Origin of the sequence: Streptacidiphilus sp. EB129, from assembly GCF_041262645.1 — a bacterium.
In the GTDB taxonomy this organism is placed as follows: domain Bacteria; phylum Actinomycetota; class Actinomycetes; order Streptomycetales; family Streptomycetaceae; genus Streptacidiphilus.
The window spans coordinates 1-208,879 of record NZ_JBGCCS010000010.1 but is presented as its reverse complement, the minus strand read 5'-3'; the positions used below and the strand labels follow the sequence as shown (position 1 = coordinate 208,879).

At 70.3% G+C, this 208,879-nt stretch carries 209 protein-coding genes, 17 pseudogenes and 2 riboswitches; of the genes and pseudogenes, 133 read left to right on the top strand and 93 right to left on the bottom strand.

Annotation, left to right across the window (positions count from 1 at the left end; genetic code table 11):
- Window positions 1-147, bottom strand: a riboswitch (M-box (ykoK) riboswitch). This riboswitch is flagged as partial in the annotation.
- 109 nt (window positions 148-256) lie between these two features.
- Entirely contained in the window at window positions 257-640 is a 384-nt protein-coding gene (locus tag ABH925_RS15695) for a hypothetical protein (RefSeq protein WP_370148304.1), read from the bottom strand.
- 132 nt (window positions 641-772) lie between these two features.
- Window positions 773-1,072: a hypothetical protein gene (locus ABH925_RS15690; protein ID WP_370148302.1), complete on the bottom strand. Its 300-nt coding sequence runs from the start codon at window positions 1,070-1,072 to the stop codon at window positions 773-775.
- 440 nt (window positions 1,073-1,512) lie between these two features.
- Window positions 1,513-1,691: riboswitch (M-box (ykoK) riboswitch) on the top strand.
- 393 nt (window positions 1,692-2,084) lie between these two features.
- On the opposite strand from ABH925_RS15690, the gene ABH925_RS15685 reads away from it, so the two are divergent.
- The 6 genes from ABH925_RS15685 to ABH925_RS15660 all read left to right on the top strand — a co-directional run bounded on the left by ABH925_RS15685 (window position 2,085) and on the right by ABH925_RS15660 (window position 8,090).
- Window positions 2,085-2,588, top strand: coding sequence for a hypothetical protein (locus ABH925_RS15685; protein ID WP_370148301.1), 504 nt, complete (start codon window positions 2,085-2,087; stop codon window positions 2,586-2,588).
- A gap of 156 nt (window positions 2,589-2,744) precedes the next feature.
- On the top strand, window positions 2,745-3,065 hold the full coding sequence (locus ABH925_RS15680; RefSeq protein ID WP_370148299.1) for a hypothetical protein: 321 nt from the start codon (window positions 2,745-2,747) through the stop codon (window positions 3,063-3,065).
- A gap of 187 nt (window positions 3,066-3,252) precedes the next feature.
- A complete protein-coding gene (locus ABH925_RS15675) occupies window positions 3,253-4,752 on the top strand; it encodes a Y4yA family PLP-dependent enzyme (RefSeq protein ID WP_370148298.1) in 1,500 nt (499 codons plus the stop codon).
- Window positions 4,749-6,068: a pyridoxal-phosphate dependent enzyme gene (locus tag ABH925_RS15670; protein ID WP_370148297.1), complete on the top strand. Its 1,320-nt coding sequence runs from the start codon at window positions 4,749-4,751 to the stop codon at window positions 6,066-6,068. The genes ABH925_RS15675 and ABH925_RS15670 overlap by 4 nt, the downstream gene beginning before the upstream one ends.
- 21 nt (window positions 6,069-6,089) lie before the next feature.
- Entirely contained in the window at window positions 6,090-7,280 is a 1,191-nt protein-coding gene (locus tag ABH925_RS15665; RefSeq protein ID WP_370148296.1) for an aminotransferase class V-fold PLP-dependent enzyme, read from the top strand.
- A gap of 42 nt (window positions 7,281-7,322) precedes the next feature.
- On the top strand, window positions 7,323-8,090 hold the full coding sequence (locus ABH925_RS15660; protein ID WP_370148295.1) for a trans-aconitate 2-methyltransferase: 768 nt from the start codon (window positions 7,323-7,325) through the stop codon (window positions 8,088-8,090).
- A 135-nt stretch (window positions 8,091-8,225) separates the two neighbouring features.
- On the opposite strand, the gene ABH925_RS15655 is transcribed toward ABH925_RS15660, so the two are convergent.
- Window positions 8,226-8,861 carry a GNAT family N-acetyltransferase gene (locus ABH925_RS15655; protein WP_370148294.1) on the bottom strand — a complete coding sequence of 212 codons (636 nt, stop codon included), beginning with the start codon at window positions 8,859-8,861 and terminating at the stop codon, window positions 8,226-8,228.
- 542 nt (window positions 8,862-9,403) lie between these two features.
- Here ABH925_RS15655 and ABH925_RS15650 point away from each other — a divergent pair.
- From ABH925_RS15650 to ABH925_RS15640, 3 genes are all read left to right on the top strand, one after another.
- Window positions 9,404-9,529, top strand: coding sequence for a hypothetical protein (locus ABH925_RS15650; protein ID WP_370148293.1), 126 nt, complete (start codon window positions 9,404-9,406; stop codon window positions 9,527-9,529).
- 65 nt (window positions 9,530-9,594) lie between these two features.
- On the top strand, window positions 9,595-9,918 hold the full coding sequence (locus tag ABH925_RS15645) for a YciI family protein (protein WP_370148291.1): 324 nt from the start codon (window positions 9,595-9,597) through the stop codon (window positions 9,916-9,918).
- A complete protein-coding gene (locus tag ABH925_RS15640; RefSeq protein ID WP_370148289.1) occupies window positions 9,915-11,159 on the top strand; it encodes an RNA polymerase sigma factor in 1,245 nt (414 codons plus the stop codon). The genes ABH925_RS15645 and ABH925_RS15640 overlap by 4 nt, the downstream gene beginning before the upstream one ends.
- 137 nt (window positions 11,160-11,296) lie before the next feature.
- On the opposite strand, the gene ABH925_RS15635 is transcribed toward ABH925_RS15640, so the two are convergent.
- A complete protein-coding gene (locus tag ABH925_RS15635) occupies window positions 11,297-11,950 on the bottom strand; it encodes a GNAT family N-acetyltransferase (protein ID WP_370148317.1) in 654 nt (217 codons plus the stop codon).
- Between the two features lie 368 nt (window positions 11,951-12,318).
- Between ABH925_RS15635 and ABH925_RS15630 the strand changes: the two genes are divergently transcribed.
- The 7 genes from ABH925_RS15630 to ABH925_RS15600 all read left to right on the top strand — a co-directional run bounded on the left by ABH925_RS15630 (window position 12,319) and on the right by ABH925_RS15600 (window position 17,077).
- Window positions 12,319-13,170 (top strand): AraC family transcriptional regulator, encoded by an 852-nt coding sequence (locus tag ABH925_RS15630; protein ID WP_370148288.1) that lies wholly within the window; start codon window positions 12,319-12,321, stop codon window positions 13,168-13,170.
- Window positions 13,171-13,174: 4 nt separating this feature from the next.
- The gene (locus tag ABH925_RS15625; protein ID WP_370148286.1) at window positions 13,175-13,960 is read left to right on the top strand and encodes an AzlC family ABC transporter permease; all 786 of its coding nucleotides are present in this window, start codon (window positions 13,175-13,177) and stop codon (window positions 13,958-13,960) included.
- On the top strand, window positions 13,957-14,268 hold the full coding sequence (locus ABH925_RS15620) for an AzlD domain-containing protein (protein WP_370148283.1): 312 nt from the start codon (window positions 13,957-13,959) through the stop codon (window positions 14,266-14,268). Before ABH925_RS15625 ends, ABH925_RS15620 begins: the two co-directional genes overlap by 4 nt.
- 383 nt (window positions 14,269-14,651) lie before the next feature.
- Entirely contained in the window at window positions 14,652-15,212 is a 561-nt protein-coding gene (locus ABH925_RS15615; protein WP_370148281.1) for an RNA polymerase sigma factor, read from the top strand.
- The gene (locus ABH925_RS15610; RefSeq protein ID WP_370148279.1) at window positions 15,190-15,798 is read left to right on the top strand and encodes a hypothetical protein; all 609 of its coding nucleotides are present in this window, start codon (window positions 15,190-15,192) and stop codon (window positions 15,796-15,798) included. The genes ABH925_RS15615 and ABH925_RS15610 overlap by 23 nt, the downstream gene beginning before the upstream one ends.
- A 151-nt stretch (window positions 15,799-15,949) precedes the next feature.
- Entirely contained in the window at window positions 15,950-16,405 is a 456-nt protein-coding gene (locus ABH925_RS15605) for a hypothetical protein (protein WP_370148278.1), read from the top strand.
- Window positions 16,406-16,729: 324 nt separating this feature from the next.
- Window positions 16,730-17,077: a hypothetical protein gene (locus tag ABH925_RS15600; protein WP_370148276.1), complete on the top strand. Its 348-nt coding sequence runs from the start codon at window positions 16,730-16,732 to the stop codon at window positions 17,075-17,077.
- Between the two features lie 343 nt (window positions 17,078-17,420).
- On the opposite strand, the gene ABH925_RS15595 is transcribed toward ABH925_RS15600, so the two are convergent.
- The 3 genes from ABH925_RS15595 to ABH925_RS15585 all read right to left on the bottom strand — a co-directional run bounded on the left by ABH925_RS15595 (window position 17,421) and on the right by ABH925_RS15585 (window position 19,788).
- Window positions 17,421-17,792, bottom strand: a complete 372-nt coding sequence (locus ABH925_RS15595) for a PPOX class F420-dependent oxidoreductase (protein WP_370148274.1) — start codon at window positions 17,790-17,792, stop codon at window positions 17,421-17,423.
- A 110-nt stretch (window positions 17,793-17,902) separates the two neighbouring features.
- Window positions 17,903-18,826: an LLM class F420-dependent oxidoreductase gene (locus ABH925_RS15590; protein ID WP_370148272.1), complete on the bottom strand. Its 924-nt coding sequence runs from the start codon at window positions 18,824-18,826 to the stop codon at window positions 17,903-17,905.
- Between the two features lie 137 nt (window positions 18,827-18,963).
- Window positions 18,964-19,788, bottom strand: a complete 825-nt coding sequence (locus tag ABH925_RS15585; protein WP_370148271.1) for a helix-turn-helix domain-containing protein — start codon at window positions 19,786-19,788, stop codon at window positions 18,964-18,966.
- Between the two features lie 124 nt (window positions 19,789-19,912).
- On the opposite strand from ABH925_RS15585, the pseudogene ABH925_RS15580 reads away from it, so the two are divergent.
- The 3 genes and pseudogenes from ABH925_RS15580 to ABH925_RS15570 all read left to right on the top strand — a co-directional run.
- Window positions 19,913-20,191: pseudogene (locus tag ABH925_RS15580) on the top strand (SDR family oxidoreductase); the annotation flags it as partial.
- Between the two features lie 12 nt (window positions 20,192-20,203).
- The gene (locus ABH925_RS15575) at window positions 20,204-20,560 is read left to right on the top strand and encodes a nuclear transport factor 2 family protein (RefSeq protein ID WP_370148269.1); all 357 of its coding nucleotides are present in this window, start codon (window positions 20,204-20,206) and stop codon (window positions 20,558-20,560) included.
- A 259-nt stretch (window positions 20,561-20,819) separates the two neighbouring features.
- On the top strand, window positions 20,820-21,020 hold the full coding sequence (locus ABH925_RS15570; RefSeq protein WP_370148267.1) for a hypothetical protein: 201 nt from the start codon (window positions 20,820-20,822) through the stop codon (window positions 21,018-21,020).
- On the opposite strand, the gene ABH925_RS15565 is transcribed toward ABH925_RS15570, so the two are convergent.
- Entirely contained in the window at window positions 21,010-22,914 is a 1,905-nt protein-coding gene (locus tag ABH925_RS15565) for a protein kinase (RefSeq protein WP_370148265.1), read from the bottom strand. The two genes, ABH925_RS15570 and ABH925_RS15565, sit on opposite strands and share 11 nt — an antisense overlap.
- Window positions 22,915-23,281: 367 nt before the next feature.
- Here ABH925_RS15565 and pip point away from each other — a divergent pair, with 367 nt between their 5' ends.
- Window positions 23,282-24,238 (top strand): prolyl aminopeptidase, encoded by a 957-nt coding sequence (pip, locus tag ABH925_RS15560; protein WP_370148263.1) that lies wholly within the window; start codon window positions 23,282-23,284, stop codon window positions 24,236-24,238.
- A 162-nt stretch (window positions 24,239-24,400) separates the two neighbouring features.
- On the opposite strand, the gene ABH925_RS15555 is transcribed toward pip, so the two are convergent.
- Window positions 24,401-24,778, bottom strand: coding sequence for an SDR family oxidoreductase (locus ABH925_RS15555; RefSeq protein ID WP_370148262.1), 378 nt, complete (start codon window positions 24,776-24,778; stop codon window positions 24,401-24,403).
- Window positions 24,779-24,984: 206 nt separating this feature from the next.
- Between ABH925_RS15555 and ABH925_RS15550 the strand changes: the two genes are divergently transcribed.
- From ABH925_RS15550 to ABH925_RS15530, 5 genes and pseudogenes are all read left to right on the top strand, one after another.
- Window positions 24,985-25,614, top strand: coding sequence for a DUF3887 domain-containing protein (locus tag ABH925_RS15550; protein ID WP_370148260.1), 630 nt, complete (start codon window positions 24,985-24,987; stop codon window positions 25,612-25,614).
- 28 nt (window positions 25,615-25,642) lie between these two features.
- Window positions 25,643-26,017, top strand: a complete 375-nt coding sequence (locus ABH925_RS15545) for a hypothetical protein (protein ID WP_370148258.1) — start codon at window positions 25,643-25,645, stop codon at window positions 26,015-26,017.
- Window positions 26,018-26,079: 62 nt separating this feature from the next.
- Window positions 26,080-26,286: pseudogene (locus tag ABH925_RS15540) on the top strand (metal ABC transporter permease); the annotation flags it as partial.
- Window positions 26,287-26,426: 140 nt separating this feature from the next.
- Window positions 26,427-26,552, top strand: a pseudogene (locus ABH925_RS15535) (metal ABC transporter permease); the annotation flags it as partial.
- A 65-nt stretch (window positions 26,553-26,617) separates the two neighbouring features.
- Window positions 26,618-26,734, top strand: a pseudogene (locus tag ABH925_RS15530) (metal ABC transporter permease); the annotation flags it as partial.
- A 96-nt stretch (window positions 26,735-26,830) separates the two neighbouring features.
- On the opposite strand, the gene ABH925_RS15525 reads toward ABH925_RS15530, so the two are convergent.
- On the bottom strand, window positions 26,831-27,415 hold the full coding sequence (locus tag ABH925_RS15525) for a dihydrofolate reductase family protein (RefSeq protein WP_370148255.1): 585 nt from the start codon (window positions 27,413-27,415) through the stop codon (window positions 26,831-26,833).
- A 177-nt stretch (window positions 27,416-27,592) separates the two neighbouring features.
- On the opposite strand from ABH925_RS15525, the gene ABH925_RS15520 reads away from it, so the two are divergent.
- The 6 genes from ABH925_RS15520 (at window position 27,593) to ABH925_RS15495 (ending at window position 35,318) form a co-directional block, all read left to right on the top strand.
- Window positions 27,593-28,894, top strand: a complete 1,302-nt coding sequence (locus tag ABH925_RS15520) for a magnesium transporter MgtE N-terminal domain-containing protein (RefSeq protein ID WP_370148254.1) — start codon at window positions 27,593-27,595, stop codon at window positions 28,892-28,894.
- A 227-nt stretch (window positions 28,895-29,121) separates the two neighbouring features.
- The gene (locus tag ABH925_RS15515) at window positions 29,122-30,738 is read left to right on the top strand and encodes an Nramp family divalent metal transporter (protein WP_370148252.1); all 1,617 of its coding nucleotides are present in this window, start codon (window positions 29,122-29,124) and stop codon (window positions 30,736-30,738) included.
- 249 nt (window positions 30,739-30,987) lie between these two features.
- Window positions 30,988-31,404: a DUF3224 domain-containing protein gene (locus tag ABH925_RS15510; protein ID WP_370148251.1), complete on the top strand. Its 417-nt coding sequence runs from the start codon at window positions 30,988-30,990 to the stop codon at window positions 31,402-31,404.
- Window positions 31,405-32,158: 754 nt separating this feature from the next.
- The gene (locus ABH925_RS15505) at window positions 32,159-32,734 is read left to right on the top strand and encodes a TetR/AcrR family transcriptional regulator (protein WP_370148250.1); all 576 of its coding nucleotides are present in this window, start codon (window positions 32,159-32,161) and stop codon (window positions 32,732-32,734) included.
- A 453-nt stretch (window positions 32,735-33,187) separates the two neighbouring features.
- Window positions 33,188-34,558, top strand: coding sequence for a carotenoid oxygenase family protein (locus tag ABH925_RS15500; protein WP_370148247.1), 1,371 nt, complete (start codon window positions 33,188-33,190; stop codon window positions 34,556-34,558).
- Window positions 34,559-34,721: 163 nt separating this feature from the next.
- Complete coding sequence (locus ABH925_RS15495) at window positions 34,722-35,318, top strand: hypothetical protein (protein WP_370148246.1); 597 nt, start codon at window positions 34,722-34,724, stop codon at window positions 35,316-35,318.
- A gap of 151 nt (window positions 35,319-35,469) precedes the next feature.
- On the opposite strand, the gene ABH925_RS15490 is transcribed toward ABH925_RS15495, so the two are convergent.
- Window positions 35,470-36,207: a response regulator transcription factor gene (locus ABH925_RS15490; RefSeq protein ID WP_370148243.1), complete on the bottom strand. Its 738-nt coding sequence runs from the start codon at window positions 36,205-36,207 to the stop codon at window positions 35,470-35,472.
- A 91-nt stretch (window positions 36,208-36,298) separates the two neighbouring features.
- Between ABH925_RS15490 and ABH925_RS15485 the strand changes: the two genes are divergently transcribed.
- The 8 genes from ABH925_RS15485 (at window position 36,299) to ABH925_RS15450 (ending at window position 42,943) form a co-directional block, all read left to right on the top strand.
- Window positions 36,299-37,606, top strand: coding sequence for a hypothetical protein (locus ABH925_RS15485; RefSeq protein ID WP_370148241.1), 1,308 nt, complete (start codon window positions 36,299-36,301; stop codon window positions 37,604-37,606).
- Window positions 37,607-37,695: 89 nt separating this feature from the next.
- Window positions 37,696-38,349 (top strand): ABC transporter ATP-binding protein, encoded by a 654-nt coding sequence (locus tag ABH925_RS15480; RefSeq protein ID WP_370148315.1) that lies wholly within the window; start codon window positions 37,696-37,698, stop codon window positions 38,347-38,349.
- Window positions 38,346-39,584, top strand: coding sequence for an ABC transporter permease (locus tag ABH925_RS15475; protein WP_370148240.1), 1,239 nt, complete (start codon window positions 38,346-38,348; stop codon window positions 39,582-39,584). Before ABH925_RS15480 ends, ABH925_RS15475 begins: the two co-directional genes overlap by 4 nt.
- A gap of 191 nt (window positions 39,585-39,775) precedes the next feature.
- Window positions 39,776-39,976 (top strand): hypothetical protein, encoded by a 201-nt coding sequence (locus ABH925_RS15470; protein WP_370148238.1) that lies wholly within the window; start codon window positions 39,776-39,778, stop codon window positions 39,974-39,976.
- Complete coding sequence (locus ABH925_RS15465; RefSeq protein ID WP_370148236.1) at window positions 39,948-40,274, top strand: hypothetical protein; 327 nt, start codon at window positions 39,948-39,950, stop codon at window positions 40,272-40,274. Before ABH925_RS15470 ends, ABH925_RS15465 begins: the two co-directional genes overlap by 29 nt.
- A 126-nt stretch (window positions 40,275-40,400) precedes the next feature.
- Window positions 40,401-42,032: an MFS transporter gene (locus tag ABH925_RS15460; protein WP_370148234.1), complete on the top strand. Its 1,632-nt coding sequence runs from the start codon at window positions 40,401-40,403 to the stop codon at window positions 42,030-42,032.
- A 76-nt stretch (window positions 42,033-42,108) separates the two neighbouring features.
- Window positions 42,109-42,609: a nuclear transport factor 2 family protein gene (locus ABH925_RS15455; RefSeq protein WP_370148233.1), complete on the top strand. Its 501-nt coding sequence runs from the start codon at window positions 42,109-42,111 to the stop codon at window positions 42,607-42,609.
- 67 nt (window positions 42,610-42,676) lie between these two features.
- Window positions 42,677-42,943, top strand: coding sequence for a hypothetical protein (locus tag ABH925_RS15450; protein ID WP_370148232.1), 267 nt, complete (start codon window positions 42,677-42,679; stop codon window positions 42,941-42,943).
- A 189-nt stretch (window positions 42,944-43,132) separates the two neighbouring features.
- On the opposite strand, the gene ABH925_RS15445 is transcribed toward ABH925_RS15450, so the two are convergent.
- Entirely contained in the window at window positions 43,133-43,792 is a 660-nt protein-coding gene (locus tag ABH925_RS15445; protein ID WP_370148230.1) for a DUF4360 domain-containing protein, read from the bottom strand.
- A gap of 226 nt (window positions 43,793-44,018) precedes the next feature.
- Window positions 44,019-44,477 carry a MarR family winged helix-turn-helix transcriptional regulator gene (locus ABH925_RS15440; RefSeq protein ID WP_370148229.1) on the bottom strand — a complete coding sequence of 153 codons (459 nt, stop codon included), beginning with the start codon at window positions 44,475-44,477 and terminating at the stop codon, window positions 44,019-44,021.
- 126 nt (window positions 44,478-44,603) lie between these two features.
- On the opposite strand from ABH925_RS15440, the gene ABH925_RS15435 reads away from it, so the two are divergent.
- The 5 genes and pseudogenes from ABH925_RS15435 (at window position 44,604) to ABH925_RS15415 (ending at window position 52,710) form a co-directional block, all read left to right on the top strand.
- Window positions 44,604-45,860, top strand: a complete 1,257-nt coding sequence (locus ABH925_RS15435) for an alpha/beta hydrolase (protein WP_370148227.1) — start codon at window positions 44,604-44,606, stop codon at window positions 45,858-45,860.
- 376 nt (window positions 45,861-46,236) lie between these two features.
- Complete coding sequence (locus tag ABH925_RS15430) at window positions 46,237-49,548, top strand: lectin (protein WP_370148225.1); 3,312 nt, start codon at window positions 46,237-46,239, stop codon at window positions 49,546-49,548.
- A 246-nt stretch (window positions 49,549-49,794) separates the two neighbouring features.
- Window positions 49,795-50,157 (top strand): annotated as a pseudogene (locus ABH925_RS15425) (substrate-binding domain-containing protein); the annotation flags it as partial.
- A 35-nt stretch (window positions 50,158-50,192) separates the two neighbouring features.
- A complete protein-coding gene (locus ABH925_RS15420) occupies window positions 50,193-50,906 on the top strand; it encodes a response regulator transcription factor (protein WP_370148223.1) in 714 nt (237 codons plus the stop codon).
- Window positions 50,907-50,940: 34 nt separating this feature from the next.
- Window positions 50,941-52,710 carry an ATP-binding protein gene (locus tag ABH925_RS15415; RefSeq protein WP_370148221.1) on the top strand — a complete coding sequence of 590 codons (1,770 nt, stop codon included), beginning with the start codon at window positions 50,941-50,943 and terminating at the stop codon, window positions 52,708-52,710.
- A gap of 404 nt (window positions 52,711-53,114) precedes the next feature.
- Here the strand turns inward: ABH925_RS15415 and ABH925_RS15410 are convergent, their stop codons facing one another.
- The 6 genes and pseudogenes from ABH925_RS15410 to ABH925_RS15385 form a co-directional block, all read right to left on the bottom strand.
- Window positions 53,115-53,297 carry a hypothetical protein gene (locus tag ABH925_RS15410; protein WP_370148219.1) on the bottom strand — a complete coding sequence of 61 codons (183 nt, stop codon included), beginning with the start codon at window positions 53,295-53,297 and terminating at the stop codon, window positions 53,115-53,117.
- A gap of 13 nt (window positions 53,298-53,310) precedes the next feature.
- Window positions 53,311-53,856, bottom strand: a complete 546-nt coding sequence (locus tag ABH925_RS15405) for a hypothetical protein (RefSeq protein WP_370148217.1) — start codon at window positions 53,854-53,856, stop codon at window positions 53,311-53,313.
- Window positions 53,857-54,309: 453 nt separating this feature from the next.
- Window positions 54,310-55,380, bottom strand: coding sequence for a lytic transglycosylase domain-containing protein (locus ABH925_RS15400; protein WP_370148215.1), 1,071 nt, complete (start codon window positions 55,378-55,380; stop codon window positions 54,310-54,312).
- A 403-nt stretch (window positions 55,381-55,783) separates the two neighbouring features.
- Window positions 55,784-56,794, bottom strand: a complete 1,011-nt coding sequence (locus ABH925_RS15395; protein ID WP_370148213.1) for a hypothetical protein — start codon at window positions 56,792-56,794, stop codon at window positions 55,784-55,786.
- 243 nt (window positions 56,795-57,037) lie between these two features.
- Window positions 57,038-58,453: a hypothetical protein gene (locus ABH925_RS15390; RefSeq protein WP_370148211.1), complete on the bottom strand. Its 1,416-nt coding sequence runs from the start codon at window positions 58,451-58,453 to the stop codon at window positions 57,038-57,040.
- A gap of 505 nt (window positions 58,454-58,958) precedes the next feature.
- Window positions 58,959-59,081 (bottom strand): annotated as a pseudogene (locus ABH925_RS15385) (GNAT family N-acetyltransferase); the annotation flags it as partial.
- 179 nt (window positions 59,082-59,260) lie between these two features.
- On the opposite strand from ABH925_RS15385, the gene ABH925_RS15380 reads away from it, so the two are divergent.
- Entirely contained in the window at window positions 59,261-59,869 is a 609-nt protein-coding gene (locus ABH925_RS15380) for a maleylpyruvate isomerase N-terminal domain-containing protein (RefSeq protein WP_370148209.1), read from the top strand.
- Window positions 59,870-60,040: 171 nt separating this feature from the next.
- On the opposite strand, the gene ABH925_RS15375 is transcribed toward ABH925_RS15380, so the two are convergent.
- Entirely contained in the window at window positions 60,041-60,349 is a 309-nt protein-coding gene (locus ABH925_RS15375; protein ID WP_370148208.1) for an aldo/keto reductase, read from the bottom strand.
- A 428-nt stretch (window positions 60,350-60,777) separates the two neighbouring features.
- Here ABH925_RS15375 and ABH925_RS15370 point away from each other — a divergent pair, with 428 nt between their 5' ends.
- From ABH925_RS15370 to ABH925_RS15355, 4 genes are all read left to right on the top strand, one after another.
- Window positions 60,778-61,716 (top strand): ATP-binding cassette domain-containing protein, encoded by a 939-nt coding sequence (locus tag ABH925_RS15370; protein WP_370148207.1) that lies wholly within the window; start codon window positions 60,778-60,780, stop codon window positions 61,714-61,716.
- Entirely contained in the window at window positions 61,713-62,531 is an 819-nt protein-coding gene (locus tag ABH925_RS15365) for an ABC transporter permease (protein ID WP_370148205.1), read from the top strand. Before ABH925_RS15370 ends, ABH925_RS15365 begins: the two co-directional genes overlap by 4 nt.
- Before the next feature lie 82 nt (window positions 62,532-62,613).
- Complete coding sequence (locus ABH925_RS15360) at window positions 62,614-63,780, top strand: sensor histidine kinase (RefSeq protein WP_370148203.1); 1,167 nt, start codon at window positions 62,614-62,616, stop codon at window positions 63,778-63,780.
- A 4-nt stretch (window positions 63,781-63,784) separates the two neighbouring features.
- Complete coding sequence (locus ABH925_RS15355; RefSeq protein WP_370148202.1) at window positions 63,785-64,531, top strand: response regulator; 747 nt, start codon at window positions 63,785-63,787, stop codon at window positions 64,529-64,531.
- A 104-nt stretch (window positions 64,532-64,635) separates the two neighbouring features.
- On the opposite strand, the gene ABH925_RS15350 is transcribed toward ABH925_RS15355, so the two are convergent.
- The 3 genes and pseudogenes from ABH925_RS15350 to ABH925_RS15340 form a co-directional block, all read right to left on the bottom strand.
- The gene (locus ABH925_RS15350; protein WP_370148200.1) at window positions 64,636-65,064 is read right to left on the bottom strand and encodes a nuclear transport factor 2 family protein; all 429 of its coding nucleotides are present in this window, start codon (window positions 65,062-65,064) and stop codon (window positions 64,636-64,638) included.
- Between the two features lie 238 nt (window positions 65,065-65,302).
- Window positions 65,303-66,364, bottom strand: coding sequence for an RICIN domain-containing protein (locus ABH925_RS15345; protein WP_370148199.1), 1,062 nt, complete (start codon window positions 66,362-66,364; stop codon window positions 65,303-65,305).
- Window positions 66,365-66,671: 307 nt separating this feature from the next.
- Window positions 66,672-67,499: pseudogene (locus tag ABH925_RS15340) on the bottom strand (alpha/beta hydrolase); the annotation flags it as partial.
- A 238-nt stretch (window positions 67,500-67,737) separates the two neighbouring features.
- On the opposite strand from ABH925_RS15340, the gene ABH925_RS15335 reads away from it, so the two are divergent.
- Complete coding sequence (locus ABH925_RS15335) at window positions 67,738-68,721, top strand: LuxR C-terminal-related transcriptional regulator (protein WP_370148197.1); 984 nt, start codon at window positions 67,738-67,740, stop codon at window positions 68,719-68,721.
- A gap of 286 nt (window positions 68,722-69,007) precedes the next feature.
- Here ABH925_RS15335 and ABH925_RS15330 read toward each other — a convergent pair whose 3' ends face one another.
- Window positions 69,008-69,910 (bottom strand): LysR substrate-binding domain-containing protein, encoded by a 903-nt coding sequence (locus tag ABH925_RS15330; RefSeq protein WP_370148195.1) that lies wholly within the window; start codon window positions 69,908-69,910, stop codon window positions 69,008-69,010.
- 187 nt (window positions 69,911-70,097) lie between these two features.
- Between ABH925_RS15330 and ABH925_RS15325 the strand changes: the two genes are divergently transcribed.
- Window positions 70,098-70,391: a DUF1330 domain-containing protein gene (locus ABH925_RS15325; protein ID WP_370148312.1), complete on the top strand. Its 294-nt coding sequence runs from the start codon at window positions 70,098-70,100 to the stop codon at window positions 70,389-70,391.
- A 29-nt stretch (window positions 70,392-70,420) separates the two neighbouring features.
- Here ABH925_RS15325 and ABH925_RS15320 read toward each other — a convergent pair.
- Window positions 70,421-70,627, bottom strand: a pseudogene (locus ABH925_RS15320) (hypothetical protein); the annotation flags it as partial.
- A 13-nt stretch (window positions 70,628-70,640) separates the two neighbouring features.
- A complete protein-coding gene (locus ABH925_RS15315; RefSeq protein WP_370148193.1) occupies window positions 70,641-70,817 on the bottom strand; it encodes a hypothetical protein in 177 nt (58 codons plus the stop codon).
- Window positions 70,818-71,003: 186 nt separating this feature from the next.
- Here ABH925_RS15315 and ABH925_RS15310 point away from each other — a divergent pair, with 186 nt between their 5' ends.
- Complete coding sequence (locus ABH925_RS15310; protein WP_370148191.1) at window positions 71,004-71,936, top strand: bestrophin family protein; 933 nt, start codon at window positions 71,004-71,006, stop codon at window positions 71,934-71,936.
- Window positions 71,937-72,147: 211 nt separating this feature from the next.
- Here the strand turns inward: ABH925_RS15310 and ABH925_RS15305 are convergent, their stop codons facing one another.
- Window positions 72,148-72,930 carry an alpha/beta fold hydrolase gene (locus tag ABH925_RS15305; RefSeq protein WP_370148189.1) on the bottom strand — a complete coding sequence of 261 codons (783 nt, stop codon included), beginning with the start codon at window positions 72,928-72,930 and terminating at the stop codon, window positions 72,148-72,150.
- A 135-nt stretch (window positions 72,931-73,065) separates the two neighbouring features.
- Between ABH925_RS15305 and ABH925_RS15300 the strand changes: the two genes are divergently transcribed.
- A complete protein-coding gene (locus ABH925_RS15300) occupies window positions 73,066-73,830 on the top strand; it encodes a YqjF family protein (RefSeq protein WP_370148187.1) in 765 nt (254 codons plus the stop codon).
- 49 nt (window positions 73,831-73,879) lie between these two features.
- Here ABH925_RS15300 and ABH925_RS15295 read toward each other — a convergent pair whose 3' ends face one another.
- The gene (locus ABH925_RS15295) at window positions 73,880-74,236 is read right to left on the bottom strand and encodes a hypothetical protein (protein WP_370148186.1); all 357 of its coding nucleotides are present in this window, start codon (window positions 74,234-74,236) and stop codon (window positions 73,880-73,882) included.
- A 634-nt stretch (window positions 74,237-74,870) separates the two neighbouring features.
- Between ABH925_RS15295 and ABH925_RS15290 the strand changes: the two genes are divergently transcribed.
- Entirely contained in the window at window positions 74,871-75,395 is a 525-nt protein-coding gene (locus ABH925_RS15290; RefSeq protein ID WP_370148184.1) for a hypothetical protein, read from the top strand.
- A gap of 125 nt (window positions 75,396-75,520) precedes the next feature.
- Here the strand turns inward: ABH925_RS15290 and ABH925_RS15285 are convergent, their stop codons facing one another.
- Entirely contained in the window at window positions 75,521-76,513 is a 993-nt protein-coding gene (locus ABH925_RS15285) for a GlxA family transcriptional regulator (RefSeq protein WP_370148182.1), read from the bottom strand.
- 52 nt (window positions 76,514-76,565) lie between these two features.
- On the opposite strand from ABH925_RS15285, the gene ABH925_RS15280 reads away from it, so the two are divergent.
- The 7 genes from ABH925_RS15280 (at window position 76,566) to ABH925_RS15250 (ending at window position 82,155) form a co-directional block, all read left to right on the top strand.
- On the top strand, window positions 76,566-76,961 hold the full coding sequence (locus ABH925_RS15280; protein WP_370148180.1) for a cupin domain-containing protein: 396 nt from the start codon (window positions 76,566-76,568) through the stop codon (window positions 76,959-76,961).
- A gap of 188 nt (window positions 76,962-77,149) precedes the next feature.
- The gene (locus ABH925_RS15275; protein ID WP_370148310.1) at window positions 77,150-78,178 is read left to right on the top strand and encodes an ABC transporter ATP-binding protein; all 1,029 of its coding nucleotides are present in this window, start codon (window positions 77,150-77,152) and stop codon (window positions 78,176-78,178) included.
- A complete protein-coding gene (locus tag ABH925_RS15270) occupies window positions 78,081-78,545 on the top strand; it encodes a LuxR C-terminal-related transcriptional regulator (RefSeq protein ID WP_370148179.1) in 465 nt (154 codons plus the stop codon). The genes ABH925_RS15275 and ABH925_RS15270 overlap by 98 nt, the downstream gene beginning before the upstream one ends.
- Before the next feature lie 260 nt (window positions 78,546-78,805).
- Window positions 78,806-79,264: a MarR family winged helix-turn-helix transcriptional regulator gene (locus ABH925_RS15265; protein ID WP_370148178.1), complete on the top strand. Its 459-nt coding sequence runs from the start codon at window positions 78,806-78,808 to the stop codon at window positions 79,262-79,264.
- Window positions 79,261-79,680, top strand: a complete 420-nt coding sequence (locus ABH925_RS15260; RefSeq protein ID WP_370148176.1) for an SRPBCC family protein — start codon at window positions 79,261-79,263, stop codon at window positions 79,678-79,680. Before ABH925_RS15265 ends, ABH925_RS15260 begins: the two co-directional genes overlap by 4 nt.
- A gap of 223 nt (window positions 79,681-79,903) precedes the next feature.
- Entirely contained in the window at window positions 79,904-81,130 is a 1,227-nt protein-coding gene (locus ABH925_RS15255) for a PP2C family protein-serine/threonine phosphatase (protein WP_370148175.1), read from the top strand.
- 893 nt (window positions 81,131-82,023) lie between these two features.
- Window positions 82,024-82,155, top strand: coding sequence for a hypothetical protein (locus ABH925_RS15250; RefSeq protein ID WP_370148173.1), 132 nt, complete (start codon window positions 82,024-82,026; stop codon window positions 82,153-82,155).
- A gap of 227 nt (window positions 82,156-82,382) precedes the next feature.
- Here the strand turns inward: ABH925_RS15250 and ABH925_RS15245 are convergent, their stop codons facing one another.
- Window positions 82,383-83,357, bottom strand: coding sequence for a winged helix-turn-helix domain-containing protein (locus ABH925_RS15245; RefSeq protein WP_370148171.1), 975 nt, complete (start codon window positions 83,355-83,357; stop codon window positions 82,383-82,385).
- A 1,210-nt stretch (window positions 83,358-84,567) separates the two neighbouring features.
- Between ABH925_RS15245 and ABH925_RS15240 the strand changes: the two genes are divergently transcribed.
- The 4 genes from ABH925_RS15240 (at window position 84,568) to ABH925_RS15225 (ending at window position 88,364) form a co-directional block, all read left to right on the top strand.
- A complete protein-coding gene (locus ABH925_RS15240) occupies window positions 84,568-85,422 on the top strand; it encodes a RimK family alpha-L-glutamate ligase (RefSeq protein ID WP_370148170.1) in 855 nt (284 codons plus the stop codon).
- Between the two features lie 63 nt (window positions 85,423-85,485).
- The gene (locus ABH925_RS15235) at window positions 85,486-86,193 is read left to right on the top strand and encodes an HAD-IA family hydrolase (RefSeq protein WP_370148168.1); all 708 of its coding nucleotides are present in this window, start codon (window positions 85,486-85,488) and stop codon (window positions 86,191-86,193) included.
- Between the two features lie 280 nt (window positions 86,194-86,473).
- Window positions 86,474-86,875 carry a ribonuclease domain-containing protein gene (locus ABH925_RS15230; protein WP_370148167.1) on the top strand — a complete coding sequence of 134 codons (402 nt, stop codon included), beginning with the start codon at window positions 86,474-86,476 and terminating at the stop codon, window positions 86,873-86,875.
- 277 nt (window positions 86,876-87,152) lie between these two features.
- Entirely contained in the window at window positions 87,153-88,364 is a 1,212-nt protein-coding gene (locus ABH925_RS15225; protein WP_370148166.1) for an aromatic acid exporter family protein, read from the top strand.
- A gap of 3 nt (window positions 88,365-88,367) precedes the next feature.
- Here ABH925_RS15225 and ABH925_RS15220 read toward each other — a convergent pair whose 3' ends face one another.
- Window positions 88,368-89,225, bottom strand: a complete 858-nt coding sequence (locus ABH925_RS15220) for a LysR family transcriptional regulator (RefSeq protein WP_370148165.1) — start codon at window positions 89,223-89,225, stop codon at window positions 88,368-88,370.
- Between the two features lie 96 nt (window positions 89,226-89,321).
- Here ABH925_RS15220 and ABH925_RS15215 point away from each other — a divergent pair.
- Window positions 89,322-90,176, top strand: a pseudogene (locus ABH925_RS15215) (DMT family transporter); the annotation flags it as partial.
- A gap of 213 nt (window positions 90,177-90,389) precedes the next feature.
- Here ABH925_RS15215 and ABH925_RS15210 read toward each other — a convergent pair.
- Window positions 90,390-92,501: a SpoIIE family protein phosphatase gene (locus ABH925_RS15210; protein ID WP_370148164.1), complete on the bottom strand. Its 2,112-nt coding sequence runs from the start codon at window positions 92,499-92,501 to the stop codon at window positions 90,390-90,392.
- Between the two features lie 240 nt (window positions 92,502-92,741).
- Between ABH925_RS15210 and ABH925_RS15205 the strand changes: the two genes are divergently transcribed.
- Window positions 92,742-93,542 (top strand): PspA/IM30 family protein, encoded by an 801-nt coding sequence (locus tag ABH925_RS15205; protein WP_370148162.1) that lies wholly within the window; start codon window positions 92,742-92,744, stop codon window positions 93,540-93,542.
- On the opposite strand, the gene ABH925_RS15200 is transcribed toward ABH925_RS15205, so the two are convergent.
- Window positions 93,539-93,943, bottom strand: a complete 405-nt coding sequence (locus ABH925_RS15200) for a nuclear transport factor 2 family protein (protein ID WP_370148161.1) — start codon at window positions 93,941-93,943, stop codon at window positions 93,539-93,541. The genes ABH925_RS15205 and ABH925_RS15200 overlap by 4 nt on opposite strands.
- A 151-nt stretch (window positions 93,944-94,094) precedes the next feature.
- Between ABH925_RS15200 and ABH925_RS15195 the strand changes: the two genes are divergently transcribed.
- On the top strand, window positions 94,095-94,646 hold the full coding sequence (locus ABH925_RS15195; RefSeq protein WP_370148159.1) for a TetR/AcrR family transcriptional regulator: 552 nt from the start codon (window positions 94,095-94,097) through the stop codon (window positions 94,644-94,646).
- Window positions 94,647-94,842: 196 nt separating this feature from the next.
- A complete protein-coding gene (locus ABH925_RS15190; protein WP_370148158.1) occupies window positions 94,843-95,733 on the top strand; it encodes a TIGR03621 family F420-dependent LLM class oxidoreductase in 891 nt (296 codons plus the stop codon).
- Window positions 95,734-95,814: 81 nt separating this feature from the next.
- On the opposite strand, the gene ABH925_RS15185 is transcribed toward ABH925_RS15190, so the two are convergent.
- Window positions 95,815-96,375, bottom strand: a complete 561-nt coding sequence (locus ABH925_RS15185) for a MarR family winged helix-turn-helix transcriptional regulator (protein WP_370148156.1) — start codon at window positions 96,373-96,375, stop codon at window positions 95,815-95,817.
- Between the two features lie 112 nt (window positions 96,376-96,487).
- On the opposite strand from ABH925_RS15185, the gene ABH925_RS15180 reads away from it, so the two are divergent.
- On the top strand, window positions 96,488-97,450 hold the full coding sequence (locus ABH925_RS15180) for an EamA family transporter (protein ID WP_370148155.1): 963 nt from the start codon (window positions 96,488-96,490) through the stop codon (window positions 97,448-97,450).
- On the opposite strand, the pseudogene ABH925_RS15175 reads toward ABH925_RS15180, so the two are convergent.
- The 3 genes and pseudogenes from ABH925_RS15175 to ABH925_RS15165 form a co-directional block, all read right to left on the bottom strand.
- Window positions 97,426-97,554 (bottom strand): annotated as a pseudogene (locus tag ABH925_RS15175) (peptidase M20); the annotation flags it as partial. The gene ABH925_RS15180 and the pseudogene ABH925_RS15175 overlap by 25 nt on opposite strands.
- Window positions 97,555-97,571: 17 nt before the next feature.
- The gene (locus ABH925_RS15170) at window positions 97,572-98,354 is read right to left on the bottom strand and encodes an isocitrate lyase/phosphoenolpyruvate mutase family protein (protein WP_370148154.1); all 783 of its coding nucleotides are present in this window, start codon (window positions 98,352-98,354) and stop codon (window positions 97,572-97,574) included.
- Window positions 98,351-99,622, bottom strand: a complete 1,272-nt coding sequence (locus ABH925_RS15165; protein WP_370148152.1) for a hypothetical protein — start codon at window positions 99,620-99,622, stop codon at window positions 98,351-98,353. Before ABH925_RS15165 ends, ABH925_RS15170 begins: the two co-directional genes overlap by 4 nt.
- A 64-nt stretch (window positions 99,623-99,686) precedes the next feature.
- Here ABH925_RS15165 and ABH925_RS15160 point away from each other — a divergent pair, with 64 nt between their 5' ends.
- Window positions 99,687-100,385, top strand: coding sequence for an ArsR/SmtB family transcription factor (locus ABH925_RS15160; protein ID WP_370148150.1), 699 nt, complete (start codon window positions 99,687-99,689; stop codon window positions 100,383-100,385).
- 112 nt (window positions 100,386-100,497) lie between these two features.
- Here the strand turns inward: ABH925_RS15160 and ABH925_RS15155 are convergent, their stop codons facing one another.
- Window positions 100,498-101,325 carry a MerR family transcriptional regulator gene (locus tag ABH925_RS15155; RefSeq protein WP_370148149.1) on the bottom strand — a complete coding sequence of 276 codons (828 nt, stop codon included), beginning with the start codon at window positions 101,323-101,325 and terminating at the stop codon, window positions 100,498-100,500.
- Between the two features lie 117 nt (window positions 101,326-101,442).
- Between ABH925_RS15155 and ABH925_RS15150 the strand changes: the two genes are divergently transcribed.
- The gene (locus ABH925_RS15150; RefSeq protein ID WP_370148147.1) at window positions 101,443-101,862 is read left to right on the top strand and encodes an SDR family NAD(P)-dependent oxidoreductase; all 420 of its coding nucleotides are present in this window, start codon (window positions 101,443-101,445) and stop codon (window positions 101,860-101,862) included.
- Entirely contained in the window at window positions 101,780-102,190 is a 411-nt protein-coding gene (locus ABH925_RS15145; RefSeq protein ID WP_370148145.1) for a VOC family protein, read from the top strand. The genes ABH925_RS15150 and ABH925_RS15145 overlap by 83 nt, the downstream gene beginning before the upstream one ends.
- A 178-nt stretch (window positions 102,191-102,368) precedes the next feature.
- Here the strand turns inward: ABH925_RS15145 and ABH925_RS15140 are convergent, their stop codons facing one another.
- Together ABH925_RS15140 and ABH925_RS15135 are read right to left on the bottom strand one after the other, a co-directional pair.
- A complete protein-coding gene (locus ABH925_RS15140) occupies window positions 102,369-103,088 on the bottom strand; it encodes a Rieske (2Fe-2S) protein (protein WP_370148143.1) in 720 nt (239 codons plus the stop codon).
- Complete coding sequence (locus ABH925_RS15135) at window positions 103,085-103,723, bottom strand: RNA polymerase sigma factor (protein WP_370148141.1); 639 nt, start codon at window positions 103,721-103,723, stop codon at window positions 103,085-103,087. Before ABH925_RS15135 ends, ABH925_RS15140 begins: the two co-directional genes overlap by 4 nt.
- 271 nt (window positions 103,724-103,994) lie before the next feature.
- On the opposite strand from ABH925_RS15135, the gene ABH925_RS15130 reads away from it, so the two are divergent.
- From ABH925_RS15130 to ABH925_RS15120, 3 genes are read left to right on the top strand one after another with little or no spacing between them, the layout of a single operon-like run.
- Complete coding sequence (locus ABH925_RS15130; protein ID WP_370148140.1) at window positions 103,995-104,531, top strand: cupredoxin family copper-binding protein; 537 nt, start codon at window positions 103,995-103,997, stop codon at window positions 104,529-104,531.
- Window positions 104,528-105,517, top strand: coding sequence for a metallophosphoesterase (locus ABH925_RS15125; RefSeq protein ID WP_370148138.1), 990 nt, complete (start codon window positions 104,528-104,530; stop codon window positions 105,515-105,517). The genes ABH925_RS15130 and ABH925_RS15125 overlap by 4 nt, the downstream gene beginning before the upstream one ends.
- Entirely contained in the window at window positions 105,514-105,969 is a 456-nt protein-coding gene (locus tag ABH925_RS15120; protein WP_370148136.1) for a hypothetical protein, read from the top strand. The genes ABH925_RS15125 and ABH925_RS15120 overlap by 4 nt, the downstream gene beginning before the upstream one ends.
- Here ABH925_RS15120 and ABH925_RS15115 read toward each other — a convergent pair.
- Window positions 105,929-106,747: a MerR family transcriptional regulator gene (locus ABH925_RS15115; RefSeq protein WP_370148134.1), complete on the bottom strand. Its 819-nt coding sequence runs from the start codon at window positions 106,745-106,747 to the stop codon at window positions 105,929-105,931. The two genes, ABH925_RS15120 and ABH925_RS15115, sit on opposite strands and share 41 nt — an antisense overlap.
- Before the next feature lie 130 nt (window positions 106,748-106,877).
- On the opposite strand from ABH925_RS15115, the gene ABH925_RS15110 reads away from it, so the two are divergent.
- Both ABH925_RS15110 and ABH925_RS15105 read left to right on the top strand, forming a co-directional pair.
- Window positions 106,878-107,252 (top strand): nuclear transport factor 2 family protein, encoded by a 375-nt coding sequence (locus tag ABH925_RS15110; protein WP_370148132.1) that lies wholly within the window; start codon window positions 106,878-106,880, stop codon window positions 107,250-107,252.
- A 41-nt stretch (window positions 107,253-107,293) separates the two neighbouring features.
- Complete coding sequence (locus ABH925_RS15105) at window positions 107,294-107,614, top strand: putative quinol monooxygenase (protein ID WP_370148131.1); 321 nt, start codon at window positions 107,294-107,296, stop codon at window positions 107,612-107,614.
- On the opposite strand, the gene ABH925_RS15100 is transcribed toward ABH925_RS15105, so the two are convergent.
- The 3 genes from ABH925_RS15100 to ABH925_RS15090 form a co-directional block, all read right to left on the bottom strand.
- On the bottom strand, window positions 107,578-108,315 hold the full coding sequence (locus ABH925_RS15100) for a class I SAM-dependent methyltransferase (RefSeq protein WP_370148129.1): 738 nt from the start codon (window positions 108,313-108,315) through the stop codon (window positions 107,578-107,580). The two genes, ABH925_RS15105 and ABH925_RS15100, sit on opposite strands and share 37 nt — an antisense overlap.
- 269 nt (window positions 108,316-108,584) lie before the next feature.
- Window positions 108,585-109,214, bottom strand: coding sequence for a phosphotransferase family protein (locus tag ABH925_RS15095; protein ID WP_370148127.1), 630 nt, complete (start codon window positions 109,212-109,214; stop codon window positions 108,585-108,587).
- A gap of 167 nt (window positions 109,215-109,381) precedes the next feature.
- The gene (locus tag ABH925_RS15090) at window positions 109,382-109,960 is read right to left on the bottom strand and encodes a TetR/AcrR family transcriptional regulator (RefSeq protein ID WP_370148125.1); all 579 of its coding nucleotides are present in this window, start codon (window positions 109,958-109,960) and stop codon (window positions 109,382-109,384) included.
- Window positions 109,961-110,051: 91 nt separating this feature from the next.
- On the opposite strand from ABH925_RS15090, the gene ABH925_RS15085 reads away from it, so the two are divergent.
- From ABH925_RS15085 to ABH925_RS15070, 4 genes and pseudogenes are all read left to right on the top strand, one after another.
- A complete protein-coding gene (locus tag ABH925_RS15085) occupies window positions 110,052-110,498 on the top strand; it encodes an anthrone oxygenase family protein (RefSeq protein WP_370148123.1) in 447 nt (148 codons plus the stop codon).
- A gap of 179 nt (window positions 110,499-110,677) precedes the next feature.
- Window positions 110,678-111,031: an antibiotic biosynthesis monooxygenase gene (locus ABH925_RS15080; RefSeq protein ID WP_370148121.1), complete on the top strand. Its 354-nt coding sequence runs from the start codon at window positions 110,678-110,680 to the stop codon at window positions 111,029-111,031.
- Between the two features lie 27 nt (window positions 111,032-111,058).
- A pseudogene (locus ABH925_RS15075) lies at window positions 111,059-111,258 on the top strand (aminopeptidase P family protein); the annotation flags it as partial.
- 96 nt (window positions 111,259-111,354) lie between these two features.
- On the top strand, window positions 111,355-111,756 hold the full coding sequence (locus ABH925_RS15070; RefSeq protein WP_370148118.1) for a hypothetical protein: 402 nt from the start codon (window positions 111,355-111,357) through the stop codon (window positions 111,754-111,756).
- Window positions 111,757-111,846: 90 nt separating this feature from the next.
- Here the strand turns inward: ABH925_RS15070 and ABH925_RS15065 are convergent, their stop codons facing one another.
- A complete protein-coding gene (locus tag ABH925_RS15065) occupies window positions 111,847-112,692 on the bottom strand; it encodes an SAM-dependent methyltransferase (protein ID WP_370148116.1) in 846 nt (281 codons plus the stop codon).
- A gap of 735 nt (window positions 112,693-113,427) precedes the next feature.
- Here ABH925_RS15065 and ABH925_RS15060 point away from each other — a divergent pair.
- Window positions 113,428-113,676 carry an SCO4226 family nickel-binding protein gene (locus ABH925_RS15060; protein WP_370148113.1) on the top strand — a complete coding sequence of 83 codons (249 nt, stop codon included), beginning with the start codon at window positions 113,428-113,430 and terminating at the stop codon, window positions 113,674-113,676.
- 329 nt (window positions 113,677-114,005) lie between these two features.
- On the opposite strand, the gene ABH925_RS15055 is transcribed toward ABH925_RS15060, so the two are convergent.
- Window positions 114,006-115,034 carry an RNA polymerase subunit sigma-70 gene (locus ABH925_RS15055; RefSeq protein ID WP_370148111.1) on the bottom strand — a complete coding sequence of 343 codons (1,029 nt, stop codon included), beginning with the start codon at window positions 115,032-115,034 and terminating at the stop codon, window positions 114,006-114,008.
- 186 nt (window positions 115,035-115,220) lie between these two features.
- Here ABH925_RS15055 and ABH925_RS15050 point away from each other — a divergent pair, with 186 nt between their 5' ends.
- The 3 genes from ABH925_RS15050 to ABH925_RS15040 all read left to right on the top strand — a co-directional run bounded on the left by ABH925_RS15050 (window position 115,221) and on the right by ABH925_RS15040 (window position 118,638).
- The gene (locus ABH925_RS15050) at window positions 115,221-115,520 is read left to right on the top strand and encodes a hypothetical protein (RefSeq protein WP_370148109.1); all 300 of its coding nucleotides are present in this window, start codon (window positions 115,221-115,223) and stop codon (window positions 115,518-115,520) included.
- Complete coding sequence (locus ABH925_RS15045) at window positions 115,517-117,001, top strand: MFS transporter (protein WP_370148107.1); 1,485 nt, start codon at window positions 115,517-115,519, stop codon at window positions 116,999-117,001. The genes ABH925_RS15050 and ABH925_RS15045 overlap by 4 nt, the downstream gene beginning before the upstream one ends.
- Before the next feature lie 506 nt (window positions 117,002-117,507).
- Window positions 117,508-118,638: a hypothetical protein gene (locus ABH925_RS15040; RefSeq protein ID WP_370148105.1), complete on the top strand. Its 1,131-nt coding sequence runs from the start codon at window positions 117,508-117,510 to the stop codon at window positions 118,636-118,638.
- Window positions 118,639-119,022: 384 nt separating this feature from the next.
- Here the strand turns inward: ABH925_RS15040 and ABH925_RS15035 are convergent, their stop codons facing one another.
- A complete protein-coding gene (locus tag ABH925_RS15035; RefSeq protein WP_370148103.1) occupies window positions 119,023-119,463 on the bottom strand; it encodes a hypothetical protein in 441 nt (146 codons plus the stop codon).
- 470 nt (window positions 119,464-119,933) lie between these two features.
- The gene (locus ABH925_RS15030; protein ID WP_370148101.1) at window positions 119,934-120,464 is read right to left on the bottom strand and encodes an RICIN domain-containing protein; all 531 of its coding nucleotides are present in this window, start codon (window positions 120,462-120,464) and stop codon (window positions 119,934-119,936) included.
- A gap of 359 nt (window positions 120,465-120,823) precedes the next feature.
- Between ABH925_RS15030 and ABH925_RS15025 the strand changes: the two genes are divergently transcribed.
- Both ABH925_RS15025 and ABH925_RS15020 read left to right on the top strand, forming a co-directional pair.
- Entirely contained in the window at window positions 120,824-121,522 is a 699-nt protein-coding gene (locus tag ABH925_RS15025) for an aspartate/glutamate racemase family protein (RefSeq protein WP_370148100.1), read from the top strand.
- Window positions 121,523-121,671: 149 nt separating this feature from the next.
- Window positions 121,672-122,955: a phenylacetate--CoA ligase family protein gene (locus ABH925_RS15020; RefSeq protein WP_370148098.1), complete on the top strand. Its 1,284-nt coding sequence runs from the start codon at window positions 121,672-121,674 to the stop codon at window positions 122,953-122,955.
- A 70-nt stretch (window positions 122,956-123,025) separates the two neighbouring features.
- On the opposite strand, the gene ABH925_RS15015 is transcribed toward ABH925_RS15020, so the two are convergent.
- Genes ABH925_RS15015 through ABH925_RS15005 form a run of 3 tightly spaced genes read right to left on the bottom strand, consistent with a single transcriptional unit; the run spans window position 123,026 to window position 127,904 of the window.
- Complete coding sequence (locus tag ABH925_RS15015; RefSeq protein ID WP_370148096.1) at window positions 123,026-125,545, bottom strand: acyl-CoA reductase; 2,520 nt, start codon at window positions 125,543-125,545, stop codon at window positions 123,026-123,028.
- Complete coding sequence (locus ABH925_RS15010) at window positions 125,542-126,753, bottom strand: acyl-protein synthase (protein ID WP_370148094.1); 1,212 nt, start codon at window positions 126,751-126,753, stop codon at window positions 125,542-125,544. Before ABH925_RS15010 ends, ABH925_RS15015 begins: the two co-directional genes overlap by 4 nt.
- The gene (locus tag ABH925_RS15005; protein ID WP_370148092.1) at window positions 126,750-127,904 is read right to left on the bottom strand and encodes a GNAT family N-acetyltransferase; all 1,155 of its coding nucleotides are present in this window, start codon (window positions 127,902-127,904) and stop codon (window positions 126,750-126,752) included. Before ABH925_RS15005 ends, ABH925_RS15010 begins: the two co-directional genes overlap by 4 nt.
- A gap of 430 nt (window positions 127,905-128,334) precedes the next feature.
- On the opposite strand from ABH925_RS15005, the gene ABH925_RS15000 reads away from it, so the two are divergent.
- Window positions 128,335-129,291: an NAD-dependent epimerase/dehydratase family protein gene (locus tag ABH925_RS15000; protein WP_370148090.1), complete on the top strand. Its 957-nt coding sequence runs from the start codon at window positions 128,335-128,337 to the stop codon at window positions 129,289-129,291.
- 333 nt (window positions 129,292-129,624) lie between these two features.
- On the opposite strand, the gene ABH925_RS14995 is transcribed toward ABH925_RS15000, so the two are convergent.
- Window positions 129,625-130,362 carry a TetR/AcrR family transcriptional regulator C-terminal domain-containing protein gene (locus ABH925_RS14995; protein ID WP_370148089.1) on the bottom strand — a complete coding sequence of 246 codons (738 nt, stop codon included), beginning with the start codon at window positions 130,360-130,362 and terminating at the stop codon, window positions 129,625-129,627.
- Window positions 130,363-130,504: 142 nt separating this feature from the next.
- Between ABH925_RS14995 and ABH925_RS14990 the strand changes: the two genes are divergently transcribed.
- Window positions 130,505-131,578, top strand: coding sequence for an alpha/beta fold hydrolase (locus ABH925_RS14990; RefSeq protein ID WP_370148087.1), 1,074 nt, complete (start codon window positions 130,505-130,507; stop codon window positions 131,576-131,578).
- A gap of 246 nt (window positions 131,579-131,824) precedes the next feature.
- On the opposite strand, the gene ABH925_RS14985 is transcribed toward ABH925_RS14990, so the two are convergent.
- Complete coding sequence (locus tag ABH925_RS14985) at window positions 131,825-132,433, bottom strand: putative immunity protein (RefSeq protein ID WP_370148084.1); 609 nt, start codon at window positions 132,431-132,433, stop codon at window positions 131,825-131,827.
- A gap of 146 nt (window positions 132,434-132,579) precedes the next feature.
- Between ABH925_RS14985 and ABH925_RS14980 the strand changes: the two genes are divergently transcribed.
- Both ABH925_RS14980 and ABH925_RS14975 read left to right on the top strand, forming a co-directional pair.
- Window positions 132,580-132,957 carry a hypothetical protein gene (locus ABH925_RS14980; RefSeq protein WP_370148083.1) on the top strand — a complete coding sequence of 126 codons (378 nt, stop codon included), beginning with the start codon at window positions 132,580-132,582 and terminating at the stop codon, window positions 132,955-132,957.
- Between the two features lie 322 nt (window positions 132,958-133,279).
- Window positions 133,280-133,615, top strand: a complete 336-nt coding sequence (locus ABH925_RS14975) for a hypothetical protein (RefSeq protein ID WP_370148081.1) — start codon at window positions 133,280-133,282, stop codon at window positions 133,613-133,615.
- A gap of 284 nt (window positions 133,616-133,899) precedes the next feature.
- Here ABH925_RS14975 and ABH925_RS14970 read toward each other — a convergent pair whose 3' ends face one another.
- The 3 genes from ABH925_RS14970 to ABH925_RS14960 all read right to left on the bottom strand — a co-directional run bounded on the left by ABH925_RS14970 (window position 133,900) and on the right by ABH925_RS14960 (window position 135,345).
- Window positions 133,900-134,145, bottom strand: a complete 246-nt coding sequence (locus ABH925_RS14970; protein ID WP_370148079.1) for a hypothetical protein — start codon at window positions 134,143-134,145, stop codon at window positions 133,900-133,902.
- A 140-nt stretch (window positions 134,146-134,285) separates the two neighbouring features.
- Complete coding sequence (locus ABH925_RS14965; protein ID WP_370148077.1) at window positions 134,286-135,008, bottom strand: cation transporter; 723 nt, start codon at window positions 135,006-135,008, stop codon at window positions 134,286-134,288.
- Window position 135,009: 1 nt separating this feature from the next.
- A complete protein-coding gene (locus tag ABH925_RS14960; RefSeq protein WP_370148074.1) occupies window positions 135,010-135,345 on the bottom strand; it encodes an ArsR/SmtB family transcription factor in 336 nt (111 codons plus the stop codon).
- A gap of 109 nt (window positions 135,346-135,454) precedes the next feature.
- Between ABH925_RS14960 and ABH925_RS14955 the strand changes: the two are divergent.
- Window positions 135,455-135,610, top strand: a pseudogene (locus ABH925_RS14955) (TetR family transcriptional regulator); the annotation flags it as partial.
- Window positions 135,611-135,701: 91 nt separating this feature from the next.
- Window positions 135,702-136,346: a dihydrofolate reductase family protein gene (locus ABH925_RS14950; protein ID WP_370148072.1), complete on the top strand. Its 645-nt coding sequence runs from the start codon at window positions 135,702-135,704 to the stop codon at window positions 136,344-136,346.
- 170 nt (window positions 136,347-136,516) lie between these two features.
- On the opposite strand, the gene ABH925_RS14945 is transcribed toward ABH925_RS14950, so the two are convergent.
- Together ABH925_RS14945 and ABH925_RS14940 are read right to left on the bottom strand one after the other, a co-directional pair.
- Entirely contained in the window at window positions 136,517-139,264 is a 2,748-nt protein-coding gene (locus tag ABH925_RS14945; RefSeq protein WP_370148070.1) for an AAA family ATPase, read from the bottom strand.
- 71 nt (window positions 139,265-139,335) lie between these two features.
- On the bottom strand, window positions 139,336-139,887 hold the full coding sequence (locus ABH925_RS14940) for a TetR/AcrR family transcriptional regulator (protein WP_370148069.1): 552 nt from the start codon (window positions 139,885-139,887) through the stop codon (window positions 139,336-139,338).
- A 113-nt stretch (window positions 139,888-140,000) separates the two neighbouring features.
- On the opposite strand from ABH925_RS14940, the gene ABH925_RS14935 reads away from it, so the two are divergent.
- On the top strand, window positions 140,001-141,251 hold the full coding sequence (locus tag ABH925_RS14935; protein ID WP_370148068.1) for an MFS transporter: 1,251 nt from the start codon (window positions 140,001-140,003) through the stop codon (window positions 141,249-141,251).
- Window positions 141,252-141,344: 93 nt separating this feature from the next.
- Here the strand turns inward: ABH925_RS14935 and ABH925_RS14930 are convergent, their stop codons facing one another.
- A complete protein-coding gene (locus ABH925_RS14930) occupies window positions 141,345-141,782 on the bottom strand; it encodes an ester cyclase (protein WP_370148067.1) in 438 nt (145 codons plus the stop codon).
- A 220-nt stretch (window positions 141,783-142,002) separates the two neighbouring features.
- On the opposite strand from ABH925_RS14930, the gene ABH925_RS14925 reads away from it, so the two are divergent.
- Together ABH925_RS14925 and ABH925_RS14920 are read left to right on the top strand one after the other, a co-directional pair.
- Window positions 142,003-142,983, top strand: a complete 981-nt coding sequence (locus tag ABH925_RS14925) for an SMP-30/gluconolactonase/LRE family protein (protein ID WP_370148066.1) — start codon at window positions 142,003-142,005, stop codon at window positions 142,981-142,983.
- Window positions 142,980-143,735: a hypothetical protein gene (locus ABH925_RS14920; RefSeq protein WP_370148064.1), complete on the top strand. Its 756-nt coding sequence runs from the start codon at window positions 142,980-142,982 to the stop codon at window positions 143,733-143,735. The genes ABH925_RS14925 and ABH925_RS14920 overlap by 4 nt, the downstream gene beginning before the upstream one ends.
- Window positions 143,736-144,025: 290 nt before the next feature.
- On the opposite strand, the gene ABH925_RS14915 is transcribed toward ABH925_RS14920, so the two are convergent.
- The gene (locus ABH925_RS14915; RefSeq protein ID WP_370148063.1) at window positions 144,026-144,916 is read right to left on the bottom strand and encodes an MBL fold metallo-hydrolase; all 891 of its coding nucleotides are present in this window, start codon (window positions 144,914-144,916) and stop codon (window positions 144,026-144,028) included.
- 180 nt (window positions 144,917-145,096) lie between these two features.
- Here ABH925_RS14915 and ABH925_RS14910 point away from each other — a divergent pair, with 180 nt between their 5' ends.
- Entirely contained in the window at window positions 145,097-145,783 is a 687-nt protein-coding gene (locus ABH925_RS14910) for an alpha/beta hydrolase (protein WP_370148061.1), read from the top strand.
- 88 nt (window positions 145,784-145,871) lie between these two features.
- Window positions 145,872-146,723: an alpha/beta fold hydrolase gene (locus ABH925_RS14905; protein WP_370148059.1), complete on the top strand. Its 852-nt coding sequence runs from the start codon at window positions 145,872-145,874 to the stop codon at window positions 146,721-146,723.
- Between the two features lie 21 nt (window positions 146,724-146,744).
- Here the strand turns inward: ABH925_RS14905 and ABH925_RS14900 are convergent, their stop codons facing one another.
- Window positions 146,745-147,044, bottom strand: a complete 300-nt coding sequence (locus tag ABH925_RS14900) for an aldo/keto reductase (RefSeq protein WP_370148057.1) — start codon at window positions 147,042-147,044, stop codon at window positions 146,745-146,747.
- A 132-nt stretch (window positions 147,045-147,176) separates the two neighbouring features.
- On the opposite strand from ABH925_RS14900, the gene ABH925_RS14895 reads away from it, so the two are divergent.
- A complete protein-coding gene (locus tag ABH925_RS14895) occupies window positions 147,177-147,479 on the top strand; it encodes a hypothetical protein (protein ID WP_370148055.1) in 303 nt (100 codons plus the stop codon).
- Between the two features lie 318 nt (window positions 147,480-147,797).
- Here ABH925_RS14895 and ABH925_RS14890 read toward each other — a convergent pair whose 3' ends face one another.
- From ABH925_RS14890 to ABH925_RS14875, 4 genes are read right to left on the bottom strand one after another with little or no spacing between them, the layout of a single operon-like run.
- Window positions 147,798-148,676: an amidohydrolase family protein gene (locus ABH925_RS14890; protein ID WP_370148053.1), complete on the bottom strand. Its 879-nt coding sequence runs from the start codon at window positions 148,674-148,676 to the stop codon at window positions 147,798-147,800.
- 14 nt (window positions 148,677-148,690) lie between these two features.
- The gene (locus ABH925_RS14885; RefSeq protein ID WP_370148051.1) at window positions 148,691-149,452 is read right to left on the bottom strand and encodes an SDR family NAD(P)-dependent oxidoreductase; all 762 of its coding nucleotides are present in this window, start codon (window positions 149,450-149,452) and stop codon (window positions 148,691-148,693) included.
- On the bottom strand, window positions 149,449-149,781 hold the full coding sequence (locus ABH925_RS14880) for a putative quinol monooxygenase (RefSeq protein ID WP_370148049.1): 333 nt from the start codon (window positions 149,779-149,781) through the stop codon (window positions 149,449-149,451). Before ABH925_RS14880 ends, ABH925_RS14885 begins: the two co-directional genes overlap by 4 nt.
- 2 nt (window positions 149,782-149,783) lie before the next feature.
- Window positions 149,784-150,626: an SDR family oxidoreductase gene (locus tag ABH925_RS14875; protein WP_370148048.1), complete on the bottom strand. Its 843-nt coding sequence runs from the start codon at window positions 150,624-150,626 to the stop codon at window positions 149,784-149,786.
- A 98-nt stretch (window positions 150,627-150,724) separates the two neighbouring features.
- Here ABH925_RS14875 and ABH925_RS14870 point away from each other — a divergent pair, with 98 nt between their 5' ends.
- From ABH925_RS14870 to ABH925_RS14855, 4 genes are all read left to right on the top strand, one after another.
- A complete protein-coding gene (locus ABH925_RS14870) occupies window positions 150,725-151,366 on the top strand; it encodes a TetR/AcrR family transcriptional regulator (protein WP_370148046.1) in 642 nt (213 codons plus the stop codon).
- A 394-nt stretch (window positions 151,367-151,760) separates the two neighbouring features.
- On the top strand, window positions 151,761-152,261 hold the full coding sequence (locus ABH925_RS14865; protein WP_370148044.1) for a GNAT family N-acetyltransferase: 501 nt from the start codon (window positions 151,761-151,763) through the stop codon (window positions 152,259-152,261).
- 591 nt (window positions 152,262-152,852) lie between these two features.
- Window positions 152,853-153,209, top strand: coding sequence for a PadR family transcriptional regulator (locus ABH925_RS14860; protein ID WP_370148042.1), 357 nt, complete (start codon window positions 152,853-152,855; stop codon window positions 153,207-153,209).
- A gap of 1 nt (window position 153,210) precedes the next feature.
- Entirely contained in the window at window positions 153,211-153,774 is a 564-nt protein-coding gene (locus ABH925_RS14855) for a hypothetical protein (RefSeq protein ID WP_370148039.1), read from the top strand.
- Between the two features lie 201 nt (window positions 153,775-153,975).
- Here ABH925_RS14855 and ABH925_RS14850 read toward each other — a convergent pair whose 3' ends face one another.
- Window positions 153,976-154,431, bottom strand: a complete 456-nt coding sequence (locus ABH925_RS14850; protein ID WP_370148037.1) for a hypothetical protein — start codon at window positions 154,429-154,431, stop codon at window positions 153,976-153,978.
- 246 nt (window positions 154,432-154,677) lie between these two features.
- Window positions 154,678-156,144, bottom strand: coding sequence for a cutinase family protein (locus tag ABH925_RS14845; RefSeq protein WP_370148036.1), 1,467 nt, complete (start codon window positions 156,142-156,144; stop codon window positions 154,678-154,680).
- Window positions 156,145-157,046: 902 nt separating this feature from the next.
- On the opposite strand from ABH925_RS14845, the gene ABH925_RS14840 reads away from it, so the two are divergent.
- The 10 genes and pseudogenes from ABH925_RS14840 (at window position 157,047) to ABH925_RS14795 (ending at window position 167,836) form a co-directional block, all read left to right on the top strand.
- Complete coding sequence (locus tag ABH925_RS14840) at window positions 157,047-158,003, top strand: hypothetical protein (protein ID WP_370148034.1); 957 nt, start codon at window positions 157,047-157,049, stop codon at window positions 158,001-158,003.
- Window positions 158,004-158,092: 89 nt separating this feature from the next.
- Window positions 158,093-158,617 (top strand): hypothetical protein, encoded by a 525-nt coding sequence (locus ABH925_RS14835; protein WP_370148032.1) that lies wholly within the window; start codon window positions 158,093-158,095, stop codon window positions 158,615-158,617.
- A gap of 420 nt (window positions 158,618-159,037) precedes the next feature.
- Complete coding sequence (locus ABH925_RS14830) at window positions 159,038-159,526, top strand: hypothetical protein (RefSeq protein WP_370148031.1); 489 nt, start codon at window positions 159,038-159,040, stop codon at window positions 159,524-159,526.
- 945 nt (window positions 159,527-160,471) lie between these two features.
- On the top strand, window positions 160,472-160,600 hold the full coding sequence (locus ABH925_RS14825; RefSeq protein ID WP_370148029.1) for a hypothetical protein: 129 nt from the start codon (window positions 160,472-160,474) through the stop codon (window positions 160,598-160,600).
- Between the two features lie 76 nt (window positions 160,601-160,676).
- A complete protein-coding gene (locus ABH925_RS14820) occupies window positions 160,677-161,717 on the top strand; it encodes a hypothetical protein (RefSeq protein WP_370148027.1) in 1,041 nt (346 codons plus the stop codon).
- The gene (locus tag ABH925_RS14815) at window positions 161,714-163,414 is read left to right on the top strand and encodes a PEP/pyruvate-binding domain-containing protein (RefSeq protein WP_370148025.1); all 1,701 of its coding nucleotides are present in this window, start codon (window positions 161,714-161,716) and stop codon (window positions 163,412-163,414) included. The genes ABH925_RS14820 and ABH925_RS14815 overlap by 4 nt, the downstream gene beginning before the upstream one ends.
- A gap of 2 nt (window positions 163,415-163,416) precedes the next feature.
- A complete protein-coding gene (locus ABH925_RS14810; RefSeq protein WP_370148024.1) occupies window positions 163,417-164,823 on the top strand; it encodes an RtcB family protein in 1,407 nt (468 codons plus the stop codon).
- Window positions 164,823-165,638, top strand: a complete 816-nt coding sequence (locus ABH925_RS14805) for a glycosyltransferase (RefSeq protein WP_370148022.1) — start codon at window positions 164,823-164,825, stop codon at window positions 165,636-165,638. Before ABH925_RS14810 ends, ABH925_RS14805 begins: the two co-directional genes overlap by 1 nt.
- A 70-nt stretch (window positions 165,639-165,708) precedes the next feature.
- Window positions 165,709-165,822: pseudogene (locus ABH925_RS14800) on the top strand (aldehyde dehydrogenase family protein); the annotation flags it as partial.
- Window positions 165,823-166,540: 718 nt separating this feature from the next.
- Window positions 166,541-167,836 carry a hypothetical protein gene (locus tag ABH925_RS14795; RefSeq protein WP_370148020.1) on the top strand — a complete coding sequence of 432 codons (1,296 nt, stop codon included), beginning with the start codon at window positions 166,541-166,543 and terminating at the stop codon, window positions 167,834-167,836.
- A 95-nt stretch (window positions 167,837-167,931) separates the two neighbouring features.
- Here the strand turns inward: ABH925_RS14795 and ABH925_RS14790 are convergent, their stop codons facing one another.
- The 4 genes from ABH925_RS14790 to ABH925_RS14775 form a co-directional block, all read right to left on the bottom strand.
- Window positions 167,932-168,150 carry a DUF2252 family protein gene (locus tag ABH925_RS14790; protein WP_370148018.1) on the bottom strand — a complete coding sequence of 73 codons (219 nt, stop codon included), beginning with the start codon at window positions 168,148-168,150 and terminating at the stop codon, window positions 167,932-167,934.
- Window positions 168,151-168,837: 687 nt separating this feature from the next.
- Window positions 168,838-169,686 carry a YhjD/YihY/BrkB family envelope integrity protein gene (locus ABH925_RS14785; RefSeq protein WP_370148016.1) on the bottom strand — a complete coding sequence of 283 codons (849 nt, stop codon included), beginning with the start codon at window positions 169,684-169,686 and terminating at the stop codon, window positions 168,838-168,840.
- Window positions 169,687-171,538: 1,852 nt separating this feature from the next.
- On the bottom strand, window positions 171,539-171,850 hold the full coding sequence (locus tag ABH925_RS14780; RefSeq protein WP_370148014.1) for a transcriptional regulator: 312 nt from the start codon (window positions 171,848-171,850) through the stop codon (window positions 171,539-171,541).
- Entirely contained in the window at window positions 171,847-172,284 is a 438-nt protein-coding gene (locus tag ABH925_RS14775) for a hypothetical protein (RefSeq protein WP_370148013.1), read from the bottom strand. The genes ABH925_RS14780 and ABH925_RS14775 overlap by 4 nt, the downstream gene beginning before the upstream one ends.
- Window positions 172,285-172,737: 453 nt before the next feature.
- Here ABH925_RS14775 and ABH925_RS14770 point away from each other — a divergent pair, with 453 nt between their 5' ends.
- The 5 genes from ABH925_RS14770 (at window position 172,738) to ABH925_RS14750 (ending at window position 175,560) form a co-directional block, all read left to right on the top strand.
- On the top strand, window positions 172,738-173,094 hold the full coding sequence (locus ABH925_RS14770) for a PRC-barrel domain-containing protein (RefSeq protein ID WP_370148011.1): 357 nt from the start codon (window positions 172,738-172,740) through the stop codon (window positions 173,092-173,094).
- A gap of 23 nt (window positions 173,095-173,117) precedes the next feature.
- Entirely contained in the window at window positions 173,118-173,285 is a 168-nt protein-coding gene (locus tag ABH925_RS14765; protein WP_370148009.1) for a hypothetical protein, read from the top strand.
- A gap of 559 nt (window positions 173,286-173,844) precedes the next feature.
- On the top strand, window positions 173,845-174,201 hold the full coding sequence (locus ABH925_RS14760; protein WP_370148007.1) for a hypothetical protein: 357 nt from the start codon (window positions 173,845-173,847) through the stop codon (window positions 174,199-174,201).
- Window positions 174,202-174,287: 86 nt separating this feature from the next.
- Window positions 174,288-174,584 (top strand): tail fiber domain-containing protein, encoded by a 297-nt coding sequence (locus ABH925_RS14755; protein WP_370148005.1) that lies wholly within the window; start codon window positions 174,288-174,290, stop codon window positions 174,582-174,584.
- Window positions 174,585-174,906: 322 nt separating this feature from the next.
- Entirely contained in the window at window positions 174,907-175,560 is a 654-nt protein-coding gene (locus tag ABH925_RS14750) for a 2OG-Fe(II) oxygenase (RefSeq protein ID WP_370148003.1), read from the top strand.
- 444 nt (window positions 175,561-176,004) lie between these two features.
- Here ABH925_RS14750 and ABH925_RS14745 read toward each other — a convergent pair whose 3' ends face one another.
- Together ABH925_RS14745 and ABH925_RS14740 are read right to left on the bottom strand one after the other, a co-directional pair.
- The gene (locus tag ABH925_RS14745) at window positions 176,005-176,415 is read right to left on the bottom strand and encodes an STAS domain-containing protein (protein ID WP_370148001.1); all 411 of its coding nucleotides are present in this window, start codon (window positions 176,413-176,415) and stop codon (window positions 176,005-176,007) included.
- A 761-nt stretch (window positions 176,416-177,176) separates the two neighbouring features.
- Window positions 177,177-177,617 (bottom strand): DUF4232 domain-containing protein, encoded by a 441-nt coding sequence (locus ABH925_RS14740; RefSeq protein ID WP_370147999.1) that lies wholly within the window; start codon window positions 177,615-177,617, stop codon window positions 177,177-177,179.
- On the opposite strand from ABH925_RS14740, the gene ABH925_RS14735 reads away from it, so the two are divergent.
- Window positions 177,604-177,846 (top strand): hypothetical protein, encoded by a 243-nt coding sequence (locus tag ABH925_RS14735; RefSeq protein WP_370147997.1) that lies wholly within the window; start codon window positions 177,604-177,606, stop codon window positions 177,844-177,846. The two genes, ABH925_RS14740 and ABH925_RS14735, sit on opposite strands and share 14 nt — an antisense overlap.
- A 443-nt stretch (window positions 177,847-178,289) precedes the next feature.
- Window positions 178,290-178,442, top strand: a pseudogene (locus ABH925_RS14730) (dehydrogenase); the annotation flags it as partial.
- Window positions 178,443-178,541: 99 nt separating this feature from the next.
- Here the strand turns inward: ABH925_RS14730 and ABH925_RS14725 are convergent.
- Window positions 178,542-178,940: a VOC family protein gene (locus tag ABH925_RS14725; RefSeq protein WP_370147995.1), complete on the bottom strand. Its 399-nt coding sequence runs from the start codon at window positions 178,938-178,940 to the stop codon at window positions 178,542-178,544.
- 93 nt (window positions 178,941-179,033) lie between these two features.
- Between ABH925_RS14725 and ABH925_RS14720 the strand changes: the two genes are divergently transcribed.
- The gene (locus tag ABH925_RS14720) at window positions 179,034-180,044 is read left to right on the top strand and encodes a helix-turn-helix transcriptional regulator (protein WP_370147993.1); all 1,011 of its coding nucleotides are present in this window, start codon (window positions 179,034-179,036) and stop codon (window positions 180,042-180,044) included.
- Between the two features lie 231 nt (window positions 180,045-180,275).
- Here the strand turns inward: ABH925_RS14720 and ABH925_RS14715 are convergent, their stop codons facing one another.
- The 4 genes from ABH925_RS14715 to ABH925_RS14700 form a co-directional block, all read right to left on the bottom strand.
- Complete coding sequence (locus tag ABH925_RS14715) at window positions 180,276-181,043, bottom strand: hypothetical protein (RefSeq protein WP_370147992.1); 768 nt, start codon at window positions 181,041-181,043, stop codon at window positions 180,276-180,278.
- A complete protein-coding gene (locus ABH925_RS14710; RefSeq protein WP_370147990.1) occupies window positions 181,040-181,570 on the bottom strand; it encodes a SigE family RNA polymerase sigma factor in 531 nt (176 codons plus the stop codon). Before ABH925_RS14710 ends, ABH925_RS14715 begins: the two co-directional genes overlap by 4 nt.
- A gap of 94 nt (window positions 181,571-181,664) precedes the next feature.
- On the bottom strand, window positions 181,665-182,561 hold the full coding sequence (locus ABH925_RS14705; RefSeq protein ID WP_370147987.1) for an expansin EXLX1 family cellulose-binding protein: 897 nt from the start codon (window positions 182,559-182,561) through the stop codon (window positions 181,665-181,667).
- 200 nt (window positions 182,562-182,761) lie between these two features.
- Complete coding sequence (locus ABH925_RS14700; RefSeq protein ID WP_370147985.1) at window positions 182,762-182,908, bottom strand: Beta-galactosidase C-terminal domain; 147 nt, start codon at window positions 182,906-182,908, stop codon at window positions 182,762-182,764.
- Between ABH925_RS14700 and ABH925_RS14695 the strand changes: the two genes are divergently transcribed.
- The gene (locus tag ABH925_RS14695) at window positions 182,903-183,784 is read left to right on the top strand and encodes a beta-galactosidase small subunit (protein WP_370147983.1); all 882 of its coding nucleotides are present in this window, start codon (window positions 182,903-182,905) and stop codon (window positions 183,782-183,784) included. The two genes, ABH925_RS14700 and ABH925_RS14695, sit on opposite strands and share 6 nt — an antisense overlap.
- Window positions 183,778-186,204, top strand: coding sequence for a glycoside hydrolase N-terminal domain-containing protein (locus ABH925_RS14690; protein WP_370147981.1), 2,427 nt, complete (start codon window positions 183,778-183,780; stop codon window positions 186,202-186,204). Before ABH925_RS14695 ends, ABH925_RS14690 begins: the two co-directional genes overlap by 7 nt.
- Window positions 186,205-186,258: 54 nt before the next feature.
- Here ABH925_RS14690 and ABH925_RS14685 read toward each other — a convergent pair whose 3' ends face one another.
- The 6 genes and pseudogenes from ABH925_RS14685 to ABH925_RS14660 all read right to left on the bottom strand — a co-directional run bounded on the left by ABH925_RS14685 (window position 186,259) and on the right by ABH925_RS14660 (window position 190,744).
- Window positions 186,259-186,717 carry a hypothetical protein gene (locus ABH925_RS14685; protein ID WP_370148309.1) on the bottom strand — a complete coding sequence of 153 codons (459 nt, stop codon included), beginning with the start codon at window positions 186,715-186,717 and terminating at the stop codon, window positions 186,259-186,261.
- Window positions 186,718-186,997: 280 nt separating this feature from the next.
- Window positions 186,998-187,825, bottom strand: a pseudogene (locus ABH925_RS14680) (glycoside hydrolase family 5 protein); the annotation flags it as partial.
- A 301-nt stretch (window positions 187,826-188,126) separates the two neighbouring features.
- Window positions 188,127-188,327, bottom strand: a pseudogene (locus ABH925_RS14675) (ATP-binding protein); the annotation flags it as partial.
- The gene (locus ABH925_RS14670) at window positions 188,324-188,458 is read right to left on the bottom strand and encodes a hypothetical protein (RefSeq protein ID WP_370147979.1); all 135 of its coding nucleotides are present in this window, start codon (window positions 188,456-188,458) and stop codon (window positions 188,324-188,326) included. The pseudogene ABH925_RS14675 and the gene ABH925_RS14670, both read right to left, overlap by 4 nt.
- Before the next feature lie 73 nt (window positions 188,459-188,531).
- On the bottom strand, window positions 188,532-189,749 hold the full coding sequence (locus ABH925_RS14665; RefSeq protein ID WP_370147977.1) for an MFS transporter: 1,218 nt from the start codon (window positions 189,747-189,749) through the stop codon (window positions 188,532-188,534).
- 383 nt (window positions 189,750-190,132) lie between these two features.
- A complete protein-coding gene (locus ABH925_RS14660) occupies window positions 190,133-190,744 on the bottom strand; it encodes a DUF4158 domain-containing protein (protein ID WP_370147975.1) in 612 nt (203 codons plus the stop codon).
- A 144-nt stretch (window positions 190,745-190,888) separates the two neighbouring features.
- Here ABH925_RS14660 and ABH925_RS14655 point away from each other — a divergent pair, with 144 nt between their 5' ends.
- The 5 genes and pseudogenes from ABH925_RS14655 (at window position 190,889) to ABH925_RS14635 (ending at window position 194,382) form a co-directional block, all read left to right on the top strand.
- Window positions 190,889-191,275 (top strand): Tn3 family transposase, encoded by a 387-nt coding sequence (locus ABH925_RS14655; RefSeq protein WP_370147973.1) that lies wholly within the window; start codon window positions 190,889-190,891, stop codon window positions 191,273-191,275.
- A gap of 184 nt (window positions 191,276-191,459) precedes the next feature.
- Window positions 191,460-193,088 (top strand): annotated as a pseudogene (locus tag ABH925_RS14650) (M3 family metallopeptidase); the annotation flags it as partial.
- Window positions 193,089-193,123: 35 nt separating this feature from the next.
- A complete protein-coding gene (locus ABH925_RS14645) occupies window positions 193,124-193,465 on the top strand; it encodes a M3 family metallopeptidase (RefSeq protein WP_370148307.1) in 342 nt (113 codons plus the stop codon).
- A gap of 298 nt (window positions 193,466-193,763) precedes the next feature.
- Complete coding sequence (locus ABH925_RS14640; RefSeq protein WP_370147972.1) at window positions 193,764-193,994, top strand: hypothetical protein; 231 nt, start codon at window positions 193,764-193,766, stop codon at window positions 193,992-193,994.
- Between the two features lie 85 nt (window positions 193,995-194,079).
- Complete coding sequence (locus ABH925_RS14635; protein ID WP_370147970.1) at window positions 194,080-194,382, top strand: hypothetical protein; 303 nt, start codon at window positions 194,080-194,082, stop codon at window positions 194,380-194,382.
- Here ABH925_RS14635 and ABH925_RS14630 read toward each other — a convergent pair.
- Together ABH925_RS14630 and ABH925_RS14625 are read right to left on the bottom strand one after the other, a co-directional pair.
- Window positions 194,348-195,132 (bottom strand): IS5 family transposase gene (locus ABH925_RS14630; protein ID WP_370148306.1). Its coding sequence is split into 2 segments (ribosomal slippage): window positions 194,348-194,838 and window positions 194,838-195,132, totalling 786 coding nucleotides; the frame shifts between segments, so codons are not numbered across the junction. The two genes, ABH925_RS14635 and ABH925_RS14630, sit on opposite strands and share 35 nt — an antisense overlap.
- A gap of 73 nt (window positions 195,133-195,205) precedes the next feature.
- Window positions 195,206-195,514, bottom strand: coding sequence for a helicase associated domain-containing protein (locus ABH925_RS14625; RefSeq protein WP_370147968.1), 309 nt, complete (start codon window positions 195,512-195,514; stop codon window positions 195,206-195,208).
- A 643-nt stretch (window positions 195,515-196,157) separates the two neighbouring features.
- On the opposite strand from ABH925_RS14625, the gene ABH925_RS14620 reads away from it, so the two are divergent.
- Entirely contained in the window at window positions 196,158-196,361 is a 204-nt protein-coding gene (locus ABH925_RS14620; protein ID WP_370147966.1) for a hypothetical protein, read from the top strand.
- A gap of 85 nt (window positions 196,362-196,446) precedes the next feature.
- Here ABH925_RS14620 and ABH925_RS14615 read toward each other — a convergent pair whose 3' ends face one another.
- The 5 genes from ABH925_RS14615 to ABH925_RS14595 form a co-directional block, all read right to left on the bottom strand.
- Window positions 196,447-197,691, bottom strand: coding sequence for an EamA family transporter (locus ABH925_RS14615; protein ID WP_370147965.1), 1,245 nt, complete (start codon window positions 197,689-197,691; stop codon window positions 196,447-196,449).
- 637 nt (window positions 197,692-198,328) lie between these two features.
- Complete coding sequence (locus tag ABH925_RS14610; RefSeq protein ID WP_370147963.1) at window positions 198,329-198,772, bottom strand: hypothetical protein; 444 nt, start codon at window positions 198,770-198,772, stop codon at window positions 198,329-198,331.
- Between the two features lie 208 nt (window positions 198,773-198,980).
- Window positions 198,981-199,373, bottom strand: coding sequence for a peptidoglycan-binding protein (locus ABH925_RS14605; protein WP_370147962.1), 393 nt, complete (start codon window positions 199,371-199,373; stop codon window positions 198,981-198,983).
- 265 nt (window positions 199,374-199,638) lie between these two features.
- Entirely contained in the window at window positions 199,639-200,718 is a 1,080-nt protein-coding gene (locus tag ABH925_RS14600; RefSeq protein ID WP_370147960.1) for a peptidoglycan-binding protein, read from the bottom strand.
- A gap of 449 nt (window positions 200,719-201,167) precedes the next feature.
- Window positions 201,168-201,614: a hypothetical protein gene (locus ABH925_RS14595; RefSeq protein WP_370147959.1), complete on the bottom strand. Its 447-nt coding sequence runs from the start codon at window positions 201,612-201,614 to the stop codon at window positions 201,168-201,170.
- 849 nt (window positions 201,615-202,463) lie between these two features.
- Here ABH925_RS14595 and ABH925_RS14590 point away from each other — a divergent pair.
- Together ABH925_RS14590 and ABH925_RS14585 are read left to right on the top strand one after the other, a co-directional pair.
- Window positions 202,464-205,610, top strand: a complete 3,147-nt coding sequence (locus tag ABH925_RS14590) for a BTAD domain-containing putative transcriptional regulator (protein ID WP_370147958.1) — start codon at window positions 202,464-202,466, stop codon at window positions 205,608-205,610.
- Between the two features lie 33 nt (window positions 205,611-205,643).
- Window positions 205,644-205,781, top strand: a complete 138-nt coding sequence (locus ABH925_RS14585) for a hypothetical protein (RefSeq protein WP_370147957.1) — start codon at window positions 205,644-205,646, stop codon at window positions 205,779-205,781.
- Between the two features lie 1,569 nt (window positions 205,782-207,350).
- Here the strand turns inward: ABH925_RS14585 and ABH925_RS14580 are convergent.
- Window positions 207,351-207,701, bottom strand: a complete 351-nt coding sequence (locus tag ABH925_RS14580) for a hypothetical protein (RefSeq protein ID WP_370147956.1) — start codon at window positions 207,699-207,701, stop codon at window positions 207,351-207,353.
- A gap of 177 nt (window positions 207,702-207,878) precedes the next feature.
- Window positions 207,879-208,214: an SDR family oxidoreductase gene (locus ABH925_RS14575; protein ID WP_370147954.1), complete on the bottom strand. Its 336-nt coding sequence runs from the start codon at window positions 208,212-208,214 to the stop codon at window positions 207,879-207,881.
- Between the two features lie 115 nt (window positions 208,215-208,329).
- On the opposite strand from ABH925_RS14575, the gene ABH925_RS14570 reads away from it, so the two are divergent.
- On the top strand, window positions 208,330-208,785 hold the full coding sequence (locus ABH925_RS14570) for a MarR family winged helix-turn-helix transcriptional regulator (RefSeq protein WP_370147952.1): 456 nt from the start codon (window positions 208,330-208,332) through the stop codon (window positions 208,783-208,785).
- Window positions 208,786-208,879: the final 94 nt, after the last annotated feature.

The following is a 208,879-nucleotide window of genomic DNA, read 5'->3' as shown; positions in this document are numbered from 1 at the left end:
AGGCCCGGCTTCATCGCCTGGCCCGCCTGCGCAGCCACTTGGCCTCAACCCTTAGGTCGGGAAGAGGTGTCCTGATCCGGAGCGTCTCTCGACGGGTGGGATCAGTGGCCTGTGTCCGTGAAGACGCCTCACCGAACGAGGTGTCTGTTCAACTTTCAGAATTCTAGCGCCTCTGGCGCTCGACACTTGCCACATTTACAGAGTCTTGACGTTTGCCGGTGGCCTGCGGGCTGGCGTCTGCCCGGACCGAGTTCACTCAGCGGGCCCGCGTGCGTGACTGATTCCGGTGATGCGGCTGGGTGTTGTACTCCAGGTGCCAGTGCAGGTCGCGGACCGCGGGGTCGAGCCAGACCTGGGTGAGCAGGCGGTTCACCGGCTCGGCAGCCAACCCGCGGATGTCCAGGACCGCTTCCAGGGTCGCGGATCCTGTGTGCTCCGGCGCCGGTCGACTGTGCAGGCTGAGCAGCGCCGTGTCGGGGTGGTCGGCGACCCGGGACAGCAGGTCCCGGACGTGGGTCGTGTGCTGTGGGTCGCAGACCGCGCGGACCGTGGCGCGCACGATGACGTCGCAGGCCGTGGGCGTGGATCGGTTGGTCGGCTGCTTGGTGGGGCGCTGCCGCAGATGGGCGAGAAAGGTCACGATGAGTCTCCTCTCGGCGTCGAAAGACGCCGGCTGGCTTGTGCTTGTGCAGATCCTGGCGTGACGGATCGTCATCAGCGCTCCCTTGCAGATCGGTTGTCGTCGGCCCGGGGCTGGTCGACGGCCGTGTGCTCAGGTGCCGACGGTCCACCCACGCGGGCCGGGTATCTCGACGGATGCCGCACGCGGGGTCTGGGGTGCGACGTGGTCGCCGATCTCCCGGGCGGCGCTCTCGGGCAGGTTGAGGTGCCGTGCCAGCCAGGTCGGCCGGTGGCCCTGTCGGGCCAGGACGTAGGCGGCCTGGACCCGGGTATCGCAGCGCAGCTCGGGCCGGGCCGGGTCGGCTTCGACCGCTGGGTCCAGCAGGTACTGGCGACGGACGCCGTCCTGCAGGGTGAGCCACAGCGTTGATGTGGGGAGGGGGTGAGTCACGGTATGTCTCCGATCCCGGACCAGGAGCCGGGCTGTGCGACGACCGCCTCACGGGAATCCCGAGCAGCGCACAGCGCGGTACGACCGCGCAGGGGGAGGGGATTCGTGGAGGCCGGTGGGCGTCGAGATCGATGGGGAAGTCTGCTGTCGCTGCCGTCCATCGCGCTCACTCGCGGGCGGAACCGGCTCCGGCTCCGGCGAAGTGTCAACCGGTCCTGCTGGTGTCTGCCACACCCCAGGACCTTGGCCACCATAGCCCACGCTCCGGAGCGCTCGGTGATCCGTTGACGAATTCCTGATCTGCCCGGCGCAGTCTCCCATCCTGCCTGATCAGTGCAGATCAACCAGGTCATCACCTGCGCCGATGTCGCAGTTGTGGCCCCTGGGTACCGCTCTGTTCGGGCTTGACTTCTCGTCAGGTGCACCGCTTCACTGTCGATGCGACACCTCGTTCGGTGAGGCGTCTGCACGGATACAGGCCACTGACCCGACGACGTCGAGAGACGTCCAGGTTCAGGACAGGTCTCCTCGGATTAAGGGGTGACCCCAAGTGGCTTCCCGCCCCCAGTGGGTGGGGATACGCCGTGCAGTGCCGAAGCTCTTACGTGGGGGGTGTTGTCCAGAACGCTCCAGGCAGGCGCCTGCGTTCTGGGCGGGCGGCGCGGCGTCGCCCGTACTGGGGAGTTCGCACGGGAGTGCGCAGATCGCGGGGAGGTGGGCGGGATGAAACCTGGCCATAGTCGGTATCCCGGCACTCGGATCCGCACCATCGTGTGCGCCCTTCGGTTCTCCTGATTCATCGTCAGTAGATCTGCCGCATAACCCTGTTCGCCCGGTCGCTCGGGCGGTTCATGCTGTCCGCGCCACGGGTGCGCTCCCTCATGGCTCGGCACTCCGGCAGAACCGGCGTGCCGAGGTCCTGCTCCGTGCTGCCCGTCCACCACTGGGGTCACCCACGGCCCCGCGACACGCTCACCTTCTGCCGGATCCACTGGTCGAGCGCGTCTTCCGCATGCCCGTATGCCCGTTCAGGGAGGAATCACCATGGCTTCTCACACCACAAGCCCGCCCAGCATTCATCGTCTGGACCCTGGTCCTGCTCTCGCTGGCCCTGACCGCCACCACCTTCATCCCCAGCTTGACCACCAACCAGCTCATCGAGGGCTTGGCCGTCGGTGCTGGGATCGGCCTGCTCGGCGGCGGCTTCGTCGCCCTGCGCTCCCGTAACACCGCCAAGGCCGCCGCAGTCCAGGCCGCTGAGGCCGCCTTCGCGGGACTCGCCCCGGACCAGGTCCAGGAACTGGAAGCCGCCCAGCTCAGCAGTGCCGACCGCAAGGCACTGCTGGAGGCCGACCGCATGGCCTGGCGCACCCCGGCACTGAACACCCTGTCCCGGCCGCCGTTCTCCTCACTGCGCAAGGCCGGGCTGCTCACCCTGCGCGGCTACCTGCTCATCGCCGTGATCCTGGTGATCCTGGTGATCGTCAAGGTCGTCCAGATGGCCACCGGCCACTGACCCCAATCATCCTGACGCAGTCTCACCACGGGCCGGTGGCAACGCCGAACCGCCGCGCCACCGGCCCGTCCACCACCCCTCACCTCCGTATCCCCGGCCCGTATGCCACAAGGACCGCCCCGGTCGCATCCCAACTCGGAAAGCGAGGCCACCGCCATGGCCCTGATCACCTTCCCCACCACCACCCGCCGCAGCTCGGCGACCCGCAGCCTCAGGCTCCGCCCCCTCACCCTGACGGGGGTCACCGCCTTCCTCACCCACCTCGGCCGACGCCTCGCCGACGCGCCCTTGGACAGCCTCGTCCTGCTCACCCGCCCGGTGGCCGGCACCCAGGCCCGTACCTTCGCGCGTGCCCAGGCCCGAGCCGACGCACGCTGGGGAACGGGCGCCTCCCACGCCATGGAGCAGCACTGGACGCCGGTCGCCGGACCCGATGGCGAGGTCCGCCTCGTCGCCAGCTGGCAACCACGCCACTGACAGTCGGGAACAACTGTCCCTCGGCATGCCCGTGCCCGTTCGATGACCTGCTGGGGGGGCAGTTGTGGCCGGGGCCGTCGGCTCGGCCCGGATGGAGGCCCGGGTGTAGACGGGCCGTGGATGGATAGGCTCATAGGATCAGCGCGGGCAATGGTCCGTATTCCTCACAGGGGGAGGAACGCCTGGGATGGAGCGCGCCCCGTTATACCTGGAACCCCGACTGGAGCCGCCGCTGGCGTCCTTGCTGGAGTCGGCCGAGTTCCTGCACATGCTGGTGGACGCGCTGGGATCACCGCTCAACATCGTGTTGCCCGACCGGATCGCAGCCAACGTCGAGAGCTTCCGCGCCGTCCGCCGCCGGCACAACCTCAGCGGTCAGGTGTTCTTCGCGCACAAGGCGAACCGCTCCAGTGCCCTGGTGCGCCGGCTCGCCGCGACGGACGCCGCCATCGACGTGGCGTCGTTGGGTGAACTCCAGCACGCCCTGGGCGCCGGGTTCGGACCGGACCGGATCGTGGCCACCGGGCCCAAGGACCGGGAATTCCTGTGGCTCGCCGCACTCTGCGGGGTCACCGTCGGCGTCGACGGGCCCGGGGAGTTGGAGGAGCTGGCCGCACTCGTGCACCTGCACGACCTGCCCCGGGTCCGGGTGCTGCTGCGGTTGTCGCAGTTCGAGGCCCCGGGAGCCCGAATGCTGTCCCGGCAGAGCCGCTTCGGCTCCCCGGCAAGCTCGTTGGACCGGCTGCTGAGCCTCCTGGAACGGCACCGGGACACCCTGCAGCCGATCGGGGTCGCCTATCACCTGGACACCACCAGCCTCGACGAGAAGGCGACGGCTCTCGACGGCTGCCTCCGCGCCATGGACGAGCTGCAGCGCCGGGGATTCACGGCGCGTGCCGTCGACATCGGCGGCGGGTTCGGTGTCAACTACCTGGCCGACGGCGCCCAGTGGGATCGCTACACCACCGAACTCGGCAACGCGGTCCTGGGCAGACGCCCACCGCTCACCTGGGGCGGGCACGGATACGGCCTCCGTACCGAAGGCGGCACCCTGCGGGGCGCTCTGGGCCTGTACCCCGGCCATCGCCCGGTCGCGGGGGCCGACTATCTCGACGCGCTGCTGTCACGGCCTGCCCCGACCCTGGGTCGCCCGCTGGGGACCCTGCTGCTGGAGCACCTGTACGACCTCTACCTGGAACCCGGCCGAGCGCTCCTGGACCAGTGCGGGCTCTCCCTGGCGAGGGTGCTGGAGGTCCGTCCCACGGACAGTGGCGTGTCCCTGGTGCGCCTCGCGATGAGGGCGAGCGACGTCAGCTTGGAGGAGCACGGCGTCCTGATGGATCCGGTGCTCGTTCCCCGGGACGGCGCACCAGCCGCCGCTGAGGCAGTCGGCGGTCCCGTCGGTGTCCACCTCATGGGCAGCCTGTGCCTGGAGGCTGACCTGATCACCCGGAGAACGGTCTTCCTGCCGCGTCTGCCGCGGCAGGGCGACCTCCTCGGCTTCGCCAACACAGCCGGGTACTGCATGGACTTCAGTGCCACCCACGCGCAGCGGCAGCCTGTCGCGCGCAAGGCCGCCGTCCACCGGGAGGCCGGCTCCTGGCGCTGGTGCCTCGACGAGCAGTACTGGCCCGTCACCGGGTCTGTCACATGTCCTGTCACATCTGCTGGGGGGCAAGAGACGTGAGATACGACAGCATCACCCAGGCAATCGGCGACACCCCGCTGGTGCGCATCGACCCTGCCGTGCACGGTCTGCGCAGCATCGACCTCTACGCGAAGCTGGAGATGCTCAACCCCTTCGGCTCGGTCAAGGACCGGGCCGCCTGGAACATGGTGCGGCAGGGATTGGCCGGAGCCGTCGAGCGCGGCGAGACGATCGTTGAGCTGTCCAGCGGGAACACCGCCAAGGCGCTGGCCGTCATCGCGAGCATGCACGGGCTGGCCTTCAAGAGCGTCACCAACCGGATGCGGGTTCCGGAGATCAAGGACCTGCTCCTGCTGCTGGGTGCCGAGATCGAGGAACTCCCGGGGCAGAGCGAATGCCTCGACCCGACCGCCACCGACGACCCGCTGACCCTCTTCCACCAGGAACTGTCCAAGCCCGGCACACCCACCCTCCATACCGACCAGTACTTCAACCTGCTCAACACCGAGGCGCACGCGGCGGGCACCGGCCCGGAGATCGTGGCCGACCTCGACGGCCGGGCCCCGGACTGGTTCATCGCCTGTGTCGGCACCGCCGGTTCGTCCACCGGAGTGGCCAGGGTGCTGCGCGAGCACGACCCGCGCGTGCGGGTCGTCGGACTGGTCGCCCAGAAGTCCGACTTCATCCCGGGCATCCGCACCATCGACGAGGTGCAGGAGGTCGGCCTCTTCGACCCGGCCACCTACGACACGATCGACGCGGTCAGCGCCGACGAGGCGATCGACGGGATGCTGACCCTGGTGCGCCGATGCGGCATCCTGGCCGGGCCCACCGGCGGAGCGGCGTATTTCGGGGCCCTTCGCCATCTGCGCACCGTCGACGCGGAGTTGACGGACCGCAGAACGGCCGTCTTCATCGTCTGCGACCGGGTCGAGAGCTACCTCGGCTACATCCAGCAGCGCCGCCCGGAGCTGCTGGGGCGTCCACCGGTGAGGAACTCCCTGGCCACGCTCACCGACGCCGAGGTGCGGGCGGCCACGGCCGTCGACATCGCCGACGCGCAGAAGTGGATCGCCGCGGAACGGCCGCTGGTGGTCGACCTGCGCGGTCCCTTCGCCTACGCCGCCCTTCATATCGAGGGATCGATCAACATCGTCGACGAGCTGTTCGACGAACTGGTACGCGGTGGCCTGCCCTTCAGTACGCGGCAGCCCGTGCTGCTGGCCTGTCCGGTCGGCGAGAAGTCCGCCCGGTACGCCGCCCTGCTGACCCGCATGGGCCATCCCGACGTGCGCAGCCTGGCCGGGGGCGTCATCGCGTGGCGCGACGCCGGCGGACCGCTGGTGCGTGACTGACCATGACTGATCGTGACTGACATGGGCGACCCCCTGGACGACCTGCGATCCTGGCAGCGCCCGCTGCGCGCGCAGTTCCCCATCATCGTGGACCACCCCGAACTGGCCTACCTGGACAGCGCGGCCACCGCGCAGAAGCCCCAGGCCGTCCTGGACGCCGTACAGAGCTACCTGACCACCGGCAACGCCAACGCGGGGCGCGGCACCTACCCCTGGGCGAACGCCACCACGGCGATGGTCGAGCGCACCCGCGAGCGGGTCAAGGAGTTCCTGGACGACCCCACCCCGGAGCGCTCGACCGTCCACTTCACCAGTGGCACCACCGAAGGGCTGCGCACGGTGGCCCGCGACTGGCTGCCCACCCTGCTCACCGACGGGGACGAGATCGTCGTCCCCTTCGCCGACCACCGGGCGAACCTGTCGCCGTGGCTGGAGGCACAGTGCCTGCTGGCCCGTCAGGGGGTCCGGATCACCGTTCGCGAGCTGCCCTACCAGCAGAGTTCCGGCGACTACGACTCGGTGGCGCTGGCGGAACTGGTCGGCCCGCGCACCCGCTTCGTCGCGGCCACCCATGTGCACCATGTCTACGGGGGCGACATGAACGTGCACCGGATCCGCCAGGTAATCGGCCCCCGGGTGCCGATCTGCCTGGACGCCGCCCAGAGCATCGGCCACCTGCCGGTTTCCGTGGCCGATCTCGACGTGGACTTCGTGGTCTTCTCCGGGCACAAGGCCCTGGCCCTGCCGGGCTCCGGCGCGATCTGGGCCCGGCAGACGCGCGGGCCGGGGTTCCGGCCCGGCGGGTGGCGCGGTACCCCGAACACGGTCGGCGTCGCCGCCCTGGCGGCGGCCCTGGACTGGCTGGACGCGGCAGGCCTGGACCGGATCGAACAGTGGACCCTCGCCCTGGCGGCCCGGCTGACCGACGGGCTGAGCCGCCTGGACGCCTACCAGGTCCTGGGCTGCCGGCAGAGCCTGACCGCCGGTTCCACAGTGCAGCAGCGCCGCAGTATCACCACCTTCCGGCACCGCGGGATCAGCTCCAACGACCTGGGGTTCATCCTCTTCAGCCACGGGCTCATGGTGCGCTCCGACAGCCACTGCCAGGCCGGTACGGACGAGAAGGACAGCTCCATCCGAGTGAGCCTGCACGTCCACAACACGCCCGAGGAAGTCGACAGGTTGCTCACCACGCTCGCCAATCTGCAATGATTTTCAATAACATTGGTGGCAGGGCGGAGAGGCGGCACAGAGGTGCGCGGAGCTACGAGCCTCAGCACGGCGACGGCCGAGCACTGGGTGAAGCGCTGGGAAGGCCAGCAGCAACGCTACGCGGTCGACCGCGAGGAGCGATTCACCGTGATCGCCGACGTGGTGGACCATGTGACGGCCGGTCACACCACACCCCTGATTCTCGACCTGGGCTGCGGCCCAGGAGCACTGGCGGCCCGGCTGGCCGACCGGCTGCCGCACGCCGACGTGCTGGGCGTCGACGCCGACCCGCTGCTGCTCGAACTGGCACGTGCCCACTACGGTTCCACCGCCCGGTACGTCGAAGCCGTGATCGGGACGCCCGGCTGGGTCGACGCCCTCACGCTGGGCCGCCCCCTGGACGCAGTCGTCTCGACGACCGCCCTGCACTACCTTGACCAGCACACCCTTCGCCGGGTCTACCGGCAACTCGCCGAGCTGTTGCGCCCCGGCGGGGTCCTGGTCAACGGCGACCACTTCCGCCACGACGCCGCGAAGATGTTCGAGATCACCACCGCCGTCGGACGCCGCCGGGCCGAGCGGCAGGCCGCGTTCGACCACGAGGACTGGCATTCCTGGTGGGGGGCACTGGAGGCCGACCCGGAACTGGCCGACCTCCTCGCCGAACGCCGCAGCCGTCCGCTCCCCAGCAGCGAGGGCGAAGACCTCACCCTCTCCAGCCACGTCAGGCTCCTGCGTGAGGCCGGCTTCGAACACGTGGGTTCCGTCTGGCAGTTCGGCAACAGCCACGTCCTGGCCGCCGTGCGCTGACCCTCTCAACGCGCCCGTCAACTGCGTGCTGGTGCCGGCGCAGCACGGGGTGCGAGGTCGCGCCGGTGCTGGGCTCGGCCACTTCGTCGCGCGGCGGGATCGCCGGGGGCTGGCCGGTGCTCTGCGCCTGCCCGGTCAGTTGTGTGCCGGGCGCCACATGGTGGTCACCACGTGGCCGGAGGTCAGGGTGATCGTGTCGCGGGCTGCGAAGCCGACGTCGGCATACCGCTTGTTGTTCGCCGGGTTGCACGACTCCAGGTAGGCGGGCGCGCCGAGGGCGTCGATGCGTGCCAGGTTCTCTGTCAGCAGGCCCATCCCCAGGCCGTGGCCGCGGTGGTCGCTGTGCGTGGCGAGCAGGCTCAGGTAGAAGTGCGGCTCGCTCGGATGTGCCTCCTCCAGCTTGCCGAGGATCCCCAGAATGCCGTCGGCGACCGATCGGTCGGTGATGTGGACCAGGAACTCCTCGAAACTGCGTTCTTCCTCGGACGTCAACTCGCTTCCGCCCGGCGGGATCCACAGGGCTGCGGACTCGACGTTCTCGGTCACCAGCATCCAGGGATAGCGCAGCGACGACGTGACGAGCAGCCGCCACAACGCCGATGCCTGCTCCGCGCGACGGTCGAGGTTCGGGAACGCGGGCCCCCACATCGGGTCGTCGAAGAACGCGGTGGTCATGGCGGCGACGATCGCGTCGAGGTCCGTGGGCGTCGCCTCCCGCGCGGGCACAGGAGTGGGACGGTCGTGAGCGATCGTGGAATGGTCCGTGTGCATCGGTACCCCAGGTCTGGTTCCGTCGTGAACGCCTCGGTTCAGCGAAGCTCTCCGCGCCCGGATACGTCAAGGTTCTGGGCGTGCTGCCCGGCGCTCGGCGTGGAAGCGGATTCGAGGCGCTCCGGTCGCGGTTCGCGATGTCGCAACTGTGCCCGAGCGTTCCTGCACCGTCAAGCGATTCGGTTGCGACATCGCTGTACTGCTGCTGATTTCGTCGTGAATGACTCGATGGGGTGCCGATTCCGCTGGCGATGGAGATGGGCCCGGGCTTCGCCGTGCCGGGCGTCCCGGAAAGCTCTTCAAAGAAATCCGGGAGCGGTGTCGGATCGGGGCGGTGGTGTTCGTAGCAGGGGTGAGGCCGTCCACAAGGGGTGGCGCCAGGGCAGGGGAGCCGCGATCATGAAGCTGACGACCATGACTCAGGTCACCATCGACGGACGAGACCAGGACGTTCATCACGCAGACCTACCAGCGCGCGAGGCGTTCCTGATCGGCCGGCGCACCTACAGTTGTTCGCCGGCTCCTGGGGATCCATCGACCAGATGCGTGCACATCCCCTCGGCGCGGCCTTGAACGAGGCCCCCAGGTATCTCGACCTGGTCGAGTCGCGGGTCGACTCGAACGGCGTGTCGATCCAGGTCTACCGGCCGGCCGGGCGCCCGCGGTAGGCAACGGCCTGAAGTCCCTGACCACCGAACCACGCTGTCGTGAAACCACGGGAGATGATCTTCAGATGCAGTACCTGGTTTCCGTGATCGATGACAAGAGCAATCCCGGCAGCACGGACAGGCGTCCTGCCATCAGCGCGTTCAACGAACGGCTGATCGCCGAGGGCTACTGGGTCTTCGCGGGCGGACTCGCGGACACCGACGCGGCCACGGTCGTCGACAACCGGGGCGAGCAGGCGGTGTTCAGCGACGGGCCGTTCGTGGAGTCGAAGGAGTATCTCGCCGGCGTCTGGGTGTGGGAGGCCCCCGATCTGGATGTCGCACTCAAGCTCGCCGCCGAGGCGTCGAAGGTCTGCGATCGGAAGATCGAGGTGCGGCCGTTCCAGTGAGCGACGTCGAGGAGGCGATCACCCGGGCCCACCACGAGGAGTGGGCGCGGGTGGTCGCGTCCCTGACCAGGCGTTTCGGTGACCTCGACATCGCCGAGGAGGCGGCGGCCGAGGCGTTCGCGGCCGCCGTCCAGCGGTGGCCGGCCGACGGTGTACCCCCCAACCCCGGCGCCTGGCTGACCACCACCGCCAACCGCAAGGCCATCGACCGGCTCCGCCGCGAGAACAAGCGCGACGACAAGCACAGGCAGGCTTGGATGGTGTACGACGACGGCCCACCCGAGCCTGTCGGCGCCATCGACGACGACCGGCTGCGGCTGATCTTCACCTGCTGTCACCCGGCGCTGGCGATGCAGACCCGCCTGGCGCTGACGCTGCGCCTGGTCGGCGGTCTGACCGTGCCCGAGATCGCCCGCGCCTACCTGGTGGCCGAGACCGCCGTGGAGCGGCGGATCACCCGCGCGAAGGCCAAGATCAAGGCGGCCCGCATCCCCTATCGGGTGCCGTCCGTGGAGGATCTCCCGGCACGCGTGTCCGGCGTACTCGCCGTCCTGTTCCTGGTGTTCAACGAGGGCTACCTGGCGACCGGCCCCGACACCGATCCCGTACGTCACGACCTGACGGCCGAGGCGATCCGGCTCACCCGCCTGATCCGTGTCCTGCTGCCGGAGGACGGTGAGGTGGCCGGGCTGCTGGCGCTGATGCTGCTCACCGAGGCCCGCCGCACCGCCCGGGTCTCGGCCGGCGGCGAACTGGTCGCCCTCGACGAGCAGGACCGTGGGGCCTGGGACGCGGCGCTGATCGCCGAGGGGCACCGGCTGGTGCGCGAGCGCCTCGCCGCTGCCGCCGCCGGCGAGGCTCCGGGCCGCTACCAGATCCTCGCCGCGATCAACGCGGTGCACACCTCCGCCCGCGACATCCGCGACACCGACTGGTCGCAGGTCCTCGCCCTCTACGACCAGCTCGTCCGCCTCGACCCCTCCCCGATCATCGCCCTCAACCGGGCCATCGCGGTCGCCGAACTCGACGGCCCGCAGGTGGCACTGGCGGCCGTCGACCGTCTTGGGGACAGGCTGGCCGGCTACCACGCCTACCACGCCTACCACGCCACCCGCGCCGACCTGCTGCGCCGGCTGGGCCACAGTCAGCAGTCACGCGCGGCCTACGACCAAGCCATCGCACTGGCGGGCAACACCGCCGAGACCGCCTACCTGACCCGCCGCCGCGACCAACTGCGATAGCGCCCACCGATCCCGACCAAAACCCGCGCGCAGCGGATCCGTCCACCTCGGCCGGCCCCATGGCTGTCGGTGGGGGTCCGTGAAGGCCGGTGCTGTCGGATCGCGGTGCCCGGGCGGTTCGGTGAATCAGGCCCGGTTCACTGTGCGGTAGGCGACGGCTCGTACCACAGGCTTGCCATCGGGGAGCGCGTGGTCCAGCCCAGCGAGGTGTAGAGGGCTTGTCCTTCGCGTGAGCCGACCAGGACGCCCGTCGTCGCGCCGGCCTGGTACGCGGTGTTCTGCAAGGTGCGCAGTACCAGGGCGCCGAGGCCCTTGCGCCGGTGCTCGGCGGCGGTCTCGACCTGGTCGACCACGGCATGGGCGCCGGTGTGGGCGATCTGCCCGCGGGCACAGAAGTGGCCGTCGAGTGTGCGGACCAGCGCCCGGGTGACGCCGCCCCGGCTCCAGCTGGTGAGCGTGTAGCCGGCCGGTACCTCGGGGCGGCCCGGCGAAAGGTGGCAGGTCATCAGGAATGCGGGCGCGTCGAGCCGCCAGCCCGGCCCGACCCAGGGCAGGACCGCCTCGTCCTCGACGAACAGCTTCAGCCACGTCCCGGGCGCGCTGGTCGCAGCGGCGATCTTGCGCACGTCGGACTCGACGGGCCGGGGCAGCACGTGCCGCGCGACATGCTGTGCCTGCCCGACGACGATCGTCCACCCCCACGGCTCCTCGATCGGGTCCGAGCCGCCACGGGAGACGACCCAGCCGTCGATCCAGTTCCGCACAAGTTCGCTGATCCCGGTATCCGGCATCGCCACCCCCGAATGGTAATAGGTGATATTGCTAAGAGAATATTACTAGGTGGGAGTGGAGCTTGACCACAGCCGGCGGTGAGGTCGGGGGCGGGCCCACTGACGCGGCGGGATCCGCCACGGCGGCTCGTACCTTCCGTGCCCGAGAACAGTAATGACGCCCCGTGACCTGGCACGACGCGCTGGCCGCGCCGCCGAACGCACCGTGACCGCCCGGGCCTCGCAGGCCGCACCACGTCTTCGTCGACCAGGCATCACGGTCGTCGGCGCCCTTCAGCCGCCGCGACAGATCAGGCCGACCACATCCCGGACGACACCTCGCCAACGGCCCCACCCGTGTGAAACTTGCAGGTAGGGATGGTGATGCCATGAGCGAAGAGAGCGCACACTACTGGCAGCATCCCGCGCTGCCGGGCGTCGATCTGCTGCGCGCTCACTACGTGCGGCACAGCTTCGGCAAGCACACCCACGACGGCTACGTCCTCGCCTCCATCACCGCCGGCGTCGAGGCCTTTCAGTACCGGGGCGGACTGGAGGTCGCGCCCGCAGGCAGCGTGGCGTTGGTGGAGCCGGGCCGTGTGCACACCGGCCACGCCGGTGTCCCCGACGGTTGGAGCTACCAGGTCCTCTATCCGAACGCGGCGCAGCTGGAGGCCGTCGCGGCCGAGCTGGGCGCGAGCCCGGGCGCACCGGGTTTCGCGACGGCCGTCGTCCACGATGACGAGCTGACCAGGCTGGTGCAGCAGACCCATCGGGCTGCCGAGCAGAACCAGGCGCTGGCGGCGAGCACCTTCCTCCGGCTCGCGCTGGTGCGGGCCGTGCGCCGGCACTCCTCCCAGCCACTGGTTCGGGAGATCCCTGCTGACGGCCTGGGCGCGGCGACGGCGGCGCGCGATCTGCTGGTGTCGAGGCTGGACGCGCCGCCCACGCTGGAGCAACTGGCCGAGGCCGTCGGGGCCCGGCCGTTCCCGCTGCTGCGGGCCTTTCGCACGACGTACGGGCTGCCCCCGCACGCCTGGCTCACCCAGGAGCGCGTGCGCACCGCGCGCGGCCTGCTCGACGCGGGTGGCGCGCCCGCGGACGTGGCGCTGGCCGTGGGCTTCGTCGACCAGGCCCATCTGACCAGGCATTTCCGGCGCATCCTGGGTGTTCCGCCCGGGGCGTACCGGCGGGCGCGCAAGAACGTACAAGAAACGGCCGGTCGATCACCCGCAGCATGAGCGTATGACCGCTCTGCAGCACGACAGGCCCGATGGTGAGACCGCGGCTCCCCCCTCTCCGGAGCCGCCGGCCCGGCCCGGCGGCCGCCCCGACCGGGCCGTGATCCGGGACTCGCTCGGCGTCGGGCTCACGGTCGGTGTGTCCGGTGTCGCGTTCGGAATCGCCGGCACGGCGGCGCACCTCACGGTGTGGCAGACCTGCGCGCTGAGCCTGTTCGTCTTCACCGGCGCCTCGCAGTTCGCGCTCATCGGCTCCCTGGCGGCGGGTGCGGCGCCCCTCGCCGCGATCGTGGGCGCGCTCTTCCTCGGCGTGCGCAACAGCTTCTACGGGCTGCGACTCGGCGAGCGACTGCAACTTCCCCGCTGGACACGACCGTTCGCCGCACAGGTGGTGATCGACGAGACCGCCGCCGTGGCGCTGGTCCAGCCGGACCGGCGCTCGGCGCGGCTGGGATTCACGGTGACCGGCGTGACCCTCTACCTGGTCTGGAACGCGACGACGCTGGCGGGCGCGGTAGGCGCCGGCGCGCTGGGCGATCCCTCCCGCTATGGGCTGGACGTCGCGGGACCGGCGGTCTTCCTGGCCCTGCTCGCGCCGCGACTGCGCGAGGGCGGTGAGGAGCGCGCTGTCGGCCTGCTCGGCGCGGTACTGGCGCTGGCGGCGGTGCCGCTGCTGCCGACCGGCGTGCCGGTGCTGGTCGCGCTTGCGGCGGTGCCCGCGGTGGCCCTGCTGCGCCCGGCGCGGCGGCGTGGCCGGAGCGAGGAGACGACGGAGGAGAGCGGCCGATGAGCACGGTAGGGATGGCGGTTCTCGGTACGGCCGCGGGCTGCTACGCCCTGAAGCTGCTCGGCCTGTCGGTGCCGGCGGGGCTCCTGGACCGCCCGCTGATACGGCGCTTCGCCGCGCTGGCGCCCATCGCGCTCCTGGCCGCGCTGACCGCCCTGCAGACCTTCGGGCACGGCGCCCACGGCCTCACCGTCGACGCCCGGGCGGCGGGCCTGGCCGCGGCAGGACTCGGGGCGTGGCGGCGCGCTCCGTTCCTGGTCGTAGTACTCCTCGCGGTCCTGGTGACCGCCGGCGTCCGAGCGCTGAGCTGACCCCACAGGCCGAACGGCCGCCCGCGGGGACGGCCCCTGCCGGTCCGTACCGCGGCACTGTGACGTGGATGGTGCAACCCGCTACTGGCACGGTGAACATCACGGCCTCCAAGGGGGTTTGGCGCCGCGCCGGTCCGGGACGGGAGCCGGATGGGCAGGCGGTTCGGTCATGCCCGGCGTCGTCCTGCGTAGGCCCGCCGGTCCCGAACCCCGGCGCGCAGCCGGAACAGCACGCGGGGTGAGCACTCCCAGCCGCCCCCAGCAGTAGCTCCCGGCCCGGGCGATGATGCAGGGGCGCACGGAGGCGCGGCGTCACTCCGGGCTGCCGCCGGACGATGCTTGACCTTGCGACCGAGGGTGCACGGAAGTGGAGAAGTCGGTACATGGTGCGGTGCGACGGCGACGAGCTTCGTTCCTCCTTCGACGACGCGTTCTGCGCACTGCTCTCCCGCCTGTATCGTCGGGCGGCCATGCTGGCCGGGGCGCACGCCGCCGAGGACGCGGTCCACGAGGTCTACCTGAAGCTCGCCGCCGCGCCGCAGCGGCTGTTGACGCACCCGCAGCCCTACGCCTATGCGTTCTCCGCACTGGTGAGCGTGGTGCGCGACGAGTACCGCCGCGGCGGCAGGCGGGCGCTCACGGCCGAGTTGGCCCAGACGTCCGCCGCACTCGCCGACTGGGACGGCGGGGTCGAGGAACGCACCGCCGAGCTTGAGGCGGTACGTCTGCTCGGCAGGTTGACCGTGCGTCAAGCCGCCACCGTGATCCTGGTGGACCTGGACGGCTACACCATCGACCAGGCCGCCGAGATACTGGGACTGCACCGCGGCACGGTCTCCCGCTCCCGCGCCCGGGCGCTGGACAAGCTGCGGAAGTGCGTCGGTGATCGCCGGTCGTGGACTACGGAAGGGCAGGGCGACTATGCGCCGCACGGCCGGGCGTGACGAAACGGCTTCCGTGCTGCGGGAGCGGCTGCGCGCCGCGGATGAGCAGATCGCGCTTCCGCCCGGGCTGTGGGAGCGCATCCAGACATCGTCGGCCCAGGACGCGCGTCCCGCGCGGGTCCGGGAGCCGCTGCCGCGCCGCAGGCCGTTCGGCGGCGCCGTCGGCGCGGCGGCCCTGGTGTTCACGGTCTGTGCGATCGCCGCCGGGGGGTGGTGGCTGGAGCGCCCGGCGAGCAGGCCCGACATGGCCGCCGGCGGCCCGCCCGTCCCCACGCTCACGGTCTACAACGCTCAGGCCCCCTGCCGGCCGCTGCGCACGATGGAGTGCGCACTCGGGTTGGCGCTGGACCCCTACGCCCCGTACTCGGGAGCCAACGCGGCCGGCAAGGTCTGGCACGGCGACCTGGTCCAGGCGCAGTGCGTCGTCACGGACGGCACGCTGGTGGAGGACGAGAGCGGTATCACCTCCACCCGCTGGTACCTGGTCTCCACCTCCGGCGGTACCCGCGGCTGGCTGCCGGGCGTGCGAACCCGCAACACGATCGACATCCGCACCTGCACACCGGCCGAGGCAAGCGTCCGCTGATGCGCTCCCGGCGTCCGCGGATCGCCGCTCGGAAAAAACCCCACGAAAAACTCCACACAGACGTCATACAGGAAGTCCACAGCATTCGTGTAGAGAGCAGATGGACGCGGGCGTGGCCCGGGTCCCAGCGCATCGAATGAGTGGAGGACACATGAGGATGCGTCAGAAGTTCGTCGGGGCAGCCGCCGCGCTGCTGCTCTCGCTCGGCAGCGCCGCCTTCGGAATGGTCGCGGCCCCGGCGGCGCACGCCGCCGCCTCGGACTGCGAGAACGGCGCCAACGGGTTCGTCGACATCTCCGACAACGCCAGCGGCACGGTGGAGCGCTCGGTGACCCATGACGCGGACACCATCTCGCTGCAGTCGGCGGGCGGGCGCGGCTTCGCCAAGATCGAGGGCAACACCATCAACAACGTCGAATCGGTGTGGATGGACTGGACCCAGAACGGTGGTTCCACCTGGCTCCAGTGCGGTCCCTTCGTGGTGAACCACGGCAACGGCACCTCGAAGACCAGTGCCGCGCAGCTGGAGAGCAGCAGCAGCCAGTGGCAGTTCCGCGCCTGCGGCTACACCGCGGACGCCGTGATCACCTGCACCGCCTGGTGGTGATCTGAGCAGGCGATGCGGGCACGGCCGCCCCCGTGGGGGCAGTGCGGGCGGCCGTGCCTGCTTCGTCCCTGTCGTGGTCGCGGAGAGAGAGGGCAGACGCACTCACTGGCGCTGCCGGCGCTCTCCACAGGAACGGGGCCGTGCTGCCGGCCGCGGATGTGGCCCTGGGACGTGTCGGCGCGCGAATCCCACCGAGCGGGGAGATGACAGCGTCGGCCGAGCCGTGCAGACTGGGTGCCCGCCCAGCTCGGAACTGTGCATGTCAGTGCTGTGCTCGGTGGGTACAGTGGTCTGAGCCGTGGTCCGTCGCAGGGGGAGCCCCGTATGTCCCGCACTATCTCCGCCCTGGTCGGTGAGCCGGTGTCGCAGCTGAACGCGGAGGTCACCAGCGCCGGTGCCGGTCTCGCACCGACCGGTGATCCGGGAGCGGTCCGCGTCGCGACGGACCGCGCGGTGGGCGCGGCCGCTGCCGTGGCGGTCCTGGACGACGCCGACCTGCTCTGTGAGCCGGCTCACGACCGGCGGGCACTGTCGCGGGCCGGGGAGGCGCTTCGCTCGGCCCGGAGTGCCGCCCTCGCCCTGGCCGCCCCGGGTGGGAATGTCGAGGGCATCGATGCGGTCATTCGCGTGGTCGCCGCAGCGTTGGACGCCGGGCGCGCGCCGTCGAGCTGAGCCCTTGCGGACGCGGAGTGGGGCGTCGACCGGGCTGCCCTGGAAATCGCTGCTCCGACCGGCATGATCTCTGCCGAAGGGGTCCGCCCCCACTCACTGGTACGGCCGGCCGGTCACGCCCCGCTCGGTCTCACGCGGTACCCCTGTCAGCGCCTCGCTACCCTCAAGCGCCTCGGCTTCCGCCGCCGGACTGCGGATCTCGCGAGCGGCATCGAGCGCCTGTCGATAGGTGGCCAAAGCCCTGGCCGGGTCCTGCAGGTCGACCAGTACGCGGGCCGTGCTGTTGAGGATGGTGTTCCTCCTGTGTTGTCGACAACGGTGGTGAGACTCTCCGGGCCGAGGGCTATTCGATGCCGAAGCTGTTCACCCTGTCCGGGTGGATGCGGATGAATGCATCGCCGAATCCCGGTCCGAAGTGCGCGCCTCCGGTCGGGATCGCCTCGGCGCGGCCGCGGATCTCCAGCATGCGCGGGGTCCATGGATCGGTCGACACGAGGTCGTCGACCACGATCGCCGCCCAGCCGTTGGCCTGTACGTCCCGGTACTTCTTGGTGGTCGCCACATGGTGACCACCGGTATCGATCGTGCCGAGTTCCGCGTTGTAGCGGAACGAGGTCGGCGCGACGTGCGGCTTGTGGTCGGCGCCGGCGGTGGCCAGCCGGCCCAGCATCTGGCTTCCGAGGTACGCGATCTGTGCGGCAGTCAGTTCGGTCATGCCCCCAGTAGACAGCGGAGCCCCGGTACCGGTCACGCGACACGGCCGGACCTTCCGGCAGGCCGTGCGCGTCGCACCCGCCGCACGCGGCCCGACCGGCGTGGATCGCGTCAGGTCAGCCGGGGCATGACCTGGTCGGCGATGAGCTCCAGGTGGTCCAGGTCGTCGAGGTCCAGGATCTGCAGGTAGATCCTGGAACTGCCGGTCTCGGCGTACCGGCCGATCTTCTCGACGACCTCGGCGGGCGTTCCGGCCAGGCCGTTCTCCTTGAGCTCCGCGACCTCACGGCCGATCGCCGAGGCCCGGCGCGCGACCTCGGCGTCGTCGCGGCCCACGCAGGCGACCAGGGCGTTGCTGTACCTGAGGGAGTCCGCCGCGCGGCCGCGGGCCTCGGCGGCCGCGCGGACCCGCGTGATCTGGGCCGCAGTGTCGGCGACGGAGACGAAAGGGAGGTTGAACTCGTCGGCGAAGCGCGCCGCCAGTTCAGGCGTCCGCTTCGCGCCCATGCCGCCCACCAGTACCGGGATCCGCTGCTGCGCGGGCTTGGGCAGGGCGGGGGAGTCCTCGATCTGGTAGTAGCGGCCCTTGAAGTCGAAGGTCTCGCCGAGGCGGGTCTGCCACAGCCCGGTGACGATGGCCAGTTGCTCCTCCAGCCTGCCGAACCTGGCGGCCGGGAAGGGGATGCCGTAGGCCGTGTGTTCCGCCCCGTACCAGCCCGTGCCGAGACCCAGCTCGACCCGGCCACCGCTCATCTGGTCGACCTGTGCGACCTGGATGGCGAGCAAGCCGGGGAGCCGGAAGGTCGCGGCGGTCATCAGGGTGCCCAGGCGGATGGTGGAGGTCTCCCTGGCCAGTCCCGCCAGGGTGATCCAGGCGTCGGTGGGGCCCGGTATGCCGTCCACGTCGCCCATCTTCAGGTAGTGGTCCGAGCGGAAGAAGGCGTCGTAGCCCAGTTCCTCGGTGGCCTTGGCCACCCGGAGCAGCGTGTCGTAGCTCGCGCCCTGCTGGGGCTCGGTGAAGATGCGGAGATCCATGCGGGCCACGGTACGTCAGCCCGGGACCGGCCCGGAGGCGGACGCGCGGTCGGTTACGGCGAGCCGGATCGAGACTCCCGCCGATGGCGGCCGGTCGAGAAAAGGCCGTCGCAGGGCCGTGGGGCCCGCCGTCACGATCACCCGGCTGGTTGCCCGTTGCCGACCCACGCTCCCAGGGTGGCGGCGTCGGGGCTTGCGGGCTCGGCGGTGCCGACGAGGAGGTACTGGCCGGGGGCGTCCTGTACCTCGAAGGTCTGGTAGGTGAGGGTCAGCCGTCCCGCCTGCGGATGGTTGAAGGTCTTGGTCCTGCTGCCCAGGCGGGCGACGTCCTGAAGTCGCCACAGTTCCGCGAACTCCTCGCTCTCGGCGAGCAGGTCGTCGACCAGGGCGGTGGTTCGGGGGTCGTCCGGCTGGTGGCCGTGGGCCAGCCGCAGTGCGGCGACGGTGTCGCGGGCCACGGAGTGCCAGTCGGCGAAAAGATGCCGGGCCGCCGGGTCGCAGAACAGTGAACGGGCCATGCCGCGCCGGTCCGCCAGCGGGGAGAGCAGGGCGTCGGCGAGGGCGTTCGAGGCGAGGACGTCCAGGCGCCGGTTGATCACATAGGCCACCGCTGTGGGGAAGGAGTCCACCAGCCGCAGCAGTTCCGGTGCGACGCGCTCCTCGTCCGCGGAGGGTGCTTCGGGCCTCGGTACGAGTCCGGCCAGGCGGTAGGCGTGCCAGCAGGCGTCGGCATCCAGGTGCAGGGCCCGGGCGAGGGCGTCGACCACCTGGCCGGAGGGATGCCGTTCGCGGCCCTGCTCCAGACGGGCGTAGTAGTCGGCGCTCACTCCGGCCAGGACGGCGACCTCCTCGCGCCGCAGCCCGCTGACCCGCCGGCCCTGCGAGCGGGGAAAGCCCGCGTCGGCGGGGCTGAGGCGGGAACGGCGCGCCAGTAGGAATTGCCCCAGTTCGTTACCGCTCATGGTGGGCTCGTACGCCGCGGGTTCCTGGGAGCGGGGCACCCAGGAAGACCCGTCCTGCCGCCTGCGAACGATCGGACACATGCTGGAAGGGCCGGCCGGTGCACCACGCGGCCGTCGACATGGCGCAACCACATACAGCGCCACCAAGCACGCGGTGCGGGCCCTGTCCGAGGGCCTGCGCCAGGAGAGCCGGGAGCTGCGGGTCACCGTGATCAGTCCGGGGCTGACCCGGAGCGAGCTGACCTGGGGCATCGCCGACCACGGTGTCAGGGACGCGGTGGAGGGGCAGATGGGCATCGCGATCCCCGCCGCCGCGATCGGCGAGGCCGTCCACTACGTCATCAGCCAGCCCGCCGAGGCGGACGTCAACGAGCTGGTCGTCCGACCCACGGCCCAGGGATGAAAGGCAGTACCGATGGTGACCGAACAGCAGGTACGTGCCTGGGTGGAGGGCTATGTGCGGGCCTGGACCAGCAACAGCAGGAAGGACATCACCGCGCTGTTCACCCCGCAGGCCGAGTACCACGAGCGCCCCTACGAGACCGACTGGGTGGGCCGTGAGGCGATCGTCGAGGGCTGGATCGGCCGCGCGGCCTGGCAGGAGGGCGGCTGGCACTTCGACTGGTCCATCCTGGCCGTCAACGGGGACACCGCAGCGATCGAGGGCACCGGCCGCTACAAGGAACTGGGTACTTTCGCCAACCTCTGGACGGTGACCTTCGACAAGAACGGCAGGTGCACCGTCTTCCGCATGTGGAACAACCAGGTCTGATCCCGGATCACTGGACCGGGCCACCCATGTCGTTGCCCGATCTGCTCGTTGGGCTAAGGATGACTCCTAACAGAATGCGCGCCCACATAGGCTCTTGGTCGTGTGACAAGGCATCTGGCGTGGCCTTCCACGGGTCACGGTGTCGGTGTCCTGAGCTCCACGGATGCCGTGGTGAACCGCCGCCAGACAGGTGCCACGAAGAGGTCGGGGGTGGCGTTGCCATCGGGTTCGACACCCAGGAAGCGCCAGAAGTCGAAGATTGCTCCGGCATCCAGACGCGCCCACCGGCGCGGTGAACTACTACTTCTACAAGTGGCGCGACGACGGCACCGACCAGACCATCCACGACCTGCTGCGCTATCAGGTCCGGGAGAAGAGAGGCCCGCCCACTCGGCCTTCTGGATATCAACTGACCAGCACAGGACTTTTCGAGAGCCCTGGGTTCGGCATCACCACCTGAACTTCTGTGTGGGATCGGTGCCGTTACAGGCCCGCAACGACAGTCCCTTGGCAGAGGACAGGCATAGCCTCGTCGCTGTGTTCTCGATCGTGCCGTCGGCGTTGAAGATCCATTGTTGGGACGGGACGGTCGGCCCGCTGTTGCCGTTCGGGTCCGGGCCGAGGCACTTTTCCACGACGATCCCGTTCGGGTCAGGTTGGTCGTATTTGACGGCTTCTACACTGGCGGTTTCCAGGCACAGCCCGATGGATTCGAGCGAGCCGTCGTCGTTGCGTGTCCACCACTCGCTGTCGTCGTACGGCTGCATGTGACTGTCGAACCGGCACGTCGCCATGGTGGCGGCGGCGAGGCTGTTGAGGCACCGGCCGCCGCTGCCGATCATCTGCCCGTGGTCTTGGGTGTTGTTCGGGTTGATGCCGGATGTCCGCGTCGGCGTCGGGCTGTGGGTCGTCCTCGGCAGGTCCAGGCCGGCGCTGGTTGGCGAGGTCGGCGCCCAATCCACCAGCGCCAGTGCCAGAACCACGACCGGCACCAGAACCGCGACGGTGACGGCAGCAACGACTTTCCACCGGTCTTGCGGTCCGATCCCATCCGGCCGCCACCACGGCGCCGCGTTCTGCCCGATCCAGGCTGCGATCGTCAGCAAAGACACGGCGATGAAGATCACGAGGCCGGGTCCGAGCCGCACGGGGCTCACCATCAACATGATGGTGCCGACAACCGCGATGGCTGCTTCGACGGTCGTCAGAACATGGGCGATGACGCGCAGACGGCGACTGCGCTGGGTCTTGAGCATGATGACAGACAGCGGGACCAGCGCCGCCAAGCCGACCAGCATCGCCAGCGGCCCGCCACCTACTCTTCCGGGGCCATCGCGCATCACGCGACCCAGCTCGGACCAGGCCGTGTAGTTCGGTTCGTCCGGCTGGTACACCTCCGGCAGGAACATGCACAGAACGGTCAGCGGCAGCCCTGTCATGGGAACGGCCCGTATCGAAGACCACCACGGCCGGATCGTTGTCGTCTTGACGGGATGGCCCGGGTTCGCGCTGGATGCCTCCAGGATGTCGCCGATCCCGGCCGGTATCTCAGCAGTTTGTGTCGTTGCCGCCGGGTCTCCCGCCAGCATTCTGAGAGCTCTCGCGGCGTCCGGCCGCGCCTGCGGGTCCCGGTCCAGCAGCGCCGCCAGAAGTGCTGTCAGCCTCCCGGCCCGCGCCGGGACCGGCAGCGGCTTGAAGGCGACGTTGCTCATCGTGGCCGTCGGCGTCTCCCCCCGGAAGGCCGAGATTCCCTCCACCGCTTCGAACAGCGTCGCCCCCAGCGACCACATGTCCACGGCCGGGGCGTCAGGCTTGCCGTCGAAGCGCTCGGGCGCCAGATAATCCAAGGTGCCGATGAACGATCCGGTGGCGGTGAGTTTGGTGTCGGCGTGGTTCTTGGCGATGCCGAAGTCGGCAAGCAGAACGCCGCCGCCGCGGTCGATCATGATGTTGGCGGGCTTGATGTCGCGGTGGATGATCCCGGCCGCATGGGCCGCCGCCAGCGCCGACAGGACACCGGCAGCGATCCCGACCACGTCCTCGACGGGCAGTGCGCCACGGGTCTGAAGTTCTTCGGCCAGGGACCGGCCGTCGACCAGCCGCATCACCATCCACGGCCGGCCGCCGTCTTCGACGACGTCGTGGACGGCGACGATGTTGGGGTGCTCCCGCAGCGCGGCGGCGTTGCGGGCTTCTGCCAGGGCTCTGAGCCCGGCCCCGTCGTTGTCGGCGTGGATCGCCTTCACCGCGACGTCGATGTTCAGGGTCTCGTCATGGGCTTTCCAGACCTGCCCCTGGCCTCCGCCGCCGAGGTGTTCGAGCAGCCGGTATCTGCCCGCGATCAGTCCGTCCACACGCCAGCCCCGCCCCCAAGTTGGATCGACTGTCGAAGAGTAGCGAAGGAAACGGAGATGGTGGTACGTGAGGTAGTAAACCAATTCAGCTTTTCGGTTGGTGTGAGCAGGCCGGTTGGGGATCTGGAGGGACTACGGCTGTGGCAGCACGCGCCAGCTGTCGAGTCGCCGACGTCCGATGGCGCAAGGTGTGCTCGACCACAGGCAATAGCGGATCGAGCCGCTGCCAGTTCCGCCCTCGGCCTCTCATCGCCAGCATGTGCTCTTCGGCGTGGGCGACTCGCCCTCCTCTGCCGGCAACGACCGTGGGGACATGCCATCGTCCCGAAGCAGGGAACCTTCATTCTGTCCGTAAGGAGCCGACGCGATGGCCCATCCCTACGAAGTCAACGATCCGTACGAGACCGGGTACCTCGACACCGGTGACGGCAATCAGATCTACTACGAGGTCTACGGAAACCCCGACGGCAAGCCCGCCGTGATCGTCCACGGCGGGCCGGGATCAGGGATGCCCAGAGGGTCGAAGCGCCAGTTCGACCCGGACGTGTGGCGCATCATCCAGTACGACCAGCGGAACTGCGGGAAGAGCACGCCGCACGCGAGCGACCCGGCCGCGGACATGGGCGTCAACACCACGGAACATTTGCTGGCGGACATGGAGCGACTGCGGCTCCACCTCGGTGTCGAGCGCTGGATGATGTTTGGCGGATCGTGGGGCTCGACGCTGGTCCTCGCCTATGCCGAGCGTCATCCCGAGCGTGTCTCGGAGATCCTGATGCCCAGCGCCATGCTGGCGGATCGGGAAGCGGTCGATTGGCTGTACCGAGGTGTCGGACGCATCTTTCCCGAGGCCTGGGACAGGTTCCGGGAAGGCGTTCCAGCTGACGAACGCGACGGGGATCTCGTCCTCGCCTACTCGCGGCTGATGGAGAATCCTGACTTCGAGGTCCGCGCCAAGGCCGCAGTCGACTGGCTGACGTGGGAGGACACGGTCATCTCCCTGGAGGCCAACGGCTCTCCGTTCATCAACCGTGCCGACGACGCCCAGATCGCCTTCGTCAGGCTGTGCGCCCATATCTTCGGCCACCACGCGTGGTTGGAGGAAGGTGCCCTGATCCGCGACGCGGGACGGCTGGCGGGCATCCCCGGCGTTGTCATTCAGGGCCGTCAGGATCTGAGTTGCCCGGTCCGTCCGGTCTGGGATCTCGTGCAGAACTGGCCGGACGCGCGACTTGTCGTCGTCGAGGACGCCGGACACACAGGCAGCCTGACGTTCCGTGACGAGCTAAGCAAAGCGATCAAGGAGTTTGCCGGTCGGCCCTAGGCTCTCGACAACCGACGTGCCGGCAGGCTTGCGCGGTGCCCCGATCTGGGTGGTCTGTGCTGAAGAGGGATCACTTACCCGGAGCGGGAACGCCCCCAGGGCCTGGCCGTCCAGTGCCCGCGATCGGCCCCGGTGGCGGGCAGGCTCGCGGGCACAGGGGACTCAGTGGTCCGGGAGCGTGTACGCGGCGCGGATGCCGCCGTAGACGGGGAGTTCGGAGGCGGTCAGGTAACCCGGGTCCGGGCCGGCGAGGTAGGTGGCCGCGGCCGCGATCTCGTCGAGGGTGGCGAATTGGCCCATCGGGATGTGGGCGAAGCGCCGTCGAGTCTCCTCTTCCCCCATCCGATCGAACATGGCACGGGTCTCCGGGGCTTCGACCGGGCCCAGAGCCAGGGTGTTCACGCGGATGCCACGCCGTGCCAGCTGCGTGCCCAGGTCGCGCCCGAGCTGGGTCACCGCGGCCTTGAGATCCGCCCGCTCAGCCGCCCCCGGTCCTTGCTGCTCCGGCCCACGGCCGCCCCTCTCGTCGTTCCCGCTCATTGCCGCCAGTGTCCGTCCCCCCCCGACAGTCCCTGCCCGCGATGGGCTCGGCGGACCCGCGACCTGATCGCCAGCGTGTCGGAAGACGGGGGCGCGACGCTCCGGAGGAGTGAGATCGCGGGGTGACCGGTGGAACGCGCGCGGGCCGAGCGGGGCGACGTAAAGGCTTCCTTGACGAGAGGAGGGCGTAAAGGCATCCTTGACACGTGACCGATTCGCCGATGCCTCTCGCGGGCCTGGCCGCCCGACTCACCGAACAGGCCTCCGCCCTGGCCGGCTCCCTTGGCAGCCCGGTGGCTCAACCGGCCTATCTCGACCTCGTCCGACTCGCCCAGGACGTCGACGTCCTGGCCGAGCAGGTGCTGAAGCTGTGCGTGCAGCAGTGCCGCGATGCCGGGCATACCTGGCAGCAGATCGGAGACCTGCTCGGAGTCACCCGCCAGGCCGCGTTCCAGCGGTTCGGCAAGCCCATCGACCCGAGAACGGGAGAACCCATGGACAAGACCGTGCGCATGGCGGACGCCGCCGCCCGTGCCGCCGAGATCGCGGCCGCCGTCCTCGACGGCCGCATGGACGAAGCCCGCCAGTCGTTCAACGGCGAGGTGCTGGCGGCGTTCACCGACGAGGTCCGCCTCAACGGCCTGGCCACGGTCGCCGGTCTGGTCGGCGCGTTCGAGGGTTTCGGCGAGGGCGAGCCGTTCGTCCGCCGTATCGGCGACCACACGGTCGTCGACATCCCGCTGCGCTACGAGGCCGGCGACATGAAGGCCCGCGTCGCATTCGACACGGACGAGAAGGTCGCCGGCATCTTCATCCTCGCTCCCGAGACCCCGTGAACCGCCGCACCGCTCTCCAGGACAACTGGTGGAACGTCAGGAAGGGCAGTTGAGCATGGCCATGGTCACTTACGACGACGGCAGGATCCTCTGCGACGACCAGGGGATCACCATCCGCCGCTACTACCCATGGGGGTCCAAAAGGATCCGCCATGCCTCGATCAGGGGCGTTGAGACGCTTCCCCTGACCGGCGTGAACAGGGTGCGCAGGTGGCGCATCTGGGGCTCGGGGGACCTCGTCCACTGGTGGAACTTCGATCCCAGCCGGCCGAAGAAGGGCATGGCACTCGTGCTCGACGTCGGCCACTGGATTCGCCCCAGCATCACACCGGATGACGCGGACGCCGTCGCCCGCATCATCACCGAGGGGCAGGAGCGATGGGGTGGTACGTCACCACGCTGATTCCTGTGGCGCTCCTCCGGGACGGGCGGGTCAAGGTTTGGTAATGGTTTTCATCTGGCGTGATGTCTGTCCGCAGACCTGTCCTGCCCAAGGAGATTCGCGCCATGAACGCCATACCGTCGTCCCGTATCGCCGGGCACAGAGTCCTTCGGTTCGCCGGTGCCGTGGGCTGGTTCATGGTGCTGCGCCGGCAGACCTTCGCCGCACACACCCTGTCCATGGTGGCCTTCCCCGGCGCGGCCTTCGCCACCCTCGCCGGGTTCAGCCTCAGCCTCGGCTACTTCGGCTTCTGCGTCGCCGCGGCCCTGGCCATCGCCGCGCTCCAGCGCGGCGGGCAGGGCGGCGGTGCGGGGAGTCCGCCGCAACCGGGGTGGTGCAGGCGTTCCTGCTCGCCTGAGGCTATCTCTTCATGGCCCTCTACAAGGGCCTGCTGGAGGGCCCGCAGGCGCTGCTGTTCGGCAGCTTCCTCGGGATCACCACAGGCCAGGTGGCGGTCCTGGCCGTCGCCGCCGGGGTCGTGCTGGCGGTCCTGGGCGTGATCGGGCGTCCGCTGCTGTTCGCCGCGGTCGACCCGCAGGTCGCCGCCGGACGCGGGGGCCGGTGCGGCTGCTGTCGACGGTGTTCCTGGTCCTGCTGGGAGCGGCGACCGCCGAGGCCGCCCAGATCACCGGGGCGCTGCTGGTGTTCGCGCTGATGGTGCTGCCCGCCGCCACCGCCCAGGTGCTCACCGCCCGCCCCGGGCTCAGCCTGGCGCTGACGGTGCTGATCGGCTTCGCCGTCGCCTGGCTGCTGCTGCGGCACCCACGGCACCCTTCACCGGCGGGTGTAGTGGGCGATGATCACGCCCTTGGTGGTGGTGACGCTGCCGGTGAGCTCGAATTCGGTCAGCGGGGCGGGGCCCTCGAACAGGCGCGTGCCGGTGCCCAGGGTGAGCGGGTGGATCAGCAGCGTGTAGTTGTCGACCAGGCCGGCCGAGTGCAGGTCGCGGACCAGCGCCACGCTGCCGATGATCGTCAGATCGTTGCCCGGCTCGGCCTTGAGCGAGGCCACCGTTTCGCTGGCCTCGCCGGGCAGCAGGATCGAGTTCTGCCAGGCATCGGCGTTCTCCAGTGTCCTGGACACGACGTACTTCGTGGCCGCGTTCATGTGCGTGGTGAACGGGTTCCCGTCGGTGGCGTTGCCCCAGGCGGTGATGAAGTCCGTCCAGGTCCGGTGTCCGAACAGCATGTCCGTGGGCTTGGCCATGCCCTTGCCCATCTCACGGCCCATCACCTCGTCGTTGTACCCTCCGCCCCAGCCCCCGTGGGTGAAGCCACCGCGGGTGTCCTCGTCCGCACGGCCCAGGCCCTGGACGACCCCGTCGAGGGTGATGGACAACGTGGCGTTGATCGAGCGCATGACGTGCTCCCATGCTTCTGCGGACCGCTCGTCCGCGGCCCGGTCACCTCCTATACGAACGGCCACCGGCCAGATCGACACCTGCACCAAACTGTGCTGGTCTCCGCGGGTGGCTTTCCGGGCCTCGCTGTGGTGCGTCCCGTCGACCGCGGGCACCTGGCGGGCTAGCGTCTGGGCGTGGACCGTGTCGTGTCGTTGTCCCAGCTCCTTCGCCGCTCGCTGGTCGGGCGCGGTGGACAGGCGGTGGGCCGCCTGTCCGATGTGATCGTCCGTCTGCGCGGGCGCGACTACCCGGTCGTCACCGGGCTGGTCGCCCGCGTCGGCCGGCGTGAGGTCTTCCTGCCGGTCGAGCAGGTCGCCGGCTTCGAGGGCGAGCAGATCAAGCTGACCAGCGAGGTCGTGGACCTGCGCCCGTTCGAGCGGCGCGAGGGCGAGGTGCTGCTGCGCGCGGACGTGCTCGGCCACCGGGTCGTCGATGTCGCGGACGTCGAGCTGGTCCGCGCGCACGACCTCCAACTGCGCCAGCACTCCGACGGGTGGACCGTGGACGCGCTGGACACCCAACCGCACCGCCCCGCCCTGCTCGGGCTGCTCGGCCCTCGTCCTGAGCCGCAGTGGCGGGACTGGAAGTCGTTCGAACCCCTCATCGGCCACGCCCACTCGGCCCGGGTGCGCGGGCCGTTCGGGCGGCTGGGCCGGCTCAAGCCGGCCGACCTGGCCGATCTGCTGGAGGACGCCAACCGCACCGAGTCGCACGAGATCCTGGCGACCGTGCATGCCGACCCGGAGCTGGAGGCGGACGTCTTCGAGGAGCTGGAGCCCGACTCGCAGACCCGTCTGCTGCGGGAGAAAAGCGATCAGCAGATCGCCGCGGTCCTGGCCCGTATGCACGCGGACGACGCCGCCGACGCGATCAACGACCTGCCCCAAGACCGCCGGCAACCCGTGCTGGACGCACTGCCGGCCGGCCAGCGCGCCAAGGTGCTCACCCTGATGGGCTTCAACCCCTCCAGCGCCGGCGGGCTGATGGCCCTGGACATCCTCACCGCACCCCCGGACTCCACCCCCGCACAGGTCCTGAACCAGGTCCGCGAGGCCCGCACCCTGCAACCCGAGGCGCTGACCAGCGTCCACGTCGTCGGCGACGGAAACCGGCTCATCGGAACCGTGACGCTCGTGTCCCTGCTGCAGGCCGATCCCGGCGCACGGCTGGACCAGCTGATGGTCAGCGGTCCGGTCCGCGTCGGCCCGGACACCGACATCGAGGACGTCGCCCTGCTCATGACCGACTACAACCTGCTGACCGTGCCCGTGGTCGACGACCAGGACCGCGTTCTGGGCGTCATCACGGTCGACGACATCCTGGAGACCGTCATCCCCGAGGACTGGCGCCGCCGTGAACCGGCACCGCACCCCGCCTACCGCCTGGACGAGCCCACCCCGGGCACACCTGCGCGCGACACGGACAGCGGCACGTGAGCACCCCCGACCAGCCGTCCGACCAGCCGCAGCGTCCCGGCCGCTCCCCTGAACCCTCGCCGGGGCCCGAGCCGCCCCGGCAGCCCAGCCCTCCCGCCGCAGCGCCCGCGCCTCCCGCAGCGCCCGCGCCTCCCGCCGCGCCTCCCGCGCCTCCCGCGCCTCCCGCCGCAGCGCCCGCGCCGACTGCCGCGCAGCCCGCCCCACCGGCCAGGTCCGCGGGCCCACCGGTGCCCCGGCCCAGCGCGGTCCTGGACGAAGCCCATCTCGGCGACATCGAGGGCGCGTTCGGCCGCATCCCCCGCGACCACCTAGAGGAACGCCCCGGCATCAAGACCCGGCTGCTGACACTGCTGGCGATCGTCGGACCGGGCATCATCGTCATGGTCGGCGACAACGACGCCGGCGGCGTGGCCACCTACGCCCAGGCCGGCCAGAACTACGGCTACTCCCTGCTGTGGGTACTCCTGCTCCTGATCCCGGTCCTGATCGTCAACCAGGAGATGGTGGTCCGCCTCGGCGCGGTCACCGGCGTCGGTCACGCCCGGCTCATCAACGAACGCTTCGGCCGCTTCTGGGGCTGGTTCAGCGTCGGCGACCTGTTCGTCCTCAACTTCCTCACCATCGTCACCGAGTTCATCGGAATCTCGCTGGCCTGCGAGTACCTCGGCGCCTCCAAGTACTGGGTGGTCCCGCTGGCCGCGCTCCTGCTGATCGCGGTCACCGCCAGCGGCTCGTTCCGGCGCTGGGAACGCGCCATGTTCGCCCTGATCGCCGTCAGCCTGCTCCTCATCCCGCTCACCCTGCTGTCCCAGCCGCGATGGGGCCAGGCCGCCCACGCCTTCGTCGTCCCCGGCATCCAGGGCGGCATCACCAGCGACGCCGTACTGCTGATCATCGCGATCGTCGGCACCACCGTCGCCCCCTGGCAGCTGTTCTTCCAGCAGTCCAACGTCATCGACAAACGGATCACCCCGCGCTTCATCGGCTACGAACGCGCCGACACCGTCATCGGCTCCGTGGTCGTCGTCATCGGCGCAGCAGCCCTGGTGATGATCGCCGACTTCGCCGCCCGCGGCACCGCGTTGGCCGGCCACTTCACCGACGCCGCAGGCGTCGCCGACGCCCTGGCGCAGCACAGCCACACCCTCGCCGTGATGTTCGCGATCGTCCTGATGGACGCCAGCATCATCGGCGCCGCCGCCGTCACCCTGGCCACCAGCTACGCCTTCGGCGACGTGTTCAACCTGCGCCACTCCCTGCACCGCGGCTTCGGCGAGGCCAAGAAGTTCTACGCCTCCTACAGCCTCATGGTCGTCATCGCCGCCGGCATCGTGCTGATCCCCGGCGCGCCCCTGGGCGTCATCACCGAAGCCGTCCAGGCCCTGGCCGGACTGCTGCTGCCCTCCGCCAGCGTCTTCCTGCTCCTGCTGTGCAACGACCCCGAGGTACTGGGCCCGTGGGTGAACCCGCGCTGGCTCAACCTGCTCGCCGCACTCATCATCGCCGTCCTGCTGCTGCTCTCCGGCACCCTGATGACCGCCACCCTGTTCCCCGGCGTCGACGTCAAATCCCTGACCATCTGGCTCGCCGTCGCCCTGGTCGCGGCCCTGGCAGCGGCGGCGGTCGGACTGCGGCTCGCCCAGCGGCGCTCCGGACACCGCCGGTCCGCGGCACCGGCGGTGTCGCCGGCCGAGAAGCTGGCCTGGCGCATGCCGCCGCTCGCCCTGCTCAAACCCGTCCAGTGGTCACCCGGACTGCGCCTTGGCATGCTCGCCCTGCGCGGCTACCTCGTCCTGAGCGCCGTCCTCCTCCTGGTCAAAGCCGTCCGCCTCGGCGGCGGCTGACCGGCCGGATGCCGGGCCGGTGCCGTGGTACGTCGGCCGGTGGGCGGACGGGTGGCTGTTCCCCAAGTGGCGGTGGGGGCGTGAGACGAGGTTGGGACGCCGGGGTGGCCGAATCCGCTGGAACACCGGGCCGCGCGCGGGGTGCTCGGGTAGGGTCGGCGATGTGGATCAAAGGTGGTCAACTCCTGTTATCACCAAGACCGTTGGTGACTTCAAACTCGGTGCCCCTGAGACGATTGGCAGGACAGCATGAGCGATTCCGGCGATGGAACTGTGCGCGCGAACGCGGTCATCTCCGTGAACAAGTACGAGCCCGTGGCCTATGACGAGCCGGCCGAAGGGCCGACCCTGACCAGGATCCACGTGGAGGAGAGTTTCAGCGGCGATATCGAGGGCGAGGGGGTGGTCGAGTTCCTGCAGGCCTCCCGCGCCGACGGGTCGGCCGGGTTCGTCGGCATCGAGCGGGTCAGCGGCACGCTCGGCGGCCGGAAGGGAACGTTCCTGCTGCAGGACGCCGGCACCTTGGAGGGCAGTGTCGTCACCGGTGACTGGTTCGTGGTGCCCGGATCGGGCACCGGCCAACTGGCCGGGCTGCGCGGTACCGGCGGCTTCCGCGCCAACCTGGGCGAGGGCGCCCAGGTCCACCTCGACTACTGGTTCGAATGAGCCGCCCCGCATCAGGGTCTGCCTCCCCACGGACCCGGCGCGCGTGCCAGCGTCCCCGCACCGCGGATCCGGACGCCCGCACACGCATGGGAGGCCTCGTCGGCTCCGGCCTGCCGCAATGGATGCCCGGGCAGGGGCCGTAACGGTGAGGTCGGCGACCCGGCGGCGAACCCGCCCACGGCGCCGCCCCAGCGCCGTTGCCGGCCCCGTCCGTTGCGTCGGGCTCCACCGAGAACGCGAAACGCTGGACGCGCGGATGCGCGTCTGAGACCAGTGCGGCGATCGACGCCTCGTCCCCGCTCTGGGCCGCGGCGAGGAGCTGGTTCCCCGGCCATGAGGACCTGGTGCGGCCACCGACGCGAACGCCCCCTCTTGCGCAGGAACAGCACGCAGCTGCACACCAGCATGGCCGCGACCACCACGGCGACTATGACTACGGTCATGAGAACCTCCCTCGACGTGCCGACCTCCCTCCTATGAGGCGGCGGATTTCCCGCGCGCTGGGTTTTGCGGCGGGAATCGCGCGGACAGATGTGAAAGGCCCAGGCCGTGACAGGGCCGGGGCCGGTGGCCCAGTCGTTGTTCCCGGGACCGCTGGCCGTGGCCGCGCGATGTCAGGGGGTGTGGGACGCATGCGTGCAGGCGCGCCGATGCGGGCGGGTATGCCCTAGAGTAGAAGTGGAGGCGCCTCCACTTCCCTCACTTTAAGTGGAGGCGTCGCCGGTTAGCAAGCCGGGATGACAGGAGACCACGGATGGTCACAGGGACGGGGCGCCCGCTGCGGGCTGACGCGCAGCGCAACCGGGACAAGATCCTCTTGGCCGCGGTGCGCGTCTTCGCCGAGGAGGGGCTGGACGCGCACCTGGAGCGCATCGCCAAGGAGGCCGGCGTCGGCTCCGGCACGCTCTACCGCAACTTCCCCACCCGGGAGCTCCTGATCGAGGCCGCCTACCGCAACGAGCTGAGCCGGTTGTGCGACGCGGCCCCTGACCTGCTGGCCGCGCTGGCCCCGCGTGAGGCCCTGCGCGCCTGGATGGGCCGCTTCATCGACTACGCGACCGCCAAGCTCGGCATGGCCGACGCCCTGCGCGCCGTCGTCGAATCCGGCGTCAACCCCTACGCCCAGAGCCACGAGATGATGCTGGTCGCCCTGACCTCACTCCTGGCCGCCGGCGTCGAAGCCGGCACCATCCGCTCCGACATCGGCGCCACCGACATGTTCGCCGCCCTGACCGGCATCGCACTCGCCTCCGGAAAGCCGGAACAGCGAGAGCAGGCCGAACGCCTCCTCGACCTCACCCTGGACGGCCTGAGCACCGACCGGCACTGAGGGCGGCGGCACCCGGGACCTCATCGGCTGTGCGCGAGGCGCCGGCGCACCGGCGCACCCGGCGGCGTTTGCGGTCTGCGCGCTGATGCGCACCCGTCTGGCGGCCGACTTGCAGGAACTGAACGGTCCCCGATGACGGCGGCGGGCGCACGCCTGCGGCAGGGCGGGGCGGACAGGTGCGGACAGGAGTGGACAGTCACCGCCCCCGCCGGTCCTGGAAAGTGGACACCGCCCCGCACGAGGCTGTGCGCCATGAACCCCCACCGCACACAGACGGCGCACACACCGCCCGCCACACACAGCGGCACACCTGGGTGGTCAACGGCTACGGCCTGGCGAGGTCAACCGCACCACCGACGCATGCCATCAGTTCAAGGCCCCTCCGAACAGCGCAGCAACTGACCTCACCCAGCCCGCACATCATCTGAGAAGAATCCAGAGAGAGGCTCCCCTATGAGCAGCAAGCCGTACCTGACCGGCCACTACACCCCCGTGGCCGAGGAGATCACCGCCACCAGGCTCGCCGTCGAGGGCATCCTGCCCCCGGAGCTGACCGGCCGACTGCTCCGCAACGGCCACAACCCCAAGCCCGGCGTCACCCCCACCCACTGGTTCAAGGGCAGCGGCATGGTCCACGGCATCCGGCTGCGCGACGGCCGTGCCGAGTGGTACCGCAACCGCTGGGTGCACACCCCGGCCCTCGACGGCGCCCCCTACATGACCGACCACGGACCCGACCTGACCGCCAGCGCCGCAGGCACCCACGTCATCGAACATGCTGGACGGCTCCTCGCCCTGTGCGAGGCCAATGTTCCCTTCGAGCTCACCCGGGAACTGGAAACGGTCGGCGCCCACGACTTCAACGGCAAGCTGCGCACCGCGATGACCGCGCACCCCAAGGAGGACCCGGCAACGGGGGAGCTCCACTTCTTCGGGTCCTCGCCGTTCCCGCCCCACCTGGTGTACTACGTCGCCGACGCCAAGGGCGAGATCGTCCACAGTGCCGAGGTCCCCGGGGCGACCGCCTCACTCAAGCACGACTTCGCCATCACCCGCCACCACGTGGTCTTCGTCGAGGGCAACGTCACCTTCGAGCCCGCCGAGCACTCCGGAATCCCCTACGGCTGGAGCGACCGGCAGCCCGCCCGCATCGGCGTCATGCCACGGGGCAACGACGGCGCCCGAAACGTCCGCTGGTTCTCCATCGAACCGGGCAACCTGCTGCATGTCGCCAACGCCTACGAGGACACCCAGGGCCGCATCGTGCTGGAAGGCCCCACCGTCGACCGCGAGGGATTCCAGCTCTCCTGGAACTGGTGGACCGGCGCGCCCGGGCGCGGTGCCGAGCCTGTCGCCCGCTCCTACACCCGCCGCTGGGTGCTCGACATGGCGGCCGGCAGCGTCGACGAGCAGATCATCGACGACCTGCCGGTGGAGTTCCCCACCCTCAACGAGGCGTACCTCGGCGCGGAGAACCGCTACCAGTACGCCGTCTCCTTCCCCGACGAAGAGGGCTTCGGCGGCTACGGCATCGTCAAGTACGACCGCGCCACCGGTGCCCGCCGAATCCACCAGGCCGGTGACGCCCGCCTGCCCAGCGAGGCCGTCTTCGTCCCCGCCGCCGGAGCCACCCGCGAGGACGACGGCTACCTGCTCACCGTCGTCTCCGACCTCAAGCAGAACGCCTCCCAACTGCTGGTCCTCGACGCCTCCGGCCTCGACCGGATCGCCACCGTCCACCTGCCCCACCGGGTGAGCGCCGGCCTCCACGGCTCCTGGATCCCCGACAGCACCCGGGACGACACCAGGGCTGACACACCGTGAGGAGGCACACCGACTCCTGCACGCACTGCCTCCGGCCGGCGTGAACGGTGATCAGATGCCGTGCAGTCCAGGACCGGCGGGTCTGAGGCACCCCCGCAGATCAGCACAGGCCGCTCATAGCAGTCTGACGAGACCCTCACACCTGCGGGCCAGGCTGGGAGTCATGTCGAATCCCACTCTCTGGTTCCGGTCGGAGCACCGCGGCGCGTGCCGCGCCGCGTTGCTCGCCGCCGTTGGCGCGACGGCATGTGTCGTCCTGACCGCCTGCGGCAGTTCGGGTGGCGGGGGTGGCGCCGCAGCCGCCGGTAGCGGCGCTGTCGCCTCGATCCCCGCCCCGGGTGCGAGCGGCGCCACCCCGGCCCCGCCGACCACCGACCCTGACTCCGGGCGCCCCCAGATCCGCTTGGACAGCTCCCAGGACGACATCAACCGGATGTATGCCGCCCATACAGCCTGCCTGACGCAGAAGGGGGGGCCGGATGCCGTGCTGCAGTGGAAGCAGAATCCCAACACCCCGGCAGGGCGGGCATGCCTGTCGAAACTGCCGCTGGACCCACCGGAACTGGACCCGGCCAAGAACCCGCACTACAGCGACGACCTGCGGACCATGGTGCAGTGCATGAACAGCCACGGCATCCAGTCGGAGGCGGTTCCGGACGGCTCCGGGTGGGCCCTGGTCCACGGCGGCGACCTGGGCGCACCCAACTTCGGTACCGCCGTGTCGACGTGTCAGGTCCAGGCGTTCGGCGGCAACAAGTAGGGGCGCGGCAGACGGCCCGGGACCTGCGCACCGGGCCCCGGGCCGTCGGCGGCCGTGGCCGTGTTCTCAGTGGGCAACCGTGCGGTGAAGCCCGTCCCCGGGTCGGTGGTACCAGCAGGCTTCTGCGCAGGGACACTTCAGCCCGCAGGCCTCAGCGCGCACGGTGTCGCGCCCCCGGCGAAGCGCCTGAACCGTCGGTGAGCTTGTAACCGATCCCGAAGACGGTCACCAGGTGTACGGGTCGGCGCGGGTCGGGTTCGAGCTTCTTGCGCAGGTTCAGGACATGGGCGTCTATGGTGCGCTCGGTGATGAACTGGTCCGAGCCGTGGGCCTGCGCGAGCAGTTGCCGACGGGTGAAGACCCGGTCCGGTTGCGCGGCCAGGACCGAGAGAACCTCGAACTCCCCAGGCGTACAGTAGATCTCACGCCCGCTCAGGCCCACGACGTGGCCGCGCCTGTCCACGGTCAGGGGTCCGACCCGCAGCACCTCGGGGTCTTCCGTGCGGCCCGGCGCCGGGGCGGCGAGCCGGCCGCGGCGCAGCAGGGTGCGGATGCGGGCCATGAGCTCGCGGGGGCTGTAAGGCTTGGTCATGTAGTCGTCGGCGCCCAGGTCGAGGCCGAGCAGGAGGTCCGCCTCGGTGGTGCGGGCGGTGAGCATCAGGATCGGGAGATCGGATTCCGCTCGCAGCACGCGGCAGACGTCCAGACCGTCGACCACCGGCATCATGACATCCAGGACCAGCAGGTCGGGCCGCCGGCGGCGGGCCTGGTCCAGGGCCGCGCGGCCGTCGTGGACCACGACAACGGTGTGGCCCTCGCTCTCCAGATAGAGGCTGATCACCTTCGCCTGCTTGGCGTCGTCCTCGGCAACCAGCACATGTGCGCACATGCAGCGGATCCTAGGACTCCACGTGCGATCCGGGCAGGTTGCTCACGGTCATCTGACAGGACGCTCATATCTGTTGACGATGATGACCGCCATGTCGAATGAGCGTGCCGAGGCCGGGCCGGCTGACAGCGGCGAGCCGAGGAAATCGAAGAAGAAGGCGGCCATCGTCGTCACAGCGCTGCTCACGGCGAGCGTTGCCGGCGTGGGGCTGGTCGGCTGGGCGGCCGGCAGGAGGCCTGGCCCTCCTGCGGCGAGCAGGGCAACGGATGCCACAACCGTCTCGGTGACGCGGACGGACCTGTCCGACACCCTGAGCCTGAACGGCACCCTGGGGTACGGCGATGCCAAGCCCGTCAAGGGGGCCAAGGACGGCCTGATCACCCAACTGCCCTCCATGGGGACCACCGTGTCCAGGGGGAAGCCCCTGTACGAGGTGAACGGCGTTCCCGTGGCCGTGTTCTACGGGGTCACCCCGCTCTTTCGGACGCTGGACCACATGGGTATGACGGGTGAGGACGTGAAGGTCGTCGCCGACAACCTCACGGCGCTCGGCTACGACGTCGGCGTCCAGCCGGCCCCGGGCACACTGATCGCCCAGAACTCCGGCAGGTCGGCATCCGACCTCCCGGCCGCCGGTGCGGAGCCGTCCGCGAGCGGTGCACGGCCATCGGGTTCAAAGCCGCAGCCGACGCCGGACGCGCCGCCGACCCAGCAGGCCTCGAACCCGCAGACGGCCCCGCCGCCGGTCCGGGTCAGGCAGGGCGACGGGGTGCTCACCGCTTCGCTCATCGCCGCTGTCAAGCACTGGCAGGACCATGTCGGCATACCGGCCACCGGGGTGCTGGGAATCGGCGATGTGGCGGTCGTACCGGGACCGGTGCGGATCAGTGCTGTGCAGGCCCAGGTCGGTGACCCGGCCGCCGAACCCCTGATGTCGGTCACCAGTACCAGCAAGACGGTGTCCGTCCCGGTGGACGCGACTGACGTCAACGCGATCAACAGCGGTGACCGGGCCACCGTGGTGCTGCCGGACAACTCCACGACCACCGCCACCGTCGCGGCCATCAGCACGAGCGCCGCCACCGACCCGGGGTCCGACGCCGGCGGCGCCACGGACCCCGGTTCCGCCAAGGTCAATGTGACCCTGTCACTGGACGACACCGCCGAGGTGCACCGCCTGAACGCCGCCCCCGTCCAGGTGCAGTTCACCACGCAGACCCACAAGGGCGTCCTGGTGGTGCCGGTCAGTGCGCTGCTGGCACTCAGCGGCGGCGGCTATGCGGTCCAGCTGCCCGGGGGACATCTGATCGCGATCAGAACAGGCCTGTTCTCCAAAGGACTTGTCGAGATCAGCGGCACCGGCATCGCCCCTGGCCTGAAGGTGGTCGCCTCCTCATGACCAGTCCCACCACCAGGACCGCCGGCGGCGACACCAGCCGTCCCGTGCGCGACCACGACGGGCCCGTGCTCGCCGTGCGCAACGTGAGCATGGCCTATTCCGGCGGAGTCAAGGCACTGGACGACGTCTCGCTCACCATCGCAACCGGAGAAATGCTCGCCATCACAGGACCCTCAGGCTCCGGGAAGTCCACGCTGCTCAACATCATGGGCACCCTGGACCGGCCCACCAGCGGCACGGTGGAGATCGGCGGCCACGACGCGGCGGCACTCTCGGACCGCCGACTGTCCGCGCTGCGCGGGCGCTGGCTCGGCTTCGTCTTCCAGCAGTTCCACCTGACCGACGGACTGACCGCCGCCGAGAACGTGGCCACCGGGCTGCTCTACGCCGGGGTGCCGCGCCGTAAGCGCCGGCCACTGGCCCTGCAGGCGCTCCTGCGGGTCGGCCTGGCGCACCGCACCGAGCATCAGCCGCATCAGCTCTCCGGCGGCGAGAAGCAGCGTGTGGCCATCGCCCGGGCGCTGGTCAACAACCCCGCCCTCGTGCTGGCCGACGAGCCCACCGGCGCACTGGACACGGCCAACGGACACGCCGTGCTGGAGCTGCTGACCAGCTTGAACGATGAGGGGGCCACCATCGCGGTGATCACCCACGACCCCGGCATCGCCCGACAGCTGCCGCGCCGGGTGGAGATCCTCGACGGCAGACTCCTCGCCGACACCCGTAGGGACAACCAGTCATGACCACCCCCCTGACCGCACACCTCGCGGGGGAGCGGAGAAGCGGCCCGCCCGTGCGACTGGGCCCGCTGGACATCCTGCACCTGGGTCTGCTGGGCGTGCGCACCCGCAAGATGCGCGCCGCACTGTCGGCACTCGGCATCTCCATCGGCATCGCCACGATGATCGTGGTCACCGGCATCCCCGCCTCCAGCCAGAAGGCCCTGCTCGACCAGATCTCCGCCCTGGGTACGAACATGCTCCAGGCCGAACCGGCCCCCAATCAGACACCGCCGGTGCTGCTCCCGCCGGAGTCGGTCGACATGGTCAGCCGGATCGGCCCGGTGAGCACCGCCAGCGCCGTGGCCAACACCCATGCCGCCGTGCACCGATCCGACCAGGTCGCCCAGGCCGACTACGAGGGCCTGACCGTCCTGGCCAGCAAGCTCAACCTGCTGTCCGCCATCAACGCCACAGTCCAGTCGGGGCAGTTCCTCAGTGCCGCCACCGAGGGCTTCCCCACCGCGGTCCTGGGATCAGTCGCTGCCACCCGTCTCGGCCTCTCGCAGGTCAATCCAGGAATGCCGGCGGCGCAGATCTACCTCAACCAGCGCTGGTTCACCGTCATCGGCATCCTCGCGCCAACCCCCCTGTCCCCTGACATCGACCGCTCCGTCCTGGTCGGATGGGACGCGGCCCGCACCCAGCTCGACTTCGACGGCCACCCCACGGTGATCTACCTCAAGGCCAGGGAGTCCGCGATGGAGGCGGTGCGCGGCGTCCTGCCCGCCACGATCTATCCGCAGCTGCCCGGCATGGTCCTGGTCAGCAGTCCCTCGGACGCCCTTGCCGCCAAACGCGACGCCCAGACCACCTACTCCGCCCTCTTCCTCGGGCTCGCCGGGGTCGCTCTGCTGGTCGGCGGCATCGGAGTGGCCAACACGATGGTCATCTCCGTCCTGGAACGCCGCCGCGAGATCGGCCTGCGTCGCGCGCTGGGCGCCAACCGCGGCCAGATCAGAAGCCAGTTCCTGACCGAGTCCGCAGTCCTGTCCGGGCTCGGCGGCCTGGCCGGCGCTGTCCTCGGCATCCTGGCCACCATCGGCTACACCACCTACCAGCACTGGCCCACGATCATCTCGGTCGCATCGGTGGCCGAGGGCCTTGGAGGCGCGATCCTGGTCGGCGTGATCGCCGGCGTCTACCCCTCCATCCGCGCCTCCCGGCTCACCCCCACCGAAGCCCTCGCCTCCACCTGATGCGGCCGCCCGGTGTTGAATCGGGCCGGTGCATCGCGGGGGAAGCGACCGCCGTTGGCTGCGGCCGGGTCGGTGTGGCGAGCCGGTGCGCCGCTGTTCGTGCCTTGCCGCGACCGGCGAGGCTTGAAGGGGATCTCCGGGCAGGTCCGTCCGGTGTGGGAACGTGGGGAGGGGAGCGTGTCAACGGGACCGTGAGTGACACCGGTGCGCGGCCGCGGGTCGGTGAGCACACCTACGGGCTGTTCGGCGTGGACTGGCGTCAGGTGCCGGTCGAGACCTGGCTCGGCCGTTTCATCACGGCCACCGACGTCCCTGCCCTGCCCGGGCCGTCCGCTGTCTCGCACTCCGCGTTCGACCCAGGCTGTGCGCGAGGCGCTGGCGTACTGGCGTGACCCGGTGGCGTTTGCGGTCTGCGCGCTGATGCGCACCCGTCTGGCGGCCGACTTCAGCAGCCCTGTGGAAGAGCTGCGGGCGTTGCTGCGCGGGGCTGTGGACGATCTCGCCGGTGACCCGCGTGGTGTGCGTGCCCGGGAGGCTCTGGTGGCGGGTTGCTTCTCCGGTGCGCCTGCTCAGGAGGCCGCGGCCCGCCGTCTGGGCCTTCCGTGCGGGACTTACCGGCGACATGTGCGTCAGGGCTTGGACCTGCTGTGCGAAGCCCTGTGGCAGCAGGAGCTGCACGGTCCCCGATGACGACGGCGGGCGCGCGCCTGCGGTGGGGCGGGGCGGACAGGTGTGGACAGGAGTGGACAGGAGTGGACAGTCACTGTCCCCGCCGGTCCTGGATAGTGGACACCGCCCCGCACGAGGCTGTGCGCCATGAACCTCCACCGCACACAGCCGGCGCACACACCGCCCGCCCCACGCCCGACAGCCGCGCCCGCGGTCCTGGCCGGCGCCGCGCGCCCCGGGGCCAGGTCGGCCGACCTGACCGGGGCTGCCGTCGACTCCAGGAACCGCAGCACAGCCCCGTCGGTGGCGGCCCCCGGGCAGGCCAGGTCGCGATCCGATGTCGCCGCCCGACCCAAGGCCGACGCTCCAGTCGACGCCAACCGCTACCCGCGACGGTGGGCCGCGCTCGCCGTGCTCGCCGTCGCGCAGTTCATGGTCGTGCTGGACGCGTCGATCGTGAATATCGCGCTCCCCGGGATGGGCACCGGCCTTCACGTGGGCGCTTCGGCGCTGACGTGGGTGATCACGGCCTACGTCCTCACGTTCGGTGGGCTGCTGATGCTCGGCGGTCGGATCGCCGACCTGCGCGGCCGTCGCGCGACATTCCTGACAGGACTGGCCGGCTTCGCGATCGCCTCAGGGGCGGCCGCTCTGGCCACGTCAGCTGGCATGCTGATCGCGGCCCGGGCCGTAGAGGGATCAGCGGCGGCCCTCATGTCGCCGGCCGCGCTGTCCCTGGTGACCACACTGTTCACCGGTTCCGAGCGGGCCAAGGCGCTCGGGGTGTGGGGTGCGGTCGCCGGCACCGGCGGCGCAGCGGGGGTGCTGCTGGGCGGCGTGCTCACCGGCACGTTCGGATGGCCGTCGATCTTCTTCGTGAACCTGCCCGTCGCGGCCGTTGTGGCCGCCGGCGCGCTGCGGTTCGTGCCCGGAGGCGGACGCACCGGCGGCCGGGTGGACCTGCCGGGCGCCGTTTCCCTGACCGCCGGCCTGGCCTCCATCGTCTACGGCCTGTCACAGGGCAACGACAAGGGCTGGGCCTCGACCACGGTGCTGGCCGCGCTGGCCGCCGGCGCCGTCCTGCTCGCGACCTTCGTCGCCATCCAGCGAGTGGTTGCCCACCCGCTGGTTCCGCTCCGCATCTTCCGCCTGCGCACGGTGACTTCCGCGAACCTGGTGATGGCCACCGTGGGATCGGCGACCGTTGGCCTGTTCTTCTTCCTGTCGCTCTACATGCAGCAGATCCTGCACTACTCGTCCCTCAAGGCCGGGGTCACCCAGCTGCCACTGGCGATGTCGATCGTCACTGCCGCGTCACTGGCGCCGAAGCTGGCGGCCCGGATCGGCATCCGGACCGTGCTGGTCACCGGGCTGCTGCTGCTCGCGGCCGGCCTTGGCCGGCTCTCGACCGCTCCGGTGGCCGGGACGTTCGCCGGCGCCATCCTCGGCCCCGCCCTGCTGGTGGGCACCGGCCTGGGACTGGCGTTCGTGGCGGTGAACGTCGTCGCTGCCGCCAAGGTGCCGAGCGCCGACGCCGGGCTGGCCGGCGGACTGATCAACACCGCCCAACAGATCGGCGGCGCGGTCGGCCTGGCCGTCCTGAGCGCTGTGGCCGCCGGTCGCACCGGGGCCGTTCCCACCGCCGTCGCCGTCAACCACGGCTTCCAGGCCGCTTTCACGGGGGCCGCGGCCATCGCCGCCGGCGCGGCACTACTGGCCGCCGTCTTCATCCCGCGGGTGGAGACGCCCACCGAGCCCACGCAGGCAATGGCGCTCTGAGAAACGCGGCCACGGCCGAGGCGCCACGCACCACCCCATCAATCGCACACCACACCAACCCCTGAAGGAAACGACCATGAACCTCCGCTCTCCCCACGCTCTGATCGCTCTGGCGGCGAGCGCGTTCGCAGTCACCGGCGTGGCCGGCACCGCGTTCGCCGACGACCACCATGGCGTTCCCCGCGTCGTCGACTCCTGGGCCGCGGCCTGGAACGGCACCGACCCGGCCGCGCTCGGCAGGGTCTTCACCGCCAACGGCACGTACACCGACGAGGCGGTCGGCGTCACCTTCTCCGGGCCTCAGCAGATCTCCGGCTGGAAGACGAAGACCGACCGGCTCATCTCCGATGCCCACGTCACGATCCTGAACGTCTTCAAGGACGGCCGCCACATCACCATCGAGTCGACGTACGCCGGGCACATCAAGGGCGCACCGAAGGCCTTCTCCGTACAGATGGCGACCGTCCTTGGCGGAGTCGGCGGCAACAGGGCGACCTCGGACAAGGACTACTACAATCTGGCCGCCGTGCTCAGCCAGTCCGGCCTGCCGTCCGGCTGGACCCCGCCGGTCGGCTGACCGCCCGCAGGACAGGCTCGGTCTGCTGACCGCCGTTCACCTGATCGCCGGTCAGCGGGCTCACGCCGTGTCCTTCGGCAGCCTCGTACAGGCCGTCCTGGCGCTCACCGCGTTGACCGCCCTCGACGCCGTGGTCCTCGGGGCCCATGCGGCCTGGGTCCCCTCCATCGGCTGGGCCCTGCTCATGCTCGCGGTGGGGCCCCGGAATTCCGTCGGTGGACGGGCGCTGACCTGGATGGTGCAGGAACCCGGCACCGTCACCTCCACGACGGTGGCCGCCTTCCTGACCGTTGTGGGCTTCGCCGCCTACGCCCAGCACGGAAGCCGCAGGTGAGCCGGCCGCGCCCGTCCTCCGGGCGGTCGGATGTATCCGGTGTCGCACGCCGACCGTTTGCGTCCCCCAGTGGGCCTCCCCCGATCGGCGGCTCATCCGGATGTACCGGTGCTGTGGGACACGCCCGGGATCGTGACTGTCGACGCTGATGACGAACTTGGGGAGCGGCCGGGCGGTGTGGCGAGCAGGTTAGCTGGGGCACGTCCTCCAGGACAGGTGGTAGATGGTGGTGACGCTGCCGTCGGTGGAGTCCATGGTCATGTAGCTGTTCGTGGTCGCGGGGTCTGACGTTCCGGCGTGCACGAGCAGCTGGGTGTTGATGTTCAGGTCGCGGATCTCGCCGCATGGCGCGAAGACCAGGGCGGCGACCCCGGTCTGGTCGGTGGCCTGCCAGTCGTCGTCCATCGGGCCGGGGAAGTCGTGGCTGGCGCTGGCGGTCTGTGTCTGGCCCTGGAAGTAGTAGTTCGCCCGTTCCTCTCCGGTCGCGCCGTTCGCGAGTGAGGCGTATCCGCGGTAGTCCGCCTCGGCGATCGCGTAGGTGAAGCCTTGCGGCGCGTTGATCTGCGCGGTGAGCTGGCAGTTCTTGCGGCCATCGGTCGGCGACGCCCCGGCGCCGACCTGGGCGAGGTAGTTGCTGTAGGTCACGGTGAAGGCGGTGTTGTCGGGAGAGATCGCGACGGATGCGGTTCCGGCGGGGCAGCCCGACCCGTTGACGCTGACCAGGGAGATCGTGAACCCGCCGGGCGGGGTGATGTCCGCGGTCCGCGCGTGCGCGGCGGTGGTGCCGATGACCATGGAGGACGCGAGCAGCGACGCGGCCGCACCGCCCATCGCGAGTGCACGAAGCATTCGAGTTCCTTTCGATCGGCGTTCGCCGAGGGAGTCGTGCCTGCCCTATTGTTGCGGGCATGACATACCCTCCTTGCACTGTCACCCTAGCCCTCCGCGCCGCGTAGACAGCACTGATTCCGGCCATATGTGAGAAGCCGACCGGGTGACCACGTTGCGGTGCGGCGACGCCGCCACCGGTGTGACCAGTGAAGTGAACGTCGTCGGAATGTGCCGTGGTTTGTGGTCATAGGCGGTCGTAGATGGCGGCCAGTTGACGCAGCACGTCGGTCGCGGTGTCCAGGGCGAGGGCATCGTGATGTGCGAGTGCGGTGTCGAGTGCCTGGGTGAGGGCGGCCTGGCGCTCGTGATGGCGGTGCCGGCCCGCGTCGGTGAGGGTGACCACGACTGATCTCTTGTCGCCGGCCGGGCGTTCGCGGGTGACGTAGCCGGCTGCGGCGAGGCCGTTGACCAGTTGGGTGGTGGCGGCGCCGGTGGTCTCGGTGGCGGCGGCCAGATGGCCGATCGGGAGCGGGCCCGTCTCGGCCAGAACGCGCAGTGCTCGCGCGTGGGTGAGGGAGAGCGCACCGGGGGTGCGGGTGGCCCGTCCGCGCAGGCGGGAGTCGGCGGCGCTGAGGCTGTAGGCGGCGCGAGCGAGCTGGTCGAGGGCGTGGTCGCGGGTGGGGGTGGGCTGCGGCTCGGGCATCAGGCGGTCTCCGTGGCGGCGGGTCAGTGGGTGAGTTGACAAGCAGCTTAGCCTAAGTACTTAATGAATAAGTACTTAGGTATCGAATTGCGGATGCCGGTACCCCATCGAGAGAGGACATCTGTCATGACTGTTCGTTCGACCGGTCAGAGCTGGGCCCTGGACATCGCCCTCGCCCAGGGCGGCTTCGACGCCCTGCACCCCCAGGCCAAGGGAACCCTGGAGCAGCTCGGCCACGACCACACCGACTTCGACAAGGTCTTCGACCTGGTGCAGAGTGGCGCGATGCTGCCCAAGGCCTGGGCCACCGTGGCCGGGCAGGCCGAGGAGCGAGCCGCCCACCACGAGCAGGGCGGCTTCGCCCAGACCGCCGCGGACCTGTACGTGCGCGCCGCGGTGATGTGGGGCCGCGCCCAGTACTCGATCTTCGACGCAGCCGACCCGCGCAAGCTCGCTTTCCGCGAGCACGCCAACCACTGTGTGGAGCGCCTGGGTGTGCTGCGGGGCGACCGGGTCCGCCGGGTGGTGCTCGAATTCGAGGGCGGCCAGATCTTCGGCCTGTTGCACCTTCCGGCCGGAGAGGTGCAGGGCGCCCCTGCGGTGATCCTCGGGCCGGGGATGGACATGATCAAGGAGGACTACATCTATGCGGCCGAGCGGTACTACACCTCGCGCGGGATCGTCGCCCTGTCCATCGAGGGACCGGGCCAGGGCGAGTCCCGGGCGAACGGGCTGACCGTCGACCTCACCAACTACGAGCGGGCGATCAGCCGCTACCTGGACCACCTCGCCTCGCTCCCGCAGGTCGACCCGGCCCGTATCGGCATGTTCGGCATCTCGATGAGCGGCTACTGGGGTTCGCGCGCCGCCGCCGCCGACCGCCGACTCGCCGCGCTGGCCGCGTTCGAGGCCGTCACCGGCGACCTCCAGACGATCTTCGAGCGGGCCCAGCCCACCTTCAAGAACAACTACATGTTCATGGCCGGGTACACCGACGAGGATGCCTTCGACCGCGAGCTGGTCGCCCGCATGCCGCTCGGCGACCTCGTCCAGGAGATCACCTGCCCGGTGCTGTACGGCATCGGCGAGTTCGACGAGCTCACCCAGCTGGAGCAGGCCCTGGCCAACTACGAGCGGATCCGAGCGCCCAAGGAGATGCGCGTCTACGAGAACGAGTTCCACCCGCTGGGCGGCACCGCCGCCGAGGTCTTCCGCTTCGGCGCCGAGTGGATTGAGCGAGCCCTGAACGGCGAGTTCGCCGAGACGGGCCGCGATGTACGCCACTACGTTCACCGTGACGGCCGCACCACCGACGGCACCGCCAACCCCAGCTGGTGGCTCGGCACCACCCCCGCCCAGATCACCGACGCCCGCCGGATGTGACACCAGCCGGGCCGCGAACGCAGGGGCGGCGCCCGGCGGGATGAAGGACTCCCCGCCGGGCGAGCTGGTCGTGCGGATCCGGGGGGTCACCAGGGACGTTGCTCGCGCCCGGGATCACCAGCCGGGAGCAGGAGGTTCTCGAGCTGCCGCCAAGCCCACCACCAAGCCTGTTGACGGAGCGTCAGTTTCCTTGTCAGTTCCCCATCCTGCTCAGATTTGTGGGTCATCTGTGTTGACATGGCGTCAGCAGGACTCCAAGACTGCTCTTTGACACCCGGTTGGCAACGTTGTCAGCATCAGGCTCAGTATTGACAACGTTGTCATTGCTCTGACATGTGAGCAGCAAGTGACTTGACGCTCGCTCAGGAGGCATGTGATGACACGACCCAGGCGCACAGGGGCGCCGCTCTTCCGCACCGTCGTGGTCGCTCTCTCGGCCGCGGCGCTGGCGGTGCTGCCGCTCCGAGCTGTGGCGGCATCGCCCGCACACCCGGCGGAGCCGATCACGGACGCGGCTTCACTGGTCAACCCGATCATCGGTACGTCCGGTTCCGTGGACACCTTCCCCGGAGCCGACACCCCCTTCGGCATGGTCCAGTGGAGCCCCGACACCACCCCCGAACGCGCCGACGGAGGCGGCTACGAGTACAACGACAAGAACATCTCCGGATACAGCCTCACTCATCTGTCCGGGCCTGGCTGCCCCTCCGGCGGTGACCTGCCCATCCTGCCCTTCACCGGCGCGCTCGGCGGTGACCTCGGCTCGACGTCGGTCGGCTTCACCCACAGCAAGGAGGCCGCCCAGGCCGGGTACTACTCACTGACCGACAACGCCGGGGTGACCAGCCAGCTTGCCACGACCTCCCGTGCCGGCATCGGCCGCTTCACCTTCCCCAGTGGCGCCGACGCGCACCTGCTCCTCAAGCTCAGCGGCGGTGCCACCCAGATAGACGGCACCCGCGCGCAGATCGTGGGCAACAACGAGGTGGTCGGCGCGATCGACAGCGGTCACTTCTGCGGCGCAGGCAGCACCTACACGATCCACTTCGACATCAAGTTCGACCAGCCGTTCAGCAGCAGCGGCACCTGGGTCGGCAGCACCGTCGACGCGAATGCCAAAGCGCTCCAGCTCGGGGCGGTGCAACCGACCCAGACCGCCCCGGCCACCCAGGCACCCAGACACGAGGCGCACTTCACCGTTCCGGGGAAGCCGCAGCCCACCACGCACGGGGCCAAGGCGATGGCGACCACCCCGCCGGTAGTCGGAGCCAACGGCGTCTACCTCGGCTTCGACACCTCGAAGGGCACCACGGTCACCGCCAAGGTCGGCATCTCCTACACCTCGGACACCAACGCCGCGCAGAACCTGGCCACCGAGATCCACGGCTGGAACTTCGACGCGGTACGCCAATCCGGTCACGACGCCTGGAACAAGGTGCTCGGCCGGATCCAGATCGGCGGTGGCAGTACCGACCAGCAGGTCCAGTTCTACACCGCGCTCTACCACTCGCTGCTGCACCCCAACGTCTTCTCCGACGACAACAGGCAGTACATGGGTATGGACCAGCAGATCCACACGGTCGCCAAGGGGCACACCCAGTACGCCAACTACTCCGGATGGGACATCTACCGATCGGAGACCCAGCTGATCTCACTGGTGGACCCAAGTGCGGCCTCCGACATGGTCACCTCGATGCTCAACGGCTTCGACCAGACCGGGATCATGCCCAAGTGGGCGAACAACAGCGGCGAGAGCTACGTCATGGTCGGCGACCCGGCAGACAGCATCATCGCCGATTCCTACGCCTTCGGCGCCCGCGGATTCAACGTGAAGCAGGCCCTGTCCGACATGGTCTACGAGGGCACCCACACCAACAACGACCGCCCTGGGGAGGCGATCCGCGAGGCCAAGGGCTACCTGCCGATCGACGACACGAGCTGGGGCTGCTGCAACTTCTACGGCCCCGTCTCCACTCAGGAGGAGTACGACACCGCCGACTACTCCATCGCCTCGCTCGCCAAGTCCCTCGGCAACCGGGCCACGTACAGCACGTTCGCCTCCCGGGCACAGGACTGGCAGAACGTCTTCAACCCGCAGACCGGCTACCTTCAGGCCAAGCTCGCCGACGGCGACTTCGCGCCCGGTTTCAGCCCGGGCACGAGCAACGGCTTCGTCGAGGGAACCTCGGCCCAGTACACGCCGATGATCCCGTTCAACCTGCAGGCGCTGATCCAGTCCCGAGGCGGCGCCGCTGCCTACAGCAGCTACCTGGACAGCCTCCTGGCCAACCTCACCAACCCCGGCAGCACCAACGCCGACCTGAGCAATGAGCCCAGCCTGGAGATCCCTTGGGAGTACGACTACGTAGGCGAGCCCTGGAAGACCCAGCAGAGCATCCGTGCGGTGCAGCAGGAACTGTTCTTCAACGCGCCAACCGGCGAGTTCGGCAACGACGACCTCGGCGAGATGTCTTCTTCGTACGTGTGGGGTGAGCTCGGGATGTATCCGGAGACACCGGGCACCGACACCCTCGCGTTGGCCAGCCCGGTCTTCCCCACCACGCTGGTGCATCTTGCCAGCGGCCGGACACTGACGATCGACGCCCCGGCCGCCGCCACAGGCAACCCGTACGTGCAGAGCCTGAGCCTCAACGGCAAGTCCTGGAACCAGCCCTGGGTGTCCTTTGGCAGCCTGGCGGGAGGCGGCACGCTCGACTACACCCTCGGCTCCACCCCGAACACCTCCTGGGGCACGGCGTCCTCTGCCGCGCCGCCCTCGGACTCCACCGGTGAGCGCCCTGTGCTCGCCTCCGTCGGACCGTCCACCGGAGGCGGCCTGATCCTCGCCCCGGGCGCCAGCGGCACCGCCACCCTGGACCTTGCCAACATCTCTGACAGCCCGGTCGGCGTGAACTGGACCGCCACCCCGCCCTCCGGCGTCACCCTGACCGTCACCAGCGGCACGCTCACCGTCCCGGCGAGAGCCACCATGGACCAGAAGCTCCAGATAACCGCAGGCAGCACCGAGGGCGCGTACTCCATCCCGATCACGCTCACGGCCGGGGCCACATCCCTGCCGTCCACCGCGCTGAAGCTGGCGGTGGCCAGTGTGGGCGAGCTGTGGCCCTACCAGACCGACACTGGTGTCTACGCTGACGGCACAACCTTCGGCGGGGGGTTCGACGGCGGCGGATTCGCCTACTCGGAGCAGCTACTGGCAGCCGCCGGAGTCAAGACCGGAGGCACCGTCACCTCCGGGGGAATCACGTACTCCTGGCCCGGCGGTACCGGGAAGCCGGACAACATCGTGGTGTCCGGGCAGACCATCCCGCTGAACGCGCCCGCCGGGGCCGCGTCGATCGGCTTCCTGGGCGCCGGCACCAACTCGCCGGCCACGGGGACCAGCGGTGACGTCGTCGTCACCTACACCGATGGGTCCACCGCCAAGGTGACCCTGACCTTCTCCGACTGGACTCTGAACGCGGGAGCCAGCCATCCGCTCGCCGGCGAGACGGTCGCGGCGAGCATGCCCGCACGGGACAGCTCGAACGGCAGTCAGCAGACCGTCAGCACCGACCTGTTCTCCACCAAGCTCCCGCTCGACGCGACCAAGCAGGTGGCGAGCATCACCCTGCCGACCACCGACAACGGTACGCTGCACATTTTCGCCATCGGTTTCGGCAGCTGACACCGACCGGGCAGGGACCGTACGCGGACGGCGCCCCCGGCGGGGTGGTGCCGTCCGCGTACTCGGCCGCTTCCCGTCCCCGGCAACCCGCACCGCCACCTTCGTGTGGGCATGCGAGACCGCCAGCGTCGCTGCACCTCAGCCGCTCGACGCAGCGCACCGACGCGGGCCCCGGGGGAGGTGTCCGGTTCAGGAGGGAGGCGCGGTGCTCTCCCGCACCACCAGTTCCGGGGTGGGCACCTGCTCCACTCGGTGACGACCGACTACTCCGACACGGAGGGCGCGGCGGCGACCCGCCGTGTCCTGGACCAGGACCGTCCGCCGACCGCCGTCGTCTACGACAACGACGTGATGGCGGCGGCCAGGGTCGCCGTCGCGGCGGCGCGGGGTCTGACCATCCCGCGTGACCTGTCCATCGTGGCCTGGGAGGACTCCGTCCTGTGCCGCATGGTGCATCCCTGGTTGACGGCTCTGGCCCGGGACACCATTGCCTTCGGCAAGAGCGCCGCCGAGCAACTGACCGACCTTCTCGACGGCGGCCCGGCCCGTTCGGTCCAACTCGCGCTGCCGGAGCCGGTCGTCAGGGAGAGCACCGCTCCGCCGGTGTGAGCGGTGCCTGAAAGACCACCGGTAGGATCTCAGCCATGCGTGCACGTGTCTTGGTGGCCGAGGACGATGAGATGCAGGCTGAGCTGGTCCGGCGCTATCTGGAGCGGGAAGGCCACACCGCCGTCATGGTCCACGACGGATGCGCCGCGATCGGGGAGGCCCGCCGGATGCGCCCCGACCTGCTCATCCTCGACATCATGATGCCCGGCATCGACGGCCTGGATGTCTGCCGGATCCTGCGCCGCGAATACGAGCCGCTGCCGGTCCTGGTGCTCACCGCCCGCAACTCGGAGGACGACCTGCTCCTGGGACTGGGCCTGGGTGCCGACGACTACATGGCCAAGCCCTACAGCCCCCGGGAACTCATGGCCCGGGTACGCACCCTGCTGCGCCGCACCCAGCCGCGCCCTCTGGAAACCGACGAAGTGCTGCACGTCGGCGACCTGATCATCGATCAGGGCCGGCACCAGGTGACCGTCGGCACCGTTCCAGTGGAATGCACACCCGGGGAGTTCGCCATCCTGGTCGCGATGGCTGCTCAGCCCGACCGGGTCTTCAGCCGATCCCAGCTGCTCCAGGCGGTCTTCGGTTTCGACCACTGTTCCACCGCGCGCACCGTCGACATGCATGTGATGAACCTGCGCAAGAAGCTCGAACCCGACCCCCGCAACCCGGTGACACTGGTGACCGTGTTCGGGGTCGGCTACAAGATCACCGATCCGGCCGGCAGGCGGCAGCATGGCCCGTAGCGTCCCCTTACGCAGGAGCCTGGTGGTGCGGCTCGTGGCCACCTCCGTACTGGTCGCCGTGTGCTCGGTCGCGGCGACCGCATGGCTGGCGGTGACGTCCACCTCCCACGCGATCCAGCAGCAGCAGGGCCAGGCACTGTCCGATGACGCCGACATCTACAGCACCCTGCTGGGGTACGCGGCCACTCATCGCACCTGGGGCGGGGTCGCTCCCGCGGTCGCGGGCCTGGCGCAGCGCACCGGTCGCCGGATCACCCTCACGACCTCCGCACGCCAGCGTCTCGCCGACTCCTCACCCGCGGACCGGTCACCGTTGCCGCCGCAGGCATCCGCAGTCGTCGACCCGCTCGCGGTGGACGCCTCCCTGGCACCCGGATCCGGTACCAGCCGCATCGATCTGCGAGCCACCGGGCCCTACCAGCTCACCCCCGCAGAACGCGCGGGCCTGCTCAAGGAGGCGAACACTGGCGTCACCTGCCTGCGGGACCTGGGGCAGGCGTCCCAGATCGTCATCAGCCCCAGTGGGCGTCCCAGCGTCACCGCCAGCGGCATCCCCATCCCCTTCGTGATGGACAAGTGCGGCATTCGTGGCCTGGACGCTCCCACCACCACGGAGAAGGCCGCCCTTGACCAACTCGACAACCTGGTCGACCCGTGCCTGGCCCGACAGGGGCTTGCCGCCATCGACCTCGACCTCACATACACCGTGATCGGGTCGCCGGCCACGTCCCCGAACGCCGACCAGACGGTCGCGAGTTGTGTCGAATCAGGCCGCCGCGAGCAGCTCACCCCCTACGTGGCACCTGCCGCACTGCTCTTCGTCACCAACCCCACGCAGGCCCCGGGATCGGCCTTTGACCTCTCGCGTGCCAATGCCCTTCGCATCGCGGAGGTTACCGCTCTGGTGCTGGCCGTTACGGTTGCGGTGACCTCCCTGGTGGCCACCCGACTGGTCCGACCGCTGGGGGTCCTGGCCGAAGCGGCTCAGAACCCCACCGAACGGCACGCCCGGGTGGCGGTCACCGGCAAGGACGAGATCAGCTACCTCGCCACCGCCTTCAACGAACTCTCACAGCGCCGTGAGCGCATGGAGGAGCAGCGCGAGGCCATGGTCAGCGATGTCGCCCATGAACTGCGCACCCCGCTGAGCAACATCCGTGGCTGGTTGGAGGCCGTTGAGGACGGGGTCGCGGTCGCGGACCCGGTCCTGGTGTCCTCGTTGCTGCAGGAGGCGCTCGTGCTGCAGCACATCATCGACGACCTGCGCGACCTGGCCGCCGCCGACGCCGGGACCTTCCGGTTGCACCCCGAGGCGACACGGGTGCGCGAGGTCGCGGAGCACGTGACTGCCGCCTACCGGGACACGGCGCAGACCGCGGGCGTCACGCTGAACACGTGGATCGACGGAGACCCTGAGCTGGTGGCCGATCCGGTGCGCCTTCGCCAGGCGGTCGGCAACCTGGTCTCCAACGGCATCCGGCACACCCGGCCCGGCGGCAGCGTCACGGTGGGAGTCTTCCAGTCGGCGTCGGAAACGCTGATCGAAGTCGCCGACACCGGCTCCGGGATCAGCCCCGAGGACCTGCCGCACGTCTTCGACCGGTTCTGGCGTGCGGAGAAGTCCCGCAACCGCCAGACCGGTGGCAGCGGACTCGGCCTGGCTATCGTGCGCCAGCTCGTCGAAGGCCATGCCGGAACAGTGACTGCGACCAGCACCCCGGGCACGGGATCGGTCTTCACCCTGCGGCTGCCCACCCCTGCTCCGACGCCCGCCACCCGGGACCAGCCCCGCTCGAGTGGGTGACGAGGCGGGCACAGGACGTGCGGGCTGCAACGCCTTCGAGGAGAGGCGCATCTCCTCGATGGACATGTGCGCACATGTCCAGGGCTCTGAGGGCGTTATGGCGGGCTGACGAGATGCTGATAACTATCTGACAGGATCTCTGTATTGCCCTGGCAGGGTGCCGCTATGACGACCTGCGGGCCGAGATCAACTGCGACAACGCCCATGGCCTGAAGACCACAGTGTCGTCGGATGGGCTGTTCCCGACCTTCGCCACCCCGCTCCCGGCCAACTGGGGCGACATATCCCACAGCTGCCTGACGCAGACCTACGGTGCGCACCAGTAGCGGCGACACCGAGCCGCAAAGGCGTAGCCGCGCCCGGCGGTTGGCACTGGCTACGGGGGTTCTGACGTGGGGTGTCGATCAGTCCTGGCCGAGCCGGAGGTCGGGGCCGAAGACCTCGTAGCGGATGTCGGCGGCCGGCACGCCCAGTTCCGGCAACTGGCTGCGGACGGCACGCGCCGGGTCTCGGAACACCACCGCGGCCAGACGCTGCTGCGCCCCGTGGACCCGCGCCAGGCCTTCACTCGCGGACTTGCACGACATTCGGACTGGCTCTTCAGTTGGCCAAGGACAGTTCGCCGGAGCCGAGGATCATGATGGACTGCTTCAGCATCGAGCCCGTCCAGTCGCACTGAGTCTGCGGCACGAGCTCGTCCAGGGTGAGGGCCAGCTGGAACGTCCCGGCGATGCCCTGGTAGGCGCCCGTTCCCGAGCCTTGGACGACTGAGGCGGAGCCGTTGACGGTGATGTGGCCCGAGCAGGAGTGCTTGTCGACCGGGTGGGTGGGGAAGGCGGCGACGAGCTTGTGGTCGAGCGCGGAGAAGTCGATCTTGAAGGTGCCCTGGGTCAGTACGAACTTCTGCTGGCCGCCGTGGTCGGCGCTGATGCTTCCATCGGGGTTCACGCTGACCGCTTCGCCGAAATCGCCCACTGCTCCGCTGACTACCACCGATGCGCCGGCGCCGTCGTTGTCGGTGAAGCTGGCAAGGTGGACGATTCCGTGAGGTGCCGCGTTGGCTGTGCCGGCCGAGGCTGTCGCGAGCAGGACGGCGCCGACGACTCCAGCGCCGGCCAACGCGGACAGGATTCTCTTCCCGTGCATGGGTCCCCCGTTCGGTCGAGTGGTGTTCGAACGGGTTACATCCTTCCGGTGCGCGGCTGAGGGGCCATCGGGTCTGTCCCCTGGGTCGACCCTGATTTCCGTCCGGCCTGTCCCCTGACTCGACCCTGATTTCCGTCAGTGGTTCCCCTGACGCCGACCACGGCCACACTCACAGCCAGCTGCACAACGCAGACCAGCACGCCGACCACGCCCCGCACAAGGATGAGGACCGCTGCGACCACTCGACCGACCACGGGACGGGTCAGCGGCGCGCGGCTCGCAGTCGCGCCAGGGTCGGCAGCCCTGACGGGGTGGCCAGGGCCTGCAGCACGTAGCCACGCCGTCGCCTGGTCGGGCTCGTCCAGTTCTGCCGGATGGCGGCTCTGGAAGGTCGCGAAGTCTGACCGCTGGCACGCTCGCGGAGCAGGCCGCCTTGACGTCACCGGGACGGCGTCACCGGGACGGGGCGGCGCAGCCCGGTGGCGTGGGCGTTGGAGTCGGAGTACCCGGTGACTGGGGAGTGGGTGTGGCCGACGGCGAACCCGCGGGGGTGGCCGTGGGGGAGGGGCCGGCGGTGGCTGCCGGGCTCGTGGTGGCCGTCGGGGTGCCGGTGGCGCTTGCTCCCGGGGTGGGGGAGGGGCAGCCGGTCGGGGTGGGGGTGGGGCTGCTCGTGGGTGAGGTTCCGGGTGAGGCCGTGGTGGCGGGGGAAGGCGATGAGGTCGGGGAGCCGCTTGCGGTGGGGGCCGTGGTGGGCCTCGGGGTGCTCGGCGTGCTGGGAGGGCTCGTCGGTGCGGGCGTCGGCGCGTGGCTTGCCGTGGAGGGCGCGGGGGTGGGTGCGGCCGAGGGCTTGGCCGGTGCGGGGAGGGTGTCGGTCAGCACCGGTGTGCCCGAGGCGAAGTACGCCATCCAGGTCTTGACCGTGCGGAGGTAGTCCGCTGAGTCGTTGTAGCCGAGTATCGCCTGGTCGAGCTGCGCGGCAACGGACAGGTCCCGCCCGCCTGCGCAGAGGTAGCGCCCGGCGGCCAGGGAAGCGTCCCGGATGTTCTCGGGGTCCGGGTGGCCGGTTCCCCGTGCGTCCGCGCCCCAGATCGCCCAGGTGGAGGGGATGAACTGCATCGGGCCTACGGCGCGGTCCCAGGTGGTGCTGCCGTCGTAGAGGCCGTGGTCGGTGTCGCGGATGGCGGCGACGCCGTTGCCGTCGAGCAGCGGGCCGAGGATCGGCGTGAGTGCGGTTCCCTCGCTGTCGACGTTGCCGCCGTCGGCCTGGTCGGACTCCACCTGGCCGATGGCGGCCAGGAGTTGCCAGCTCAGATGGCAGCCGGGGTCGGACCCGGCCAGGGACGCCTGGGCGCTGCGGTACGCGGCGAAGACCACGGACGGGAGGGAGGCCCGCTGCGTCGCCGGCGGGGTGAGCGGTGAGACCTTGGCGGCGGGAGCAGTGCCCGGGAAGGTCGGCGGCTGGGGCAGTATCCCGTTGCCGCCTCCGTCGACCGGCGGTTGAGCGGAGCGCGAGGGTGCCGACACGACCGCGTTGGGCGTCCGGTTGGCGGATGGTGCCGTGGACCTCTGTGCCGGAACGGCTGTCTGGGTGCCCGTCAGCGCTGCCACGGCGGTGACCACCGCAGCCGCCCTCATGGTTCGCAACGCCGATGCCCGAAGCCGTGCCGTCATGAGCAGGAGTCCCTCCGATTGCTTGCCGGGTCCCGAACGAACCTACGGCATGTCACGGTTGGGTCAAGCAGTCGATGGATATCAGGCCGGAGGGCTGCGTACGTTTCCAGCCAACCTGCGGCCGGGCTGCCGCCCGAGGGCATGGACCGGCACCGCGGAATTCGCCCTCGGCGCCACTGAGGCAGGGACCGGCGCGAACCAAGTCCGTTGGTACTGCCAAAAAGGCAGGCGGAGGGGCGAAGGTAGTTCCGTCGGGTCACCCGGCTGCGGCCGGAGCCGATGAGTGCTGGTCTCCGACGGCTGTGAGCTGTTCGCGCCAGTGGGCGAACAGTCGTTGGGGGTTGCCGGTGCAGGACCAGGGACTGTGGGTGGGCCGGTCGCCCAGCTGGCTGTAGACCTCCCTGGCTGCGTCGGTCAACCCGGCGAGGACCAGGCCGTGCAGAACCAGGTTGAGGTCGGCGACGTCCTGAGCGTGTTCGACATCGCCGCGCTGGGCGACCCATCGGCGCATGGTGGTGTGCAGTTCCTGGACGGCGACCTCGTGATTCCAGTGCCAGGTGAGTCCCAGGGCGGTGGGTCCCTCGGTCGCGACCCGATACCGGTAGTGCTCGGCGCGGGCGGCCTGGGTGAGCACGGCGAGCGGTGAACCGGGCGGGGCCGAGGCGGCGGTGTCGCGCGCGAAGTTGAACATCTCGCCGTTGGAGCCGTGCCAGCGTGCGGACAGGAACCGCAGTAGCTGGTGGTGGGCCTCGCGGTTGTGCGGGTCGCGGGTCAGCAGCTCACACCACCAGCGCCACACGTGAGGATGCCCTCCGCCGTACAGGCGTGCCAGGCTCAGCAGGCAGACCCAGGGCACGGGGTCTGCGGGGTGGCGGCCGGCCGCCTGCAGACAGATTCGGACGGCGTGGTCGAGATGGACCCGGTTCAGACTGTCATCGGTCGCCGGCGGCGAGCCAATGCTGCGGTTGGCCTCGGCGACGATGGCGAAGATCCGCATGACCTCGATCACCGCGCACAGCACCACGGCGTCGGGGTCGCCCGGATCGGCGGACCGCCAGGACTCCACGGCGTGAATCGCGGTGGGGCAGTCGGCGAGCAGTCGCATCCGATGGGTGCGGTGGTCCCAGTCGCCGCCGGTCGCACGCAGCAGGTCGCGGGCGCCCCGCCAGCGGCCCAGGACCAGATCCCGGCGGGCGGCGGCGAGAGCCCGGTCGCCGAAGGTGAGGTCGAACGGGGCGGCGGTGGAGCGGGGCTGCGTTCGGGTCATGAGTACCGTCTCGGTCGGAGATGTCAGCGTGGGCGCGCCACTTGTGCGGGCGGCTGCCCCGGTGGGCGAGGGCGCGGTGGACATCCTCTGCGCCGTGGACGCGGTCATCGCGGTGCCCGGTCCTCGCATCCGGCATGAGTGTCGTTCGTCGATGGCTGCTCACGGGGGCCTCCGGTTTGCGGGATCAGTCACCTTCGGCCCCCGTGGCGTGGCAGGCGCGGTCACATCAGCGGGACCGGATCGTCAGCCGTACCTGCGGTAGGGCGTGGCGGTCGCTGGGGCGGCGCCCATCGTGGGAGGTGCGGTGCCGCTGCTCGACGCAGCGGGGCCGGCGGGACTCGTGACGCCACCAGCGGCCGTGGCGGCGGCGGTCGGTGACGCGGTGGCGGCCGCGCCCTGGCCGTTGGACGCGGCCGGCATGGTGGCCGCCGGCGTGCCGGAGGCGGTCGGGGTCGCGGCGGGAACGGTCGGGGTGGCGGCGGGAACGGTCGGGGTGGCGGCGGCTGTAGGTGCGCCGCCCGCGGTGAAGGTGGCTGCGGTGACGACGCCGTTGCTGGTCGTCAGTGTGATCGGGTTGGTCATGTTCAGCAGGCCCTGACAGCCGAGGTTGGTGAAGGTCGCCTGTGCGCGCATCGCCAGGAACGTGAACAGGTTGGTGGCCTGGGCGGCGTCCACTGAGGGGGCGTTGGCGAAGATCGCCTGATCCTTGAAGACCCGCTGGATCCCCCCGGCGGTGGTGAACAGGTTGCTGCAGTACGTCGTGCCGCTACCCGCGTCGGCGCCGATCGGTGCCTGGTCCACGGCTGCCCGGTAGAGGTTGGTCTTGGCCGTGTCCGCCTTCGCGTTGTTCAGCGTCATCGGGTCGGTCAGCGGCACGAGGGCGATCGGGGCCTGCTGGTTGGCTGCGGCCGACAACTCGTCCAACGGCAGGGCTGCGGTGGCCGTCCCGTCGCTGGACTGGTCGGGCCTGGTGAACGGAGTGCAACCCAGAGCGGGGTCGACGAACTGGGTCAGCAGCAGGTTGTCACTGCCGTTGGCCAGGTCGGTGGGGCCGGTCAGCGCGGCTTTGGCGGCGGCGTTGTTCTGGGCGGTCAGCCCTGCTGCGGTGGCCAGGTAGTGGGTGACCACGTTGTCGCTCTGGTCCTGGTCGACCAGGGAGAAGTCCCGGGTGGTGGGGCAGGGCAGGCCGTCCTTGGCGGTGCCCAGGGCGGGTACCTGCAGCTGGTTGGTGCCGATCTGGGTGTTCGCGGTCTGGAAGAACGTCGGAGCATTGCAGGACGCGAACTCCCCGAAGATCGAGCCCTGCAGGCCGTTGACGCAGTTGCCCTGGGCCAGGGCGGTGGTGCCCGGCGCCGCCTGAAGGGTCAGGTTGGTGCCGTTGAACCCGAACCACAGGCCGACGGTCGAACCGGCGGGTACCTGTGCGGCCTGGGTCGGTGCGGCCGGCTGCGTGCCCTGGTCGACGACCAGCGGGTCGTAGAGCGTCAACTGGCCGTCGGCGGTCAGGATCGCGCCCTCGACGAAGGCCGACTGGTTCGCGTTCGCCTCCTTGCAGGCACCCTGCGCCGGGTCGGTCGCGACAAGTTGGTAGGGGGTGGCCAGGCCCTGCGCGGTGAGCGGGTCGGCCGGCACGATCAGCGTGCAGTTCGGGTTCGGCACGGGTGCTGCCGCCACCGCAGCGGCAGGGGGCGGTGTGGCCGGGGGGTTCGTGGTCGTGGTGACCGCTGTACCGGCCAGGGCGAAACTCAGGGTCGCCGCGACGGCGGCGATGGCGCCGACGGAAATGCCGAGCAGGGATATACGGCGCCGCCGCTGCCGGGCGGGTCGGGAACGGTGATGGCCATGATCGGGGGATACGGACACATGAGGTCCTTTGTCGCAGGTCGCCGAATTCGGAGTGCCAGGGGGAACGCACGGTCACTCAAGGCGCTGACGGCGGGAGTCTATGCACACCGGGTGCGGGTGCGGCCGGATTCTGTGGGCCGCCTCCGGGTTCCACTGTGGATGACGCTTTTCCCGGGGGAACCACTCACTGCGTGACGGGGGTTCCTTATGGCTGCCTTACAGAAATGGGCCGATTCGGTGAACTGTCCCCACGGCGCGGGCCCGGCCGGACCCGGTGGCCCTCGACCCGGACGGCCGGATCCTGGCCGTTGGAGCCGGCGGCCAGGATCTCGTCGATCAGCCCCCGGCCCCGCTGTTCCGGCACGACGCCCAGGTATCCGACGTTGCGGTGGTACGGCGTCGCCGAGGCGATGGCCATCCCGGCCAGGGTCCCGTCCGGGAGACCATCTCTATACGAGGGAGGGCGCAATGCTCGGTGACCGGTTGAGTCTTCGACCCGCCCTCCCAGTCGGGTCAGGTCCGGGAATGCGTCGCCCTTGCCGCGAGTTTGACTGGGCAGACAACCACCGACGACGACAGGGGAGCGGCACGGTGACGCAGGTGAGGGAGCTATACCTGAGTGTGGCGGACACGGCGGCGAAGCTGCTGGCCGCTCCGGAAGTGGCGGACGGCTGGCTCCGGCCCTCCGCGCTGGCGAAGCTCAGCGTCCAGGGTCTGGCGGGGCACCTGGCCGGGCAGGTCTTCTTCGTCCCCTCGGTGCTCGCAGAGCCAGTGCCCACCGAGCCCGCCATCTCGATCCACGAGTACTACGCGCGGGTCAGCTGGATCGGCTCAGAACTCGATACCCCGTTCAATGAGGCCATCCGCTCCGGCGGCGAGGAGGAGGCAGCCGCGGGTCCGGCCGCGCTGGCCGCGCGAGTCGCCGCATGCGTCGAGGAACTGCGCGGCATCCTGCCCGCCAGTCCGGATCGCCTGGTTCGGCGCCCCACCTGGGGGCCGTGGTCGATCAGTTTCGACGACTTCATCGCCAGCCGGCTCCTGGAACTCGTTGTCCACTCCGACGACCTTGCGCACAGCGTTGGGTTGCCGACCCCGGAGTTCCCGGCCCCTGCAGTGGAAACCGTCGTGGACTTGCTGTCCCGGATCGCCTTGCGGCGGCACGGCGCGACGAATGTCCTGCGCGCGCTGAGCCGCAGCGAACGCGCACCTGTTTCCATCTCGGCGCTGTAGCGCAAGCGCAGGAACCGTCAAAAGCTCACGTACCGCCCACCCCACGGTAGCGGGAGATCCCCCTGCGCCGGGCTGTCGGCTCCCGGAGCGCCGTGCGCCTCGCGCAACCGGCGGTCCGCGGCGCTCACCTCCCGTGCCCACGCGGCCAGCCAGGGCAGCTCCCAGCCCAGATCACCACCCGGCCGCGTCCGGCCATCCCACGGCGGGCCGTCCTGGGCCCGGGCCTCCTCCGCCTGCTCCAGCCGCGGTTGCGTTGCGGCCCATCCCGTAGATGTCCGCCGTGTCGAGCAGGGTCACGCCCAGGTCGAGAGCGCGGTGGATCGTGCGCACCGCCGTCTGCTCGTCCACCGGCCCGCGGAACTCGCTCAGGCCCATGCAGCCGAGCCCCTGTGCGGAGCCGGCCAGCCCGCCGAGCATCCGAGTGGGGAGAGCGGGGCGTTCGACCGGGAAGCTGTCGCCGGCAGGTAAGTGCTGGTTCACAGAGCCGGGGCTCTGGGAATCGGTGAGCATGCTTACTCCTCGAGATCGCGGGGGCGTTCGCTATGGCTTGAACATTCAAGTCGACCCTGGTGCGACGCGAGAACCGGCTCAAGGCCGACGCCTCGGGCGGCGTGACCTGCCAGCCAGGGCGAACTCGCTCCGGCTGAAAGGCGAGCAGCGTGCCAGCCGTTGAATATTCAACCTTCTGCATCGTAGGCAGATCCCACGTGAATGTTCAAGTGGCTTGAATGAGGATCGTGGCTGGGTGCCACCCACAGCGACCGCCGATCCTCCCTGGGGAGGGGAGGTGGCGAGGCGCGGGGGCAGGGGTCGTCCTACGGGGTGACGCTGCGGCGAGGGCGGGGCTCGTAGCGTCAGAGCATGAACAGGACGAGGGCGAACTCGGCACTCCCGGCGCGGAGGTGGCCATGATCGAGGCGCGCGGGCTGACCAAGCAGTACGGTGACGTCGTCGCCGTGGAAGGACTGGACTTCCGGGTGCTGCCCGGTCGGGTCACCGGATTCCTGGGTCCCAACGGGGCGGGGAAGTCCACCACCATGCGCATGATCCTCGGACTCGACCTGCCGACCTCCGGAGCGGTGACGGTCAACGGCCGCCGTTACGGCGGTCTGGTCTGGCCGCTGCACGAGGTCGGCGCACTGATCGAGGCCGCAGCCGTCCATCCGGGGCGCAGCGCGTACCACCATCTGCTGTCCCTCGCGGTGGCCAACGGCATCGGCAGGAGCCGGGTCACCGAGGTCATCGGGTGCGTGGGTCTGGAGTCGGTGGCCCGCAGGAGGGTCGGCGGGTTCTCGCTCGGCATGGGCCAGCGGCTCGGCATCGCCGCCGCGCTGCTCGGCGACCCCGGGGTGCTGCTGTTCGACGAGCCGGTGAACGGCCTGGACCCGGACGGCATCCTGTGGATCCGCACACTGATGCGCTCGCTGGCCGCCGAGGGCCGCACCGTGCTGGTGTCCAGCCATCTGATGAGCGAGATGGCACTGACCGCCGACCACCTGCTGGTGATCGGGCAGGGCCGACTGCTCGCGGACGTGTCCCTGGGCGAGTTCATCGACGCCCATTCGGCGGACGAGGTCAGGGTACGGGCCGCCGACCCCGAAGCGCTGGGCTCAGTGCTGCGCGGGCGCGGCGCGTCCGTCCACCGGGAGGCGGACGGCACGCTGCGGATCGCGGGCCTGAACTCACAGGTGGTGGGCGAGACAGCGGCGAACCACCGCCTGGTACTGCATCAGCTGACCGATGTGCGTGCCTCGCTGGAGGAGGCCTACTTCCGGATGACCGCCGACACCGTCACCTACCGGGCGGCTTCGCCCGGCGAAGCGAGGAACGAGGAGGCGGCGGTATGAGTGCCGTGGCTGTGGTGCCACCACGTACCCCCGGGGCCGCCCAGCGGCTCCGGGCGGCGGTCGGCAGTGAGTGGATCAAGCTGGTGTCGGTGCGGGGTACCTGGCTCTCCCTGCTCACCGCCACGGCGCTGATGCTGCTGGACTGCGCGGTGGTGTGCGCGAGCATCAACGGACGCTGGAACACTCCGGGTGCGACCGCGCACACCGGCTTCGACCCCACCTACCGCAGCCTGCAGGGCATCCTGCTGACCCAGATCCTCTGCGGCATCACCGGCATCCTGGTCATGGGCAGCGAATACAGCAGCGGGCTGATCCGCACCACGCTGGCGGCGACCCCGCAGCGCGGGCTGCTGCTCGCTGCCAAGGCGGTTCCGCTCGCGGCGCTCACCTGGGTCGCGGGGACGGCGATGTCCTTCGTGTCGTTCCTCCTCGGCCAGGCCCTGCTGTCCGGACCGGCCCCCCACGCGAGCCTGGGCGACCCCGGAGTGCTGCGCGCGGTCCTCGGCGCAGGGCTCTACCTCGTGCTGGCCACCGTGCTGGGGCTGGCCCTCGCGGTGGTGCTGCGCAGTACCGCGGCGGCGATCGGCACCCTGTTCGCGGTGCTGCTCGTCCTGCCGATCCTGGTCGGGGGACTGCCGCACCAACTGGCGCTGGACGTCGACAGGGTGCTCCCCGGTGGTGCGGGCGAATCGATGTGGCACGTCGTGGGCACACCAGGGATGCTCTCCCCGGCAGCCGGCGCCCTGGTGATGGCCGCGTATGCGGCGTTGGCGCTGGGAGCCGCCGCGTGGCTGCTGCGCCGACGTGACGCCTGAGCGGGGAGCGGGCGTGGGGACAGGCGCGTGGGCAGCGGGGACATCGAGGACCGCCGGTGCGCGCCGACGGGTGCCCGGATGGGTGGATCTGCTGGTCGCCGGCCTGGTCGCGGGGGTGGCCCTGAGCGGCCACGTCCACGACGGTGCTTGGCTTCCCGGGTGGCTGGTGTGGCCGGCTGCCGCCGGTCAGGCGCTGCCGCTGCTTGTGCGGCGGCGAATGGCGTCGGCCGTCGTGCCGGCTGTCCTGCTGACCGCCGGACTGGCCGGGGCGTGCGCGGCGGCGGCAGGGGTGCCCGCCGGGGCCTGCGTGCCCGGACTGCTAGCCGCCTGCTACGCCGCCGCCACCTACGGGCGGCCGCCGCGGGATGTGGCCGCGTTGGTCCTCACGCTGATGGCGGCCCTCTCCATCGTGCTTCTGGGCCGCGGACAGAGCGCCGAGCCGGTCTCGGCCGCGGCGGTGCTGCTGTCCGTCGCCCTGGCGTGGCTGGCCGGCTACGCCCTTCGCACCCGGCGGGCGTACATCGCCGGTCTCGTCGAACGCGCCGAGCGGCTGGAGCGGGAGGAGGGCGAGCGGGCGGCGCGGGCCGTCGTCGAGGAGCGGCTGCGGATCGCCCGTGAACTGCACGACGCGGTGGGCCACTCCGTCAGCGTCATCGCCATCCAGTCGGAGGCCGCCTCCCGCACCCTGGCCGGGGACCCGGCGGCCGTCGCCGAATACCTGCAGGTCATCGGGACCGCCAGCCGGGCCGCGATGGCCGAGTTGCGGCAGGTGCTACGGGTACTGCGCCCGCAGGAGGAAACTGACGCCGAGTGGGACCCCGCGCCCGGGCTCGGTAGGCTGGATGACCTGGTGGCCGGAGTCGAGGCGGCGGGTGTGCCGGTGCGGTTGAGAACCCGGGGCGACCTGACGGACCTTCCGCTGGGGCCGGGCCTGGTGGCGTTCCGGATCGTCCAGGAGTCGCTGACCAACGTGCTTCGACATGCCGGGGTGGGCGCCAGCGCGGAGGTCACGGTGCTGCGCGAACCGACCATGCTGAGGGTCGCGGTGACGGATGACGGTGGCGGAGGACCATCGGCCGAGGCCGTCGGCAGCGGTCACAGCGGCCACAGCGGCCACAGTGGTCAGGGCATGGTCGGGATGCGGGAACGCGTGGCGGTGTACGGGGGGACGTTCCGGGCGGGGCCGGGCGGCCGTGGCTTCGTGGTCGCGGCCGACATCCCGCTGCAGGAGCAGCCGGAAGGGGGCTGAACCGATGGTGGTTCGCGTAGTGGTGGCCGACGACCAGAGGCTGGTGCGCAGCGGCCTGCGGGCCATCGTCGACTCCGAGCCGGGTCTTGAGGTCGTCGGCGAGGCGGCCGACGGTGTCGAGGCGATCGAGGTGGCGCGCAGAGTGCGGCCGGACGTGGTGCTGATGGACGTGCGGATGCCCCGGCTGGACGGCGTGGCCGCGACCCGTGTTCTGCTGGGCGCCGGCGCGCCCGGGGTGCGGGTGCTGATCCTGACGACGTATGACGTGGACGCCCAGGTCGTCCAGGCACTGCGCGCGGGAGCGTCCGGCTATCTGCTGAAGGACGCCCCCGCCGCCCAGTTGATCGAAGCCATCCGTACGGTGGCGGCCGGGGAGGCCATGCTGGCACCGTCGGTGACCCGCCGCCTGCTGGAGCGCTTCGCCGCAACGGGGTGCCCGGAAACGGCTGACGGCGAGGCGGACGGCGCAGACCCGGCGACGTTGCGGGCACTGCTGTCCGAACGCGAGGCGCAGGTGCTGCTGCTGGTCGCCGAGGGCCTGTCGAACGCGGAGATCGGCGAGTCACTGGCCGTGGCCGACACGACCGTCAAAACACATGTCCAGAACATGTTGAGCAAGCTCGGACTGCGCAACCGGGTCCAGCTCGCGATCGTCGCCTACGACACGGGCCTGGTGCGGCCCCGCGGCTACCGAGCCGACCGCCCCCGTCGACCGGGGACTCACCGCGACTCGTCGTCACGGGGCTCCTGACCGGAATCGCTCGACGCGCGACCCCGGGCCAGGTGCTCCGGAACCGGTCTGCCTGGCGCACAGGCATTCTCGGGGGCTGGAGAGTTGGAGGTTGCCGGGTTGGTTCAGGCCAGCCGGTCCGGGATCGGGGCCAGTGTGTAGTTGTTCCAGATGTACGTGTCCATCTGGTGCTGGTCGCCGGAGAGGTTGATGACCCGGTCGACTTTGCCCTCGCGGTTGAAGTGCCACACCAGGGCCCAGATGGTGTCGACCTTGCCGGTCCCTTCGGTGGTCCAGCCGCGGTGGATGTCGACGACGTATTCCTCATTGGCCTCCAGGAACAGGGGTTCGGCCTGGAAGCCGGCCTTGCCGAGCTGGGTGAAGAAGGCCGCGACCTCCTCCACGCCGTGCTTGGTCCCCGACAGCGCGTGGTGACCCGGGATGCTCCATTCGACATCGTCCGTCAGCACCGCCCGCATGCCGTCGAGGTCGTAGCTGGCGTAGGCCGCAAAGAACCTGGTGATGGCGTCGATCTTCGAAGTCTTGTCGCTCATGGTCCGCTCTTTCGGTCGTCCGGTCGGTTGCAGCCTGCGTGATCATTCTTTCTGTACCCCGCCGTGACCGTCCAACTCCACAGCCTGACAGCGCAGATGACCACACGCGGCCGCCGCCTGCCTCAGGAGGCACCTCAACACGTCGTGCCACCCGGCGTGCAACGACGCGCGCCGGGTGACGAGGCCTTGGTGGGCCTCATCACCCGGCGCTGGGTCAGTCCGGGGCTACCGGCTCAGCTCAGGAGCAACTGGTGAACGTCGGAGCGGTGTTGGCGACGTAGAGGGTCGCGCCGCCGGACGGGTCGGAGGCGAGCGGCACGACGACGGTGTCGGTCGCGGTCCAGGGGAAGCCCTGCGCGTCGAAGGTCCAGTTGCCGGTCACCTTCTTGGCCAGCTCGGAGAGCGTCACCCAGCCGTACTGCTTGGCCGGGACGGTCACCGAGACGGAGTTGTTGACGGTCTTCGAGCCCTGCCAGATCGCGGTCACGTTGACCGACATGCCGACGCTGACCTGAACGGCCATCTGCGACAGGCCCCCGCTTCCCAGGCCCGAGTTGATCGTCGAACTGACGCTGTCCGACCAGCCGGTGGTGTTGTCCACCGAGAAGGCCTGTCCGATCGTGCCGCTGGTGTTGTTGTACCAGACCGAGGAGGCGCAGACGGTCGGCAGCGGAGCGGCGGGGGCCTCGCTGGTCTCCGCCCAGGAGCAGCTGCTGGTGTCCTTCTGGCACTGGGCGGCGCCGTGGCCCAGCGCGAGGTCCGTGATCGAGGTGCCGGTGGTCCACTGCTGGTTGACGTTGCCGTTGCAGCCGGACGAATCGGTCCACGCGTCGTTGTACTGCGCTCCGGCCATCAGGTCGAGGCAGGCGTTGTCACTCACGTGGCGGATCATGAACGCCTGCCCGGTGCCCGCGACCGGCTCGAAGTACCACTTCTGGCTGGCCTGGCCCGCGCACGTCTCCTGGCGCAGTGCCGGCCAGCTGACGTCGACGCACTTGCCGGTGTCGTTGTTGACGATGGTGAACGAGTAGTCGGACGGGTCGACGTTCAGGTGCCACGCCTCGTGGTACCCGGGGGCCGAGTTGGTGACGATGTAGACGCCGTCGAAGTTGTTGCCGTTCTGCACGTCCAGGGCGCGGCCGTTGCTCACCGAGGTGAAGATCAGGGCCTGGTACTGCCCGATCTGGCCCGCGGCGGCGCGCGCCGGTGCCGGTGCCGGTGCCGCTGTGGCGTTGGCGGTCAGTCCGAGGAGCGTGCAGAGCGCCCCCAGGACGAGGGCGATCAGGCGGGTGGCTTTCATGGGTCGGTCCTTTCATGGGGTGTGGGAACAGCTCAGGGGTTGGCGGCCGAGAACGCCGCTTCCAGGCGTGGGACGTAGTCCACGAGGTCCTGCGCCCAGCAGCCGGGTGTGTGGCCGCCCTGGCAGTTCGGGCCCCAGCCGGCCCCGTTGCCGTAGTCGACGAAGTAGGAGGGGTAACCGAGGGCGTCGAGGTGGTCCTTGACTGCTGGGACGCCGACTGCGCCCAGAACTCCTCGTTCCCCGGGTTGCCCGCCCCGTTGCCGGTGTAGAGGGAGATGCCGATGCCGGCCAGCTTGTCCATGTGGTTGGAGGGGTCGGCCTCGTTCCACCGCCAGTCGGCGTTGAACACCGGATAGGGCGTGCCGAAGATCGCGTCGCTGGAGACCGCGGGCCCGAAGTCGAGCCCGCAGTGCGTCCCCGGGGCACTGGGGCCGCAGAACACGGCGCCGACGTTGGTCAGCGTCCCGACGACGGCGGCCCGGATGATCGCCTCGTCACCTGACAGGTCGTCGGCTCCGGAGAGCGTGACGACCTGGCTGAACAGATCGGGGCGGTCCTGCGCGTAGTGCAGCGCGCCGAACCCGCCCATCGACAGGCCGCCGACCGCCCGCCCCTGCTTGGTCGCGACGGTGCGCAGGTTGGCGTCGACGAACGGGATCACCTGGTCGAGGTGGAAGTTCTCCCAGTTCTGCGCGCCGGCGGCGGTGGTCTGGTCGAGCCAGTTGGCGTACCAGCCGCGCAGCCCGCCGTCCGGGATGACCGTGATCATCGAGGTGGCGGCGAGCAGTGCGGGGTAGGCGAGATAGGGGTCCGCCGGGTCGTCCGACGTGCCGTGCAGGAAGTAGAAGACCGGGTAGCGCTTGGCGGTGTCGGTGGCGTAGCCGGCCGGCAGCAGGATCCGGATGTGGTGCCGGCCGGCCACCTCGGGGGTGGTCACGGTGAGCACGAAGTTGGTGGCGGTGCCGGTCACCGGGGCCACCTGCGTCAGACCGAAGCCGTCGGTCAGTGTCGGTGGGACCGAGGCGTCGGCGTGCGCGGGCGACACCACTCCCGGTCCAAGGATCAGGACTGCGGCGGCCAGCGCGGCGACTGCCGTTCTGATCCGCGGAAGCCAGGCGAACAGGACTGATGGCATGAGTGTTCCTTAGGAGTGGGCTCCTCGGGACGGGGTGGTCCGGGACCCCGCACGGTGGTTGGCCGGGGTCCGGGAAGCGGGTGGTTCGTCCGGACACAGCCATCCCAGCGCAGTTCGGCATGCCCACGCCAGAGTGACCGGTGGCCTACCTGGGCCACTGGCCCAGGTAGGCCTACCGGGCGGTAGGCTGCGGGTACCGAGTTGAGTCGACGTGAACATGACTACGGGGGGACGCATCGTGCACGACGTACTGGACCCCGCCTCCGACCGCGGCCGGGTCTACCGGACCCTGGTCGCCCACCCAGGCGCCCCGGCCGGCGAACTGGCGGCGCTGACCGGACTGAGCGAGGCGACCGTGCAGGCCGTACTGGCCGATCTCCGGGCCGAGCGCATCGTGGTGACGGTGCGTCCTTCCTCCGATCGGTTGCCATCGGCCTGGGAGGCGCTGCCGCCCCTGCGGGTCCTGGACACCCTGCTGCACCGCGACGCCATCCGCCGTGCCGACCTGCGGCAGGCCGGCGCCGAACTGGACCGGATCTACCGGTTCGCCCACACCAGGGACAGTGGCTCGTACGGCGCACTGGAGATCCTGGAGGGGACGGCCGATGTGCTGGCGGCCATCCGCCGGCTCCAGGCCGCCGCACGTCACCAGCTCCGGGTGATCGACGTGCCGCCGTATTCCGGCAACTCCGACTACTACCTGGAGCAGGAGGACATCCAGCGGGAGCGAATGGCCTCCGGCATCGTCTACCGCGTCATCTACGCCGGCGAGGCCTACGACGACCCGGTCGCCGGCCCCAACATGGCCCGCATGATCGAGGCCGGCGAGCAGGCGCGGACCTTGGACGAAGCCCCCGTCAAGCTCCTCATCGGCGACGAGGACCTGGCCCTGCTGACGCTGCCGGCCGACGACCACTCGGTCGGCATCATCGCGTTGCAGATCCGGTCGTCCAGCCTGCTGCAGGCGCTGTCCAACATCTTCGAGGCCCTCTGGCGGCTCGCCGTCCCGGTCTCCGCCGCCGGAATCGGTAGCCAGATCGACACCCGCGACCGCCAGATCCTGACCCTGATGGCCAGTGGCGCCACCGACGACGCGATAGCGCGGCGGCTGGGGCTCGGCCGCCGGACGGTGGTGCGGCGGGTGGCCGCTCTGCACACCCGGCTCGGCGCGACGACCCGTTTCCAGGCGGGGGTGCAGGCGGCGCGGCGGGGGTGGCTGTGAGGCGGGAAGGGCCGCCGGCTCACGTTGGTGATGTCAGTCCCTACGTGGGTGGCTCAGCGTGGGGCCGCAAGGAGCGCGTGCCACGCGAGCGCACCCGGCCCGGCCCTTCCCGACCCCCGAGGGCCCCCGGGTCCTGGTGCCCTGTCAGCAGCATTCGGTCGCCGTCCCGCGCGGCCGGAGGGCTACGGCCGCGCGGCGGGCTTCGGAGATGACGGACCTGCGCTGGCGGGCGGTCCTGGCCGTGGGGCCCGGGCGGGCGAAGGGGCAGGTCCCTCGTGAATCAGCGTCAGTCCGGCAGCCAGTGCAGCTCGTGCGCCAGGGATTTGGCGACGGCACGGATGCGGCGGTGTAGTGGCGACTGCTCGCGTGGGAGGACCAGGTGGATCGTCAGGCTGGGCGCGCCTCGCAGCGGTCGCCAGGTGAGACCGGCCGGTGATGCCGTGACCGCGGCTTCTCCGGCCGGGGCGAGGGTGACCCCGTCGCGCAGGTCGCGCTGGGACATGTCGAAAGAGACTGCGGGCGTGTGGAATCGGGGGTGTGGTCGGGTGTCTCGGAACAGTGCGGACAGCTGATCGTGGATCACGGGGTTGGCCGCACGGTCCGGGAGCCGCAGCGGATACGCGGCCGCGTCGGCGATCTCGATCTCCGGGTGTTCGGCCAGCGGATGGTGCTGCGCCAGCTGGACCCCGATGCGCGCACGCCGCAGCAGGAACCGGCGCACGCCACGGCCCGGCTGTTCACCGCGGGTGATCCCGGCATCGATGCGGCCGTCGGCGACCGCGGGGGTGATCTCCGGTGTCGCCATCGGGACCGCGCCGACCTCGAGTCCGCTGTTGCCGCGAATCAGCCTGTCCACCAGGGCCGGTGCCGTCTCGGCCCCGGTGCTGAGGCTGTATCCGATGCGCAGCGTGCCCAGTTCACCGGCCGCCGCGCTCCGGGCGGTGTCCCATGCCCGGTCCAGCGCCGCCAGCGCGGGCGGCGCGGACTCAGCCAAAGCCGCACCGGCCGTGGTCAATGCGACGCGACGCGTGTTGCGGACCAGCAGGGCCGTACCGAGTTCCGCCTCCAATCGGCGCATCCGGGCGCTGAGTGCGGGCTGTGCGACACCGATCCGTGCGGCCGCGCGGGTGAAGTTCAACTCCTGCGCCAGCACCAGGAAGTACCGCAGGCTCACCGTATCCGGCGCCACGTGCCCTCCCTGCCGATTGATAACGATCCGTTCTGAGCCTATCCCGTACCGGTCTTTCCCTCGACCGCACATCGAGCCCTAACCTGCGCATATGACGATTCCCCTGACCGCAGTACCCGTCGCCGGGATCGATCGAGTGAGTGTCAATTCGAAGTCGGGCATGTCCGGCCGAACACAGGAGGTTTCCATGGCCAAGGGCTACTGGGTCAGTGTCTACCCCGCCATTTCCGACCCTGAGAGGCTGACTGCCTACGAGAAGCTGGCCCGTCCGGCTGTCCGGGCTGGGGGCGGGAGCGTCCTATCCCGTGGCGGTCGAGTCGTCGCCCACGAGGCCGGAATCACGCAACGCGTCGTTCTGATCGAGTTCGACAGCTTTGAACAGGCCGTCGCGGCATACGAGAGCGAGGCATACCAGAAGGCGCTGGTGGCCCTCCCCGACGGCGTCGAGCGCGACTTCCGCATCATCGAAGGCATCGACTGACCGGCGGGCCCAGCCATCGCTGAGCATCCCACCTCTTTGCGCAGCCGTTGCTCCACTTCGGGTGTCTGGTGCGTCTCGGCCCGGACCCGGGCGTAGAACTCCTCCTTCAGGTCCGCGTGGCGCTTCATGAGCGCCATCCGGTGGACGTCTGCCTCGATGGCGAGCGCGGCGACGGTCAGGCTGCCGTTTGAGCGTGCGGGCTGGCCGGCCAGCAGCCGGTCGATCGCCTCCCGGATGCGTGAGCGCTCATCACTGCGCCGGCTCGCCCGGCTGGTCGACCGTCCGCGAGACGGGGTCCACCGCCAGGTGGGCCGGCCGCGGCTCGCGCACCCGCTCGCGCAGGATCGTCAGCCCGCGTTCCCAGCCGATCCGCTCCGCGATCGCGGTGACCGGCATCGTCGGGGTCGCCTTCAGAGGCTGGAGCATGCGCGGATCGCCCGCGAGGAGGGGGCGCGCATGTTCGCCGAGGCGAGGGTGCCGGCCCGGGGGAGTGACGCGGTGTCATCGGCCGCGCCGTCCCCGGTCCCTCCTGATTGACGTCATGGTCCGGCGCCCCGTCACACCATGTGGAAGCCATGGCATTTGGCGGCATGGCGCGGTTAGGCTGGCACAGTGATCGTCAAGGGAACCTTCAACGTCAGCAGCACCCTCCCGTTCGTCCGGTTCGACCTCGCGCTCGCCACGGTCAGCGGCACGGCCGCGTACCTGCTGGTCGACCTGGCCGACATTCGCTGGCTCGCGCTGCCCTCGCTGCTGGCCACCGTGCTGGGAACCGCACTGGCCATCCTGCTCGCCTTCCGCGCCAACACCGCCTACCAGCGCTGGTGGGAGGCGAGTACCATCTGGGCCCAACTGACCGGACAGTCACGGACACTGATCCGGGTCGCCCGCACGGTCACCGACGCCAAACTCGTCGACCCCGCGATCGACCCCGCCACCGTCCGGGCCTGGCAGCACGACCTCGCCAACCGCCAGGCCGCCTGGGCCCACAGCCTGGCCCGACTGCTGCGCCGGCAGGACGCCACCATCGAGCTCACCCGGCTGCTGTCCCCCGAGGAGGCCGCACTGGTGCTGGCGGCGGACAACGGTCCCGCGGTGCTGGCCCGACTGCAGAGTCAGGCCATCTTCCACGGTTACGACCTGGGCATCCTGAGCGGCCTGGACAACTTCCAGATGGAGACCGCCCTGGCCGGGCTGTCCACCCAGCAGGCGCTGGCCGAGCGGATGAGCATCACACCGATCCCGCGGCCGCACGACTACGTCAGCCGGTTGTTCGTGCACTGCTACGTGGTGGTGTTCCCGTTCGCCGTGATCAGCGCGCTGACCTCCTACCGCTGGCTGGTCATTCCCTCCGCACTGCTGATCGCCCTGTTCTTCCGGATGGTCGAGCGGGTCGGCGCGTCCACCGAGGAGCCCTTCGCCAACCGCAGCCAGGACGTCCCCGTCACCGCCCTGGCCGTCAGCCTCGAACGCGACCTGCTCGAACTGGTCGACGTCGACGAGCGCCCGGCCAGGCCCGCGCCCGTGGACGGATACCTCTGGTAGCGGCTCTTCCGAAAGCCCGTTGGGAAGGGCCATTCTTCTGACGGCCCGCTGGGGCAGGCACAACGCCTCATTCGGCCGAGCGGTGTACCTGCCCAACGCCCACCCGCGCCGGCCCCTGCACCGCGCCAGCCCCTGTACCGGGCCGAGCTCCTGTACCTTGACGATGGGTTGGTCACAGCAGAGGCCTGCTGGTGCAGAGGCCGGTGCTGGGTCAGAGTGCGTGACGGGTGAGGAATTCGGCGACGAGCCGGTGCCATTCCTCGGTCTGCTCGGCCATGAGGACGTGACCGGCGGCCACCTCGGCGTACTGCGCGCCGGCGATCGACTGGGCAAGGAATCGCGAACCGGCGGGGTCGACCAGCAGGTCGCTCACCGGGTTCACCACGAGTGTGGGTACCGTGATCGCTGCCAGGTCTCCGGTCGTATCCACCTCGGTGACCAGTCGGGCCTGGGCCCTGGCGCCTGCGGGAACGCCTGCCGCCACCTGGCCCACGAGGCCGGGGAGCATCCCGGCCGGAAGGCTGTTGAGGAATCCCGCGCTGAACCCGAAGGTCAGCGCCAGGCGGGCGAAGGTCTCGTGATCGCCTCGCTCGAACGCGTTCTGCCACAGCTGCATGGCGAGTCGCAGTCGGTTGTCGGCCGTCACGAACCCTGCGGCGAGGACGAGCCCGCGCACGCGCCCGGGGTGACGGGCGGCAGCGCGCACCGCCACGGTGCTGCCCAGTGAGAAGCCGATCAGGGTGAACTGCTCCACGCCCGCCCGCAGTGCGCTCTCCACAAGTGCGTCGGCCAGTGCGTCCAGGTCGAGGGAGTCGTCGGTCGCGGGGTAGGAGGGGGCGACCACCATGTGGTCGCGGTTCAGGAGGGAGGTGAGCGGGCCGAAGTTGTCCTGGACGCTCCCCGCGGCCCCATGGGCCAGGAGGATGCCGGGCCCGGAGCCGGACACCTCGGTTGTGAGCTGGAGCGGGAGCCGAGTCGACGCGTTGGTGGTCATGACGACCACGCTAGGGATTGACATCAGCGTCAAGGTCAAGCCGAGCAGCCGCGGTGTCGCACCTCGCGGTCCGGTCGCGCCGGCGGTGCTGTCGTGCCCGGGTCGCGGGCTGTCCGGGTATGCGACGCTGATGCCATGTCGCTCGCCCCTTTCCCCGAGGAGCCGATAACGCCCGATCCGGTGCGCGAGGTGCCGGGGACGCTGCTCACCCAGTCCTGGCTCGACCTGGCGTTCCTGCACTGGGCCGTCGACCCCGCGGTCGTGGCGCCGCTGCTGCCGGCCGGGACCGTGCCGGACACGCACGACGGGCGCACGTACGTCGGCCTGGTGGCGTTCCGGATGTACCGGGTGGGCTGGTTCAAGGTGCCGGGCATCCCGTACCTCGGCACGTTTCCGGAGACCAACGTGCGGCTGTACTCGGTGGACCGGCAAGGCCGGCGCGGCGTGGTGTTCCGCTCGCTGGAGGCCTCGCGGCTGCTGCCGGTGGCCGTCGCCCGCAGCGCGTTTCGGCTGCCCTACATGTGGGCCCGGATGGCGATCCACCGCGACGCCGGGACCATCAGCTACAGCAGCAGTCGGCGCTGGCCGGGGCCGCGCGGGGCGCACTGCCGGTTCACGGTGCGCATCGGCGAGCCGATCCGGGAGCCGACCTCCCTCGAACACTTTCTGACGGCCCGCTGGGGCATGCACAACGCCTACTTCGGCCGAGCGGTGTACCTGCCCAATGCCCACCCGCGCTGGCCCCTGCATCGGGCCGAACTCCTGCACCTTGACGATGAGTTGGTCGCAGCAGCCGGGCTGCCGTCGCCGCCCGGGCCGCCGGTGAGCGTGCTGTACTCCCCAGGCGTACCCGTGCGCTTCGGCCGCCCCGCCCGCCCAGGCGGCCTGCCCACCCCTTGACGCCGTGGTCCACCAGGGACGGACCGCGCCCCGCGCGAGGGGCGCGCGCTCAAAGTCCGGCGGCTGAGCGCAGGGCAACGGCTGTGGCGTCGGGGTCCCGCACGGAGACGGCGAGGCGGGCGAACTCGGTGCCCCGGCCCAAGTCGACGCACAGCGCCGGCCGGGAGGCCCGCACCGCCGCGAAGTCCTGCCCTACCGGGAAGCGGCGCACCCCCAGCGAGATCCACCCGGGGACGCTCGTACCCGAGACTGGAACGCCACGCAGCGCACGCCAGGCACTTCGCTCCACGCTGATCCCGCGTACCGCGAGCAGAGGCACCCGGACCTCCGCGCGCCGCGCCGCGAGCCGCTCGGGCAGCGACAGCCGCAGCACCAGGTCCTGTCCGTCCACCACCAGCACGGCCATCGATGCCTCCTTCACGCACTCCCACGCCCCCACGTCCCAGGAGAACGCGCGCGGCCGTGCACGGCGAGCCGGGCCTCTCGCCGCCCTCGCCCGGGAATGGAGCGGTCCGGTGAGCGGGCCCCAGGTTGCGGCGGCACGTCGGACCCGGCCGGTGCCTCGCCTGCCGGACGAAGCGCCGCTGTCGCCGCATGCCGGAGCCGGTCGTGGTTCCGGTCCGTGCCGCTGGGGTGCACGCGCAGGCGGACCGAAAGCTATGCCGTGGTCAGCCCCGCGAGGAGGTCGTGGACCCTATCGAAGGCGATCGCGCCGTCGAGCGGGTTCGAGTAGGTGCGCGACCAGGCAGATCCCGCCTCGCTGGTCACGTCTCGCCGGGGCAGTCATGGGAGAGACCGCCGCCATCCGACATGGTCGGGTGTCCCGGGCTGAGATGCCCCGGGCGACACGACCACCGGCGATGGTTCTCTGCAGGGGCGTCCTGCTCGGGCTCGGCAGGAGCGCTCGACTGCGGATCGGCTGGGCGCCGCCGTCGCGGTACTCGCGGACCTCCTGGCGCGCGCCAATCGCAGAGGGTGCCCCATCCGGAATGTCGCACCCCGCTTGCAGTGATCGACAAGCGTCCCCCTACCCTGGCCCGATGTACCACCACGCCCGACTTCTCCTCCCCGCTGTCGCCATCGCTCTGACCAGCGGCTGTAGTGCAGCGTCCGCGCCGAGCCAGACGCACACCACGGCCCGCTCGGCTGCCACGGCAAGCAGCAGCGCCATCCCCGCCGCAGTCCTCGCGCAGCGGCAGGCGGTGACCCGTCAGATCACCGCGCTCATGGACGGCGCCGTGGCGAACGGCGGGCTCACCGCCCAGGAGGAGCAGGCTGCTGCGGCCGCAGGCAAAGCCATGGACTGCGGGAAGGCCTATGAGTTCGTCCTCCCCGCCAGCCGGTTCACGCACTTGCCCGAGGAACTCAGGGCTTCGCTCGCCCAGGCCGGCTTCACGCGGGCGATCTCCGGCCCGAACGACATCCGTATGACCCGGGGCACCTGGGAAGCCTGGATCACTCCGCAGACCTCCCCCAGCAGCGACGTCCAGGGAGACGCCGGCTTCACCGGCGACGTGCTCCTGCTGGACTTCCGCGTCACGAGCAGCGACCCGGCCTGCGCCTGAGTGCCCGACGTTGCCGGGGAAGGGTAGGGATCTGGAGGAGCCCGGCTACCACCACGGCCTCCTCGCCGACTTCCACGAGCGCCTGGCCCAGGACGGGCGGGCCGCCGCGCGGCGGCTCGGCGCCGTCAGTTCACCTCGGGCCCGAACCGACGCTTGTACGCCGACGGAGTGACGCCCGTCTCGCGACGCATCAGCGTGCGCAGGTTGGCAGCGGTGCCAAGCCCGCTCCGCCGTGCGACCACCTCGAAGCGTGACTCGCCTCGCTCGATCAGCCGGCATGCCAGGGCAAGCCGTTCCCCCGTGAGCCACATCAACGGGGTCGTTCCCAGTTGGGCCCGGAAGCGGCGATGCAGCGTCGCCGGACTGACCGCCGCCCGCGCGGCGAGGCCCGGCACCGTGAGCGGCGAGTCGAGCCGTTCCTGCGCCCAGGCCAGGACTGGTGCCAGGGACTCGTCCGGGAGGTCGGGCATGGGACGCTCCACGAACTGCCGCTGCCCGCCGTCCCGGTGCGCGGCGAACACCAGTCGCCGGCTCACGGAGTTGGCAACCTCGGCGCCGTGGTCGCGGCGGACCACATGCAGCCCGAGATCGAGTGCGGCCGCGCTTCCCGCAGCGGTGAGGATGTCACCGTCGTCCACGAACAGCACGTCTGATTCGAGGTGGACAGCGGGGAAGCGAGACCGGAAGGCATCCGCCCACTGCCAGTGGGCGGTGGCCCGGCGCCCGTCGAGGACTCCGGCCTCGGCCAGGGTGAAGGCGCCGCTGCAGAAGCCGATCAGTCGTGCACCGCGCGCGTGCGCCCGTCGGATGGCGTCGAGCACGGCGGGCCGGCGGGGCACCTCGACGTCGGGGCGGTTGGGGACGATCAGGGTGTCCGCCGTATCGGCCGCGTCCAAGCCTGTGACGCCGGTGAGCGTGAAGAATCCGTCTCGCATCGGGGTGCGGGGCTCCGGGGAACAGAGCCTGAAGTCGTAGAGATCGCGGCCGATCTCCGGTCTGCGCAGACCGAAGACCTCGGTCGCACAGCCGAGCTCGAAAGGGTTGGAGTTGTCGTCCACGATCACGACCACCCGGTGCACGCCCGCCGCGTGAGCCTGGTGCGAGGATTCTTTCGCCATGTGCAATTCCTAGCACTCGCGCCGACCATGCGAAACGGCTGAGGATGAGCCCATGAGTAATCAGCCCATCCCCCTTCGCAAGGCTCTGGCCTCCTTCGACGCGCTGTGGAGTCCCCGCATCGTGACGCGCGTCAACGACTACGACGTCCGAATCGCCAAGGTCCAGGGCGAACACGTCTGGCACGCCCACGACGACACCGACGAGTTCTTCCTGGTGCTGGACGGGGAGCTGCACATCTCCCTGCGCGAGCCCGAGGGCGAGCGCACGGTCCTGCTGCCGCAGGGGACGGTCTTCACCGTCCCCGCGGGTACGGAGCACAAGCCGTCCGCGCCGTCCGGCGCCGCGATCCTCATGTTCGAACCGGCAGGGACGCCGACCGTGGGCGACCGCCACGACGAGATCCCCGACCACGTGGACGCCACAACCGGACACACCCTCCACACCTGAGCCAGGCTCTTACGCGGCACGGGCATCAACCGATCGGTTGATGCCGCCCGTCCACCGGATGCCCGCCACGCTCTGGCCGGTCGGGCGATTCGCCGCCGCTGCGCCGCTTCGATACTGAGATGGCAGGCCGGCGAACAACGCCGGCCGCTAGCCGCGAACAGCGGGCGGGGAGTCGGGAAATGGCATCGATGCCGGTCATCGAAGTGGAGCACCTGCACAAGCGGTACGGCGACCGGACAGCCGTGGCCGACGTGTCGTTCTCCGTCAACGAGGGGGAGATCTTCGGCATCCTGGGGCCCAACGGGGCCGGCAAGACCACCACGGTCGAGTGCCTCAGCGGGCTGCGGAAGGCCGACGGCGGTCGGCTCCGCGTCCTCGGGATCGACCCGGTCATGGACCGCGCCGGGGTCGTCGCCGACCTCGGCGTGCAGCTCCAGCACAGCGCGCTGCCGCCCAACCTCCGGGTGGGCGAGGCGCTGCGCCTGTTCAGCTCCTTCTATGAGCGCCCCGCCGACTGGCGGGAACTGCTGGACGTGCTGGGACTCGGCCCGCAGGCCGGGACCCGCTTCAGCAGGCTGTCCGGCGGGCAGCAGCAGCGGCTGTCGATCGCCCTGGCGCTGATCGGCAACCCCCGGGTGGCGATCCTCGACGAGCTGACCACCGGTCTGGACCCGGCCGCGCGGCGCGACACCTGGGAGCTGATCGAGTCGGTGCGCGACCGCGGCGTGACGATCCTGCTGGTCACCCACTTCATGGCGGAGGCCGAGCGGCTGTGCGACAGGGTGGCGGTGATCGACACCGGACGCGTGGTCGCCCTGGACACCCCGGGGGAGCTGACAGCGCGTCTGGACGTGCGGCAGCGGATCCGCTTCGTGCCCTCCGCCCCGATCGGGGACAGCCTGCTCGCCGACCTGCCCGAGGTCGAGTCGGTGAGCCGGCGCGGCGAGGAGGTGGTGGTGGTCGGCCGCGGCGACGCCCTGGCCGCCGTCGCCGCGCAGCTCGCCCGGCAGGGCGTGATCGCGCACCGGCTGCGGGTCGAGCAGCCGAGCCTGGACGACGCCTTTCCGTCAGGCCCAGCGCACCGACATCGGCATCGACGTGGTCCTGCTGGACCTCCGCATGCCCGGCACCGGCGGGGTGGAGGCCATCCTGCGCCTGCGCGAACTGGGCCACCCGGCAAGGATCCTGGTGCTGACCACCTTCGACGCCGACCGTGACGTGCTCCCCGCCATCAAGGCCGGGGCCACCGGCTACCTGCTCAAGGACGCCCCGCGAGAGGAGCTGATCCGGGCGGTGCGGGCGGCCCACGCCGGTCAGCCGGTCCTGTCTCCCTCTGTCGCCGGAACCCTGATGGGCCGCCTCGGCGTCCGCGAACCGGGCAGCCTCAGCCCCCGCGAACTCGACGTGCTCCGGCTCGTCGCCTCCGGCGCCACCAACCAGGCCGTCGCCCGCGAACTGCACGTCAGCGAGGCGACCATCAAGACCCATCTGATGCACCTCTACGGCAAGCTCGGAGTCCGCGACCGCGCCGCGGCCGTGGCCGTGGCCGTGGCGTACGATCGCGGACTCCTGGGCCAGAACTGACGTCCTGTCCGGTCGATCAGGGCCAGGTCCATCGGAGCGATGAGTATGCGTCCTCATGCGGCCCCGGCGGTATCGGTGAAGCCAGCCGCATGGCCGTCCCGCGCCGACACTTGCACCCTCGCCGGCATCGAGGTGCGAGCTCGGCGAGCTGCTCCAGCAGCAGCGGGGTGGGCTTCGAGGGCCGGCTCTTCGTGTTTCGACGGGAACACGAGAGCAAGTGTTGTCTTGACAACAGTTGCGTCGGTGCTCAGGCTGGAGGTATGACAGCACAGACCAGCGGCCTCCACGACCATCTCGGCTACTGGCTTCGCCGTCTGTCCGACGAGGTCCACGGCCGTTTCGAGCGGCAACTCGCGGAGCACGGCGTGACGGTTGCCCAGTGGGCGGTGCTGATCACCGTCTACCGCGGGGACGCCACCACCACCCGCGAGGTGTCCCGCTACGTCGACATCGACGTCGGGGCGGTCTCCCGCCTGGTCGACCGGCTGATCGCCAAGGACCTGATATCCCGCGAACCCGACCCCGACTCCAAGCGCGTACTCCGGCTGACCCTCACCGATCAGGGACGCGACCTCGCGCCCCGCCTCGCCGAGATCGCCGACCGCAACGACGCCCACTTCTTCGCCGCCCTCACCGCCGACCAGCGCCTCCAGCTGGAGGCATGGATCCGCGACCTGGTCGGTACCCCCACCCCCGCACACGGAAAGAGCGCGTCATGAGCGCCACTGCCGTCACCGCCCGTTCGGTCACCAAGACCGTCAGCATCAACCGCCCCGTCGCCGAGGTCTTCGCGTTCCTGGCCGACCCGGCCAACTGGCCCGCCTGGGCGGTGGTCAACGTCAAGGCGATCGAGCCCGCCAACGACCCCGGCTGGTGGCTGATGACCACCCCGCACGGCCCCGCCCGCCTGCGCATCCGCAGCAACCCGGAGCTCGCACTCCTCGACCACGACTACGTCGAGGACCAGGCCTCCTGGCAGGTCCCCGCCCGCGTCGTCCCCAACGGCACCGGCGCCGAATTCATGATCACTTTCTTCCAGCCCCCGGCGTTCACCGACGCCTTCTTCGACGAACAGGTCGCCCTCGTCGACATCGAACTGGCCACCCTCAAGCGCATCCTGGAAACCGGCGCGTGACTCACCTGGGTGGCAGCCAGAATCGAGCGAACCTCCGGCGTCACCCCGCGGGAAGCCGTCCGCCACCTCGCGGTGACGCCTCGTCCGCGCGGCCGGTCCGGCGTGGCGGAGTGACCGGGCCCGGGACCGGCGATAGCGTTCCTGTCAGACCGGTGAGGCAAGGGCCCGGACCTGCTGGGCCTGCCCTCGGGGTAGATGTCGACCAGGGCGAAGGCGGCTGCTTGTGACGGATGCCGGCATCGACTACCGGGCGGTGTTCCAGGCGCTGCCGGGCATGGTGGCGCTGCTGACCCCGCAGCTGGTGTTCGCGGACGCGAACGGGGAGTTCGTGCGCGTGTCGGGCCGCCTCCGTGCGCAGCTGATCGGCCGGTACCTGTTCGACGTCTTCCCCGACAGCCCCGGCAACCCCGCCGGCGGCCCGCGGAATCTGGAGGCGTCGCTGCGGCGGGTGGTGGCCACCGGGGAGCGCGACAGCATGGCCCCGCAGCGCTACGACGTGCAGTCGGTGGAGCGGCCAGGGCAGTGGGAGGAGCGGTACTGGAGCGCGGTCAACGCTCCCGTGCTGGACGAGGGCGGGCACGTGGTGCTGGTGGTGCACCGGGTGGAGGAGGTCACCGAGCTGATCCGCGCCCGCGGTCTGCCCGGCGAGGGCCAGCACCGGGTGCTGGAGGCGGAGCTGTACACCCGGGCCCGGGAGCTGCAGCAGGTCAACGAGCGCCTGCGCGCCGCCCACGCCCGCGAGCGCGAGGTTGCCCTCGCCCTGCAGAAATCGATGCTCCCGCAGCACAGGCCGCTGCGGCGGCACCGGGCGGCGGTGCGCTATCGGCCCGCGACCGGCGCTTTGAACGTGTGCGGCGACTGGTACGACATCACTGACCTTGTCGGCGGCGACCGCGTCGGGGTCTCGGTCGGCGACGTGGTCGGCCACGGCCTGGAGGCCGCCGGTGTCATGGGCCAGCTGCGCAGCGCGCTCGCGGCCACCTCCCGGGTGGCCGAGGGTCCCGCCCAGGCCCTGGACGTGCTGGGGCGCTATGCGGGTTTCGTGGACGGCGCGGAGTCCACCACCGCGGTGACGTGCTTCATCGACTGGGACACCGGCACCATCACCTACTCCAGCGCCGGTCACCCCCCGCCGGCTCTTCTGCACGCGGACGGCACCGTCACCTGGCTCGACCAGGCCCTGGACCCGCCCCTGGACGCCTCCCCGGAGCCTGGCCCCCGCCCCGAGGCGAGCACCGCGTTCACCCCCGGGGAGGTCCTGGTGCTGTACACCGACGGTCTGATCGAACGCCGCGATCAGGACATCGACAGCGGTCTGCGGCGTCTCGCCCACTCCCTGGCCCGCCACCTGGGCGACCACCCCGAAAGCCTCGCCGACGCGGTCCTGCGGGACCTGCTGCCGCCCGCCGGTGTCACCGACGACACCGCCCTGGTCGTCCTCCAGCTGTGAGCAGCCAGAACAGCAGGCCCCGGGCCCGGCCCAGGCCACGGCCCGACCCTGGAGGCAGGCGCTCGGCTGGGCTTTCGCAGCCGGGCGTTTGCGCGGGCGGCCGTTGAGTTCGGCGGCGACGCGCCGGGTGGTGGTCGAGCGCGGCATCCCTGGAGCCGACCGGGCCGGCCCACGGCATTGGCGGGCCCCCGGCCCCGGTCACCAGGGCGCAACGCGAGGCGCGGATGCCGGGATGATCGAGAACCGACAGCAGGTGTGGCATCGGACGCGGGGCGATCTCAGCCCGGCCCTTGGGTGCGGCCGGGCGCCGGCAGGGCGTTGAGGGAGGCGACGCTCAGCGCGGCCCGTTGGTGTGCAGATACAGAACCGGACCGGATCCGAACCGTCCCGGGCGTTCATGGCCAGCGGCGCGGCCATCGCCTTGGCGGTGTAGACGGGTTCGAGCGCGAGGTTCCCCTTGTCGGTGGCGAGCTGTTGTGCGCGTTCGCCCTCTGCCGTCGCGTGCCCGTAGGCCGACCCGAGCCAGTTCCGGACCAGTTGCAGGTCGCTGGGGCCAGGACCGAGGTGGTGGAGGTCCGCGCCCCGGGTTCGCAGCAGCCTGTGTGTGCGCAGCACCGGCAGTCGCCGCCGACAAGGCCTGTTCCATCCGCCGGGCGAACGAGCTGTGATCTCCTGGCAGCAGGACTGATCACGCAAGCAGCATATCCGGCGTGGCGTCGGAGTCGCGGGGCCTGTACGGATTCGTACGGGAAAGAGGACTCCACCCGACCGCCCAGGGCAACCTGGTCGTGCTGCTTCGTGTGGAGCCGGCCCAAGAGCGGAGCCCACGCCTAAGCCTGGCAGCCAACTGACGCCGCGGCGGCGGCTGATGACGGGACAGAAGGGGGAAAAACATGCCCAGCGAGACAAGTGGTGGCGCCAAGAACAGCGACGCCGGCACGAACACGGCCGAGGAAGCCACCCAGGCCACCGAGGCGGCGGACTCGACCGCGGCGGCCGACGAGGAGCCGGCCGAAGCTGACTGAGGTGGCTCCGGCCCGGACAAGAGGCCCCGGCGCCCGCGATGGGCGGCCGGGGCCGTCTGGGTTGCCGGGGTCAGCCGTGACAGGTGATCAAACCGGACAGATCCTCCCAGCGCCGCCGCCCTGGGCTGGGCCTCACCGCGCTCGATGTTCGGCCGGCGGCCGTGTGCGGGGGCAACTCACCGGACCGGGTCCGGCGGTGCTTCGCGAAGCACGGTACGGCGCAGCGATCAGTGCACCGGGACCAGGAGGGTGCCCAGCGCCGTGCGCTCGTGCCGGACCGCGCGGCCGTCGCGCTCGGTGCTGACCAGACCCGCGCCGCGCAGGGCGGTGACGTGGGTGGACGCGGATCCGAGGCTGATTCCGAGGCAGTGGGCCAGTTCAGTGGTGCTGAGCGGGGCTGCCAGCAAGCGCAGAGCGCGGGCCCGGGTGGCGCCCAGGACGGGGGTGAGAGTGTCGCCGTTCGCTGTGGCGGGCCTGGGCGGCAGGCCGGGACCTGCCGGATAGACGAGGAGGACGGGCTGGTGGGCGACGCCGGGGAGGCCGTGGAGGTCGGCGACCAGGGGAACGGCGGTCCAGTGGAATGTCGGCAGCAGGAGCAGGCCACGTCCGGCCAGGTCGACGTGGCGCTGGTACGGGGCGTCCAGCTCCCAGACCCCCTCGGCCAGCCGGGAGTTCGGCCACAGCGTCGGCAGGGTGTGGGCCACGCCGAACGCCGCCGCCGTGAGCGCGTAGCCGGCGAACTCGGCGCGGTGCTCGTCCGCCACCGTGGACCAGCTCGGGGCGAGGAGGGTTGTGTAGGCGTCGCGCAGGGCGCTGCCCAGGCGCCCCCATGCCTGGTCGTCGCCGTCGACCAGGTCACCCAGCCACGGCGCGGCCGTCCGGCCCCGCGCGGCGCGGATCCGGTCGACGCCGGCCCGGACCAGCGCCGGTGGCGCCGCACGGACCGCATCGAGGCCGCTCTCCAGATCGGCACTCACGGGGTCGATGAAGGCGGGCCCCAGGTAGGCGGAGACCAGATCCCAGAGCGGCTGCGTCGTCGAGGGCAGGTGCCGGCCCATGCCCCGGCGCCAGCGACCGAAGAGTACGGCTGAGTCCGGTCGGCGGAGCATCATCAACGCGAGCTTCAGCTCCACCAGCGGAGCGGGTTGCGGTGCGAAGCGGACCCGCGCGAGGTCGTCCGCGGAGAACTGGATGCGCAGCAATCCCGACCCCCTTCGGTTGTTGCCAAGGTACGGTCCGCGCAAGCGTTTTGGCCAGGACGCAAACCATCGACCGGGGAAGCAGCGGGGCGTCAGCCTCGGACCATGACCACACCGCCCGCGCGCCGCGTTCGTGCATCGCTGCTCGGCGCCGCGCTGGCATCGGTCGCCGCGCTGGCGGGGTGCGCAGGGGACACCCCGCCACCGGCCGGGACCTCGAACGCGCCATCCGCATGCCGCAGGGAGTGAGCGCGATCGTCGCCCTGTCGCCTGACGTACTCGATCGGCCCGTGCGCGTCGGGCCCCAGGTCCGGCTTCCGGTGCTGCTCGCCGTATCGGTGGACGACCCGTACGTGAGCGTGGCCGACACACGGCGCCTGTTCGCGGTCCTGGGCAGTGCGCCGGGTGCGAAGCAGCTTGCCGTGCTGCCGGCCGGCTCCGGGCACGGCTGGGACCTGACCGCCGCCCCCGCGCCGGCGTCGTTCCGCGCGGAGTTGCTGGGGTTCGTGCCGGGAGAACTCTCTGGCGGCTGTGGCAGCCGTGCTCCGCGCCCACGGCGGAGGCCGTCTCGTCCTCGCGGGCGCCTCGAAGGGCGCCAAGGTCTCCCTGGTGACGGCCGCGAGCCTGAGCCAAGCACCCGTGGGCGTTCTGTCCCTGTCCGCGGAGGCCGTCCTCGCCCCCGCGACACAGGTCCTCGGCTACATCCACGCGGTGCCCTGCCCGATCCTGCTGCTCTCCTCCTCCGCAGACCCCTACGGCTCCGCCGACGCCGGCCGTGCCTTCCTGTCCGCCGCTGTGCCGCACCGTGCCCGGCTGGTCCTGTTCCGGGCGACGCTCACGGAGTCGATCTGCTGTCGGGCCCGACCGCGCCGCAGGCGCTGGGCGCTGTCGACGACTTCCTGCGCGGCCTGCCCGGGTGATCGCTCGGGTCGCCGGGTGAGTTCGGCCCCGCCGTCACCGGGTCCCGCGTGCTCAGCACGGTCACGGAGGTGCCGAGGCGGATGGGTTCGGTTCGGCCCTGGTAGTCGTGGTCGGTGCCGGTTCGTTGGTCGGCCGGTCCGGGCCAGCAGCGGGCCCGATCCACTGCCGGACGCACGGTTCGGCATGTCGGGCTTGTCTGGTTGACAGAGCTGTCGGGGACGGTCAGTACTGCCGTTGGAGGTGACTGCTATCGTCGGCCGAAGTCGATCTACGACCGTCGAAGGGGCCTGCTGTGGTGGATATCGTGCTGCTCACGGGGCGGACCATGCCGCGCGAGGTGCCGGAGAACGCGCTTCTGGTCGCGGAGTTGGCCGGTCTCGGCGTCACGGCCGAGATCCATCCGTGGGACGAGGCCCTGGACTGGCCGGCCTACGGCCTGGCGGTGGTGCGCACCACTTGGGACTACTGGACCAGGCGCGAGGAGTTCATAGCCTGGGCGCAGCGGACCGCCAAGCTGACGGACCTGCGCAACCCTGCCGAGGTGCTGGTCTGGAACAGCCACAAGGGCTACCTCGTCGAACTGGCGGCGTCCGGCACACCGGCCGTACCGACACGGGTAGTGTCACGCGGCGCCTCCGGCGGGGAGCAGGCCCGCGCGCTCGCGGCGTTCGGGGACGGTGAGGTGGTGATCAAGCCCGCGGTCTCGGTGAGCGGGAGGGGCGCGCTGCGGGCCGGCGCCACTGATGCTGCGTCAGCATTCCACCTGGCCACGCTGATCGGAGACGGGGACGCGCTGGTGCAGCCGTTCGCCGAGTCCGTGCTCGCACGCGGTGAAACCTCGCTGGTGTTCTTCGGTGAGACGTTCAGCCACGCGGTCCGCAAGGTCCCGGCCTCCGGCGAGTACCGCATCCACGAACACCATGGCGGCTCGGTCCTTCCGCACACTCCGTCCGCTGCTGAGCTGGCCGCTGCCCGCGCCGCCATGGCGGCTGCCCCCGCCGCGACCACCTACGCGCGAGTGGATCTGGTCGAGCTGCCGGACGGGCCCGCCGTCATGGAGCTGGAATTGATCGAGCCCGAGCTCTTCCTCACGCACGCCCCTTCCGCCGCCGCCCGCTACGCCGCCCACCTGGCGTCGCTGCTGTAACCGCCGTGGTTCACTCTTTGTATGATTGAGGAACAAAATGGGTCCTCAGTCACAAGGAGCGCCATGCCTGCCGTCCCCGCCCAGACCACCGCCGCCACCACCGGTCCGACCGCGGCCGTCACCCTGACCGGCCGCGCCCTGCTGCTCGACATGGACGGAACCCTGGTCGACTCGGGCGCGGTCGTCGCGCGGGTCTGGGGCCGCTGGGCCGACCAGCACGGGCTGGACATCGACGAGGTGCTGCAGGTGGTGCACGGACGCCAGGGCCACGCCAGCATGGCCGTGCTGCTGCCCGGCCGGCCCATGGAGCAGAATCTCGCCGACAACCGGCGGATGCTGGCCGAGGAGACCGCCGACACGGACGGCATCGTCCCGATCGACGGCGCGGACGCCTTCCTGGACGCGCTGGCCGGCCTCCCGCACGCCCTGGTCACCTCGGCCGACGACGCCCTGGCCCGGGCCCGGATGGGCGCGGCGGGCCTGTCGCTGCCGCCGGTCGCGGTGACCGCCGAGCACGTCACCCGCAGCAAGCCCGACCCCGAGGGATTCCACCTGGGCGCGCGGCTGCTCGGCCTGGCCCCGGAGGACTGCGTCGTCTTCGAGGACTCCGAGGCCGGGGTCGCGGCCGGGCGGGCCGCCGGCATGCGGGTGGTCGGCATCGGCGCGGCGACCCACGCCTACGGCGCGACCGTCACCGTCGACGACCTCACCCAGGTCCAGGTGGCCACCCACCCCGAGCACGGCCTCACCCTCACCGTCACCCCGCGCTGACGCCGCCCCGGCCGTACTCGGGGCCCGACTGGCTGATGATGCGTCAAGGCGCCTCGGGGCCGCTGACGCACCGGACGGTGGCGCGCCGCCTGGAGGTGGTCGGGCGCAGCCCCCGCCGGCGACGGGGGTGAGACGCTGAGCTGCGTCCGGGCGGCCACTTTTGGGGAGACCGCAACCGCCGCGACATCTATTGCTCAGTCAGATGGTGGACAACGAACAGCCGGTGAAGAGATGTCATGTCCACTTCCGGTTCCGGATGACGGCCCGGAGAATCATCGTCATGACCATCTCTCTACGCGCGTCGATCGCGCGCAACGTCTGCCTGGTTCTCACCGCCGGTGTGCTCGCGATGGCCGGTCCCGTGCTCCTGCCCGCCGCCAGTGCGCACGCGGATGTAAGCGGCACGGTCTGTCAGACCGCGCTGCCGACGCAGGCCGACGACACCCTCGGCCTCATCGCCCAGGGCGGACCGTATCCGTACCGCCAGGACGACTCCGTCTTCACCAACTACGAGGGCGTACTGCCCACCGAGCCGTACGGCTACTACCACGAATACACCGTGGTCACCCCGGGCAGCCCCACCCGCGGCGCCCGCCGCATCGTCGTGGACCAGCCGGACCAGCAGGACTACTACACCGACGACCACTACGCGACGTTCTCGCTGATCGATTCCACCTGCTGATCGGCCGGGTCTGCACCAGGCAACCCGCTGCCGGAGGCGGCCGGTGATCCGGGCGTCAGCCGAGTCCGGCCATGCCGCCCTCGCGCACCGTGGACTTCGCACCGACCCAGGTGCGCAGTTGCCGCGCGAGGGCGGCTCACTCGCTCAGCAGCCCGGGGGTCGGCAGCCGCGTCGCGTGACATCTGAGCAGGGGGCGGCCCCGGCCGGTGAATCGCTCGGGCGGGGGAGATTGCCGCAGGACTGGGATGGGCCGGGTTCCGTCGGGCATACGTGGAGGATGTCCGCTGTCCGGAGTGTGCTGGGCCGAGCCCGTCGAGATCCCGTCGTGGTGCAGACGCTGCGCGCGACGGTGGCGGCGACCCTGTCCTATGCCGTCGCGGAGCGGCTGAGCACCCAGCCGGCGCCGCTGACCGCGCCGCTGACGACGCTGCTCGTCGTCCAGGTCACCCTCTATTCGACGCTGACCACCAGCGCCCGGCGGGTCGTCTCGGTGGTCGCCGGGGTGGTCCTGGCGATCGGGTTCAGCTCGGTCGTGGGGCTGTCCTGGTGGAGCCTTGGCCTGGTCATCCTGGCTTCGCTGACGCTGGGCCAGTTCATCCGGGTGGGCGAGTTCGTCCAGGAGGTCGCGATCAGCGCGATGCTCGTCCTCGGTGTCACCCAGCTCGCCTCCCAGGCGTGGGACCGGGTCCTGGAGACGCTGATCGGAGCCGGCGTCGGACTGGCCTTCAACCTGCTGCTCGCGCCGCCGGTGTGGGTGGAGAGTGCGGGGGAGTCGATCGAGGACCTCGCCCGCCGGGTCCGGCAGCTGCTGCTGCGGCTCGGCGAAGAGCTGGACAGCCCCACGCCCGTCGCCCGGGCCGCCGAGCGGCTGCACGAGGCGCGGCGGCTGGACCAGCACATCGCCGAGGTGGACGCCGCGCTGCGGCAGGCCGAGGACAGCCTGCGGCTCAACCCCCGGATCAGCGAGCCGGCGCTGTCACGGGTGGTTCTGCGTACGGGCCTGGACACGTTGGAGATCTGTGTCGTCGTGGTGCGGGTCATCGCCCGTTCCCTGACCGACCTCGCCAAGCGCCGGCGGCCCGACGAACCACTGTTCGCCCCGGACGTGGCCGCCGGGCTGCAGGACCTCCTCGGCCACCTGGGCGGAGCCCTGGTGAGCTTCGGTGTGCTGGTGACCACCCAGGTCAGCCGGGACGCCGAGGGCGCCGACGCCCGGCTGACCGCCGAGCTGGCGGCCGCCTGGGCGAGCCGCGACCACATCGCCGAACTGCTGCTGCGGCAGGTTCAGCGGCACCCGCTGGCCTGGCAGCTCCACGGCGCCCTGCTCGCCGAGGTCGACCGGATCCTGGACGAGCTCGACGTGGAGCACCGGACCACTCGCCTCATGGAAGAGCTCGACCGCGGCGGCGCGCTGCGCCGCCGGCGTGCAGGTGCGCTGGCACGCCTGCGCCGCCTCGCGCGCGGCGAGCCGTTCCGCCCCCCGCGTTGACCACTACGAATGGCCGCGGTAGAGATCGGCCAGGAGCGCGACGGCGGCGTGGGTGGCGGGGTGGGGGTCGTGTTGGCGCCAGATGACGTGGACGGGTACGGGCGCCGCGTCGCGCACCCGCCGGTAGGTGATGCCGTCGCGCCGGTACTGGGCCACCGTAGCCTCCGGGGTGACGCCGACGCAGCGGCCTGTGGCGATCGCGGCGAGCCAGTCGTCGATGTCCCGGGTGTGCTCAAGCGATGGGCGGGCGTCTTCGGGCCACAGATCGGCAGTGGTGGTGCCGGTGCGGCGGTCGACGACCAGGGTGCGCTCGCGGATGTCGTCAAGCGCGATGGTTCGGCGACGGGCCCAGGGGTCGTCGCCGGCCATGGCGCAGTATCGGCGCTCGTGTCCGACCAGAGCGTGGGCGTAGCGGCGGGTGTCGATGGCGGTGCGGACCACCGCGAGGTCGCACAGCCCTTCGGCGAGGCCGCCGGTGGGGGTGTTGGCGCGGATCAGGCGGAGTTCGACGTCGGGGTAGCGGCCGGCCCAGCGGCGCTGGAATTCGGCGGTGTGGCGGCCCATGGCCGACCAGGCATGGCCGATGGTGAGCTGGGTGTGGCCGGTGGCGGCTTCGCGCATCAGGGTGTCGGCTTCGGCGAGCAGGTGCCGGGCGCGGGCGAGGACCTGGACCCCGGCTGTGGTGGGGGTGACGGTCCGGCTGGTGCGGTGCAGCAGCCGGACCCCGAGGATCTTCTCCAGGGCCAGCAGGGTGCGGGAGACAGCGGCCTGGGAGAGGCCGAGTTCGGCGGCGGCGTCGGTGAAGCTGCCGGTGTCGACGATCGCGACCAGGCAGCGCAGGTGCCGCAGCTCCATATCCATGACTCCAGCGTATAGACAACGGGGTTCATGCATTTTGCGTATGGGTGGGCCCGGCGGATCCTCGGTGGCATGACGACGCAGGCACAGGCATCGCGGATGGACGGCGGCAGCCCCCGGGATGCGGGCCCTCCTTCCGGTCGGCGGGTGGGGATGGTGATGATGGTCGGCAGCGCGTTGTCGAACCAGGCCGGAGCGGCTGTCGCGGCTGTGGCGTTTCCGGTGATGGGGCCGGTGGGTGTGGTGGCGGTTCGTCAGTGGGTGGCCGCCGTGGCCCTGGCGGCGGCGGGCCGGCCGAGGCTGCGGTCCTTCACGCGGGCACAGTGGGGGCCGGTGCTGGCTCTGGCGGCGGTGTTGGCCACGATGAATCTGTCGCTCTACACCGCGATCGATCGGATCGGGCTCGGCCTGGCCGTCACCCTGGAATTCCTGGGCCCGTTGTCCGTGGCGCTGGCGGCGTCCCGCCGCGCGGTGGACCTGGGCTGCGGCCTGATCGCCGGGGCGGCCGCGGTGGCCCTGGCACGCCCGCAGCCCTCCACGGACTACCTCGGGATCGGGCTGGGCCTGCTGGCCGCAGTGTGCTGGGCGTTGTACATCCTGCTCAACCGCACGGTCGGTGCACGCGTGCCCGGCGCGCAGGGAACAGCCGCGGCCGCGGTGGTCTCCGGCCTGCTGTACCTGCCTGTCGGACTCGTCTTCTTCCTCCACCGCGCACCGTCCGCGACCGCCCTGGCGCACGCGGCCGCGGCGGGCGTCCTGTCCTCGGCCGTCCCGTTCCTTGCAGACCTGCTGGCACTGCGCCGCGTCCCGGCCAGGTTCTTCGGCCTGTTCATGAGCGTCAACCCGATGCTGGCCGCCCTGGCCGGTCTCGTCGCCCTCGGCCAGGCGCTGGGCTGGGTCGAGTGGGCCGCCATCGCCGCCATCGTGGCGGCCAACGTCGTCTCCGTGCTGGCCGCCGCACGCCACACCCAGTCGTTCCCGGACACGCCTCGCGACGCTTGCACGAGGGCCGGGGTACGGAGTTCGACCGCCTCGCCGTCTCCGTGCGCGACACCGACTCCACAGCCGTTGCCCTGTGCCCCTGTTCAGCCCGTCGGTGTGCGGTGCCAGGACGTCGACACCGGTGGTGGAGGTGGTGACTGCCGCGGGGGCGCAAGGCCGAGAGGGTCAGATGCGGCCGGTGGGTGTTGAACGGACGCCTTGCGGGGGGTCGGCTTCGGCGATGAGGAGGGCGACGTCGTCGTTCCCGTCTCTGCTGGGCAGCGCGGCCAGGAGCCGGTCGCAGGTGGCTTCCAGGGGCAGCCGGGGGCTGGTGAGCTGGTCGAGGAGGGTGCTCAGGCCTGCGTCGAGGGGCTGGTCGCGTTGCTCGACCAGGCCGTCGGTGTAGAGGACCAGGCGGCTGCCGACCGGGAGGTCGATGCTGGTGGTGGTCAACGGGACCCGGTCGGCGGCGCCCAGCGGAGCGCCGGGGGGCAGGTCGAGCAGCAGGGCCGACCCGTCCGGGTGTTGGAGGGCGGGCGGCGGGTGGCCGGCCAGGGCGATGCGGCACCGGCCGGCGGCCGGGTCGTGGATGGCGCAGACACAGGTGGCGATGGTCTCCTCCAACTCGCCGGTCAGCACATCGAGGTGATGGAGGATGTCGGCGGGGTCCAGGCCGAGGTGGGCCAGGGTGCGGGTGGCGGTGCGCAGTTGGCCCATGGCCGCGGCGGCGTTGATGCCGTGGCCCATGGCGTCGCCGACGACCAGGGCGGTGGCCGTGGCGGTGAGCGGGATGACGTCGAACCAGTCGCCGCCGGCGTGGCCCGGCGCCCCGGCGGGCTGGTAGCGGCAGGCGATGCTCAGGCCCGGTGCGTGGGGCGGGGTGTGCGGGAGCAGGTGGCGCTGGAGAGTGGCCGCCGCGTGGCGCTGGCTCTGGTACCAGCGGGCGTTGTCGATGCAGACGGCGGCGCGGGCGGCGAGTTCCTCGGCGAGCAGGACGTCGTCGGCGTCGAACGGCAGCGGGTTGCGCGCCCGCACCAGGTCGAGCACGCCCAGCACCTCGCCGCGGGCGATGAGCGGGACGGCCAGGTAGGAGTGGACACCGGCCCGGGCCAGGACGGCCGCGGCCTGGCCGTCGCGCGCGATGCGCGCCAGGTGGTCGGAGCGCACGTGCGGGATGTGCACGGGTCTGCCGGTGGTCGCGCAGCGGGTGACCAGCCGGTTGGCCTCGTAGCGGCTGATCTCCCCCACCGGGTCGGCCGCGCCCGCCGCCTCGGTGGGATAGGCGGCCTTGACCGCCAGGGCACGGAAGATCGCGGGTCCGGTCGGCGTCAGGTGGGCGCTGCGCGCCTGCAGGACCGCGTCCAGGACGTCGACGGCGGCGATGTCCGCCAGGTCGGGCACCACCGTGTCGGCCAGCTCGCGGGCGGTCTGCTCCAGGTCGAGGGTGGTGCCGATGCGGGCGGAGGCGCGGGCTATCAGCGCGAGCCGGCGGCGGGCCTGAGCGGCTTGGCGGTCCGCGCTGTGCTGCTCGGTGACGTCCACCACCGACACGGCCACACCGATGACCCGCCCGCCGGGGTCCTCCAGCCGGTAGTAGGAGACCAGCCAGGCATGCTCTGTGCCCGGGTCGGCCGGGGTCCGACCGGTGGTGAACTGGTCCAGCAGCGGCCTGCCGCTGGACAGCACCTCGCGCATCGCCGCCTCGACCGCGTCGCCGTCCAGGAACGGCAGCATCTCGCCGGCCGTGTGACCGAGATGCCGCTGGGCGGGGATGCCGTTGATGTGCTCCAGTGCCGGGTTGACCAGCACGTACCGCAGGTCGGTGTCGAGGACGGCCAGGCCGATCGGGGACTGGGCGACCAGCCGCAAGGACAGGGCCAGGTCGCGTTCCACGCCCCGCACGACCGCCTCGTCGGCGGCGACACCGAGCGCGTACCAGGCTCCGTCCTTGGCCCGGAGCCGCATGTTGCGGAACTCCACCAACCGTGTCGAGCCGTCCCTGCGCCGCACGGGGAACACACCCGCCCAGCTCTCCCCACTCGCCATGACCGCGGCAAACAGCTCCAGGATGAGGTCGACATGCTCCTCGGGGACCAGCAGCTTCGCCGCGTAACGGCCCAGGGCCTCATCTGCGCTCCAGCCGAACAGCTCGCATGCCTGTGGGCTCCACAGTGTGATCCGGCCCTCGCTGTCGAGAAGCACCGCCGCGACACCCAGCAGGTCGAGCAGCCCGCCGGGCAGCGACGCGGCGATCCGCGCCGGGCCTGGTCCGGTCCCGTTCACGTCGGAGGCGCTCATCCCAGCGCTCCCTCCACCTCGTCACGCACGCCGAGGGCTGATCCCTGGGTCCGTGCCCTCGACCGTGAGGTCTCAGGGGGCGCGGGCCCGATCCACTCCATCGTCTCCCGCCGCCGCACATCCGGCAGATCCAACCGCACCCGGCAGCGGTCCCGCGGACCGCCGTGCGCCGCACACGCGAGGGTGAGACGGTCGTACGGGCGGGGGATCCCAGAGCGAGGAGAAGGGACGTGGTCCGCGATGAGCATCACCCGTCGCATCAGCGGTCTGTTCAAGGTCAAGGCGGAGAAGGCACTGGATCGTGCCGAGGACCCGAGGGAGACCCTGGACTACTCCTATCAGCAACAGCTGGCGCTGCTGCAGAACGTCCGTCGAGGGCTCGCCGACGTGGCCACCAGCCGTAAGCGCGTCGAGCTGCAGCACAGCCAACTGGAACAGTCGGCCGAGAAGCTGCAGGACCAGGCCCAACAGGCGCTCGGGCTCGGGCGGGACGACCTGGCCCGTGAGGCGCTGACCCGCCGCACCGCGGTCCTGGCCCAGGACCAGGACATGCAGGCGCAGGCGACCGCATTGCGCGAGGAGGAGCAGAAGCTGACCCTCGCGGAGCAGCAACTGCAGGCCAAGGTCGAGGACTTCCGCACCCGGAAGGAGACCGTCAAGGCGTCCTACACGGCAGCTGAAGCCGAGACGCGGATCGGTGAGGCGGTCACCGGCATTTCCGGTGAGATGAGCGACGTCGGCGCGGCGGTGCAGCGCGCTCAGGACAGGACTGAGCAGTTGCAGGCCCGCGCCGGCGCGTTGGACGAGCTGATGGCCTCCGGCGCACTGGAGGATGCCACCTCGCCGGTCGCCCACGACGAGCTGAAGTCCGAGTTGGACCAGATCTCCGCACGCGGGGACGTCGACGCCGAGCTCGCCGCCATGAAGGCCGAGCTCGCCGGCGGCGCGGCGCCGCCGCGGCTGGAGTCGGGGGCGGCCCGGGAGGAGCAGCCGGAGCGTGGTGACGGCGCCGTGAAGCCGAAGGACGAGGGGGCCGGCTAGGCGCTTGTCAGCTGTGTGCAGAGGGCGTCGAGTGTGTTGGTGGCACGGGCGAGCCCGAGATGGTCGATGTAGTCCCGCGACTCGACGATCAGCCCTTCGCGGATCCGGAAGACGATGATGCCCGGCGCGGCCCAGCCCGCGTCGCCGCGGTAGGTGAACTCGCCGATGACCACCTCGGGGTCGGCAGTGTGATGGACGCGTACGTCCTCGACGCGAAAGCCTGCCAGGCCGGCCGGCCCCGCCGCGGCGAAGTGCTGTCGGAGTGCTTCGCGGCTGAGTATCGGGGTGTCGCCGAGTGGGGCCATCGGGTGCCGCACGTCGGTCTCTTCGGCGTAGAACTCGGCCAGCCTGTCGACCTGGTCGCGATCGCCGTTCTGCAGCCGGCAGGCGCCGTCGAGCATGGCGCGGAACATGTCTTCGGGGGTTCGCATCATGGTTACCCTTCCAAGCGGAGTCTTCACTCCGAATAATACGGAGTCGAAACTCCGAATAGCAAGACTTGCTCACCGGGGGCCTGCGGGAGCAGGACTGCCGGGGAGGGAAGATGGTGGGATGCGAAGCGATGCGCAGGCGAATCGGGACCGGGTGCTGGCCGCGGCCGAAGAGGTGTTCGGCGAGTCCGGCAACGCCGGCTCGACCGAGGAGGTCGCGCGCCGGGCCGGCGTCGGAATCGGCACCGTCTTCCGGCACTTCCCGACCAAGCGGGTGCTGATCAAGGCCACGATCGTTCGCCACCTCACCCTGCTCGCTGAAACAGCACGGGCGCGGGGCGAGGGCGGCGAGGCCGGGGCGGCGTTCCGGGAGACGTTCCGGGAGATGGTCTCAGGCGCCCCGGCGAAGCTCGCGCTCGTCGCGTTGCTGGAGGAGCCCACCGACTCGACAGGCTCCGCCGATGAGGTGGAGGCCGCGGCCACCATGGTGCGCCAAGCCGTCGAGGAGTTGCTCTCCCGCGGCCAGCAAGCCGGTGAGGTGCGCGCGGACGCGACGGTGGATGAGGTCTACATGCTGATCAGAGCGCTGGCCAACGCCCGGGGCGACCGGACCGTCGTGGACAGAGCGGTCGACATCGTGCTGGACGGCCTGTCCCCGCGGCGTTCCGAGTAGCGACCCCGCGAACGCGCCGCTGCGCTTCGCGAACCGTTGCTGCTGCCGCGCCATGGTGCTCGTGTGGTTCCCTGCACCGCCCGGTTCATCCCTGAATATGACGCTGGCGGAGATCGCAGACGCGTGGTGGACTGGTCGGCGGCGTCGGCCGATTGGAGGCGGGCACCGCCACCTTGTCCACGCGTAAGGAGCGTTCATGGCCCGCTCGTTCCGTTTCGGCGTCAATCTGCTCACCCCGGCGGCGAGCGGGCGGTGGCGCGAGAAGTGCCGCATGGCGGAGGCGCTCGGATACGACGTGATCATGGTCCCCGACCACCTGGGCATGCCCGCGCCGTTCCCCGCCCTGATCGCCGCGGCCGAGGCCACCGAGCGGCCCCGGCTCGGCACCTTCACCCTCAACGCCGGCTTCTGGAACCCGGTGCTGCTCGCCCGCGAGGTCGCCACCACCGACCAGCTCACTGGCGGCCGCCTCGAACTGGGGCTCGGCACCGGATATGTGAAGGCGGAGCACGATGCGGCGGGCCTGCCCTTCGGCACGCCCGGCGAGCGCGTGGCCCATCTCCAGCACACGATCCAGGAGTTGGACCGCCTGTACGGCTCGGGCGACTTCGCGCCGCAGCCGCTGCAGCGGCCCCGGCCGCCGCTCCTGATCGGCGGCAACGGCGACCGTGTCCTGAAGCTGACCGCCCGGCACGCCGAGATCGCCGCGTTCACCGGAGCACGCACGGACCCGGCCAACCCGAACGGCAAGCCGATCACGCTCACGGCCGCGCAGCTGGAAGAACGCGTCACCACGTACCAGAGCTTCGCGACCGACCGTGCCGAGCCGGCCGAGCTGAACCTCCTGGTCTCCTTGGTCGTGGTCACTGACAACCGCCGGGCAACCCTGCGCCCGTCCCTCGGCAACGTCCCGCACCTGACCGAGGACGAGGCCCTCGACCTGCCGACCCTCCTGATCGGCACGGTCCGGCAGATGGCCGAGCAAATGCGCGCGCAGCGGGAGCGGTACGGCTTCACGTACATCACCGTCCTGGAGCCCGCGATGGAGACCTTCGCCCCGGTCATCGAGGAACTGCGCGGCGAGTGACCGCCGCCGCGCCCCGCCCCGCCGCCGACCGGCAGATCACCGCCCACGGGCCGGGGCAACATCCCCGACGGCGGCCGGCGGTCAGAGCAGGTGGGTGTCGCCGCGGGCGATGAGGAGCTTGCGGAGCAGGTCGCCGAGCTGGTCCCGTTCGGCGGGGGTGAGGGTGGCGACCAGCCGCTCCTCGTTCCGGACGTGGCCGAGCACGAGGGCGTCGATCAGCTCCTTGCCCGCCGGGGTGAGCCGGATCAGGACGGCGCGGCGGTCGGTCGGGCAGGGGCGGCGTTCCACCAGGCCCTTGGCCGACAGCTTGTCGACGCGATTGGTGATCGCGCCGGAGGTGACCATGGCGGACTTGAGCAGGGCGCGGGCGTTGAGCTCGTAGGGGTCGCCGGAGCGGCGGAGCGTCGCCAGCACGTCGAACTCGGAGAAGTCCAGGCCGTGTTCGGCGAAGTAGTCGCGCAGTGCGGCGTCGACATGGGCGTGGAAGCGGTTGAGGCGGCCGATCAGGGCCATCGGGGCCGTGTCGAGATCCGGCCGGGTCAGGGCCCACTGGTCGACGATGTCGTCGACCGCGTCGCGCCGCGGCGGGTGCGGCTGGTGCGGCCGGTGCGGCGCGTCCGGCTCCTGTGGGTCGTCGGGCATGGGCTCTCCTCCGCGATGGGCAGATGTCTCACCATTAAGATACTTGACGTTCACGCACTCTCGGGCCACAATTTATCTCAACGTTCATATAGTCAATGCTGAGGTGATTGTCATGGGGCTGGGGACGGCCAAGGACACACGCGGGGCACGGGTCGGGGTGGCGGTCACGGCGGCGCTGGCGCCGGTCATGTGGGGCACGACCTACCTGGTCACCACCCAGATGCTGCCGGAGGGACGGCCGCTGCTGCTGGCCGCGGTGCGGGCGCTGCCCGCGGGACTGCTGCTGCTTCTGGTCGGACGAAAGCTGCCGCGTGGCCGATGGTGGGGGCGGGCGGCGGTGCTCGGGATGCTGAACATCGGGTTCTTCTTCCCGCTCGTCTTCTTCGGTGCCTACCGGCTGCCCGGAGGCGTCGCCGCGACGATCGGGGCGATCCAGCCGCTGCTGGTCGCGGGCTTCGGCGTCGGCGTGCTGGGCGTGCGGCCGGGGCGTCGGGCCCTGATCGCCGGAGTGGTCGGCGTCGTCGGCGTCGGGCTGCTGGTGCTCAAGGCCGGCGCGACGCTGGACGGCGCCGGGATCGCGGCGATGGTGACCGCTGTGGTGCTGATGGCCCTCGGCACGGTGCTGGTCCGTCGCTGGGGCAGGCCGGAGGGGGCCACCCTGGTCGACCTGACGGCCTGGCAGCTGGTCGCGGGCGGGCTCTTCCTCACCCCGTTGGCCGCGCTGGTGGAGGGCGCGCCGCCGGTGCCGACCACGACCAACCTGCTCGGCTTCGCCTACCTCGGCCTGCTCAGCACGGCGTTGGGCTACGTGCTCTGGTTCCGCGGCATCGACCGCCTCGGCGCCGGACCGGCGTCCTTCCTCGGCCTGATCAACCCGCTCGTCGCCACGATGGGCGGCCTGGTCGTCCTGCACCAGACGCTGACGGGGTGGCAGCTGCTCGGTCTGGTGCTGGCGCTCGGCGCGATGCTGGCCGGCCAGGCCCCCGCGCGTCGGCCGGCGGAGCCGGCTCCGACGAGGGAGCCGGCCGCCGCGTCCGGCGACCGCGTGTCTCAGCCGGGCCTGCCGGCCGCGTAGCCGAGCAGGAAGAGCGCCTCGGCGAGGGAGAGCCGCTCCAGCTCCCGTGGGGAGACGCTCTCGTTGGCCGCGTGGATCTGCCCCTCGGGCTCGCTGAGACCGGTCCGCGCGCGGGGCCTCGTCAGCCGGAGGCGGTGAGGCGCTGCACCTCGGCGTAGCCGGGGATCGGCTCGGCCGGGACGGAGGGCGCCGAGCCGGCCCGGATTTCCTCGGCGCATCGGAGCGCCGCGCCGAGGGCTGCGCGGAAGAGCAGCGACCCCAGGCTGACGCGGGCGACGCCGACGGCGGCCAGCTCCGCGACGCCCGGACCGCCGGGCCGGTAGAGGATGTTGAGCGGGACGCGCAGGTCGCGCACCACGGCGGCGATGGCCGCGAGGTCGCTCAGGCCGGGGACGAAGACGCCGTCGGCCCCGGCCCGTTGGTAGGCGTCGAGGCGGGCCTGCGTCTGCGCCGCGCGGTCACCGCCCAGCCAGTAGGTGTCCGTCCGGGCGTTGACGAAGAGGCCGGGAGCGGTGTCCTTGACGGCCGTGATCTTCGCCGCGTGCAGGTCCGCCGGGGCGAGGGTACCGTCCGGGCGGCCGTCCTCCAGGTTGATGCCGGTGGCTCCGGCGTCCTGGAGCGCGCGGGCGTACGCGGCCACTTCGGCGGGATCGTCGCTGAAGCCCGACTCCGCATCGACGGAGAGCAGAAACGGACGGCCGCCGAGCAGGCGGGCCAGGCGTAGCGTCTCGCCCCTGGTCGCGCCTTCGCCGTCGGGGAGGGCGGCGGCTGCGGCGACGCCCAGGCTGGTGGTGCCGATCGCGGCGAAGCCCTGCTCGGCGAGGGCCAGAGCCGAGGCGCCGTCCCAGGCGTTGGGGAGGAGCAGCGGCGTGCCCGGCCGGTGCAGGGCGGCGAAGGCGGTCATGCGGGGAGCCCTTCGGTCGTGGTCATGTTCGGGGTCGCGGACAGGTCGCCGACGGCTTCCGCGTAGTAGACGGAATCCGAGACGTGCAGGGCGAGGTGACGGAAGGTCCAGCCGCCGCCCGGGGAATCGTCGAGCTGAGCCGGTGTCAGTGCGCCGAGGCGGTGGGACCAGATCCGGGCGAGCCGGGTCAGCCGGCTGCGGGCCTCGTCGAGGTCGTCCGGCGTGAACGGCGCGAGGTCGGCGGGGGTGGTGGTGGCGGAGGCGTGCCAGTGGTCCGGCTCGGTCGGCTCGCCGGCCAGGCGGGCCTCCAACTCGGCCAGGTGGTCCGTGAGATGATCGGCGACGCGGCGGATCGCCTTGTGCGGGGTGTAGACGCGATCGCCGGCCGGGACCGGCTTCCCGTCCCAGGCGGTCCAGGTAGCGGCGAGCGAGAGGACGTGGTCCACCATCCCGGCCACGGCTGCCCCGCTCTCGGGGGGTGCGGGCTGCAGGGCCGCGGTGGCCAGGGCCATGGCCTGCGCGCGGCCGGGGCAGAGCCGGGGCGCGGCGCCGAAGGTGAGCGGATCAGGCCGGTGCTCCTCGACTCCCGCGTCGGGTCGGCCGTGGGCTGCCACGACATCGAGGAGCACGAGGTCGCCCGCGCCGACCTCGACCCCGGCGACACGGGTGGGTCGGACTGCGGTCCGCCGCAGTTGCCGGACCGGGGGGTTCCGGCGCAGGGTGTCCTCCAGCAGCGTGGCGGTGTCCGGGTGGGCCGTTGTGGCGCGGCGGGCGTGGTCGATGAGGGTGGCGGTGGCCTCACAGCCCTGGACCAGCAGGCCGATCCGGTTGGCCGCCCGTTCCCCCTCCCCGCCGACGTGCGGCAGCAGCCACGCCACGGCAGCATCGGCGGCTCGCTCGGCCTCGGCGTCCGCCGTGCCGAAGTACGCCGCCGCGACCGTCCGGACGGCGAGCGCGACGCCGTGCGGATCGGCCAGGCCCAGGCAGCGGGCCAGTGCGCGGACGACGCGGAGTCGCTCGTCGTCCCGCCGCGGGTCCAGCGCGTAGGCGCGGGCGGCCTCGCCGGGGGCGAGCAGGGCCAGGTCCGCCTCCACCGCGGCCCGCCGGCGCGCGTGGTCCTCGCCCGAGCTGAACCGGGCCACGTTCGCGCGCAGCCAGGCCAGGCTGCCGGGCGGACCGGTCTCGGCGGCCGGAAGCGGGACGAGATGCGGGTCGCCCAGGGCGAGCATGATGTCGGCGTAGCGGTCGAAGCTGTGCGTGGTGGGCATGGGTCCACGCTAGGAGCGGGACAGTTCGGTGGCCGCCGAACTGTGGCCGGGGCAGGATGGCGGTATGTCACTCGTACAGACCGCCGGACTGCTGGCCGACCGGACCAGGGCCGAGTTCTGCCTCGCCCTGCTGGACGGACGCGCTTGGACGGCCGGTGAACTCGCCCGGCACGCGGGCGTCTCCGCTGCGACGGCGAGCGAGCAGCTCACCCGCCTGATCGACGGCGGACTGCTCGCCGAGGAGCGCCAGGGCCGGCATCGCTACGTCCGGCTGGCCGGACCGGCGGTGGCGTCGCTGATCGAGGAGCTCTCCTCCTTCGGCCCGGCCGGGACCCGGCCTCGGTCGGCCGGACTGCGCGAGTCGAGCCGGCTGAGCGCCGAGGCTCGTGGGCGTACCTGCTACGACCATCTCGCCGGGCAGTTGGGCGTGGGCGTCAGCGATGCGCTGCTCCGCCGTGGCCTGGTCAGCGACGAGGACGGGCTCTCCCTCACCGCATCGGGCCGGAGCTGGTTCGCCGCGCAGGACATCGCGATCGAACCGGCGCCCGCTCCGCGCCGGAGCACCCGGCCGGTGCTGCGCGGCTGCCTGGACTGGACCGAGCGCCGCATGCACCTTGGCGGCCTCGTCGGCGCGGCGCTCTGCCGCACGGCGTTCGAACGCGGCTGGGTCGAACGCATCGGCACCGGCCGCGCCCTCAGGCTCACCACGCTGGGTGTCCGCGACTTCACCGAGCCACTCGGCCTGGCCCGCCCTGCGGCCTGACACCCGCTAGGCCTCCCGCCGGCCCCGCACACCCCTGGACCGCCTACGATCACTGAGCCCTTGGACTTGATCATCAAGACGCGCCGGACCGTTCCACGTGTGACGTAGGTGGCTAAGGCCTGGGCCGGGTTTGGAAGATCGGCCATCCAATTTCGGTCTGCCACAACGACTCATCCGGGGTATCGGAGGGGCCGACGAGGTAGTACTCGCGAATCGGTCCGTCGACCGCCAGGGCGTGTCGGGTCACGTAGTCGGCGAGGGCACCATACGTTCGGTCGACTTCGGTGCTGGAACCGGGATGGACGATCGTGGCGAGCTCCGCCGGCGGGATCACGGTGGTGCTGACGCGTCCGACCGGCTGTGGCAGGGGGTCGGACGGAAGGAAGATCGTGACCCGCCCCCGGCCCTCGGTGAACAGCTCCGTGTCGTAGATGCCCCCCAGGGAGCCGGCCGGGTTGATGCCCTGGGCGGACAGGGTGGCGGCCACTTCGCCCATGGCTCCCCGGTACCAGGCCACAACGTCGGCCTGGTCAACGGTGCCGGTGATGGCAGCGGCGGGCGCGGCGGCGACATGGCGGTGATCAATCGCGACGGTGCTGTCCCGGGGGCGGTCCAGCAGACCCCGGAGGGATGCGACCGTCTCCTGGGTTCGGGCCAGGCTGGACTCGAGACGCGTCAGATGGTTGGCGATCACCCGGTTGCGGGTCTCGACGTCAGGAGCCTGAAGCACGATCTGGATGTCATCGAGCGGCATCTCCAGATCGCGGAAACGGCGGATGATCTGTGCCTTGACGATCTGCTCCGCGGCATAACGCCGGTACCCGCTGTCCACGTCCACCTCGACCGGCTCCAACAGGCCGACCTCGTGGTAGTGGCGAAGCATCTTCACGCTCAGGTGCGTGGCCCGGGAGAAGTCGCCGATGGGCATCGTCGAGTTCACGAGCCCAGCGTGACTCTCCCACCGTAGGAGAGTCAAACAGAAACGCCGCTCTTGACCCTCCCCCAGCGGGAGCACAAACGCTGGCATCAGATCGTTCCGCACAGAAACGAGGATGTCATGGGTACCACCGCTGGAACTGTTGGAACCGCCCTGGTCAGCGGGGCCACCCACGGGATCGGCCGGGCGGCTGCACTGCGCCTGGCCCGAGACGGATGGGAGGTCATCGTCCACGGCCGCAACGCGGAGCGGGGCGCCGAGGTCGTCACTGCCATCCGGGCCGAGGGAGGCCGAGCCCGCTTCGTGGCAGCCGACCTGACGGACATCGGCGAGGTGCGCCGCCTGGCCGAGGAGGCCGGCGAGGTCGACGCGCTGGTCAACAACGTCGGCACATCGTGGTTCGGCCCGACCGCCGATCCAAAAGACAACAGCAAGAGAACAAGGAGGACTGAGGGCCATGAAGCTCCTCGGGTTGGATCACATCGGAATCGTCGTGCGCGATATGGACGAAACCATCGCGCGGGCGGGCGAGACCGTTGATGGCAGCGCTCTCGGCGAGCGCATTCTCACCGACGACCTCGACCTGCAGTTTCTGCTCTTCGGTGAAACGCGCCTGGAACTGATTGAGCTCCGCGCCGCCGGTTTCGGCATGCCGATGCTCAAGGATGGCGAGACTGCGGTCATCGGCCATCTCGGATATGAAGTCGACGACCTCGAAGACACCAAGGCCGAACTGGCACACCGAGGGGTCGGCTTCCAAGGCGAGTTCAAGACCGACGAGGTCCACTCCATCTTCACGGTGCCGGAGACGACGTTCGGGCTGACCCTGCAGTTCACGCAGTACCTCGGCCGCGGGACGGCCGCGTGAGCGCCGAGGGATCCAACGCGCCGGATCCATCCGGGCGGCCAGGCCCTGGAGTTGCAGGTCAACGGCGCCCGCTACGGCTACGTCCCCTTCCTCCTGCGCGAGACATAACCCCCTTCCGCCGCCACCGCGGAGACCGACCCGGAACCTGGCGGCAGCGGGAACGAGGTCATCGGGGTGGCTAGGTGCTCGGGTTGTCCGGGGCGGGTTGGGCGGGGGCGTAGATCTGGATGTCGTTGCCGCGCACGCGTACCGGTAGCCGTGGCAGTGCGGGCAGCGGGTTGTTGTTGTGAGGGTGGGTCAGTGGCTCTCCGGCCAGGGTGAATGTCGCTCCGTGGCAGGGGCAGGCCAGCTGGTCCTTGGGCGGGGTGAGGTGCAGGCGGCAGCCCTGGTGGGTGCAGATTCCGGAGACGGCCTGTACCCGCCCCGAGGTGCGCCGTAGGAATCCGGTGACGGTGCCGAGGTCGAAGGGCAGCACGGTGCCCTCGGGGAGGTCGGCGACCGTGGCCGCGGCCTGCCAGGCGCCGGTGGTGGGGGTCAGCTCGGCCTCGGCCGGGACGGTCGGCGCCTGGTGGCTCAGGGCGTAGCCCGCTCCTGCTCCGGCGGCGGCCGAGGCGCTCATCGCGGTGGCGGCCAGAAACCGGCGCCGTCCCAGGGACCATCGGCGGCCTGGTGGGGCGGCTGCGGGAGCCGGTGCGGGGCTCGGCGCGGAGGACTGGGCGGCGAGGCGGCGGCGCAGGTCTTCGACGAACGCCTCGCGGGGGTGCTGGGCGTCGGGTCCGGTGGCCGCCAGGTCGATGGCGATGCGCGCCACGGCCAGGTCCTCCTCGGTGGGGGCGAAGGGCCTGGGTCGGCGTCGGCGCAGCAGGCTGTCCACGTAGCGGTCGATCGGGCGCTTCATGACGCTTCCCCTTCCTGGTCGAGTCCTGCTGCTTTGCGCAGGGCGCGGTGCTGGAGCACTTTGGCGTTGGCGACGCTGATCCCCAGTTCCTCGGCAGCTCCCTTGATGGTGTAGCCGCGCAGGAACCGCAGGGTGAGGATCATGCGGTGGCGTTCGGACAGCCCGGACAGGATCGTGGTGATCCGTTCCGGGGTCCGGCCCGGGTCCTGGGTGTCGGTGGGTGCGGTGAAGTCCTCCAGGTCGAGCTGGTCCAGGTCGATCTCGGTGACCTGGTGGCCCAGGGTGTTGCGCCAGTGCCGGATCAGGACCGTACGTGCGGTTGCCAGCAGGTAGGAGCGGACCTCGCCGATGCTGGCGGTGGTGCGCAGCGGCCCCATCGCGTCGAGGAAGACCTGGGAGGTCAGGTCCTCGGCGTCAGGGCGGTTGCCGACCTTGGCGAACATCTGCCGGTAGATCCGGTCGACGTTGTCGGCGTAGATCGCATCCCAGTCCGCATAGGCGGCTGTGGGCAGGACGGTGGGCCTGGGGGCCTGCCGCGTCTGCGGTGCCGTGGCACCGGGCCGCTCACCAGGGGAGGTGGCGGACACCGCGCGCCTCCACAGTGCGGGCAGCCGCGCTCGAATTCCCGTGGTCACGCTGCATGGTAGTGCCCCACCGCTTCCTCCCGACGCGCAGGTTCATCCCAGGACCCGGCAGGTCCAGCCCTGTCGGCTGTGCCGGTCACAAGGGGATAGCGCCCCGGGTTACACCGCGCCGTCGAGCGGCGGCATCGAGCGACGGCGTGCGGTGCCCTGACGTGTCCTGCGGTGTCGTGCGGTGTAACCCCGCTCCTATCTCCAGGTGAGTTCGCGGGGCGCCGGTCCTTGCCGGCCCTGGGCGCCCCGCCCGGATGAAGAGACGAGAGTCATGAACCTGCCCGTTCACCGCCGCGCGTCCCGCATGCTGAAGCCAGCCGTCCTGGGCCTGACCGGCCTGGGCGCCGCCATGCTGCTGGCCGCCTGCGGCAGCCCCGCCCACCCGGTCGCGCAGCAGACCGCGCTGTCCGCCGGGGCGGGACAGTCGCTGGCCGGGACGCCCGGCTCCACCGCCACCGGCCCGCTCGCCACGCCTTCCGCGATGCCGGGGATGACCATGAGCGCTCCCGCCGGGGGCGGCTCCACCACCAGCGCCCCGGCGGCAGCGGTGGGCGGTGACACGGTGGCCATCAAGGGTTTCGCGTTCGCCCCGGCCAACCTGGTCGTCAAGGCGGGTACCACCGTCACCTGGACCAACCAGGACACCGACGCTCACACCGTCACCAGTCAGGGAAACGCCGGTCCGTTGGCCTCTGCGGCGCTGACCCGGGGGCAGACCTACGCCTACACGTTCACCACCCCGGGCACCTACGCCTACCTGTGCACCATCCACCCCTTCATGACCGCGACCGTGACGGTGACCAAGTGACCGACAAGCCCCGCAGCCCCGCCGGCTCCAGCGCCGACCAGCCCGAGCCTGCCTCCGAGCACGGCATGAGTCGGCGCCAACTGCTCCGCCACGCCGGATGGTTCGGCTCCGCCGTGGTGCTGACGGTTGCGGGCGGCGAGGTCATCAGCCACATCGCTCACGACCAGGACAGCGCCGCCGCGGCCGCCGTCGCGGCAGATGCCAACGCCCTGCGGTTCGTCCAGGTGTCCGACAGCCACATCGGCTTCGACGGCCCCGCCAACACCGACGTGACCGGCTCGTTCAGCGAGGCGCTCGAACAGATCAACACCCTCGGGTTCCGCCCCGACTTCGTCATGCACACCGGCGACCTGACGCACCTGTCCACCCCGGCCCAGTTCGACCAGGTCCAGCAGATGCTCGGCGGTGTGCGCACAGGCCGGGTGTTCACCGTCCCCGGGGAGCACGACTCGGTCGGCGACGCCGGGCGCGCCTACCGGCAGCGGTTCGGCGCCGGCACCTCGGGCGACGGCTGGTACTCCTTCGACACCCACGGCGTCCACTTCATCGCCCTGGTCAACACCCTCAGCCTGGAGAAACTCGGACACCTCGGCGCGGACCAGATCGACTTCGTGCGCAGGGACGTCGCAGGGCTCAAGCCCGACACCCCGATCGTGGTGTTCAGCCACATCCCCCTGTTCGCGATGTACCCGGAGTGGGGCTGGAGCACCGACGACGCACTGCAGGTCCTGGCCCTGCTCAAGCGCTTCGCCTCGGTCACCTGCCTCAACGGCCATGTGCACCAGCTGTTCAGCAGGACCGAAGGCAACGTCACCTTCCACTCCGCCACCACCACCGCCTACCCGCTCCCCGCCCCCGGCCATGGCCCGGCACCCACCCCACAGGTGCTGCCCGCCGGACAGCTCAAGTCCGCCCTCGGCATCCGCAGCGTGACCTACCGGCAGGGCACCGCCGCCCTGGCCCTCACCGACGAGAGGCTGGCATGAAGACCGCATCCGCCCGGACCATCGCCCTGCGAACCGCACTCGCCGCCACCCTGGCGGCCAGCGGATACATCCACGCCCAGCTCTACATCACCGGCTACCGCTACATCCACGTCATCGGCGTGATGTTCCTCCTGCAGGCCAGTGCCTCCTTCGCGATCGCCGCTCTGCTGCTGATCGGCGACCCCCCGCTGATCCGGCTCGCCGCCGCGGGAGCGGCCGGCGGTGCCCTGACCGGATTCGCCGCCTCCCGCACCACCGGCGTCTTCGGCTTCGTCGAACGCGGCCTGCAACCGTCCCCCCAGTCTCTGCAGAGCATCCTGGTCGAAACCGCCACCCTGCTCCTGCTCGCACCCGCACTCATCCGCACCCTGCGACGCCTGCGGGCGAGCCGCCGTCAGGACCTGTCCGGCCCTAGGCGTTCGAGCGGAAGATGGGCCAGCCGACCTCGGTGACCCAGTCGTGCTCGTCGGCCACGTCGAGGGGGCTGCGCAGGTAGAACTCGCGCAGCGGGCCGTCGACGCCGATTTCATGGCGGGCGGCGTGGGTGCCCAGGTCACCGTAGGTGAGATCGATGGTCTGCAGGGGTCCGCGGTGGACCGCGACCGCGAGTTCCGCGCCGGGCACGACCACGGCGTCGATCCGGCCGACCGGGCGCGCCTCGCCGTCGACCGGGACGAACACGAGTGCCTCGCCGCGCTCGTCCTGGAGCAGCTCGCTCGCGAACAGACCGCCCATCGGGCCGGTGCGGCGCAGTCCGCGGGCCGTGACGAAGCCGTGGAGCTCGCCGAGGGCGCCCTGCCACCAGCTCACCGCGTCCTGCCGGTCGACCACCTCGCGAATGCCGATCGCCGGCTGCTCGCGGACCGTGCGGTACTCGATGGTCGACCCGTGCGCCGGCCGGGACAGCAGCTCGCGCAGCGACTCGACGGCGCTCTGCGCCTGCGCGAGCCGGTCCTCCAGCCGCGCGAGATGCGCGCTGATCAGCTCGTTGCGGGTACTCACGTCCTCCGCGGCGAGCACGGCCTTCACGTCCGCCACGGGCATGTCCAGGTTGCGCAGCCGCACGATCACCTGCGCCGTCGGCACCTGGTCCAGGGAGTAGTACCGGTAGCCGGTGCCCAGGTCGACGTCGGCCGGCGCGAGCAACCCGACGTCGTGGTAGTGCCGCAACGTCTTGATGCTCAGATGGGCCACGCGGGAGAACGCGCCGACCGTCAAACCTGTGTGCATGGCGCCAGTATCAACCCTCCCCTTACCGGAGGGTCCAGCAGAAGCCCCCCGTTTGACTCTCCCGTGGGGGTAGCGCCCAGCGTGTCCAGTGAACACCCCACCGGTCCGAGGACAACGAAGGAGCCCCGCAATGAACACCACCGACCCGGCCGACGCCCTGCCCGAGGTCCTCGCCGCCTACATCGCGGCGGTCAACGCCTTCGACCTGGATGCCATCATGGCGACCTTCTCCGACGACGCCCTGGTCAACGACGTGCGCCGGGAGTTCGTCGGACCCGCCTCGATCCGCGCCTGGGCGGGCCGCGAGATCGTCGGCGACAAGGTCACCATGGCCGTGACGGAGGTCGCGCACCACGGCGCCCTGACGGTCGTGCGAGCGCGCTACGACGGCGAGTACGACAAGACGAACCTGCCCGACGAGCTGATCCTGACCAGCTACCTCACGGTCGCCGACGGCAGGATCACGTCCCTGATCATCGTGCACAACGAGCCGGCTCCCTACTGACTGCGGGCCGGCATCGACACCGTTCGCGGAAGGAACATCCCATGAGCACACTGGTCACCGCCGAGCTCTTCGCTCTGCCCGGACGCGGCGACGACGTCGCGCAGCTGCTGCTGGACATCCTGGGCGAGAGCCTCAAGCACGAGGGCTGCGAAGAGATCCGCATCCTGCGCGACCAGAGCGACGCCGACCACGTCACAGGCCTGACCCAGTGGACCGAGGCGCACAACTACACCGACTACCTCGCCTGGCGCACCGCACACGGCTTCACCGCCACGTTCGAGGCCATGCTCACCCGCCCCCTGGTGCTCCACTACTACGACCAGATCTACCAGGGCCTGGGCATCGCAGCGGCGGCCACCTGACGTTGCGTCAAGCTGATCACCCCCGATGGGCCCGACCCCTTGGAATCGATCATGTAGGCCTTGCGGGCGAGCAGGTGGATCTCCTGGAACTGCCGTCGGTCGGTGGGACGGGGCTCGCGCACCATCCGGGCTGCCTCGGCCAGTCCGGAGGTGCGCAGCAGCGTGGCGAGGTGGTCGGGGGACCACCGGTAGGCCGGTGCGACTGTGTGATCGAAGACCTGGGTCGGGTGGGAGGGATCGTCGCTGGCCGAGAAGCCGATCAGCAGGTGGCCGCCGGGTGCCAGCACTCGGTGGAACTCCGCCAGGATGGCAGGGAGTTCTTGCGGGGGAGTGTGGATGACGGACCACCGTGAGAGTACGCCGCCCAGCACGCCGTCGGCGATGGTCAACGCGGTCATCGAGCCCACGTCGAACCGCAGGCCCGGATAGGCCTGTCGAGCCAGCTTGATCATCGCAGGAGAGGCGTCAACCCCGAACGCCGCCAGCCCCAGCCCGTCCAGATGAGCGGTGATATGGCCGGGTCCACACCCCAGGTCCGCGACCTGACCGTCCCCACTTGCACCAACGACCTCGGCGAAGGCCCTCAATATCGCGCGGTCCCAAGGCCTGTCACGCAGCTCGTCACGGAACCGCTGCGCATAGATGGGGGCGGCAGCGTCGTAGGCCTCGCGGGTGGCGCTGAGGGCATCGTGTTCGACCATGCCCGCGACAGTAGTTCCCGGCGCTGAGGCGAGCCGGAGAATCACGATCTTTCGGTGCCACAGCCCGCGCCCCGCGCGCTGCCGGATACCTGGGCCGTCGACGGCATGCACGGAGCCGCCAACGGCGGGCGCCGTCGTCCCGACGTCATTGGCGAGGCCTCCGCCCCGCTCACCACACCACCGCCAGCAGCGGTGCCGCGAGCGGCAGGCGCTGCGCCCATCCGGCTCCGAACTGGGCTGGAGTCGGAGCATCGAGCGGCTTCCAGACCCTATATCTGGGCGAGGTCCCAGTCCAGGACGCCGAGCAGGTGCCCGTTGTCGTCCCAGCGCATGTTGTCCCCGGCGAGGTCGCCGTGGACGAGGCTGTGTTCCACCGGTGGCAGGTCGAGGACCGCCTGGATCCGCCGCTGTCCCTCGGCTTGCCACTGCGCTGGGAGCCTGGGGACGACCTGGTCCAGCATGACCCCGGCCCAGTGGTCGCCGCCGGCGTATTCGTGCGGCCTGGCCAGGAGGTGCGCGAACGGGGCGGGGTCGACAGTGCGAAGGGCTTCCAGCAGCGCCGTGAGCTGCTTCGGGTCGCCTCCCTGGTGTTTGGGGGCGGGTTGCCCGTTCAGCCAGGACAGTGCGACGGCGGTGTGGTCGCCCACTGTGATGACCTGCGACAACGGAACCGGAACGGTGAACGGCAGGTCCAGGGCGGCCAGTTCGTGCAGCAGTCTGGTCCGGCGGGGCAGTAGGGCGGCGGCGGTCGCGGTCCGGGCGATCCGTACGACGGCTGTCCCGGGCAGCAGGACGACCTCGTGCGAACCTCCTCGGGCGAAACCGGCCCCGGACAGATCCGCTCCCGGCAGCACGGCGCCGGCGACGGCAAGGAGGTCCGCGGGCGTCAGATCATCCATACGGAGCACCTTAGGGGGTGGTCACGGGTGGCCCTGTTCCCAAGGGCGCGGTGGTGGCGCCCGGCGATCTGCGGCTGCGCCGTGTGGGCGCGAGTGACCGGAGGCGATGCCGCGGGCAGGCAGCCGGGGTCCGGGGACCCCGGCTGCCTGCCCGCCGGGACGGTGTGTCAGATGATGGCGAGCCGGTCCACCAGCAGGTCCACCCTGCGCTCGGCTTCCGTCGGTGGCAGTCGTCCCGCCCGGGTCAGGGTGGCCAGTCCGTGCAGGGCCGCCCAGAAGACCTCGGTGAACAGTCCCGGGTGGACGCCGTCGCCGGCGACCTCGCCAAGGCTCTCCAGCAGGGCGGCGAAGCCGTCCTTCAGCGGCGCGGGGGTGTCTTCGGCCGCGAAGGCCAGGCCGCCGTCGAGTTGGAACATGGCGTCGTAGACCGCCGGGTTGCGTGCGGCGAAGTCGAGGTAGGCGCGCGCGAGGGCGGTGACGCGGGCGTGGGGGCCGTTCGCGGCGCGGGTCGCGGCTCGCAGCGCCGCGGCCATCTCGGCGGCACCCTCCAGGGCGACGGCGCCGATGATCTCGCGCTTGCCGCGGAAGTGGCTGTAGAGGACGGGCTGGCTGTATTCGATGCGTTCGGCGAGCCGGCGGGTGGTGACCGCGTCCCAGCCCTGCTGCTCGGCGAGTTCGCGGGCCGTCGCCACGATGAGGCGCTCGCGGCTCGCCCGTTCGCGTTCCTTGCGTTCCTGTACCGACATGACTCGATTCTAGCATCGCTAGACAATCAAGCGGCAGCAGTACTACCGTTGCTTCATCAGCTAGCAACGCTAGATCCCAGGAGGGGTTCTCATGCTCAACGCACTCGAGGTCATCACCACCGTGGTCGTCGGCGTGATGGTGGGGGTGGAGTTCTCCGTCGCCTTCGTCATGAACCCGATCTTCAACGCCCTCCCCGAGGACAGCGGCCAGCTCGGCCGCGCCCACGGGGGCCGGATGCTCGGCGCCGTGATGCCGTTCTGGTACATCGGCTCGCTTGTCCTGAGCACGGTCTGGGCCATCGCCGGATGGCACCACCACGGCGCCGGCCTCGTCGTCACCGCCGGCGCGCTGCTGATCCTCAGCGTGATCATGTCGCTTCTGCTGCTCGTCCCGATCAACAACCGGAGCAAGACCTGGACCCCCGAGAACCGGCCCGCCGACTGGAAGGAGCAGACGAACCGCTGGGACCGCTTCCACTACGTCCGCGTCGCCGTCATCATCGCGGCCTTCGCCCTGCTGGCCACCGCCCTCGCCTGAGCCCACGGGCTCACCCGCCCGGTGGTCAGCCGCAATCGCTCGGCCGTGCGCCCGAAGTGCGGCACCGCCACCTCCGTCTCCATCCAGGACCCGGACACCAACACCCCCGAACTCCGCTGGTATCCGCAGGACGCGGGCCCCAGCGACCCACGGACCGATAGCGAGAGGAAGTACCGACAATGGCCAGGCTGCAGAGTCTCGACCCGAATACGCCGATGTTCGCGCAGTTCCAGGAGAGGACCGGGCCCATCGTCCTGGCCAACACCTTCGTCGTCCCGAGGGAGAGGACTGAATCGTTCCTGGCCCTCTTTCGCAGGCAGGCCGAGTTCATGAAGGCTCAGCCGGGATTCGTCTCCCTGCAGATGCACAAGGGAACGGCGGGCAGTCAGCTTCTGATGAACGTCGCGGTCTGGGAGTCGACCGAGGCGCTCGCCACGGCGTTCGGCAGCCCGGAGTTCCAGCGCATGGTGGCCGAGTCCCCCGACGACATCGTGTCGTACCCGCACATCTTCGAGCAGATCGACATCCCTTAGGAGCGCATTCGCGCGCTCCAAGGCGATGAGCAGGCCGTGGTGCTGACCGTCGAGGCGGGCCTCTACGTCCAGGCCGACGACCTGACCGTGCCCGAGGCGTACTGCGGCATCACCTTCGGATCGACGACGGCATCCTGGTCACCGCCGACGGCGACGAGAACCCCTCCGTGGGCCCGCCCCGTACCGCCGACGCGTTCGAGTCCTGGACGGCCGGCCTGCGCGGCTGAACCGTGGCGAGCCCTGACGCGTCCTGGGCAGCGGCGGCTACTGTGAGGCCCGCGGTCGCCGGTGGCCGCCGCTCCTGGTTGACGAGGGGATCCCGGATGTTCGACAAGCTGCTGCACCACAAACTGCTGCACGAGGGCCTGGAGGGCGAGGGGGTGGTCACCGAGCAGAAGGTCGAGGGCTCCAAGGGTCAGACGGGCGCCATGGGTTTCTACATCGGCGTCGAGGGCCGCCTCCGGTTCCCCGACGGCACCGAGGGCCGCTTCCACTCGAAGGGGCTGGACACCTCCAAGGTCGGAGACCTCATGCCGGGGGTGATCGTGCCGGTCCGCTACGACGCCGACCACAAGCACGTGGTGCTCGACATCCCCAAGCTGGAGGCTGTCCAGCAGGCCAAGAAGCAGGCCAGGGCCGACCTTGCCGAGCGCCGCAAGCACCAGGCGATCGCCGCAGCCGATGCCAAGCTGGCCAAGGAGCGCAAGCACCCCCACCAGGGCTGAGGACGGGAGGATCAGCCGGCGGCGGGCGTCTGCGTGGCGGGAGTCGGGTGGGCGGGTCGGCGGGTGGGCCTGCGGTGGCACTGCCAGTGTTCAGGGCTTGAGCGCCACTCCGCCGTACATCCCGATCCGGTCGTCCCCGGCGAGGACCTGCTCGTCCGGCCGCCACTGCGACAGCATCACCAGGCCGGGGTCGACCGGCTCCAGGCCGTCGAAGAACGCGGCGATCTCCTTGCCGCTTCGCACGGCGGTCTTCACCGACGATCGGGCGTAGGCCTTCGCCGTCGCGCGCACCCCTTCCGGGTCCAGGTCGGCGGTCACCTGCGACAGCACCAGCACACTGCCGGGGGCGACGGCGTCCATCAGGGTGCGCACCGCGCCGTAGGGGTCGTCCTCGTCGATGACGAAGTGCATGACCGCGACCAGCAGCACTGCGACGGGCCGGTCGAAGTCCAGGCGGCTGTGTACCTCGGGATTCTGCAGGATCTCCGCCGGACGGCGGACGTCGCCGGCGACGATCGTCGCGCCTGACGGCGTGGGCTCCGCGCCCTGGGCGCGGGCGTGCGCCAGGACGATCGGATCGTTGTCGACGCCGACGATCCGCGCGTCGGGCCGCACCGACAGCGCCGTCTCGGCCGTGCTGCCGGGGGCGGGCAGGCCGATGCCTATGTCCAGGAACTGATCCAGGCCGATCTCGGCCAGGTGCCGTACGGTGCGGGTCAGGAAAGCGCGGTTGACGCGGGCGAAGTCCCGGACCGGCATCGCCTCCAGGGCCTTTTCCGCGGCGGCGCGATCGGCCGGGAAGTGATCCTTGCCGCCGAGCAGATACGAGTAGATGCGCGCCGGGGTGGCCACGGACGGGTCGATCGCCGTCGGCGTCCAGGGCGAGGCGATCAGGTCGCCGCCCAACGGCTCCGAGTCCGGCACGTCGTCCCCCACCCCGTCGACATTCCTCCGACGACCTGAGCGTAGCGCGGGGTGGTCAACGCCGCCGACTTGGGGCTGGGAATCGCCGCATACAGCTCGACCCCGGGACACCCGCGGGCACGTGCGCCGGTACGATGCGGTCCGTCAATCAGCAGCAACAGGGGGAACTTTGAGAACACACATGCGCCGTGCCACCGCGTTGGCTGCAGCCGCTGGACTCCTGGCCCTGCTGCCGGGGACGGTTGCCTCTGCGGCGGGCCCGACGTCCATGAAGGCCGGCACCTTCGCCTGCGGCCAGGACAAGGTGACCGCGGTGGACAGAGCAGGGGGCGCATTCCCGAGGAGACGCACGCCGCGATCCGGTACACCGTACTCATCGCGGTGACCGCCAAGCGTTGATCCCGCCATCCGCCTACGGCCACGCCGGCCCCGAACCTGGTCCAGCGCGACTTCACCGCACGCCCGCACCGAACCGGCTCTCGGCTTTATGCTCTCTTTCGCCAGCAGTATCGGCAGCTGTCCAGGCAGTCGGATCATCCTGCGGACGCCTGATTTCCAGGATCCCCGACAGCGTCGGGTACGAGGGATCGGTGCCACGGTGGCCGCCTGCATCCGGCGATGGCGATCTTCCTTCGCTGGGCGCACCATGGGTCGTATCCAGGGGTCTCGATGGCATTGCCCGCGCACACCCGGGCGGGCGGCGCAGGGGCGGCGAGGCCCGAGACGACCGCAGGAGGTGCAGTAGCGATGGCCACATTCATGGACGTTCACCACGGCATGGTCGGGATCACGGCTGACCAGCTCATGGAGGCGCACCGGGCGGACCTGGCGATCGAGGGGGAGGAGGGTGTGCACTTCGAACAGGCCTGGGCCGACCCCGCCTCGGGCAACGTGTACTGCCTCTCCGAGGCCCCGTCGGCGGATGCGGTCAGGCGCATCCACGACCGGACCGGCCACCCCGCCGATGAGATCCACCCGGTCCCGCTCCGCGTCTGACCTCCGGTCCCGGGGCGGGCCGGAGCGGTCGGCGCACGCCTGCCGGCGGGGCGTTGAAGATGCCAGATTGGGACAGCCGGTAGCTGTTGTTCCCACGGGTGAACGCCCCCGGACCAGCCTGTGCAGGATGGTCCGGGGGCGAGGCGGCCCCGCGCGAACGGGCGGGTCGACGGCGAAGGTCCGCGCGGAGGTGCTGACCGCGCACGCCCCGTCAGGCCGCCGCAGAGCGCCCGGCTGCGCCCGTGCCCCGGCGCCGAGGCCGAGAGGCCGGCACCCCGGGCCGGTGTCCGCCGCACCCGCGGAACAACAGGGTGCTCGCCGGAGGTCTGTCAATCGGCTTCGGGAAGGGTTCGGGGTAGTCCGAAGAGCGTCATGACGTTGGGGGTGAAGCCGGTGATGGCGGTGATGTGGTCGTCGGCGGTGGTGACGACCAGGAGGGCGTACGCGTGGAGGACCCTGGCGTGGGGGTCTGCCAGGTACACGCCGAGGGCGGGCTGGCCGTTGGCGCGGGTGGGTAGCACGCGGTAGGTGCGGCCGGGGCGGAAGGTGGCGGCGGCGAAGAAGCGCTGGGCTGCTTCGATGCCGCGGAATTCCAGCAGGGCCGGGGGCATGGAGACTCTCACGTCGGTGACCAGCAGTTCGATCAGGGCGTCCAGGTCGGCGCGTTCCAGGGCGTCGGTGAGCCGGGCGACGAGCCGGTGTTCGGCCGCGGTGTCGGGTTGGCGTGCAGGCCTGCGGCTGCTGGAGTCGGCGAGGTGGCTGTCGACGCCAGCCCGCGCGCGTTTGAGGGCGCTTTGAACCGATTCCTGGGTGGCATCGAGCATCTGGGCGACTTCGGCGGCGTGATAGCCCAGGACGTCGCGCAGCACCAGTACGGCACGCTGCCGTGGGGGTAGCAGCTGCAGGGCGGTGATGAACGCGAGCGAGATCGCCTCGGTGGTCTCGTAGCGGGCCTCCGGTCCGGGGCGCTGGTCGACGAGGTGGTCGAGCAGTACATCGGGGTAGGGCTCCAGCCAGGGCGGGGCGTCCCCGGCGCTGGTGGGTTCGGGCAGGTGGTCTCGGGGCGCCAGCGGAGCGTTGCGGGGGCGTCGGCTGTCGGCGCGCAACATGCTCAGGCACCGGTTGGTCGCGATCTTGTAGAGCCAGGTCCGGAGCGAGGACCGCTGGCCGAACTCGTCGAGATTACGCCAGGCGGACACGAGGGTCTCCTGGAGTGCGTCCTCGGCGTCCTGCAGCGACCCGAGGATGCGGTAGCAGTGCACCTGCAGTTCGTGGGAGTGCCCCTGGACCAGGTCGCGGAAGGCGTTGTGGTCGCCGGCCCGAGCCCGAGCGATCAGGTCCGTGGTGTCCGTCTCCATCGGCGTGCATCCTCGCTTTTCTTCGTTCTGTAGGGCGTGTTCGGCTCACTCACGATATAGACGCCGCCGGTTTGGCGAATTGGGCGGTCTGCGCGCGCCCAATTCGGGCGGGAAGGCGGCGTCTACCTGGTTGGAGGCGGTCCCAGTGGGGGGCGCGCCCCGGAACTCAGGACAGGATCACAGCTCATGACCAACTACGTTTTCTCGTTCCGTGTGCCTTCCGACTATGCGCCGGGCGCCGAGACGCCGGCCGCGTGGCGTGCCTGGTTCGGCTCCCTGGGCTCGGCCCTGGTGGACGTCGGCAATGCAGTGACCGAGTACGCCTCGGTGGGCGAGGTCGGCGGCAGCGGGTCCCGGATGGTCGCCTACTCGGTGGTGTCCGCCGAGGACCTGGGCTCCGCGCTGGCGCTGGCCAAGGACTGCCCGGTGATGCGGGTCGGCGGCGGGGTCGAGGTCGGCCCGGTGTTGGAAGTTTCCGGGTCATGAGCGAGGCGATGAGCTCGGCGCCGCCGCAGGGGTCGTTCCTGGCGACCGGGCGTGGCAGGGTCACGCTGGCGCTGCTGTGCGCGGTGACGTTCCTGGACGTCATGGACGGCGCGATCGTGAACGTCGCGCTGCCGACCATCCGTTCCCACCTCGGGTTCTCGGTGCAGAACCTGCAGTGGGTGGTCAGCGGCTATCTGATCACGTACGGCGGGTTCCTGCTGCTGGGCGGCCGCGCCGCCGACCTGCTGGGCCGGCGACGGCTGCTGATCGCCGGGACCGCGCTGTTCGCCGTCTCCTCGCTGGCCTGCGGGTTGGCCGACAACCAGGGGCTGCTGGTCGGCGGCCGACTCGCTCAGGGCTTCGGGGCGGCGATGATGTCCCCGGCCGCGCTGTCCATCCTGACCACCACCTTCCAGGACTCTGACCGGCACAAGGCGCTCGGGGTGTGGGCCGGGATCAGCGGGATGGCCTCGGCGGCCGGGCTGTTGTTCGGCGGCGTGCTCACCGAGGACTTCGGCTGGCGGTGGGTGTTCTTCGTGAACCTCCCGATGTCCGCGCTGGTGCTGTTCGGGGCGCTGCGGATCCTTGAGGCTGACCACGGCCGGTCCGTGCCGGGCGGTTTCGACGCCTTCGGCGCGGTGCTGGCCACCGCCGGCATGCTGCTGCTGATCTTCACATTGGTGCAGGCGCCGAATGACGGCTGGGGTTCGGGCCGTACGATCGGCGGGCTGGCCGTCTCGGCGGCGCTGATGGTCGCGTTCCTGGTCAACGAGCAGCGGCGCGCCCATCCGCTGGTCCCGCTGTCGATCTTCCGGATCAAGGGCCTGGCCGCGGCCGACGCCACCCAGGTGATCGCCTGGGCCGGGTTCTACTCGATGTTCTTCTTCGTCACCCTCTACATGCAGAACGTACTGGGCTACTCCCAGCTGCAGTCCGGGCTCTCGTACGTGCCGGTGAGCGTCGGCATCGGGTTCGGCTCCACCATGGCGACGAAGATGTTCATCCGGACCGGTACCCGTCCGATCATCGTCACCGGCGCGCTGCTCGCCGCCGGCGGCATCTTCTGGCTGTCCCGCATCCCGGTGGACGGCACCTATCTCGGCAACCTGCTCGCCCCGCTGGTGATCATGGGGGCCGGGCTGGGACTGCTGTACGCCGGTGTGCAGACAGCCGCGAACGCGGGCGTTCCGCAGGACCAGGCCGGACTGGCCGCGGCCCTGATCACCGCCTCGTTCCAGCTCGGGTCAGCGCTCGGCCTGGCGGTGTTCAGCGGAATCGCGGCCAGCCGCACCAACCACCTGCTGGCCGCCCACACCCCGCCCAAGGAGGCACTCACCGCCGGATTCCAGCAGGCCCTGCTCGTCAGCGCCCTCTGCCTCCTGGTAGCCGGAGCCATCGCGCTGCGCGCCTCCAACACCCGCGGCGAATCCGCCACATCAGAACCCCAACAGAACCCGCAACTCTCCTACGACCCCGCATAACAGCCACCACAATCCCGGGACGGCGCCCAACGCCGTCCTGGGATTTCCTTCACCGGCGGGCGCGCAACCAGACCGGTCGAGGACCGCTTCTTGTCGCGCGGTCAGGCCGCGGGTGCTGCGGGCGCGGGCGAGCGGGGTGGCCGCACACAACCGCCAGAGCCAGGCAAAGGGCTGGAAACGACCAAGGGCGGCGCGCCGGGCCGGAGTTGCCTCGCGGCTCACCCGTCGCCTGGAGTGGCACCGTGATGTCACGCTCCGTCAGGGCTGTCAGGGCTGTCAGGGCTGTCAGGGCTGTCAGGGCTGTCAGGGCTGTCGGAGGGTGGGATGTGAGTCTCTGCCCGATTCGTCTTTGAGCCGGGATCAGGCCTGTTGATCAGTGGCGGCGTGGAGTCGTTCCTCCTGCGCATCGGCGAGCGACTGGACTCGCACGACCGATGTTGGCCCCTGGCACCGGACCCGCTGAGGTGGCAGAGTCGCGGACTGTGGCGACCAGGGGGTGGGAGGCGTTGCTCGCGCCGGGGTGTGAGGCGCTGGAACGGATGCGATCGGACGAGGCGGCGTGGGCGGACGCGGAGCATCAGCCCACGCTCAGGGCGCGGCTGCTGTGGGCGATCCAGTACGACTGGCGCAGCGAGGATCTGCCGCTGCTACGGCACCTGCTCCAGTGGGAGACGCAGGACGCCCGCAGGGCGTGGAAGGTGGGCGGGTCGCCCGAGCACGGCCGGGCAATTCACCTGCTTGCCCTCGGTCGCAAAGCCGAAGATGTGTGGCAGTTGTTCGAGGCGCTGACGGTACTGACGGCGTGGCCTGTTCCTCACGTGGCGACATGGACGGGTTTCGACCACTACCTGGCCGCTGCGGGGACCGACGCGGTTCTGGCCGAGGTACGGGGAAGCGACCGGCCTGAACGCGACGAGATCCTGCGGCGCATCCGGACGGACGACTACTGGCGCAACGAGCTGGAGCCGAGCCTGTGGGTCGGGCCCGGGATCACCTATCCAGCCGATCCGGAACCCGAGTTGGGGGAGCCGCAAGAGGGCATCAGACGGGCTCTGGTCGTCGGGGACATTCCGCTGGCCAGAATGATGCTGGACGAGTGGATGACGGGGCGTGTCGAGGACACGTACACGCTGCACGTCCTGATCGACGTCTACACCGACCTCGGAGACCAGCGCGCCGCAGCCGACGCCGCCTGGCGTCGCGCCGCCCTGCCCGACCCGGGTACACAGGTCTTCTGGGCCTACTGCGAGGTGGCGAAACGCGAACACGCGGCCGGCGACGGTGAGGCGGCGTGGCGCGCACTCCAGGTGGCGAGAGCAGCCTTGGAGAAGTCTCCGGATTGGCGTGAATCAACTCCGGGGCAGGTGCTCGCCGCGGAGACCTTCGTCCTGGCCGCGGCTCTCAACCCGGCCGATCCACTGGCCCGGGTCGTACTCACTGGGGCCGATGTACTCGCCCGTCAACTCTCATACATCGGATCCTCGGTACGCACCGAGGCGATGCGGGGGGCTGACAAGCTTGGGGACGAGAGGATGCGGCAGCGGTACGAGATGAGGGCACCCGAGCAGGGGCGACGCCCGGTCGGAAAGGCGCGGCCGATCGTTGGTACTCGGCGACGGTGGTGGCGGCGACCTTGATGCAGGGGATGGCTGTGAACACCCCTGTCGCTGCGGCCATCGGTTGGGTTGAGCAGGCTGGCTGCCCGCTCGCTGGAGGGGCTACGGCCGTGGCAGGGTGAACAGCCCCTGCTCGATCTCGGTCAGGATTCCCCGCCCTGCGAGCCGACCCGCTGTTCTGGGGCCACCACGCCTTCGTCCACCTGCTCCGGTTCGAGTGGCGGCAGCGGTACCCGAATCTGGCGCACGCCTATGACGGAAAGACCGCCGACGGCAACCCCGCCAGCCACGAGCTGCCACGCCCGCCCAGGCGGTCAGGGCTTCGCGGTTGTGTCACGTGTGGGAAACGGGACGTTACCCGGTCGTCAGGGTCAGCACGATGACCTCTGCTGCCAGGGCACGCGGTCAGCGGCGGCCGGTGGCCAGGATGACGAGGAACTGGCCGCCGCCCGCCTCGACGCCGGCGGTCACCGCCAGCCCCGGTACCAGTCGGGAGAACCGGTCCACCAGCCAGTCCGCCGCCTCTTGGGCGTTCTTCCTGGTCGGACAACGGCCCACCATCTCGCGGCCCCCCTTGCGCTCCAGCCTCCCGGCAACCGTGATCAGCGGCGCGGGTTCGACCACGTACAGGCGGTCCGGCCACGCGATGACCACCTTGACCGCGCCCTTGCGGGAGTTGCACCCACGGTGCGCGAGCCGCTCGGCGACCTTGGCCTTCCGGTCGGCGGTCCGGCTGTCAACGCTGGGCCCCCGCGCGTCGTTCACCGACATGCCGGGGTCGACCGGCTCGTCGCACACCCAGCATCGCCAGCCGTCGCGCCCGGCCACATCATCGAGGAGACTCACCCGAACAAGGTAGCCTGCCCGGCCGCCACCCCGCGCACCAGGCCTCGGCAACTCTCAACACCGGCCGACAAGACTGCGACACCTGGCCAACCAGCCACACCTGCCCCGGCTCCCTCAACGTCGCCGGTGATCGGCCGGTGCGAGTCGCGGACCTAACCGCGGGGGGCGGCTTGCGCTCAATGGGATCAGGCGGCAGACCCGGTGCCGGTGGCCTGGGTAGACGGTCAGGAGCTCGAGCATCTGCTCGTCGGTGCTCCTGGCGCGCCCGGTGCGGACGAACCCGACCTGGTTGGCCAGGTGGAAATCGCCGACCGAGACGGCAGCCGCGTCGCCGTTGCAGCGCTGGAGCGTCTCGGCGGCGGTCCACGCCCCGATGCCGGGGACGCTGGTGAGGGTCCACCAGGGACCACGGAGGCCACCTCGATCCCCGCAGCGACGTTCGATGGCAGTGGACGGCGGCGGGGCGGGGATCAGGTCGTGGTGAAGAAGCGCCACTTCTGGTTCGCGTCGTTGACCTCGCGGCAGCTCCATTGGTGGATGGTGGCGCCGTCGGCGGTGGACCAGTTGTCGACGTCCATGCATTTGCCGCTGTTACGGTCGACGAGCTTGAAGTACCCGCCGCCGGCATCGTCGAGGCGCCACTGTTGGCTGGGGCCGTTGTAGCAGTGCCACTGGTGGATGACAGCGCGGTCGGCGTCCGACGGGCCGTCGACGTCGAGGCACATGTTGCTGTTGAGGTTCACCACGTTCCAGTAGCCGGGCACACCGGACGGAGCGAACCCCCACCACTGGTTGGCATCGTTATCGAGGCGGCAGCTCCACTGATGCACAACGGCGCCCTCGTCCTTGGACCAGTTCTCGACATCGGCGCACTTGTCGGAGTTCAGGTTGACCAGCTTGGTGTAGCCCGACGGCGGATCCACCATGGGCGCCGCGGAAGCCGGTGGCGCGGCGAGTGCGGCCAGACCGAGGGCCAGGACGAGGGCGGTGATCGTGCGCATGTGTTCTCCCATGCCCGTGTGACGCATCGACATGATGTCGAATTCGGGTACGAACCTATCGATCGTCGACTCCGGCTGGAATCCCACGAACGGGTGATCCCCGATCCCGGTTGTACGAATGGCCACCTGTACACCCGACCAGGGTCAGGGCAGGGCGGGCAGGGCATACGCCCTGCCCGCCCCGACGATGACTCATCGCCAGCGGAGTCCAAGTCCGGCTTGGGCGGTCAGCTGATCGGGGTGTCGTTGCTCTCGTAAGACAGACCCCGTAGTAGCACTCCGAAGGCAGGGTGTCGCCCGGACCCTCAACTCGACAGCATGGTGGTCGGCGATGATGAGGGGTATGCGAGAGTGAGGCGATGAAGACCATCGGGTTGATCGGCGGCATGAGCTGGGAGTCGACGGCCGAGTACTACCGGCTACTCAACGAGCTGACCCGGGAGCGGCTGGGTGGCCTCCACTCGGCCAGGTGCGTGCTGTACTCGGTCGATTTCGCCGAGATCGAGCGGCTGCAGGTGGCCGGGCGCTGGGATGAGGCGGGCGAAGCACTTGCCGACGCCGCCCGGTCCCTGCAGGCCGCCGGTGCGGACCTGTTGCTGATCTGCACCAATACCATGCACAAAGTCGCCGACCAGGTGGAGGCGGCGGTCGACATCCCGCTGCTGCATCTGGCCGACACGACGGCGGCTGCGGTGCGGACCGCGGGTCTACGCCGTGTGGGATTGTTGGGCACCGCGTTCACCATGGAGCAGGACTTCTACCGCCACCGCCTGGCCGGGCACGGCCTGGAGGTCCTCGTTCCCGACGCGGACGACCGGGCCGTGGTCCATCGAGTGATCTACGAGGAGCTATGCCTCGGCATCGTCCGGGAGGAGTCCCGATCAGCCTACGGCGAGGTGATCAGCAGGCTGGTGGCCTCCGGCGCGGAGGGCATCGTCCTCGGTTGTACCGAGATCGAACTCCTCATCCGCCCGGAACACAGCCCCGTCCCTGTCTTCGCCACCACCCGCCTGCACGCCGAGGCCGCCGTCACCGCCGCACTCACACCAGGAGGGTAGCTCCCGGGTCGCATGCGAATATGCCTCGTCCGGCCGGGCATCGCGTACGGGGCTGCGGCCGACCATTGCTGAGGCACAGTCAGCGTGCCCCGACCCGTCATTGCTGATCGGTAGGATTGCTCCTTTGCCAACCTAAGGAGCTGGAACAGATGAATGGTTCGCAGATAGCCGAGTTCATCCGGTTCGTCCGAGAACAGTCGCCCTTCTACCGAGAGCTGTACCGCGATGTCGCTGACGATGTGTCGGATCTCACCGAACTGCCGCTGACCGACCACTCGGCCTACTGGGCGGCCAACACCCTCAACGCCAGCCAGGTGTTGACCGAGCCGCACACGGACGGCATCGTCATCAAGACCGGCGGCACCACCGGGGCACCCCGGGTCTCCGTCTACACCCGGGACGAGTGGCGTGCGATGAGCCGCCGCTTCGGTGACGGACTGCCGGCCGCGGGCCTGCTCGCGGGCGACCGGGTGGCGAACCTCTTCTACGCCGGGGAGTTGTACTCCAGCTTCGTCTTCACCCTGAACTGCCTGCAGGAGGCGGCCGTCCCCACCGTCCAGCTGCCGATCGGCGGTGCCGCACCGCTCGACTATGTGATCGGCACCTTGCGCGACTGCGCCGCGACGGTGGTGGCCGCGCCGCCGACCTCGTTGTGCCGACTTGCCCGGGAGGTCACCGACACGGTGGGTTCGCTGCCCGGCATCCGCTTGGTGCTGTTCAGCGGGGAGGCCTTCTACGGCGACCAACTCGCGCTGCTCGACCGGGCCTTCCCCGGCGCGCAGGTACGTTCCATCGGCTACGCGAGCGTGGACGCGGGCATTCTGGCCGCGCCCGTCGCCGGGGAGCCGGACACCCGCATCCACGAGGTCTTCAGCCCGGACAAGGTGGTCGAGCTGCTGGACGCCGAGACCGGGGCGCCGATCGAGGAACCGGGGCGGCCCGGTCGGCTGGTGGCCACCGACCTGGTGCGGCGGCTGATGCCGGTGATCCGCTACCCCGCAGGTGACGTCGCCGAGTGGGTCGACTTCCCGCGGCGCCGCTTTCGGCTGCTCGGCCGCTCCGAGGAGGGCGCCCGGGTCGGACCGGTCACCGTCTACCTGGAGGACCTGCGCGCGGTGGTGGAACGGGCCGACCAGCAGCGGCAGGTGGGCGACCTGCAGGTGGTGCTGCGCCACCGGGAGGCCAAGGACGAGCTGGTGCTGCGCCTGGCCGGGTCGGCGGCGCAGGCCGACCCGGCCGCGCTGCGGACCCTGGAGCGCGGAATCGCAGCCCAACTGGATGCCGCGCGGCCCGTCTTCCCCGACCATGTGCGGCTCGGGCTGATCCATCCGCTGGCGGTGGAGTGGGTCGGCCCGGACGGGCTGACCGTCAACCCGAGGACCGGGAAGCTGGTCCGGCTGATCGACGAGCGGATGGGGCGGACGACGGGCTGAGAAGCGCCGCAGGGGCGGGACAGCGACCGCTGTCCCGCCCCTGCAGCCGGGTGCTACGAGCAGGTGCGTGCTACGAGCGGTTGCGGATGCGTCGGTCCACCACCGCGAGCAGCTTGCCACTGCCCGCCGTCCGCTCGAACGACTCGGCCGGGGCCGTCTCGATCTGCAGGGACACCAGCCGGTCGCGTTCCACCGCCGCCGCCAGCTCGACGTACTCGGCCAGGAAGGACCGCGCCAGCGCAGCGCTGTCCGTCACACCGCCCTGCTCCAGACGGACCGTCAGCGACTCACCGGAGTCGTCCTCGTCGAGCAGGATCTGCAGGGCGCCCCGGTGGTCGAAGGCCTCCTCCGCGACCGTGACGAACCGCCGGTAGTTGAGGAAGTGGCTGCCGCTGCGGAAGATGTCGCCGAACCGGCCGAGCAGTTCGAAGCGCGGGGTGCGACGACCGCAGGCGCAGTCGCCCTCCATCCAGCGTCCCAGGTCGCCGATCTCATAGCGGTCCAGGCGCTGGCCGCGGCGGGTGTGTGCGGTGAACACCAGTCGCCCGGCCTCTCCCGCCGGCGCCGGACGGTCCTCCTCCAGAGCCAGGATCTCCAATGTCTGCAGGCCGCTGAACAGGTGGTGCACCCTGGCCGGCGCCTCCTGGCACTGGTAGCCCAACGGGCCCGCGTCCACGCTGCCGTAGGCGGCGGACCTGATCAGCTCCACCCCGAACTCGTCACGCAGCCAGGCTCGTTGCCGCTCGGGAAAGTGCTCGCCGCCGAAGAAGACCTTGCGCACACCCCGATACTCGCGCAGCACGTCCGCGCCCTCGGTGAAGACCCGCAGCAGGTAGTTGGGCATACCGAACAGCGTGTCCACGCGGTGCTCCGCGATGGAGCGGGCCACCGCCGCATGGTCGTCCTGGGCCGCCATCGGGAACTGCACGGCCTGGAGGGTCTCCAGTACCGAGTAGAAGCTGAGGAACCCGCCGTAGAGCTGGCCGCCGAAGAACAGGTTCATCGCCCGGTCGCCACGCGGCTGGAAGCCCGCCGCCAGCAGCCCCTCGGCCCCGGAGCGCATGTGCTCGTGGTAGTCGTCCCAACTGAACGCGGACAGCTTGGGCGCGCCCGAGCTGCCGCCGCTGCGGAAGAAGACCTCGGCCCGGCTCAGGTCGGTCTGCAGCAGCTCGAACTCGCTCTTGGCGGTCACCGGCACCTGCGGCGGCAGCAGTTCGCGTGCGCCGACCAGGTCGTCCAGACAGGCGTCACCGGCGAACCTGGCGTCCAGCTGCACATCCACCCGACGGCTGTAGCGTTGCAGCGCGTACACGCCGTCGTGCGGCTCCCCGTCGTAGCTGCTCAGCATTTCGCCGGGGACGGTCACCCGCTGCGCCCCGGCCGCCAGGACGGCACCGGCCAGTTCGGCGGTGTCGGCCCGGTTCGCGCCGATCCCGACGGTCTGCAGGTAGCGGCGCATCGGCCGCAGCACCGCGGTGATCTCCTTGCGCGGCAACGGCTTCACCCACACCGTGCGGAACAGCGGCGAGGCCCGCAGTGCGGCACGGGTGTCCGCCAGGACGTGCCAGCTGCCGTCCGGGGCGGCGTGCACCCTGGTGAGGCCGAGGTGCTCCTCCAGCCTGGCCACCAGCACGGTGTTGGTGATCTCCGCGCCTTCCAGCAGCCCCGGCAGGGCGGGCTTCAGGCCGGGGACGGTCTCGGCCAGTACGGCCGCGAACCGTTCGGCGAAGGCGAAGACCTGCTCCGGATCGTCGGTGTCCAGATAGACGACCTGGGGGCTCGAGCAGGCCTGCTGGTCCAGCCGGCAGATGTCGTCGACGATGCCCAGCAGGGTGGAACGGTCGGACCAGGCGTCGGCGGTGAGATAGCCGAAGGAGAGCTTGGGCCCCCAGTCGACCAGGCGGCAGCCCGGCGGCACCAGGGCCGCGACGCCCGCGAGGGCCTCCTCGCCGCCCCAGGCCGCGACCGCGTCGGCGGCGCCGCACAGCCGCTCCAGCCAGCTGGTGCGCGAGGACGGGAAGCCGAGCACGATCACCCGGGCGGCGATGCTGCCGGTCGGGTCGAGGTCGGCGAGTTCGGACAGCAGGGCATGGGTGAACCGGCCCGTGCCGCTGGTCTTGATGGCGTTGATGTTCCCCGCCATCAACCCCTCGACCACGCTGAGCGCCCCGGCCGCCGGGGCGTTGCCCGGCGCGACATGGACCAGCAGGCCGACCGGCAGCCAGCCCTCGAAGATCTCCCTGCGGAAGTCGAAGCGGGCCAGCCGGCCCGGGTCGATACCGCCCAGCTCCCGCATCAGCTTGGTCTCCAGGGCCTCCCTGGAGAGCGCCTCGGAGATGTCGGTCAGCGTGCGCTCCGCCTCCGCGTCCGTGATCTCCGCCTCGCGGAGCCGGGCCGCCAGCCGCACGGACTGCGCGCTGGCGGGGTCGGCCAGCGCGACGGCCAGCCGGTCGCAGGCCGCCAGCACGACCAGGGGGCTGAAGCGCTCGGTGAGCGCATCCCTGACGTAGCCGTCGAGCAGGTCGAGCCGCCGGTCGGCCTCGGCCTCGTCGACCCACTCGCCCTGCCAGTAGTGCTGATCGGCGGTCATGAGGTCCCCTTGAGCAGTTCGGCGGCGGCGATTGCGCAGCTGCGGTTCCGGCTGAGTCCGGCCCGGCCGTGCACGGTGAACCAGGGCGTGGGCAGCCCGCAGCCGCAGTCCTGCGGCGAGTGCTGCGACACCAGGTCTCCCATCAGCACGGACTGGGCCGGGACCGAGGTGATGTAGGGCGAGATGAACTGTGCGTAGCCGCGCTCGCCGAACGGCAGCGGTGCGAGCGTGCGCACGTCGCGGACCAGCAGCCGCGACCAGGTGGGCACATGCAGGTTGTGGTTGGCGCACTCCAGGTAGAGCACCGAGTGCTCGACCGCGCCGAACCCGTCCCGGATCCGTTCGTCGGGGATGCCGAGTTGCTCGTGGATCCGCCGGTACAGCTCCGGCTTGGCGACCTGCCTGTCCGCGTGACCCTTCCAGCCGCCGCCGAACAGCACCAGCGACTCCGGGTTCAACCGCACCGGCGGCAGCCCGAGTTCACGCATCCGGTCCAAGGTGAAGGAGAGGAAGGCGGGGAAGCCGAGAATCCGCACCGGCGCGCCCTCCTCCGCGAAGCGCAGCAGGGCGCGCACGCAGCCGAAGGGGTCGAATTCATGGGTGCTGCCGGTGTGCTTCAACGCGTACTCGACCGAGTTGACCGGGGCGAAGTGGCACAGGTACTCGTCGGTGAAGGAGGTCCCCAGGTTGAGACCGGGACGCGGCTGGTAGTTGGAGAGCAGGTAGTTCACCGGCTGCTCCGAGCCGATCCAGCCGTAGGAGTCGAGGATCCGGGCGACCATGCGCTGTCCGGACCGCAGCGTCCACTCATCGAAGAACATCTGCGATTTCTGGCCGGTGGTGCCCGAAGAGGTGACGTTGAGCTTCACCTCCTCGCGTGGGACCGAGACCACCTCGTGCGCCTTGAAGAAGTTGGCGTGCACGAAGGGCAGCCGGTCCAGCTCGTCGATGCCGGCGAGCGGCCGGCCGGACCGGCCGGCCAGGCCGGCCGAAGCCGACAGCCGCTCGAAGAACGGGGAGCGGGCGGCGTGCCAGGCGTTGGACTCGTTCATCGCCTCGGTGAAGAGCCGGTCGCTCTCCTGGCCCACGGCATAGGGCTCGGCGATGTCGAGCAACTGCTGGACGTGCGCGAGTGCGGTGGGATCGGGCACCGAGACCGGCTGCAGGTACCGGTCGGACAGGGAGGGTGCGGGAGCGGGCTGGTTCACTGGAAAACCCCATGGGTGTCGAGGTACTGCTGCTTCCACAGCTCGATGTACTGCTCGGTGAAGGACTGGAAGGCCGCGTCGATGGCCAGGCCGCGGAAGTCGAGCGGATGCATGGTGCGCGCCATCACGACGTAGTCGCGGAATCCGTCGGCCTGCCGGCGCATCGCCGGGTACGCGGCGACCGGGAGGAAGCCGTGCGCGAGCAGCAGTCGCAGCTCGTCGTAGCAGTCCATCGGCAGCAGTGTCTCGACGTAGGAGGCGCCGTAGACGGCAAGTTGGTTGATCAGCGCCCCGAGGTCCTCGCCGAGGGCGGCGAGGTCGGGGGAGGCGCCGATCAGCGTGCAGTAGCCGTCCGAGAGGTTCAGCTGGGCGAACAGCTCATAGGCTCCGTCCACCGCGCTGAGCAGCAGATTGGGCTCATGGAAGGGGTAGAAGCGGCGCTGGGGATCAGGAACCGACTCCGCCATCCGGCGCAGTACAAACTGGGGAGCGTTGATGAGTTCCACCTCGCGCCCGCTGCCGGACCGGTGGCCGCGCGCGCGGCTCAGCGGCTCGTCCACGATCTCCGGCAGCGGCAGGTCCGGTCGGCCGAGGGCGCCGTTCAGCGCCCGGACCAGCCCGCCGAGTTCCACCGGGACGCGGGGCACCGGCAGTCTGCGGTCCAGCACGCCGTCGCGGTAGCGGGCCAGCAGCACCATGGTCTCGTGCCGCTCGGCCTTGCGGAGGTTGGGGAACATGCCCAGCGGGTGGAAGCCGTTGCTCAGGCAGATCCGTTGCGGCGCCGTGGCGTTGGTGCGGGCGGTGCCGTAGACGGAGTCGGCGGGCTGATCCCCGCTCAGCATCCGTTCGCTGAGCTGACCGACCGCCTGGTGGGCCAGGCCGGAGCCGCGGGCGTCCGGGTGGACGACCAGGCCCTGGAGCTTGCCGAGTGCCTCGTCCGGGTCCAGCGTCCCGACGATGGACCCGACGATCCGCCCGCTCCCGGGCTCCCTGGCGACCAGCCAGGTGGTCGACGGCGACGCTATCTCGCGTGCCATGACCTCCGGGTCGGTTCCCAGCGGCAGTGCGTAGGTGCGTCCGTACACCCGCCGGTAGAGCGCCAGCAATCCATCGACATCATCGAGATGAACACTGGTGAAAGCGTAGGGCAAGGTACCTCCCCCAAAGAACTGATGCGCCGCGGATCGCGCGGGCACACGGTGAATCGGATTCTCGCGTTCGCATACGAAACCCGGTGGGGCGCGGATGTGAACGGGAGAAGTCAGCAGCCCCTGAGCTGCCCGACCTCTTCACAATAGCGCCTCGCGGCAGAAGCTGATCATGCCTCAATCTTGTGACCAGCGCTGATTTCTGGGCGATGCGACCAGGATCACAGTTCGCGCGCAATCTGCTGCGGCCCACTGGTCCGCAGGAACTGTTTCCGGACAGATCTGACGTAAGTCCAGCCCGACGTCCGCGCCGACCTTGCTCGCGCCGGTCCCGTGGCCCGCTCGCGCGCCGCCTGCCCCTGCCGGAGGCGGTCCTGGGAGGGGGCGTTCGCTCTGCCTCCGGGTGGAGCTGTGCCCCGGTAGCGTCTGGGTCATGCGGATACTCGTGCTGGGTGGGACGTCGTTCGTGGGCCGGGCCATCGTGGCGGACGTGCTGCGCGAGGGGGCGGAGGTCACCCTGTTCGGCCGGGGCAGAACCGGGACCGGGCTGTTCCCCGGGGTGCCCCGACTCGTCGGGGACCGTGACAGCGGCGACTATGCCGCTCTGCGGGGCGGCAGTTGGGACGCCGTGGTCGACGTCAGCGGCTATGTGCCGCGCCATGTCGGGCAGGCGATGCACGCGCTGGGCGACCGGGTGGGCCGTTACCTGTTCATCTCCAGCCACGCCGTGTACGCCCCCGAGGGCGCCGTCGCGGGCCAGGACGAGGACGCCCCGAGGCGCCCTCCGGAGCGCGGCACCGAGAAGCTGGACAACGTGACCTACGGCGCGAACAAGGTCGCCTGCGAGGACGACGTCCAGGCCCGGTACGGCGAGCGGGCCACCATCGTCCGGCCGTGCAAGGTGGCCGGCCGGTACGACGAGCAGCCCGGCCTGACCTACTGGGTCCGGCGGGCCGCGCGCGGCGGCCGGGTGGCCCTGCCGGGCCGACCCGAGCAGCCGGTGCAGCTGGTCGACTCCCGCGACCTGGCCCGGTTCGTGCTGCGGCTGCTCGCGGACCAGCGCCCCGGCGCCTTCCAGGCGGTCGGCCCGGCCGAGCCGACCACGCTGGGCGAACTCATCGGGACCTGCGCCCAGGTGGCGGGTACCGAGGTCGAGGTGGTCCCGGTGGATCCCGACGCGGTCGGGCCGTTCTTCCCGCTGGTCCGCACCAAAGACATGTGGCCGAGCCTGCAGCGCTCCGCGGCCCGGGCCCGCGCTGCGGGCATGCCGGCCACCCCGCTCGCCGACACCATCGCCGACATCCTCGACTGGGACCGCGAGCGAGGCGAGCCCCCGCTGGGCCACGGCCTGTCCGCGGCTGAGGAGGCAGCCCTGCTGGCCCAGACCTGACCAAAAGCCGGTCGACCGGCGCCGTCACGCACGGACGGGTGCGGCTGTCCCGCAGCCGCGTGTGCGCGGTTTCGCGTGCCGGGCCGCGCCGCAGGCTGACACACTCGCGCGGCGCCCGACGCCCTGCCCCGCCCGGTACGTGACGCGCCATTCGCGCACCGGGCGGGCCCTTCCCGCCTCCATTTCTCAACCTGGACGCGTGCCGATGCGAGTCCGCCGCGCCCACCGCCTCGCCGTGATTTCGACAGGTTCGGAATCCGTCGGCCGTGGTTATCCGACGTGTGGTTGGTGGGTGCGGCCGGCGGGGAGCTGATGGGCGGCATGCGATGGCGGCTATGCGCGCGCGGCGGATTCCACGAGTCCTTGGATGCCGTCGAGTACGCAGGTGAGGCCAAAGGTGAGGGGGTCGTCGTCGGTGGGGGTGAAGGCTCCCTCGGCTACGGCCCGGGCGAGGGCGGGAAACCGGTCGGCGTGCATGGCGAGTTGCTGAGTGGTGAGGCGGTCCCATTCCTCGTCCCCCTCCTCGGTGGTGTCGAGCACCTGCTGGGTGAGGTTGCGCACCAGACTCAGGACGAGGATCGCAGCGTCGTGACGCTGGCGGGCGGTGAGCCCGGACGGTTCGAGTGCGGCCAGGGCCGTGTCCAGCCAGGCCACCTGGTGCGGGCCCATGGCATGTCGTCGTAGGCCCGTCGCGGTCAGAAGCCAGGGGTGGGCGCGGTAGACACCCCAGCAGGCGCGGGCCCAGGCTTCGAGGCGGGTGCGCCAGTCGCCCGGGACACGGCCGAGATCGGGCGGATCGCTGAGCACCGTGTCAACCATCAGGTCGACGAGGTCGGGCTTGCCGGGGACATAGCGGTAGAGGGCCATCGTGGTGAGTCCGAGCATCTCGGCCACCCGCTGCATGGCGAGGGCCTCAAGCCCCTCTGCATCGGCGATCTCGACGCCACAGCGGGCCACTTGAGCGGGCGTGAACTTCGGCTTCGGTCCCCGCCGCGGGCGACTGTCGGCAGCGCCCCACAGCAGCGCGAGGCTGGCGCCCGGATCCCGGTTGCTCTCCTTGTTCGCCGGCACGGTACCGGCCTCCTTTCTGCGGACGGGCTGCCCAGGGGCGTGAGGGGTGTTGCCACCCACCCAGCAACTGTGTATAAGATACACAGTAATTAACCGTGTAGCACATACACAGTTTCTGGATTCGCAGCTTCTGGAGGTTTCCATGCTCGCTCCCCTCATCACCGCCGCCGCCTGCGCTACTGTTGCCACCCCCGCTGCCGGCCTCCTCGCCCGCCGCGCGATCGTTCGCTCCGGCAATGCCCGCCGCCTGCGCATCACCAGCAGCCACGGCATCGACGAGCAGGACTTCGTGCGGATCGGCGGGCTTGAGCAGTGGCTCTCCCTGCGGGGCGAGGACCGCGCCAACCCGGTCGTGGTGGAACTGCACGGCGGTCCCGGATCGTCCAACTCGATCCTGGCCAACGTCTCCCGCGACTGGGAGCGCCATGTGACCCTGGTGCGCTGGGACATGCGCGGCACCGGAAAGACCCTGCGCGGCTCCGGCGCCGACAGCCAGGGGGACATGACGTTCGACCGGCTGTTGCAGGATGCCGTGGAAGTGGTGGAACACGTACGGGCGCGGCTCGGCGTGCAGCGGGTCGTCCTGATGGGGTGCTCCTTCGGCAGTGCCATAGCGATGCGTATCGCGCGCAGCCGCCCCGAACTGGTCAGCGCGTACATCGGCACCGACCAGAAGATCTTCGATGGCGGCCGGGACGCCTCCGACTACTACGCCGCGTTGGACCGGCTGAGGCAGGCAGGCAAGAAGAAGGAACTCGCCGCCGTACGCGAGATGGGACCGGATCAGCGGCTCTGGAGTGCCGAGCAGTTCAGCCACTTCAACCGCTTCGCCTCCGCCACCGATCCGCACACCTTCGCCGCGATGAAGTCCGTGGTGATGAAGTCGCTGTGGTATTCGCCGCTGCACTCCCTGCGCGAGATCATCACCTTCTTCAAGAGTTTCATGGTCTCCGCGCCCGTGCTGCCGGGCACTGCCTCCCTCGATGACTGGGCGGACGGCACCCGGTTCGACGTCCCGTTCTTCGTCGTCCAGGGCGCCTGCGACCTGGTGAACACCCCCACTCGTGCCCGCGCCTTCTTCGACGACGTCCAGGCACCGGTCAAGGAGTTCGCCCTGATCGAGGATGCCGGCCACTTCGCCGTCTACAAGCGGCCCGAGCTCTTCCTCGACTTCCTCCTGACCCGCGTCCTGCCCTGTCTCGACAGCACCCGGTAGGGAGCGTGACACAGAGCCGGCCCACCGCGGCCGCGGTGCGCGCGGCGATCTACAGCTGCGCGCCGGTCGCCTCGACGTTCGCGTTGCTCTCCGCACCCTTGCGGGCCCGGTAGACGTGCAGCTTGCAGAAGAACCGGGACCCAACCTCATCCTGAGCACGCTGGCCCGCACTGTCCGCGCTCAGGACTACCTCGACAGTCCAGAAGCCGTGGCTGATCCGGCGACGTTGCTCACCGGCCGGTGGCGTCAGACGGGTTCCTGCTCGCTCGCATCCTCGATGGCGCGGCGGTTGCGGGCTGATCGCCCAGGACTCCAGCACGACGCTCGGCGGCGGAGGGCAGTGTCCAACAGGCGAGTCAGTTCGCCAATACGTCCGCCGCCGGCCGGCGCCACCGGATAGCGCTTGAGCACGTCGACGAGCGCCGGGGCCGCGTGGCGCACCGCCTTCGTGACATGTTCGTCGCCGACAGCCCGATCGTCACCGGCGGCGAGCTCGGCCGCCCTGGCCGCGTGCGCTGCCGACCCGAGAATGTGCTTGACCTGGGTGGCGTTCGGCAACGGGTGCAAGTAGGCGGCGCCCGCCGCCGCCATCGCCGCACGCGCTGCCTCGGCTGCGGCGGCGTCCGCTTCCTTGGCTGCCTTGAGCGCCGCCCAAGCCGCATTGCGCAGCGCTTTCCCGCGCTTGCCGCCCCTGGCGAACTCCCGTGCGGTGTTGACCGCGTAGCGAGGCCGCGTGTCGTCCGGCCGCTCCGCTTCGAAGATCTCAAGCGCCTCCCGCGCACACGCCTCGGCAAAGGCGGTGACCTGGCGCAGATCCTCGATGCTCAGAACGAACTCAGCCGCTTCGGTTGCCATGGCTTCATCTTGCTCGACCTTCGCCGCTGTCGCAGGCGTGATGGTGTACGCCTGATCGTGGGGTTTGCGGCGGTTGCGGGCTGATCGCCCGGAACGGCAGAGAGGCATCGGCGGTGCTTTCGTCTCCTCCGGGGAGGGACCCGCCGATGCTTCCGGATCTGACCGTACCCAGTTCGCTGTTCGCCGCCTTGAAGTTGGTCGGGGGCAGTTTCACGACCCCGACGTTCGCCACGTTCTCCGCGCTGGTCACCGGGTCGATCGCGCAGACCGGCCAGTCGACGGTGACCGGGATGCTCTCCGGCGCCGGCTTGACGCGCGTCTGGTCGCACGACCGTGCGCACGCCTTCTTCTCCCAGGCCCGCTGGAACCCCGACATCCTGGGCATCTCCCTGTCCCACCGGATCGTGCGCCGCAGGATCATCGCCGCTCGATTGATGCCCACCCACCCCGGTCAGCCCACCGCTACGGTAATCCGCACCGTCCAACAGGCATGGGCCGCAGCCAGCGCCGACTACGCCGCGTGACCCCGCAAACCCGCCAGGACGAGGAAAGTCGAGTCCAGCAGGACGGCAAGCAGTGCGGACGCCGCCGGGTGGCCCGGCTGATGCGCCAGGCCGGCCGTCAGGGCCGGCACCGCAGGCGAGGCCCTGGCTGCCCTGCAACCTCACAAACATTGCCCCGTAGCGTGCACTCACGGCGGACCCGGCGAAGCTCGCTCCCGACGCGGCGGCCTACCTGCGCCGGTCGGCGCAATGGTTCCGGACCGAGGGCGGGTACATTGCGGAGCAGTCGACGCGGCCGACCACGCTCGCCGTCGCCCTCTGCGACTCACCCGCCGGCCTCGCGGTGTGGATCATCGAGAAACAGCAGTCGACGTCCGACGAGTCGGCCTTCACTCCGGATGAGCTTCTCACCTGGGTCACCGCCTACTGGGTCACCGGCACGATCGACACCTTTTTCTCCACCTATGTCGAACCGGTCACCCTCCCTGACCGGATCGACACGTCAACCGTGCTCGCCGTGTTCCCGCGCGACCTCGAACCGGAGCCGCGAAGCTACGCCGAGGCGTTCCTGAACGTCTGCGACTATGTGGAACACCCTGCCGGCGGCCACTTCGCAGCCTGGGAACAGCCCGAGGCCTACGCCGACGACGTACACCGTGCGGTCAGGCCGGGCGGCTGAAACGGAGCTTGCGGATGGCTCCACCACTGCAACGCGACCCTGGTCCACACCGGCGTGCGGCCCGAGCGCCACGACGACCTCGACCGGATCCCAGCCTGGTTGCCCGACGGCCTGAACCGCGCCGGGTTTGATGGAAGCATCGAAGACCCGCAACCATGGTGGAACTCCGCACGTACCCCAAGACCGCGTACTTGGGGCGAGAACGCGCCCGTCAAACCGGCGGGTTGCTGCGGGTGAATTCTTCATCGTCCCGGCCTGACGCGGACGTCACGGGCGCCCTGCCCCTACTGGTGCGGGGCGTCTTGCTGTGCGGACTCGCCGGCGGCGATGTGCGCGGCTGCGACCTCGTTGGGGGTGACGTCGAGCACGTCGGCGATGCCTTCGGCGTCCGCGATGGTCAGTCCGTTGATGCTCGCGAGGGTGGCAATCGCAGCGATGGCCTGGCCCTTCGCCGGCGTGTTGGTGTCGTGTCCGGCTTCCTGGGCGCGGTTGGTGAGCCAGGTGGCGAAGTCGTCGGGTTTGGAGGGCATGGGGTTGATTGTTGCTCGGGGTGACTCGGGTGGCCAAAGAATCGGGGTGTGAAGGATCTCGCACGGGGCGCGTGACCGTCCGGCCGAGCGGGGGAGTGCTGCCCGTTTTTGCGGTCTCGGCGCCGTTTGACGCCGCCCTGTCAGGTGCAGCACTCGCAGCTGGGGCGGCAGGCGCACGCATCTGCCGGGGCCGCGGCGTGCGGTGGCGCTGTGGTGGCGCCCGGCGCGCAGCAGCCCTTGCCCTGCCAGGCGTTGCGGGCTTCCTTGAGCGCGATGGCGGCGATGACGAGGCCGGCGAGTGGGTCGGCCCAGGACCAGCCGAGGGTGGCATTGAGGGCCAGGCCCACCAGCAGGACGGCCGACAGGTAGGTGCACAGCAGGGTCTGCTGGGAGTCGGCGACCGCCGAGGCGGAGCCCAGTTCGCGGCCCGCCTTGCGCTGGGCGGCGGACAGGAACGGCATGACGGCCAGGGACAGTGCGGCGATGGCGATGCCGGGAACGGAGCGTTCGGCGGCACCGCTCCCCGCGAGCGCCCGCGCCGCGTCGACCCCGACGTAGGCGGCCAAGGCGAGGAAGGACAGCGCGATGATGCGCAGAGTGGTCTTCTCCCTGGCCTGGCGCACGGCGTGCTCGCGGGCGGAGAACTGCCAGGCGACCGCGGCTGCGGAGGAGACCTCGATGACGGAGTCCAGGCCGAAGCCGACCAGTGCCGTGGAGGAGGCGGCCGTCCCTGCGGTGACCGCGACGACCGCCTCGATGACGTTGTAGGTGATGGTGGCCGCGACCAGCAGCCGTATCCGGCGTGCCAGCGCCTCCCGGCGTGCCGGGGAGGGGCCCGGGCCGATGGCGATCCCGACGGCCATCTCAGCAGCAGCCCTTGGTCTCGGCGTCCGGGCAGGTCCTGTCGGCCTCGACCGCCAGCACGGCGGTGCGCAGGTCGTCCAGGGCGTGCCCGAGCCGTTCGCCGGCCAGCTCGTAGCGGGTCCGGCGGCCGACCGGGACCGCCACGACCAGGCCGCAATCACGCAGACAGGCCAGGTGGTTCGACAGTCGGGTCCGGGAGATCTCCAGGGCGTCGGCGAGGTCGGCCGGGTGGGCCGGGGCCTCGCGCAGCGCGAGGAGGATGCGGCAGCGGATCGGGTCGGCCAGGGCACGGCCGAACCGCGCCAGCGCCTCGATGTCGGGGGCGGGAGTCAGCACAGACCAGACAGTACAGTGAATCCTGAATTCACGAAATCCTGCACAATTAGCCCGGGTGCTGCCTGCTCGGGGTGGGGCTGCCGCGTTGCGGCTGCGGGCACCCGGACCCTTGAGGGGGGAGCTACAGCCAACCGAGAAGGAACGCGAACGGGCGGAGCGCGAGCGCCTCATCGTGGCGACGGCCCGGGAGCTCGCCGAGCAGCAGGGGTGGGACGCGGTCGCCGCCCGCCGACTGGCCGAGCGCAGCGAGTACAGCCAGCCCGTATGCGGGCGCCGCGCCGTGGCGCGGGCTCAATGTCAGTGGGCGCGTCTAGGCTCGGTGTGGCCATGGAGTCCGAGTGAGGGACGTGAGTGTCATGTCGCGTGTTCGAGTCCACAACTTCAGCGTGTCGCTGGACGGGTTCGCCGCCGGGGAGGGACAGGGGCCGCAGGCCCCGTTCGGGCATGCCGGGACTCGGCTGGTCGAGTGGTTTCTTCAGACCCGGGCCTTCAACGAGATGCACGGTATGGCCGGCGGCGGCAGCGGTGTCGACGACGCCCTCGCCTGGACCTGGGGGCCCGGGATCGGTGCGGAGATCATGGGCCGCAACAAGTTCGGGCCGCAGCGCGGCCCGTGGACCGACGAGGAGTGGAAGGGCTGGTGGGGGGAGAACCCGCCGTTCCACACCCCGGTGTTCGTGCTGACGCACCACCCGCGCCCGTCCCTGGAGATGGAGGGCGGCACGGTCTTCCACTTCGTCGACGCCTCGCCGCAGGAGGCACTGCGGCAGGCCCGCGAGGCCGCGGGCGGCCTCGATGTGCGGATCGGCGGGGGTCCGGCCACGGTCAGGCAGTTCCTCGCGGAGGACCTGGTCGACCACCTCCACGTCGCCCTCGTCCCGATCGTCCTGGGCCGCGGTGAACGGCTGTGGGACGGGCTGGAAGGGCTGGAGCAGCGGTTTCAGGTCGAGGCGGTGACGACACCCAGCGGCATCACGCATCTGACCTTCACTCGGCCGTAGCTCCGCCGCCCCGCCGCGGCGCTTCCACATCGGCGCTGGCATCGCCGGTGCTGCACTCGGTGTGGACCCGGGGGAGGCGGTCGCCCGGCGCGACGCCGCGGCCGCGATGTCCCGATGTACATCCCCTACGACCAACGGCCCGGCGTCCACCCGCAGGCTGACGCACGGCTTCACCGACCACTGACTGCCCCCGCCTCGCCACGGTTGACGGCGTTGGCGAGTTGGACGCGTGACTGGACGCCGAGCTTGCCGAAGACCATCCGCAGGTGCGTTCCCACCGTGTTGATCGACACCCCGAGTTCGCCGGCCGCGGAGCGGTTGGAGTGGCCGGCGGCGATCAGCAGGGCGACGCGCCGCTCCGCATCGGTCAGGGCGGCCCAGCCGTTGTCGGGCCGGGGGCTCGTGCGGGCCCACTTGGCGCGGCGGGTGCCGGCCTGGCGCATCGTGTGCTGGACGTCGTCGCGGTAGACACGCGCGTCCATGCGGTGGTAGTCGTCCCACGCCCGGTCGAGTAGTTCGAGCGCCTGGTCGCGCCGGCCCTCGGCCAACAGGGCGCGCCCGTAGCAGTCCGCGCCGTAGGCGCGCAGGATCGGACGCGGGCTCCGGTCGAGGATCTGCGCGCCTTCGGCGAGCATCGTCAGGTCGCCCTTCTCCCGTCCGCGCAGGTTCCGCGCCACTCCCTCGAAGCTGGCCACTCCCGGGTTGCGTGATGCGGCGAGCTCGGCGATGTGGACGACGGTGCTGGTGAAGTCCTCGTCCGCACCAGCACTGCCGACCCCGAAGAAGATGCCCATCCAGCACGGCCACAGCGGCCAGTAGTTGCACGAGCCGGCGGCTTCGAAAGCCACCGGTCCAAGCACCTGGAGTGCTGTGGCGAGGTCTCCTCGGCTCGCCGCAAGCCAGCCGCGCATCACGGCAAGGCCGGGCTTGCAGACGCTCTCGTCGGCTTCGATGAGTCGGTCGGCCTGCGCCAGGTGCTCCGAGGCGGCCTGGGTGTCGCCGCGCAGCAGAGCCACGGCGATGAGAACGATCAACGCGTCGAGCGCGTGGACGCCGTTGCCGAGATGCCGGCCGAGCTCCAGCACGGTGCGTGCCCCGGCCTCGGCGTCGTCGCTGTGTCCGAGGTTGAAGTCCTGCCACATCTGGGCGCAGTGAAGCGCCGGAGGGATTGCCCCGGAGGTGTCATCGCAGTCCGACCTCGCCTCGTCAAGCAGCAGTTGTGCGTGGTCGTAGCGGTCCAGGAACTGCAGTGAGGTGATCTCCTCGGCGAGTTGGCAGGGGCCGGCCAGCGCCCGCAGCTCCCGGAAGCTGCGCAGGGCGTCCTGGTGGCGGCCTTCGTTGCGGGCCGCCTCCCCGACCGCCTGAAGGGCCAGAGCCTGCGCGTCCTGGTCTCCGCTGGCTCGGGCGAGGTCGAGAGCGCCTGCGGCCTCGTGCGCGCCGCTTTCTCCGGCCGTCCGTCGGGTGTTGGCCAGGGCGCGAGCGGCCGTGAGGCGCGCACCCACGGCGGGGGTGAGCGCGTCGGCTTCGAGCATCGGGGTGATGCGGGCCAGCAGCTCGCCCGGTTTGCCGCCGAGCCAGAGGGCGCGTGCGGCTTCGGTCCCGATCGCACCGACCAGGTCGGCGTCGTCGAGGTGCACGAGCATGGCGTCGGCGACAGTGATCGCCTCGGTGGCGCGTTCGGTCCGGCGGAGCACGGACAGGCTGCGTCGGCCCACGTCGAGCCATTCGGTCTGTTCGGGGCGCAGGGTGCGGAAGGCGAGCGCGGCAAGGTCGCCTGCGTCGCGGGGACTGGCTGTAGCCAGTTCCTCGGCGGCCGTGATCAGGATCAGTGCGCTTGCCACGTCGCCGCGGGTCGCCGCCGCTCGGGCGTGGGGCGCCGCCAGCAGTGGCCGGCCGGCGTCGAGGTGATGCCGGGCGAACCGACTGTGCAGGGTGCGCACCGTGCGGTCGGGCAGGGCCGCGCAGACCGCCTCCCGCACCAGATCGTGACGTGTGGTCAGGCCCTGGTCGTCGATCTGGACCAACCCGGATTCCAGCGCTGCCGCGAGCGCGCCGTCACGCCCCGAGCCGATCGGGTCCGCGACCAGACGCAGCGCCTCCTGGACCGGGACAGCGCGTCCGCAGACCGCCACCGTCTCGACCAGCCCCCGCGCCGCGTCGGGCAGGTCCGCGAGCCGGCCGGCGATCGCCGCACCGAACTCCTCGGGCACGGTGTCGCGTTCACCTCGAGCGGCCGCGCGCGCGAGGTTGTCCAGGACGTCGACGGCCAGGAGCGGATTGCCTGCCGAGGCGTCGAGGAAACCACGTGTGCGTTCGTCCGGCTCGTGTCCGAGACGGTCCTGCGCGATGGCAGCCAGGTCGGAGCTCCGCAACGGGGCGAGCCGGATGTGTTCGAGGCTGGTGTGGACCGAGCCGAGGACACCGGCATCGTCCTTGCGCGTGGCCAGCAGCCACACCACCGGCAGCCCGAGAAGCCGGGTGAGCAGTGTGCGGATGACGAACGTGCTGACCTGGTCGGCCCATTGCACGTCGTCGATCGCGAGCAGGACCGGGCTCTGGCCCGACGCGCACTCCAGGGCCGCGGCGATGCGTTCGACCAGCAGCAGCGGCTGGTGCACGGCGTCGACGATTTCCGCGTACTGCTCCGCTGTGACCAGCGGTTCGGCGCCGGCCCGCAGCGCGGTGATCACGGGTGCGCCGGGGCTGACCTGTTCGACGGGATCGCAGGCGCCGCGGGCGGGCCGCACCTGAATCCGCGCCGCCTGGGTGCACACCTCCGCGAGCAGGGCGCTCTTGCCGATGCCCGCGGTCCCGCTGACCAGCACCACCCCTCCGGAGCCGTGGCGCCGTGCGGCGCGGACCACGGAAAGGGCCCGCTCCATCGGCTCACTGCGGCCTCGCAACGGTTGGTGTCGCATCCCCATCACTCCTCGCTCCCACGACGGACGGTCGTTCGACTGAATCGGTTGAGAGGGTCGCTCCGGGCGGCTCAGGCAGCGGACCGGAGAAGGTCGTCCACCAGGGAAGGCACATCCATGTCCGACAGGGTCCAGGGCAGGAAGATCACCCGGTAGATGACGGGGGCGAGGACCCGGTTGACGACGTCGTCGCCGCTGAACCGGGCGCCGGGGCGAGCGGCGAGGGCCGCCGCTTCCGAGCGGCGGTCACGCAGGCAGTCCGACTCGCTCTCGCCGGCCGCCGCCGCCCCGCCCCGCAGCAGGGCGGCGTTCAGCGGACTGCGGTAGTGGGTGAGCAGCTCCTGCGCCCACGCGGTCAGGTCGGCGGCCAGGTCCCCGGTGTCGGGCAGGGGGCGATCCGGGTCCAACCGGTAGGTCGCCAGATCGTTGATCATGGTTCGGGCATCACCCCACCGCCGGTAGATGCTCGAGTGGTTCACTCCCGCACGCTCCGCCACCATCGGGACGGTCACGGCGTCGCTGCCCTGTTCGGCGACCAGTTCCTCGACCGCCTTGCGGATCGAGGTCAGCACCAACGCGCTGCGCCCGCCTGTCCGGCGCCTCGGGGTCGATTCTCCGCTCATGCACCCCATCTTAACGCTCAGGCCTTTGCTAAAGCACAAGGCTTGGCAATAAATCGCGACAGGTCTACGCTCTACCTAAGGCACAAAGCTTGGCTTTTAGGAGGGGGATGGTCATGACCATCACCGAAGCACAGCCCAGTCACGGTTGCACCGCGGCATCGCCCGACCGCGTCGCCCGGCCCCGCCGCCGGCTTCCTTCCCACGCGGCGTTCGCCGGCGCGGCGGCCGCCTTCGCGGCGCTGTACGTGGCAGCGGGCGCACCCACACCCCTGCTGGTCGTCTTCGAGCACCAGTGGCACTTCCCCGCCTGGGTGCTGACGGTCGCCTTCGCCGCCTACGCCATCGGCCTCCTGGCCGCCCTGCTGGTGGCAGGATCGCTCTCCGACCACATCGGCCGGCGCCCGATCCTGATCGGATCGCTCCTCGTCGAGCTCGCGGCGATGGTCATGTTCGCGGTCGCTCCGACCATCATCTGGGTCATCGCGGCCCGCACCATCCAGGGCATCGCCACCGGCGCCGCCACCAGCGCCTTCTCGGCGGCCGTCGTCGAGCACGCACCCGAGCGCCACAAGCGGCTCAGCACGGTCATCACCAGCATCGCCCCGGCCGGTGGACTGGGCCTGGGGGCGCTGCTCACCGGCGCAGCCGTCCAGTTCTCCAGTCGGGCCGGCCTCATCGTCTTCACGGCCCTGGCCCTGATTATGGCGCTGGGAACCGTGGTCACGGTCTTCTCCCGCGAGACCGCCGACGGGAAGCCGGGCGCGGTCCGCTCGCTCATTCCCCGGGTCTCCGTTCCGGCGGCCGCCCGGCGTGAGTACCTGGCGAGCATTCCCGTCCACATGGCCGCCTGGATGCTCGCCGGACTGTTCATGGGGCTGGTGCCGACGATCATCGAGGACATCCTGCACCTGCACAGCGGCTTGCTGAACGGCGCCACCGCCTTCGTCGAACCCGCCGCCGCAGCTGCGGCCGGCCTGTTCCTCGGCCGACTGAGCCCGCGGCGCACGGTTGTCGTGGGCACCGCCGCCGTCCTGCTGGGAACCGCCGTGATCGAGGCCGGCGTCGCCGACGACTCCCTCGCCCTGCTCTGGCTCGGCGGTGTCATCGGCGGCGCGGGCTTCGGCGCCTCGTTCTCCGGCGCCATCCGCAAGATCGCCCCGCTGGCGGCACCCCACGAGCGGGCCGGCCTGTTCGCCGCGGTCTACGTCATCGCCTACCTCAGCTTCGGCATCCCGGCGATCGTCGCGGGGCTCCTGATCGACCCCCTGGGTCTGCGGGCCACCGTCCTCGGCTACGGCGTCGTGATCCTGGCCGTGGCAGCCCTCGGACTGCTCGCACAGCACCGTGCCGACGCCCACGCCTGAGCAGCCGTCAAGAAAGACGCGGAACCTCAGAAGCCTCTCGGCGTCGGCGTGGTGAGTGCATCACCACGCCGACGCCGAGGGGCTTCTCAGGTGTCAGGAGTTGAGCTGCTGAAGCGCCGTCGCCCAGTTCTCGATGTGGTAGCCCTTCGCCAGCCGTCCGTCGCGGACGGTGAAGACGTCGATCGCCATGGTCCTGAAGGACTTGCCGGTCGGAGCGGCGCCCCAGAACTCCTTGACCGGGGTCCCCGTCGCCTCGCCGCGCACGACCATCGCGTCGTCCACCACATGGATGTCGACCACCTCCCAGGCCAGATCGGGCACCGCCTCTCCCATGGCCCGGAACACGTCGCCCAACTGGTCACGCGTCAGGAAGTCCTGATTGGTGTGGTACGAGTGGTAGTCGTCGTTGCAGGCCTGTGCCAGGAGTTCCGCCACGTCCTTCTCGCTCGGCCTGTTCAGCGCCTGGTACAGCGGGGCGGATATCCTGCGCGCCTCTTCGACGGTCATGAACGATTCGTCACTCTTGGTCATCTGACCCTGCCCCTTGTCGCAGACGGTGTCGCGTCGAGCCAATCGGCCACGGACAGATCGAAGTTATCCCGGGGCCCGGCTGCGGTCCCTCACCTGTTCGCGTGATGTCCGGGACAACTCCCGCCACGGTCTCATCGGTGCACACCAACTGTCGCGTCATCACGAAATCCCGGGGCACGCGCGCTTCGACGAGCACCCCGACGAGAGGTGAAGGAGCACCATGCAGTCCACCTACTCTCTCAAGGTCGTGGGCCTGGCGGTGAGCGCCGCCGTCCTGGTCCTGACCGTCCCGGCGCAGGCCGACACCCCGACGCCCGGCTTCACCCACGTCCACATCGCGGACCACTTCGACCTGGCCGCAGGACAGCAACCGGAGAACATCGCGCTCGAACCCGACGGCGCCGTCGACCTCAGCATGTCCGTCGCCCGCCAGGTGGTCCGGCTCCACCCGGACGGCCGGCAGCAGGTTCTGGCGCAGCTGCCGCCCCCCGCCGACGGCGGCGTGCACACACCGCTGCTCGGCTTCCCCCTGGTCGCCGGACTCGTCCGGACCGACGACGGCACGCTCTACTTCCTCTACGCGACAGGCACCGCCGACCTGACGGGCCTGTGGCGGCTGCGGCCGGGCGGCACGCCGGAGCGGATCACCGCGCTGCCCGCTGACAGCCTGCCCAACGGCCTCGGGCTCGATCCGGTCCAGGGGGAGTTCTACAGCGCCGACTCCGCGCTGGGTACGGTCTGGCGGATGCCGATCAGCGGCGGAGTGGCGACGGCCTGGACCGTCGGCCCCGAACTCGCACCCAGGGGCACCCTCGGCGCCAACGGCCTGAAGGTCCACCACGGTGCGGTGTGGGTCACCAACCTGGCACTCGGAACGATCCTCAGGATCCCGATCCGCCGCGACGGCGCCGCCGGCCCGTTCGAGACCAGGGCGACCGGACTGCCCGGGATCGACGATTTCGCCTTCATCCCGCACAGCAACCGGATCGTCGCCGCCCTCGACAGCCAGAACAAGGTCGCGATCGTCGAACCGGACGGCAGCTACACCGCCGTGCTCACCGGCCAGGACGGGCTGGAGAACCCGACGTCCGTCGCCGTTCGCGGCAACACCGTCTACATCCCGTCCGCCGCGTGGACCCTGCGCAAGGACCCCAACCTCATCACCGCCCAACTGCCCGCAGCAGCAGAGGAGTGGAAATGACAGCGCCCGTTGAAGAGCCGGCCAACGAAGTCGTCCGTGCCGCGCTCAAGGCCCATGGCGGCCTGGACCGGTGGCGCGACGTCGCCTATGTCTCGGCCGACGTGGCCTTCGACGGCCTGGCCTGGGATGCGAAGACCCGTCAGCACCCGCTCTCGCGTGCGAGGGTGACCGTCGAGACCGGCGAGCAGCGGACCGTCCTGACGCCCTTCCTCGGCGCCGACCGGCGCAGCGCGTACAGCCCCGGGCTCTCGGCCGTCCTGCGCGCCGACGGCCGGGTCGAGCAGGCACGCACCCGGCCGCGCGCCGCCTTCGCGAACGACACCGCCGAAACTGCATGGGACGAGCTCCAGTTGGCGTACTTCACCGGCTTCGCGCTCTGGAACTACCTGAACCTGCCGTTCCTCGTCGCCTGGCCGGGGTTCGGCGTCGAGGAGGTGACGCCCTTCGCAACCCCCACCGGGGACTGGCAGCGGGTCAGCTACTCGTTTCCTGGGGGAATCGCCACCCACAACCGGCTCCAGGCGATGTACTTCGACGAGGAGGGCATCCTGCAGCGCCTGGACTACGACTCGGAGATCTTCGGCGGACAGCCGACGGCCCACGTGCTGTCCGGCTACGAGACCGTGGACGGAATCCCGTTCCCGACCCGGAGGGAAATCGTCCCGCGCAACCCGGACGGGACCTCCGCCGCCGGTCCCGTCCTGATCGGGATGACGTTCACGGACATCGAGGTCGTCGACGCACGGGGGTGAGGCCCGGGTGCCGCCGGGGCGGGCTCGGCTGTCGAGATCAGGCGTCTGACTCCTGCTCGGCCTGCCCGGCTTCCTCGGTTCCGTTCCTTCCTACAGGTGGCGGTTGACCTCGCTGGGCGCCTCCCCCGTGGGCGTTGAGCTGACGAGCGGGAGACGCTTCCAGCAGGCCGGACCCGGGTGTCCGCGACGCGCCGGCAGCGTCTCGACGACGAGCCGGCTCAGTCCTCCGACGCCTCTGCCGCCTGCGGCGGTGGCGAGGCAGGCAGGTGCGTGCCCCATGGTCTCCCCATTCACAGCCAGGCGGCGAGGAGGCTCTGCACCGGGTCGCCGCCCTCGCGGGCAAGGTAGAGCGCCTGCGCGCTGACCCACAGCACGGTCCGGCCGAGCCGCTCCGGGTAGCGCGCGACCATCGCGTCGAAGAACGCGACCGGGGTTTCGTACGTGGCCAGCGCGGTCTCGGCGGCGTCGAGGTACTCACGGGTCTCGGCGACGAGGCGGCCGGCGTCGTCATCCAGTTGCGGGTTCTGATGGCTCGCCACGATGTGGGTCGGCCGCAGAGCCGTGACCGTGTCGACGGCCTTGCGCCAGGGGCCGAGATCGCCGCCCGACTCGCCGAGGTAGAGGTGCACGCCGTTGTAGATCACGTCCCCGGCCACGACGAGACCGAGGTCCGACACGTGCAACACGGCGCAGTCGTCGCTGTCCGCATGCCCCACGTCCACAAGGGCGAGGTCGCGCCCTTCGAGGCAGATGCCGTTGCCGGGCGGGGTGACAGCAGTGACCGGGGACGGCGGGATCTGGCCCGGCCACAGGGCGTCCCACAGCACCTCCCTGGCGGCGAGGTTGCCGTGCATCTGCTCGATCGCGCCCGCCGAGGCGACGACCTGCGCGCCGAAGCGGCCGGCGAGGACGTCCGCGGTGAACCAGTGGTCGCCGTGCCCGTGCGTGGCGACGATGTGCGTCAGCCGCTTTCCGCTCGCCTGCACCCAGTCCCCGACCGCCTGCGCCTGCGCGGCGGTCAGCGGCGGGTCGACCAGGACCGCGTCCCGTTCGCCGTGGACGAGGGTGGTCGCGATCGGCTGGTAGCTGCGGTGCTCCCCGTTGGGCAGTTCTCCGGAGCCGTGCATGGGCGCCGGGTCGGAGACGAACACGTCGTAGCCGAGGGTGGGTTCTGAGGACATGATTCTCCGTCCGATCGTTGTGGGCGATCAGGCACGCTCTCGCCGGAATCCCCATCCTCCTGTGGCGCCCGCGCGCCGCGCCTCACCTGTTCACGTGATGTCGGGGAACGCGCCGTGGTGATGACCTTGGTACAGCCCCGGGACCGGGGACGGTCGGTCGGCCCGGTGGGCGGAGGTTCGGTGAGCGAGGGACTCGTACCTGCGGCGACGCACGTGATCGTGCTGCCCGGCGGTGGCTACGCCATGCACGCCGCGCACGAGGCGGAGCCGGTCGCCGCCTGGCTGTCGGGGCTGACCGGGCGGCTGCGGCCAACCGGGCCGGGTCTGTCGGCGAGCGTCTTCCGCTACCCGCTGAACGTCCGCCACCCCGCGCCCCTGCTCGGGCTGCGGGGCGAGATCCGGCGTCTGCGCGAACGGGGAGCCGACCGGATCGGTGTCGTCGGCTTCTCGGCCGGCGGGCATCTCGCCGGGCTGGCCGCCCTCGCCTCGTTGGACGACCCGCGCGATTCGGTGCAGTTCGCCCTGCTCGGGTATGCGATCACCTCCATGGAGACGGAGACCTACCGGCCCGCGCGCCTGATCCTGCTCGGCGAGGACGCCCCGCCGGACCTGCGCCGCGCGACGTCGCTCGACGCGCTGGTGGCCGCGGCGTCGCCGCCGTTCTTCCTCTGGCACACCGCGGAGGACGTCTACGTCCCGCCCGAGCACACCTACCGCCTGGCCTCGGCGCTGGCTACGCACGAGGTGCCGCACACCGTCCACGTCTTCCCCCACGGCCCGCACAGCCTCGGCCTCGCCCACGGCGCGGGCGAAGCCGCGGCCTGGACGGGGTTCGCAGAGCGGTGGCTCGCCGAACAGGCGTCCTGACCCGACCGACCACCGACTCACTCACTCACTGACTCACCGACCGACCGCAACGACCTACCGCAACGACCGACGCAAAGGACGACAGGCCATGGAGCAGAGCACCACCTACCTCGATGCCAAGACCTCGACGGTCGAGGGAGCCAACGGGGTCACCTACGTCTACCGGCGGCTCGGGCCTCAGGGCGGTCGCCCGCTTGTCCTACTGCAGCACTTCCGCGGCAACCTCGACAACTGGGACCCCGCCCTCGTCGACGTGCTCGCCGCCTCCCACGACGTCATCACCTTCGACAACGTGGGCGTGGGTGCAACCACCGGAACCACCCCCACCACGATCGGGCGGATGGCCGACGACGCGATCGTTTTCGTCGAGGCGCTCGGGCTCGACCGGATCGACCTGCTCGGGTTCTCCATCGGCAGCTTCGTCGCCCAGGAGATCGCCCTCACCCGAGCCTCTCTGGTGGCCAAGCTGGTGCTGGCCTCGACCGCGCCGCAGGGCGCGCCGGGCATGCACGGCTGGGCCCCCGACATCATCGCCGCGATCGGCGGGCCGACGACCGGCGCCGAGGGCGTCCTGCACGCCTTCTACACCGACTCCTCCTCCAGCCAGGCCGCCGGGCAGCAGTCGTTGGGCCGGATCTTCGGCCGTTCGGCGGGTCAGGACGAACCGACCACCTGGCAGACGCGGAACGCCCAGTACGACGCGGTGCTGAAGTGGGGCACGCCGAACTTCGGGCTGCTTCAGCGGCTCGCGGCGATCGAGCAGCCGGTCTTCGTCGCGAACGGCGACGACGACCGGATGATCCTCCCCTGGTACTCGCACCTCACCGCGAGCCTGATTCCGAACGCCTTCGTGAAGCTCTACCCGGACTCCGCCCACGGGTTCCTCTTCCAGCACGCGGACGCCTTCGCCGCCGACGTGCACGCCTTCCTCGACACCTGAGGCAGACAGCAGGCAGACCTCTCAGACAGCCTTGGTCAGGGTCGTGCACTCCTCGTCCGTCAGCCGCACCGACGCAGCCGCGACGTTCTCCTCGCGCTGGGCAACCGACGGCGTCCCCGGGATCGGAAGGATCACCGGGGACCGGCGCAGCGGCCAGGCGAGGGCAAATAGTCGTGAAGGCGGCTGAGGGCAAGACGGTTGTCCCCACTTCCGGGACCCCGCCGTGCTGCGCCACCGGGTCCGCGCGCGGGGGACCGGGCGGCGCCTTCCCGCAGGGAGCGCTTCGCGCAGTGTCCTTGCTCCCGGACGGCGCCCCGCCACGCGAGATGTGCGCCAGGTGGGTGGGAAGCGGACTCGGTCTCGGCGGGGCGATGTGCCACCGCCGGCGCTGTGGCAGACGCTGGAGGCGGCAGGGCGGCAGCTCCGGGCCACTTGAAGCGAGGAGGCCGAACCATGAGGTTCGTTCAGATCATCGAATACAAGACCAGCCGTATTGACCAGTTCAACGCACTACTGGACACCTGGGTTGAAAAGAACGCGGGCAATCGCCTGGCGACACGGGCCCTGCAGACCCGGGACCGAGGCAAGGAGAACGTCTATCTGAACATCGTGGAGTTCCCGTCGTACGAACAGGCGATGGACAACTCCAACCGTCCGGAGACGGCGGAGTTCGCGGCACAGCTCGCCACGCTGTGCGACGGACCCCCTGTGTTCCGCAACCTGGACGTGCTGAACGAACGGACCTTCGAAGGCTGAGGCGAACGCCGGCTGGGGCCTTCAGCTCCCTGGAGCCGGGGCTCTTGAGGTGATGCCGTTTGCCTCGTCTCCCGGCGAGCCTTGGCTTGCCATCCCGTGATCAGTGCCCCGAGCGCGTCAGCCCAGATCAGCGCGCTTTCCGGCTGAGGACCCGAGGACCCGAGGACGCCAGCCGTAGGTCCAATGCAGCGAGCGCCTCGCACAGGTCGCTGAACTGCCAAGCGGCTTCCTGAAGCGTCCGGCCCCCCGCACCCCCGGAGCCCCGAAGCTGGCGGATCCGCTCGAGAAGGGTCTCCAGAGCCTCCACCCTGGCCGGCTCTAAGCGCTTGCGGACCTCCGGGGAGGCGATGGCCCGCTGTTGGAAGGCGGGAGGGCCGCCATGCTGGTGTGACAGCGCCGGTCGGGTCCGGGTGCGGCCGGGGTCGGTCCGTGGGGTGGGGTCAGTCGCGGGCCGTGAGGCCGAGCAGGTGCTCGGCGTTGGCGTGGGCGAGTTTCTCCTTGTCTGCGGGGTTGGTCTCGATCGCGTCGAGGAAGGCCCGGCCTTGTGTGGCCGAGGATGATGTGCAGGTCGGGGAGTCGGTCGAAGACTCCGGCGGCGATCAGGCGCAGGGCGTGAAGACCGGTTTCGGCGTGCCAGCCCCATGCGGCGGTGCCCAGGGCGTAGCTGACGGAGGGCCCGAAGCCGGCGTAGTGCTCGGCGCGCAGGGCCGCGGTGGGCAGGCCGGGGTGCAGGTAGAGGGGGACGTGGAGTTGGGCGGCGCGTTCGAGGACCGGGTAGAGGGTGGAGTGGTCGAGGAAGACGCCGCCTGCGCGCCCGTTGATCAGTGCGCCGCGGAAGCCGAGGTCGCCGACGGCGTGGTCGAGTTCGCGCACGGCGGCCTGGGGGTCGGTCATGGGCAGTGCGGCGAATGCCTGGAACCGGTCGGGGTGCATCGTGACGGCGGCGTGTGCCTGCTGGTTGGCGGCGCGGGCGATGTCGGTGTCGAGTTCGCGCGGCAGCGGGGTGAAGGTCGGGACGACGTGGCTGAGGACCTGGACGTCGATGCCGGCTTCGTCCATGTGCTTGAGGCGGAGGGCGCCGAGGTCGGTGACCTCGCTGCCGGAGAGGTCCAGGGCGTGCCGGCCGCCAAGGTCGACGTCGGCGGTGTCGAGGAAACGCTGGGAGACGAAGTGTTCTTCGAGGGTGATCACGCGCATGAGGGGGCTCCCGGTCAGGTCGCGAAGCGGGCGCTGAGGCCGCCGTCGACGTTCCAGACGGCGCCGGTGACGTAGCTGGCCTGGTCGGAGGCGAGGAACGCGACGACCTGGGCGACTTCGTCGGGTTCGCCGATGCGCCCCAGCGGGTGGGCCTCGTTCAGCCTGGCCCAGGCGGCCTGTGGGTCGGGCCGGGAGTTGTAGAGGTGTTCGATCGGCGGGGTGCGGATGTAGCCGGGGCACACGGCGTTGACACGGATGCCCTCGGGTGCGAGGTCGAGGGCGAGGGAGCGGGTCAGGCCGAGGATGCCGCTCTTGGCGGCGGCGTAGGGGAACATCCCGGCGCGGGTCATGTGGGCGTGGATCGAGGAGATGTTGACGATCGATCCGGTGCCGGCCGCGCGCATCTGGGGCAGGGCGTACTTGGCGCACAGCCAGGCGCCTTTGAGGTCGACGGCGAAGAACGCGTCCCACTGGTCCTGGTCGAGTTCGGCGGCATCGGCCGAGGAGCCGACGCCTGCGTTGTTGACCAGGACGGCGGTGGGTCCGAGCCTGTCGGCGATCTCGGCGAAGGCCGCCTTGGCGCTGGCCTCGTCGCCGACGTCGCCCTGTACGTAGAGGTGTCCTTCGCCGAGCCTGTCGGCGACGGGCTGGCCCTTGTCGACGGAGCGGGAGCCCATGAGGGCGACCCGGTATCCGGTCTTGGCGAAGAGCCGGCCGATGGCGAGGCCGATACCCTGGGCGCCGCCGGTGACCACGGCGACGGGTTGGCCGGTCATGAGCGTGGTCCTTGCGGTGCCTGTCCGCGCAGCTGGTCGAGGGAGATCGCGGAACCGTCGTAGATCGTGAAGTCCGTGCCTTCGATCAGGGTGTGCCAGGCGGCCAGTTCCGGGGCGTCGTGGGCAGCTTTGAGGTGGGCCATCACCGCGGCGCTGTCGCGCCAGACCTCGGTGCTGAGCAGGACGCCGTCGCGGTCGGCGGGGTAGGAGAGGGTGAAGGCCTCGCAGCCGTCGAAGGTTCGGCAGAAGCGCTCGACGCCGGGGGCGAGGTCCCGCATCCGCGGGTCCTCGTCGGCCGGGTAGGTGTACTGGGCGTGGATGACGATCATCGTCAGGCCTCCTCGACGAAGTCGGTGGTGAAGGCGACCTCGCGCTGGGCCTCCAGCTCGGCGAGGCGGTCGGTCAGGGCCTTGTGGACGAAGTTGTAGGAGTCCGAGCCGAGCACGAGGCGCTTGGGGGCCGGGTTCTGGCCGGCGCTGGCGATGATGACCGCGGCCATCTTTGCCGGGTCGCCGACCGGCACGCTCGTCCCGTCTTCGATCATCTTGCGGGCCGCGCCGCCGGGGGTGCCGCGGTAGGCCTCGATCTCGGTGCCGAGCCGGGAGCTGCCGTAGCGGAAGTTGGTGCGGGCGCCGCCGGGCTCGACCAGGGTGACGCCGATGCCGAACGGGGCGAGCTCGCCGACCAGAGCCTCGGTGAAGCCCTCGATGCCCCACTTGCCGGCGTGGTAGATCGAGCCGCCGGGGAAGGCGACCAGGCCGCCGAAGGTGGAGATCTGGATGATCCGGCCGTGGCCCTGGGCGCGCAGGCGCGGGATCGCGCTGCGGGAGACGGTGATGGAGCCGAGCAGGTTGGTGTCCAGGACGTGCTCGACCTGGGCGTCGCTGAACTCCTCGGCCGGGCCCATCAGGCCGTAGCCGGCGTTGTTGACGACCACGTCGAGGGAACCGAGTTCGGCGAAGGCCCGGTCGACGACGGAGTGGACGCCGGAGACGTCGGTGACGTCCAGCTCGGCGACCCACAGCTGGTCGCCGTACTTCTTCTTGAGGTCGGCGATCGCGTCGGGCTTGCGAACGGTCCCGGCGACCCTGTCGCCGCCCTCCAACAGCTGCTGGGTCATCTCCCTGCCGAAGCCGCTGCTGATGCCGGTGATGAACCACGTGCGCCGACTCATGATCTTGTCCTTCCCAAAATTGACTAACCGGTTATCCACGACCGTAGGCTTGTATAACTGGTTAGTCAACAGCTACGGTCGGAGCAGGAGGACACACCATGGGCAGCGCAAAGGCAGAAGCCACCAAGACGCGAATCCTTGATGCGGCACTCACCGAGTTCGCAGCCCACGGCCTGGCCGGGGCGCGGGTGGAGCGCATCGCAGCGGCAAGCGGCTTCAACAAGAACCTGATCTACGTCTACTTCGAGAACAAGGAGTCACTGTTCAACACGGTGATCCAGCGCAACTCCGAGCAGATCGCCGAACGGCTTCCCTTCACCCCGGACGACCTGCCCGGGTACGCCGCCCGCGCCTTCGACTACGCAATGGCCCACCCGGAGGCGATGCGCTTGGTCGGATGGTTCGGCCTGGAGAACCGCGCGGACGAGCCGAAGGCACGCACGGCCTACATGGCCGAGCAGAGCCAGCGCATCGCCCAGGGACAGACGGACGGGAAAATCTCGGGCGCCTTCACGCCCGGCTTCCTGATGACCACCGTCCTTGCGCTCGCCTCCGCCTGGTCCGCTTCAAGCCCCTGGGGACCCTCCATGGCCCCCCAGGAGTTGGACGAACCCGACGCGCTGCGCGGATCCATCGCCCGAGTCATCGCACTGCTCACCACCGACCAGGAGGCGGCCGTTCCCAGCGGCGCTCGGCCGGCCGAAGCGGTCGGGACACAGCCAGGTGCTGGGCGTCCCTGACCCGGCCCCGTGCTCGAGCTCGCCGCTGGGAACCGCGGCGCGGTCGGTTGATCATCGACGCAGCCCCAGGCGGCGCGTTCGCCTCAAGGGATGTGCTGTCCTCGACGACCACCCTCACCACGGGTGACAACTACCGGTCAGTGGCGTGGAGTCGGCCGTGAACGTCCAGGGCTGAAACCCTGCCCTCGAACGCGGCCATGGCCTTGTGCAGGGCCTCCGGAACGGCCGCCGCGGGTCTCTCGAAGGCGACGGGCTCGTCCCCATTCACCCGGGCGGACGCCGTGACCGCCCCCGAAGTTGGTCGAGCCGCTCACCGGTGGGCTTGTCATGGGGCTGCCCGCCGCTGATGGAAACTCAGGTGGCCTCGGCGTGCCGTCCGGGTAGAGTTGCGCAAGTGCCCGAGCTGAAGCAGTTGCACGCTGGCCATGCCCCGGCGGTCCTGGCCTTCGAGCTGGCGAACCGCACCTACTTCGCTGCCTCGGTCTCCGATCGTGGCGACGAGTTCTTCGACCAGTTCGCCGACCGGTACAGCGCCTTGCTGGCTGAGCAACAGGCCGGCATCTGCGCCTTCTATGCGCTGGTTTCCGAGGATGGCTCGGTTCTGGGTCGGTTCAACCTGTACGACTGCGAGGACGGCACTGCCGTACTCGGCTACCGGGTCGCGCAGATCGTCGCCGGGCGCGGCGTGGCGACCGCGGCCGTCCGGGAACTGTGCCGGCTGGCGACGGCGCGGCACGGGCTGCGCACCCTGCGGGCAGCCACCGCCCGCGCCAATGCCGCGTCCCAGAAGGTGCTGACCAAGGCTGGGTTCGTCCCGGTCGGCCCGGCAGATCCGGCCAGCCTCGGCGGTAGGCCGGGCACCTGGTATCAGCGCGACCTGGTTCTCCACCCGTAGACCGTGATCTTGCCGGCGGCCCGGCTGCGGGATGCCTGCGGCAACCCTCCGGGCGTCACCCGACGGCCGCGGGATGCCGCTGTGCACGTCCGGGACGCCGTACGCCCTGTCATGGGCCCTGCCCACTGGGATGCCGTACGGGGTGCCGTACGCCCTGCCGTAGGATGCGCCCTCCCCTCGGCGGCGGGTGGATGTTCTGCCCGCTCAGCGGGCCTACAACGGCACTCCCGGAGACGGACAACCCCCTGGTGCATCCGGCCCTGACGGAGTGAAGGAAGGGCAGGGCATGGGCGCGCCGGTGGTGGGGGTGTCTTCTCCCGCGTGACGGCGGCCCGGCCCGGTACGTCGCGGACGGCTGGCGGGGTGTCACGCCGGCACTGAGCGGAACCGTGTTGGCGCGTCGCGAGAACGTCCGCCGCGTCGGCGAGTACGCCACCGACGGACTGCGCTTGCCGCCAGGCCCTTTCGACCCCCGACTCGAACTACGAGAGTCCGAACGCTGACCGCACCCGCCCGCTCCCCACAGCCGCCCCAAGTACTGGCTTTCGCCCACTACTTGACTATCTAAGGTAGCGGGCATAGTTTGACTCCGTGCCCCCGACCCGAGACTCCCAACTCCTCAAAGGTGTCCTGTCGCTCCTGCTGCTCCAACTCCTCGCCGAGCAGGAGTCCTACGGCTACCAGGTGGTGCAGCGGCTCCACGAGGACGGCTTCACCGACATCCTCGACGGGACCGTCTACCCCGCGTTGGCCCGCCTGGAGCGGGAGGGTCGGGCCAGCTCCCGGCTGGTCTCCTCCAGCTCAGGACCCGCCCGCAAGTACTACCGGCTCACACCCGCCGGCCACAGAGCACTGACCGAGGGCGCGGCGAGCTGGTTCGCCCTGGCCGACGTCGTCGGCTCGGTGCTGCACCGCCCCGTCCCTGCCGACCCGATCAAAGGACCCTGAGATGGCTGAGACGTTGAGCTGGACGGATCGACTGCGCGTCGAGTGCCTCGTGTGGGCGCTCGACGCACGCCTCGGCGACCTGCCCCGCAGGTCCCGGATAGCCAAGCGCCGCGAGGTCCGCGAGAACCTCCGCACCGCGGCGATGGACGTCGGCATCACCACGGCGCTGAGGAACATCGGCACCAGCCACCGGCTGGCCCAGGAGTACCGCGTCGCCGAGTACGGCGACGCGGCGCGGCCGCACTGGATCGCCGCCACAGTCTTCTTCCTCACCGCCCAGCTGTTCCTCACCTCGGTCCTGACCGAGGCGGCCGTGGCGTTCGGCGACGGTGTCGAGGCCGCCGACCCCCACGCCACCGGCACCTACGTCTGGAACGGGATCGGCTACCTGCAAAGCAGCGTCACCTACACCTTCGTCGACGGCCAGAACACCTGGACCGGCGGCGCCTGGACCCCCTTCGCCTGGGCCCTGTGGATCATCGCGACGGTGCTCGTCGGCCGAGTCTGGCGCTTCCGATGGACCCGCCGCCTGCGGACGGCTACGGCCGGCGAGGCGCACCAGTGACCGTGAAGGATGCGGGCTCGGTGTGCTGGATGGTGCCGGTGCCTTGGGCGTCGCCCCGGCGGCGGGGCCCCGGCCAGGTGACCGGCCGCGAAGAGAGGAGGCGCGGAGGAGCGCAGCGGCGGGAGGGCTGAGGCAATCCCGGAGGCAGTCCTCGCCCACCGCCGCCCTGCATGCTCACCGCGTGTGGGTCTCCGCCACGAGTCAGACCCGCGTGAGCTTCTGCTGCGACACAACGGTGTTGTACTGGGTGTCGTACCGGTGGTACCGCTGCAGACCGGTTACCTTCTTGCTGTTGTCGCAGGTCGGCACCAGTTTCCATGTGCTGCCCACCTGTACGCCCCGGCTGCCGCCGCTGTCGTCGGTCTTCGCCCACCACCAGCTCCACACTCCGTCCTCGGAGCCTTCCACCCAGGTGCCGTTCTGGGTTGTCAGGGGGCCCTTGTAGAAATCCAAGAGCACTTTGGTCTCTCGGTGGTAGGTGTGGTGCTCGTATTGGTTGTATACGTCCAAGGTGTCCGTGCCCTGGAAGTTGACCCCCGCGTAGTCGGTGATACTCGCACCGCAGGAGGGATCGGACGCGGCCTGCGCTCGGCTGACGGGCAGGAGAACAGCGGTTGTGCAAGCAGCAGCGGTGAAGAGGGCTGTGATGGTCCGCATGGCAATCCTTGGGATTGAGTAGGGAAAGGTGGGTATCCAATTGACCCCGGTCGTGACGCAGCGACGCCGGCCAGGGTCCACGCTGATGCCGGATCAGCCAACGTCCGCCCTGGTGTGAGGTGACGCGCCCGGCCTGGCAGGCGGCCGTGGAGGGGCTCGCCGTCCGTCAGCACGATGGGGCGATGCGTCCGGGGTCCTGATTCGCTCGGCCGGAAGTGTTGCTGGTCGCGAACCCGGGGCGGCTGGTCAGCAATGCTCGATGATCTTGCTCCATTGTGCGTAGGTTCCGGTGGTCAGGTACCGGTCGTTGACGTAGCCGGAGAAGTTGGCGCCGTCGTCGACCGAGAACCAGTAGTGGTCGCCGGTCCCGTCGGCGTCGTCGGCGCCTGTGGTCCAGCAGTAGGTGATCAACTGGTTGCCGTTGTGGCCCTGGTAGTACGCGCTGTGTCCGTGGTCGTAGTCCGGCGCGTTCTGCAGCGCGAGGTACGAACCCGGGGCGATGGCGGTGACGTGAGCGCACCAGTCGTTGGGGTTGCCGCCGATGGAGCACTTGTAGAGCCCGGACGGTGGTCCGGGGTTGGGGCCGGAGCACTGGTCCACACCCTGCAGCCAGGCCGGACCCTTGAGGAAGACGTTGCTGATCCATCCGTGCTGGGCCGGCAGGTAGGACCAGACGTCATTGGTGACCCCGCCCGCGGTCACGGGGTCGGCGTGCTCCTGGCAGCTGACGTAGACCGTGGTGGGGGAGGGCAGGGTCGCTGTGATCGCGGCCTGTGTCGTCGGAGACGTCCGTACGTGGACGTCGGTGGCCCACATCTGCTCGGCCGTGCCGCTCGGCGGTGGCGGGGTGGGCTGGGGGTGGACGAGGTCGCGCTGGCGCATCGCCGCGGTGACCGCGCGTTCGGCGGTGTCGGCCGCCACGGCGGCTGCCCTGACGTTGTTGCTCTGGGGCCAGCCGTCGTCGCGGTACGACACGTGGGGGGCGTCAATGCCGGTGAGGGAGCTGTTGAGGAAGTCGGTCAGCCACCGCTGCTGCCAACTGGCGGAGCCGGGGTACGCGGACTCGTTGCAGACGGCGTCGTCGGTGCGGCACACGTCGAAGTACCGTCCGTCGCCGACGAACCCGGTGAACACCTCGGGCACGGGCAGTCGCTGCATCAGCCCGCCGTGGTCGATGTCGGCGGTGCCGACGGAGTAGTCGGGGCGCAGCGTGGTCATGTACCCGCGCTGGGCCAGGCCGATCTGGCCGTTGTAGCGTGACGCGTCGCCGACGTTGACGATCGCGCCGATTTCGTCGGAATCTCGCTGGTTCCCGGCGATCGCCGACTGCGCGATCGCGTTCTTGATGACCTGCGCCCCCTGGGAGTAGCCGACGAGGATCAGTGTGGGGCGGCTGGGGCAGGCCGAGTAGAACTGGATCTCCTTGACGAGCTCGTGCCACCCGTCGGACATCGAGGTCAGGTAGTCGACGGGGCCGAAGCGGCCCGGCCACCCGGAGGGATAATCCGCTGCCGACGCCGGGTAGGGGAGATTGCGCACGGTGAGGTCGTCCGCGTACACGCCCTGGGTGACAAGCGTGTTCTCGAGCGCCCTGATGTAGGTGTCGTTGACGCCCACGTCGCCGTGCGGGTAGATCGCGCCGGTGCTGTCGTCCCTGGTGTACTCGCCTGTTCCGTAGGCGGAGAGGATCACCCAGGGTTGGTCGCAGCTCATCCCTGGCTGCGGTCCCGGATATTCCGCCCGTGCCGTGGGGGCATTGGCCAGGGACAGCATCAACGTCCATGCCAGCAGCAGTGCCAGTGTGGCTGCCCACACCGGCCTCGGGGATCCGCCATTTGTCGCCGGTTTCATCAGCCCTCCTTCTCCCGTTCGGGGCCGCGCCGGGCACCTGGCCGGAAGCTTCCGTCAACTCGTGCGCGCACCTCCAGATTGAGGTCCTGTCAAATCCGCGCGAGCCCGCTGTCTGACGGGCAAGGCCAAGCGTGCGCACGGCAGTTGTGCGCAGGGCCTTTCCCCGATGTGGGAAGACGGTCCGTCCACTCACCCGTGCCGACCTGAGCGGTCGACGCGACGACCATACTGGACGTATACGTCTGACCTGCCGTCCGGATTCCTAGCTCACTCCATCGAGTGAAGGATGTGCCCCTCCTCGGAGGAGCTCCGGTTGAGCGCATCACCCCCCGCGCCGGCGGATGCCTCGGCACGCCGGCATCACGGCACGGGTCGGCGAGCGCCGCCTGCTCGTAGTCGGTGAGTGAGCTGGAGTGCGCCTTTGTCTTCTGAGCATGGTTGGCCGATTTCGGCGAGCGTATTCGCCCTGCGCGACACACTGGCTGGCGTTGTGTAATTCGCCTGAGATTTCTATAAATTGCAGACGTTTAACTTCGGCCACTCTGGCATGCCGCCGGGAACGTTATCAGTCTGAGCTGTTCCGGTTCCTGGCGCGGCTGTGCCCACATCGAAAAGACAAAGATATGCAGGCAAGGGTCCGGACTGCCGTACTGGCGGTCGCTGCTCTGTTCGCGTTCGCGTTTCCTGTTCCCGCCACTGCGGTTGCGGTCACCGTCACGCAGGACAGCCTCACGCCGGTGACCGCCACGCCGGGATCCCCGGTCATGGCCACGTTGAAGGTGCACGCGTCCGCCTGCGTCACGGTGCTGCAGCTGGGCGTGGCCGTGCGCGATTCAGCGGGGGACAACTACGACTTCCCCGGGCCGGTGGCCAACGCGAAGATCTGCTCGACCGGTTATACGCTCACGACCGGTTCGCGTACCTTCCCCGCCGGCACCTACAGCGAGTTCGGCTACTACCAGGATTCGGCCGGTTACCACAACCTCACCCCCCTCACCCTGACCGTCTCCACGTCGGGGACCGTCTCGGATCCCACCAAGGGCAAGACACTCACCTTCGCCGAGGACTTCACCGCCCCCATCACCTACGGCAGCCGATGGGTCGCCGGCACGACCAGCGCGTACCAGTACGGCACCCACAACCCCAACGACGACAAGCTCGACTGGCTGCTCCCCTCCGACGTCAACGTCGCCAACGGCGTCGCGACCTTCACCGCCCAGCCCAGCACCCACGTCCTGGAGAACGGCCAGCAGGCCTGGACCACCGGGCTCCTGACGACGGAAGGCTCCACCGAAGGCTTCCAGGTCAAGACCGGCGACTACATGGAGACGTCAGTCCAGATGCCCGCCGGCGTCGGGGCCTGGCCCGCCCTCTGGAGCTGGAAGAACGGCGACAACGAGATCGACAAGTTCGAGTACCACCCTGACAATCCCAACCTCCTCGAACTGACCAACCACGTCATCGCGGCCCAGGACTACTACAGCAACTCCACTGCGGTGAACAGCGGCTCGTGGGTGAAGATCGGCGTCGTCTACGGAGCCACGTCGGTCGACTGGTACGTCAACGGCGTCAAGGTCTTCTCCGACGGCAAGGGCGTCGGCACCACCTGGTCCGCGTACATCATCCTGAACCTCTCCATCGACGCGGGCACCTGGCACCCGGCCCCGCAGAACTGCAACCCGATCACGTTCGCCGCCGACTACGTCCACGTGTGGCGATAGCGCACACCCAATCCCACCCCAACCAGCCCCACCCGCTGCTTCGCGGCCCACGCCGCGAGCCCTCCCCCCCCCGAAGGCACATGATGGTCATGTCCCACCCGTCAGGACCGCGTCGTCGCTGGGCCGCGCTGTGCACGGCCCTGGCGGCCTGCGCACTGAGCGCCATCCCCACCGCAGGCGCGACCGAACCCGCCGGCCACCACGCCGCCAAGCAGGGGCCGGCCCACGCGCGAGTGCGCACCGTGCGCATCGATCCCGACCCGGACCCCGTGCCCGTGGGCGGAAACGTGACGGTACGCATCCTGCACGCCAACCAGGGACCCGACGCGACAGTCTCACCGTTCACCGTCACCGTCGTCCTGCCCCCGTACACCACCGCCACCGGCCCCTTCTTCCCCACCTCGTGTCTTGCGGACCCCACCGGCACCACAATCACCTGCCCCTTCCCCGGCGGCCTGCCCAACCAAAGGACGGCCGAGGTCCTGATCCCGGCCCAGGTCGCGGCCACCGCGCCCGCACACCGCAAACTGGGAGACGGCACGGTGACAGTCACCAACCCCGACGACCCCGACGCCACCGTCCACGCCGTGAACTTCGCCCTCAGGACCGCCTAGGTGCACCGACCACGGAGATTGGTGACGGGGGGTCACCGCTGAGCGATCTTCAGGGCCTTCCGGCAGGCGTCTGAGGCGGCGCACGAGGCCGCCTCGTTCGCCGCCGAGGCGTTGCGCACCGCCCGGGCGTGCGGCGCGGGCGGACTGCTGGTGCCGGGGAGCGGACCCGGTGTTCTGCGCGGGCGGTGTCGTAGCCGTCTGCCGTGCGCTGGGCAGGACGGTACATGGATCTGGATCTGCATAAACGGCTGAACCTCGAATGGGCTGAGGAAAAAGAGCGTGTGGCCGTTTTCGCAGAGCTTTGAATAGAGCCCCCGCCGGCCGGGAATCAAGTGCCTTCGTGTACCTGAAATCCGATGCAGGGAAAAGGTAGGTCGTATGTTGAGGGAAACGATATCGGGCCGTCGGCCGGCGGTGTGGATGGTTGTCGCAGCGTGCGCCATAGGCGCGAGTACCGCCTCGGCGGGGGCGGTGGCGCAGACCCGCGACCGCCCTTCGCAGCCGCGTGTCACCGCGTCGGGATCCGATCTCGCGGTGGTGTATGTCGACGCCCCCGCGGCAGTCCCGGGCGGTACCACCACCCTGCACGTGGTGGTGGGCAACAACGGTCCGCAGACGACGCGTTCGCCCTTCTCGGTGAGGGTCACCCTGCCCAACGGAAGCCATGCCGAGAGTCCTTACTTCCCCAACACGTGCAAGGCACCTGCGGCGGCGATGACCGTCATGTGTACCTTCCCCGCCGGTCTGCCCAGCCAGCAGTCCGCCACGGTGCTGATCCCCGTACGCGTTGCCGCGAACGTCCCCGCGCCCGGTGTCCTGAGCCCCGGAACGGTGGTCGTCAAAAGCCCTGACGATCCCGACCTCTCGAACAACACCGCGGGATTCTCCATCCCCACGGCGCTCCCGTAGTCACTGGGACGATCGACCCCCGGCTCTCCCAGGTCCGTGACAACCAGGCAGGCAGGCGCATACCCGGGGGGCCGGGCCCGGCGGAGGTTGGAAGGCAGGGCCCGGCGGGCGCCGGCCGCGCCCTGCCCGCTCACTGCCGGGTGCTCCGTTCGTACGGCGTCGCCCACCGCGAGCTCATGGCACTTCTGCTCACCCGGCGCCGCGCAACGGTTGCTGTCCGCGTTCAGCGGCATCTCGTCCCACCTCCGACCCCGGCACCATCTCCTGACCGCCGCTCAGCACCGCTTCGAGATGACACTCCGCTTCACCATCTGGGACGACGTCACTGGCAGCATCAGCCTGCCCACCACGGCCTGACCCAGGCCGCACGCAGACGCTCCATCACACCCCGCGACCCGTCGGACGATCGACGGCCCATCAACGTGACAACACCCTTGGGGCTGCTGGTGCACGCCGTCGCCGCCGCCAGCACGGCGCCCATCGTCAGCACCAGCCACCGCACGCTCCTTGGCACTCCCATTCCACCGACGCCCTTCCGCTCCCGCACCACGGGCTGAGCACCCACGCGGAGCCCAGGCGTCCAGCCTCTCCCGGACTGCGACCGCTGCCGCCCGGGAGGGGGCATACGGGCGGCAGCCCCGGGGTGCCCGGGCTGCGCCGGCTCCTCGTCCGGCGCTTCTCGATGGAATCCGGTGCCATGATGTCCCGTCCCGGATGAGTTGACGTATCGTCAACTCGCTTTAATGGCAGGGAAACTATGCGAATCAACCCTGCTGCGGGGTGGGCCCTACCTTTGGCATATCTGGTAAACATGCTAAACCAGGATATGTCACGAAATTATTCAGTGGTGAGAAATAAACCCCGGAGGCCCTGTTGACCGTTCGCTGGAGTGCGAAATAGCCTTTCGTTCGTCCGCAGTTCACGGAGTTGGAAAGGAGTTGGACGATGGCGAACGACAACGTTGCCGACCTGAAGCTGGCCAAGCTCATCACGAGGATGGTGGCCAGCGCGCGCACCCGTCCCGAGGTGGCGCCGGCCAAGCCGGCTGTCAAGCCGGTCATCGGCAAGGCCTAACGGGACAGACGGTTCGTGTTTGACGGTGTGCGGCCCCACGGGGCCGCACACCCGAACCGCAGACGCAAGGAGCGGTGTGGAATCACGCTGGGGTGACCTGGTCATCTTCGACTACGAACTGAACTTTCCTGACGCTGCTCCGCTGGAATTGGAACTCTATAGCCTGGGGCTGATGCGCGCCCCGGAAGTCCTGCTCGGTGACACGGTGCCGCTGGGAATTCCGCGGCGTCCCGGAATTCTCGATGTGGAGGCCGGCAGGCATGATGCCTGGCTGGCCGATGTCGCTGAGGCATCCGGCTCTCTGGCTTGGGCGCGCGTCCTGCGTACGCGCTTCGAGGCCATCCTCGCCGGGCTGCGGCGTGGCCTGGACTGCTGGGAGCAGACTGACGGTCCGCTGCCGGAGCTCGACCTCCTGGTCGGCCCGCTGCTCGACCTGATGGCACTTCACACCCTCAACTGGGTACTGCCGCTGGACACTTACACCCGCCATTTCGCGGACCTGCTGGGCGACCCGGAGCTCGGCCGCCAGTGCCTGCTGGCGCAGCTCACCCCGGCGGCTCCGGCGCACATGGTCGACTTCCACGCCTATGTGCTCACCAGCGCGCAGGCGGCGACCGACGGCGCCGATCTCACCGCTCTCGCTCAGGCCCTCTCGGAAGAGATCGGATACCTGCAGCAACAGGGCATGGCTGAGGTCCCGCTGGAGCGGCCCCGGGAGGCGAGCTCCTTTCTGCAGCGCGTCGCGGCGGGACACGCCGACGGCGGCATCGAGGGGGAGCTCGCGGCCCTGCTGACCGCGCAGCAGCGCAGCAGGCGCCGCCGCGACAGCCTGTATGCGGCCGCCCTGCTCGCGGCGTCCACGGACGCCGTGCGGTTCGACCGGACCAATGCGATGGCGATCGTGTGCCGCGTGGCCGCCGAAGAGGAGGAGCAGCGCAAGATCCTTCAGCAGCGTGCTCTGCGCGCGGTGCGCCAGATCGGTGAACGCGTCGGCATCGACGCCTCGGGCGCGACACTCGCCCAGCTCGGCGCGGCCGTCACCCGGGCCCGGGGTGCCCAGGAGCCGGAAGGGCAGGACGAGTTGGCCGGTATCCCCGCGGGAGGGCAGCGATCATGACGGACCTGGTGGATCTTTCCGCCGCCCACGACGCATCGCGATTCGGCAACAAGGCGGCCAATCTGGCCCGGCTGATCGGCGCAGGCATCCCCGTACCACCGGGACTTGTCGTGCCCGTGGCCGGGGCTGTGTCACCGGACGCCGTCGAGAGAATCGTGCTCTGGGCACGCGAACACGCGCCCTGGGGCCTGGTGGTCCGTTCGTCGGCGCAGCGCGAGGACTCCGGCGGCGCCAGCTACGCCGGCATGTTCGAGTCCCTGTTCTGCCCCGTCGACGCCGAAGCCCTCGAACGGGCGATCCGCGCCGTGCAGGAGAGCGGGGACAGTGAGCGGGTGCGCCTCTACGAGCAGGCCCTGGGTCTGCGCGGACAGCTCTCGGGCCTCGCCGTGCTGATCCAGGCGGCGATTCGACCGCACGCGTCGGGCGTCTGCTTCAGCCAATGGCCGACGGGTACGGACGGGTTCCGGATCGAGTCGGCACTGGGCCTGTCCACGCTCCTGCTGCAGGGCGAGGTCCTGCCCGACGTGGTCGAGGGCAGCGCCGACGACCGGAGGGACACCACCCGCTCCACGGCGGAGAAGTACGTCATCCCGTTGCCCGCACTTCCGGTGGAACTGGACCTGCTGCCGGGGGAGTGGATCGAGGGGCACAGCCGCCACTTGGGCTCCTGGCGGGCCAAGCTGGCCTACAGCGACCCGGACGAGGGCATCGTCTACCTGCGTCCGCCGCAGGGCTGGGAGAAACTGCCCGCACTACCGTCCGACGCCGAGGACGCGCTGCTCCCGCTCGGCGGCCGCCTCACCGAGCTCTACGGCAACCCCGCGCTGGACATCGAGTGGGTCTACGACGGCGACGGCCGGATCTGGATCGTCCAGGTCCGGCCAGCCACCGCAGCCGCCTCCGCCGGGGTCGGCGGGGCGGCCCCCACCCAGGCGGGGTCGGGGCAGCCGGGCGAGCTGGTGGGCCGTTCGGCCGCGCCCGGCCTGGTCGACGGCGTCACCGAGGTCGTCGAAGACCCGGCGCGGTCAGCGGAGTTCACGCCCGGACGGATCCTGGTCTCCGGCCCGGCCCGGCCCGAGCTGATGCCTGCCATCGTGGCCTGTACCGGCATCGTCAGCGCCGATGCGGGCTTGCTGTGCCACACGGCGATCGTCGCCCGGGAGTTGGGCAAGCCCTGCGTGGTCGGAGTCCATGAGGCGCTCGAACTCCTCCCCACCGGAACCCCGGTGCGCCTGGACGGAAGCGGTGGGACCGTGCGCCCGCTCACGGCGGGGGAGCCTGCCGCGCGCGCTGCGGAAGCAGCTCGGTTCGACGTCGACCCGAGCCGATCCGTGGTTGAGGTCCTCGCAGGCGTCGCCGCGCTCACCGACCCGCCGGTGCCCCGCCCCGGTACCGTCGCGCAGGTTCTGATCATGGATCGGGACCTGCTGGCTGCGGCGGAGCAGGATGCCGGCCCGCTGCTCGCGGCGGGCACCACCCTCAGCGGCTTCCTGCTTCCGCCGGAACCTCCGGGGGCCGGGCGGTCCGCGGCGCCCGCTGCGATCGCGGCAGCCTGCAGCCGCCTGCCGCTGGGCTCGCTCGGCGACGTTCTCTGGACCCAGCCGCCGCCCCCGCCCCCCTATGACGTGGTCGTCTACGACACCGACGACCGGGCCCTGTTCCACCGACACATCCCTGCGGCCAGGAGTGACTCGTGACCATGGCACCACCAGTAGCGCCGCCGGTTCCGGTGCACCCCGCCCATCAGGACGTGGACTCCGAAGGACCGGGCACGCTGCGCATCTACTCGGACCCGCACCTGCTCTCCGCCTTCACCGCCTCCGAGCTCTTCCCCCTGCTGGGCTCCGTGGCGTCACTGCCCTCGGTGACCGGACCGGTCGAAGTCTTCCCCGACGTCACCCGCAAGCGCTTCGGCTTCCCCTCGGGCACCGTGGTCAACTGCGGCGGCAGCGACCCCTTCGTGTTTCCCACCGCAGTGCCTGACGTGGCCTGCGGCTTCAACGTCGTCGCCACCGGGCTCGATGTCAGCGGATGGACCCAGCAGCGCAAGGCCGCGCTCCTCGGCCGGATCGCCGCCGCCATCGGGGTGGACTCCCCGGACCGCGAACGGCTGCCGCAGGTCGACCTGGACGCGGTGCTGCGCGGCGGTGTCGCCGCAGTGGCGGACCGCAGCGGGTACGCCTGGGATCCGACCGCCACGGAGCAGCACGTCGACTGGGAGCCGCTGCCCGGGGTCCTCTCCGAGGAGTGCCTGGAGCGGGCCGCCGCTCTCGCGGGTTCCGTCACCGGTCACTTCGTCGCCTTCTACACCGTCGGCGAGGTCCTGGACGATCCGTCCTCGGTGCGGCCCGCGCTGTTCCCCGGCGAGCTCCTGGTCGTGGTGCACACCGGCGCCCCGATGATCCGTGAGTTCATGTACTGGCGGCACTACCTGCCCATCGCCCAGAAGTGCCTGGACCAGGGCTATGTCCCCGTCGATCTCGTCGAGGACTACGGACTCTACGGAGTCCCCGCGACGGACCCGGTCGCCCGGGAGTTCCTCCGGGTCGTCTCCTGCGCCGTGATGTACGGCTATGCCAACCGGCACATCGTCGCCGACCGCATCCTGCGGGTTCTCGACCGGCACGCGGGGAAGGCTCCGCGCCCGACCCACCCCCGGCTGGTCCGCCATGTCGGACACGGCGCTTTCGAGGCGGGGGCCGATGGCGGCATCCGCTCGCGCCGGGGCGTCCAGCCCTCGGTCGGCGCCGACGCCGGGGCCACGCCCACCACCACCTTCATCACCGGCGGCGAGTACACGCACGCCTACCTCATGGCCCAGGGCCCCCGCGCGGGCGACGCCGGCGGCCGGATCGGGCACGGGACGCCCATGTGGCAACCCGGCTCCGTCCCGACGCATGTGCTCGAACTGGAGCGAGCCACGGATCTGGGGGCCGTCCTCACCGCAGGACGTCAGGCGGCGGGGAACACCCCGTTCGACGCCGCGGAGTTCTGGCGCGACGCCATCAACCTGGAGGCGGTCGCCTCGTCGCTGGAGTCGACCGGGCTCGCCCGGCGCCAGGTGCGCCTGCTGCCCTTCGCCAACTACAAGGAGAGGGACCACTGATGGCAGTGCCCGAAGCGACGGGGGAGGTCGGCGCGGCCGCTGTGTCCGCGGCCGAGCCGGTGGACGTGACCGTCATCATCCCGGCGCGCAACAGCAATCCCGACATCCTGCGCACCTTCGATCTCATCCGGCAGGGGCTGGACGGCCACAGCTTCGAGGTGCTGGTGGTGGTCGAGGACCGGATGCCGGGCCCGGTCCTGTCCGACACCCGCACCTACGCGACCATGACCGACACCCGCTTCCAGGCGCACCCGCTCAACGGGGACAAGGCGGCGGCAGTCCGCTACGGCATGGAGCAGGCACGCGGCCGCGTCGTCGGCTTCATGGACGTCGACATGGGGATCGAGGCCGAGCCGGAACACCTGCGCACCATCGCCGAGGCCGTGTTGAACGGCGAGACCGACTGCGCCATCCCCGACCGGGACCAGCGCGAGTGGGCCTGGATCCGCAAAGCCAAGACCAACTACTTCGCTGCGGCGGCCCGCTGGCTCTTCCGGCTGCCGGTACGCGACACCCAGGGCGCGATGAAGTTCATGAGCGCCGACGCAGCGGGCACGGCCCTGCGCTTCTGCGCCTTCAAGGGCTGGGAGTTCGACGTCGAGCTGCTCTGGGTGCTGAAGATCACCGGCTTCCGGATCCGGCCCTACCCGGTGTGGTGGGTGGGACGCGGCGGCGAAGTCCCGTGGGTCTCGGCGCTGCTGATCCTCACCATGGGCACCGGGATGGTGAAGAACCTGGTTGCCGTCCGGCTCCGGACCCTGTTCACCCGGCGCCGGATCCTTCGCGCATGGAGGGCCACGCTGCCCGTGGCCTGAGCCGAAACGAAACCGCTGGTCCGGGCGGCCCTGCAGCGCAGAGCGGCGGGGCCGCCCGGCCTGTGCCGCTGCCGGTGCCGCCCGCATGCTCGAGGGCAAGTCCGCCGGCGAGTACATGGAGGGCATGACCTCGATCATCCGCCGCGAGCCGGTCGGCGTCTGCGCCCAGGTCGCACCGTGGAACTAAGTCCGGCTACGGCAAGGACCTCTCCGCCTTCGGCTTCGAGGACTACACCCGCATCAAGCACGTCATGACCGCCATGTGAGAGCCCCAGGAACAGCCGTAGTGCCCGGCACCCTCAACGAAACCCGGCGCGCCCTGCTGTTCGCCGTGTGCCTCGGCCCGACGGACGGCGCGACCGCGGTGACCCCCGTCCAACTGCGCGGGGTCACCGACCGCCTGACCACAGCCGGGCACTGGCCTGATCTCCGCCACGGTGCCGCGTCGATAGCTTAAGCCTCCGGGGCCGATCGAAGGCCGTCTCCGAGATGTTCGGACACCAGGACGTGGACGCCGTGATCGTGGCGCACTTCGCGTTGCAGTGGCACCGGCGGCGGGCATCGGAGCGTGTGCGCACGACGCGGCGGTGCGTTTGTGTCTTGAGCGTTGTTTGAGCGGCGATTAGTCCTTGCTGACGATTTGTCAGTAGCATGTCATTACAGGTCCGATCCTGTTCTGCCTTCCCCGACGACCCCTCACGCCGAAGGTGGCATTCAGCTTGTCCATACGTACTTTCGCGCTGCCCGCGCTCGCCGTGTCCACTGTCCTCGCGCTGTGCGCTTGCGACCCGACGAGGCCGGTGGCTGCGCCGGCCGATCCCACAGCCGCTACCACCCAGGCCCTGCCTGCCGCGACCGCCACGAGTCTGGCGGGTGTGTCGGCTGCCACCGGGAGTCCGGCGGTGACTCTGGTTACCCCGCTCGCCGGGAGCCCGAAGGCCGGTCCGGCCGCCTCCGGTAGGCCGACGGCGGCGCCGGCCGGCCCGTCCCGGTCGGGGCGGCCTGTCGTGGCCGCTGCGCCGGGTCTGAAGCTGGCCGCCTACGACCGGCGGACCGGCAAGGCGGTCCTGGCCCCCGTCGGCGCCGCCGCTGGCAATCCTGGCCCGGCGCCCACAGCCACGGCTGCGACCGCCGCCGCCGTGCGTACCGGTCAGGTGATCGACAGCCCCCCGTCGGCCGTCGCGCCGCACGGGGCACTGCTGGCGATCACCGGCGTCAAGCCCGCCGCTGACGGGACGGTGGTGGTCAGCACCCGCCCGGCCACCCTCTCCGAACTGCTCGGCCAGACCTGGGCCCAGATCCGCAGCGCGCTCGACCCGCACAACATTCAGATCACGCCGCAGCTCAAGGACCTCAAGGTCTCCTACGTCCCGAACCCGGCTGGCGCCGCCGGCGGCGCTTCGGCCGCGCTGGAACTGGACGTGAACGACAGCCTCCCGCTGCCGGGCGGCGTCTCGGCCACGCTCTCCGGCTCGCTCGAACTGGACCCGAGCGTCGACTTCACCTACCAGGGCGGCCTTCTGAGCCTGCAGCAGGCCCGGGTCGGCTTCGACCTCGGGGCGCACGCCAACTGGCACGTCACCGCGGGCCTCACCGCGTCCACCGGTCCGGTGACGATTCCGATCGCCAAGCTCACCGCCACCCCCGTGATCATGGTCGGTGAGGTGCCCGTGGTGATCGTCCTGGACCTGAGCGTCTACGCCGAGGTCTCCGCCGACGGCACCGTCACCGTCGACACCACACAGTCCTTCGACGGCACCTGGGGCATCCACGCCGACTACACCAAGGCCGGCGGCTGGACCCCCGCCACCGACCTCGGCACCACCACCATCTCCCCGGTCAAGGCCACGTTCTCCGGCAACGCCAGCGTCCGCACCGGCCTGGTCGCCGACGGCTCGGTCGCCCTCTACGACACCCTGGGCGTGAAGGCCACCGTCGAGCCGTACCTGCGCACCGCGGTGCAGGGCACCGTCAGCGTCGACAGCAGCGGCGCCAAACCGACCGTCGACGGCAACATCGGCCTGTTCGGCGGCCTGGACGTGAACGGAGCCGTGATGGCCCGCATCGCCATCCTCGGCACCCCGCTCCTGGAGAAGGACCTGCCCTTCCCGATCTACAACCACGAGTGGCCGATCGTGACCCGGGAGATCACCAACCCGCCCGCCAGCCCCCAGCCGGGCACCTCACCGAAGCACTGACCACGATGCGGCCCGGGGCCGGCGACCCACGCCGCACCCCGGGCCGCACCACCCGACGCTGGCCGGCGAACTGACGGAGAGTGACATCGGTCCGCCTATCCTGACCGCCGGCGAAGCCGGCCAGCACCGACCGCTGGGCGTCCTTCGCTGCGGGTGCCCACGCTGCCGACGCCCACCGCCTTGCGGGCCATGTCGACGATGGTGAACTGCTCGAGCAGGTGCCGGCGCTCAGAGGACAGGGAGCGTCCGTGGCCGGCGACCAGGGCGCGCAGGCCGTCCTGCAACTGGTCAGAAGCGGCGAGGTCGCCGGCCATGACGGCGGCTGCTCCGCGGTAGAAACGGAAGGGGCTTTCGGCATCCGTGCGTAGCGCAGGGACACCAGCTCTGGGACCCGGGAGGCCGACTGCCGCTCGATGACTTCCAGCGGGTCCTGTCGCGTGGAGCGCGGCTCGAAGTCGCCCTGGGCGGAGCGGGGCGTACGCCGTCGCGCCGCCCGGCCCCGGTCAGCGCGCTCCTGCGGCGTCAAAGGCACCTGCCCGCCATTGCGGACAATCGTCCGGTGCGCCATCAGATCCTCGACGGTGAGGCGGCCGTAAGTGTCGATCGTGGTGACCGAGGCATGGCGCGGGAACTCCTTCACTGTCTCGATCCCCGCGCCCCGCCGGGATGGAGACGGGTGGCCAGGGCGTGGCGGTGGTGGCGGGGGCGAACGCCACGCCTATGGTCCTGCGAAGCCCTCCGGCCATGCCGTAGACGGCAGGTGATGCTGTCGCGGCTGGTGTGAAGGGCTGCTGAGCGGGACTGGGATGTCGTCGCCGCGCGCGGCTTCGCCGGGACCGGGGGTACCCGCTGTTGTGGTGGGCCCGCTCGCCCTTCCTGGACGCCGCCGGCGTCCACGCTGGGGGCGTGGGCCCGGAGCGGTCCGGGACCGGTGGGCTCCGCGTCGGTGGACACGGGCCACCGTGCCGCGCCTGGCCTGTGTCCACGAGACACCCTCAGCTTCAGGGTGACGGGGGCGGCCTGGTACCGCGGTGGCGGGAGATCTGCTGCCGGGTGGTCTGCCAGCGCAGTCGCATCTGGGCCCGGACGGTGTCCCACTCCTGGCGCACTTCGTCGTCGGGCGGTCGTTCACCGTCGCGAATCCGGGCCAGTTCATCGTGCACTTCCCGCCCCAGCACCGCGGATCCGACCAGCGCGAACATGGCGCAGAAGAGGGCGGACAGCATCGCGAAGACCGCACCCACCGCGCCGTAGCGCGTGGCATAGGAGCTGAAGAGGTGTGGCAGGTAGAGGGTTGCTCCGATCGAGCACAGCGCCAGGAACAGTGCGGCGATGGCGCCGAAGGGGAGCAGGTCCTGCCAGGCGATCCGTTTCGCGGACAGGATCCAGCCGCTCCAGACGAAGAAGACCGCTGTCAGCGGCAGTTCGGCCAGGGTCGCGGCGAGTTCCAGACGCCCGCGCCCGAGCGCGGCATGCAGCCACCCTGTGAGCGCCGCGTAGGCGAGCAGCGCGACTGCCCACCTCAGGCCGTTGGTCGTGTTGCGGACGCTGAGGGGAGTGAGCGCCCAGGTCTGTTCGAACAAGCGCTGCATGGCGCGGGTGAAGCTCAGTACCGACACCGCCAGGAACAGTGCGCCGAAGATGCCGGCGCCCGCGCCGCTGTCCAGGGACGAAGAGAAGATCTGACGGACCGCCTCGGCGCCTCCGCCGGTGAGGCCGTAACGGTCGATGATGCGGTCCGCGACGTCCCTGTCGCCCAGGTGCGACAGGACAGCGCCGCAGATGATCGCGACCGGGACCAGTGCCGTCAGGGCCCCGGAGGCGAGTGCCATCGACCGGTCGAAGCCCACGACCCTCTGGAAGCGATTGACGACCCGCAGTGCGAAGGCCGGACGCAGCCAGAACGTGAGAGTCCTGACCAGGCGCTCGCGGTTGATCGGTTTCGTCTGCCCTCCCTGGACGTGGGCGTTGCCCCACAACTGGAGTCACGCCCGACGCCGGCTGTGCGGCGATGCGAAGGCGGCAGTGCGATCGGAAGGCGGTCGAGTCTTCCAGCGCAGCGCTGACCATGCCACCGCATGGCCGCGCAGGGCCCAGGCCCGATCCGGAAGCTACCTGCCGAGCCGGAGCGCGAGGACCTGGACTTCGGTCCGGGCGCTGTCGCTGCAGGGGCGCTGCCGCGATGGCGGCGTTGTGTTCGGTTGAGCGGCAATCCCCGGCCGCGACCGTGTGCGTATCGGAACGCGCCTCCTCATGGTCTTCCGACTTGTTCCGCGGGCCTGGCCGGGGCCCCCGGGTTCGTGTCCGGGACCTGTGTGGACCCTCACTCATGGGGGTGCGGGAGTCCATACAGGTCCCGGACGGAAGTTCGGGTCCCCGCGGTTGGTACGGGGGCTCGCCGCCCGGTCCGTATCCATCCTCGCCGGGCGGCCGGCGTGGGGGTGGTGTCGACACGCGGCGAACGGGTGAGCCGTGCCGCGCGGCGCGGTGCCCGCGGACGGCGCCTGGGCTCCCCACCGGATCCATGGGTGTCTGGCCGGTCGGCTGGTCCGTGCGAACACGCGGACACGACCGGGGCTGCTCTCGATTCCCCCAAATGGTTGCGGATTCAACTGTGGTGGGAGTGGGCCCGGCCATGGGGGTGCGGGCCTGGCCGGGAGCGCCGCCGGGTGCCGGTGGTGGTGCTGCAGTGCGGCGGGGTCCGGCGTGGCCCGGGCGTGCGCGGTGCGGGCAGCGAGGAACAGCGGCCTGGCCGTGTGGCGCAGGGCCCACAGACAGCAGGCCGCGGTCCGCGCGTGGCTCGGCGCCCGCAGGTGCGCCCTGCCTCAGGACGCGAGTGAGGCCACTGTGTGACCGGGGCTGTACGCGCCGGCATCAGGCACCGCCGCGGGTAGGCCCGGCGCGCGTCCAGGGTGTGCGCGGTGGGGCTGCTGTGAGCCGCCGTGGACGGTGCCGTGGTGTGGGGCGAGGCTGGCCGCAGTAGCGGCGGCGAGCCGGGTAGGGCACAGCTGTTCCTTGCCGGGACGGTTCCGGCCCGGCCGCCGCTGGGGGATATTGCGTGGACCGTCCTGGGAGGACGCATGGCCTGGCGAGGAGTGTGGATGTTGGTGCGGTCGATGTGGAGGACGCCGGCCGGGACCGGGTCGTCGTCGCCGCGCGGGACTGCGCCGGGACCGGGAGATCGCTGTTGCGTTCACGCTGGGTGCGTGGGTGGGCCTGGGTCGGTCAGGGGCCGGTGGACTGCGCCGCGCCCAGGTCCAGGGCATGGTGGCCGGCGTCGGTGAGGGCGGCGGTCCACTGACGCCCCCGGCGGTCGGGCTCGCCGGACTCGGCCAGGGTGACCAGTCCATGGTGGCCAGGGGCTTGAGCGTGGCCAGGTGCAGGCCGGCCGTTCCCCGCCTTGCGGGCAGGCCCTGCTCCTGGAGACGGCGGAGTCCTCCGAGCGCGTCCCACTGCCGCGCGGCCAGCTCAGGATGGAAAGTGTCATCGGGCACCCGAGGATCCTGCGGGCGGCTCCACTCTCTGCGGATGCGGTCCACATCCTCTGCGTCGGTCCTTCCGGGCGTGTCCGGAAGGACCGACGCGACCAGCACCACGACACAGGACGCGGACCGCCGACACGGCTCTGGGGGGCTCGCTGCAGCCGAGGCATCTACTACAACAAACCTTGGTACTGACTCTTCGCGTCGTATGGCCCGTCGTTCAGTCCGGTGACTCTCCCACGATCGCGCGCAGGGCCGCGAGGTGAGCGTGGTAGGCGGCCCGGCCGGGACTGGTGAGCGAGAGCCAGACGCGCTGGCGGGTGTCGCGCACGGCCCTGGTCTGCTGCACATAGCCGGCGTCCATCAGCACGCTGACGTGTTTGCTCAGTACCGAGGCACTGACCTGTAGCCGCTCCTGTACTAGGGCGAATTCGATCTGCTCCACCGCTTCCAGCAGCGCGCAGATCCGCAGCCGGTTCTCCGCGTGGATCGTGGCGTCGAAACCGTCTGGCGACCTGGTGTCCGTCTTCATGCCCGGGTCCGCGCACGCCCGCTGTGTACGAGTGCGTATCCGGCCGTCCAGCATCCGACCACCACGGCGCCGATGATCCACCCCCACGTCTCGTTCAGGAACGCCAGGGCGATCCACAGTGCGGCCGTGGGCGCCCCCACGGCCACCGTCTGGCGAATCGTGAGTTTCCGGGGCACGACGCCGGCCGCGACGACCCGTCTGCTATAGACGTGCTCAGCCGCCACGACGCCCACCCCGTAGGTGCCGACTACCGCAAGCGTGAGCAGGCCGGACGAGGGGTGGAGCAGCATGAGAACGGTCGCCATCAGGCCATAGACCAGGTAGAGCCAGGCCTGGATCGACGTGTGGCCCGCGGTTCGGGCTTGCCTGGCGGCCTCAAGTGCGGCGGCCGCCTCCAACGGAGAGGGACGCTCCGGGAGCTCATCAGTTTCCATGATGGAAAGGCTACCTTGGAGTTTCCAAGTCGGCAACACACAACTTTCCGCTATGGAAACAGTGGTGAGCGGGACCGCCATGCCGTTGGTGACGCGCCGCTCCCAGGCCGCCCGCACAGGGGCGACGGTCGGCAGACCTGCCGGCGACCGTACTTGCCGGATGGAACCCTAGAGAAGCCATATCCTCGCAGGTCACAAGGCATCTCTTTACTTCCGGGCGTCACGCTGCACAGAGATCAGCTGGTGCATCCGGGCTCAGCTGTGGAACCCAGGTCAAGTTGAGTAGGCGAAAGCACAACGATGGGCGCACGTCCCACCTTGCGGGACACACACCCCCCGTTGGTCTGGGCGCAGTGGCGGGCTGGCGTTGCCGGGCGTGTGGGGGGCAGGCTGGATGTGTGCAGGTCGCAGGCTGGACCGGGTTCGGGTCGGCCGTCCGAGAAGGGAGACGCGGTGATCGAAGCGGCGGACATCCGCGAGTGGCGCACGCACGACGTCGTTGACCCCGACGGGCACAAGATCGGGGCTCTTGAGGCGGTGTATGTGGATACCAGCACCGATGAGCCGGCCATGGCCACCGTCCAGGTCGGCCTGCCCACCCGCCACCGCCTGGTCTTCGTCCCCCTGGACCACGCGATCGTGGGACCTGGATACGTCAAGGTCAACTACACCAAGTCGCTGGTCAAAGACTGCCCCGCGATCGGCACGGACGACGTGCTCCCCGCCACGAGCGAGGAAGCGATCTTCCAGCACTACGGCATGGCCTACGAACCGGGCGCCGGCGGCGAGCGGCAGCTCGCTCGCCGCTGACCCCACCAGCATGGAGGCACATCATGGTCCTGTTCCTGCTCGTGGTCATCGTCGCGGTCGTGTTGGGCATCATCGGCGCCGTCGCCCACGGCCTGCTCTACCTGCTGGTCATCGGAGCCGTGCTGCTCGTCGCCGACCTGGTTCTCATCGCGATGCGCTGGAGGCGCTCCGGTCGGCAGCCGCAACGGTGAAGCGTCCCCGGGCGGCAGCGGAGTGTTAGTTCCAGGTTCTGCGGCGCGTGGGTGGGCTGGCGCCAGGGGTCAGCCCATCGTGGGCCGGTACGGCACTCCCGCACGGTTTTGTGGTGGTGAGTCGGTTGCGGCGTGCTTCTCGGCGATCGCTCATTGGTTTGTATGCGTCGATCGCGTTCGTCATTGTTCTGCTGGCGGTTCATCAGATGGTGCGAACGAGTGGTTGTCGGCGGGTTGGGCCAGATGGGTGTGGATACGCTCGGTCGCGTCGTCCGAAGGGGGCGGCACCCGTCGCGTGCTGCTCGCGCTCCGGCCGTCCCGGCCGTCCTGCGCTGGTACGGATCACGCTCGGGCAGTTCCCGTGGGAGTGGATATGAGTTCTGCAGGTCGTAAGACTGTCGCGGTGATGGCCGCGGCTTTGGCGTCGCTGGGCGTGGGGAGTGGTGTCACCGCGTCTGCGTCCACTGTATCGGCCGCGTCGTGCAGCAGCGGGGCGGAATGCCCCAGCCTGATGCCGACCAGGCTCACGGCCAGTCAGGCCACGTTGAATGTCACCCAGATGCAACTGGAGAATATCAACGCGATGGCGTCCGACGCGGTGACCGGGGAGCCTATCCGCGGCGCGAAGATCGTGTTCGCCACCATGGGCGGCCGGACGCTGGGGATGGCCTACACGGACGACACCGGCATCGCCGCGATCGCCGCTCCGGAGGACCTGGGCCCCGGTACCCTCCAGGAGTTGCTGGGCGGCTACGAAGCCGCGATGGTCGGCGACGGGATCCATGCTCCGGCCGGTGCCCACGGAGCGATCACCGTCGGCACCGATCAGGGCCCCGGTGTCCCGGGCAACCCGTGCGCGGTCTGCAGTGACCGCGGGCTCAAGCAGGACGTGGTCCCGGTCGACTGGAGCCGGTAAGGATGCGGATCTTCCGCCGGCGGTCCAGGGTGGCTGACCACAGTGCCCCGCCCAGTCGTTCGGCCGGCGCGCGGGACAGTGGCGCTGTGGCCCCGGTTGGTGCGGTCAACGGGTACGCGGTCCTGGAGACGGTGGCCGCTCTTCCCGTCAGTACCTGGCGCTACCTCTGGGAGCCCGAAGACGTGCGCCACCTCGGGCCGATGGCCCAGGACTGGAACGCCGCCTTCGGCTTCAACCAGGACGACACCAAGATCCCCGTCGTCGACGGCCTCGGCGTCGCCCTGGTATGCGTCCAGGCACTACACCACCGCGTGGAAGAACTCACGGCAGAAGTGGACCGGCTGCGAGCAGCCGCGAGCGTCAACACACCCGAGTCCGCGTGACGACGCCGGGCGACCTGCTGTGATGCTCCAGCGGTCGCAGCGGTCGCAGCGGTCGCAGCGGTCGCAGCGGTCGCAGCGGTCGCAGCGGTCGCAGCGGTCGCAGCGGTCGCAGCGGTCGCAGCGGCCCGGCTCTGGCGGCCACGGGCGTGTCCCAGGCCGGGGCACGGCCCACGGCTGCCGCCCCCCCCGGGAGCGGCGTGGAGGGGGCCCTGCGGAACACTCATCGCGATCCAGAAGGCAGGACACCATGACAGGACAGGACGCTCTGGCACGACACGACACCGCGGCGGGACCATCCGGGGCGCTGGATCAGCGGTCGCCGGTGAGTACGGACGCGATCTGGCGGCTTCCCGTGACGGTCTGCCGCATCACCCAGTTCCTGGGCGAGCAGACAGCCGGCGCCCTACTGGATCGCGCCATCGCCTCCGCCGGCGACACACTGAAGCCGTCCATGATCCAAGACCAGCAACTGGTCCCCGACATTCGCCGGTCCCGGTCGTGCCAGGACTTCGCCGCGCCTGAGTTGATGACAGCCATCGACGAGGTACTGGAGGCGGTCGAGCACACTGTGGGAGTCTCCTGCCAGTACACCGAACCCAGCTACAGCCTCAATGTGCACAACGACGGCGACTTCTACCGGCCGCACCAGGACACCAGCGCCGAGTTCGCCCGCCGGCGTCTGCTCACGTTCGTGTATTACCTGCATCGCACACCGAGGCCTTTCGGCGGGGGCGAGCTGCGTGTGTTCGACGCCGCCCTGCCGCTGCACACCGAGACAACCGGAAAGTGGGAGGAGCGCACCTGGCGGGACTGGGAACCCGAGCACGACAGCATCGTGTTCTTCCGACCCACCGCGTGGCACGAGGTACGGCCGGTCAGCTGCCCGAGCAGGCACTACCCGGACAGCCGCTTCGCCATCAACGGCTGGCTGTGCAGCCCTGACCCCGCGAACCGCGGGAATGACATGAGCCTGTGAGACTCATCGTCCCCGATGCCGACTGAGCGCCGCTGCTGAGCGGGCCACGCACCCAAGCCTGAAGAAGAGTGCACCCTGCCGAACAACGGCATCACCCCTTAGTTCTTAGTTCAGAGACGGTCGGGGAGGAGCGGCGAAGTCCGCGCGCCATCTCCTGCCGCTCGGCCGCGAGCTATCTCCTCGTGCTCCGCCACCTGCAGGTGACGTCCAGATCCTTGCACTGGTGCAGCTCACGTGGAGCGGCACGGCGGGCGGCCGCGGGGGCTAACGGGCCGTCAGGCGGCCGACCAGCGACCATGTAGTTCATGCTTCCAGACCGGCGACCGGTGAGCTCTTCCTTGCGCGGTCCCGCATCCTGCCCGGTGTACCCGGTATGAGAAGCCACCTGTTGTGCCCGCCCCGAGCGCAGCGTCAAGAGCCGGAACGCCCTGGAGATGACCTGCGTCAGCGGCTCTCTCCCGCGCTTTGCAGGTACAGCAGGGTGATGTCGGCGCAGGCCAGTGTGATCAGTCGCGCCACGACGGGTCTCGGGTGGTGCAGCCGCAGGGACGCTCCGACCGCGGCGGCGTGATGGTAGGCCTGCAGAAACGCGCTCAGGCCGCTGCAGTCGCAGAAGTCGACCTGGGCAAGATCCACCTCGATGGTGCGCACGCCATCGGCCAGACACCGCGTCAGTGCGTGGTGCAGGAGCGGCGCGGAGTCCATGTTGATCTCGCCGGTCAACGTGATCTCTGCTCTGTCATGCCAGTCGTGCCGCTCAATGGTTAGAGTCGCCGCCGCTATCCCGGCCCCGTGCTGGGGCGGCGGGCGATGGCGGACCGCCATTGATCGGGCGATGATGCTGTGCTTGGACATCCCGGTCTCCTCGGCCGTCTCATCTGGGACACCGCCGGGGTCTGGGGCAGCTGGAGCGATCACCGCAGAAGCGGCGCGCTCAGTGGGTCGGGCCGGAGGCGCCTCAGCACACGGCTTCGAAACGCTCGCACCCGCCAAGAACAGGTATTCCACTATGGACTGTACGGCTTGCCGCAGCAGCCCGGTACTACCCGGACTGTGCGGGAACCGCAGAAGCACCGGCTGCCGTTGGCTGGCTGGCCCGGCGGGCCAACGGCGAGAGCCGTGCGATCGTACATGCGGGCAGCAGAGCGCGGGCTTCGGTGGACTCGGGCCCGGTGTCGAGCGTGACCACCAAGTAGAGCTGGCGGGGTGGGCGGTGACGATGCCGGCGGCTGTCGATGCCGCGGACCTCGTAGCCGACCAGGCTGCGCCCGGGGATGTGGTGGGCTCCGGGGTATAACCCAAACCATCTCGCCGACGCGTCTCCCGTGCCGCTACCTGCAGCGCCGCGAACTCCTCCAGGCCGCCGCCCCGGTGGCGCCTTTCACCGAAGGCCTCGATCGGGTTCCCTCGGGCGCGCTGTGGGTGCCGAGACCCGCGTTCGACATAATTCGTCTCGCTTGGAGGCGCGAAGTGCCCGCTGACCTGCAGAGTCTCCGCTGCGGCGCGAATCGCCCGTTTCTCTAGGCATAGAGAAACGGGCAGGTCGGCGGCCCGGCCGATCGGACCGATGGGCGAACAATGGGCCGCAGAACGGTGCGGACAAACCTCTCTGAGACTCAGTCGCCGATGGGGCCGATGTAGGTACCGGGGTGGGTGGCCGCGTCCTGGAGCAGGACATGGCCCCAGCGCCAGGGGAGATCGTAGGAGGTGGTCTCGTTCGGCGGCGTGATCACGAGGGTGGTGGGTGCGAAATTGTTGCTCGCCACGTTGCCTTCGGCGGTCCATGGGAGGAAGGTCACGGTGAACTGCGTCGAGTCGCCGGGCTTCAGGGTGAGGGTGACCGGCGCCTGGTTGTCCCGGCCGAGCGACCAGCTGTGGCCGCTGTTGACCAGGTTGACGCCGGGGAAGCCGTGCATGGTGCATTGGTGACCGCTGGTGTTCTTGACCATCACCACGGCCTTCTGCTGCTCCTGGGCGTTGCCGTTGGGGACCGCGTCCCCGCCCGTCGCCCAGGAGTAGCCGAGGTCGGTGGTGTGGCAGCGGATGCTGCTGCCCACGGCTGTGGTGGTCCCGGTCGTGCTCTGCCCCGTGCTGGCGCCCGCCGTGGAGCCGGTGCCGGTAGGGGGCGAAGAGGACGAGGAGGACGAGGACGAGGACGAGGAGGACTGTCCGCTGCCCGACGCCGCGCCCCCGGACGATGTCGCCGTCGCCGCGGTTCCGCCGCTGCACGCACTCAGGGCGATGCTCGCGATCAGAGCCACCGCCGATGCGCCTACCGCGTGCTGAACACCCATCAGAACTCCATACGAGAGAGGACCGCAGCTGTGCCGTGGTCGTACGAACAGCTTCATGCTTGATCACGCCGCCCGCCACGTGCCGGTTTCCCGACATCTGCGGCGGTGACAGGTCTGTGACGATGTCTCGACACCGTCTCAGCTTGATTCTGAAGGTGATCTTGGTAGGCCATGTCCTGACCGGCGCCCGGCCGAGGCCTGGGAGCGGATCTCCTGCGGGGACGGTGCGAAGGGGCCGCGAGTCTACGACTGGGCCGCGGCCAAGCTGCCCACAATCGAGGGTTCAGATCCCACCCACCATCGCTGGGTGCTGGCCCGTCGCAGCCCGGCGCGTCCTGACGAGGTCGCCTACTACCTCGCGTTCGCCCCGGCGGATACCACCGTCTCGGAGCCGGTCCGGGTGGCCGGCGCCCGGTGGGGCATCGAGGAGTGTGCCGCTCGGCGCACCTGCGGATCATCAACCAGTCCAGTCATGTCGGCTCTCTGACCTTGCAGACCACACCCGGCGTCGACCTCGGAGGGATCAGCGGGGCCTACGCGCCGACGAAGACCTACCTCAACGCCCTCACCATCCAGTACGCCAAGGAGTGCTGAGCGGCAAACATCCTGGCGCCCCTGGATTCGGTGGCCGCGTTCACGGGGAGCCCTGGGGTCTCAGGGCTCCCGCGTGAGCCGCTGTGCGTGGCGTCAGCGTGCGAACTTTTCGATGGCCTCCGGGGTGACGGGGGTGAAGAAGTTGACGAGGTTGCCGTCGGGGTCGCGGAACAGCAGCGACCGATTGCCCCAGGGCATCGTGGTGGGCTCGGTGACGAAGTCGGTGACGAAGCCGGTCAGGTTCTGGTGAACGCGGTCCACGTCGTCGACGAGGAACTCGATGATCACGCTGTGGTTGTCGGCCGGATGAGAAGAGCCTGGCGCGAACAGCGGCACAGTCCGGGCGCTGCCGATGGCGAGGGTGGCGCTGGGGGTCTTGAGTTCGGCGAAGTCCTCGGTGGACCAGGCCGCCTGCACCCCGGTGGCCTTCTCGTAGAACTCGACGAGGCGCGTGATGTCGCCGGTGATGATCCGGATCGAGACGAAGTCCATGGTGTTCTCCCTAGGTTCGTGGAGCCGTTGCACTTCGCACGCTAGAACAAATAGTGGACAGAATCGGTCCAGTATCCGCGCTAGGCTTTGAGCATGTCTCGACCTACCGGCCGCGTGCTCACCCTGCTGGAGCTGCTGCAGTCGGGCGGCACCCGGACGGTGGCCGAACTCGCCGACCGGCTCGGCGTCGACGGGCGCACCGTGCGGCGGTATGTGGATCATCTGATCGACCTTGACGTGCCCGTGGAGTCGGTGCGCGGCCGCTACGGCGGGTACCGGCTTGCCCCCGGGTACCGCTTGCCTCCGCTCATGCTCAGCGACGACGAGGCGCTGGCCGTGCTGCTCGGCCTGGTCGCCGGCCGCCGAGCAGGGCTGACGACGACGCAGCACACGGCAAACGAGACGGCATCGGCGAAGATCCGGCGGGTGCTGCCCAAGCACATCGCCCGCCGGCTCGACACGCTCCTGGAATCTCTCGCCTTCACGGATCAGCCCGGAGAGTTCGACACCCCGGACGCCGGGGTCCTGCTCACCATCGCCGATGCGGTACGCCACCGCCGACCGGTCTCGATCAGATACACCGACCGCGACGGACGGCGCAGCGAACGCACACTGCACGCGTACGGGATCGTCGCCCATGCGGGCCGGTGGTACGTCACGGGCACGGACCCCGGGATCGGCGAGGACCGAACCTTCCGGCTCGATCGCATCGCAGACGCGAGGACGCTGCCCGGCTCATTCGAGGCGCCCGTGGGTCCCGGTCCGGCCCAGCGGGTGTTGTCCGGGTTCGCCACGGCCGAGTACCGGCATGAGGTGACCGTGCGGATCCACGGGACCGTTGAGCAGATCCGCGCCCACCTTCCCATCAGCGTCGCGAACCTAGAGGAGCACGAGTCCGCAGCCGGCGAGGACCGGGCGACCGAGCGCTGGCTGCGCGTCGAGCTGCGGGCGGAGCGACTCGACTGGTTGCCTCCAGTACTCGCCTCACTCGACCGGCCGTTCGTCATCGAGCGCCCCGATGAACTCCGCGACCTCATGATCGCGCTCGCCGATCGCCTCACGTCCTACGCCGCCGAGCCTGCAAGCGAGGAACCAATGTCATGAGATGGCACAGCTAGGCGCGCCACCCCGGCACTGAACACTCTGTCAAGCTGCCAGGTCCACCCGCCGGCCCCATCAGCCTGCCGACGAGCACTCCTCAGGTCAGCGGCTTCCGGTGACTCCCGTCCAGGCAGGCTCGGCTCGCCGCCCCGGCCGTGGCGCACCACGACCGGGGGCTCCACCTGTCAGGGCTGCCGACGGGACCAAGGCACCGCGGTGGATTCTGGCTGAACCCTACCGAGCCGGGACGAACCCACCCCAGACCGCCGCCATGGAACCGGCCGGGGTCCGTGCGTCGACCCGGTAGCTGTCGGCGCCCGCGTCGCGCACACCGGTGGCGTGGTTGAACTGGGCCGCGAACTCGTACTGTCCGGCCGGCACGGTCAGGCCGGGCTTGAGCACCCAGCGGTAGACCAGCGCGCCGCCGACCTCTCGCACGGTGACGGTGAAGTCGTCGACCGGCAGGGTGCGCCAACTGCCCGTGCTCTGCACGCCGCCGGTCTGCGCGATGCGCAGCTCCAAGGTGAGGGAGGTGAGCGGCTGAGCGGTCTTCAGGACCAGGTCGCTCTGCGACCAGTAGACGGTGCTGTGCGGGTCCACCGAGCCTGCCGACCACAGTGGCCCGGCCTGGGGCCGTGCGCCGGTGGGCTGGGCCGGATGCGAGCTGTCCGCGGCCGTGGTCGGCGGCGATCCGGGGGCGGTGGCGGAATCCGACGGCGTCGGATGGGGAGTGGCCGACGGCGAGTCGTTCGGTGTGGTGACGGTGGTCGTCGGCGACGGGCCGTGGACGATGTCGGCGACGGCGAAGCCGCCGGTCGCCAGCAGGCCGACGGTGGCGAGACCGGCGAGGACGGTCCTGGGCCCCGACCTGGTGAACGACCGCGTGCGGTGACGGACGGCCGGGCCGGTCAGGCCGCGCTCAACGCGGGCCAGCATCCTCGCGTGGTCGGGCTGGTAGGCCTGGGCGGACTCGCGCAGCCGCCGGGTGATCTCCTCGCTCACTGAATCCTCCTCCCTGCCACCAGGACCTCGGCGGATCGTACGCCGAGTATGCGTTCCAGCTCGGCCAGCCCCTTCGAGGTCTGGCTCTTCACCGTACCGACCGATATGCCCAGGGCCATCGCGGTGTCCTTCTCCGACAGGTCGAAGGCATGGCGCAGCACCACGCACGCCCGCCTGCGGAACGGCAGCCGGGCCAGTGCCGTGCGCACGTCGAGCACGGCGGCCACGTCGGGTCCTTCCGTCCGCTCCGAGACACGGGACCAGAACAGCGTGATCCGGCGGCGCTCCCGGATCGTGCTCCGGAGTCGTTCGCGTGCCATGTTGGCCACCACGCCGCGCGCGTAGGCGCGCGGGTGCTCGGCCGCGCGGAGCCGGTCCCAGCGCTGCCAGAGCGCGATCAGGGCGTCGGCGGCCAGGTCGTCGGCCGCGTCCGCCTCCCCGGTCAGGAGGTGGGCGAAGCGGGCCAGTTCGGCGTAGTGGCGTTCGAAGAAGTCGTGGAACTCCGCGGACGCGTCGTCGGGGAGCATCTCCCTCGGTCGCCCTTTCTTGCATGTGCGCGTTAACAACGCATGAGGGTAGCAGCGGTCGTCAACGGGTCAAGGCGGCTGGATGACCGCGTGGTCAATGCCGGGCGAACTGGACATTGGTCGGCTGGGCGACGTTCGGCCGCAGCGCGATCCCGTCGACGGTCAGCTGCTGACCGTAGATGTCGGTGATCCTGATCGGGCCGCCGCACCCGCTGCCGTCGCTGGAGACGAAGTAGTTGTAGTCGGTGCGCGGGAGCCGGCGCCAGCCGCCCGCCGTCCGGACCTCCAGCAGCGCGACGGGGTTGCGGTGACCGATCACCTGAATACCGCACCACCAGCGGGTGGAGCCGGTCTGGTAGCGAAGGGAGAGCGGCCCCAGGGAGGCGGGGCTCAGCAGCGTCCAGGTGATCGGCAGGCGGCCGACCGAGAGGTTGGCGAGCCGTGCGAAGGCCTGCTGGCTCAGGTCGAGCTGGCCGGGCGCGCAGGGCAGGGGGCACTCGTTGACGATCCGCACGGTCAGGGAGGAGCCGTTGGCGGCGCGCACGAGTACGTAGGCGCCGCACGCCTTGGACGACTCGTAGTCGGTGTAGTTCATCGCCGCGATCATGAGGTCACCGGACGGTCCGAACAGGCACGCGCCGTTGCCGTCCGCGGCGGCGTACGCGGTCGCGACGCCGTGGTAGGTGACGGAGGGCTTGATCCGCCCGGCCAGCGGCGCCACCGCTGATCCCGCCGGTGCCGCGCCGCCGGTCGACGCCGACCGCGACGCGGACGCCGACGCCGTGCCGGCGCGGGACGGCCGCGCCGCTGCGCTCGCGGCCGCGGCGGTGCTGGACGCGGTCACCGGTCCGGCGCCGGGCGCGGCGCCCGCCTGGGCCGCCGCGACGGCAGGTCCGGCGTCGGTGGGGCCTCCGCCGCCCGGCCGGAAGGCGACCGCCAGGCACACCAGCACCCCGACGGCCAGCAGCGCCGCCGCAATGCTCGTGCTCAACCCGCGTCTGCGCTCGCGCCTGCGCCGTGACTGCGGCGCGGCGTGCCTCGTTCCCCTCATGCCCATCCGTTCGGTCGGTCCGGTCGAGTCGGTGTTCCACCTCTCTGTTGCCACCCCGGGCGGAAAGGTTGCCCACCCGCGCGGAATTTTTTCGACCGGTGGAACGGCGGGCAGGAGGCAGCCGGTCGCCGGCCCGGGGATCAGCCCTCGACGAGCACCCTCACGTCCCACGCACCGAAGCTGACCGGCGTGCCGTCGCGGATCGCGCGGCCGTCCAGGACGTCGGTCAGGTCCGTCGGTGCGGGCAGCTCGGCAGACTCCCAGTTCCAGTTGTGGACCACGTGCACGCGGCGCCCGTCCGGGGAGGTGCCGCCCCGGCCCCTGCGCCGCTCCTGGTCGGCGCCCCGGCGGAACTGACGCTCGGTCCGGCGGGCTTCGACCGGCGCACCGGTTCGCTGCACCGCCTCGCTGACCTCGAACTCGTCGACGTACGCCTGGGCGTGTGGCGGGCCCCGATCGACAACGACCTGCGCTCGATTCACGGGCGACCGCTGGTGGACGCCTGGCGCGCGGCCGGCCTGGACCGGTTGTGCCACAAGCTGCGCGAGGTGCGCGTCGACGCGGAGGAACTGGTGGTCCGCACCCGGGCCGCCGCGGCCGGGGTCGATTTCGCCCTGGCCACCGAGTACCGCTGGAGCGCCGACGCCGACCAGGTGTGGCTGACGGTCGCCGTCACCCCCGAGGGTGCCTGGCCCTGCCCGCTGCCTCGTCTGGGGCTCGCCCTCACCCTTCCCGGAGCAGGACCGGACACCGAGGTCGCCTGGTTCGGCCTCGGGCCGGGCGAGGCGTACCGGGACACCGCTGACGCCGCCCGCGTCGGCCGGTACCGCTCCTCCGTCCGCGACCTGCAGACGCCCTACGTGCTGCCGCAGGAGAACGGCAACCGGCGCCATGTACGGGAGGCCCGCATCCTCCCTGCGGCCGGGCCCGGCCTGCTGCTGACCGGAGCGCCCTGGTTCGACCTCACCGCCCGGCCCTGGACCACCGCCGCCCTCGACGCAGCGACGCACACCGTCGACCTACGGCCGGACGGGCACCTCCACCTCCAGCTGGACGCCGACCATCACGGCATCGGCAGCGCCGCGTGCGGTCCGCTGCTTCCGGCTCCGCACACCCTCGCGGCGGTCCCGACCACCCTCACGATCGGAATGACACCGTGCTGACGGACTCCTACCACTCCTGCATCGACAGGCTCTGGTACCGCCGCCCCGCCGACGCCTTCCTGGAGGCGCTGCCGCTCGGCAACGGCCGCCTGGGCGCCCTGGTGTACGGGGGCGTGCACACCGAGCGGATCGAGCTCAACGCGGACACTCTGTGGTCCGGGGGACCGGGCCCCGGGGACCGGGCGGGAGCCGCCGACCACCTGCCCGCCCTGCGGGAGGCGGTGCCGCGCGACCGCGACTACGCCCGTGCCGACTCGATCGCCGCCGCCCAGCACCAGGGCCCCGACACCGAGGCGTACCAGCCGCTGGCGGCCCTGCTGCTGACCTTCCCAACCGTCGGCGCGGTCGGGATGGAGGACGTGGCCGACTACCGGCGGGTGCTCGATCTCGACCTTGGCGTGCACACCGTCTCGTTCACCGCGGGTGGAGTGCGGTACCGGCGCGAGAGCTTCGTCTCCGCCCCGGCGGGCGTGCTGGCCGTCCGCCTGACAGTGGACACGCCCGGCGCGCTGTCTCTCCGTGCGAGCTTCACCACGCCCCACTCCGACGCACGGGTGACCAACGCGCCCGACAGCGAGGGCCTGTCGATCCAGGGCCGCGCCCCGGCGCGTGTTCCCCACGGGCAGGAGGCCTCGACCGCCTACCGGGCCGGCACCGGCACGGGCTTCGCCGCCGAGCTGCGGGTACGGGCCGTGAACGGCCGCGTCACCGCCGACGTGGACGGTGTCGAGGTCACCGGCGCCGACGAGGCGGTCGTCCTGGCCGCCGTCGGCACCGGATACCGGGGCTGGCGGCAGCAGCCCGGCGGCCCCGAGGTGGCGCTCGCCGAAGCCCGACGGTGGCTGAACGAGGCGGAAGGGCAGGACTTCGACAAGCTGCGCGCCGCCCACCTGACCGACCATCGGCGGCTCTTCGGCGCGGCCGGACTGCGTCTGCACGGGGCGGCCGAGGCGGACGAGCTGCCGACCGACGAGCGGCTCGCCGCCGCGAACGACGGCGCCGACGATCCGGGCCTCGCCGCCCTGCTCTTCGCCTACGGCCGCTACCTGCTCATCGCCTCCTCGCGGCCCGGCACCCAGCCCGCGAACCTCCAGGGCATCTGGAACAACGAGGTCGCCCCGCCCTGGAACTGCGACTGGACCTCCAACATCAACCTCCAGATGAACTACTGGCCCGCCGAGACCACCGGCCTCGCCGAGTGCCACGAGCCGCTCTTCGACCTCGTCGCCGACCTCGCCGAGTCCGGGCGGAACACCGCCCGGACCTACTACGACGCGCCCGGCTGGTGCTGCCACCACAACGTCGACCTCTGGCGCGCCACCAACCCCGTCTCCGGCGACCCGGTCTGGGCCAACTGGCCCATGGCCGGGCCATGGCTCGCCGCCCACCTGTGGGACCACCACCTCTTCCACGGCGACCGCGCCTTCCTCGCCGACCGCGCCTACCCGGCCATGCGTGAGGCCGCCCGCTTCCTCACCCACCTCCTGGTCGAGGACCCGGACGGCACCCTGTTCAGCTGCCCCTCCACCTCGCCCGAGCACCACTTCCGCTTCGACGACGGCACCCTGGCCGCCGTCTCCGCCGGCTGCACCATGGACTACTGGCTCGCCGCCGAGCTGCTCGACAACACCGTCGCCGCCGCGCGCGAGCTCGGCGTCGACCACGACTTCGCCGAGGAGCTGCGAGCTGTCCGCGCGCGACTCCGGCGCCCCGCCGTCGGGGCGGACGGACGGTTGCTGGAGTGGTGGGAGGACCTGCCCGAGGAGGACCCCGGCCACCGGCACCTCTCCCACCTCTACGGCCTCTACCCGGGCAGCGCCGTCGACCCGCTCGGTGACGACAGCCTGCTGACCCCCGCGCGCCGCGCGCTGGGCCGGCGCCTCCAGCACGGCGGAGGGGGCACCGGGTGGAGCCTGGCCTGGGTCGCCGCCCTGGCCGCCCGGCTCGGCGACGGTCCGCTCGCCGGACACGCCGTCTCACGCCTGCTGGAGACCTCCGTCGCACCCAACCTCTTCGACCTGCACCCGCCCCGGCTCTTCCAGATCGACGGCAACTTCGGCATCATCGCCGCGATCGCCGAGATGCTGCTGCAGAGCCACAACGGCATCCTGCGGCTGCTGCCCGCCCTCCCGCCGTCCTGGCCGGACGGCGAGGCACGCGGACTGCGCGCGCGAGGTGGCACGAGAGTAGACCTGAGTTGGCGTCAGGGTGTGTTGCGCAGCGTCGAGTTGCGCTCCAGGCGCGGCGGGGCGGTAGAGCTGAGCCTGCCCGGGGATGCGGGCCGCCAGCACGCCACCGACGAGGAGCGCCGCGAGGTCGTGCTGACCACCATCCCGGGGGACACCCGCCTGCTCAGGCTGAACCTTGCGGCGGGCCGTACGTACCGGCTCACCTTCCCGGAGGACGAAGCCGGACGCTGATCGGGTTGGTGCCCGCCGGCCCTGTGCGTTCCCGCGCACAGGGCCGGCGGCGCGTCAGGACGAGGTGCCGGTGACGGAGGTGCCCCAAGCCGTCAGGTGGTAGGTGACGGCCGCGCCGCTCCAGAAGCGCACCGTGAGCGTGACCGGCGCGCCCTGCTTGATTCCCTTGAAGAAGTCCGGGGTGAGGGTGAGGGTGCTGTGCGCGTAGTCGGGGACGAAGTCGCTGTCGAAGCCCTGGAACGCCGTCCAGCTGTTCGGGCCTGCGTTGCTGCCGTCGGCGTAACGGGCCTCCACCGTCGCCGGCACGTCACCGCGGAACTGCGCCGGGATGGTGAGACCACTCGTGCTTCCGTTGGCGCCGGACAGGACCGGGGTCGCGGAGGAGACGACGCTGATCGGCCACGGAGCCCCCGCCGAGAACGAGGCCGACAGCGTCGCGGCGACGCCGTACCCGTGGTGTGCCGTCAGCCGGGCGAGCAGGGCCGGGGTGAGGGTGAGGCGGTTGCCGGGCAGCGTGTAGTCCCGGCCCCGGACCAGCGCGGTACGGCCCTGGAACAGGCCGCGGAAGGTGGGTGCCGTTCGGGTTGAGGTCCAGGGTGCGGGCGGTGACCGGCCCCGACTTCGGGACGAAGACCTGGTCGCTGGAGGCGGTGCCCGAGCGGGTGGTCCAGCCGGCCCTGATCTCCGCGAACAGGCCCGGGTCCCGCCAGTGCAGGGTGGTGCGGTCCAGGTAGGCGCCGTTGTCCCACAGGAAGCCGGTGATCCCGTTGATCCGCTCCTGGTGGTCGATCTCCTCGAAGTACTTCAGCGCCTCTCCGCGCTCGACAATGCCCGGGTGGTTGAAGTCGGGGTAGCTGAGCAGCCCGTACTCGCCGAGGATGACGGGGATGCCCTTGGCGACGAACGTGTTGTGCATGCGTCCGAAGACGGTGGTCATGTCCCGCAGGCTCGCGGCGTCGAACGTGACCACGCCGGCGTTGTCGGAGCTGAACGGCCAGTAGCCGTAGTAGTGCAGGCTGGCGATGATCCGGTTGTCGTGCAGCGACGCGATGGTGGTCGCCAGGTCGTTCATCAGCGACTGGTCCGGCGTGTCGCCGATGGTGGGCAGGACCAGGAAGCGTGTCGCGTTCGCGCCGCCCGACCCGCGCACGATCCGGTGGAAGGAGGTGTTCAGCTCGTTGAGCAGAGCGGCCTTCTGAGCGTCCGTCACACCGGTGAAGGTGGGCTCGTTGACGCTCTCGAAGACCAGGTGGTCGGACTCGTCACGGAACGCGTGGGCGAGCTGCGTCCAGGTGGCGTTGTAGCGGGCCAGGACTCCGTCGTGGTCGGAGGGCATGCCGGCGATCCACTGCCAGGAGTCGTGGTGGACGTTGAGCACCACGTAGAAGCCGTCCGCCAGCGCCCAGTTCACCACCTGCTTGATCCGGGCGACGTAGGCCGGATCAATGGTGTAGCCGGGGCCGGAGCCCTGGTGGCCGCTCCAGGTGACCGGGATGCGGATGCTGCGGAAGCCCTGCGCGCGTATCGCGTCCAGCTGGGCCCTGGCGACCACCGGGTTGCCCCACGAGGTCTCGGCCGGGATGGCGTCGAGGCTGTTCCCCAGGTTCCCGCCGGGCTGCATGGCGGCCACTGCCGCCACGACGCTCGACGGCGCGTGGGGGACCGCCGCAGGCGCCTGGACGGTCGCGCCGCCGTTGGTCGCGCCGCTGTTGGTCGCGCCCGACGCGGTGCCGTAGACGAGCCCGCCGGCGGCGAGCAGCGCCACCGGCGTCCCCACCATGAGCCCGAGCCTGCTGCGACGGTGCCGTGCGGCCTGGCGAGTTGCCTTCATCTCTCAGTCCTTCGTGACGAACGAACGTGATCCGCTCCCTGGTTGCCGCGGGTGGACCGAGAGGTTGCTCGTGAGGAGGAAGAGAAATGGGTCATGTCGAGGCGATGGTCTGCGCGCACCAGATGGTCTTGCCGTTGGTGCTGTAGCGGGTGCCCCAGCCCTGGGTGAGCTGGGCGACGAGGAGCAGGCCTCGGCCTCCCTCGTCGAAGGCCCGCGCTCGGCGCAGGCGCGGGGTGGTCTTGCCGGCGTCGGAGACCTCGCTGATCAGGGACGTGTCCCGGATCAGCCTCAGGGCGTCGGCCACCAACCGGTCGCCGCGCTGCGCCAAGCGGTGGCGGTGCGGAGGGCTTCCTGGTCGAAGGCGTCGGGCACGGCGAGGGTGACCCTGACGAAGTCGCCGGCCTGGTCGTCTCTTCCGGGCATGGCTGGGGGGAAGCACCTGCGGGGGTGGGTTCTCGGCGGCCTGAGGAGGACCCACCCCGTGATCGGCCTGCGTCTATTGGATCGTCGCGGGCCCGAGCGGTCTCCAGGAGACCGCAGCGACTGTGAGCATGGCCACTGCGGCGACCCAGAAGACAGTGGTCAGTCCCAGGCCTTGGGCGAGGAACCCGCCGGTGATCGTCCCGATGGCGGCCCCGCCGAGGTCGCACAGGATTCGGACGCTGCCGACGCGTCCGCGCAATCCGTCGGGGACAGCCTGCTGGTAGAGCGTCGCGGCGACCGAGCCCCAGACCATGGTGTGGATGCCGAAGAGGATGAGTACGGGGGCGGCGATCCACACGTGTGTCGTCACGGCGAGCGCAGCATGTGTGAACGCCTCGATGAACAGGCCCGCGCGCAGCAAGGTGGCTGCTCGGTAGCGTTGTTTGAGGTAGCGGACCGAGAGGGTCCCGAGGGTGCCGCCGATGGCGAAGGTGGTCAGCAGCAGTCCGTATCCGAGGTCGGTCAGACCCAGGCGTTCGCGGACGTAGAGGACGAACACCGAGAATGCGGCGCAGAAGACCGTGTTGCCGATGCACATGCTGAGCGAGACGGCACGCAGCACGCGGTGGCGGGCGAGCCAGCGTGCTCCGGTCGTCACATCCCTGCGAAGCGGGGTGCGGGCCGCGCTGGTGGCCGCAGGCGCGGCGGTGCGGATGGGGCGCAGGGTCGCGATCAGCGCGGCGGCGAGAGCGAAGGTCACCGCGTCGGTGGCGAACGGCGCTGCGACGGCGAGGGCGAAAAGCCAGGCGCCGAGCGGCTTGGCCAGGAACTGGTTGCCGATGTTGAAAGTGAGCGAGAGCCGGGCGTTGGCTTCGGCGAGCCTGTCCTGGGCGACGACGGCCGGCAGCAGGGCACTGCTGGCGGTATCGGCGAGCGTGTCGGCTGTGCCGAGAGTGAAGAAGACGGCGTAGACGAGCGGGAGGCTCACCGCGCCGAGTGCCGCGGCGGCCGCCAGTACGCCGAGCGAGACCGCGCGCGCCATGTTGACGGCGACAATCAATCTGCGTCGGTCGAGCCGGTCGACGACGACCCCGCTGACCAGGCCGAACAGGAGCCAGGGCACCTGCTGGCTGAACGCCGCGACGGCGACGGGCACGGGCTCGCGGGTGATCGAGGCGACGATCATCGGGCCGGCAGCGAGGGTGATGCCGTCGCCGACGGTGGAGATGGCTGACGCGGCCCAGAGCGTGCGGAATCCCGCGCCGAGCGGCGCGGTGTTTCGGGCATACAAGATGTGCTCCTCGGTGGGAGAGAACGGTCGGAGAGTCCGAGTCCGTCTCGCCGAAGGAGCGACGGCGCAGATCGATGGTCTGCGCCGGGCGCGCTCAGCGCGCCCGCAGCTCCCGCGGCGGGGCGGTAACCGTGTCCAAGTCGAGGCGCATGCCAAATCCCCATCTCTCGATCGATATCCGCAGGCACGTTACTGGGCCGGGTAGCCACGACGCCATGGGTTTTTGCCCCGGGCGCCGTATCTCGAACGGAAACTGAACGACTTCACGTTTCGTCAGTTCAGCCGCCGTGCGCCCCGAGGAACTGCGCGCCGCACACCTGGAGGCCTTCCTGGCCCTGCACCGGCACCCCACCATGGCCCAGGCCCGAGAGAGGCCGCTCCCATCAGAACCGAGTTGGCCCGTAAGAGCGGCGCGCAAGGCGGAGGAACCCGTGGCACAGGCGGGGGTGAGGGGGCGTGGCCCACAGCCTGCGCTCGGCGCGTTCGCGTGAGCCGGAGACCAGCCGCTCCAGCACGGTGACCCCGGGCAGCACCACCTTCTTGTCCACCAGGCGCTTGGCGGCCGGGTCGAACAGCAGGGTCGGGCGCTCGGAGCCGATCCAGGCGCTGGTGCATCCAGCGGGCCAGGGCGAACCACTGGTCGAACTCGAACTTGGTGTAACCGTACGCCGCCCGGATCTGGTCCTGGTGGTCCCAACGGTGCTCCATCCGCCCGTAACCGGCCGGTCGCCCGCGGGCAGGCCCAACTGCTCGGCGACGTAGTCGACCACGACCCCGGGTACGTCCTCGGGGTCCTCCAGGAAGGTGCCCGGGTAGCGCACGGTCCCCAGCTGGACCGACCAGCCGAGCCGGTTCCGGGCGCCCTTCGCGGCTCTGGCCCGGCGCCGCGCGGTCTGGTCCAGCAGGAAGCAGCCCGCGAGCTGGCCCTCGTCGGGTTCCTCGCTGAACTTGCCGAAGCGCCTGCGCTGTTCCTCGCTGAGAAAGTTGGTGGGCACGCCCGACACCTTGGTCCTCGTCTCGATTCGCGCGCGACGATCGCAGCCGAGAAGTGCGCGGGGCCGGGAACCGGGGATACCGGCCCGTGCACACGGGTGACCTGGTAGAAGAGCGGGTCGGGCCAATCCATCGCGGTAGCCGGTGTGGCGGGCCTACGGGGCGATGTCAGCGGTGGCCCCTGCCGGTTCGATGTCGACACTGCGGCGCTGCTCGGGGCGGGTGAGCAGGTAGATCAACGACAGGGCCACCAGGCTCGCTATGACCAGCTCGGGTCACTCGGCCTGGCGCTGAACGCGGTGGTGCTGTGGAACTCCCGCTACTTGAACGCCGCGGCCGACCGACTGCGGGCCGAGGGCCACGAGGTCCAGGACGAGGACATGGCCCGACTGTCCCCGTTGGGCAGCACCCACCTCAACGTCCTGGGCCGCTACTCGTTTTCAGCCTCCCAGCCGGGCGAGGGACTGCGTCCACTACGCGACTCGGCCACCCCGGAGGACAACCCGCAGGAAGCGCCGAACCAGGCGCGTTGACGACAGCGTGGTGCGCTGACCGTGAGCCCTGCGCTATGAAGCCGTTGCCGGCGAGTCGGCTGTCGGGAAGGAAGTGGCCATATCGCTGGACAGTGCTTCTCGGTTGGTCAGAGATTCTTCCGGTTCCGGGCCTTACGTGGCCAGGACCGGCTCGGCGCCGTGATGGTTCGTCTACTGTTCCGCTATGAATCCAGGGATTCCTGACTATTCCGATCTCACACCCGCTGCGCTCGCCGAGGCGTGCCAGGGCGCCATCGACGGCTGCCGGGCCGACGTGGCCGCCATCGTCTCCATACCGGCGGGCGAGCGCAGTTACGCGAACACGCTGCTGGCCCTGGAGGAGGCACAGCAGCGGGTAGCGCTGGCGAGCGGCGCCTGGACGTTCATGGCCGATGTCGCGGTGGACCAGGCTCTCCGCGCCAGCGCGCGGGAGTGGAAGGAGCGCCTGGGCAAGTACACCGTCGGCCTCGGCTTCGACGAGGAGCTGTACCACGCGGTCCGCGAATTCGCGGACACTCCTGAGGCTGCGATGCTGACCGGCGAGGACGCCCGGCTGCTGGAGCACACTCTGCGCGACTACCGGCGCAACGGCTTCGGGCTCGCGGTCAGTGACCGCGAGCGGCTGCGTTTGCTCTTCGAGGAACTGGTCGAGCTTGAGTCGCGTTTCATGGAGGCGATCGGCGGCTGGCAGGACGGCATCGAGGTGGAACGGGAGGGCTTGGACGGGATGCCCGACTCCTTCATGGAGGGCCTGGAACGGGTCGGGGACCGCTACCGGGTCTCGCTGGACTACCCGGAGTACAACCCGTTCATGGCCAACGCGCGCTCCTCCCGGCTGCGGCGTGAACTGATGGAGCGTAACCAGCGGAAGGGCGGCCCGGAGAATGTGGCTCGGCTTGAACGGGCGATCGAGGTGCGCACCGAGATCGCCCGCAGCCTGGGCTACGACTCCTGGGCCGACTATGTGATCGAGCGAAGGATGGCCGGGACCCGCCTGACGGCGCAGACCTTCCTCGACGACCTGCGCGCCAAGGTCGCCGTCAAGGCGGCGCAGGACCTGGTCCTGCTCGCCGACGCCAACGAGGCCGCGCTGGGTTCACGCGAGGTCGAGCCGTGGGACCACACCTTCGCCGTGAACCAGCTCAAGCGCACCTCGTTCGCCGTGGACGACCTGGAAGTCGCGGCGTACTTCCCGCTCCAGGCATGCCTGGACGGGCTCTTCGACCTGATGCAGGAAGTGCTGGGAGTGCGGTTCACCGAAGCAGCCGAGGCGCCGGTGTGGCATCCGGACGTACAGGCCTATGACATCACCGAGGCCGACGGGGGCGAGGCGTTCGCCCGCTTCTACATGGACCTGTGGCCCAGGCCTGATAAGTACAAGCACGCGGAGGCAAATGTGCTGCGGCCGGGCCGGGCCCTGGCCGACGGGTCCTACCAGCAGCCCCTGGCCGCTATGGTCGCCAACTTCACCAAGCCCAGCACCGGTCGGCCCGCACTGCTGCGCCATGTGGAGATGCGGAACCTCTTTCATGAGTTCGGCCATGTCCTGCACGACACTCTGACCCGCACCCAGCGAGCGCGCTTCGCCGGCACCGCGACCGAACTGGACTTCGTGGAGGCCCCCTCACAGATGCTCGAACACTGGTGCTGGGACCCTGCGGTACTGCGGCGCTTCGCCCGCCACCATGCAACCGGCGCGCCGCTGCCGGGGGAACTGCTGGCCGGGATGGTCGCGGCCAGGAACGCCGACTCCGGTCTTGCCACGCTCCTGCAAATCTTCTACGCCTCTCTGGACCTGGCCTACCACTCCCCGGATTCGACGGCGACACCACCGCGACCCTCAGGAAGATCAGCGAGCTGCACGGCTTCACCTTCATCGAGGGAACCCACCGCCAATCCTCTTTCGAGCACCTGTTCGGCTATGAGGCCGGCTACTACGGCTACCTCTGGTCACGCATCCTGGCCGACGACATGTATACGCGATTCCAGTCCGCCGACCCCCTGGACCCGGAGCTCGGCATGACGTACCGCCGAACCGTCCTCGAACGCGGCGGCAGCATCGACGCCACCCGGCTCGTTAGCGACTTCCTGGGCCGCAGCCCCGACCACCGTGCCTTCCTGCAAAACCTCGGCCTGACCCCCGATCAGACTCTCTCCCCGAGGCGAGACGAGGCTGGGGTGGAGGAGTGACAGGGCACCTCGCCCGCTGTCGCTCTTGGCTGCAGCGACCCAAGGGCTGGCGCCGAGAAGGATCATGGTCCAGTGGGCCAGGCGGACCCGGAGCCATGACGGCGTGGGGCCGGGATCGAACGCTCAAGTGATCAGGCTCTGCGATCACGCCACCCGCAACTACACCACCATTACTGTCGTCGTGGCTGGGACGAATCGCCGGGCTGTACCAGATGCCAGTGCTCGACCTGCTGCAGCGCAACGTCGGTCTCCTCGACCTGGCGCTGCCGGTCGATCTCGACGTCAACCCCCGGCTGCGGTGCTCACGGCGCTCGCCGAGAAGACCGGCGTGGAACTCGCCCGGCTGCGGTCGATGACCCTGGCCGGCTGGGTGCCCTGGCTCTTCGACATGCTCCCCGTGCCGGCCCAGGACGCACAGCCGGTCTTCGACACCTATATCCGGGACAACGTCGGCTCTGTTCGCGCGCAAGGCCGCAACGCACCACGTCCTGCGATTCAAACCGGAATGGGTGCAGTTCCCCTGGAGTGAAGTGCTGAGAGTTCGTAACACGATCTTGCGGCTGTCCTGCGCCCACCCCGTTCTCGCACACCCGGTCGACCGCGATACTTGGAAGATGGACAGCTATCAGGGGGCGGCGACGCTGGAGTGGTGGGCCGATGGGTCGACGTGCCTGGGCGAGTTCGACGTGCAGGTATCTGTCTGCGTCGCCGACGGCAACTGGGCCTGTGAGGCGGAGCTTGGCCCTGAGCGCCTGTCGGACGGTCATCGCGAGGTCTTCGACCTCTTGATGGATCTCGATCCGGTCTTCACCCTGCGCTTCGATGAAGGCACCGAGATCCTGGTCAATGTCTTGAGGGCCGGGGATGGCCAGCGTCTGGCTCTTACGGTCTACGAGCCTGCAGAGCAGGCCGCCTGAGGCGACGCCAGCAGATGAGGCCGCAGGCGACTGAAACCAGGGCATCGTGCAGGTCGAGACGCCGCTCCCAGCGGACGGCGAGGCGCTTGAACTGGTGGAGCAGGGCGAAGGTCTGCTCCACCACGTAGCGGAGTCTGCCCAGGCCCTGAATGTCGGGCTGGCCCTTGCGGGAGATGACCGGCAGGATCCCGCGTCGACGTAGCTCGTGGCGGTTGGGGTTGCTGTCGTAGCCCTTGTCGCCGAGCAGGGCCTCCGGGCGCTTGCGGGGATGGCCGACTCTGCCAGCGACCGGCGGGACGCCGTCGACCAGGGCGAGGGTCTGGGTGACGTCGTTGACGTTGGCCGCGGTGGTGATGACATTGAGCGGGATGCCGCCGCCGTCGGTGATCAGGTGGTGCTTGCTGCCGGTCTTGCGGCGGTCGACCGGCGACGGGCCTGTCGCGGCACCCCCCTTTTCGCGCGCACGTGGGAGGCGTCCACGCACGCGCGAGTCCAGTCCAGTTCGCCGGCCGCCGCGTTCAGCTCCGACAGCAGTATCCGATGCAGCTGGGCGAAGACCCCGGCTTCCTGCCAGCGCTCCAGGCGCCTCCAGCAGGTTTGACCAGGGCCGAAGCCCAGCTCCAACGGCAGCTGCTGCCACGGGATCCCCGTGTGGAGCACGAATAGGATGCCCTGCAGGCACAGCCGGTCGGGTACCGGCTTGGGCCCGGGCGAGCGCTCGGGCAAGGGCGGCAGTATCGGCTCGACCATCGCCCACAACTCGTCGTCCACGACCCACGGCTTGACGCTCACACTCTCACGAACGGCTCAATCGTCGTACCGGCTACGGCTGACCATCGGTCAGCCGGTCCGCCCGCTCTGCCGGGATCTCGCCCTTCCTGCGCTTGCTGCTCGCGCAGAACGGCAGCGACAGAATCACCTCGGTGCCGCTCCCGTCGCCGTCTCCACCTCCGTCGACGTCGTCCAGGACGATGGTCTCCTTGTAGCCGCGAGGGACGTTCAGGTGGCCCTCGCGGGCCCGGAACTGGGCAGCGGCGGCGAGGTTCCGCCTCTCCTTCTCCGCCCATGTGACCGTCGCCTTGGGCCGCACCTCCGGGGCCAGCGGTTGCAGCCCGAGGACGTGCTCGCACACGGCTGCGCCGCGTCAGTCCGGAAGCGCTGGCCCGGTGGTGGCCCCGGAAATAGCCCGAGAACGCCGGCGGATCGGCATACTGTTGCTCGGCGTCGCTGCCGCAGTGATCGGATCCGCGTTGTGGACCGATGCCATCTCAGCCGTCCGGCAGTGGCCTTCGTCGGTACCGGCTGCGCGACGGGGTACAGCGCGTTCTCCGTATTCTTGTCGCGCCAGCCGACGTCGGTAGGATCGAACTGCGTGACTTGACGCTCAGGGAATGACGGCAGCGCATCGTAAAGGGAACGCGACCGCCCGAGCGTGTCGTTGGTCCACCCGGAGAGGGGAGCGTCGGTGAAGACACGTCAGAGGGACCGCGGGTCCCCGAACCCGCAGGCACCGTGGAGCGAAGTCAGGCCGCGGCTGTGGATGGGCGGAAACTTCTGGGCCCGCCCTGACGGTGAAGGGCAGACCGCCGTTGCCGGTGCTGAATTCGACCTGGTCATCAGCCTGTTCACCCGAACAGGCCACGGACCGAACCCCGGAGTCGACCATGTGATCGGCCAGATCCCCGACAGCCCACTGACGGCCGGGTAACTCCACACGGTCCAACAGCTGGCCGTCACCGCCGCAGAGGCCATACGGAACGACCGCACCGTTCTTTGTGCGCTGCGCCTCCGGCTACAACCGCTCCGGCCTCGTCGTCGCACAGACCCTGATCGAGCTGGGTCAGGACCCCGCCACCGCCATCGCCCTCATCCGACAGAGACGATCCCCCTGGGCCCTGAACAACCAGACCTTCGAGCACGACCTCGCCATCGGACTGGACGCCGCCTGCCTCCTGGCCGGACTCGAAACCCTCCCCTGACCAACAGCACTGTCTTGTTCACGCAACCGAGTATGCATGCCCGGTGCCGTGCAGCCTGCCCCTGCCGGTGCTACGCAGACGGCATTCACGGCCCCGCTTCGTCGAGGGACGGCTTGGCTCTGTAGACGATGTCGAACGGCACGGCGCCGTGGTGCCCGAGCACCAGGGTCGGGTGATCGTCCAGGAGGTGCCATGTCAGGTCTTCTCCATCGACCTGTTCGGCGCCGTGCCGGGACGCGAGGTGTGGGAACGCGAGGTGTTGGAGTGTCGTAGGCCGGGCCCGGGTGCCGGCAGGTGTGTGGTGTTCCAGCCACGTATCGGTGGATTCCTCGGTCGCCGACTGTGGTTGGGGGGCATACCGGCCGGTCTCGGTCGGGCAGGGCGGCGCTCCTTTACGGTGTCTGCCACTCCGCGCTGTGGCCGGTTCCCCACTGCCGCCTGTCACCACGACCGTGACGCCGACGATGATCAGCAGGAGTCCGGGCACGGTCGCGAGGTCGATTTCCTGTGCCAGCTGCCACCAGGCGGCAAGCGCGGCCACGGGGGTCTCCAGCAGGAGGACGACACACATCGTCGTCGCCGAAATCCTGCCGAGGGCGAAGTTCAGCGAGCCCAGCCCCAGAAGTTGAGGGAGGATGAGCAGCCCGAGCAGCGACAGTCGTGTGGACCTGTCGAAGTCCGTGAGCGGGATGTGGGTCAGCAGGCAGACCGCGAGGAGTTCCGACGCGCAGACCAGCGAACTGACCGTCGAATACAGCGGTGTGCTCACATCTGTGCGCGCCTTTTGGCTTAGGGCGGTGTACCCGGCCAGGGCCACGGCCCCCGCGAGGGCGAGCAGATCGCCCAGCAGTGCCGTACCGCCCGAGCGTATGTCCAGACCGCCGGCCGCGGCTGCTCCCACTACGGAGACCGCGAGACCGGCCCATGTCCGGCCAGACGTCCGGACGCCCTGCGCCGCGGCGACGAGGGCCTGCCAGACGGGCTGGGTGGCTACGAATGCCGTGGACATGGCCACCGAGGTCAGCCTGGTGCTCGTCATGAAAGTCGCGAAGTGGAGGGACAGCGACGTGGCCGCGAGGAAGCCGAAGACCATGGGACGCCACTGCTCCCGGCGCAGGACGCCGCGCTCACCGCGGACCACCCGCGCGAGCTCGCCACGGCGTAATACCAGGAGGAACGGCCCGAGTGTGGCGAAGCCCAGGGCATTGCGCCAGAAAGCCATGGCGAGCGGTGCGGCGGAGGCTGAGGCGGTGAGAGGAGCGGTAGCCGAGAAGGAGACAACGGTGACGACCATCGCCGCGACGGACAGTGGATCGATCCTGGCCTTCACGCGGAGATACCGCCGCCCGCGGCGACTCGGGCCGTGGCAGATGGCGGGTGCGCCGGTTCGTCACGCCGAAGTCCCGGCACTCGCCACCGCTCTGCCCACACCCGCGACCTGACATCTGCTGACCGCGGTCGCCATCGGCATGTCTGCGAGAGCTCTCCCGGCTCCAGTTCCCTGACCATGCGACCGAGTCTCCATGCCCCGCCGCCGCCCAGCCTGCCCCTGCCGGGGTCAGCCAACCGATCTCCGACACGGGAACGCTGCGCGATCTTGGTGGCCATCGCCAAGATGGCGCCGTTCCTGCCCTGGCGCGGGCGGGCGGCGATGGTCGGGTCGGCGAGTTCGCTCGTGGAAGGACCGTCAGAACGCCTTGGGTCCGGCCGTGTGGAACGGCTGGTCCTGCAACGGGTCATGGGGAGAGCTCGACTGGCACCTGGACCAGGTGCTGATTGTTCTTCTCCATCCTGGTGAGATGGAATGTGTCGTCTCGGACGGCGCCGCGCGATCAAGCACCGTAGCTATGATCTTCGGCGATACCCCGCCAGCCCGCTCGGGGGTTCTCCTCGGGGGCTGCTCTTGTGTCCCTGGCAAGCCGTGACGGTCCGTCGGTCATGCCGACGGACCGTCACGGGTGGGGGCGTCAGCAGCCGCCGGCGACCTGACTGTAGCCGACGTAGATCACGCCCGAGTAGTTGAAGCTGACGGTCGAGCCGCCGCCGCCCCGGGTGTCGCTGGCCCACTTGGGGGTGCCCGAGTCGGTGTAGAGGACGAAGTTCCCGTCGCGCTGGTAGACGACGTGGGTGGCCCCGGAGTTCATGGTGTTCGACGCCCAGCAGACCTCCCGGGTGCCCTGGTTGTGGTCGGTCTTGTACTCCACCAGGTTGCCGTCCGTCTGCATGTCCAGCTCCCAGAAGACGGCGGGGTCGCTGCTGTTCTGGGCGATCCACTGGCCCGCGGTCAGCTGTTCCCCCTGGCTGAGGGTGTTGCCGTACGCGGCCGCCGAGGCGTTGCCGGCGGTCGCGGTCATCAGCATCGGGATGGCGGCGGCCACTCCGACGATCTTGGCGATACGTGTGGTGCGCATGGGTGTCCCCGTAGATGGAATTGGGTGTATTGGATGGCGTCGGCAGCCGGGTATGGCTACAGACGCCCGTTGGGCCCCGCGGCCGCATCGCGCCGGGTGGAATGCGGCAGGAGCGACCGCTTCCGGGTGGGCGAGGTCAGTGAAGGCCATTGGCGGGCAATGTCGGTCACCGTGCCGGCCGCCGGGCAGCCGGGGCGGGGGTGACGGGTCAGGTGGGCAGGATGTTGGCGCAGTTGGTGCCGGAGGCGTTGTAGGTGGCGCCGACCAGGAGGTTGCCGGTCTGGGGTCCGACGATGCCGTCGACCTGCATCGATGGCACCGCGCCGTAGTCCTTCACGAGCTGCTGGTAGGCGCGGATCGCTCCTTCGGTGTCCGGCCCGAAGGAGCCGTCCTCGTTGAGGTGGTGCCAGCCGGGGTCGTTAATGTCGTTGAGCAGGTGCTGGACGCACCACACGCCGTCGTAGGTGTTGGTTTGGCCCGGGCCGACCCACGGGGTGCTGGGATCGCTGTTGGCGCTGGCCACGCCGCCGAGGGCGCCGGCAGCAAGGACTGCGGTGACCGTCACCGTGCCGAGCCGGATTGCGAGCTTTGTGCCGATCATGGTTCTCCTCGAAAAGGGGAAGGGCTTTGACAATGACGAATGGCAGGAGGGCAGCGCGGATGTGTGTCGCTGCGAGTCGATGGCAGAACAGCTGGCGTGTGTCGCCTGCGCGCGATCTTGCGACGTGACCGTGCGAAGTCATGCCATCGACGTTTCTCAGGTCCCTTGGTACTGGGCATATTGGTGACCGCGCCGGGGGCCTGAGCGTTCTGTCGAAGACGGGGTCAACTGTGTGGCGCGTTCGCCGGGTGCATCTGTCGGTGCATCAGGTGAGGTGGTAGTACCCGATGAGGTTGGCTCCGTCGCTGACCGGCTGGTAGTGGGTGTAGGCGCCGGTGAAGGGCTGGTCGATCATCATGGGAACGCCGTCGACTGTGCCGGTGTAGACACCGACGTGGTCCGGGTCGCTGGGGCCGCCGCTTCCGAAGAAGGCCAGGTCGCCGGGGATCGCGTTGGCCAGGGACACCGTTGTGAAGCGCGGGTTGCTGATCTGGTCACCGGTCGCCTGGCCGATGTCGCCGGCGCCCGCCTGCCAGTAGAGCCAGCGGGTGAAGCCGGAGCAGTCCAGGCCCACCGTGTGGTCGGCCGGGCACGGAAGGATGGTGCCGGTGTAGCCACCGCAGGTGCCGATGGAGGGGCCGGTGTCGCTGTCGTGGCCGCCGCCCCAGACATAGGGGATGTTCTGCGTGAGTGCTGCCCGGGCCTCGCTCACGATGGCGGCGTAGCGGGCCGACCCCAGGTCGGGCGGGGTCTGCGGTGCCGGCTGCCCGTACAGCTTGGCCTTTGTGGTCGGGTCGGCCACGCCGGTGGCCGGGAGTCCGACGGAGGTCTGGTAGGTGGAGACGGCGTTGGCGGTGGCGGGGCCGAAGCTGTGGTCGATGGTCAGTCCGGCGCCGTGCGAGTTGAGCAGGTTCTGTACTTCCTCCACGCAGCCGTCGTTCTCGCCCTGCTGGATGTCGACCGCGCAGCGCGGGGAACCGAGGTTGATCGGCGTTGCCGGGTTCACGTAGTAGAGCGCGCCCCGGGTGGCCGAGCCGACCAGGCCGTCCGCCGTCAGGCCGTTGGCGCTCTGGAAGGATTTGACCGCGGCCAGGGTGCCTGAACCGAAGGCGCCGTCCACCGTGAGTGAGGTGCCGTGCTGGTTGAGCAGGGTCTGCAGCTCCGTGACGCAGCCGTCGTCCTCGCCCTGCTGCACCACGCTCGGGCAGGAGGGGGAGGAGAGGTTGATCCGGTCAGGCACGGTCGCGGCGGAGGCCGGGCCGGCGGCCAGGCCGAGGAAGGCCGCCGCCAGTGCTGGGGCCAGCAGTCGGGTGGTCCGACGCGCGAGGGTTCCCTTGACGGGCATGAAGGTCCTTTCAGAGGACTGTCGTGGGATTGGTACGGCGCCGTGGCGTGGCAGAGCCATGGGGCTACCGGGCACTGCGGTACTGGGGTGTGCTTCCTTGCGGCCGGGGGGCTGCTCTCGATTTTCTGGCCGATCGCTCAAGGGTGACTGCGCTCGGCACACCCGCACCGGGGCCGCCGATCCCAGCGCCGGTTCGCCCGCGCCGAGACGGGCTCGACCAGGTGAACTCATTCGTCGCTCCGTGACACGCCGCACCCATCGCGCAAAGTTCGGATCTCGACAGTCAGAGACCTACGCAGGGTGCGGCGTTCGTCATGTCACGACACGAATCGACCCACACCAGGAAGCGAGGAGCCCTAAATCGCGCCCCTGCCCCCGGCTAATGCGACCTGTCCTCGACTGGATGCCGGTCGGGGACAGGGATCGCTACAAGTTCGGTGACTCTGTGGTCAGCACCCGTTGTGGTATAGCTTTGAGCCGACCCACAGGGAGCCGTTATCGCTGAGGTTGACGTACGAGCCCCCTCCACCCGCGGTGTGCGACGACCACGCCGCGAAACCGCCCGGGGTGTAGACCACGAAGTTGCCGTCCGACTGATACGTCGCATGGTCAGCCCCGGAGTTCATGGTGTTCGATGCCCAGCACACCATCCTGTTTTGGGGGCCGGCGGTCGGGTCGCCGGTCCAGGCGTACTCGACAAGATTGCCGTCTGACTGCATGATCAGCTGGAAGTACGTGCTGGTGCCGGTGGTGCCGATGATCGAGTCCCCAACGTTGAGGGTCTGACCGTGGTACAAGGCATACGTGACGCTGTCCGCCGAAGCCGTTCCGGCCACACCGACGACGGATGCCACCGCTGCGGCGCCCGCGATGAGTGCCTTGGTCGTTTTGCGCATGGACTTCATGATCCCACCCCTGTCTCGTTCAGCTGCCACGCGTGCTGGTGGCTAGCGTGATCAAAATGGCTCTGTCTGCGCGCTGTGAAACGCACATCAGATGTGTGACGTCCCGCACCCTCGATCCGTGCGGCTGCCACGGCGGCCGCCGCGCCGATGGCAATGCGCGTCGTGCGCATGTGGGCCCGTACTGATGAGCCGAGTGTGCTGGACGGCGCTGTGGAACTGGCTTGTCGCAGAAGGCCCCTGAGACGCGGCTCCACCCTGCCGGGCGGCACGCGGCGGTAGCAACCTTGATCCGGTGTCTCCGCGTCCCAATATGCTTGCAAGGCTCTGACCTGCGGATTGAGACGTCTCGCGATGCGAAGCGCACGCCACAACCTGCTGACGTCCACGGGGACCGACGCCAACAGTGCGGGGACTGCGACGCGGCAACCAGACTGGGCCGCCCCATCGACCAGGCCCAGCAACCGAGCTGCCCGTCCCGACGACACAGCATGAGATGCGTCGAGGCAGGTTCGAGTTCGGGTTCGGCTTGGACATGCGTGTCAACTTCCCTTGGGTCAGAGCGGGTGCCCCCGGCGGATGTTCGTCCTTCGGCTTGCGTGAGTCGGCCGCTCGCCTTGTCGGCGTCGGGTTGTGTGCCGATGGCTGCGGCGTCTGGTGATCATTTGAGTGAGACCAGGCGCCTGCTTCCTGACAAGATGAGCTTGCCGGTAGCCGGTAACCGGGCAGCAACGGGCTGGCAACGCGTCATCTCAGCTGGGCCGTGACACTCCTCGCCGAGCGTCTGCTGTCCTGGTGACACAAGCCGGATCAGCCCCACACTCCTACGGAGGGCGTGCAAGAATGCGCTTCAGTCTGCTCGGTCCGCTGGCCGTCCATGACGGTAAGACGGCCCGTACGATCGACAGCCCGAAGGCACGGGCTCTCCTGGGCGTTCTCCTGTTGCACCCGAATCAGCGGGTTTTGACCGACCGTCTGCAGGAAGCCCTGTGGGGTGCGCATCCCCCGACTACGGCCGGCGCCTCACTGAAAAACCACATGGCCCGACTGCGCCGGGCGCTGGCCGAGGACGGCAGCGACGAACCACGCATCCTGGCCGCCCCCGGGGGATATGCCCTGCGCGTTGGCGAGGGGGAACTGGATGCGGAGGACTTCACGGCCGCGCTCCGGGACGCACGCGCCGCCTACCTCCGTCAGGACTGGGAAACTGTCAGTCAGGAGACCGAGAGCGCCTTGGGGATGTGGCGCGGCAACCCGCTGCCGGAGCTGGCGGACCTTGCCGACGCGCAGCCCCGGATCGAGCAGTACACGGAAGCCCGGTGGCAGGGTTTGGAGTGGCGAATAGGCGCGGAGCTGGCCTTGGGACGCCACCACGGGCTGGCCCCGGAACTCACCGCGCTGATCGCCGAACAGCCCTTGCGTGAGACGTTCCACCGGCAACTGATGCTGGTGCTGCACCGCACCGACCAGCAAGCGGAGGCGCTGGCCGTGTTCCGCCGCCTGCGCCGCGCGCTGGTCGACGAGCTGGGGGTCGAGCCCGGAGCAGGCGTCATGGAAGCTCACCAGGAGATCCTGAAACCCCATACCGCCAGGACCGCGTCGGCGAATTCGCCCGGGACGAGCGCGGAGGAGGTACCGCCGACGCCGACCGCGCGCTGGACGCCAGCTCAACTTCCCCTCGCTTCAAGGAATTTCGTCGGCCGTAGCGAACACTTCGCGACACTGACGAAGACACTGACGGCCTCAGCCGCGACAACGAGCGTGGCAGTGGTCAGCGGCATGGCAGGGGTCGGAAAATCGTCCCTCGCGGTCCAGGTAGCCACGTCGCTGTGCGACAGCTTCCCGGGAGGGCAGCTGTTCCTCAACCTGCACGGTGCCACGGCGGGAGTCTCTCCGCTGGCGCCTATCGAGGCGTTGACCGCGCTGCTGACGGCGCTGGGCGTCGAGGCTGGGCTGGTGCCAGTCGACATTGATGCCGCCTCAGCTCTGCTGCGCTCCATGCTTGTCTCGACGCGCACCCTGATCGTGCTCGACGACGCGGCCTCGGCGGCCCAGGTGCGCCCGCTGCTGCCGGCAGACCCCAGCTGCGCCGTGCTGGTGACCAGCCGGTCGCCCTTGACGACCTTGGACACAGATGCCCGGATCACACTGGAGCCGCTGTCGCAGGGCGAGAGCTTTGAACTCGTCGAGCTGGCCTCCGGACGTGAACGCCTGCACGCCGACCTCGCCGGGGCCGAGCGCCTGGTGGAGCTCTGCGGCCGACTGCCGCTCGCCCTGCGCGTCGTCGCGGCCCGGCTGGCCGCGCGCCGCGCCTTGACCGTTCAGTCGCTGGTCCAGTCGCTCGTGGCCGAGGACGGACGGCTGGATCATCTCGACTACGACGATCTCAGCGTGCGCCGTTCCCTGGCCGTGGCCTACGAGGCCCTGTGCCAGTCCCAACAACGCCGGGATGGAGACGCCGCGCTGGCGCTGCGGCGCCTTGGCGCCTTGGATCTGGACAGGTACGACGCCAGGGCGGTAGCCCGTCTGATGAACGTCGACCAGAGCCGCGCGACTGCTGCGCTGGAGCGACTCGTCGACGTCGCGCTGGTCGAGGAACCGCGTCTGGGTAGATACGAGCTGCACGACCTGGTCCGTGATTTCGCCCATGAGGCCGCCGAGCATGGCGATACCGTCGGGGAGCGTGCGGATGCCGTCGATCGAGCACTGCGCTGGTACGCGGCCACGGTCGGGCAGATGGACCTGCTTCTCGACCCTTCGGCCGCCACAGCCGGCAGAAGGGCACGGGGAATCGCGCTGGATGACGGTTCGGCGTTCCCCGCCGCCGAGTGCGCCATGGCCTGGTGCGACTCGGAGCTGGCCAACATCGTCGCTCTGGTTAACCGCTACGTCCAGATTCCAGCCGCCCGGCCCCAGATTCTCCACCTGGTCAGGGTTCTGTTCTCCTATCTGATGCGACGGGGCTGCATCCCTGAACTCCAAGCCCTGAACGAACGCGCCCTTATCGCCGCGCAGCAGGACGGAGACGTGTTTGCCGAGGCCCACGCGCTGGGTGATCTCGCAGCCGCGAACTTCCGGTCCGGAAATCTCCAGGCTGCCCTCTCCTGCCTCGACGACGCACTCGCCATCTGGCGGCAACTGGAGGATCCCGCAGGAGAGGAGGCGATGCTGGGTAACAAGGGCATGATCCTGATCTTCCTCGGGCGCCATGATGACGCTGTTGTCACCTTGAAGCGCACTCTTGTCCTGGCCCGGCGGCGCGGCGCAGCGTTCGAGGAGGCACTGGCCTTGAACAGACTCGGGACTCTGTACGAGCGAGTCGACGCGCGCGTCGCCATCGACTACCAACTCCGCAGCCTGGAGGTGGCCAGCGTCCACGGCCTTCGAGGCGTACAGTGCTCGGCCCATGAAGGCATCGGCTGCGCATATCTCGTGCTGGGAGAACCCGAGGAAGCCCTTCCGTCCTTCGAGACGGCGCTGGGGCTCCTCGATGACGACACGGACTGGAACATCATCCAGACGGCCCGCCTCGGGTTCATCCGCGCGCTCCGGGATCTCGCACGGCATGACCAAGCTGCCGATGAGTGCCTGTACCTGCTCGATCTCGCGCAAGCCCGCGACGACACCTACGTCCAGGGCCTCGTCCGACACCAGTACGGTTGCGTCATGCGCGCCCTGGGCAACCCGAGGGAGGCACGCCAGCAATGGCAACTCGCGCGGCAGTGCCTGGACGGCACCGACGCCGCCGACGTTCTCAGCGACCTCGTAGTCCTTCTGAACGGGACCGAAACGGGTGGCGAAGTCCGCTTCCGGGGCGATGTCACCGTAGCCTGCGGGGCCCAGGGTGACGATGGTGAAGTACAGGGCGCCGACGCGCCTCAGGCTTCCCGCGAAGCCCGCCGAGTCCAGATGGGACAGCGTCAGGGAAGTGATGGCGAACAGGATCACCAACAGCGGCAGGGAGACAGCCAGGGCTCCGGCGGCACGTAGCCGGGGCGGGTCGGTGGCCAGGACCCGCCGCCCATGCCCCCGTCGCTCGACCACTGCCGCTGTCCGTCCATGGTTCAGGCCCGGGACCGGCTCTCCCATCAGGCCGAGCTGACCCGTAAGAAGCTGGCACGCGAGGCGGAGGAACCCCAGGCGCAGCAGTCGGTGGTGTGAGCCGTCGCGGCAATCTCGCCGCCCTCGAGGTCTCGCCCGCGGTCAACAGCGTCCGCAACAACGGCCCGCAGCTCCCTGGCCCACCCGGGCCCGCCATTACCGCCTCCTGAGCGGCGGCCTGCACCCGGGCGCAGGGCACCGCGTTGGTATCCGGGGCCTGCGTGGGCCCCTGCTGAAGATGGGGTGCGGTTCGGGGGTCCACGCAGGCGGGCGAGACTTCGGGGTCTCCGCGGTTGGTACGGGGGCTCGCCGGCCCCGTCCGTGCCACCCATCCTCACCCGGCCGCTGGTGCCCGGGTGGTGGCGACATGCGGCAATCGGGTGAGGGCCCCGGGGGAGTAACCACACTCCCGGGGGCTACTGTTGAAACCGCAACCATATGGGGAATTCGAGAGCATCCACAGTCGCGTACGCGTGTTCGGCACAACCCCGGCCAATCCGAGTTCCTGGCCCGGGCGCCGCTGCGCACTGTGCCGGCGCTGCGCTGCGCCGGGCCCGGCGTGCGGTCCGGGTGCACGCGGTGGGGCCGCTGTGAGCCGCCGTGGACACGGTCGTGGTGCGGGGCGAGGCCGGAAGCGTTCCAGAGTGGCGGCGGGCCGGCCACAGGGGACAACCGTTCCTTCCGGGGCGGTTCCGGCCTGGCCGCCGGTGTGGTCACGGCGCTGACCGTCCGGGAGGGACACGTCGGCGTCCGGGCAGAGGGCCGGGGATGCTGTTGCGGTCGTGCTGGCCGGGGCGGCGCCGTGATTCGTGTCCGCGCTCCGCCCCGGCCGCCTCGCCGTCCCGGACCTTCCGTCGCAGTCACCAGAGCCGGCCAAGGGCCCTTCCGACCCGGCTTCCGGGCACCTTTCCGCACCCCTACGACCTTTGGTTGTGTGGTCTCGGGCGCACAGGCAGGGATTCGCTCCGGGCCGCGAGCCGCCTCTTTCGCTCCAGGTCCGCGCGGGCCTCCGGGCTGCCTCACGCTGTTCGGCTGCGCCCGGCCAGGTGGCCGGCCGCGAGGAGGGGCGCGGAGGAGAGCAGCCACGGGCGGGCTGAGGCAACCGCAGCGACAATCGTGGTGCGTGACGGATGTCGGTGGCGTGGGAGAAGATCGCGGGATTGAGACGCGAGGGCCAGGACGGGGGAGTGGCAGACGAGAGCGAGCCGGACACCGCCACCGCGCCCGCGGCTGCCCGGCCGACGGCCAAGCGGCCCGCGCGCCAACGCGGCCGGGTCCACTTCCAGGGTCCGGGCGGAGGTCCTGACCGCACTCGGGGTGCTGAAGGTGGTGACGGCCGATCAGCTGTGGCGGCTGCTGCGCCCGGAGGCGCGGGAGAACAAGTTCGCGCGCGCGGCGCTCAACGATCTGGAGCAGGCGAGGCTGGTGCACTCCGAGGGCCGTGCCAGTGCCGGGCACATGACGTGGGGGGCTGACCGCTGCGGGCCGGGATGCCGCGCAGCAGGCCGGAGGCTGGGCCGGGATGGGCACGGTCCTGTCGTGGACCTCCGAGGTGGTCCACGAGGCACCGAACAAGCGGCGCGCGCAGGCCGACGCCGTCCTGCGTGTCCCCCGAACACCGCTGCCGGGTCAGGGGGCGGCAGGGGGCTGGAAGGCGTTGGCGTTGCGCGCGCACCAGTGGGCGAACGTGCGTGGCCTGCGCCTGAGCAGCCGCTGCACGGTGTCGGTCCGGAAGCCGGCGGTGTCGGCGCGCATGAGCGTGAATGCCTCGGTGATGGCGTCGGCAAGCGCCGGGGGTGCTCCGTTGGGGAAGCGGGACTGGAGAGCCTGGGCTGGTGTGACTGCCTCGCGGACCTCGATGTCGCGGCCGATCGCGGCGGCGATGATCTGGACCTGCTCGGTGACGGTCAGCGATTGTGCGCCGGTCAGGATGTATTCCTTGCCCTGGTGGCCGTCCTGGGTGAGGGCCAGGGCGGCCACCGCGGCGATGTCGGCGGGGTCGATCGGTGCGTGGCGCCCCGGGCCGACCGGGTCAAGGACGTACCCGTCCTCGCGGATGGTGGGCGCCCATTCGAGGGCGTTGGTGGTGAAGCCGCCGGGTCGCAGGATCGTGGCGGGGATGCCGCAGGCGCGGACGATCTTTTCGCGCTCGTGGTGCTAGCGGCCCATCGCGGGCATCGGGTCGCCGATGACGTTGATGGAGGACAGGTGCACGATGTGGCTCACCCCGGCGGCCCGGGCGGCGGAGACGGCATGGGCGGTGTGAGTGGTGCCGATGCCCGGCGTGAGGAGGAACAGCTTGTCGACGCCGGTGAAGGCGGGCGTCAGCGTCGCAGGGGCGTCCAGGTCGCCGACAGCGCGTTCGGCGCGTTCGGGCAGTGCGGCGGCGCGGGCGCGGTCACGCACAAGGATGCGTACCCTGGCACCCTTCGCGTCGAGCTCGCGGACGAGCTCTCGGCCGATGTTTCCGGTGGCTCCGGTGACCAGTATCATTCGGACTCCGTATAGACGCTAGCCGACTAACGATTGACGTGAAGACGCTAGCCGGTAACTGATTAGCCGTCAATCGACCTGCTGGTGCCCCGATCGACACCCACCGGAGACCGCGATGCCCGAGTTCCTGGACCTGCACAGCAGAACAACGAAGGCGCTCCGGGCCCTGGCCGACGGGGTCATGCGGCACCACGGCCTGCACCTGGGCCAGAACCACCTGCTCGCCGTGCTGTGGGAACAGGACGGCCGCACACCCGGAGAGGTCGCCAGCGCGCTGAGCGTCACGACTCCCACCGTCGTCAAAATGGCCACCAGGATGACCACCACCGGCCTGCTCACCCGGCGCCGCGACGACCGGGACAACCGCCTCGTCCGCCTCTGGCTCACCGACGCGGGGCGCGCACTGCAGGAACCGATCGAAAAGGAACGACGTTCGATGGAGGAAAAGGTCACCGCAGACCTCACCGAGGCCGAACGCGAACACCTCCTGAGCGCACTGGCGAAGATCCACCGATCGGCCAGCGGTCTACTGGGCGAGCCCGGCGGCCACGCCGACCCGGCCGACACCTGAGACGCCGTCTTCGTATCGGTCATGGTGAGCGCGGGTTCGATTGCGTCGACTCGGTGGACTGAACTTCCGGTGGTCGAGGCATGCAAGTAGGGCC

Excerpts from the sequence above, each read along its gene's own strand:
- ABH925_RS15685 (WP_370148301.1), top strand. The coding sequence starts at position 2,085 with ATGCCCGTATGCCCGTTCAGGGAGGAATCACCATGGCTTCTCACACCA.
- ABH925_RS15680 (WP_370148299.1), top strand. The coding sequence starts at position 2,745 with ATGGCCCTGATCACCTTCCCCACCACCACCCGCCGCAGCTCGGCGACC.
- ABH925_RS15675 (WP_370148298.1), top strand. The coding sequence starts at position 3,253 with ATGGAGCGCGCCCCGTTATACCTGGAACCCCGACTGGAGCCGCCGCTG.
- ABH925_RS15665 (WP_370148296.1), top strand. The coding sequence starts at position 6,090 with ATGGGCGACCCCCTGGACGACCTGCGATCCTGGCAGCGCCCGCTGCGC.
- ABH925_RS15655 (WP_370148294.1), bottom strand. The coding sequence starts at position 8,861 with ATGCACACGGACCATTCCACGATCGCTCACGACCGTCCCACTCCTGTG.
- ABH925_RS15650 (WP_370148293.1), top strand. The coding sequence starts at position 9,404 with ATGCGTGCACATCCCCTCGGCGCGGCCTTGAACGAGGCCCCCAGGTAT.
- ABH925_RS15645 (WP_370148291.1), top strand. The coding sequence starts at position 9,595 with ATGCAGTACCTGGTTTCCGTGATCGATGACAAGAGCAATCCCGGCAGC.
- ABH925_RS15635 (WP_370148317.1), bottom strand. The coding sequence starts at position 11,950 with ATGCCGGATACCGGGATCAGCGAACTTGTGCGGAACTGGATCGACGGC.
- ABH925_RS15630 (WP_370148288.1), top strand. The coding sequence starts at position 12,319 with ATGAGCGAAGAGAGCGCACACTACTGGCAGCATCCCGCGCTGCCGGGC.
- ABH925_RS15625 (WP_370148286.1), top strand. The coding sequence starts at position 13,175 with ATGACCGCTCTGCAGCACGACAGGCCCGATGGTGAGACCGCGGCTCCC.
- ABH925_RS15620 (WP_370148283.1), top strand. The coding sequence starts at position 13,957 with ATGAGCACGGTAGGGATGGCGGTTCTCGGTACGGCCGCGGGCTGCTAC.
- ABH925_RS15615 (WP_370148281.1), top strand. The coding sequence starts at position 14,652 with ATGGTGCGGTGCGACGGCGACGAGCTTCGTTCCTCCTTCGACGACGCG.
- ABH925_RS15610 (WP_370148279.1), top strand. The coding sequence starts at position 15,190 with ATGCGCCGCACGGCCGGGCGTGACGAAACGGCTTCCGTGCTGCGGGAG.
- ABH925_RS15605 (WP_370148278.1), top strand. The coding sequence starts at position 15,950 with ATGAGGATGCGTCAGAAGTTCGTCGGGGCAGCCGCCGCGCTGCTGCTC.
- ABH925_RS15600 (WP_370148276.1), top strand. The coding sequence starts at position 16,730 with ATGTCCCGCACTATCTCCGCCCTGGTCGGTGAGCCGGTGTCGCAGCTG.
- ABH925_RS15595 (WP_370148274.1), bottom strand. The coding sequence starts at position 17,792 with ATGACCGAACTGACTGCCGCACAGATCGCGTACCTCGGAAGCCAGATG.
- ABH925_RS15590 (WP_370148272.1), bottom strand. The coding sequence starts at position 18,826 with ATGGATCTCCGCATCTTCACCGAGCCCCAGCAGGGCGCGAGCTACGAC.
- ABH925_RS15585 (WP_370148271.1), bottom strand. The coding sequence starts at position 19,788 with ATGAGCGGTAACGAACTGGGGCAATTCCTACTGGCGCGCCGTTCCCGC.
- ABH925_RS15575 (WP_370148269.1), top strand. The coding sequence starts at position 20,204 with ATGGTGACCGAACAGCAGGTACGTGCCTGGGTGGAGGGCTATGTGCGG.
- pip (WP_370148263.1), top strand. The coding sequence starts at position 23,282 with ATGGCCCATCCCTACGAAGTCAACGATCCGTACGAGACCGGGTACCTC.
- ABH925_RS15555 (WP_370148262.1), bottom strand. The coding sequence starts at position 24,778 with ATGAGCGGGAACGACGAGAGGGGCGGCCGTGGGCCGGAGCAGCAAGGA.
- ABH925_RS15525 (WP_370148255.1), bottom strand. The coding sequence starts at position 27,415 with ATGCGCTCGATCAACGCCACGTTGTCCATCACCCTCGACGGGGTCGTC.
- ABH925_RS15510 (WP_370148251.1), top strand. The coding sequence starts at position 30,988 with ATGAGCGATTCCGGCGATGGAACTGTGCGCGCGAACGCGGTCATCTCC.
- ABH925_RS15505 (WP_370148250.1), top strand. The coding sequence starts at position 32,159 with ATGGTCACAGGGACGGGGCGCCCGCTGCGGGCTGACGCGCAGCGCAAC.
- ABH925_RS15500 (WP_370148247.1), top strand. The coding sequence starts at position 33,188 with ATGAGCAGCAAGCCGTACCTGACCGGCCACTACACCCCCGTGGCCGAG.
- ABH925_RS15495 (WP_370148246.1), top strand. The coding sequence starts at position 34,722 with ATGTCGAATCCCACTCTCTGGTTCCGGTCGGAGCACCGCGGCGCGTGC.
- ABH925_RS15490 (WP_370148243.1), bottom strand. The coding sequence starts at position 36,207 with ATGTGCGCACATGTGCTGGTTGCCGAGGACGACGCCAAGCAGGCGAAG.
- ABH925_RS15485 (WP_370148241.1), top strand. The coding sequence starts at position 36,299 with ATGTCGAATGAGCGTGCCGAGGCCGGGCCGGCTGACAGCGGCGAGCCG.
- ABH925_RS15480 (WP_370148315.1), top strand. The coding sequence starts at position 37,696 with ATGGCCTATTCCGGCGGAGTCAAGGCACTGGACGACGTCTCGCTCACC.
- ABH925_RS15475 (WP_370148240.1), top strand. The coding sequence starts at position 38,346 with ATGACCACCCCCCTGACCGCACACCTCGCGGGGGAGCGGAGAAGCGGC.
- ABH925_RS15460 (WP_370148234.1), top strand. The coding sequence starts at position 40,401 with ATGAACCTCCACCGCACACAGCCGGCGCACACACCGCCCGCCCCACGC.
- ABH925_RS15455 (WP_370148233.1), top strand. The coding sequence starts at position 42,109 with ATGAACCTCCGCTCTCCCCACGCTCTGATCGCTCTGGCGGCGAGCGCG.
- ABH925_RS15445 (WP_370148230.1), bottom strand. The coding sequence starts at position 43,792 with ATGCTTCGTGCACTCGCGATGGGCGGTGCGGCCGCGTCGCTGCTCGCG.
- ABH925_RS15440 (WP_370148229.1), bottom strand. The coding sequence starts at position 44,477 with ATGCCCGAGCCGCAGCCCACCCCCACCCGCGACCACGCCCTCGACCAG.
- ABH925_RS15435 (WP_370148227.1), top strand. The coding sequence starts at position 44,604 with ATGACTGTTCGTTCGACCGGTCAGAGCTGGGCCCTGGACATCGCCCTC.
- ABH925_RS15430 (WP_370148225.1), top strand. The coding sequence starts at position 46,237 with ATGACACGACCCAGGCGCACAGGGGCGCCGCTCTTCCGCACCGTCGTG.
- ABH925_RS15420 (WP_370148223.1), top strand. The coding sequence starts at position 50,193 with ATGCGTGCACGTGTCTTGGTGGCCGAGGACGATGAGATGCAGGCTGAG.
- ABH925_RS15410 (WP_370148219.1), bottom strand. The coding sequence starts at position 53,297 with ATGTCGTGCAAGTCCGCGAGTGAAGGCCTGGCGCGGGTCCACGGGGCG.
- ABH925_RS15405 (WP_370148217.1), bottom strand. The coding sequence starts at position 53,856 with ATGCACGGGAAGAGAATCCTGTCCGCGTTGGCCGGCGCTGGAGTCGTC.
- ABH925_RS15395 (WP_370148213.1), bottom strand. The coding sequence starts at position 56,794 with ATGACCCGAACGCAGCCCCGCTCCACCGCCGCCCCGTTCGACCTCACC.
- ABH925_RS15370 (WP_370148207.1), top strand. The coding sequence starts at position 60,778 with ATGATCGAGGCGCGCGGGCTGACCAAGCAGTACGGTGACGTCGTCGCC.
- ABH925_RS15365 (WP_370148205.1), top strand. The coding sequence starts at position 61,713 with ATGAGTGCCGTGGCTGTGGTGCCACCACGTACCCCCGGGGCCGCCCAG.
- ABH925_RS15355 (WP_370148202.1), top strand. The coding sequence starts at position 63,785 with ATGGTGGTTCGCGTAGTGGTGGCCGACGACCAGAGGCTGGTGCGCAGC.
- ABH925_RS15350 (WP_370148200.1), bottom strand. The coding sequence starts at position 65,064 with ATGAGCGACAAGACTTCGAAGATCGACGCCATCACCAGGTTCTTTGCG.
- ABH925_RS15345 (WP_370148199.1), bottom strand. The coding sequence starts at position 66,364 with ATGAAAGCCACCCGCCTGATCGCCCTCGTCCTGGGGGCGCTCTGCACG.
- ABH925_RS15325 (WP_370148312.1), top strand. The coding sequence starts at position 70,098 with ATGGCCAAGGGCTACTGGGTCAGTGTCTACCCCGCCATTTCCGACCCT.
- ABH925_RS15315 (WP_370148193.1), bottom strand. The coding sequence starts at position 70,817 with ATGCTCCAGCCTCTGAAGGCGACCCCGACGATGCCGGTCACCGCGATC.
- ABH925_RS15305 (WP_370148189.1), bottom strand. The coding sequence starts at position 72,930 with ATGACCACCAACGCGTCGACTCGGCTCCCGCTCCAGCTCACAACCGAG.
- ABH925_RS15300 (WP_370148187.1), top strand. The coding sequence starts at position 73,066 with ATGTCGCTCGCCCCTTTCCCCGAGGAGCCGATAACGCCCGATCCGGTG.
- ABH925_RS15295 (WP_370148186.1), bottom strand. The coding sequence starts at position 74,236 with ATGGCCGTGCTGGTGGTGGACGGACAGGACCTGGTGCTGCGGCTGTCG.
- ABH925_RS15290 (WP_370148184.1), top strand. The coding sequence starts at position 74,871 with ATGTACCACCACGCCCGACTTCTCCTCCCCGCTGTCGCCATCGCTCTG.
- ABH925_RS15285 (WP_370148182.1), bottom strand. The coding sequence starts at position 76,513 with ATGGCGAAAGAATCCTCGCACCAGGCTCACGCGGCGGGCGTGCACCGG.
- ABH925_RS15280 (WP_370148180.1), top strand. The coding sequence starts at position 76,566 with ATGAGTAATCAGCCCATCCCCCTTCGCAAGGCTCTGGCCTCCTTCGAC.
- ABH925_RS15275 (WP_370148310.1), top strand. The coding sequence starts at position 77,150 with ATGCCGGTCATCGAAGTGGAGCACCTGCACAAGCGGTACGGCGACCGG.
- ABH925_RS15270 (WP_370148179.1), top strand. The coding sequence starts at position 78,081 with ATGCCCGGCACCGGCGGGGTGGAGGCCATCCTGCGCCTGCGCGAACTG.
- ABH925_RS15265 (WP_370148178.1), top strand. The coding sequence starts at position 78,806 with ATGACAGCACAGACCAGCGGCCTCCACGACCATCTCGGCTACTGGCTT.
- ABH925_RS15260 (WP_370148176.1), top strand. The coding sequence starts at position 79,261 with ATGAGCGCCACTGCCGTCACCGCCCGTTCGGTCACCAAGACCGTCAGC.
- ABH925_RS15250 (WP_370148173.1), top strand. The coding sequence starts at position 82,024 with ATGCCCAGCGAGACAAGTGGTGGCGCCAAGAACAGCGACGCCGGCACG.
- ABH925_RS15235 (WP_370148168.1), top strand. The coding sequence starts at position 85,486 with ATGCCTGCCGTCCCCGCCCAGACCACCGCCGCCACCACCGGTCCGACC.
- ABH925_RS15230 (WP_370148167.1), top strand. The coding sequence starts at position 86,474 with ATGACCATCTCTCTACGCGCGTCGATCGCGCGCAACGTCTGCCTGGTT.
- ABH925_RS15225 (WP_370148166.1), top strand. The coding sequence starts at position 87,153 with ATGTCCGCTGTCCGGAGTGTGCTGGGCCGAGCCCGTCGAGATCCCGTC.
- ABH925_RS15220 (WP_370148165.1), bottom strand. The coding sequence starts at position 89,225 with ATGGATATGGAGCTGCGGCACCTGCGCTGCCTGGTCGCGATCGTCGAC.
- ABH925_RS15210 (WP_370148164.1), bottom strand. The coding sequence starts at position 92,501 with ATGAGCGCCTCCGACGTGAACGGGACCGGACCAGGCCCGGCGCGGATC.
- ABH925_RS15205 (WP_370148162.1), top strand. The coding sequence starts at position 92,742 with ATGAGCATCACCCGTCGCATCAGCGGTCTGTTCAAGGTCAAGGCGGAG.
- ABH925_RS15200 (WP_370148161.1), bottom strand. The coding sequence starts at position 93,943 with ATGCTCGACGGCGCCTGCCGGCTGCAGAACGGCGATCGCGACCAGGTC.
- ABH925_RS15195 (WP_370148159.1), top strand. The coding sequence starts at position 94,095 with ATGCGAAGCGATGCGCAGGCGAATCGGGACCGGGTGCTGGCCGCGGCC.
- ABH925_RS15190 (WP_370148158.1), top strand. The coding sequence starts at position 94,843 with ATGGCCCGCTCGTTCCGTTTCGGCGTCAATCTGCTCACCCCGGCGGCG.
- ABH925_RS15185 (WP_370148156.1), bottom strand. The coding sequence starts at position 96,375 with ATGCCCGACGACCCACAGGAGCCGGACGCGCCGCACCGGCCGCACCAG.
- ABH925_RS15180 (WP_370148155.1), top strand. The coding sequence starts at position 96,488 with ATGGGGCTGGGGACGGCCAAGGACACACGCGGGGCACGGGTCGGGGTG.
- ABH925_RS15170 (WP_370148154.1), bottom strand. The coding sequence starts at position 98,354 with ATGACCGCCTTCGCCGCCCTGCACCGGCCGGGCACGCCGCTGCTCCTC.
- ABH925_RS15165 (WP_370148152.1), bottom strand. The coding sequence starts at position 99,622 with ATGCCCACCACGCACAGCTTCGACCGCTACGCCGACATCATGCTCGCC.
- ABH925_RS15160 (WP_370148150.1), top strand. The coding sequence starts at position 99,687 with ATGTCACTCGTACAGACCGCCGGACTGCTGGCCGACCGGACCAGGGCC.
- ABH925_RS15150 (WP_370148147.1), top strand. The coding sequence starts at position 101,443 with ATGGGTACCACCGCTGGAACTGTTGGAACCGCCCTGGTCAGCGGGGCC.
- ABH925_RS15145 (WP_370148145.1), top strand. The coding sequence starts at position 101,780 with ATGAAGCTCCTCGGGTTGGATCACATCGGAATCGTCGTGCGCGATATG.
- ABH925_RS15140 (WP_370148143.1), bottom strand. The coding sequence starts at position 103,088 with ATGAAGCGCCCGATCGACCGCTACGTGGACAGCCTGCTGCGCCGACGC.
- ABH925_RS15130 (WP_370148140.1), top strand. The coding sequence starts at position 103,995 with ATGAACCTGCCCGTTCACCGCCGCGCGTCCCGCATGCTGAAGCCAGCC.
- ABH925_RS15120 (WP_370148136.1), top strand. The coding sequence starts at position 105,514 with ATGAAGACCGCATCCGCCCGGACCATCGCCCTGCGAACCGCACTCGCC.
- ABH925_RS15115 (WP_370148134.1), bottom strand. The coding sequence starts at position 106,747 with ATGCACACAGGTTTGACGGTCGGCGCGTTCTCCCGCGTGGCCCATCTG.
- ABH925_RS15110 (WP_370148132.1), top strand. The coding sequence starts at position 106,878 with ATGAACACCACCGACCCGGCCGACGCCCTGCCCGAGGTCCTCGCCGCC.
- ABH925_RS15105 (WP_370148131.1), top strand. The coding sequence starts at position 107,294 with ATGAGCACACTGGTCACCGCCGAGCTCTTCGCTCTGCCCGGACGCGGC.
- ABH925_RS15100 (WP_370148129.1), bottom strand. The coding sequence starts at position 108,315 with ATGGTCGAACACGATGCCCTCAGCGCCACCCGCGAGGCCTACGACGCT.
- ABH925_RS15095 (WP_370148127.1), bottom strand. The coding sequence starts at position 109,214 with ATGGATGATCTGACGCCCGCGGACCTCCTTGCCGTCGCCGGCGCCGTG.
- ABH925_RS15090 (WP_370148125.1), bottom strand. The coding sequence starts at position 109,960 with ATGTCGGTACAGGAACGCAAGGAACGCGAACGGGCGAGCCGCGAGCGC.
- ABH925_RS15085 (WP_370148123.1), top strand. The coding sequence starts at position 110,052 with ATGCTCAACGCACTCGAGGTCATCACCACCGTGGTCGTCGGCGTGATG.
- ABH925_RS15080 (WP_370148121.1), top strand. The coding sequence starts at position 110,678 with ATGGCCAGGCTGCAGAGTCTCGACCCGAATACGCCGATGTTCGCGCAG.
- ABH925_RS15070 (WP_370148118.1), top strand. The coding sequence starts at position 111,355 with ATGTTCGACAAGCTGCTGCACCACAAACTGCTGCACGAGGGCCTGGAG.
- ABH925_RS15060 (WP_370148113.1), top strand. The coding sequence starts at position 113,428 with ATGGCCACATTCATGGACGTTCACCACGGCATGGTCGGGATCACGGCT.
- ABH925_RS15055 (WP_370148111.1), bottom strand. The coding sequence starts at position 115,034 with ATGGAGACGGACACCACGGACCTGATCGCTCGGGCTCGGGCCGGCGAC.
- ABH925_RS15050 (WP_370148109.1), top strand. The coding sequence starts at position 115,221 with ATGACCAACTACGTTTTCTCGTTCCGTGTGCCTTCCGACTATGCGCCG.
- ABH925_RS15045 (WP_370148107.1), top strand. The coding sequence starts at position 115,517 with ATGAGCGAGGCGATGAGCTCGGCGCCGCCGCAGGGGTCGTTCCTGGCG.
- ABH925_RS15030 (WP_370148101.1), bottom strand. The coding sequence starts at position 120,464 with ATGCGCACGATCACCGCCCTCGTCCTGGCCCTCGGTCTGGCCGCACTC.
- ABH925_RS15025 (WP_370148100.1), top strand. The coding sequence starts at position 120,824 with ATGAAGACCATCGGGTTGATCGGCGGCATGAGCTGGGAGTCGACGGCC.
- ABH925_RS15020 (WP_370148098.1), top strand. The coding sequence starts at position 121,672 with ATGAATGGTTCGCAGATAGCCGAGTTCATCCGGTTCGTCCGAGAACAG.
- ABH925_RS15015 (WP_370148096.1), bottom strand. The coding sequence starts at position 125,545 with ATGACCGCCGATCAGCACTACTGGCAGGGCGAGTGGGTCGACGAGGCC.
- ABH925_RS15000 (WP_370148090.1), top strand. The coding sequence starts at position 128,335 with ATGCGGATACTCGTGCTGGGTGGGACGTCGTTCGTGGGCCGGGCCATC.
- ABH925_RS14990 (WP_370148087.1), top strand. The coding sequence starts at position 130,505 with ATGCTCGCTCCCCTCATCACCGCCGCCGCCTGCGCTACTGTTGCCACC.
- ABH925_RS14985 (WP_370148084.1), bottom strand. The coding sequence starts at position 132,433 with ATGGCAACCGAAGCGGCTGAGTTCGTTCTGAGCATCGAGGATCTGCGC.
- ABH925_RS14980 (WP_370148083.1), top strand. The coding sequence starts at position 132,580 with ATGCTTCCGGATCTGACCGTACCCAGTTCGCTGTTCGCCGCCTTGAAG.
- ABH925_RS14970 (WP_370148079.1), bottom strand. The coding sequence starts at position 134,145 with ATGCCCTCCAAACCCGACGACTTCGCCACCTGGCTCACCAACCGCGCC.
- ABH925_RS14965 (WP_370148077.1), bottom strand. The coding sequence starts at position 135,008 with ATGGCCGTCGGGATCGCCATCGGCCCGGGCCCCTCCCCGGCACGCCGG.
- ABH925_RS14950 (WP_370148072.1), top strand. The coding sequence starts at position 135,702 with ATGTCGCGTGTTCGAGTCCACAACTTCAGCGTGTCGCTGGACGGGTTC.
- ABH925_RS14945 (WP_370148070.1), bottom strand. The coding sequence starts at position 139,264 with ATGCGACACCAACCGTTGCGAGGCCGCAGTGAGCCGATGGAGCGGGCC.
- ABH925_RS14940 (WP_370148069.1), bottom strand. The coding sequence starts at position 139,887 with ATGAGCGGAGAATCGACCCCGAGGCGCCGGACAGGCGGGCGCAGCGCG.
- ABH925_RS14935 (WP_370148068.1), top strand. The coding sequence starts at position 140,001 with ATGACCATCACCGAAGCACAGCCCAGTCACGGTTGCACCGCGGCATCG.
- ABH925_RS14930 (WP_370148067.1), bottom strand. The coding sequence starts at position 141,782 with ATGACCAAGAGTGACGAATCGTTCATGACCGTCGAAGAGGCGCGCAGG.
- ABH925_RS14925 (WP_370148066.1), top strand. The coding sequence starts at position 142,003 with ATGCAGTCCACCTACTCTCTCAAGGTCGTGGGCCTGGCGGTGAGCGCC.
- ABH925_RS14920 (WP_370148064.1), top strand. The coding sequence starts at position 142,980 with ATGACAGCGCCCGTTGAAGAGCCGGCCAACGAAGTCGTCCGTGCCGCG.
- ABH925_RS14915 (WP_370148063.1), bottom strand. The coding sequence starts at position 144,916 with ATGTCCTCAGAACCCACCCTCGGCTACGACGTGTTCGTCTCCGACCCG.
- ABH925_RS14905 (WP_370148059.1), top strand. The coding sequence starts at position 145,872 with ATGGAGCAGAGCACCACCTACCTCGATGCCAAGACCTCGACGGTCGAG.
- ABH925_RS14895 (WP_370148055.1), top strand. The coding sequence starts at position 147,177 with ATGAGGTTCGTTCAGATCATCGAATACAAGACCAGCCGTATTGACCAG.
- ABH925_RS14890 (WP_370148053.1), bottom strand. The coding sequence starts at position 148,676 with ATGCGCGTGATCACCCTCGAAGAACACTTCGTCTCCCAGCGTTTCCTC.
- ABH925_RS14885 (WP_370148051.1), bottom strand. The coding sequence starts at position 149,452 with ATGACCGGCCAACCCGTCGCCGTGGTCACCGGCGGCGCCCAGGGTATC.
- ABH925_RS14880 (WP_370148049.1), bottom strand. The coding sequence starts at position 149,781 with ATGATCGTCATCCACGCCCAGTACACCTACCCGGCCGACGAGGACCCG.
- ABH925_RS14875 (WP_370148048.1), bottom strand. The coding sequence starts at position 150,626 with ATGAGTCGGCGCACGTGGTTCATCACCGGCATCAGCAGCGGCTTCGGC.
- ABH925_RS14870 (WP_370148046.1), top strand. The coding sequence starts at position 150,725 with ATGGGCAGCGCAAAGGCAGAAGCCACCAAGACGCGAATCCTTGATGCG.
- ABH925_RS14855 (WP_370148039.1), top strand. The coding sequence starts at position 153,211 with ATGGCTGAGACGTTGAGCTGGACGGATCGACTGCGCGTCGAGTGCCTC.
- ABH925_RS14850 (WP_370148037.1), bottom strand. The coding sequence starts at position 154,431 with ATGCGGACCATCACAGCCCTCTTCACCGCTGCTGCTTGCACAACCGCT.
- ABH925_RS14845 (WP_370148036.1), bottom strand. The coding sequence starts at position 156,144 with ATGAGCTGCGACCAACCCTGGGTGATCCTCTCCGCCTACGGAACAGGC.
- ABH925_RS14840 (WP_370148034.1), top strand. The coding sequence starts at position 157,047 with ATGGCCACGTTGAAGGTGCACGCGTCCGCCTGCGTCACGGTGCTGCAG.
- ABH925_RS14835 (WP_370148032.1), top strand. The coding sequence starts at position 158,093 with ATGTCCCACCCGTCAGGACCGCGTCGTCGCTGGGCCGCGCTGTGCACG.
- ABH925_RS14830 (WP_370148031.1), top strand. The coding sequence starts at position 159,038 with ATGGTTGTCGCAGCGTGCGCCATAGGCGCGAGTACCGCCTCGGCGGGG.
- ABH925_RS14825 (WP_370148029.1), top strand. The coding sequence starts at position 160,472 with ATGGCGAACGACAACGTTGCCGACCTGAAGCTGGCCAAGCTCATCACG.
- ABH925_RS14815 (WP_370148025.1), top strand. The coding sequence starts at position 161,714 with ATGACGGACCTGGTGGATCTTTCCGCCGCCCACGACGCATCGCGATTC.
- ABH925_RS14810 (WP_370148024.1), top strand. The coding sequence starts at position 163,417 with ATGGCACCACCAGTAGCGCCGCCGGTTCCGGTGCACCCCGCCCATCAG.
- ABH925_RS14805 (WP_370148022.1), top strand. The coding sequence starts at position 164,823 with ATGGCAGTGCCCGAAGCGACGGGGGAGGTCGGCGCGGCCGCTGTGTCC.
- ABH925_RS14790 (WP_370148018.1), bottom strand. The coding sequence starts at position 168,150 with ATGGCCGGCGACCTCGCCGCTTCTGACCAGTTGCAGGACGGCCTGCGC.
- ABH925_RS14780 (WP_370148014.1), bottom strand. The coding sequence starts at position 171,850 with ATGAAGACGGACACCAGGTCGCCAGACGGTTTCGACGCCACGATCCAC.
- ABH925_RS14775 (WP_370148013.1), bottom strand. The coding sequence starts at position 172,284 with ATGGAAACTGATGAGCTCCCGGAGCGTCCCTCTCCGTTGGAGGCGGCC.
- ABH925_RS14765 (WP_370148009.1), top strand. The coding sequence starts at position 173,118 with ATGGTCCTGTTCCTGCTCGTGGTCATCGTCGCGGTCGTGTTGGGCATC.
- ABH925_RS14760 (WP_370148007.1), top strand. The coding sequence starts at position 173,845 with ATGCAACTGGAGAATATCAACGCGATGGCGTCCGACGCGGTGACCGGG.
- ABH925_RS14745 (WP_370148001.1), bottom strand. The coding sequence starts at position 176,415 with ATGTCCAAGCACAGCATCATCGCCCGATCAATGGCGGTCCGCCATCGC.
- ABH925_RS14735 (WP_370147997.1), top strand. The coding sequence starts at position 177,604 with ATGCTGCTGCCCACGGCTGTGGTGGTCCCGGTCGTGCTCTGCCCCGTG.
- ABH925_RS14725 (WP_370147995.1), bottom strand. The coding sequence starts at position 178,940 with ATGGACTTCGTCTCGATCCGGATCATCACCGGCGACATCACGCGCCTC.
- ABH925_RS14720 (WP_370147993.1), top strand. The coding sequence starts at position 179,034 with ATGTCTCGACCTACCGGCCGCGTGCTCACCCTGCTGGAGCTGCTGCAG.
- ABH925_RS14710 (WP_370147990.1), bottom strand. The coding sequence starts at position 181,570 with ATGCTCCCCGACGACGCGTCCGCGGAGTTCCACGACTTCTTCGAACGC.
- ABH925_RS14670 (WP_370147979.1), bottom strand. The coding sequence starts at position 188,458 with ATGCCCGGAAGAGACGACCAGGCCGGCGACTTCGTCAGGGTCACCCTC.
- ABH925_RS14635 (WP_370147970.1), top strand. The coding sequence starts at position 194,080 with ATGGACAGCTATCAGGGGGCGGCGACGCTGGAGTGGTGGGCCGATGGG.
- ABH925_RS14610 (WP_370147963.1), bottom strand. The coding sequence starts at position 198,772 with ATGCGCACCACACGTATCGCCAAGATCGTCGGAGTGGCCGCCGCCATC.
- ABH925_RS14605 (WP_370147962.1), bottom strand. The coding sequence starts at position 199,373 with ATGATCGGCACAAAGCTCGCAATCCGGCTCGGCACGGTGACGGTCACC.
- ABH925_RS14600 (WP_370147960.1), bottom strand. The coding sequence starts at position 200,718 with ATGCCCGTCAAGGGAACCCTCGCGCGTCGGACCACCCGACTGCTGGCC.
- ABH925_RS14595 (WP_370147959.1), bottom strand. The coding sequence starts at position 201,614 with ATGCGCAAAACGACCAAGGCACTCATCGCGGGCGCCGCAGCGGTGGCA.
- ABH925_RS14590 (WP_370147958.1), top strand. The coding sequence starts at position 202,464 with ATGCGCTTCAGTCTGCTCGGTCCGCTGGCCGTCCATGACGGTAAGACG.
- ABH925_RS14585 (WP_370147957.1), top strand. The coding sequence starts at position 205,644 with ATGCCCCCGTCGCTCGACCACTGCCGCTGTCCGTCCATGGTTCAGGCC.
- ABH925_RS14575 (WP_370147954.1), bottom strand. The coding sequence starts at position 208,214 with ATGATACTGGTCACCGGAGCCACCGGAAACATCGGCCGAGAGCTCGTC.
- ABH925_RS14570 (WP_370147952.1), top strand. The coding sequence starts at position 208,330 with ATGCCCGAGTTCCTGGACCTGCACAGCAGAACAACGAAGGCGCTCCGG.